This is a genomic window from Spirosoma sp. SC4-14, assembly GCF_037201965.1.
Taxonomy (GTDB): Bacteria; Bacteroidota; Bacteroidia; order Cytophagales; family Spirosomataceae; genus Spirosoma.
Genome location: NZ_CP147518.1, coordinates 5,439,944 through 5,670,629, shown reverse-complemented (window position 1 = coordinate 5,670,629; position 230,686 = coordinate 5,439,944). Strand labels below are relative to the sequence as shown.

The following is a 230,686-nucleotide window of genomic DNA, read 5'->3' as shown; positions in this document are numbered from 1 at the left end:
TACGAAACGTTACCTGCTCGTTGGCCGACCCGCCTGTTGCAATTGCCGACCAACGAGCCAGAATCCGCCAGATGCCAGCATACAGATAATAGAAGCCGTTATCCAATGGGTCGAAAAGCCAAACGACGCCACCATTTGGGAACCAAATGCCGGAGCAGTGGTTTGCGCTAAAGCCGTACCCATCGAATAGAGTGCTATATATTGGCCTCGTGTTGCCGGTCTGGATCGTTCGACACTGAATGCCTGAATGAAGGGCATCGACATCATTTCGCCAACTGTAGCCAGCAGAATAAACAGTAGTGCCGCGCTTTGGCTGCCGAACCAGTGCAGGTTGGCAAAGGCCAGGCTCAGGTAAGCCAGCGAGGTGAAAGTAATGCCAATCATGATCAGGCGAATTTTTGAGTGGTTTTGCTGCTCCAGGCTATAGACAAGTGCCATCTCAACAACCACTATAATCAGACCGTTGAGCGCCATAATGAAGCCAATGGCGGATTCTTTCATCTGCAGAATTTCGCGGAAAAAGAGTGGCACAATTGAAAATAACTGCATAAACACGGCCAGATATAAAGCGGCACAAAGGACAAAAGCGATAAACAACTTATCCCGATACGGCGAGTCTTGGGGCGAAGTGGTTTTTAGGGTCGCTGGTTCTGATGGCGCAAGGTTAGCCGGTGTGGTCTGGTGAGGAACAGGCAGGAAGAGCCAAAGGACAACTCCCGCCAGCAGGCAGGTGAGTCCGTCGGTCCAGAACAACAGATTATATTGGATACTGGCCAGCCAGCCGCCTATGCCTCCGCCAATGGCCCAACCCAGGTTGATGGCCAGCCGGTTGAGCGAAAACGCACGCGTTCGGGTGCCAATATCCGAATAATAGGCAATGGCTGCCTGATTGGCTGGCCGAAACGAATCGCCAAGGAGAGTGAAGGTGAAAACACAACCACAGAGGGCGTAGAAATTAGTGACAAACTGAAGTAGTATAAGCCAGAATCCGCCAAAGAGCAGGCTGAATAGCTGAATATAATAAAAGCCAAATCGGTCGGTAAGTCGACCGCCAATGAAGGTACCAACAAAAGCCCCCATGCCATAAACCGCCATAATAATGCCGGCCTGAGCTACCGAAAAGTGTAAATATTGCGTGAGATAGAGCGTCAGGAAGGGCAGAACCATGGTTCCGCATCGGTTAATGAACATAACCCCTGCCAGTAACCATACCGATGGTGGTAGTCCCCGATAGGCACTCTGATAAAGCCGGATGGTGTGCTGAAACATGGCACGAAGGTACAACGAAGCAAGGCTTATTTTCGGCGGGCATCGGGGTCTTCGCCCGCAGCAACAAAGATTTTTTTATCAGTTATCAACGGACGATGTTCGTCCAGAAAGGCTTTGAACAACCGGATTTCTTCAAGTTGCTTATCGATGGGGTGGGTGAGTGCATAACTTTCTACGTGTACATCTGCTGAGCCGTCGGGCCGAAACTCCGCAATAACGTATTCCATGAGCCGAATGCCTTTCTGTTTTAGTGCGTGGAGGTATAAATTCTGGTGGTTGTGCACGTAACGTCCAGGCTGATAGGACGCGGTGGTTTTCAGGTCGACAGCTTTATACTTCCCAATCAGGTCAACATAGCCGTAAAACAGTACATCGTCGATCTGCCACTGGCAATACACCTGGGTGTCAACAATAGGGCGGGGCAATAATTTTCGAACTTTTCGGAGCAACTCCTCATCGAATCGTTCTTCATCGGTGCCTTTTACAACGGCTTCTTCAAACGAAATACCGCGTTCCTGGGCGGTTGTTGTGGGTGTTGGTACCCGGTTTATGGAGTCGATTAATGCCTGAACAGACAGATTCCCCCCATTCATATAGCGCGAAAATACATTCAGCAGTGATGGGTAGAAACGGTAGTTGATGTTCATGAAATTAGGTTAATAGTGTATGGTTTATGGTTGCTCTGCTTATGAGCATATATCCTTCTTAGGCAACGCAACCATAAATCGTAAACCATAAACCCAACACTTAGTTTCTAACCACCAGCAGCACCCCCGCCATAATGAAGAGGATGCCAAGAATCCGCCAGCTATTGGCCGGATGCAGCGAAAAGCCCAGTAAGCCATAATGATCCAGAACCATAGCGGCTAGTAGTTGTCCGGCCACACTGAGGCTAACCATGTTGGCTGTACCTATTTTTTGTACACTAACAATGACGGTTATCATGTATACCGCCCCCATGGCTCCCCCCATCCATTTCCACCAACTGATTTGTTTAACCGTTTCGAGCGACGGCAGCGAACCACCCGAAGCCAGAAACATCAGTACCAGACAGATAAAACCTGAGCCGAATGAAATGACGGCGGCCAGAATAGGGCTACCCACTGCATGACGAAGATTCGCATTAACACCTGCCTGAACCGTAATGGCAATACCAACCAGAAAGGCGAAGAGGATATAGAAGTAGTTCATGACCGCAAAGGTAGGCAATGATAGAGAGTAGCCTTGTCTTTAACTCCACTTTTCTGGCAGGATATGCCTTTGTAGAAAATAGGGCTATTTTGTAGTTTGCTCTCCCTCATCCTAAACCGTACGAAATCAGTATGTTTATCATCTCGCACTATCCGTTGGCGGTAGTTGTCTGCTTCCTGACGATGCTTTGCTGGGGCTCCTGGGCCAACACTCAGAAACTGGCAACACAGTCTGTTCCAACCACCATTTTTTACCGCGATTATACGTATGGCATTCTGCTGCTGAGCTTGCTGCTGGCCTTTACGTTGGGAAGTACTGGTTCGGCAGGACGATCGTTTCTGACCGATTTGGGACAGGCCGAAACAACGAATGTAGTGTATGCGCTGGTTGGTGGGTTTGTGTTCAATATTGCCAATATTCTGATTGTGGTAGGTATTGAACTGGCAGGCCTGTCGGTGGCTATGCCGGTAGGCATAGGACTGGCGCTCATCTTAGGCGTTGTGGTGAACTACATTCTGTCGCCAGTCGGGAATGTAGGGTTGTTGTCGGGAGGAGTTTTTTCAATCTTTCTGGCTGTAGTGTTCAGTGCGCTGGCCTATCGGTCGAAAAGTTCAGATGATCAGCCGGTGAGTATGCGTGGCCTGGTGATCTCGCTGGTTGGCGGTTTTCTGATGAGTTTCTTTTTCTACTTCGTGGCCAAAGCAATGGCGGCCAATTTTGCCAGTCCGGCAGCCGGATTGCTAACACCCTACACGGCATTGGTATTGTTTGGTCTGGGTGTGGTGGTGAGCACCCCTTTCTTCTTGCCGATTCTTCGCCGGTTTACCGGAAAAAGTGCGGCTCAAACGGTTGCCTACAGCGAGGTAAGTGTTCGCAATCATGGTATCGGAATGGTAGGAGGCATGGTCTGGTGCCTGGGCATGGCTTCCAGTTTGCTGGCATCGGGCGAGGCTGGCTATGCCATTAGCTATGGGCTTGGTCAGGGGGCAACCATTGTGGCAGTTTTGTGGGGCGTCTTTATCTGGCACGAATTTCGGGGTGCCCCGTCTGCATCGAACCGGTACCTGACACTCATGGGGGTGTGCTATGTGCTGGGTCTGGTACTGATTATTGCCGCTAAATGAGATGGCGTAGGCCTGGATCGATCGCAGCATTACGGCCTGGAAAACAGGCTGTATTTGTTAAAATAGCATGAAAATAGTATCAATCGTGCAACGGATGGTCAGAATTATGGGTAACAGCAGTAACGCTTTCCTCTACTGGTGACCCCTCGGGTTGAGTTTTGCAAAGTAGGGCGAAAGCGGGTTCGTATACTGTGTTCACTACTTTCTCTCAATTACCAAACGTATATGCATAAGCCGCTATTTGCTTTTTTTTTACTTGTGTCGACGGTCGTATCCGCTCAAAACCTTTCATCATTTAAAGTCAATCTGGCAGCAGGCTACGCAACACCAACCGAGCGGGGCAACAAAGATGGGAGCAGCCCCGGTTTTCTGTACAGCATTGAACCTCAATATGGATTTATGAACCATTTTGAGCTTGGCGTACGGTTTGAGCAGGCTTTCATTCAACGGCCCGAAGTGTTGGGCAATGCCATTTATTTTGAGTCGCAGGCTAAATCCACTATGTCGGGGGTGTTGACGCTCAACTATGTAGTGGGTAAGAGCAAGGCGTTTCGACCCTATGTTGGTGGCGGTGCCGGTTTTTACCGAATTGCCCAGAGCGAGCAACAGGTGATTGGAGCCAGCGGTACAGCGCTCTATTATCCTCTGCCAGTCACCAACAAATGGGGGGCTTTGGTACGAGCCGGTGTTAAAGTGTTCCGGTTTAATGTGGAGGCTGCTTTTAATATCCTCGAAGACACTGCCGTTACCAACGAAATTACCAACGCAAAACTGATCGCCAAAAACGAATATTTTAGCGTGAAAGCGGGCTATACCTTTGGGGGGAATTAATGGTTGTTATTGATTAATAGCTAGTTGTCATTGGTGAATTAGAATAGCTTGCCAATGACAACATGTAGTGGCCATGTTGCTTTTTTATTGCTGTAGTTCTGAAGACACCTCATCAGGCATTAGGGCCAGATAGCTTACGGGAGCCGCCATTCATCCTAAAAACGCTAGACACTATACGCCGAATTCTACTTTTGTCTCTTCATTGATTCCGTTTGTTTTACCTAAACACCTGGTTAGTTATGAAAGACAATCGTTGGTTTTTTGCACTACAACATTTTAAAGCGCCCTTACTGATAAGCAGCATGTATGGGTTAAGTAGCCTATCCGCAATTGCCCAGCCGCTCGATCCTAACGTAGCAACCGAAGGGCAAAAAGTATATATGGCATCCTGCAACAACTGCCATAAATCGGAAGCGGGCGTAGGCGCTCCGGGTTATATGATTTTGGTACAAATGCCGCCCCGGGCCATTCTTGCCGCGCTGGAAACCGGCAAAATGCGTGAACAGGGTAAACAATTGACCGAACAGCAGCGGAAAGCGGTGGCTCAGTTTGTGGCCGGAAAACCCTTAGTCGAAACCAAAATCCCCGACGATGCCTATACGTCCTTTTCGCTGCCCCTCAGCAAAAAAACGCAGGTGATGCATTCTGGCTGGGGAGGAAATCTGGAAGGCACCGGCTATCGGTCGGCAGAACAGGCAGGACTGTCGGCCGAAACGGTCGGAAAACTGAAACTAAAATGGGCATTTGCCTTTCCGGATGTTAGTCAGGTGCGGAGTAAACCCGCTATTGTGGGCGACTGGCTGATTTCGGGTAGCCAGTTTGGCGAGGTGTATTGTCTCAACAAACATACGGGTAAAATTGGCTGGCGTTTTCTGGCTGATGCGGCCGTTCGGGGTGCTATCAGCGTTGTGCAGAAGGGGAGCGATATCCGCGCTTATTTCGCCGATAACAACACCAATACCTATGCGCTGGATGTTAGAACGGGCAAACTTATCTGGAAAAGCAAAGCCGGAATCCATCCTCAATCGGGTAATACGGGTTCGGTGGCCGTATACGACAACATGGTTTATGTACCCTTAACATCTATTGAAGTCGTTTCGGTATTAGATCCAAACTACCCATGCTGTTCGTCGTCGGGCGAAGTTGTAGCGCTGGATGCCCGCTCAGGAAAGGTGGTCTGGCGGCATCGTGTTATTCAGGAAGAAGCAAAGGAAATTGGTAAAAAGAAGAATGGGGCGCCCTATTATGGACCTTCGGGCGCCATTGTCTGGTGCAGCCCAACCGTCGATGCCAAACGAGGATTGCTTTATTTGGGCACGGGCGAGAATTATACCGCACCCGCAACAACCACCAGCGATGCCATTCAGGCACTGAATCTGAAAACGGGCAAACTAGTCTGGTCGTTTCAGGCAACAAAAGGCGATACCTGGAATATGTCGTGCCCCGGCAATCCGAACTGCCCCGACAAAGTGGGGCCTGATTTTGACTTTGGCATGGCTCCCATTCTGGTAAAACGGCCTAACGGGCAGGACTTACTGGTAGCCGGTCAGAAGTCTGGTATCGTATATGGCCTCTCGCCCTCCACTGGCAAGGTGCTCTGGCAAACCCGCATTGGCCATGGCAGTGCGTTGGGTGGCATTCACTGGGGGATGGCTACCGATGGAAAATTGGTCTATGCTGCCAATGCTGACAACAAATATGCGATCAATCCTAAAGTTGATTCGTTAATTAAACCGGCACCGGGGCTGTTTGCGCTTGATGTGACAACCGGCGATATAGTCTGGAAAACTCCGGCCCCCTCCTGCAATGGTAAGAAAGGCTGCCTGGAAGCTAACTCCGCTGCCCCAACGGCTATGCCTGGTCTGGTATTTGCCGGAGGACTGGATGGACACCTGCGGGCCTATTCGGCTACGGATGGCACCATCCTGTGGGATTATGATACCATGAAAGAATACCAGACGGTTAACGGCATTAAAGGAAAAGGCGGCTCAATCGACGGGCCGTCGCCCGTTGTCGCTGATGGAATGGTATTTGTTAGTTCGGGCTACGGTTTGTTTGGCGAAATTCCCGGCAATGTGTTGCTGGCGTTCGAGATCGAGGAATAGCACGGTACATTGCAGGAAAACAATGTTTGCCTAAGAAACCGGGTTTGATAAAGGCCCAGTTTGGGGAATGCAATGATTGACATTTTTATACACTATCTTCTTATGCCGCATTGCCCAACAAATCGATGAAGGGAAAGTACTGATCTGGGCAATGTTTATCTGCTGGCGCAAACTGCTCGTGGTATGGAGCAATGGGTAGGCCAGTTGACGGAGGTTCAAAGCAGCGTGGCCCAATTGTTTTGGAGGTCGGCTGATTATTAACGATTTGTTCGTACGTTTTTTTTGGTTTTGTGGTCTAAAAAAAGTGTCTTTGACGCTGTTTTAGCGTTCGTTAATCGAGCTATAATGGGAGGTTTTTTTTCAGCCTAACCGGTCTGCCGGTGTAGCAGGAGGAATGACAAAAGAGCGATTACCGCAAAAATTTAAACAGATTCTTTGTTTAATTAGCAGACTGAAAGCCTTTCAGACAGAAAATACAGGAATGTGTTTTGGCTGAATGTGAACGGTAATTTCATTAAGCTCCATCTATTTTTTAACCATCACAAACCATACGCAACGACATGAGCACGATTCGAGTAAAAGACGGAACCGAGATTTATTACAAAGATTGGGGAACGGGCCAACCCATTGTTTTTCACCACGGCTGGCCGTTGTCTGGCGATGACTGGGATGCCCAGATGATGTTTTTTCTCGACAAAGGTTATCGTGTGATTGCGCACGACCGTCGTGGACACGGCCGGTCATCGCAAACGGCGGATGGCCACGATATGGATACTTATGCTGCCGATGTGGCTGAATTAACCGCTTTTCTGGATCTAAAGGATGCCATACACATTGGCCATTCAACGGGTGGTGGCGAGGTGATTCGGTATGTGGCCAAACATGGGCAGGGTCGGGTGGCGAAAGCCGTGCTGATTAGTGCCGTAACGCCCATTATGGTGCAGAGTGAAACCAATCCAGACGGTATTCCGATGTCCGTATTTGATGAAATACGCGAAGGAACGGCAACCCGTCGACCCCAATATTTTCAGGATTTTACGCTTCCATTCTTTGGCTTCAACCGGGAGGGAGCCAATGTTTCGCAGGCTATTCGGGATAACTGGTGGCGCCAGGGTATGATGGGAGCCATTAAAGCTCACTACGATTGTATCAAAGTTTTTTCTGAAACGGATTTTACCGAAGACCTCCAGACTGTGGATGTGCCCGTACTGGTCATGCATGGAGAAGATGACCAGATCGTGCCTTTTCCGCTAACCGGAGCTAAAGCTGTAACGCTACTAAAAAATGGCAAACTGATTTCGTATCCGGGGTTTCCGCATGGCATGCCAACCACCGAAGCCGCTACGATTAATGCCGATCTGTTAGCATTTATTCAATCTTGATAAACAGGTGGATCGATAACCGATACAGCAAAAAAGGGTCATTTTTTGACCACTTTGCGCTGTATCGGTCAGGTAAAGATCACGCCGGTACTGAACACAGTTGTTTTTTGCAATTAAGTAGTTAGGACTTTCGCTGAAGGCCGTCTGTAGTAGCTGACGCAGTATAAACAGATCATAACGGCTTTATCGCCTGTGCGTTTCATGGCATTGCCAAAGCAGGCTTTTATCACACGCTTCTTCATGCTATTTTTCGGGAAAATACGGATACCGATGCGATACGTTTATTTCCTGATGGGCCTGCTGCTGCTAGCCACTGCCGGACTTTTCTCGTGTAAGAAAGAAGAGGCAAAACGCCCGAATATTCTGTTTGTTCTGGCCGACGACTGGAGCTATCCATACGCAGGTATCTATGGCGATACAACCATAAAAACGCCAAATTTTGACCGGTTGGCAGAACATGGAACCGTTTTTAGCAACGCTTATTGTTCGTCGCCGTCCTGCACTCCATCGCGGGCCGCTATCCTGACTGGCCGTTATCCGCACAATCTGGGCGAGGGGGTTAATTTATGCGGTCGGTTGATGCACGACATTCCAACTTATGTGCAGATTCTCGAAAAAGAAGGCTATTCGGTAGCTTTTGACCGGAAAGGTTGGGCACCCGGCGATTTTCTGAAAATGGGTTATACCAAAAATCCGGCAGGCGACTCGGCCAAGCTGGGATTTAAACCGTTTTTAGATCAGTTGCCAGCGGGTAAACCTTTCTTTTTCTGGTTCGGTACCAATGACCCACACCGCCCGTTCGACCTCAACGCGGGTAAACAAACGGGCATCGATCCCCAAAAAATAAGACTGCCTGCGTTTCTGCCCGATGTGCCCGAAGTGCGTGGCGACGTGGCTGATTATTTGTCGGAAGTAGAACGATTTGATCGCGAAATCGGCGATTTACTCAAGACCCTGGAAGACGCTGGGCAGCTCGACAACACCATCATTGTGGTTACGTCCGATAATGGGATGCCATTTCCCCATGCCAAAGCAAATCTATACGATTATGGTACGCGGGTGCCAATGATTATCAGTCGTTTTTCGGGAAATGAATCGCAGCCGAAACGGAACGATTCGTTTGTGAATCTGTTGGACCTGATGCCAACATTTTTAGACTGGGCTGGCGTGAAACAACGGCCCGAAACGGATGGTATTAGTCTGGTGCCGGTGCTGACGGGCGAGAAAGCTGTTCACCGATCCGAGGTATTTCTCGAACGCGAACGCCACTGCCTGTGCCGGGCTGAGTTCGATTATGGAGCAGGCTACCCCATGCGTGCCATCCGCACCAGTGACTACCTCTATATCCGCAATTTCCGGCCCGACCGGATGCCCGCCGGCGATGAAACCATTCCCGGAACTCCCTCTGTATATGGCGATGTGGATGGAGGGCCAACTAAAATCTACATGATGGACCACCGGAACGATGTTGCCATAAAGCCCTTGTTTGCGCTTGGTTTCGACAAACGCCCGGCCGAAGAGTTGTATATTCTTAAAGACGATCCGTATAACCTGCATAATCAGGTCAGTAATCCTCAGTATGCGCAGATCCGGAAGGACTTGCAGAGTCGCCTGAATACCTGGATGAAAGACGAAAACGATCCACGGCTGAACGGGGGTGGCGATCAGATCGATACATATGAGTCGACAACCCACGCCTGGATTACCCGAACGGGCATCATTTTTTGGGATAAGTAGCCATAGGCATTGCCTCTTGTAATTGTAGGAACATTTCGGCAGCGTGCCAGCCGTGCGGAAATGTTAGTTTTTGTTTGACCAGGTCTTTATCCAGTACGGTCAGGCCGGGATAATGCACACCGCTGGCGTTCTGTTCCCAACTGAGTGGATAATCGATGTTGCCTAGCATTCCGTGGTTTTGGGGGCTACCTGTGCGAGTGTAGAAATGATCCTGAGCCCAAACCAGATAGGGGTAATTCTGGCTCGTTTTCGCATCGAACGGTTGTCCTGGAATGTTGGCATCGGTATAGTCCTGCCAGAACACCGTCGAGAAGCTGTCATACTGCTTCGGAATGATGTATGGATCGGGCAGACCAAGGGATTTTAACCCGTATTTGAGCCATTTAGTCTGATAAACCGGGTGTTCGGAACCATTGGTTTTTCCGAGGATATACGTATCTTTTTGAAACCGGCTTATCGAATCCCGTGCCATTTGTACAACCGGATGATTCTGGTCGGATACCAACGATACCAGAAAGAGGACCTGACCCAGATTGTCGGCATCATTGATGCCATGATTATGGCGATCGAACGGATCGCGGAGGGCTAAAATCCAGTTTCTGATCAGTTCCAGATTGCCAGTTTCCCGCAAAACCATTGCCATTGATGCCGCATCGCGATAGCGGGGCTTAATATAAGTCAGAATATTGGGTACCGGACGGATTAGCTCGTCGGTACCGCTTGAAACATTAATCAGGACCTCGTGATGCAACACCCGAAGCACCGGTCCGAACGTATGCTCGGCGAACCGAGGCAATGTTAATGTACTTTTAGTATCCCGAACCCGCCGGGGGCGCAACGTTCGGGCGGGCGTTTTCTTCCTGGCCGGGTTTGTTTGCAAGATCCAGACACCAGTTTCGTCTTCGCGAATTTGTACAAGCCCACCGTTTTCCAGCTTTAGATGCACGAGATATTCAGAAGGAACGATAATTTCGCTGGCAACATGCCATTGTTCTTCAATATTATCGGTCAGGGCATTAATGAGCCGCCCGTTTCGGTAGATATATTTGGTGCGATTGCCCATGCCAAACAAAAAAAACTTCAGGTCGGGGAGGGGACGCTGGTTTTTATAGTCCTGATGTAACCGGCTCAGCGTGCTTTCATAAAGCTGAAGAGCTGCTTCCGGGTTTGGATAGGGGGCCGGTGGGGGAGATTGCGCCCAAGCCGATGGAAAGACTAACATCAGGCTAAAAACGAAGAGTAAAAAGTGATTCATGCAGGTAGAGTATACTACGAAATGGCACAGCTTCCGGGGGGGCATCGTTCCGGTTATCCGGTAAATTTAACAAAAGAGAAAATGAGTAATTGCGGATGTTTATGATTTGTGGTAAATACTTATGGCCTGGCGTCGAAGTGCTTCGTTTGTTTGCTGCCGGGTCTGGTTTGTTCTGTGGTGCCTAAGATTGAATGACTGATGCATTTCTTTTCGCAGCATAGAAACGGGCCTCACGCATCCGCAATACAATCGGACGAGTAAAAAAGCAACGCCCTTCTGTCGACAGAAGGGCGTTACATAGTCTCTTGGTTCTTCGTTATAATTTTGATTTCACGGGCTGGTCGCTATAAACCAGTAAATCGGTCAGCGATACGATATGGTCGGGGTCGGGGTTCAGGAGTTTGATACGAACCGTATGTTTGCCTTTGGGAAGTTGGTATTTCCAGAACAGATCATACCGGCGGTGGGTGAAATCGACGGGTAAGTTGGCCGTTTCCAGTTTCCTGCCGTCGACATAAAGCTCTGCATTGAAGGAGAAATTACTTTCGTATCCCCACGAACTGCGATTTTTTGGCTTTGCTTCGCCTTTAATAACAAAACCAATACCGTCGAAATCGGCAGTAAATTCATTGGTCAAGTCTTTCCGAATGTGCTGTACCAATACGGGATAATGCCCCGTAAAAGCCTGCTCGAACCGAACTGTTTTGGGTGTTTGCAGGGCAATGGTTACCTGGTCGCCGTTGATTTTGCCACCGTTGCGTTCTACCACCTGCAAGGCGTGTTTCATACCCATTGCATAGACATCGTTCAGCGACATGGTGGTGTATTTAAAATCAATGTCTTCGGCTTCTTTCAACCCCTGTTTCCAGTAGGCCGGAATTTTGTCATATCCGAGCATGGTCCCCAGAATTCCCCCTGCCGACGCCGGATTACAGTCGGAATCCTGCCCCGCACGTGTGCTGATTTCCATTGTTTTGGTGAAATCGCCACCACCGTAGAGCAGGCCAAGAACGATGTAGGCCGAATTGATTTTTGCGTCGATGTTAAACGATCGGAACACACCTTCGGGGCAACCTACTTCGTCCGACCATTTTCGCTGAATCTCGAACCAGTTGCGTTTCCAGTCGTTCGGGAACTGGTCGTGCCATTTAATTACGTCGGCAATACACTGATAAAACGTACTCTGTGCAGGAATGGTCTTGAGGGCTTCTTTTACGATATAATTGACGTCGCCAGACACAAAGGCCAGCGAATACATGGCTCCCACAAATGCGCCACCATACCAGCCGTCGCCGTAGTTCATGATATGGCCAATAGGGTCACCAATCTGCACCGCCGTATTGGGCATACCGGGAGCCATTAGTCCCGAAAAATCGGCTTCAATCTGGAAGTCGATATCGTCGGCATGGGGGTTGTTGAGCCAGTGCCCCGACTCCGGAGCGTTCATGCCATTGAGGATATTATAGCGACCGGCCTGATTGGCGTGCCAGAGCATATAGCCTGCATTAGCATAGGCTTTGGCATGTTCCTCCACTGGGGCATCGAGCCCTTTGCGTTCAAACACATCTACAAATGTCAGGTCCATATAAATGTCGTCGTACAGACCCGGATTGTTCAGCATCGTATGCTTCATATATCCATCGTACCACGGTATGGGCTGGTAGTCGTTGAGCATGGTACCCGTAAATTGGAATTCCGTGGGTCCGCCAAACGTACAGCCAATCAACTGACCGGCCCAGCCACCTTTAATTTTATCCTGAATAGCTGCCTTCGCCATCGTAATGGATTTAGGCGCAGGCCCTTTTTTGGGCAGAACGGCAACAGGAGTGGCCGATAAAAAAGCAACGGCGACAATTGGAAGTAGTATTTTTTTCATGGTTAAAAAGGTTTTTGGTATTCGGTTTACGGTAATCGGTTTTGGGTTTACGGTTGCTTTGCTATTGAGGGATGTATGGAACACCGGAAACGTAAACTAACTACCATAAACCGCTTAAAACTCGTTGCGATAGGGTACAGAGGCTTGCGCGCCCATTCGGGTAACCGAGATGGAAGCCGCTTGGCAGGCAAAGGCAACGGCATCGGGTAAGGTTTTTCCTTCCGATAGCGCCACGGTCAGGGCGCCGTTGAAGCAGTCGCCAGCGGCTGTGGTGTCGATGGCTTTAACAAGCGGAGCGTCGATTAACTGCCCCCGGTTTTCAGACGTATGAAGGTAAGCACCTTTCGACCCCAGCGTAATAACTACATTCATAACACCCATATCATGGAACTTCTGGGCTGCCTGCTGAGCCGTCGGTAAATCTGTCACGCGAATGCCGGTGAGAAGTTCGGCTTCGGTTTCGTTGGGCGTAATCAGAAACAGGTTCGAGAATAGATCGGCGGGTAAGGGTTGGGCCGGAGCAGGGTTCAGAATAACCCGCAAACCACGTTCGGCTGCTTTTCGAATGACGTATTCAACTGTTGGTAGCGGAATTTCGAGCTGGAGTAGCACCAGCGCATCGGAGTTGGCAGCCTGGAGGGCGGCTTCGGTTTCGATGGGTTGCAAATTGGCGTTTGAGCCCGGAGCAACCGTAATGCAGTTTTCGCCCGACGCATCAACATTGATCAGCGCCACGCCCGATGGATTATCTGCATCAGTCAGTATATAGCTTGTGTTGATGCCTTCGCGTTCGAAGCCGCTGAGTGCCTGTCGGCCAAAAATGTCATTGCCAACTTTCGCAACAAACGTAATTGACCCACCTGCCAAGGGTTCGATGAGCCGGGCAATGGCAACAGCCTGATTGGCACCTTTGCCTCCGGGATTCATCAGGAAAGTGCCACCAATAACGGTTTCGCCCGGTGCGGGCAGTTTATCGGCCTTTACGACCATATCGGTGTTTGAGCTGCCAACCACCAGAATCTGACTAGGCATTCGAGAGAAGTTTTGTAAGGGGTAGGTACAAATTTATCCAGCAAAAGGTATATTGCAAGCCCAAATGTAAATGGTTTTCAGACAAGGCTGTTGCAGATAAAAATTGTTGCTGACACTTATTGATCCTGTTCTGTTCTAACCTAATCGGCTTTTAGGCTGCTGTTGGTTTCGATTAACAGATAACCCTACCTAATCCTATGTTTTCAATTGATCAGCTCCATACGCTCGTTCAGACACTTACAAAATCGGAGAAACGCTATTTTAAGCTGGTATGCAGTTTACAGGAAGGCGATAAAGCGTATCTGACCCTGTTCAATCTGCTGGAAAACCAGTTGGAGGGTGGTGGCGCCCTATATGAAGTGCTGGAGAAACAGTTTCCAGGCTCATCGGTGGAGCCGGTTCGAAAACACCTGTATCGGGTGTTGATGAAAGCCCTGCGGTTGTATGAATGTGAAAAAACAACCGAAAATAAACTGGCATCGCTCATGCAGGATGCCCGGATTTTGTTTGCAAAGGGACTAACCGAGCTAGGCTTCGATCAGCTTGAAAAAATCAAGAAGCTCGCCATGCGGACCGAAAAGCACCTCTATTACCTGATGGCTGCCCGACTGGAACTCCAGCAACTGGTGCGAACACAATTTTCGACGCTCGACGAAACCCAGCTTCTTCGCAAACAGCAGCAGTGGCAAACCGTGATGCAGCGCGAACAAACGAGCCATCAACATTCGGCTCTGTACGAAATTTTGCTCTGTCGGTACTGGAAAAATGGCCTGGTGCGGAGCATGAACGAACAAACCCGGCTGAATGATTTGCTGCTCGAAGAACATCAGATCATCGCCCGAAACCCACAAAAAAACTCGTTCGAAGCGCAGCGGCTTCACCTGCATTTTCAGTCGGTTTTTTTTCTGATGACCAACGATGCTGAAGGAAGCCTGCGCGCTTTTTATGATTTACACGAGCTGTTTCAGCGACATCAGGATCTTTGGACCGATACGCCTATTTATTACATTCATCTACTGGACGGTATTCTGACCGACCTGCGTGGGTTGCAGCGCTACGACGACATGGATTATTTTCTGGATCGACTGGCAACCCTGACCGCCCTGCCGGAAGGACTCTCGCTCCTGGCGCGCTATCTGACATTTATTCATCGACTTGCCCGGCTCAACGATACCAGCCAAACCGCCGATGCTGTTGCACTCGTTCGAACCGTAGCTTCTACTCTGGAACGAGAGTTGCCCGGATTACCAGCCAACGTGGTTGCACTGGTTCGGCTGAGTGTTGCCCGAACCTATCGCGATGGCGGGCAACCAACGCTGGCCCTCAAACACGTCAATGCAGTATTAAACGACCGCGCCACCGCAGGCCGTACGGCTTTGCAAAGTCAGCTTTGGTATAACCAGGCCCGGCTGCTGAATCTGATGATTCATACGGATCTGGGTAACCTCGATTACCTGCGGTATGAACTTCGCTCAGTCGAACGTAAACTGAAAGCCGACAAAAAACTGTACCAGGTTGAGCGGTCGATGCTGAGTTATCTGAAAGGCTTTTTAATGGGTAAGCCCGACACGACGTTTATTCCGACCGTTCAGCAACTGGCCGATGAACCTACCGAACGGCAGCTCGTGCTGGCACTTGGGCTGGCCAAATGGGCTGCCGATAATTGCCGAAATACAGAAGCTAGTCAGAAACAATTGGTTGACTGACCAGGACCGGACGGTTGGGAATGACCATAAGCTGACCAGAATCATCGGTCAGGCTAAGGCAGGTCAATACGCTGGCCAACTGCCGGGCCTATTTTTATCCCAGACAAATTTGTTGATCTGGCTATGAACGGGCTTGCCAAAATTACGTTGTGTTTGCTAAGCATATTGGCCTCCAGCGCTGTTGCTCAGGTTCGTAGTGTGCGGGGCGGGGCTGGCTTTCTGTATTTAGGGCCTGCCCAATGGCCCGGTGCAGGCATGGCTGTTCAGCAATTGAATCCATGGGCTACTTCGACCAGCAACGACCACTATCTGCTGATGGGAAGTGAACTCTACTGGCAGCACAAGCAATGGCTATTTGGGCTGGGAGCATCGGCACTGGTGAATAAACGCGTGAACCAATTGCCTGCCGGAACGTCCATCGAATCGTCGGCTTCTAATGGGCATATATGGATTGGCAGGATTGTCTGGCAAGGTCAACGCGCCAAACTATACCCGAGTCTGGCCCCTGGCATCAGTGCCTTCAATGTTAATTCGACAACGGCAGGAAGTAAGCACACAACCCATACACTCGACGGTTTTTCGGCCGATATTGGGCTGTCGTTCGACTGGTTGCTGCTGGGTAATAAAACGGATAAAACACTATTGGCCGGGCCAATGCTCAAGATACAGGCTGGCTATCGATTCATGACAGCATCGTCGGAGTGGCATGGTGATCTGAATGATCCGGCGAGTATCACAACCAACCGCTATGCGCCAAGGGGGTTTTACCTCACCCTCGGCATAGGTGGGGGCGGTTTTCGTATTCGCTGATACTGAACGCATGAACCGCCGGGCATACTTGCGTCTGATTGCTGAACTGACACGATAGCAAGAAAGGCTGAGTAACCTCATTCGGTTGTCTGATGGCTCTCAGGGAACACACTACTCATCTGGTCTACTTTTGGTGTATCGTACACTAAACACAGACCAGCTTATGAAAACCTGGGTATTGCCTTTTCTACAGATTACTAATGACATGATTCGGGAAGTGGGCGGCAAAAATGCGTCGCTGGGCGAAATGGTTACACATCTCGGCGAACAGGGTGTTCGGGTGCCCGATGGCTTTGCCGTTACCACTGTTTCTTATTACGCATTTCTGGCTGAAAATCACTTGCAGGAGCCAATTCAGCAAAAACTCGACGAACTCGATACTTCAGACTACCATAATCTGGCCGAGGTTGGTGAGGGCATTCGCAGCCTGATTCGGCAAGCTACTATTCCGGCTCCAATTGCCGAGGCTATAACCAGCGCCTACCAAACCCTTTGTCAGACCTTCAGCAACCCCATTCAGGTGGCCGTTCGGAGCAGTGCGACGGCCGAAGATCTGGCAACAGCCAGTTTTGCCGGGCAGCACGAATCCTATCTGAATGTGCGCTCGGTAGCCGAACTGCTCGAAGCCTGTCGGAACTGTTATGCATCGCTGTTTACGGACCGGGCCATCAAATACCGAAACGATAACGGATTCGATCACCTGAAAGTGGCGCTGTCGATTGGGGTGCAACGCATGATTCGATCCGATCTGGCCAGTTCGGGCGTGTGTTTTACGATCGATCCCGATTCGGGTCATACGAATGTGATGCTCATAACGGGAAGCTGGGGGCTGGGCGAAAATGTAGTGCTTGGCAGCGTTAATCCCGACGAATATTATGTCTTTAAACCATCTATCGGTTTGCGTAATGCGGTATTGACGCGTAGGGTGGGCGAAAAAACCGTTACGATGGTTTATTCGGATGCGCCCGGTGAACACCATACTGTAAATACACCAACTCCGCCCGAACGGCAGCAGCAACTGGTGTTGACCGATGACGAAGTAAACAAACTGGCTGGCTGGGCCAGAACCATTGAAGCGCACTATGGCAAACCAATGGATATTGAGTGGGCAAAAGATGGAATCGATCAGGAACTCTATATTGTGCAGGCGCGCCCTGTAACGGCGCTGCCTGCTTCTGAACTAACTATCCTTACTGATTATCGACTCGATAAGCCGGGCGCTGTCCTCTGTCGGGGGAATGGCATCGGGCATCGGATTGTTACAGGCAGGGCCCGGGTAATTCTGTCGCCCAAAGATGTGCCGGCCGATCTTAGTAATGATGATATTCTGGTTACGGATATTACCACTCCCGACTGGGACCCCATTCTGAAAAAAGTATCGGCTATCGTTACCAATCGGGGCGGACGAACGAGTCATGCGGCTATTGTGGCGCGCGAAATTGGGGCATTGGCCGTTGTGGGTACCAACAAGGCAACGGAAGTGATTCGGGAAGGCGATCTGATTACGGTAAGTTGCGTGGATGCACAGGAAGGTATCGTGTATGCCGGAAAACTAACCTGGACCGAACAGCAAACCAACCTGACCGACCTGACACCACCACAAACACCCTGTATGCTGATTCTGGCCGATCCAGCCCAAGCACTACGACTTAGCCAGTTGCCTGCACAGGGTGTTGGCCTGCTGCGAATGGAGTTCAGTGTTATCAACGACATTGGTATTCATCCAATGGCTCTGATCAATTATCCGAATCTGCTGGCCCCCGAAGTCATCGAACAAATCAGCCAGCGTACAGACACATATTCGAACAAGAAAGCCTTTTTTGTCGATAAACTGGCGCAGTCGGTTGGCTTGGTGACGGCCGCTTTCTACCCACGTCCGGTTATTGTTCGGTTTAGCGATTTCAAAACCAACGAATATGCCGATTTGCTGGGGGGCGATGCCTTTGAGCCCGTCGAAGAAAATCCGATGCTTGGCTGGCGGGGAGCCAGCCGCTATTATGATGCGCGCTACCGCGAAGGCTTCCGGCTCGAATGCGAAGCCATGCGTCAGGTGCGTAACGAAATGGGGCTAACGAACCTGAAACTGATGATCCCCTTTTGCCGGACAGTGGCCGAGGGGAAACAGGTGCTTCAGCAAATGGAAGCGTATGGCCTTCGGCAGCATGAAAATGGGCTTGAGGTATATGTGATGGCCGAAATTCCAAGCAACATTATTCGGGCGCAGGATTTTGCGGAGTTGTTCGATGGATTCTCGATCGGCTCCAACGACCTGACCCAACTAACGCTGGGTGTCGATCGAGATTCATCGACTTTGCAGGGGTTGTTCAATGAAAACGACCCGGCTGTTCGCGATCTGATCGGTATGCTGTTGCTAACAGCTCATCGGATGGGGAAACCCGTTGGCATTTGTGGGCAGGGACCGAGCGATAATCCGGCATTTGCGGAGTTTTTGGTGAAAGAAGGTATTAACAGTCTGTCATTTAATCCAGATGCTTTTCTGCGGGGCATGACTGCTGTTGCAAAAGCCGAACAAAGCATGGTTGAGCATGCCATTGGTTTCTGAGGTTTCTGAAGCGTTACTTGGGTAGTGGCATAATCCGCAAATTATGCCATTGCTTAGGTAACGTTTTTTTTCTCTCGGCTATTGATGAAAATCACGCCGGTGGCTGACTAATGTCATTGGGTGCTGTTTATTCTTTGTTGCAATTTTAGTTGCGCTACTTGCCGCCTTTATTTCGATGAAAATTGCTTTCTATAGTGCCCTGCCTTTTGAACAAAAATGGTTCGATTTGTTTACTGGCCATCATCAGATTACCTATATTCCTTTGCCCCTGACTATTCAGACGGCAGAACTGGCAACGGATCATGGAGCCGTTTGCGCTTTTGTGAATGACGATCTGAGTCGCCCGGTTTTGCAGACACTAAAAGACAAGGGCGTGTTGGTAATTGGCATGCGCTCGGTAGGACTCGATAATGTCGATCAGGACGTGGCAGAGGAACTGGGCATAACTCTTTTACAGGTTCCCGGCAATTCGCCCTATTCAGTAGCCGAACAAGCTGTTGCATTGCTGTTAGGAATGATGCGGCATCTGCCCGAAGCAATCCGTCGGGTGCAGACGGGCAACTTTTCGATTGATGGCCTGGTCGGAAACGATCTGCACGGAAAAGTAGTCGGAATAATCGGAACCGGTCGAATCGGGAAAGTTGTGGCGCGGATTATGCAGGGTTTTGGCTGTAAAATTGTTGCCTACGACATTAACCACAATTCGGCCCTCACCGAAAGCGGAGTGAAATACATTCTGCTGTCCGAGCTGCTGCAACAGGCCGATATCATATCGATTCATTGTTCTCTGACACCACTCACCGATTACCTGATCAATGCGCAGTCGTTAACAGCCCTCAAACCCACCACCATGCTAATCAATACGGCTCGCGGACGAATTGTTGATACGGAGGCTGTTCTGAATGCGCTGGATGCCGGAAAGCTGGCTGGCTATGCGGCTGATGTTTATGAAGGTGAACGCGCCTACTTTCATTACGATTTTTCCGGTAAAACCGTGTCAGACGAGTTGCTGAACCGCCTGCGGAATCATCCAAATGTGCTGATAACCGCCCACCAGGGTTTTTTGACCGAGGAGTCGCTCGAACAAACTGCCCGTAATTTGCTGAATCAGTTTACTTTCTACGAAAACCAGCAGGCAGTTTTCATTACGAAAGCCTCTATGTGCTGAACGGTCATTGATCATTAGAAAATGGCTGATAGCTAATGATCAATGACCAATAGATCCTTTATACCCGCATGATCAATACGGGAATTTCGGCATGGTTCAGTACATCTTCGGCCACGCTCCCCGACAGTATGTGCCGCAAGCCCGTATGGCCGTGCGTCGAGAGAACAATCAGGTCGGCCTGTATTTCGTTGGCATACTCGATAATCCCTTCAGGAACAGATTTCGCCCGCCGGATCGTTAATGTAAACTCCGTAATACCTTTCGCTTTAGCCAGTTCATTGACCCATTCCTGTATGCCTTCAGAATCCCGATTGTCGGTAGGCGTTGTAACATACAGAAACTGATGCTGATCTGCTGCTCCTAGTTGGAAGGGGAAGTGCTGAACGGTTTTCAATTGTTCGTCAATATCAATAGCATAGACAATGTTCTGGGGCTGAAAATGAGCAATGGGCTGTTTAACGACCAGAACGGGACAATGGGCATAGCGGACAATCGTTTCGGCATTCGATCCAACAAGCCACTCTTCAAGCCCGGATGCTCCTTTCGAAGTCATTACAATCAGGTCGGCAGGCTGATGGGTAACGTTGTCGACCATTCCCTGACCGTTTGTGAGGAGCTTCGGTATGATCATCACATCCTTATATTTTTCATTTCCGGCCAATTGCCGCAAGGTCTGGTCGGCTTCCTGCTCCACATCCCGAAACTCATCGACCGTATAATTCACCGTCAGCGAAACGGCTTCAGCATAGGTCGGCATCGGCACCGGATAAACGACCGAGTGCAGGAGAATGATGGTAGAGTTGTAGACACGGGCAATATCGGCAGCTACGGACAACGCTGCATCAGTAGCAGGACTTAAATCGGTAGGCACAACAATCGTATTCATGGCCGGAAGATGGTTTGGTTGATCCTACAAATCAACGGGTTCGGCCGGTGCTATGCCCTGACGACCGATAGGCCTGACTTTGATTTTTATCAGCTAATCGTCATTGAAACGGCCCTCGGTCCAGTTGATTACAATCAGGCAACAGGCTGACTGACAACAGGGAAGAAACCAGGCTGGGAATCTATGTTTGTGGGAGAAGCACAACCGTTCCGAAAGCTATTGTTCAGGTTGCGCAATTGGGCTTTTGTTTAATCTGAAGTTGCTATGGCACCCACCGAATCGCCTGTACTTGACCCCCATCCCCGACATACGATCCAGCCGCTATTGACTGATGGTCTGACTCAGGCGCTCGATGGCCCCAAAAGCCGCCGGTCGGAGTTGCGGTTTATTCTACAGATTAGCTGGCAGTTTCTGAAAGGATTACGGATACTACATTTTGTAGGGCCCTGCGTAACAGTTTTTGGCTCCGCCCGCTTTCGGGAAGGGCATCCGTATTATGAATTGACACGAAAAATTGGTCGGGCAATTTACGAGCTTGGCTTCACGGTTATGACGGGTGGTGGACCTGGCCTGATGGAAGCCGCTAACCGGGGCGCTTATGAAGCAGGCGGTCGGTCGGTAGGGTGTAATGTGCGATTACCGTTTGAGCAGCAACCCAATGCCTATTTAAATACCCGCGTGACTATCGATTTCTTTTTTGTTCGGAAAGTGCTGCTACTGAAATATTCGTATGCCTTTGTGGTGATGCCCGGCGGCTGGGGCACTATGGATGAACTGTTTGAAACACTTACGCTTGTGCAAACGGCTGTTATTCAGCGGTTTCCGGTTGTGCTCATGGGGCAGGACTATTATCGGCCTCTGCTGGCTTTCATGCAGGATATGATTCAGGCCGGTACCATTGGCGAGAAAGACCTGCAATACGTTTGCCTGACCGACGATGTGGTTGAAGCGCAGCAACATATCCGGAACTACGTGCAGCAGAATTATAAAGTTATTCGTCGGCGTAGACCGCTCTGGTGGTTACTGGAGCGTGTCTGATCACAAAAAATACACACATAGTTAACTCTTATCGGTATGTATAAACTACTGCTTTTAACCGATTTTTCGGCGGCTTCGCGCCATGCAATTGCGTTTGCACAGGCACTCTTTGCCGATACCGCAGCGGATTTTTGTTTTATGAATGCCTGCTCCATTGAACCCAGTTTGCAGGATAGTGGTGCTTTCCTGCTAAACGAACGATGGCTGGCTGCGGAGAAATTGCTGAACGAACTTCAACGTGAACTAACCCAGCAGCCTGAACCCACCTATCACACATACCGGACCATTACCATGATAGGTGAACCGGTCGATTCGGTCAATAAACTGCTCGATAGCGAATCGTTCGATATGGTGGTGGTAGGTGCTACGGGCCATGGCTGGAGTGAACTGATGGGAAGTGTGGCTACTGATGCGGTGCAGACTATAAAAACAAACGTGCTGGTTGTTCCGACTGCGGCTGCTATTCGTCCGCTACAGCAGATTGTATTGGCCACCAATTATCGGTCCGTAAACAGCACAACCTCTTTGACTTTTTTAGATGATCTGGCGAGTCGAAAAGGGGCTCAGCTCACGCTATTGACAATAGAAGATCCAAACCGCTCAGGCACGCAGGCAGAGCCAGGTCGGCAGCGCGTTCTAGATGCGTTTGAGGACGTTCGGACGGATACCTATATGATTCATGACGATAACGTGCTACGTGGCATCGACACTTATCTAAAAACACATACGGTCGATTTGCTGGTGCTGCTTCCTCACCATAAGAGTTTGTTCGATGTCGTTAGTGGCAAGAGTGTTAGCCGCTCGGTAGCCTACCACCCACATGCGCCCTTATTGGCACTTTATGATAAGCAGACAACAGAGCAGAATGCCTCAACGGATACCTTCGATCTGGATAAAATTCCGTTTGCGACTTATCTGTGAAATAGCTTGCTGAAAAGACTTCCTGTTTTTGTTCTTCAAAAAATAAACCCGATAGCACTTCGTTGTCTGTCGGGTTTATTTTTTGGTAATATTGGTTATATATTTATGGTTTAATGATTTTAATGGTTTGATTTTCAGGGCCGTTGCTGGCCCGGAGTAGTAGGTAACCCGAGGCCACCTGATCAATTCTGAATTGCTGTATGTCGTTGGCCGATTCCTGGTTTATTAAGCGCTCTTCAATCAGTCGTCCGCGCATGTCGAACAGTTGTAATTGCACAGCATGGCCTTCGGCTCCACTTATGGCTACTGTGAGTACATCGCTAACCGGATTACCTAATAGTTTCAGCGAAAATGCACCGGCAGTTTCCGTTGTTGCCACTCTTGCCCGGCCGCAGGCCGTTTTCAAATTCCAGACATAAGTGGTGGTTACTCCGCTCTGACGAGCCATCAGCACAAACGGCTGCACATCGCTGGCTGTGCGGCTCTCCTTGTCGACAAACTGATCGGGGTTGGTGGTCCAGCCCGTAATGCCAGCCGCCATATACTCAATCGTACTGCCATCGCCCCCGCTGGTGTTGAAATGAAAGGCACCCGTGCTGCAAGCATAAGTAGGAGCCAGCAGCGTCAGGGCAGTGGTTGGTGGTTGAGGAGGATTGGCACAATATGCCTTAAAATCGAAGACATAGGTAACGGTTTGCCCATTTTGGGTTGCCTGAATAGGAATGGGTTTGGGGTCGTTGCGCAGCTCCTGCTCAATAATGCCGGTGTTGCTGTTGGGTGATGCCCTTGTAATACCGGGAGCCCAGTAGGTGATGGGCGATCCATCGCCCCCGCTGGTGTTGAAGGTAATGGCTCCCGTCTGGCAGTCGTAAGTGGGAGGCAGCAGCGCCAGTGGCGAACCGGGATTGGGTCCGTCGGAGACAGTGATGGTAAAGGTAGCAATGACGGGTTTGTCGGGGAAGGCACTGGTGGCTGCCCGAACCGTAACCAGATACACCCCAGCCGTGGTTGGTGTGCCGAAGATGACGCGAATGGGATTGCGTGCACCTACTTCATCTTTGGCGAAAACATACAATCCTGGCGGCATTCCCTGAATGGAAAAGTACCAGTTGGTATAATAACCGGGAATAGCTGGGCTTGGATCGACAAAATAGAGTCCGATGGGGAATCCACTTCCCGGAATAGCTTGTCCTGTGGAGAGGAACTGGTCGGGAATGGGTTTGGTCAGCCTCGGGGGCTGCGGGCTACAAGCGGTTTTGAGCTCGAAGTTATAGGTTGCCGAGTTTCCATTCTGGGTAGCTGTTATGGGGATGATTTTGGGGTCATTTCGGAGTTGGAGTTCAACGATTCCTGAGTTGCTATTGAGTGATGCCCTTGTAATACCGGGAGCGGAGTAGGTGATGGGCGATCCATCGCCCCCGCTGGTGTTGAAGGTGATGGCTCCTGTCTGGCAGTCGTAGGTGGGGGGTAGTACCGTGAGGGGGGATGTGGGTTTAGGTTTAACCGTAATTAGAATATCCTCACTTTGTGCGTAGGGTTTACTACTAACAACTCTAGCCTTATAGGTGATTTCGGTCGAAGAAACAGTTGGCACGATGCCGATCAACGTACCAGCACTATTACCACCAGTGCTGGCTACATAAAATGAGTTGTTGTTATTATCGACCAGCACTAATGAGAAATTGTTCGTTTGGTCAAAATCTCCTGCCGTGGTAAATGCTACCTGAATGGGAAAGCCAGAATAAAAACTAGTAGCGTTAATGCTACTTATACTGATGGTGGGTGCATTGACAGGGAGTTGAATTTCGGCGGTGTAGACTGAACCCACCCCATTTTTAAAGTACGTGTTCTGTACATCATACAGTGGCATCCATGTATATGCAACAGTGGAGTTGTAAGTAGCTTTTATCAGAAAATTGCCATAGCGAATGTGCCAGGGGTAGTTAATAGCGGTAGGTTGAAAAGGATTCGATGCGAATTGATAGAGGCCGCCTGTAGTAGTCGTTGTATGAAATATGGGTGTTGAGGTTACGGAATAAGAAAACCACTCGACCGGATAAAGCTCAACGGACACGCCAGGCAGCGCCTTTCTCTGTGCATCAACTGTTTTTATAGTAATACTCCCCGGAAATGGTTCAGTAACCCATTTGTCGCCAACAATAGGACCATCGGCCGTTGAGTTTAATAAGTTTGTCGTATACTCATCCCATACAATATTGCCATAGGGATAATTCATGATGGAGTTAACTGGCTCAAATGTTTGGTTATTTACAGGATTTTTCGATCCTTCGACCCGTAATCCATAAATATCGACTGCGCCCCGTGCGTGTCCAAATTCATGAGTTAAGCCATCAGTGGCTCCCGGGCCAAAAGGGCCGCTGGCAAAATCAGTGCTCCACTGCCATTTGTGATATATTACCTGCTGATCACCTAACCAGCCTCCTCCCTGTGAATTGACCGAAAAACCATCGATCACCACAGCATAAGTGTAGTTTGGGTGTGGTCTGAAAATTTCGGTTGTTGCCGGACCATCAAAAACGTAGATCGAGTCGACCTCAAAATTGTAGATTCCATTGAAATTGCTGGAACTGTTAAAGTTAGCGTTGACCGTTGTCATTTGATCCCGAACAATCTGACTAATGTCTTTAGTCAGCATAGATTGATAGAAATCAGCCGTTTGTTTTTCAACAGCAACTACTACCCTGAATTTCCAGATGGGTTTCGCGTAGGCGGTATAGTTTGTTAGGATCGTAATACAAAAAGCGATCAGAACTGAAGAAAGGAAGCGGTAGTTCATAGTGTCTGGCTTAATGGTGGGAAATAAATTGAAGTGGTCAGATTTGACCAGACTTAATGGTTTTTGATATACTAATTTCATCATTGGATTAGTTGAATGTGAAATTGTAATCCATCGTCCAGAAACGATGGACGATGGATTATCCAAGATTAGATCGAATCAGGGAGTGATCAGTTTGATAAGCTTTCGCTCGTTGTCAGTTGCAACTTCCAATAGAAGCAGGCCTTTTGCTGAGCCAAATGGCACTTGAACGTGTTCGGTTGTTGTGGCTTTAGGTATGCGGTATTGGTAAAGAATTTTGCCCTGTATGGTAGCCAGACTCAATTGAACAGGTTTATTTTCTGCTCCACTGATTTCTATTTCTGCCTGTTGATTTACTACAGGGTTGCCCAGTACAACTACCTGTAGTCCAGATGTTGCGTCACTTGCTCCCACTCTTGCCCGTCCGCAGGCCGTTTTCAAATTCCAGACATAAGTGGTGGTTACTCCACTCTGACGAGCCATCAGCACAAACGGCTGCACATCGCTGGCTGTGCGGCTCTCCTTGTCGACAAACTGATCGGGGTTGGTGGTCCAGCCCGTAATGCCAGCCGCCATATACTCAATCGTACTGCCATCGCCCCCACTGGTGTTGAAATGAAAGGCACCCGTGCTGCAAGCATAAGTAGGAGCCAACAGTTGTAAAGGCGTTCCATTTTTACAATACTCCCGCAAATCCCAGACGTATCTGACGGTTTTCCCGCTCTGACGAGCCCAAAGAGTAAAAGGTGGTGTATCGCTTGCTAGGCGACTTTCTTTGTCAACATATTGGTTAGGATTTGTGGTCCAGTCCGTTATGCCTGCGGCCATATAGTCAATCACATTGCTATCTCCTCCCATCGTCCGAAATATGATGCTTCCCGTTTCGCAATCGTAAGTTGGGGGAAGTAGCTGCAATGGGGTACCGGTCTGGCAGAAATCGAGAACATTGAAATCATAATTGACACTTACTCCGTTCTGTTGGGCTGTGATGTGAAGAGGTTGAGCATCTTTAGCAGTTCGGCTCTCTTTATCGACAAACTGGTTCGGGTCAGTTGTCCAGGTCGTAATACCCGGAGCCTCGAATGTAATGGCAGATCCATCACCTCCATTGGTAAGGAGCGTTATTGCTCCGGTTTGGCAGTCGTAAACCGGAGCCTGTAAGGCTAGAGGAGCAACATTCGCAGATGATGAGACTGTACCAAATCTGGATACCCAAAAATTGGTAGTGTGAGTAGTATTTATATCACCATCCGTCGATGTGGAACTTCCTGCAATGGCGAAATCGGTTGCCGATGTTCCGGCAATAGACCAGGCAAAATCGCTACCACTGCCACCTACAGCTCGTTGCCAGATTAGGCTACCATTGCTGCCAAGTTTAACGGTCCAGGCATCGCCACCACCGTGGTTACCCGACACATCGCCATCGTTGGAGGAACTGGACCCGGTTACAATAAACGTTCCATCGGGTGCTGCCATAATGCTCTCGGCCCGATCATCGGCACTGCCGCCCAGCGCGCGTTGCCAAACCAGATTACCGTTTTTATCTAGCTTGGCAACCCAATAGTCCATGTTTCCTCCAAGGTCCATACCAGTTGTGGAATGACTTCCCACAACGTCTCCATTGTTAGAATAAGTTAGTCCAGCTACTACAAGACTATTGTCGGAAGAAGGTACAATTCCGCCCCATCCCCAGTCGGTAGCACTGCCGCCCAGCGATTTTTGCCACAGTAGACTGCCATTGATATCGAACTTAACAACCCAGAAATCGGCAACACCATGATTGTTGGTCACGTCGCCATCGCTGGAATAAGTATACCCCAAAGCTGCAAAGGTGCCATCGGCGGTTCGGGTAACGGCATCGGCACGGTCGTCGTTAGAGCCACCAAATGATTTACTCCAGACAACGGTACCATTCGCCGATAATCGGAATGCCCATAAGTCGGATTGGCCATGTCCACCTGATATATTTCCATCAGTAGAATATCCCCAGCCTGCGCCAATAGCCCCTCCATCTGTTGTGGGGGTAATTCCTAAAATAAAATCAGCACTTGAACCACCAATGGCTTTTTTCCAGAGCAGATTGCCATTCTGATCGAGTTTGATTACCCAGCCGTCGGAGAGGGAACCGTGATTGCCTGCTACATCGCCATCATTAGAATCTGCATTCCCTGCTATGAAAAAACCACCATCCGAAGACTCACAGACCGTTGAAACGTATTCTGTTTTACTGCCTCCAAAAATTTTCTGCCAGAGTAGTCGTCCGCTGGCATCCATACGAACAATTAAATAATTAGTGCTTTCAATGCCGTATAGATTACTATAGACAAACCCCACGGCTATATAGCCTCCATCGCTGGTGGTGGCAATGGCACGGGCTTCTGATCCCTGAAAAAACTTGTTCCAGGCAATGGATGGTGGCGTGATTACGGCACCAATTGGCACAACCACCGACCGGAATTTTTTGTACAAAGGTTGCGAAAGGCTTTTGCTCGGAGTACCATCTCCATAAAACTCGGTAGTGCCGTTATCCATCAAAAACTGAATCTGACTGTCATCATTCAGTGGATTAGGTACTTCGGCAATTCCTTCGTAGCTCCCTGGAATATTCAGGCTGGTGAGGCTGGTGGCGCGGAGGCCAGGGAGCGTTCCTGAGTCGCCGTTCCAGGTATAGATTCGGAAATCGCTGGGAGGAGTTCCGGTTGCATTGCCAGTGGGGCCAGCAATGATAACATACTCATTTCCGGCATTCTTACGCATTTCACGGATGCCTCGTCCGCCTAAATCAAGCTCAATAGGTGCGCCAAAGGTAGCACTGCCTACTGGCTTATTACCGCTAACCAGCGCAGTAATATTGGTGACAGGAACAATAAGTGCCTTCGTTCGGTTGGTCGTCGGCACCAGAGGAGCTCTGAAGCAAACGTAGCCTGTGGTATTGTCGGGAGCCAGTTCAAGGCCTTCGATATTATAGCCATTGTCTTGCTTTGAGTTCACTCCGGGTGCTGCACTGGCCGCAAATCCGTAGTAGTTGGTACCTTTGCCATGTCGGTTATTGGCATCCCAGGCAATCAGGTCTTCGCGTAGATAGTCATACCGACCGCCATAGGTGAGACTGGTGTTCGCTCCGCTTCCACTTATATCGGTAGCAAACAGACGATCGCGGCTAGGTCGTGCTTCACCGTCTTCATTATTACTTTGGGAGCCAATCCAAATGATTTGGTTGCCGGTTCGTATCGATCCTTCGATGTCTACTTCTTTGCCATCGGTCAGGTTTAGAGACGACGAAAAATCGAAACCCCTGACCGGTAGCCCCGAATGAACGCGGTTATAAAGCCTTATAGTTTGGTTTTCGTCGTCGCCGACCAGCATATAGGTATCATCAATGTTGATCGCTGTCGAGCCGTCGCTGGTACCTGAGTGAAAATAGGAGGGATAGGGGATGGTGAAACCGGCCGATGCGGCATAATTGATTTGATAGGTCACATTGGTGCAACCCCCACTCACCACAACATTGATAGTGCTATAGCCTACCCCCAAGGGCTTAATTTTTAGGTTGCGATTTGCGCCCGTTCCGGTTAGTATAAGATTGCTGTTAGCTACCACATACTCGTTGCTACTGCTCGCCGTAACGGTCAAATTGTTTACCGGCGTATTGGGATCGTCGATGATAAAGTCGATGCCCAATGTGCTGGCAGGGTCGGTAGGGTCGGCTGTTACACCACTGACGTAGCCGGGGCCATTTGCTGGTAAACTCAGAAACGATGTAGTAGTACTGGCAACCTGAATGGAAGGCCCTTGGCAGAGAGGTAACACATAACTACCTGGATTTCCAATATTGCCAGCGGAAGACTGATACGAGTTTTGGGTATCGCCAACTACCGATAATTGCCAGCCAGCACTATTGTTCGTGCAAAGATTCGCATAGGTTGTCCAGCCACTTGCCCCATTGGTTCGTATAGAACCGGGGATAGTCTGATCGTCGTACGTTAGTCGATCAACGAGGTTATTAGATGCGTCATAGATGTTAATTTCATCACTACGGCCCAGATTCTGATTATTTCCGCCTACTACTTTTTTAGAGGCTGCCAGCGACCACTCTGCGCGAAACGTGGCTGCCGAGACTTCTGTAATGATAGCCGATTCGCCGGGTTGAATCGTACCTAACCCGCTAAGGCTAAACGAGCCTGCCTGACGGCTGTTGTCGTCAAAACTCCAGCCCGTCATCGAAACTGCAGCATCGCCCGTATTGGTGATTTCGACAAACTCGCCCGTTGTACCGCTACCCGCCGGGTTATACATATACTCGGTAATGCAGATTTTACCACCGGTTTGTGGTTTCAGAGAAGAGCCATTTTTTGCTTCATTAACGTGTTTTTTAGGAAATGCATTTGAGTTGGCTTGTAGTGTAGATCGGATCAATGAACCCGATCGGCTTGCAAACGAACCTAATCCAACAAGACTAACCAGAATTAGCGACCAGCGCAACATTCGGTGAGACATCTGCTCAATGAGCAGACTCATCACAAATTGTAGTGAGTTTTTCATGGTTAATTGAATAGTAGGAACGTGAACAATACCGCTTAGGTCAGGAAGACCTAAGCGGGCACTAAAAGAAACGGTTACTGCTTAATGATTTTTACAGACTGTGTCTGCGTAGGAGTATTGGCACGTAGTAACAGAATGCCGGAATCAGCCCTATCCAGCTCGAATTGCTGTACATTTTCGGACTGAGCCTGGTCAATCTGGCGAACCTCCAGCATACGACCCTGAAGCGTTGTTAACCAGAGTTGCAGAGGTTGCCCTTCGGCACCACTAATCAGAACCCGAAGCTGGTTTTGGACGGGGTTACCCAGTGGGGTTAGGGTTAAATTGCCTGAATACTCCGCTGCGGCCAGCCTTGCCCGGCCGCAGGCCGTTTTCAAATTCCAGACATAGGTGGTGGTTACTCCACTCTGACGAGCCATCAGCACAAACGGCTGCACATCGCTGGCTGTGCGACTCTCCTTGTCGACAAACTGATCGGGGTTGGTGGTCCAGCCCGTAATGCCAGCCGCCATATACTCAATCGTACTGCCATCGCCCCCGCTGGTGTTGAAATGAAAGGCACCCGTGCTGCAAGCATAAGTAGGAGCCAGCAGCGTCAGGGCAGTGGTTGGCGGTTGAGGAGGATTGGCACAATATGCCTTAAAATCGAAGACATAGGTAACGGTTTGCCCATTTTGGGTTGCCTGAATAGGAATGGGTTTGGGGTCGTTGCGCAGCTCCTGCTCAATAATGCCGGTGTTGCTGTTGGGTGATGCCCTTGTAATACCGGGAGCCCAGTAGGTGATGGGCGATCCATCGCCCCCGCTGGTGTTGAAGGTAATGGCTCCCGTCTGGCAGTCGTAAGTGGGAGGCAGCAGCGCCAGTGGCGAACCGGGATTGGGTCCGTCGGAGACAGTGATGGTAAAGGTAGCAATGACGGGTTTGTCGGGGAAGGCACTGGTGGCTGCCCGAACCGTAACCAGATACACCCCAGCCGTGGTTGGTGTGCCGAAGATGACGCGAATGGGATTGCGTGCACCTACTTCATCTTTGGCGAAAACATACAATCCTGGCGGCATTCCCTGAATGGAAAAGTACCAGTTGGTATAATAACCGGGAATGGCTGGGCTTGGATCGACAAAATAGAGTCCGATGGGGAATCCACTTCCCGGAATAGCTTGTCCTGTGGAGAGGAACTGGTCGGGAATGGGTTTGGTCAGCCTCGGGGGCTGCGGGCTACAAGCGGTTTTGAGCTCGAAGTTATAGGTTGCCGAGTTTCCATTCTGGGTAGCTGTTATGGGGATGATTTTGGGGTCATTTCGGAGTTGGAGTTCAACGATTCCTGAGTTGCTATTGAGTGATGCCCTTGTAATACCGGGAGCGGAGTAGGTGATGGGCGATCCATCGCCCCCGCTGGTGTTGAAGGTGATAGCTCCTGTCTGGCAGTCGTAGGTGGGGGGTAGTACCGTGAGGGGATTGGTCAGCTCAGTTTTTAGCTTAACCAACCCCGTCATTCCTGAAAAAACAATACTACCATCACCAGCAATGGCCAGATCGGTTAGTTTATTCGGAAATACATCCGATAATCGGAACGTTCGTTGCGCAACAATACCCAATAAAGCCGGATCATTATCGGAAACGGCCGGTTCCGTACTTATTTTCAAAAGTTGATAATCGTTGTCTGGATTGGCCGTTGATGTGTTGCCGAGTATATAATATTTCTTGTCATCGCCACCCGTATACAGGGCAACATAGGCCGATGTTGGCTCAATAGCTGAATAGGGAGTACCGCGTTTCAGCTTGCCGCTTGAATCAAGCTCAAGCAAAATAGCACGGGCAGGGGCTTGTACTAGCGACGAAAATGCATAACCCGCCCCAACCAGTGCATACCCGTTGCCATCGGCAGCCAGACAGGCGTCGGTAATGGTATAGGTCGAGCGAATACGGTTTTGAGTAAGGGGCGAGAGCGATTCCAGCAATTTTTCCCACTGTACGTTCCCCTGCCCGTCGAGTTTAGCGACCCAGCCCGTCGATGGGTTACTCTGGTTGAGTGGGTCTTCGATAATGCCAGGCAGATAACCCGCCAGCAAAAGCCCTCCATCAGGGGTATTAATGATCGTTTGCGCCTGTATGGTCTGTGCGTCGCCCATTGCGTTGGTATGCGCAATGGTTTTGGCCCATAGTTGATCACCACTGGGCCCATATTTTGTTAGCAGGCCATCATAGTTCAGAATAACATAGCCATTGTCGGGTGTACCCAGAATTCGGCTTATCGACTGAAACGAAGGGGATGTTGGACCACCAGGGCCATAGGATTCATACCAAACCTGACGGAAAACGATGTTTCCGGCAGCATCTTTTTTTTGAATACCCCAACTCACATAGAACCGTCGTGGGTCGAGAGCAGGGAGGAAAGTTTGTGAATAGAAGAAGCCCAGCGTTCCGCCATCGGCTGTTACACCGGGCGGATAGTTCGGTGCATTGAGATATTGAAGCGTATCGCCCGTGAGCGAGAATTTATAACCACCGCCATAAATGGTGCCATCGGTAGGAATTTCGATTCGGTTATTACTGACGAAATACCAGGAAGTAGTTTTACTCCACTGCACATCGGGGATGGAGGGCTGGCCAACGGCTGCTGTTGCTGTGAGCAGAAACAAGCTGACCCATTGAGCTATATGTTTGTAAAAAGTGTCCATACAACTAATTGTTTTAGAGCAGACTGACTGACCAGACCTGCATAAGGTCTGGTAAAATTCCAGTATACTAACCAATTCGTTACTGACCTGGGTCAAGCGAGAAGATGTTCTTTGTCAGGCTTTTTATTGTACTTTTTGTGGTGGCTAAATGCGGGAATGAGACTCCGGAGCGGTATTATGCTTTTGTTATCAACTACCGCCAAATCATAACCTGATTTTTCGACAGGCAGGGAGTATTTGCTACTGGCTGTTCTCTTTTCTAAAGAAAGTTTGTGTACTATATGGCCAATGTTTGGACAATTTCATTGGGTTTAGCGTTTGCCGCCAGCTTCGGAACAGCTACGGCGCAATCCAATCTTTCCCTTACCAATTATACCTATTCGCCTTCCAGAACTACGGTTGGTTCGATACGAACGGTTAATCTGGCCGGTCGATTTAAGCTAGTGGGACCCAATGCCTCTTTATTTAAGCTCGACAAAAACAACCAGCTATCGATCCGGCCTGATGTGGCAAAGGCATCGGCCCCCTGGTATGACCTTGTTTTTGAACGTAAAGCAGGTCGTAGCAGCATTCGGGATACGTTTCGGATTGTGAAAGATGAGTTTGTGCACAATCAGGTTATTGCGCATCGGGGCGCCTGGAAGAAGTTGGGTACGAGTGAAAATTCACTGGCATCGCTGCAAAATGCTATCAAATTAGGCTGTATGGGCAGCGAATTCGACGTGCATATGTCGGCCGATTCGGTGCTATTCGTAAATCACGATGCTCATATTCAGGGACTGGCAATAGAAAAAACGCCGTCGGCCGAACTGAAAAAACTGAAACTCAGCAATGGAGAATCGTTACCAACGCTGGAAGCGTATCTGACCGAGGGCATCAAACAAAACCATACGCGGTTGATTCTGGAAATAAAAACATCGACACTGGGCAAGGAACGATCGATGGCGCTGACCGAACGGATTTTGCGGATGGTCCACCGTCTGAAAGCACAAGCCTGGGTCGACTACATCGCGTTCGATTATGATGTCTGCAAAAAAGTGAAGGAACTCAACCCGGATGCTACTGTAACCTACCTGAACGGTGATAAATCGCCCGAGCAACTGGCCGCCGACCATGTAGACGGCCTGGACTATCATTTCAGCGTGCTGAAAAAGAACGAAGGCTGGATCAGCGACGCGCAGCAACGCAAACTCACCGTGAATGTCTGGACGGTCAATGATCAGGACAGTTTGCGGTGGTTTCTGGAGCGGCACGTCAATTTCATTACCACCAACGAGCCCGAACTGCTTTTGGGAATGATTGAATGATTGAATTGTTGAATGATTGAGCGTGTGCTACTTATTCAACAATTCAATCATTCAACAATTCAATCATTCAACAATTCAATCATTCAACAATTCAATCATTCTCCAATGCCTTACTCAGAACCGTTTCGGCCCCTTCTTTCAGCAATGCATCGAGTTTTTCGGCTACAGCATCCATAAAACCCGGTAAGGCCGTTAGGTCGGTTAGCCAGAGCGATTTGTCGGACAAAACACTTTTTACGAACGCCAGAACCGACGCATAGTCGTTTTCCTTCACAGTTTGCCAGTCGCCGTAGAAATAGCCTGCACGTTCGTCGCGGATGGGGTACGTTACAACGCCCCCGCCTGTCGAAATCTCACCGTAGAACTGACCATTTTCCTGCCGGATGGCTTTCATGAATAGCAGATAAGCAGCAAAGCCCAGCGACATAAGTTTCGGGACGGCGTTGAACTGCTGATAATAGCGCTGAATGGTTTCGACGTTCCGGGCCTGCATTTTAGCTGTTTCCTGAAGTGAAATGTTCAGTAGCAAATGATCGAGATAGGGATTACTGAAGCGATCGAGAACGTCGTGGGCAAATTGCGCAACATCGGCTTTATCCATGCCCGGAATGCCATAGTCTGGTACGGTCGGCACAATTTCATTGAGCATCAGCGACTCGACAAACTTGCTCATCGTTGGGTGCTTCATCTCATCGGCCACCGTTTCGAGACCCAGCAAATAGCCCAGTGGCATGGTGAGCGTATGGGTGCCGTTCAGCACGCGGAGCTTGCGCTCTTTGTAGAAATTGATGTCTTCGTCGATAATAATCTGCGGAGTGCCCGGTCCGGCAAATTCAAGTGTTTGTTTAACGCGGTCGTCACCTTCAATCGCCCACAAATGATAAGGCTCAGTGAACGTCAGCAGATCGTCTTCATAGCCCAGTTCCTGTTCCAGTTCCTGCTTGGCCTCGTCGGTCGGGCGGGTAACAATCCGGTCGACCAGCGAATTACAGAAGCGGACGTGGAATTTGAGCCATTTGGTAAACAGTTTGCCTAGCTCATTGAAGGCGGCTAATTTCTCGACTGCTTCGCGGAGCTTCAGCCCATTGTCAGTAACGAGTTCGGTTGGAATCACCACCAGCCCCTTGGCTTTAGAGCCACCAACGCTACGGAAACGTTCGTAGAGAAACGCCGTGAGCTTAGCCGGAAACGACTGAGGGGGGTGTTGAAAAATACTTTCTTCGGTGTAATTCAGACCAACTTCCGTAGTGTTGGAGATAATGATCTGAAGTTTAGGATTTCGGGCCAGGAGCAGAATTTCGTTCCATTGTGTCTGTGCCGCCAGTACGCGGCTAATTGCCGACACAACAGTTGTTTCTGCTACCTCCTTGCCTTGCCGAACCCCCCGAACAGCTACCGTATACAGGTTATCCTGATCCGAGAATTCGTTAGTCTGGTTATCAGTCGATTTGACAACAACAATCGAACCATTGAACCGTCCTTCTGAATTTGCTTTTTGGACCAGATAATCGGGAAGGCCGCGTAGCAGCACACCCGTGCCGAACTGGAGGATTTTTTCGGGCAAAGCAGGAGCGGGATTCGTCGAGCGGGATAGTTTAGACATAGTTGGGTGGGCAGCAGTCTTCTCTGCAATCATCAGATAAGAAATTCATTAAGTATTGTGTAAAAATGAAATGTATCGTTCATTTTTCATAATTCGGCAATAATACGGATAACCTCGCTAACCGTTTCCTCAATTTTATTGAACGCACGATTCGCCAAGAGATCTTTTGGGAAAAGCTGCGATCCCATCCCAACCGCAACAGCACCGGCCGTAAACCATTTTGACAGGCTTTCCCGATTGGGTTCTACTCCGCCCGTTACCATGGCCGTAGCAAACGGAAGTGGCCCTTTCAGACTTTTAACAAAGGTTGGACCCAGCACTTCGCCCGGAAAAACCTTTACAATTTCAACACCCCATTCGTGAGCCGTAGTGATTTCAGTTAATGTTGCACAACCGGGCATATAAGCTACTTTTCGACGGTTGCAGAGCCGGGCAATTTCTTCGTTGAAAGTAGGTCCAACAATGAAATCGGCACCGAGTTGCAAATAAAGAGCCGCCGTTGGCCCATCGAGAATGGTACCTGCGCCAAGAGCCAGGTCCGGAAATTCGTAAGCGCAAATCCGGCTCAGGTTTGCAAATCGTTCGTGGGCAAAATCGCCCCGATTGGTAAACTCAAAGGCGCGAACACCAGCCCGGTAGCAGGCCGACAGAACGCCCATACAAATTTCGTCGTCGGGGTGGTAAAATACGGGAACCAGTGGTACCTGCCTAATTGTCTGATAAAGCGCTAGTCGTGAAATACGAGCCATTCGTGTTTGGGTTTTATGGTTTGTAGTTTATGGTTTATGGTTGCGCAGCCTATTCATGACCTAAATGAGCGGAGCAACCATAAACTATAAACCATAAACCGAATTTATCTTCTCAATTTCCCGGAGCTGTCTCCGGCTTCGAGGGTTTCTATTTCTGTAACGGTCGCCAGGTTAACATCGCCGGGAATGGTATGTTTCAGCGCCGAAGCGGCTGCGCCAAATTCGACGGCTCGTTGTGGGTCCCGAAACGTCAGCAGCCCATAAATCAGTCCGGCCATATAGGCATCGCCCGTGCCAATGCGGTCGATGATGGGCTGGATGTCATAAACTCTCGATTTATAGACTGTGTTTCCGTCGAATACTTTTGCCGATAGCTGGTTGTACGACGCGCTTACGGAATTCCGTTTTGTGTCGGTGATGTATTTAATATTGGGGAATCGCTGCATCATAGCACGGCCTGCCTCCTGAAACGTGCTGCCTACCACGCCATACAGCTCAGAAAACAGGGCCTTATTGCCCAAAACGAGTGTACAGCCTTCTGTGATGGCTGGCATAATCTCCTGGGGTGTTCGGCCATATTGCCATAGATTGCTGCGGTAAACAATATCGCCCGAAACCGGAACTCCGAGCCGGTTAGCTGTTTTGATACCTGCCAGCAAACAATCTGCCGCGCCCTGCGACAGAGCAGGCGTAATGCCTGTCCAGTGGAACCACGACGCCCCATCCAGAACCGCATCCCAGTCGACATCATTGTCGCTGATGCGGGCAAACGCCGAGTCGGCCCGGTCGTAAACGATTTGGCTAGCCCGGCTTCCAGAACCAATTTCGAGAAAATACAGCCCCAGCCGCCCGTCGCCATAGCTGACATGCTGCGTACCTACACCATACCGGCGCAGATAGCCCGCAGCCGACCGCCCCAGTGCGTGATTGGGGAAACGGGTAACGTGGGCCGTATTGAGTCCTAATTGGGCCAGCGACACAGCAACATTTGCTTCTGTGCCGCCAAAGTGCATCGTTAGTGAATTGGTTTGTATAAAACGTTCAACCCCCGGAGGGCTAAGCCGGAGCATGACTTCGCCGAAAGTGATAACTTTCATTTATGATAACAGAAGGTAAATGAGAAAGTGGCAAGTTAAGGCATCCTGTTAAAAATAGGGTAGTATTTATTTAGGACTTAATACGCCCCAATGACCAGCTTTTTCCAGTTCCTCGGCTTTTACAGGATCTAATTTGGGTAAAATTAAATGAATAATGATCAGGGCCGTCAGGTAAGCACCGCTGGTTATGATAAACATCGGTAAGTAGCCGAAGGCCGTTATGATTCGGCCCGACAGCAGGGCCAGCAATATTCCGCCTACCGCTCCAAACATGCCGCCAATACCTGTAACGGATGCCACCACGTTACGCGGAAACAGATCCGACGCAAAGGTGTACATATTAGCCGACCAGCCCTGGTGAGCCGCCGTGGCCAGCGAAATGAGCCCAATGGCCACGGTCAGGCTGTTGGTTTGGGCGGCAAAAAATATGGGTACTACGCACAGGGCGCAGATTAACATTGTGGTTTTACGGGCCCGGTTGGCCGACCAGCCCAGGCTCATAAACTGCGTGCTGAGCCAGCCGAAAAATATGCTTCCCGCATCGGAAACAACATAAATGATCAGAAAGGGAAGACCAAAACTCTTGAGGTCGAGTTTTTGATCAAGAGCATCGTTTGAGTTGAAAAAATCGGGTAGCCAGGTCATGTAAAACCACCAGATCGGATCGGCCAGGAACTTACCAACGGCAAATGCCCAGGTTTGTTTAAAGCCCAGTAGTTGCCCCCACGATGGTCGTATGGGAGTCGGCTTTTCCTGCCCTCGACGAATGTAGGCCAGCTCTGCCGACGAAACTTTCGTATTTCGTTCCGGCTTGCTATACGTGAACCACCAGAAGCCCAGTAGCACAAAGCCCAGAACGCCAGTCAGGAAGAACGAGCTTCGCCAGCCTAGTTGCAGAATCAGATAGGGTATAACCAGCGCTGTCAGAATAATACCTACATTGGTTCCGGCATTGAACAGCCCATGCGCAAAGGATCGCTCCCGGCGAGGAAACCATTCTGATATGGTTTTGACCGACGACGGGAAATTAGCCGATTCGCCCAGGCCCAGGATGGCGCGTGTCCACCGCAACCCTACAATACTCTGAACAAACGTTGTTAGGGTGGCCGCAATGCTCCATACCATAATGCCCAGTGCAAAACCTCGTCGGGTACCAATCTTGTCAATTAACCAGCCAACTAGCAGAAAGCCAATAGCATAGGCGAATTTAAAGGCCGCATCAACATCGCTATACAAAATCTTGAATCGGTCAATGGCCTCCTTGGTCAGTTCCTGATCGAGAGGCAGGCCAAGCATTTCTTTTCGGAAAAGATCGTCGGTCATGGTAAACGAAAGTACCTGCCGATCAATATAATTGATGGTCGTTGCCAGAAACAGCAGCGCGACAATTCGCCAGCGGAAACGACCGGGTGTTGTGAGTGTTTGCAAAACAATCGGACTGCCAAAGCAGTGGTAGCTAGTTGGGGAGAAAAGAAGTCCGAAGTGCTTTTTTACCTAATCGGGTGGTTAGAAATTAAGGATTGGTCGTAAGTTCGCAGCCAATTCCCGACGATAACCACCAATTTCTAACTCGTTAATCTATGCTTGAACAAACCTGGCGATGGTTCGGTCCTAACGACCCCGTATCGCTGCCTGATGTACGACAGGCCGGAGCTACCGGCATCGTAACAGCGCTGCATCATATCCCGAATGGCGACGTTTGGCCTATCGATGAAATCAAAACCCGAAAAACACAAATTGAACAAACTGGACTGACATGGTCGGTGGTTGAAAGTATACCCGTTCATGAAGGCATAAAAACCCGTTCGGGCGACTTTCTGCGATACATCGAAAACTATAAGGAGTCGATTGTTAATCTGGCTCAGGCAGGCATCGATACGGTTTGTTATAACTTTATGCCTGTTCTCGACTGGACCCGAACGGATCTCGATTACCCAATGCCCGATGGATCTACCGGCCTTCGGTTCGATGCTACCGAGTTTGCCGCCTTTGAGCTTTATCTTTTGCAACGCCCTGGCGCTCATTATCTCTATACCGATGAGCAGAAAAAAGCAGCTAAAGTGAAGCTCGATTCAATGAGCGATGCAGATGTTAAACGGCTCACCCGAACCATTATAGCTGGCTTGCCAGGATCGGAAGAAAGCTATACCGTAGAGAAATTTCGTGACGCCTTGGATGCGTATAAAGACATCAGCGACCGCGAGCTGCGGCAGAATCTATATGCGTTTTTGCGCGAAATTGTTCCAGTAGCCGAGTCGGTCGGTGTTCGACTGTCGATCCATCCCGACGATCCGCCGTATCCGATTCTGGGGCTCCCTCGGGTAGTAAGCACCGAAGCCGACGCCCGGGCGCTGCTGGCTGCGGCCGATTCGCCAGCCAATGGTATCTGTTTCTGTACGGGGTCCTATGGCGTTCGGGCCGACAATGACCTGGTCGGAATGGTTGAACGGTTGGGGAATAAAATGCATTTTATTCACCTGCGCAGTACCGAGCGGTTTGCCGACGGCAGTTTTCAGGAAGCGAACCATCTGGAAGGAAATGTGCCGATGGTGGGGGTGATGCGGGCATTGCTCAACGAACGCAAACGACGGGAAGCCGAAGGACGGAATGATTTACGGATGCCTTTCCGACCCGACCACGGCCACCGGATGCTCGACGACCTCACATCGGGTAAGCGAACCAATCCGGGGTACACGGCCATAGGTCGGCTGCGTGGACTGGCCGAGTTGCGCGGCCTGATGGTGGCGCTGTTGAGCTAGTTTATTGAGTGATTGAGTGAATACTATATGCTCTATAGTGGGTCATGTGGCTAATCTACAGGTTAATCACTCAACCGCTGATTCACTCATTATTCCTAAAAAATAAGCAGAAAGCCGGGAAGAAAAGCCCGGTTTTCGCTTTTATAGGTATGAATACACATTTGCAATCCCCCGCTTTTCTGTCCGACGATTTTCTGCTCCAGACCGAAACGGCCCGGCGGCTCTATCATGAGTATGCCCAGGCGATGCCGATTATTGATTATCACTGCCATTTGCCACCCGATCAGATTGCCGCCGACAGGCAGTTTGAGAACATGACGCAGCTATGGCTCTATGGCGACCATTACAAATGGCGGGCCATGCGTACACACGGCATTTCCGAACGCTACTGTACAGGCGACGCATCGGATTGGGAGAAATTTGAAAAATGGGCCGAAACCGTGCCTTATACCGTTCGCAATCCACTCTACCACTGGTCGCATCTGGAGCTAAAAAATCCATTTGGCCTGACCGATGTTCTGAGTCCGGAAACGGCGCAATCAGTTTATGATACCTGCAACGAGCAATTGCCCAATTTATCGACCCGGACACTGCTTCGGCATTTCGATGTTCGGGTAGTTTGTACAACCGACGATCCAACCGATTCGCTGGAATATCACCGTACGATTGCCAAAAGTGGGTTTTCGGTGAAAGTGCTGCCCACCTTCCGGCCCGACAAAGCAATGGCCGTCGATGATCCGAGGGCGTTCAGAGCGTATGTTCGCAAAGTAGCTGAGGTCACTAATCGCGACATACGCACGCTGGATGAATATCTTGATGCCCTGAAATCCCGTCACGATTATTTTGCCGGGATGGGTTGCCGCCTGTCGGACCATGGACTGGAAACGGTATATGCCGAGCCGTATCTGGAAAACGAAATCAAGATCATTTTCGATAACCTGATGCTGAATTGGAGCGATGGTTTGCACGTCCTGAGTCCAAAGGATAACCTAAAATTCAAGTCGTTTATGCTGGTTCAGTTTGCCGAATGGGATCACGAAAAAGGCTGGACCCAGCAGTTTCATCTGGGGGCTTTACGGAACAATAATCTTCGGCAATTGCGCACGCTTGGGCCCGATACGGGCTGGGACAGTATTGGCGATTTCCCGCAGGCCGTAGCCCTGTCGCGCTTTCTGGGCGAACTCGATAACCGGAATAAACTGGCCAAAACCATTCTGTATAACCTGAATCCTGCCGATAATGAAGTGATTGCTACTATGGTTGGCAATTTCAATGATGGCTCCGTGCGGGGCAAAATTCAGTTTGGTTCGGGCTGGTGGTTTCTGGATCAGAAAGATGGCATGGAAAAACAAATCAATGCGCTCTCAAACATGGGTCTACTGAGTGCTTTTGTGGGTATGCTGACCGATTCGCGAAGTTTTGTCTCCTACAGCCGCCACGAATATTTCCGGCGAATTCTATGCAACCTCTTTGGCAACGACATCGAAAACGGCGAATTGCCCAACGATGTGAACTGGATTGGTCAGATTGTGCAGGACATTTGCTACCGAAATGCCGAACAGTATTTTGGGTTTTAATAAGTTGGTCATTAGCCTACGGCGTCATTGGTTATTAGAAAAAAAAGCAGTTCATAATGACTAATCACCAGTGCCCAATGACGCCGTAGGCTAATGACCTCATTCCCGATTATGCATCACACCTTTATCGATACAAATGGAATTCGTCTGCACGTTGTGCAGGATGGCCCGGCCGATGGTCCGCTGGTTATTCTGTTGCATGGGTTCCCTGAATTCTGGTATGGGTGGTATCGTCAGATTTCCGAACTGGCCAAAGCGGGTTATTGGGTGTGGGCGCCCGATCAGCGCGGCTACAACCTGAGTGATAAACCGCAGAACCTGGCGTCGTATTCGATTGATACCCTGGCGGCCGATATAATAGGTCTTATCGATGCAGCACGAAGGCAAAAAGCAGTAGTGGTTGGTCATGATTGGGGAGCTGCCGTAGCCTGGTGGACTGCCGTTGTCTATCCCGAACGACTTGAGCGGTTGGTTGTGTTGAACGTGCCGCATCCGGTTGTGATGAAGCGTTTTGCCAGTCGTAATCTGGAACAGATGCTACGAAGCTGGTACATTGGCTTTTTCCAATTACCGAAACTTCCCGAGCGACTTCTTGCCCGAAACAACTACCGGTTGCTGGTTAAAACGTTGCTGGGTAGCAGTCGGCCAGGAACCTTTACCCGAGCCGATCTGGAGCAGTATAAAACAGCCTGGTCGCAGCCGGGCGCGCTGATGGCCATGATCAACTGGTATCGAGCGTTGTGGCGCTCGCCCGAATCGCGTCAGAAAAGTATCCGGGTCAAAGTACCTACCTTGTTGATCTGGGGCGCTCAGGATCATTTCCTGATGCAGGAAATGGCTACATTTAGCATCGATCTGTGCGATAATGGCAGGCTGCTGTTACTTCAAAAGGCCACTCATTGGGTCCAGCACGAAGAAGCAAACAGGGTTCTGGAAGGAATAAAGGGAGAAGTAACAATATAGAAGATACGTATGGTAACTTGTTTTAGGCCGGTTGTAACCGTGCCACGGCTTCAACCGACCCAAAACAAGTTATTGCTTATATACCTTACCGTCTTTCATAACAAACTGAACCGTCTGGAGCGTTTTGATATTCTGAAGAGGGTTGTCGCCTACGGCAATAATGTCGGCCAGCTTTCCGGTTTCGATAGAACCAATTTGCGCATCCATGCCCAGTAGCTTGGCGTTGGTCATCAACGCCGATTTGATAGCTTCTACAGCAGGCATACCAGCCTCAACCATGTATTCGAATTCTTTGGCGTTGTAGCCATGAATAAACACCCCGGCATCGGTGCCAAACGCAATATTTACGCCCGCTTTGTAGGCTTTGGCAAACGTAGCCTGAATTTTTGGCCCAATAGCCAGTGCCTTTGGGGTTACTAAAGCTGGATAGTAGCCAAACATTCGGGCGGAATCGGCAACGGTTTTTCCGGCAATGATGGTTGGGACAAAATGCGTACCGTATTTTTTGAAAAGCTCGATGGCTTCGTCGTCCATATAGGTGCCGTGTTCAATGGTCTGCACACCGGCCCGAATAGCTCGTTTCATCCCTTCGGCACCGTGAGCATGGGCTGCTACCGAAAACCCATAATCTTTAGCTGCATCGACAACGGCCTTCACTTCTTCTTCCGTAAACTGGGGGCCCGAACCGTCTTTGGCATTGCTTAGCACCCCTCCCGTTGCGGTGATCTTAATCACATCGGAGCCGTCTTTATAGCGCTGACGAACGGCTTTTCGGGCATCTTCAGGGCTGTTAATAACGCCTTCGGCTGGGCCCGGATCGCCCATCAGATCCTTACGGTAACCGTTGGTTGGGTCGGCATGGCCCCCCGTAGTGGCAATGGCTTTACCTGCCGTGAAAATGCGCGGACCATCGACAAGACCACCATTAACAGCATTGCGAAGCGCAACGTTTACGCCCGAGCCACCCAGATCGCGAACGGTTGTGAAACCAGCCAGGAGCGTGGTTTTAGCATATTTCGAAGCCTGAAAAGCAATGTCAGGAACGTTTTTGGTAAATCCGTCAATCGCACCACCCCGGCGAGTCTGGCTTTCGAGGTGAACGTGCATGTCGATCAGGCCGGGCAATACGGTTTTTGATTTCAGATCGACCACTACATCTTTTCCGGCTGGGGTCATATAGCCTTTCTGAACGGCAGTGATTTTGTTACCTTCAACAACAACGGTCATTTGGGGTTGAAGCGTGTTGCCGGTGCCGTCGAACAGGTTTCCGCAATGAATGAGGGTGCGCTGGGCAAACAAAGGAGCCGTCAGCAGCGATAGCCCTGCCAGCAAGTATAGTTTTCTCATAAAAGATTGTTGGTTGGGTACAAAAAAGGCTGCAACCAATCGTTGCAGCCCTTAATCTACAAAAAAGACACCGAACATCTTTTATAATTTGGTGACCTGAACAACCGCTGTTTGTGGTTGCCCAACGGTAGAGGTGCTCGGATAAGGATTCACTTCGCGCAAAAGCACCTTATAGGTCGAATTGCCCAGCAAAACACCGGTGGAATCCCGACGGTCAGGGTCTGATGGTTTAATGCCGGCTCCGATAGCCAGCCGCACCGTGGTTGAATCCGAATCGTTCGCTAAGAGAAGTTTTACCTTGGCTTCACCAGCCCAGATGCAATTGGCGTCCATCGGACAGCGACTGTCCTGTATGGAGTCGACCCGTACGGCAACATCGGTTCCAACGCGGCCCGACTGATGAATACCTAGCGACACCCGATCGGTTGGCGTTGTTTCTGAAGAAGAGTTACAGGCTGTAAAAAAAACGGTTCCAACGATGAGTAAACCAGCAAGTCGTTTTGTGTAATCAAACATAGTCCTTAGTATTTTTCTTAAGGATTCCGCTGCTGGAAAAACCGTTGGACTGCCAACTTATTTTTTTACAATTACGCCATCGGCCACAAAAGTCAATGCTTTTTCGGGCTCGTTAATTTTGGCAATTTCTTCTTTCGATTTACCTGCATCTTCGGCATAATGACGAAGTTCGTCCACGGGCGTTACGGTTGTTTCGGCCGTGCCCTGAACAACTACCGTTTTGCCGACAATATCTTTCGGTACAAAAAAACCATAATCTTTGAAGGTTACCCGCATGGTTTGCCCATCGCCGGTTTTAACCTTCATCCAGCACCCCTTTACCTGGCAAACCGATTCGACCGTTCCTTCAACTTTGGCGGGCATTTTATCGCTGCTGCCCATTTTGGTTGTTAGCTCGGTGGCCGGAATGGCACCTTTTTCTGTGATTTTTTTTCCATGATAGCTTACGCCCTGCGCCAATGCACCAAACGAAGCGCCAGTCAGTAAACCAATGATCAACAGTTTTTTCATGATCGTAGACGTATTTGACAATTAGATGGACAAATATACAGAATGATCGTGGCTTTGCCTTTGAACCTTCGTTTGTGGTCGGTTATCAAATTTCAGGCTCAATTTCAGTAGGTTTGATGGAAAATTGTCATTAGTTAGTGATTGTTCATTAGAAAATAGATACTCCAATAACTAATAACCAATCACTAATTGCCAATGACCATTGACAAACAAAATAGAATGCGACTATACCAAGGCTTTTTTATCGGATTGAGCGTGCTGGCCGTTGCGGCCTGCCAGACTAAAGAAAACGATGAGACCCCAGTCCGTACAACCTTCTTCGATAAATCGGGAATGGATACGACCGTGCTGCCAGGTAACGATTTTTTTACCTATGCCAACGGAAACTGGGTGAAAAAAACCAAAATTCCGGACGACCAGACCGGCTGGGGATCGTTTTATCAGATTTATGACGACAACCAGAAGAAAACCCGCTCGATTCTGGAAGAAGCGGCAAAAGCCGATGCCAAAACCGGAAGTGTTGAGCAGAAGGTGGGCGATTTCTACGCCAGCGGCATGGACACCACTACCATCGATAAACTTGGGTATGAGCCTATAAAAGCCGAACTGACCAAAATTTCCGCACTGACCGATTACAAGCAAGTTCTGAATTATCTGGCCGCCGATCAAACCAATCGGGGGGGGGAGTTTATCGGTTTTTATGTTGGGGCCGATGACCGACAGAGTTCGATAAACCGTATTAATTTCATTCAGGCCGGATTGTCGCTGCCCGAAAAAGAATACTATACCCGCACCGACGAAGCCACGAAAAAAATCCGGTCGGCCTTTGTGGCCTACATAACCCGGCTGTTTACGATGGTTGGTGTTGATTCGGTGTCGGCGCGTACTAAAGCCGATGCCATTCTGGAATTTGAAACGGCCCTGGCCAAATCGCACAAAGCACCGGCCGACCTGCGCGATCCGGTTGCCAATTACAACAAACTGGCTGTAGCCGATCTGACCCGGCAGATGCCTAACCTGAACTGGCGAAACCTGCTCAACACAATGGGACTCGAACGGGTCGATACGGTGCTGGTAGGGCAGCCCGGCTATTATCAGGCATTAGATAAAACTTTGCCTACTACCCCCATCAGTCTGCTGAAAGATCGGCTTGTTTTCGATTTGCTGGATCATAATGCCAGCCTGCTCAGCAAAGAGTTTGAGAAGGCCAGTTTCGAATTCAACAGCAAAACACTCTACGGCCAGCCCCAGCAACCCGAACGTTGGAAACGCATGGCCGACCGCACCGATGGGGCACTGGGTGAAGCATTGGGGCAATTGTGGGTAAAGAAATACTTCCCGGCTGAGGCCAAAGAACGAATGCTGACCCTGGTCGATAACTTGCAGAAAGTGTATCGCGAGCGGATTGAAAAGCTCGATTGGATGGCCCCCGAAACCAAAAAAGTGGCGCTGACAAAGCTGGATAAATTTGTTAAGAAAATTGGCTACCCCGACAAATGGAAAGATTATTCGGATGTAGACATCAAACGCGACGACTTTTATGGCAACGTGCAGCGGGCGCGGGTGCATCATTACAAGGAGGATTTTGCCAAAATCAATCGCCCCGTCGATCGCACCGAGTGGGGTATGACGCCCCCAACCGTAAATGCTTATGCAAATCCAACCAACAACGAAGTGGTGTTTCCGGCGGGGATTCTGCAATTTCCGTTTTTTGATAAAGATGCCGATGATGCCATTAACTACGGTGGCATTGGTATGGTGATTGGGCACGAAATGACCCACCTGTTCGATGATCAGGGTCGCCAATACGATGCCAACGGCAACCTGCGCGACTGGTGGACCAAAGCCGATGCCGAACGATTCAATACAAAAACTCAGGCAATTGTTACCCAATACAATGGCTACACCGTACTGGACAATCTGCACCTGAATGGTAAACTGACATTGGGCGAAAATCTGGCCGATCTGGGCGGCATTACGCTGGCTTATGAAGCATTTAAACTGACCAAAGAGGGACAAAGTACAGAGAAAATCGACGGTTTTACGCCCGATCAGCGATTCTTTCTCGGCTTTGCGCAGGTTTGGCGCATCAAAGTACGCGACGAAACCGAACGGGCTGGCATCACAACCGATCCGCACTCTCCAGCTAAATTCCGGGTCAATGGTCCACTAACCAACTTCGAGCCATTCTACCGGGCGTTTAATGTGCAGCCGGGCCAGAAAATGTATAAACCGGAAGTCGATCAGGCAAAGGTATGGTAGACCTGCTGGCACTAGTGACATCATTATACCGAAATAGCGAAAGAATATACCGGGCGGCTGTGAGGCTGCCCGTATAATTTTGTGCCAGACAAAATGGAATTACTCATGAAAGCAATCATTCTTACCGATTTCGGGAGTGTTGATAATCTGGTGTTGAGCGATATAGAGGTGCCAGTTGCTGCCAATGGCGATGTGCTGATAAAAACCAGCGCAATTAGCGTGAATCCGATTGATGTGAAAACCCGCGCGGGCAAAGGCGTGTCGGCTCTCCTGAAAAATACGCAGCCAATGATTCTGGGGTGGGATATTTCGGGAGTAGTGGTCGAGTCGAAAACGGCGGTATTTAAGCCGGGCGATGAGGTGTTTGGGATGGCTAACTTTCCGGGATTGGGCAAAACATACGCTGAATACGTATCGGTTCCAGCTAACCATCTGACGCTAAAACCAGCGTCTATTTCTCATGCAGAGGCCGCAGCGGCCAGTCTGGCGGCTCTGACGGCCTGGCAGGCACTGGTTTCACACGCAACCATTCGGCCCGGTCAGCGCGTACTCATTCACGCAGCTGCGGGTGGTGTTGGGCATTTTGCGGTGCAGATTGCCCGGCAGATGGGCGCTTATGTGATTGGTACGGCGTCGGCACAAAACCGGGATTTTGTACTGTCGATCGGGGCCAATGAACATATCGACTACAAAGCGCAACCACTGGCCGAAGCAACGCAGGATATTGATTTCGTACTGGATGCCATCGGTGGTGAAAACATCGACCATTCGCTGGCCGTAATGAAGCCGGGAGCAACCATCATCAGCATTCCATCGGGAAAGAATGAACTGGTGAAGGAGAAAGCCGAGGCCAACGGAATGATTGGCTACCCAATCCGGGTGCAGTCGAACGGGGGCGATATGAAGCAACTTGCCGACCTGCTGGCCGATGGCCGGATGAAAGCGCATGTGTCGCAAACGTTTGGATTCGATGAAATGAAAAAAGCTCATCAGCAAATCGAAACCGGCAAAACGCAGGGAAAACTTGTGGTGTTGCCTGGGTGAAAGAGTATTGTGGTATAGATTACTGCGACGGCAGGCCTGCTTTTGTGGGTAATTATTTTCTGAGAAGCTATTCGTATTTTTTACTAATGCGAATGCTATTTTGATAAGGGAATTACGCTGTTAAACCGAGGTTGTATTTGAAAAATTCAATTTGCAAGTGGATAAATACTTAATTAATCAGTAGTTAACCAGTTTCTAATTCACTTCTAATCCATTTCCAAGACCGCTCCAATGGGGTCGTGTTTCTTTTGTTTTCATAAAAACAAGGACACACCCTATGAGCCAAAATCGTGTTTCCCGGCTGTTTCTGCCGGCTGCAATTCTTCTGCTCGCCACGGGTAATCGACTCAACGCTCAGTCAGCACAGACGTTGACAATGGCGCAGGCTCTGGATGCCACGGCCCGCAATTACCCGGCGTTAAAAGCCCGACTAGCCGAAACCGCTGCTGCCCGTTCGGAGACGAACGCCATGAAGGCGGGCTATCTGCCATCGGTTATCTGGCAAAATCAGGCCCTTTATGCTACCTCCAATCAGGTGCGGGGTACATTCTTCCCGAACGAAGGGACGGCTATTCCAACCTCGGGCGGTATTAAGCCAAATGGCTACACCAGTAATGCCGTCTGGACAAGCTTCAGCACCCTGTTTGTAAACTGGAAAGCCATTAATTTCGGTAAGTATAAAGCCGATCTGAGTGCAGCCCATGCGGGCGAAGCCACGGCGCAGGCTGCCTACGATCGGGCTTTATTCGAGCAGCGTGTTCAAACCGCCGATGCCTATCTGCTAACCATTATTTTCGATCAGGCAACACGCATTCAGCAGGCTAATCTAAATCGCGTACGCGATTTTCAGACGGTGATGCTGGCGGGTTCACGGGCCGGGCTTCGGCCGGGTGTCGATAGTTCACTGGCGGCTGCGGAAGTATCGAAAGCCGAACTCCTGCTGCTCGAAAGTCAGCGTATTGCGCAGGCGCAACGTTTACGGCTATCCGAACTGACGGGCGTTCCGGTAGCCTCCATTAAACTCGATACGACGGCTTTTCGGCGGGCTGCTCCTCAGGTATTCGAAATTCCTGATTCCAGTATTGCGGCCAATCCCATTCTACGCTATTACCGCCGTCGGATCGACTTTGGGCAGGCTCGTCAGCGTGCTATCCGGCAGTCGTACTGGCCCAGTATTTCGGTTATTGGTGGCTTGTGGGCCAGAGGATCGGGGATTAGCGATAAAACGGCCGACAATGGCGATTTTATCTACAATTCGTCGCTGGGAGCCGGGTTGCCATTTCGGGCCTATAACTACCTGGCCGGGGTTAGCATGAACTGGCGCGTATCGGATATTTTCAGGATTCGGCGCGAAGAACAAACCCAGCAGTTTCGGAACGAGAGTGCCCGGCACGATTATGATGAACAGGCGTTGCGTATTAAAACCCAGCAGGAAACGGCCGAGCTTCAATTGGGTAATGCCTACGAAGCACTGAAGAAAGTGCCGGTTCAACTGGCAGCGGCTCAGGCCGCTTTTTCGCAGGCCAACTCGCGCTACGGAGCGGGTTTGAGCAGTATTCTGGAACTCACGCAGGCAACAGCGGTGCTGAATCGTGCCGAAATTGATCAGTCGGTGGCTGTCAACAATGTCTGGCGGTACTTGCTGCTGAAAGCAGCTGCTGCCGGGAGTATCGACGATTTTCTTAAACTGACTTCTCAACCATAAGATGAAAAAACTGATCACAGGGGCACTTTCGAGCCCAATTACCGTAGTTGTGGCTGTGCTGGGCGTTGTTGTCTTCGCGGTCATGGCCTTGCTGCAAATCCCGGTCGATATTTTCCCGAAACTCAATCTGCCAACAATCTATATTGCCCAGCCCTATGGCGGTATGACACCGGCTCAGATGGAGGGCTTTATTGCCACGCGCTACCAGAACCAGATGCTGTATGTGTCGGGGATCAAAAACGTAGAAGTAAAAAACGTACAGGGGCTTTGTATCGTAAAGCTCAGCTTCTACGAAAGTACGAACATGGCACAGGCGGCTGGCGAGGTTGCCAATCAGGTGAGCCGCGTGATGAACTACATGCCACCCGGCACCGTGCCGCCCACCGTTGTGCGGTTCGATGCTACGAGCCTGCCGGTGGGGGAGCTGGTGTTCAGTAGCAAAAAAGCCAGCCTGGACGAAATGCAAGACCTTGCCTCAACCCGTATAAGGCCACTTTTCTCGCAGATTCCGGGGGCCTCGTCGCCACCGCCGTTTGGGGGTAACGAACGTACGGTGGTGGTCCGGGTAAACCCCGAAGCCATGCGTAGCTACGAAATGACGCCCGACGATGTGGTGCAGGCGGTGATGAAAAACAACCAGATTTCTCCGGCTGGAAACGTGCGTATCGGCGATTATACGCTCATGACACCGACCAATACGCTGGTCGACAAAGTCAGTGATTTTCTGAATATTCCTGTTAAAGAGGGAGCCGGACCAACCGTATTCCTGCGCGACATTGCTACGGTTGAAGATGCTTCTGACGTGACGGTGGGATATGCCCTGGTTAATGGAAAGCGGTCGGTTTATATTCCGGTTACGAAAACGGCCGATGCCAGTACGATGGATGTGGTTAGTGCGCTAAAAGCGAAACTGCCCGAAATGCAGTCGCTGCTGCCCGATTACATTAAGATCCAATACGAGTTCGACCAGTCGGTTTACGTAATCAATTCCGTAAAAAGTCTGGCGTCGGAGGGGATTATCGGGGCTTTGCTGACGGGCCTGATGGTGTATTTGTTCCTGCGCGATATTCGGTCGTCGCTGGTGGTTATTGTGACCATTCCGGTGTCAGTGCTGAGTTCCATATTTTTGCTGAACCTCTTTGGGCAGACCATTAACATCATGACCCTGTCGGGGCTGGCGCTGGCCGTAGGTATTCTGGTCGATGAAGCCACCGTAACGGTAGAAAACATTCACCAGCATCTGGAAATGGGTAAGGCCAAAGCACGTGCTATTCTGGATGCCTGTCGGGAAATTCTGCTGCCCAAACTGCTGATTCTGATTTGTATTCTGGCGGTGTTTGCCCCTGCCTTTCTGATGACGGGCGTGCCCCGTGGGATGTTCCTGCCGCTGTCGCTGGCCGTTGGCTTCTCCATGATTGCGTCGTTCCTGTTCTCGCAAACGCTGGTTCCGGTTTTGGCTAACTGGTGGTTGAAAGATCATGAACATGAATCTCCGCATCAGCTTGAGGTAGCTAAAGATTTGTCGCTGAATGTAGAGCATGTCGTAGAAGGCTACGAGAAAGGACACCAGAACGAAGTGACCGGTTTTGAACGGTTCAAACTTCGCTATCTGCGGATGCTGGATGGGCTGTTAAAACAGCGTAGAATCGTGATTGGCTTATATCTGCTGATTAGCTTTGGCCTGACGGCGCTTGGGTTTTCTCTGATTGGTCAGGACCTGATGCCCCGCCAGGACCACGCCCGTCAGTTCCAGCTTCGGATTACGGCACCCGAAGGAACCCGTATCGAAAAAACAGAACAGCAGACCATCCGGGTCATTAACCTCATCAAAGACATTGTTGGGGCGAAAAACGTGGAAATTTCGTCGGCATTCGTCGGTATGATTCCATCCAGCTATGGTACCAGTGCGCTGTATATTTTCAATGCCGGTCCGCACGAGTCGGTGCTTCAGGTGAACCTGTCAGAAGAATACGAAGTGGCATCGCTCGATAATCTGAAAGAGAAAATTCGGCAGGCTGTACATAAACAACTGCCCGAAGACAACATTTCGTTCGAGCCAATCGAACTGACCGATAAAATCATGAGCCAGGGCGCCAATACACCCATCGAGATTGCGGTAGCTGGTAAGAACCTGAATGATGCCGAAGACTATGCCAAAAAGCTGGAAGCCAAACTGCATACGATTCCGTACCTGCGCGACATTCGTATCAATCAACCCTTGAACTATCCGTCGATTGATATTGAGATCGATCGGGAGCGGGCGGCACAAATGGGCCTAACGGCCGACCAGATTGCCCGGTCGCTGGTGGCGGCTACTTCGTCGAGTCGGTTTACGGCCAAGAACTTCTGGCTCGACAAGAGCAAAGGCTTTGCCTATCAGGTACAGGTTCAGTTGCCCGAATACCAGATGAATTCGATGCAGGATATTGAAAACGTACCGCTGGTGAAAGGGCAGCTTCGGCCAACACTGGGCGATGTGGCTACGGTTCGCCGGAGTACCCTGCCGGGCGAGCTTGACCGGAACGGCCCTCGTCGTCTGGTAACGGTATCGGCCAATATTTATAAGAAAGACCTGGGCACGGCCACCCGCGATGTGACTAAGGCCATGAAAGAAGTTGGGCAGCCACCTAAAGGAACTATTGCCAATCTGGGTGGTATGGCTCAATTGCTGATCGATACATTCAGCAGTCTTCAGTCGGGGCTGGCGCTGGCGGTTATTGTAATCTTCCTGTTGCTGTCGGCAAACTTCCAGTCCTTTAAAGTGTCGTTTGTGGTGCTGGTAACGGTGCCTGCCGTACTGGCCGGGTCGCTGGGGTTATTGCTGGCTACGGGCAGTACGCTGAACCTTCAATCGTACATGGGTATCATCATGTCGGTAGGGGTGTCGGTGGCTAACGCCGTGTTGCTCGTGACCAGTGCCGAAGGCCTGCGACTCGAATACCGGAGTGCCACTGAAGCCTCCCGCGTGGCTGGCGCAACCCGTTTGCGTCCGATTCTGATGACGGCCATTGCTATGATTGTGGGTATGATTCCGATGGCCAGCGGGATGAGCGAATCGGGCGATCAGACGGCACCATTGGGTCGGGCGGTTATTGGTGGGTTGCTGGCCTCAACGTTTGCGGCCTTGCTGATTCTGCCGGTTGCGTTTGCACTGGTACAGCAGAAAACCACCTTCGAATCGGTATCGCTCAACCCCGAAGATATCGAAAGCCCCTACTACGATGGGAAGTTGAGTCCTGAACTTGAAGCTATCTAATAAACACAGTTTAACCTATTCGGCCGGAGCCAGCTATCGGCTCCGGCACGGATAATGCTCTTACAATTATGCAACTACCTCAATTGTTCCGGTATGGCTTGCCCGCTCTTGGATTAGCGATTACGCTAAACGGATGCCATAGTGCGGCCAGCGAAAACGAGCAGACCGCCAGCAAGTCGGAAGAAAGTACCGAAGTGGCCGATACGACCTCAGCAACGGTTTATCCGGTTGTTAAAATCACGACATCGAAACCGTCCAGCGAATTGTCGCTGCCCGGTGAGTTGATTAGTTATTACGAAACCGACCTCTATCCGAAAGTCGACAGCTACGTTCGGAAAATGTATGTCGATATTGGCGATCACGTAAAGGCAGGGCAGGTGCTGGCCGATATGGAAGCCCCCGAACTTACGGCTAAACTGGCCGATGCGTTTGCTCAGGTTAAAAATACCGAAGCACTGCTGGCGGCCGACCGGGCTACCTATCGTCGGTATCTGAAAGCGAATCAGACACCGGGAGCCATTGCTCCCTACGATATTGATGTGGCTCGGGGAAAAGTAATTGGCGATAGCCTGAGTTGGGTAGGTGCTCAGGCACGCTATCAGTCTGCTCAGGAAATGGTCAGCTACCTGAAATTACGGGCACCGTTTTCAGGAGTTATTACCGATCGTCAGCTAGCGCCGGGGGCATTGGTAGGACCAAACGAAAAAGCAACAACTCCGCTCTTCCGGCTCAAACAGGAAGATCAGTTGCGGTTGCAGGTAACAATTCCCGAAAAATATGTGAGCGACGTTCGGCAGGGAACACCCATTCACTTCACGGTTAATAGTCTCCCCGACCAGACCTTTACCGGTAAAGTAGGACGTATATCCTACAGTGTACAACGGCAGATTCGTTCTATGCTAGTCGAAATCCTGATTCCTAATTCAGGTCATCGACTGGTGCCGGGGCAGTTTGCGCAGGTTCAGATTCCGGTGCAGCGCAACCACGACAGTCTGGTGGTGCCAACCACAGCGGTTGTAACAACCATGCAGGGGCAGTTTGTGGTTGAGGTTGCCGATGGAAAGGCAAAACGGGTGAATGTTCAGAAAGGGATGGAAATGAACGGCCAGACGGAAGTGTTTGGTAACGTACACGCAGGCGATGTTGTCCTGAAAAATGGTACGGATGAGGTTCAGGATGGAACCCAGATCAAAACAGAACCCGCTGCCGGTAATTCGGTAGCCAGTACTTTGTAAAAGTGTATTGGGTTTACGGTTTCAGTTTGTGGTTTATAGTTGCTTCCCCTGGCAGCAGTTGCTCTTCTAATGCAGCGTAACCACAAACCCAATACTGAAAACCGTAAACTCAATACCGAATACAACCAACCTACTCATGATGAAACAAGTAACTGTGGCTGGCTTCCTGGCCCTGAGCATATCTCTATTGGCCAAACCTGTATGTGCCCAAATGAGCGTCGACACACAAACGGTTGAAGAAGCTGACGATGTTCGGGATACAAAACCCGAACCTGTTCGAAAAGAAACGGCGAGTCTGCTGATCTATAATCGTACCATTATCGACGCCAATGGTCATGTGCGAACCGATCAGAATTTTGTGCCGAACATTCGGTTAAATAGCTTCCTGAAGCTGGAACTGGGTTTTCGGATTGGCGAACGCCCGCAAACACAGCGGGTTGATGCCTATGACCACTACAAGATAGAATTGCAAACGAAATCGTTCTGGAATACACTACGGTTCATTGCCCGTATGTCGACGAATATTATCAAAGCACCACAACCTACCTACACCAAAAGTAACTATATCGGTGTGGCCGAAGGGAAGTTTCCGCTTTCGAAACGGTTTATGGCCGTGGGGGGGCTGGGTTATGTGTATTCGTTTCAGAAAAACAACGATGTCGAAGCGTCGCCGGTCACGGCCGGTTCAGAAACAAGTCATATTCTGTATAAAGCGGCTATCCGCTACAGGTTCGACCCAAGAGGTTTTGTTGAAGGTGTTTTCGGGACATACGATGTCTTCAACCCCTATCAGACCAATGAGCCATTCACGCAGGTCGATTGTGAATATGAGTTATCGCCCAGAGCTACCTTATATGGATACGTTCGGTATCAGGACGAAAACAAGTTCAATGTGCCGCTTAATGTATTTCAGTGCGTGGGCATTCGGGTGCATTTCTTCAAACGATAATTTCCTTTAACCAGGAACAGGGCATGGTACGAATTTGACGAATAGGAACGGATTGTAAATTGGTTTATTAGGCTCCGATTGCTTAATCCGGGCGTAATAAATACCCAACTGACCGACACGCTGGCTGCGGTCAGTTGGGCAATCGTAAGCAGAAAGATGCCGAAGGATTACTCCATGAAAATTGTCTCTTCGGCCAGTTGAAACGCATGAGAGCAGGGTATACCACACCTGAAACAACCATAAACCATTTTCCTGACCGAGTTGGAACTACAAGCATAAAAGACAATACTGCGATACTGTTTGAAAAATTCAAACGATCGACAATGCGTTGGTTTCCGCTCTATTTATTCAACCCACTTAGCTTTGCTACGTATGCATATACTGGTAGTAGAAGATGAGATCAAATTAGTTGTGAACCTGAAAAAAGAACTGGAAGAATATGCTTTTCAGGTCACTGTTGCGTTGGACGGGGAAACCGCCCGTAAAGCCGTTGAGCACGGAGGAGTTGATTTTGTTATAATGGATCTGAACCTGCCCAACGATAATGGCTGTACATTATGCCGGGATCTGCGGGCACTCAATGGCCATATGCCCATCATTCTGCTTTCGTCGACGGGCTCGCTCGACGAAAAACTGTCGGGTTTTGATGCCGGAGCCGACGATTTTATGGTTAAGCCTTTCGAGTTCAGCGAACTCCTGGCCCGAATTCAGGTAAACCGGAAACGAAATCAACTTATCTACCATTCTACCGATACCAATCTGCTGGTTATGGGCGATCTGATTCTGGACCTGCGGGCAAAAACGGTCAGCCGGGCCGGGCATTCGATCAACATTACATCCCGCGAGCTGGCTCTGCTGGAGTACTTTTTACGGCATAAAGGGGAGGTTTTGAGCCGCGAAGAAATTGCGGCAAAAGTTTGGTCTGTTCCATCAGGAATCAACACAAATCTGATCGATGTGTATGTATATGCGCTACGCAAAAAGATTGATAAAGATTACAAAAAGAAACTCATTCATACCCGTGTTGGGATGGGGTATATCATGAAAGAAGCGTAGGCTACAGAGATCGAAATGGGCGTGAGATCATTGTTTCTGAATAAGAGGCAGCGTGACAATAAAGAAACCATCGACCTCCGAAATGCTCGGTATGGGTTGGTTTAGCATCTGGTATTTCGACCAGATATTGGCCAGACCAACCCCTGCCGAAGCGACACGTACGGTCTTGCGCTGCACATTGTTGCGCACCTGAAGCCGGTCATGGCTGTCGGTTGCAATGGCGATGGTTAAGGGACGGTCGGTCAGAATGATATTGTGTTTCACCGCGTTTTCGACCAGTAGTTGCAGGCTTAAGGGGGGCAACTGCCGGTTTAGCAGCGATGGTGCAATCTGGCAGACAATATGAAGGGCCGCGCCATGTCGGGTTTGGAGCAAATGACAGTAGGAGCGAATGAAGGCCAGTTCGTCGGCCAGAGAAACCAGCGCCTGCTCATTGGCCCGCAGCAGATACCGATAAACCGAGCTTAGCTCATCGAGAAAGATGCTGGCTTGTTTAGGGGCATCTTCAATCAGCGCACTTAGCGAATTAAGGCTATTGAACAGAAAATGTGGGTTAACTTGTGCCTGAAGTGCCCGTATCTGCACTTCGTTTTTCTCCTGCTCTAAACGCTGAACGGCCAGCTCGGCTTCGAGCTGATCGCGGTGGTGTTTTTCCCGTTCGTAGGTCAGCTCACGCTCCATTATAGCCGTTCGGATAGCTGTTTGCCGCTGGCGATAGCTGAGAGCCAGCGAAAAGCAAACGAGTTCGGCAATAATGCCCAGTTGCATGTAGGTTAGCGATACATTCCAGAACGGCCCCGACCAGTTTTCGCCGGGGCGGGCCAGTGAGAGAAACATGGCCGTAAGGCCGCCCGTTAGCAGAAAAGCAGTGCCCAGCGCGTAGGTCCGCGATACGGCGTCGCCCAGCAGCCGCATCTGCCGGATACCATAAATTGCCAGAGCCGCCATGGCCAGCCGCATGGCCACAAATGAGCTTTCGTATAGATGCGGATGCCAGCCCACCAACCGATAGCAAAGCATTACCTGGACTATCACATAAACGACAAGGGCAATCTTAACCAGTTGTAGCTGGTTGTAGAAATGCGGAAGCCGCTGGCGAAGGTGGAGCACGGAATCCGTAAAATCGAAGTACACGTAATAGGCGCCCATGGGTGCAGCCGCCCGGACAAAGTAGTTTGTTTCTGCCGAAAACCAGTCGCGAAATTCGTGGACGCGCAAACCAAAATAGAAAAGCCACGCCAGCATATAGAGCGTGTAGTGGCCGTAGCAATTGTGTCGGTAGGTATGCCACTGAATTATGTTCAACAACATAATCGACAGGACCATGCCGGTAAAGAGTGCTCCCCAAATCTGAAAGGTCATGAGTTGTCGGTGGCGATGGTTCAGAAACGTAAATAGGCGAATACCTCCATCTGACAAAGGCAGATGGAGGTATGGCTCGTTTACTTCTCAATCAGGACATTCGTTTGGGCGTTGGATTCAAACGTGTTGGCGGTTGCCAGATCGGTGTTGGCCGAAGCGCCATAGGCGACAAATACACCGTAGCCACCGCTACCGGTAATTCGGGTGTTTTTGATCGACATCAGGGCTTTGGTACCGTAGATAGCAATATTCGCTTTCTTGCCCGACACAATGGCGATGCTACCAGCATTACTGACTTCGGCGTTTTCGAGGATATTTTTGGCATCCTGCGAGTAGCAGATAATTCCTTTCCAGTAGGGAATGCTGCGGTCGGCACCCGTAAACACGACTTTGTCGGTGGTAGTACCTTTTGCCAGCAGATAACCCGATACGTTGATCTGAATAATAGCGTCGCGGTTCATTTCGAGCGTAACGCCGGGGTTCAGTTTCCAGCCCGTATTGACCGAAAATACGCCGTTGATGCGGTAAGGAGTTTTGTCGGTAAAACCGGGCCACACAATTTCGTTTGTGCCTTTCAGATCCGATTGGAAAATCTCAACCACATTGCGGCCATTATTGCCCGTGAAGGTCGATGCCGCGTCCAGTTTGACTACGTTTTCGGCATTGAGCAGAATCCCGGCTTCGGTGTTGCTGGTGAAGGTATTCTGGGCAAATTCGCGCAGGATACCGCCATCGAGAACGTAGAGACCATAACCGTCATTTTGCGAAAACAGGCAGTTTTTAAGCGCAATCTGGGCTTTGCTTCCTCCCGACAACAGGAGTGCGGCTTTGGTGGTACTATACGTGGTGCGGCTCCCCGCATTCATAATATCGACGTATTCCATCACGTTGGCGTTGCTGCCCGAGTAGAGGGTTAGCCCAATCCAATAGCCTTTGGTGTTTTGCACGCCCACAAATTTGATTCGATTGTCGGCGGTTCCCTTGGCAATGAGCAGGCCGCCATTGTCGTTTACGTTCATCCGAACATCGCGCTCGAAGGCAATCACAACGCCCGGATTAATGGTCAGTTCGTTGGTAACGTCGATGCTTTTTGTAACAATATAGTCGGGAAGGTTCGGATTCAGAACGCGGTCGACCAGGGTTGTTTTAACGGTAATATTGGCCGTAATGGCCAGCGGTTCGGCTACTGATGCGGCCACAATTACCTTATCGGTGCTTTTGCCATTGGTGCTGTTAACGGCCAGTTCCAGTTCATATTCGCCAACTTCGTCGGGCTTGAAGCTTGGCTTAAACGAAGTGGCTTCGGTCAGGGTTACGGTACTTTTGGCCGGTTTCCGAACGAGCGTCCACTGATAGGTCAATGGTTTGCCTTCGCTATCGCTGGACCCCGATCCATCGAGCGTAACGGTCTGGCCGACCTGCACCGATTGATCGACTCCGGCATTGGCTGTAACCGTTCCAACGGGTTTTACATCGTTTTCTTTCTTACAGCCCGTTAGCAGAAACAGGCTGGCAAACATCAGTATAATCAGGGCTTTAATCGGATTGACGACCGAGACCGTAAAATGGGCAGAAAGGGTATACGTGATTGATTTCATGAAAAGAGGACCGCAGAACGGTATTTGCTGTTTAACGGCTTCAAAGGTATTGGCGGGAGCTGCGGCCGGAAACAACGACTCGTATGAAACGGTAAAAGGCGAGGTTGAACTGTTGGTTGTTGAAGACGAGCTTGGGCGAATGTGCTATTGTTCCGGCAGTAGATGTACTTGTAATACGGTTCTGTTGATGCCGAACGACCTCAGAATGCGCCGACCGAAGGATAGATGAAAAGGTTGTTTTATTGGCAGAATTTTGTAGATTTGGTTGCCTTGCCTCTACCTGTTCAGATGAAATTTACGGCCTATTCTCGTTACGACTGGCTTCTTCAACTCATTGTTCTGCCGCTGTATATCAGTGTGTTGAACTGGTTGTTACTCGGAAATGCTTACTGGCAGAGTTGGGCAACGTTTTCTCTGGCCACGGTTATCTCACTGATCGATTCATTTTTTAACTGGTATGTCAATAACAACATTGCGTTAAAGGTCAATCAACTCCATCCAGACCCTCAGGAGTATGTCAGGCGAGCGTTTCGGCGTTTTCTTTTTTGTTCGATCAGCTCAATGCTACATGTGCTGGTGCTTTTTTTTGTGTACTGGCTAATTGGAGTAGGAGATTTTGAACCTTCCAGTATGCGTTTGACGCTGGCTTTGCTATTCACAATCATTATCGTTGCCATTGTGGTCATTACCTACGAAAGCATGGATACATTTGGTAACTGGCAACAATCGCGGATGGAAGTCGATACGCTCAGCAAAGCTCAGCTACAGGCCCAACTGGACACATTACGGCAGCAGGTAAACCCACATTTTTTGTTCAATAGCCTTAACTCGCTGATTTCGCTTATTGGCGAAGACCCGCGTAAAGCCGAAGCCTTTGCCGAAGAGCTTAGTTCGGTGTATCGCTACCTGCTCCGAACTAATGAAGGACCGCTAACACCGCTGGCCAACGAGCTGGAGTTTATCCGGTCATACTACCAGTTACTGAAAACCCGGTATGGCGATTCACTTTTATTGAAAACGAACATTTGCCCAGGCTCCGAAGCGCTGCAACTCCCCCCGTTGACGCTGCAACTGCTGATCGAGAATGCCGTAAAGCATAATATTATTCTGCCCGAACAGCCACTAGTCATTGTGCTCTCTACCAATGGATCGCACCTGGTGGTTAGCAATAACCTGCAACGGAAGCCTAGTCGGGCATTTTCGAATGGAATCGGGCTCAATAATATTCTGACCAAATACCAGATTCTGGGCCAGCCGACTCCAACGGTCGAAGAAGATGGGAGCGAATTTCGGGTGAAAATTCCGCTTGTGCCTTAGTCGTTACTATAGCGCTTACCGATTTGAAGTCGTTTAAGAATCCAGTGCTTTTTATAAAAATGCCGTAGGCATGTCATCGTAGTAGCTATACATACAGGAAATGCCCATCAGTACTACTAAGATGCCACCGCACCGGTAGCCCGGCACTACATGGTTATAAGTTTTTATGAAAAAGCCCTATTATTCAATAATAGTTGATTGTCAGCTACTTTTTTTTGCTTATTGATATAAGAATTGCCTACTCATTAATTTCACACAATCAGTGAGGGATAGCCGCTGTCATCGTTATTTCAACGGCGGCTCCAAATACCAGTTTGGATACACCAACGGTTGTTCGGGCGGGGTAGCTACCAGCTTTGAAGAATTTCTGGTAGGCGGCATTCATCTTCGGAAATTCATCCATATTACTCAGGTATACGGTTACCGACACAACGTCATCCAAAGTAGCGCCCCCTGCTTCCAGAATGGTTTTTATATTCTGGATCGTCTGGGTTGTTTCGGCTTCAATACCACCGGCCACTAGTTTGCCCGTTTGCGGGTCGGTGCCAACCTGACCGGCTACAAATAAAAATCCATTGCTAATTACCCCCAGGCTAAAAGGGTAGGGCATTGGCGGGACGCTTTTAGGCTGAATAATCTGTTTAGTTTGCGCCGAAACTGAAACCACTACGCTCAGAACGAGCAGGAAAGAAATGAAGAATCGCATTGGGATAAGCCAGAGTAGCTGTTTTTTCACGGATACACAGGGTAAGCATCTGAAAACGTGTAAAAATAAATGCTTTGCCAATTATTAGTGTGTTTTTCGTGGCTTATTGAAAGTTTTGTTTTGGAAATTTATACAGACGTAGTATTGTCTGTATTGTTGATAAATACTGCCAATTAATTCTTTTATTAGCTATTATTTTTTAAGGTGTATACTTATTGTATATAGAGATGAACTTACTTTACGAACGCAACTGATTGAGGAGGAACTTAATAGTTTGACATTGGTCTTTTAAGGTTTTTGTGTGGGCGCGTAGTTCTTTGGCATTAATATGATTAAGTATATTGCTGGAAGGTATACTGTTTAATAAAGTTTCGAGCGTAAAAATTGTTTCTTTTCGAGCATTCTTTAACGACTTTAGCGCATTTGAAAATTTTGATATTGTTACTTCTATTTCTCGGTATTGTTTGGTGTAATTATCAAGCGCCTTATTCCATTCCAGTAAAGCATGTCGTAATTCGGCGAGCTGATGTTCGGGGCTATTATCCTCATTGCTGTGCAAATTCATGGCCATTGAGAGTAGCGTTATAAAGGCTGATATATACGAAGTTAGGTTAATTCTGGGTTTTAGGTAAGTTAAATTTTATTTAACGTCGATACACTAAATTATAGCTGAAAGAAAAGCACTTGTTTAGAAATGAACTGAATAAATAGTAGCAAAACCCAATCACTAAAACGATAGTAACACTAGGGGCTATAAAGTACTATATTTTGTCAAATTATTCTGTTGAAAAATTGCATCAATAGCTGTGCCAATGCTTACATTGAGCGACACTGTTTTTGATTTCTTTTGAGCGAATGAAACATCAGTGTTTTATGGTTGTTCCTGCATATGAAATAAAGGAGAGTGAAGAATCAATGAATTAATCAACGCAAAAAATGAAGCCAAGCCTATTTTTTACAATTGCTCTATTAAGTTCTGGTCTGTGTTTTGCTCAGCAGCCAACCGATGTTAAAGCAACATCCGATAGTATAATGATTACTATTTTCCTGAAGCATCAGCAGGATAAAAGCCTGAAAACAATTCAGGAAATTCAGGGGAAAAACAAGTTTCTGGAAATGTTTCCGCCCCGGCAGGCACGGGTGGTGTCGTGGTATGTGATGATGGGTATAGGGCAGGTGGTTACGGTGAAGATTCCGGCCAAAGAGCTCAGAACCCTAAATCTTTCCATTGAAAACGGTGCCTGGGGCGCTTATTCGACCGAATTTTATCCTACCTACGATTTTGTGCCGGTTTGGCAGGAATATCTGAAGAACAAAAAATAATGCCTCGCAGGCGGGGGATTCGGCTAATTGTTGATGCAGAGAGTTGTTTGGCGAGCAACAGTTGTTCATTTTTGTCGTTGCAAGCGGACTACCGCACTAAACAACCTGATTCGTTATGAATGAGCAATCGCGCAGATCATTTGTTAAACATAGTGTAGCCGCCGGTTTAGGGGCTGCTCTTCCGGCCACAACCGAACTTGCTCCAAAAGAATTGTTTGTCCATCACGTGCTCTTTTACCTGAAAAATCCGGGTAGTGAGGCCGATAAGGCAAAGTTGCTGGAAGGATTGAACAAACTCGCCAAATGCCCAACCATTAAACTGGTGAATATTGGTACGCCCGCTGCCACCAATCGTGATGTAATTGAGCGAACCTACACCTATTCCTGGCTTTGTTTTTTCGATAGTCCAGCCGATGAAGAAAGCTATCAGAAACATCCCATCCACGACGATTTTCGAAATAATTATTCTTCGCTCTGGGACAAAGTAGTTATTTATGATTCGATAGGCCCAAAGCGTTAGTCATTATAAGGGTTGGATAACTGAGCGATTCTTCAGTTATCCAACCCTTACTATCAGGAAATTGTCTGGCCCATCGTGTTCGGCATGGAGCCCACTAACCGTGTCGTTGGCTACGGGGCCGGGTTCTGACCGCGGGTGAAGGAGATGAGGGCACCGGCAAATACCAGCCCGGCCATTGTCAGATAGGCGTAATGCATTCCCAGTAGCTGGGCTGGCGGGGCTTCGGACGATGTATGATTGGCCAATGCATATCGATTGCGGACGCTGTACCAAACAGCGGCTGCCAGGGCAATGCCAACCACAAATCCTAAATTTCGCATAAACGCAATCATGCTACTGGCAATGCCCCGTTGGGCCAATGGCGCTGCATTGAGGGCGCTGCTGCTATTGGGCGACTGAAATAAACCAAATCCCAGGCTGACCAGCGAACTCCGCCAGACCACCTCCTGCCAGGTCCAATGGTCGTCCAGAAAACTAAAGGCAAAATAACCTCCGGCCGTGATTAGTAGTCCTACACTGGATAACCAGCGCGTACTGATTCGGCCGGATAAGTAGCCCCCCAATGGAGCCACAACGCTGAGGGTTAATGGACCCGCCAGCAAAACCAGCCCGGCCCGTTCTGGGTTTAGTTTCAGCAATTGCTGTAAAAAGAACGGAATCACAAACAGATTGCCGCCCGATGCAACAAAACCGCAAAAGGCAGCCATAATGGCCGAGGTGAACGGACGAATGCGGAACAGGCCCAGCCGAAGCATAGGCTCTTTAACCCGCATTTCCCAGACAAGAAACAGGAGCAATAGCACAGCCCCAATCGACAAAAGCGCTATTACGAGCGCGTCGTTCCAGCCGTAGCGAGGTTCTGGGCCAAAATCAAGTCCGGTAAGTAAGGATGTAACGCCTACTAAAAACAAGCCTGCTCCAACCAAATCGAACTGTTGGGCGTTTGCTTTAGGACTTTTCGGCAAAATGGTCCAGGCTCGCCAGATAGCAATCAGTCCAATTGGTACGTTTACGAAGAAAATACTGGCCCAGCCAAATTTGCCGAGCAGTAATCCGCCAATCACGGGGCCTGCGCTGGAACCCGCTGCCACTACCGACCCCATTAGCCCCAGTGCCTGTCCCCGCTCATTCGGGGCAAACGTATCGCTGATGATGGCCGGGCCAATAGCATAAATCATGGAGGCTCCCAATCCCTGAACTACCCGAAAAGCCACCAGCGACCATAGATTCCAGGCTAGCCCGCAGAGCAGCGAACCGAAAACAAATACACAGAAACCCGTTATGTACAGTTGCCGCCGACCGGTCCAGTCCGACAGTTTGCCCATAATTAGCAGGGTGCTGGTTGTGGTAAGCAAATAGCAGAGAACGACCCATTCAACACTATCTCCAGCATTCAACTCCCGACGGATGGTTGGTAAGGCAATGTTGACAATGCTGCTATCGAGTGTAGACATGAACGTACCGAACATCACTGTGCCCAGAATGATCCATTTATTAGGGGCCGATGATTCGAACTGAGTGGCTGGAGAGGTCACAGAGGAATAGGGTTACTTCCTGAGTGTAACTGGCTAAACCAACCGCTTGTTTGATTGGAAAAACAGCTGCTGGAGTACTGGGCGCAGGGTTGCCGAAAGCAGCCCGAAACGCAGCAACAGCAGCGAAGGGAGAAATTTGCGGGCTCATAGGCAAATTGAAAGTATTTGTACAATGAATTTGGCTTTTGTAATTCCTGAAACCCAGGTAATTTAACCGATTGTAACTCATGAAAAACTCTCCGACACGGCGTCAGTTTTTAGGAACCGCAGCAGCACTCGTTTCTGGGGTGGCGGTGGGCAGTAATAAACTGTTTGGCGCTCCTGCTATTATTCGAAGTCTGGATAAGCCAAATTCGCTCATCGACGGCGTGCAGATTGGTGTTATCACTTATTCGTTTCGGGATATGCCCGACCAAAGTGCCGAAGCGACTCTTCAGTACGTATTAGACTCGGGTATTAATGCTATTGAGCTGATGGGCGGTCCGGCCGAATCATTTGCGGGAGCGCCCAAAAATACGGTTGATATGCGGTCTGTTTTTCCGCTGATGCGAAAACGTTCTGCGAAACAGGAGCTTACCGACGACGAAAAGAAGCAACTCGACGAGGCCGAAGCGCAAATGAAAGCCTACCGGGCCGAACTTACCAAATGGCGGCTATCGGCTCCTATGGATAAGTTTGAGCAGGTACGTAAACTGTATAATCAGGCGGGGGTAAAAATCTATGCATTTAAACCCGATGCCTTTGGTATGCAAAGTTCCGATGGTGAAATTAACTACGGAATGAAGGCCGCTAAACTTTTGGGTGCCAATCAGGTTACGCTCGAACACCCCAGCAACGATGCGCATACGCTTCGATTAGGTAAACTGGCGGAAAAAAACGGAATTCGGGTTGCCTATCATGGCCATGAACAGCAAACCCCCACCTTCTGGGACACCGCACTGGCTCAGTCGCCTGCCAACGCCATCAATTTCGATTTAGGGCACTACGTTGCGGCAGGTAACCCCGATCCGCTCATATTCCTGAAAGAAAAACACAACCGCATTGCCAGTATGCACATGAAAGACCGGCAAACCGCCGAGCACGGAAAAGGAAATTTGCCGTGGGGGCAGGGCGATACGCCGATTAAGCAGGTATTGAAACTGATGCACGAACAGAAATATACATTCCCGGCGGTGGTTGAGCTGGAGTATAAAGTACCCGAAGGCTCAACTTCGGTAGCCGAAGTCAGGAAGTGCGTTAATTTTTGCCGGAATGCGCTAAGCTAGGCAGAATACCGCGTCGACAATGAAGTTGTATTGATGAAGAAAACAGGGGTTTTGTTTAGTCGTAATCATGGCTCAACAAAACCTCTCTCTGTTTGTGTCCTGAAAAGAGCGGACCGGTTTTCTGAGGATTAGCGAACGACATAACAGCCGTTTCTTTATCTTGAAGGTTTTTAACCATGAACTTCAATCAACAAGACAACCTGATGACAACATCGCGACGTGAATTTCTACGAAACACTACCCAAAGTGGCCTTGCTGCCCTTGCTCTAAACGCGCTTCCTGCTGAGGCATCCGCCTTTTCTTCGGCGGACGAATTGGCTGAATTGCGGGCACTGAAACCTGATCATATTGTGCGCTCGCTCCCGGAGAATATGGTCTGGGGTTATTTTGGCGCCGATGTACCACCGGCCTACAACGTGAAAGATGGTGATGTGGTCGAAATTCAGACGGTGAATCCGTCGGGGGTGAGCCGAACAAACCCGGAAGAATTTTACACCAAAAATCAATTGCCCATCGATGCGCACGCACAGGAGGTAATTGCCATCCTGAAGAATGTAAAACCAGAACCATCGGGAATTCGTGGGCATATGCTGACGGGGCCAGTATATATAGAAGGTGCGGAGCCGGGCGATAGCCTGGAAATTCGGATTCTCGACCTGACCTTTCCGGCTGGATTTGGTGTCAACAGCGTTTGGCCCGGCGGTGGTGGTATTCCCGATGAGGTGAAAACGCGTGAAACGTTCGTGTATCGTTACGATGCTAAACGGAAGGTGGCCACGTTGAAAGAGGGCGTTGAAATTCCGCTAAAGCCATTTATGGGGGTTATGGCCCTGGCGCCACCGCCCGAAACCGGACGCGTAAGCTCGATTCCTCCGGCATTTTTTGGTGGCAATCTCGACATTAAACACCTGGTGAAAGGAACAACGCTCCATTTGCCAGTTTCGGTGGCTGGTGGCCTGTTTACCACTGGCGATGGACACGGTGCGCAGGGTAACGGTGAAGTAAGTGGAGTGGCTATCGAAACGGCAATTAATCTGACGGTCAAGTTCATTGTCCACAAAGGCAAACCATTGAAAATGCCCCGTGCCGAAACGCCCACTCATTTCATTGCCGTCGGTCTGGATAAAGACCTGAACAAGGCCATGAAAAATGCACTCTCAGAAGCCTGCGCCTTCATCAACAATGAATTAGGGTTTACGTTCAACGAAGCGCTGTCGATAGCCAGTACGGGCGTCGATTTCGAAGTGAGCCAGGTTGTCGATCAGACGCTGGGTGTGCATGCCATGATTCCTAAGTCGATTTTTACGAAGAAAAAGTTTACGTATTGGACATGAGCAATCGCGCAGAATTAAATCGGATTAACTGAACAGAAGGTTTACTGTAAATCAATTGGTTATTCACTAATTTATTTAACGTCGGTGGGTTCCCGAAGGGGTAATCCGGTTGGGAACCCTGATTCCGAAAGTTATGCAGCTATTGAAAGGACTTAATCAGGCCGTTTATTTTTTGCTGGAACTCTGTATGTTGGGCGCTTTTGGCTATGCAGGATTTCAGAATAGCCAGCATCCCTACGGGAAGTATCTGCTCGCTATAGGCTTACCGCTACTAGCAGCAGCAGTATGGGGTGTTTTTGCGGCTCCCCGCTCCACCCATCAATTGGGCTTTCCGTATCGAACCCTCTTTGTGCTGGCTATATTTGGGCTTGCTTTCTTTATGCTATACCAAACGGGTTATTCCCGTTTAGCCATAACGTTAGGTATACTGGCTGTGATTAGTGAATTGATATCATTAGTAATTGGCTGATTGTGTGCAGTATGTGGTAGGCTGATTCGCTTTTTCGACTTATTTTGCGCTAACCCGAACACTAACTATTTTCCTGATCTGACCTGGTCCGGGATCATTAGGTGCTTTCTCCGTAAAGGTAACATTGGCCGTTCCGGCGGTAATGCCTTTGAGCTGGAAAACTGCCTTTGCTGGTTGAGCCCGATTCAATGTGTCAACGGCGGGAGCCAGGTCTGGTCGCGACACGGCCACGATTTCTTCGTTGTCCGAAGTGCCAATTAACTGCATTGAATTACTTCCACGGTCAGATAATGAAATCTCCTGTATTTCGCCAACGCTTAGTTTGACCCGTTTAGGTGCACCCGACGGCTTATCGGAACTACACGCACTAAGGGCGACTAACAGACTTATCTGTAGAATTGGTCCGATTGGTTGTCGTGAAGGCAAAAAGCCTCCGTTGATCCGTTGAAGGATCGATTTCAATAATGTTGCCATGAACGCTTAAACCGACTGATGCTACAGACGGTTTAAAATTCATAGCGTATGACCCGCGCCCAAAGCACTTGTCCGATCCGGTTTAGTACCAGCGCCTTACCAATGAGAGCGTATAGCCCGAATAATTACCTGAAATTCCGTTGTTTGTATCGGTTTTCTGGCAGGTTACAACGGTGTTGTTTTGGGTGTAGGTTAGTCGCTTTGTGGCTGTTGGGTCAATAGTATAGCCCAGGCGAATTAGCTCATTCTGCAATTCTTCGCATTGTTCTTTAGAATGAACCTGATAGAGCAGTATGTCTGAACGGCTTGTTCGAACATATTGAATAACAGATGACGCCACGGTTGGTCGGTTCAGCAGCGTATTGCCCGAATAAGCAAACAAACAGGTCCACCCCGTGAGTCCCCCTTCGCTTTTGTAGCATATAAAATTATTATGAAACATGTACTGATCGAACTGGGCTGGCGGAGTGCTCATGTAGGTAAGCAGATCTTTCATTTTTACCTGTTGAGAAAACGCGCTCTGAGTGCATAGCAGAAAACAAGCTATTCCCAAAAAACGGGAAACCGGTCGGCTACGTAACTGGGTAGTGCAGATGCGAATGAATAAACGCATGGAGAATGGTGGTTGGCTTAAAATAGAACCTGCAAATTATGGGCCATTTTACCCTAAGAACACAGCAACTTTGTGATGAATCCAACCTTTACTGATAAGCAGATACCATATAATAAATATAGTAACAATTGGTGTATTATGTACACAATGAATAAGAAGTACTGCGTATTTTTGGCAGCAATTAACCTACCTCCCGTTACTTGATCGTTATGCCATCGCTTCTTTTGCAAAAATATACTGAACTTAAGGCGGCAGCTGCTGTTGCTACCGATGTAGATGCCGTAAATGAGTTGATGGTCGATATTCTACAATTGTTGCATCAACAGTTTACGGAAACATCGGGCTCACAAAAAGCCGTCTACGAACGTGCCTACTCTTTTCTGAACTGTACCGTATCAGCCCATTACTCCACCCGGCAGGATACTTCTAATCAATACTATCTGAGTGAAATGGGCCAGTAGGTAGGCCGTGATATTGAGGTGGCTTTACAGGCTTCGAAAAACCAGCGTACCAGCTAATTAACGCCCGAAAAAAGCCGAATCAATCAGATAACTTCAGGGAAAGAGTGCACTCACGTGAGGCTACTGACATAAGGTTGTCACTTTCCAGACTTTGCTTTGTTAACAAACCAACACAAACGCAAGGACATGGAAAACCAGTTGATTATTGAAAACACGATTCTGATTAATGCCGCACCAGCAGCCGTTTGGGATGCCCTGACCAATCCGGAGCAAACAAAAAAGTATATGTTTGGCTGTGAGCCCATAACCGACTGGCAGGTGGGCAGTCCGCTGTTGTGGAAAGGAAGTTTTGATGGAACCGAACTGGTTGCCGTGAAAGGAACGATTCTGAAAATTGAACCTGGATACTTTCTGACCTACACCACAATTGACCCTAATTCGGCCATTGAAGACATACCGGAAAATTATTTGACCGTTACTTATGCTGTATCGGCAGAAGGAAAGCAAACCCGTCTAGCTGTTACACAGGGCAATTATGCAACTGTGGCCGACGGCGAAAAACGCTACCAGGATACACTGAGCGAAGGCGGCTGGAACGCTGTATTAGAGCAGATAAAACAGATTCTCGAAGTTAACAGGGTGATATAAAGCCTGCCCGGATTGCATATATATAACTTATTATGGACCCTTATTCGTCTCATGAGGGAAGGGATTTTATGGGGCGGATAGGGGACATGTGCCAGGTTAATAGGCACTAATTCCACTACTCAAGCAGATGCCCTCCTTCAACAACTTGGCGCTTTGTTTCCAGATTTATATGGACATGAGTTTTGTCTTAATTATATTCATAGGAACGAGCGTCTCTTTTTCCTGTAATTTACTCAGCAACTATGAAAACTTTACTCTGCTGTCTTCTGATCGCAATTGGTTTGTCTTGCCAAAAGACCCAACCTGATACCATTGCCCCTGAGTATCACGACTGGTACACTCTCAAAGCACCCATTGACGAACCTATTCAGGCGATATGGGGTGAATGGGAGGAGACTTTATTGATTGCCACTACATACAGGCTATTTCGCTCCACGGATCAAGGCAAAAGCTGGCAACAAGTCGATCAACAGCAACAGGGTATTTCTGGCATTGTTCAACACCAAGATACCCTATTTGTCATGAATGGTATCACCACATACGGAACTAATGGTAGCTTCAGGCAGATCATGAGTAATGTAGCAAAATACAGTGTCGATGAAGGCCAAACCTGGCAAGTTTATAGAAAATACAATCCCTATTTTGATCGACCCAGATTAGAGCCTATTGATCAGAAGCTCTACATTAATCCGGTCACGACCAAAACGGGTACGATCTATACTATTAACCGGGAGTTTATTACGGGTTCGGCAACGAGTGGGACCTATGAAACACCAGGTGTAATTACAGACAGTGGTCGTGTCATTGAGCTACCTCAATTGCATCAACTGAACAGTTTATACTTAGATACGCAACAACGGCTCTACATCTCCGGTACAGATGCAGTCTGTGGGCGAGGCCACTCAGGGCAAGCCTTTTCGTTTTGTAATAGTAAAAATGGGCGGGGTGTCGTCTACATCTCTAAGAATCCATTGCCCTAATCATGGCGGGAAAGCTAACTGAATAGTAAATAATGGTGGCTGACGATGCAATGCAGAATCAGCCATATTCCGGCCTTAACCACTTCTTGATCCTGACAACTCACCTCATTTGACTGTGACGACCAGCCTAAATTCAATCCAATATCAATATAAGGGACGTCTATAAAATGGTACGGGCCGATCCGAAAAATTACGGTTCGTCTCGGAGTCACGTTCAACTTGTGGTCACGGCTTCACTACCGTGAATTGGCTTTTATTTCTAATTTACTTCACCCGAGTCCAGGTTTTGGTTTTCCCAAGAAAGGGCATTCCCAGAATATAGCCGTGAAAATCCATCGAATTCTCATCTTTTAGCGTGACATCGCAATTATACGTTTTTCCATCTTCTGGATTATAGATCTGACCTTCGGCCCAGACATTTCCGCCTTTGTAGACCAGATTACTCAAAATTGGCAGATTCATCAATGGGCGGTTTCGTAGCTTCTCGTCGGGGTTTTGGCTATCTACTTTGGGTTTGTTGGTCAACGGATCGTTTGGCTCGGCCATCCAGACCAGCTTTCCATAGTATTTGTTGCCCTGTTTATAAATCTGAACCTGATTCTTCTTTCGAGCACTCAACCACTTGCCAAGTACAGCATCGGGGTTGCCCGGTTGAGAAGAGAAAGCCGAAAGTGTCACCGTAAGTAGTAAGAGCAAGGCAACAAGGCGGTGTGCATTCATAAATTGATTAATGATCGACTGTTGTTTACTATAAACTCAGAAAAGTGGGCTTATGATTATTGATACGTTGAATGATGAAAAAGCTACCTCAAACCCGCAGTAGCCTGTGGCTGATTTCGACAGCACTATGGATTAGACAGTGAATTCACTATAAAGATTAATAGCTCGTTAACGATTGTTTTTAGAGTTAGAGGCAGATTGGGAGCCGGGGAGATCGTAAGCGAATTAGCAGAGGTTTACTAGTCGTTTTTCTTTGTAGTTATACTGGAATAACATCTATCCCAATAAACGTCTGAAAAAGCTCAATCGTGTGTCGGTGCTTATCAATTCACAGGGCTCTTTTGACAGTTGGGTGGTTTTTCTATACAGTTTATCCGATAACGACTGGCAACTACTCTGATGTGGTATGAAATTTAAACCGCATAATTCCGATTGTCAACCTCGAAACTAACCAGCATCATGCCTGTAGAAGCCGTTTATTACGTATATAAAGTTCATCGGGTTCCGAACCTCGACGAACCTCGGACAACTAGCCCTAAATTATTTGATCTGCCTAAAACAGAACCTAATCCACATAAAACCGAACAGTCGGCCATTGATTATATCAAACGGCAGAAAGAAGCCATGTGGGCGTATACGGTCATAAAAGTTTATGAACCCAGAGGCTGAATCTGTATGGGTGGGCTACAAATGAAAACTCCCCGCCTGTGGTTAAGGCGGGGAGTTGACCAGAAAGACAACGAATTACTTCGTTTTTATAGCCTGTCCGTCCCGTATTTCTTCGGATGCCGCTTTAACAATAGGTTCGCCCTGTTTCAGGTCGCCAAAGACTTCGACCAGACTGTCGACTACGTTGCCTTTCTGCACCGAGACCCATTGCGCATGATTGTTGCGGACCCGAATCACGAACATTTTTTCGCTCGAACTCACCACCGATGTGGCAGGCACGAACAATGTCTGAGATGAACGCTCGATGGGTAATGTTACATCGGCATACATGCCCGATTTTAGTTCGTGCGAGGTGTTGTTAACATCAAATTCAGCCATCATGGCGCGGTTGGTTTCAACCAGACTTTCGGCGCTGCGGGCCAGTTTGGCATTGAACAGACGTTCGGGAATGGCATTGACCGTAAACGAAACCGAACTTTTGGCCGGTAGCTGATTGGCAAATGTTTCGGGAATAGCCACCGTCAGGCGCAGGGTTCGGCTGTCTTCCAGTACAAAAAGCGGTTTTCCGTTGTCGGCAGCACCCACCAGAGCGCCGGGGCTGATATTTCGTTCGATAATCATTCCGTCGAAGGGTGCCGTAATGGTCAGGTATTGTCGAAGTTCGGTTTTGGCCTGGTAGTTCGAACGGGCAGCCTGCACTGATCCTTTAGCTACGGCAACCATTGCGCTGTCGGCCTGCATTTTGGCCAGAGCCTGATCCAGCTCGTTGGCCGACACCGCTCCTTCCATTCGGGCGGTTTGCTGAAGCCGAGTGTAGGTGAGCCGACTGGCGCGGGCGCGGGTCGTTTGTTCAACCAAAGCTGCTTCCTGCGCCTGTACCTGCGCCTGCGCCTGACTCAGTTCGGAAAGCACTTCTGGTGCATCGAGCCGGGCCAATAGCTGACCTTTCCGAACGAACGTTCCCCGATCGACGGGAATATCGCGCACGAACCCTTTCACTTTAGCGTAGATACTCACCCGGTTCCAGGGTTTCAGCTCACCCGGTAGTGTAACCCGTTTACTGGGTTGCAAGGCCCGTACGGCAACGGTAACTATCTGAGGTTCGGCTACGTCTGGGTGAGCATTCTGTTTGGTATCGTTGCCAGAGGATGAACAGGCGGCTATGCCAGCGGCCAGCGATACCGGCCAGACTAATCGAATAAACGGTTTCATAGGGAGCGGACCGCCGGTGCCGGGGTCAGTTGATTGTTAAAGAATTTGCTCTCCGGATCTTCCGGGTCGAGAGATACCGATTGCGTACTTGATTTAGCCTGGAGCTGGTTAAATACGCAGGGGAGAATCAGTAGGGCTGCCAGTGTAGAGGCAATCAGACCACCAATAACAGCCTGACCAAGTGGGGCAATCTGATCGCCCCCTTCGCCAAGTCCCGATGCCATTGGTACCATGCCAGCAATCATGGCAATGCTGGTCATAAGAATGGGCCGAATCCGGCTGTTAGCTGCCAGCACAACGGCCTTGCGGCTATCGCCAACATCCAGCCGCAAGTTTTCTGCGTTTGTCACCATCAGAATGGCATTGGCAACCGATACACCCACCGACATGATTAATCCCATGTACGATTGCAGATTCAGCGTGGCACCACAGGCCAGCAACATCAGCAACGCTCCGGCAACTACGGCCGGAATGGCCGACAGAATCACGAGCGAGAGTTTAAACGACTGATAATTTGCAGCCAGCAACAGGAAGATAATGACAATGGCAACCAGCAACCCTGTTTGTAAACTGCTCAGCGTATCGGTCAGCAGACTGGTCTGCCCACCCATCTCAACAATAACACCGCGGGGCGGTTCGCCCGCATTCCGGATGGCCTGCTCTACTGCTTTCTGGGCCGTACCGAGGTCTTTTTTCTGTAGGTTGGCCGTAATGGTCACCAGTCGATTTGGGCCAGCGCGGTCGTATTCGCCGGGGGTAGTTCCTTCGGAGAACGTTGCTACATCAGAAAGCAGTGGGTGCATGGCTCCACTTTTCAGCGGAATATTACCGATGTCGTTGGTGCTGCTCATCTGGTATTCGGGAATTTGAACCTGAACCTGATAAGCGAGTCCTTTGGCATCATCGAGCCAGAGATTTTTGTCTGTAAATCGGCTCGACGAAGTGGCTGCCACCATAGACCGGGCTACCTGTGTCGACGTAACGCCCAGTTGTCCGGCCCGTTCGCGGTTCATGGTTACATTCAGAACTGGATACGCCAATGGCTGGGCAATCTGTACATCGCGCAGGAAATCGATTTTGGCCATTTGTTCACGGATTTTGTTCGCAAACCGTCCGGCTTCTTTCAGGTCTTTGGCCGCAACGGTTACTTCGATGGGCGTTGCAGAGCCCTGGCTCATAATTTTTTCGGTAAGCTCGATCGGCTCAAACGACACATTGGCATTAGGCAGGGCTTTGGCAATGCGGGTACGCAACTGCTCTTTCAGGTCGTCCATCTTTACCGGATGCTCTTCGTTCAGCGAGACTTGCATCACCGCTTCGTGGGGGCCGCTATTGAACACAAAGATGTTGGAGGTTCCATAGCTGGATGGAACGGTGCCGACGTAAGCCGATGATATTTCTACGTTTTCGGCGCCAACTTCATCCTTTATAATATCGAGCACTTTCAGCGTGGCCAGTTCGGTGCGTTCTACGCGTGTTCCGTCGGGAATCCGCAATCGCATCTGAAACTGATGACTATTGCCGTGGGGTAGAATGTCGGTACCGATCACCATAAAACAAACAACAATCAAGGCCAGAGAGCCCGCCAGATAGCTCCCCACAACCAGTCCCCGGCGATTCAGCACGTTTTCCAGAAGGGTTGAATACCGCTGTTTAAACTTTTCGAAACCAGTTGGGTGGGTGCTTTTATGGGCTGCGTCATCAATAATGGCGTGGCGTTCCTGTGCATCGAGAGCAAGCGTGGGAGCTTCGTGCTCGGGATGACTTTTCAGTAGCCAGTTGGCCAGCACCGGCACAAAAGTCTGCGAAAGCAGGAACGACGCAATCATGGCAAAACCTACCGATAGCGATAACGGAAGAAACATGGATCGGGGAACGCCACTCATCACAAACGCGGGGGCGAAAACGGCCAGAATCGCCAGCAGAATCAGAAATTCGGGAAAGACGATTTCCTTACAGGCGTCCCAGATGGCTACGGCTTTGGGTTTACCCGTTTCCAGATGCTGGTGAATGTTTTCAATCGTTACCGTGGCCTGGTCGACCAGAATCCCGATGGCTAGTGCCAGCCCCGATAGGGTCATGATGTTGATGGTTTGCCCACATAAGTTGAGCATAATCACTGCCGACAGGATCGAAATGGGAATCGTAACGACCACAATAATTACACTGCGCCAGTCGCGCAGAAACAGCAGCACCATCAGACCCGTTAGCACAGCACCCAGAATACCTTCCGTTACGAGGCTTTTCAGGGCATTGGTTACGTAGACCGACTGATCGAATTCATACGAGATTTTAATGTCTTCAGGAACCGCTGCCTGTAATTCGGGCATAGCTTTCCGGATATTGCTAACCACATCCAGTGTTGAGGCATCCGATTTTTTGACCACCGGAATATAAACTGCCCGACGACCATTGATGAGAGCATAACTCACCGTGACGTCGGCACCATCTTCAACTGTAGCAATATCGCGCACAAAGACTGTTGGGCCCGAGCCTACCCGAATTGGTATGTTCAGGAAGTCGTCAGGGCGTTTAACCAGCGAGTTCACTGGTGTCATCAACGCTTTGTCGCCAATACGAATATTACCGGCGGGCGATGGCTGATTGTTGGTGACGATGGATTTGATAACCTCTTCGGGAGTAAGTTGATAACTGCGGACCAGTTGCGGGTTCACTTTGATAACAATGGTTCGCTGGTTACCTCCGAAGGGCGGAGGACTGGATACGCCCGGAATTCGGGAGAACATGGGCCGCACCCGCGACGAAGCAAAATCCTGAATTTCGTTCAACGAGCGACTGGGGCTTTCGAAGACTAACTGACCAACCGGAACCGAACTGGCATCGAACCGAACAACCTGCGGAGGTACGGTTCCTTCGGGCATATAGGCTTTTGCCCGGGAAACGTTGTTGGCCACTTCGGCAGCGGCCTGGGCCATATCGGTACCCGGATAAAAGGAGAGTTTGATAAGCGATAGGCCCTGTATGGTTTTCACGTCGACATCGCGAATGCCCGACACATACAGGAAGTGATCCTGATAGCGGGTTGCAATAAAACCGTCCATCTGGTCTGGAGCCATACCACCATAGGGCTGCACAACATAGATGGTGGGCAGATCGAGGTTGGGGAAAATATCGACCGGAATCGTAAACAGCGACATGACGGAAAAGAAGAGCAACCCAAGCACGGCTACCACCACCGAAATCGGCTTCCGCAACGCAGATCGAATGATATTATACATAGTTTGTAAAGTTTTCGGTTTTCAGTTTTCAGTGCTCCACAGAAGCAGGAAACCTAAACATGGCGGAGCACTGAAAACTGAAAACTTACAATTCGCTTATTTCACCTGATTCATAAATAAGGACAAGTCACCCTCAGCGGCCGCTTTCAGAAGCAGATACCGCCAGACATTGCTGATGGCGACATAGCCGTCGACTTCGGCCCGGTTGAGCGTAACTACACTTTGCAGTAGGGTGGGCAGGTCGGTCAGGCCGTTCTGGTAGCGCGACTGAGCCTGATCGTAGGCTTTACGGGCGGCCCGTAGCTGAATGGGAGCCTGCCGGGCCTGTTCCAGCGCCACCTGATATTGCGTTTCAGCTTCCTGATATTGACGCGAGATTTGGAGTCGTTGTGTGTTATACAATTGGCGCGATCGCTCCACCAGAAACTGATCGGCACGAAAATCCTGACGGGTTCGCAGCAGATTGGTTAGATTCCAGCGGGCAACAAACCCAACCAGGTAGTTGCCTACCTGATAGCCAAGTCCGTTGATCTGATTGTTGAGAAACATATCGCCCTGACTGGCAAACCCTGAGCCACGGGCATTGCCAGCGCCAACTACCGAAATAAGCGGCATACCCGAGCGTTGGGTCGCTAAACTGCGAGCCGCCGATAATGTGATCTGTGAGTGAGAGAGCCGTAGAGCCGGGTTCTTTGGCGACAGAGAATCCGACAAAAAGTTGCCGTTGGGAATTGTGCTATAGAACTGCATACTATCGATCTGTATACCGTTCTGAAGTTGCCCCACCAGTTCGGACAACCGCAGCCGCTGGACTTGTTCCTGTTGCTGACTCTGGAGTAGCAGAATCCGGGCCCGAACGGCTTCGGCCGTTGCCAGTGCACTATCAACACCGGCACGCATTCCTGAGCGGACGCCCGAGTCGACTACCTGTTTGAAGGTTTGGGCCCGTTCGAAACTACTCTGCTGAATCTGAACCAGTTTCTGGTTGATTAATAGAAGCAGATATGCGTCGATGGTACGGACCTGGTGCTGGAAAAGCTCGTTTTCATAGTCGGCCTGGCTGCGTTGGAGTTCCGCTTTAGCAGTGCCGATAGTAGCTTTTATCCGTCCGAACGTAATGGCTCGCCACTCGATGGAGGCACTTGTGAAACTTCCGAAACTGGCCTGTGAGACAGGCACGGCCCGTACGCCACCCGAAGTTGAAATATTGGTGCCTTCGTTCGGAAAAAACGAGTTGTTGAGGCTATTGCTGGTTGCATAATTATACTGATCCTGTACAATCATAATGGGCAACAACTCCGTACGACTGGCCTGAAGTCGTCGTTCTGCGCTACTAACTTCGGCCTGTTTAGCCTTAAGCAAGGGGTACTGTCGGATGCTTTGGTCAAGAACCTGATTCAAATTCAGAGATTGAGCCTGTGTATGAACCGTTATGAGACTGGCACCTACGTATAGAAGCCAGCTTTTTTTTCGTCGGTACCTGACCCGAATCGGTTGAGGAGCCTCCAGAAAACGCGAGTAGATCATTTGGTGTCAACCTGTCCGGCTATGGTCTGGCTCACGGACAGGTAGCTGCAAAACACGATTTCAATTCTGGAAACATTTGGGAAAATGGGTCTTAGTCAGATGATTTAGCGCTTTTTTTGACGATTAATAAAATAGATAGTACCTTTTGTCGATTGATAGCGTAAAAGAGATACTAAACCCAGTCATTCGAACGGGTTTCTTCGTTCATTCATAATTGGGGCGTAAACAAGCAGGTAATTCATCTACAGCAATGGACCTACTTCCTATTTACCAAACCCTGACAGAAAATCGGCAGTTTCTGGGGCATCCCGACTGCGAACCTGCCCTGCAAATGAGTGTCGATTTTTTTAATCGAATAGGGTATGACCCGCCCTGGAATGGTTATTTTGTGCAGCTTGATGGTTCAATAGTAGGAAGTGCGGCTTTTAAGGGAAAACCAAAAAACGGCCGGGTCGAAATTGCGTATGGAACAGTAGCCCGTTATCAAAACCAGGGAATCGGTACGCAAATTTGCCAAAAGCTGGTTGAGCTGGCATTGGCAACCGATTCTGCTGTTGCCATTACGGCCAGAACATTACCCGAAGAAAATTATTCGACCCGTGTTCTGAAAAAGAATGGATTTGAATGGCAGGGAATGGTTTGGGACGAGGAAGACGGCGATGTATGGGAATGGTTGTATGTGAAACGGTAGTTATCGGCCATTTTTCATTGGAGATAGGGCCAACAACCAATGGCTGGTATTGCTATCATTCGCAATGGTGGCAAATTAGTTATGAAGCAAATCATTAAGTTGAGCGTCGAGTTCCGCTACTGTCATATCCCGACCAATCATTATTCTGTTTGCATCCAGCAAAACGTTATCGGGCATACGGTCTATTGCAAATTTATCCTGAATGATAGACGAGTTCATGAAGGCCTGAACCTGAATCCAGGGAAGTGGATAGTCTTTTAGAGCATCCAATCTCAAGGTTTTATCGAATTCTACTGAAATGGTTACAATTTCCAGCCCCAGCTTGTAATACTTAGCATAGAGTTGCTTTAATTCCTGATGGCGTTGCTGGCAATCGAGCACAGTGGGTATCGAAAAATCGAGCAGGATGTATCGGTTGGTTAGCGTGGATAAGGTAATGTTTGTGCCCGTTTGGTTGGGAAGACTAAAGTCCGGGGCTTTTTGGCCTAACTTTTTTTGAGCGATTTTCTGGCTTATTTCTTTGAAGGAAGGATAAGCAGAAAAAGAAGAAAGCTGCCTGAAAATGGCCTGCTTCTGGGCGTATGGAAAGTAAGATGTGGCGAATAAATACCAACTGGAAGGTACTGTAGGATGAGCCAGAATCATCTGCGCAATTGTATTCTGATCGGTGATAAGCAGTGAGTCAATTTCATGCTTGAGCCGGAAAGCAGTAAGGCTATCGCCATTGTGCAGGGCATTCTCCATTTCTATTCGCCAATCAGGCAAAGCATCATGAAGTTGATTTTGCCGGGTTTTATACTCAAACCAGAGTTCACTACTGGACGAACCGGAAATCAATGGTTGAATTGACGCGGTTGGATCGATACTAAGGTCAATACGCGGTGAATCGATAAAGAAATGAACGTCTTCTTTGTTGCCATCGACCCACAGATAAGCCGGGCTCGGTTCAGCAAGGTTTACCGAAAACGTAGCACTTCGGTTGTGAACAACAGCGGTGTCGATCACTACCGATTGATGCAATGGTCTTGTTACAATCATAGCCTCTCGCCCTTCCCAGCTTTTCGGAAAAAAACAGTTTATAGTTGAGGTAAACTGCGCATATATATTAGCTGAAAAAACTAGAAAAAGGCCAGTAATAAACCCCGGTAGTCTGCTATAGTCATTAGTCATTGGCTATCGGTCATTAGCTGGTACTTGTCTAAGTTAGACCTAAAAGGTTTCCAAAACCTTTTAGGTCTGTTTACAATTAACCAATGATAAAGAATACATTCTTATCGTTTCTTGGTGATTGTATCACCGACAGGCAAGATGAGTACGTTAGTTATAGCCCATTTACTTTAAAAAGTAACCCAAAGATTAGGAAGACGACAAAACTTAGCCATAACTGTTTCATTATATACCTAATCAGTACTAATGGAAAAAAACTAATCCACAGCAAAAACCAAGAAATAGACAGTCTATGCTCGTTCACCCTTGTTGATAAAACATCGGCTAGAAAGATAAAAAGTTCATTGTTAAAAACTACTATCAGTGTAGCCAACGTATAACAAAGAATAACTATTGGGAGTTTTCTATTTTCGTTCATAGCCATAAAGTAAACTTTGGTGGTTAGTCATTTGCCATTGGCTTGATTCCCAATAACAAATGACTAAGCTACTGCCTATAGAAATTAGGGATCGGATTGAGAGCGGGCGATTTGCGCTGATGCCAATAGGGGTAAATCGGGTCGCGATTGCTGGCGGCATCCAGTTTTTTGATCTGATCCGTTGTTAGGTTCCAGCCTACTGCGCCCAGATTTTGCTTCAATTGCTCTTCGTTTCGGGCACCGATGACCACATTACAAACTGTTGGGCGCTGCAATACCCAGTTCAGGGCAACCTGCGCTACAGTTTTGCCGGTTTCTTCGGCTACTTCATCCAGAGCATCGACTATCCCATACAAAAATTCTGGCGCAATGGCCGGCCCTTCGCCACCACCCTGCGCAATACGACTCTCCTGCGGAAGTGGCTGGCTACGACGGTACTTACCTCCTAAACGCCCAGCCGAGAGCGGGCTCCAGACAATGGTTCCAATGTGCTGATCCAGACCAAGGGGCATCAATTCCCATTCGAACTCCCGGCTTAAGAGCGAGTAATGGGCCTGATGCGCCACATATTTCGACCAGCCATAGCGTTCTGAAATGGAAAGCGACTTCATCAGATGCCAGCCCGAAAAATTCGAACAGGCAATGTAACGCACTTTACCGCTCTGCACCAGGTTGTCGAGCGCATTGAGCGTTTCGTCAATGGGGGTTTGGCTATCGAAGCCATGCATATGGTAGATGTCGATATAATCGGTATTCAGTCGACGCAGACTGTCTTCGCAGGACCTGATCAGATGAAAACGCGAAGAGCCATAGTCGTTAGGACCACTGCCCATTTTAAAGGTAGCCTTGGTCGAAATCAGGAGTTTGTCCCGAAGACCGTTGATGGCTTTCCCCAAAATTTCTTCTGACAAACCGAGCGAATAAACATTTGCCGTATCAAATAGTGTTAAACCGGCATCGAGGCAAAGGTTTACCATTCGGGCTGCCTCTTCTACCTGGGTCGCGCCCCAGGCTTTGAAAAAATCGGTTCCACCTCCAAATGTTGCGGTTCCAAAGCTCAGTACGGGCACTTTTAACCCCGAAGCACCTAATCGTCTATAGTCCATACGTTGTTTAATTATGTTGAAACCCTGTCATTGTGAGTAGTGCGCAAGTTACTAACTATCTGAAACGAGAGGTGACAGGCCGAATAAAGGATTATGTTTAACGTTGTGCTGCCACAACTGCTCAGTCGATGGTGTACATACGATATGGAGACAACTTGCGGGGATTACCTGTTAAGGAGAAAACACTGCGATTGCGGAAAACAAAGGAGAGAAGATGTCCTAAATCTTTCCAGAATTGACGGCTATTTTGGCACTTGATCTGGATAAACAACGGTATGAAAGTTCTGGTAGTTGAAGACGAAAAAGGATTGGCCGAAAGTATCACCGATTATATGGTGAAAGAAGGATACGTTTGCGAAACGGCAGCTACATTTCAGGATGCCGATGAAAAAATATACCTCTACACCTACGATTGCATTATTGTTGATCTAACGCTTCCTGATGGCGATGGTTTTCAACTAATTCAGGCTTTGAAACGGCTCGCTGCCACCACCGGAATTATAATTATTTCGGCCCGAAATGCTCTGGAAGATAAACTCAGAGGCCTGGAAATTGGCTCCGACGATTATCTGACAAAACCGTTTCATTTATCAGAACTGAATGCGCGGGTAAAATCATTGCTTCGTCGACGGCAGTTTGGTGGTCATACCGAAATTCGTTTTCAGGAAATTGTGGTGGTGCCGCATACAAGAAAGGTTTTTGTGCATGGTCAGATCACAACTTTGTCGCGTAAGGAATATGATCTGTTATTGTACTTTTTGTCGAATATTGATGTAGCACTGACCAAAGCATCGATTGCCGAACATCTTTGGGGCGACAACATCGACTCCGTCGACTCGTTCGATATGGTCTATTCCCATATTAAAAATCTACGCCGAAAACTGATCGAAAAAGGCGGTGCCGACTATGTGCAGTCTATATATGGTATCGGCTATAAATTTAGCAATTTGTGAAACTACTCGTTAAAACGAACCGCATCTATCTGGCTTTCTCGCTGGTTATTTATTTGCTTACAGCACTGGTATTTTACCAGATTATTCGGCTGTTGATTTATGATGAAGTAGAAAGTCGGTTGCAGGTCGAACGCCGGGATTTCGAAGCCTATATCCGTATGCATAACACATGGTCGAGCAGTCCTTATTTTGTTGAAAATAAAATTGAGGTGATACCGCTCACTCATAAGCCTGGGTCGTTGCAGGAGTCTTTAACCGATACGCTGATTCAGAATCGATACGACAACGAGCTGGTACCTTTTCGGCAATTAACCTTTTATGTGCCCATTCAGGGAGTATGGCATCGGGTTTCTATCCGTAAGTCACTCATTCAGACGTATCGGCTTATTGAGGTAATTACCGTAACTATGGCTACTTTTTTAGGTATATTACTCCTGGGTACATTCTGGTTTCAGGGAAAATTATCGGGCCGACTCTGGCATCCATTTTATGATACCTTATCGCGGATAAAAGTCTTTAATCTCACTAGTGGTCATCCGTTAAAATTATCTCATTCTGAAATCACAGAATTTAATGAACTAAACGAAGTTCTGAAAAAAATGGCGGATAAGATGCAACAGGACTACCGCAGCCTGAAGGAGTTTACCGAAAATGCATCTCATGAAATGCAAACACCGCTAGCCCTTATCAATGCAAAGGTAGAGCAGTTGATTCAGAGCGAAAAACTGACTGAATCGCAAACAAACTGGATCGAGTCTATTTATCAGGCTTCCCGGCGTATGGCCCGCTTAAATCAGGGATTATTATTATTAGCCAAGATTGAAAATCACCAGTTTCAGGGGAGTCAGCGGGTTAATTTGACTCAGTTGCTAACCGAAAAATTGCGGGATATGGACGATGTTCTTTCATTTAAGGCAATCGATGTTTGTATACAGGCAGATGAACCTTTCACTATACAATTGCCTGTTGCACTCGCCGATAGTCTGGTAATGAATCTGGTTAATAATGCCATTAAACATAATATGCCCGGTGGTCAGATAAATCTTCAATCGACGCTGTCGTGGTTGTGCCTGAGCAATACGGGCGCTAAACTGGTAAATGATCCCCTACGGCTTTTCGAGCGATTTAAGAAAGAAGGAACCGGAACCGACTCCGTTGGATTGGGCTTGTCGATTGTTAAACAAATCTGCGATAGCTATGGCTTGCAGATAACTTACGCAGAAAATGGAGGGCAACATCTGTTTTGCCTGACGCAGGCACTTCCCGACAAAATAAATTAAAAGACCCGTTAGCATTTGTACATCCTCATCCTGATGGATTATTCGGCAGTAGCCCATTTTATGAATGCTATTTTTTTCGCCGTTATAGCAAACGTATAAATGATTTTGTTTGCATATGTACAGGGCAAATGATACGTTCAACATAATTAATGTATCTGCCTATAGGTAATCATTGACTTGTGCAGAAAGGTGTTACCTTGTTAAAGAGCATCTTTTTAAAAATCTGGAATGGCTTTTTGTTTACGATTGAACGTTTCCGGCTCATAGGCAATAATTTATCCGCTTCTATTTTAGTAATTCCTTTTTTGTCTGGAAAAGCAGCTTCTTAATTTTGGTAGCCGATTAATTTATTTTTCTCTCAACTATTAATTCCTGCTTTAAACCGTAGCTATTATTGAAGATGCTTGCGGAATAAATGGCAAAAATTACTGATATACAATCAGACTTATTATATTCGCGTTTGAATTATATCTATAAAAAACTAGGCTTAGTATGAAAGCAACTCAAATTCGGTTCTTTTCGCCCCAGGAGAACAGCAAGCCAAAAGAGAAAAAAGTTACAAAGTCAACCCCCATTACCGGCTATATCTCGTCGGCAGGAAAGCTTGTTTTTCCGCAGAAATCAATTGCTAAATTAGACTTTGACCCGAGCAATGCGAAGTTTAAAATAGGTGCTGAAGAAGGAAAACGGAAAATTAAATCGTTATATCTGGTTCCTGCTGGCGACGATCAGGATGGTGCGTTTGTTCTGGAAAAGGCAGCTAAAAGCTATAGCGTTTCGTTACCTTTTATTCTACAAAACAACGGTATTGATTATACGAGAACTAAATATCTGTTTACGGTTAAGCCCTTCGATTTTGGCGATGGAATAGAAGGATATGAATTGCAGCTTAACGATCAGGCACCTAAAGCTGTTTATACAGGCAAGCCGCGTGGCCGAAAACCAAAGGTAGCACAAGGATAGAGTTGTAGTAACTGTCTGGAGTAAATAGTATCAGTCATTAAGCCCCGTAAACTAGTCCTTACGGGGCTTCTTTATAGCCTGTTCAACTAGCCGTTTTAAGTTTATATAATTTATACTATCTGTAGAATGCAAATAAAAAGAATAGTAATATAAATTTTAGACTATTATTTGTGATTTTATCACCCTTAACCTCCTATTAGTAAATTTATTATTTAGGATATATAGAAGGTGGGAGATATACCAATAGGCAGTAATAACTTTATATACAATTACTCGCTTAAACGTACTCCCTATTATGAAAATATTATTATTGGTTGGTGTATTGTTCGCCGTCTTCCTGATAGGTTCTCTAATTTATTACCGGATTACTTTTAAAGCTCAATGTCCGGCTTGTAAGCAGGAAATTTCGCTTGAACGAACCGCAAGGCCCTTCCTCTTTAAAAGTTTATTGTTCTTTTTGCCAACAAAAGGCTACATATGCTACGCGTGTATGAAGCGCTTTGTGAAAATAGGTTAATCTGTTTGTCTGTAACGGACCCATGAAACTGATTGCAGATTTGGACTAGGAGCGTTTCGTGCAGAATCCGCAATTTTTCAATCGACGAATATGATTTGCCAACATACAATCTGATAAAAATGCGTAAGCAGTTGTAAATAAGTAATTTATGTTTTTGATTAGCATTGCTGTTTGTAAGCTGGCGTTTTATGGATAGAGATTAAACGGTGGCTTATGGGCAATTTGCCTTGTTATATTGTCTGAATCGGTTCTACGGCTTCTGCTAATTGAAAAACACCACAATAGCGCTATTCAGGCGAAAACGCTATACTTATAAGCTTCAATAGGGCTAGAACTAAAAAAGGTATTGATGCGCTGGCTGTTTCGGCATCAATACCTTTTTTATATATTTAGCTTCAGTTATAAGTTCTGAGCTATTCTGTTCTGAATAATGATAGAAAGAGTCGATAGTGAATATTCCGGGAAGTTAACTTGTGCATGGCTGGAGAACAAAAAAGATGGACAACTCTTCAACTTTTTTGTTATTAATCTATGACAAGAAACGATCTCAACAGTATTATTTCGCAGGGAGAAAATATTCGTTTGGAGTTTAAACGATCTATTTCTTCACCTCAACGAATAGCCCGGACATTAGCAGCGTTTGCCAATACAGTGGGGGGCGAACTGCTGATTGGGGTATCTGACGATGGAAAAATTGTTGGCGTACCTTCTGAGTTTCGGGAAATTCGTAAAATTGAAGAAGCAACTGACCAATTTGTTGAACCGGCCCTTTCTGTAAGTTATGAAGTATTGGCCCCCGATGGCCGTATTGTCTTACTGATCAGGGTTGCTGAAAGTGAAGAAAAGCCGCATTATGCAGTTGACGAATCCGGAAAACGAACTATTTATGTTCGCGCTAAAGATAAGTCAGTGCCAACCAATCGATTAATTATCACGCCAGAATCTGCCGGGAGTCAATTGCTGCAATCGCCTACTGCCCGAACACTCATTCAGTTTTTACGTAAAAACGATCATATCACGGCCGATCGGTTTGCCAAACTAATTAATGTATCAGAATACCGGGCGGGTAAGTTGCTTCGCCAGCTTGCCGAGCAGGGGTTGCTGCTCATGATCGACAAACCACGTCCGGTGCGGTATGCGTTGAAGCTTACAGAATGATCGTGTGTATCTTTGCGCTATGACATCGGAACAATTTATCAATAAAGATAGCATTACCTCTTTTTTTACAGATCTCCAGGATCGAATCTGCCAGGCATTGACAGAAGCCGATGGCGCGGGGCAGTTTCGGGAAGATAGCTGGCAACGACCCGGTGGGGGCGGAGGCCGATCACGAACAATTGCCGAGGGAGCTGTTATTGAAAAAGGAGGAGTTGGCTTTTCGGCTGTGTACGGCGAAGCTACACAGGCTACATTGCGGACGCTGAACCTGTCGACCCCGGCCGATTTCTACGCAACGGGAGTTTCCATTGTATTGCATCCGCATAGTCCAATGGTGCCGATTATTCACATGAACGTTCGGTATTTTGAAATGAGTACGGGGCAGAGCTGGTTTGGGGGCGGCATTGACCTGACGCCACACTATGTAGTTGAGGAGGATGCCCAGTGGTTTCACGCCTATCTGAAAAACGTTTGCGACCGGCACGATGCGTCCTACTACGCTACATTTAAAACCTGGGCCGACGACTATTTTTTTATTCCACACCGGCAGGAAACACGAGGTATTGGCGGTATTTTTTTCGATTACCTGAAACCATCAGACGACACACACAAAGCTAAGCTGTTCAGCTTTGTGCAGGATGTAGGCAACGCGTTTGCGCCTATCTACACGCATTTCATGCATAAGAATAGGGATTTGCCGTTTGGTGAACCCGAAAAACAGTGGCAGCTATTGCGTCGGGGGCGATATGTAGAATTTAATCTGGTGTGGGATCGGGGAACAAAGTTTGGCCTGGAAACCAATGGCCGTACCGAATCGATTCTGATGAGTATGCCACCGCAGGCTAACTGGACGTATGACTTTCGGCCTGAACCCGGCAGTTGCGAAGAACATACACTCGGTCTACTACAAAAAGGTATCGACTGGGTTTAATAACAAGCTTTATTGATCTGGAACGGTACTACGACTGCATACTACCGTTCGATAGGGCCGCAAAATCCCAGGCGTGGGCCGGGTTGTAACAAAGGTTACCCCGTTCGATGAAAAGTGGGCTCTCAATATTATTATGATAGAGTTGCCCTGTTCCCAGTCCTTGCGGAATAAGATGCCTGAATTGGGCAGTATACTGTGCAATAGCGTTCAGGCCAATATTCGATTCAAGAGCAGAGGTTATCCACCAGCCAATATTTAATCGTCCGGCCAGCTCAATCCACTCGTCGCAATGGCGCAAACCGCCCAGCAATGTAGGTTTCAGAATAATAAACTGCGGTTGAATTTTTTTTAGGAGTCTGAATTTATGCACATACTCCATTTGCCCGATTAGTTCTTCATCGAGAGCAATCGGCAAGGGCGTGTGGTGGCAGAGTTCGGCCATGAGATCTGGTTGCCCAGCCCGAATCGGTTGCTCAATGGAATGGAGTCCGTAGGTAGCCAGCCGTTCCAGCTTATTCATGGCTTCTGCGGGCCGGAAGGCACCATTGGCATCAACCCGCAACGTGATTTGTTCGGGCGTAAAACGTTCGCGAATCATAGCCAGCAGATCGCATTCCTGCTCAAAATCGATAGCACCGATTTTTAGTTTCAGGGTCGTATAGCCTTCCCGAAGCTTTTCTTCAATCTGTTGCCGCATGAACTCGGGCTTTCCCATCCAGATCAATCCGTTGATAGGCAATGCCCGATGGCCGCGGGTAAAGTCAGTTTCCTGAATGATGCGTCGACCACCTGCCAGAAAGTCGAGCATGGCCGTTTCGAATCCGAATAAAATGCTTGGAAATTGCGGACTAATGAGTTGATTAAGGATAATAGGCACATTCCAGCTAAACAACTGTAAATCCAGATCGCTAAATTCCGTACAGTTTAGAGCCAACTGCTGTTCAAAATCCGGACGGTCGTCGTAGCTTAAGCCTTTCAGTGGGCCGCATTCACCATAACCAACAACTGTTGGATCTTCGTCGTCAAATAACCGAATGATATAGGAAGTTTTTTCCGTAAGTATGCCGCGTGACGTACCTGCATCGAAGCGAAAATGTAATGTGTATTTCAGGTAGTCAGCTCTAAGACTCATTGTACCGGAAGGTATGGCGGGTGTTCACAATCCTAAAAGTACTACTTTTGATAGCTCAATAAAGTCAATGTTACGAAATTATTAGCGAAGCAATTGGCCGCTTTATTACTACTCTTGCCATTCAGTAGAATCTATGGTTTGATTACGGATATTCGTAATTGGTTGTACGATAGAGATTTATATGCTGTCTATAAATCGGATCGATGCGTAATCGCCGTTGGCAATCTAACGGTTGGTGGAACCGGAAAAACACCTATGATTGAATATTTGATCAAACGGTACCAGTTTACCGGTCGGGCTGTACCCCTTGAGACGGCAACACTCAGCCGGGGTTACGGTCGGCATACAAAAGGTTTTCGAATTGCCAGCAAACAGGACTCCGCATCGACAATTGGCGATGAGCCGCTCCAATTATTCCGCAAATTTAATCAAACAGTTCGTATCTGCGTTGGCGAACGCAGAGCCGAGGCTATTCAGAAACTTCTGGCGAGTTATCCCGAAACAAATCGAATCTTGCTCGATGATGCCTTTCAGCATCGGGCTGTGAAGCCTCAGTTCAACCTGCTGCTTACCGACTATAACCGCCCTTTTTATACCGATCATCCGTTTCCGGCCGGGCGTTTACGTGAGCGCCGTCATGGGGCTCGCCGTGCCGATGCTGTGGTGGTAACGAAATGCCCCTTAACTCTTTCTGACATTGAACAGAACCGCATCCGGGAGTCGATAAGGGTCTACGCCCGCTCCGAAACGCCTGTATTTTTTGCCGGGTTGCAGTATAGCTTCCCCGTGCCGTTTTCCGGTTTGGGGGTGTTTGCCAATCTGGATCGGGTAATGCTTGTATCGGGCCTGGGTAATGCCGATCCTCTGGAACAGTATGTATCCCGAACGTTTCGGATGCGCACGCACCATCGGTTTGCCGATCATTATGCCTATTCCCGTTCTGAACTCGATCAGTTACTGGCAGCTTTACAGCCTGGCGAAAGCTTGCTGACAACCGAAAAAGATTGGGTAAAACTGAGTGCGTTGCTCAAACCTGACGAATTAAACCGGCTACCCCTCTATTATTTACCCGTTGAAATGGCGTTTCTTGACAACTCCAAAACTGAATTTGATCGACTGGTCGATGAGATTCCTTTTAAAAAACGTTAATCAGTACTACCACATTCCGGGCATCTAGCGGTTTTGCTGTACTTTTGACTTAATGAATCGAAGCGTATTTTTTCTTTTCTTCCTCGTGTGCCTGATCGGCACAGCTCAGGCACAACAGTTTCCGGGTGGGTTGCAGGTACCGAATGGGTTTGGGCAACCAACAAGGCCAGGTAGCTCGACCGGAAGCAGTGGCTTTACGGGCATCGACGATACAACCAAAGTTATTTATGGCCCCCGGACAACCCGGTATATACTGGAGGAGGATGTGTTCAATAACCGGAAAAAACTCTATACCATGGATACGACCATGGACGATGTACACCGGTTTTTATATGTGCAGCGTAGCCTGAATATGTACCAGGATTTGGGTAATCTGGGTACACCCATGAAACCCGTTTTTATTCAGGAACCCCAGCAACTGGGTGCCCAAACGGGCTACTATGTGTTTTCGCCCTATGCGTACCAGCCCATGCAGGTAAAATATTTCGACACCAAGTCGCCCTTTACAGATATGTATCTGGCACTGGGGGGGCATAATCAGAATATTCTTCGATTCGATTTTGCGCAGAACATTACTCCGCGCTGGAATGTAGGCTTCAATGCCCAACGATTTACGTCACAAAAGCAGTTTGGAACCAGCGGAGCTAATGATCCTACAAAGCTTCTGGCGCAGAACTGGGGATTTCTGGGGCATACCAACTACCATTCCAAAAACAACAAGTATACGCTGCTGGCTCATTTCATCAACATGAATCATAGCCTCGATGAGCAGGGGGGAGTTTTACCCGGAACAAATCTCGATGGTAGTACAAACCTGTATGCCTACACGGGCGATGCCAGACTGGTCAGTACATCGACAACCGTGCAGGGGCCACATGGGAACGAGATTCGTAACGATTGGCATGTTTACCATCAATATATTCTGGATCAGGGGTTTCAGGCGTATCATAAACTCGATTACCAGCGGCACAAAAATTCGTATCACGACGATGCGCTGTCGCTCAACTACACGTTTTATCCGGCTATTCTGGGCGATACATCGCATATCTATCAGGATGCGCGCTTCCGATTGCTGGAGAATCAGTTTGGTTTGAAAGGAATTTATAAACGGGGCGAATCGGCATTCAATTACCGGGCCTATCTGCGGAATCGGGTATATGGCCAATACACGCGTTACAATACCTCCGAAACGAATGAAAACGAATACGAAACACGCCGGTTCGAAACATTTCTGGGTGGTTGGTTAGGCTATTATTTTCCCGATAGCTTGTCGCAGGTAACGGCCGAGGTTGAATATCAGGTAGGGGGTGGGTATCGGCTCGAAGGACAACTAAACAGCAAGTTTCTGACGGCTGGCTACTCGTCGATATTGGCTAATCCAACGCTTTTGCAGGAACGCTTTCAAAGCGACGTTTTTTTCTGGCGAAATAACTACAATCTACGGGGCTACAACCATGCGTTTGGGAAGTTGAACCTTCGTTATAAAAAGCTATTGCTTCAGCCCGGCCTGGACTATTACTTACTCAGTAATTATGTCTATTTCGATACCAATGCCGTAGTTCAGCAGCTTAATGGCTCGTTTAGCGTATTACGAATAGGAACAGGCTACAAACTGGAAGTCGGTAAGTTTTTGGCGGCTGGTCAGGCCTATTACACCGTTCAGTCCCGAAGGGATGTGTTGCGGACACCCCCATTTTTCATGAATGCCCAGTTCCAGTACGAATTACTCTACGCCAAAGCATTATATATTCAGGTTGGCATCGATCTGCATTATAAGTCGCCATATTATGCAGATGCCTATATGCCCGTAACGCAGCAGTTTTATATACAGAATAAACAGCAGGTAGAAGGCTATGTGCTGGCCGATCTTTACGCCAATTTTCGGGTCAATCGAACCCGGCTGTTTGTGAAATTAACCCATGCCAATCAGGGGGTATTTCAGCCCGGCTATTTTGTGGCCCCCGATTATCTGGCCATGCGACGTGGCTTTGCGTTTGGAGTCGACTGGTATCTGTTCGACTGAGCCTAACCTACTGATGGGTAATAATGGCCGTTTTCTCTCTTTACCTCGTATATTTAGGCTGTTTTCGTAGAGTACATAATTAATAACCTCAACTTTTTTACATGGACTCCTTTCAGATTAAAAAAGCCCCGGCACAGTATGACGTCGCTATTGTAGGCTCAGGCGCAGGTGGTGGTATGGCCGCCTACATGCTTGCCAAAGCCGGAGCGAAAGTTGTGTTGCTGGAAGCTGGAGGATACTTCGATCCTGCTGACCCTAAGTATATTACGCAGTTGAAATGGCCCTGGGAGTCGCCCCGGCGTGGTGCCGGAACAACCCGTGCTTTTGGTGATTTCGATGCGGCCTGGGGGGGGTGGGATATCGAAGGCGAGCCATACACAACGGTGAAAGGGACCGAATTTCACTGGTTCCGGTCGCGGATGCTCGGTGGGCGCACCAACCACTGGGGGCGGATTTCGCTCCGGTTTGCACCTGACGATTTTCGTCGTAAAAGTATGACGGGAGTGGGTGAAGACTGGCCGATTGGTTACGACGACCTGAAGCCTTTCTACGATCGGGTCGATAAATTGATTGGCGTATTCGGATCGGTAGAAAACATGCCTTCTGAACCCGATGGTATTTTTCTGCCTCCGCCAAAACCGCGCCTACACGAGCTGATGATTCGAAAAGGAGCGAGGAGCATTGGTATTCCGGTTATTCCGTCGCGGTTGTCGATTCTGACCAAACCCATTAATGATGAGCGTGGCCAGTGTTTTTATTGTAGCCAGTGCGGACGGGCGTGTCAGGCTTATGCCGATTTTTCGTCGTCGTCGGTATTGGTAAAACCGGCCCTCAAAACGGGCAACGTAACGCTGATTAATGGTGCCATGGTACGCGAAGTTATGACCGACCCGGCAACAGGACTGGCAACTGGCGTAAGCTACGTGGATACGCTGTCGTTGCAGGAGAAAACAGTGATGGCAAAAACGGTTGTGCTGGCGGCTAGTGCTGGCGAAACGGCCCGGTTGTTACTCAACTCCAAATCGGCTCGATTCTCAACGGGATTGGCTAACACCAGCGGTGTTATTGGTAAATATATTAATGACTCCACTGGTGCCAGTCGTTCGGCATTTGTTCCGGCTCTGATGGACCGGAAGCGCTACAACGAAGATGGCGTAGGTGGAATGCACGTGTTTACACCCTGGTGGCTCGACAACAAAAAGCTCGATTTCCCGCGTGGGTATCACATCGAATACTGGGGTGGCATGGGTATGCCTGCCTACGGTTTTGGCTGGGGAGTTGAAGCACTGAATGGCATGATTCCGGGTCGCGATGGTAAAATGAAACCGGCTGGCGGCTATGGTGCCGGTCTGAAAGACGATTACCGCCGGTTCTATGGTGCCTATGTTGGTATGGCCGGTCGGGGAGAGCCGGTGCCAATGGAAAGCAACTACTGCGAAATTGACCCTAATGTGGTTGATAAATACGGAATTCCGGTGCTTCGGTTCCATTACAAATGGTCGGACTATGAAGTGAAGCAGGCCAAGCACATGCAGGATACCTTCGAAGAAATAATTCATTCGATGGGCGGTATTGCCTTAGGCAACAAGCCTGGTCCTGAGAATAATTATGGCCTGGAGGCACCCGGTAAAATTATTCACGAAGTGGGCACCGTTCGGATGGGTAACGATCCGAAGTCTTCGGCTTTGAATAAATACCAGCAGGCACACGATGTGAAGAACCTGTTTGTGGTCGATGCCGCGCCATTCCCGTCGCAGGGCGATAAAAACGTTACCTGGACCATTCTGGCCAGTTCGATGCGTACGTCGGAATATTTAATTGATCAGGTTAAGAAGAAGAATATTTAAGGTTTATCGTTTTTGGTTTATCGTTTATTGTTCCTGCCATGGCGACTATTCAACGGTTTGAAGAGTTGACAGTGTGGCAGGATGCAAGAATGCTATCGGGCCAGGTTTATGAACTTACGCAAACTGGGGCTTTTTCAAAAGAATTTGAACTTAAAAACCAGATAAATGGCTCCAGCGGATCGGTAATGGATAATATCGCCGAAGGATTCGGGCGCGGGAGCCGTGCAGAGTTTAAACAGTTTTTAGGCTTTTCTTTAGGCTCAGTTTCTGAAGTTAAGCCTCAACTTTACCGCGCTTACGATAGAAAGCATATAAATGAGCATTTTTGTAATGCCCTTTATGAAGACGCTGATAAAATAACCAAGAAGCTGATTAGTCTAATGATATATTGGGGAGAATCTTCCTATAAAGGTGTAAAGTTTATGAGCGAGGATGAAATTGAGTACCAAACCATAAACCAGAGACGATAAACCAGAAACCTAAAAAACTTTCAACGAATGAAACGCAGAGATTCCTTAAAAGCTTTTTCCCTGGCTGGGTTCGGGCTGGCCGTATCGCCAGTTGAAGCTGCCGTTCCGGCTCCACCCGATGTCAAACCGCCTATTAAAGTGCCGGGTGGTCGGCAGAAATTTGAAGCTGAGCGCGATGCAAAGCTCAATGCGGAAAAGTTCTTTACTCCACATGAACTCCAGACGGTAACGGTGCTGAGCGATATCATCATTCCGGCCGATGAGCGGTCTGGAAGTGCATCGCAGGCGGGCGTTCCAGCTTTCATCGAGTTTATGATGAAAGATCAGCCCAATAACCAGACACCTATGCGGGGTGGTATCCGCTGGCTCGACAATACCTGTATGAAGCGTTATGGTAAGCCATTCGTACAATGCACCAAGGCGCAACAGATCGATATGGTGGAGCAAATTGCCTATCCAAAGCAGGTAAAGCCCGATATGACTCAGGGCGCATCGTTTTTTTCGATGATGCGAAACCTGACCGCAACGGGTTTTTATACCAGTCAGATGGGGATCAAAGACATCGGCTATGTAGGTAATGTCCCGAATCAGTGGGATGGTGTGCCCGATGAGGTGTTGAAACAGTATAACCTCGCTTATGAAGAGCGTGAGCTAACGCAGGGGAAATAAACCTGGGTTGACTGATAAAACGGCACATCCCGAAAGCGTAAAACTTTCGGGATGTGCCGTTTTATCAGTCGTTATTTTGGTTCAGCGAAGCCAATGCCTGGCGAATTTCGCCAGCCAGCAAGCCACTTCCACCACCATAGTGCTCCACAACGATGATGGCGGGTTGTTGGCTACAGAACTGTTTCCGGAGTTGGGCTTCTTCGGCTTCACTCAGTCCATTGCCCAGCAACACCAGATCGAAACGCTGCTCCTGGAAGAGACGAATGGCTTCGGGGCAGGAGTCTGCAACAACTCCATCCCATTCGTTATGGCTATTAAGTAGCCGTAGCATAACCGGATTAATTTCCGAATTAAGACCGATATAAAGAATGTGCGCTTTCATGAAAGAATAACTTTACTCGTAGTCGGTTCCGGTTTGTAAATCGGCTACGACTGGTTATATAATTTCAGCACAGGCTCGCTGATTGTTTTACCCGTGTCAGACAGAATGAATGTAATTGTTTTGCTGATGTCTTCCGGACTTATCCACTTCGTATGGTCGGCATCGGGCATGGCCTGCCGGTTGATAGGTGTGTCGATGGTGCTGGGTACAATTACCGTTGCCGAAATGTGTTTGCCTTTTCCGTGGGCATTTACCAGATCAGCCAGCTCAAAAATCAGTGATTTACTGATCGAATAAGCAAACAGATTCTTCCCGGCTTCAGCTACTAAAGCCGGACGGGCGCCAACCAGAATAAATTGTCCTCCTCCCTGCGCTTCAAACTGTGCCAGCAATGGTTTAACAAGATTGAATGCTGACACAAAGTTGAGCCGGTACATTTTGTCAAGAGTAGCCAGGTCGGTATCCTCAATGCTGCCTGCCGTGAAACCTCCAACCAACAGCGCAGCCGCGTGAATAGGCTGGCCTTTAACGCGTTCTAAGAAGCTATTGACCTGCTCTGGATTCAGAACATCAACGACCTCGCTACTGACGTTGGGCAAATAATCGAAAGCATGTCGATCTTTTTCAGAACCCAGCGTTGCCAGGATACGATAACCTGCTTTTTGTAATTCTTCGACAAGGCTGGTGCCCAGATTGCCGGATGCTCCCGTGACAAGTACAGTTTTCATACGTTCGGGTTTTTGCTGCTGATTAAGTAAGCTGATTAGCCAGCAAGCTAGCACTTTTTGACTAATCAGACAGCCATCGGCACATCCATTAGCAGAAACTCTGCATCACTATCGGCACGAATCGAAACCTTGTCGGTATCCCAGATGCCGAAACCATCGCGGGTGTTCAGCGTTTGCCCATTTACGGCAATCGTGCCGTTCAGAGTAAACACATATAAACCATTGCCTTTGGCTTTTACGGCATAATCGGCCGAATGATCTTTGTCGAACCTGCCAAGATGAAACCACGCATTCTGATGAATCCAGACACCCGTATCGGTTGGGTTGGGCGACAAAATCTGTTGCAACTTATTATGCCGATCGTTGGGGTTTAGCGAAATCTGGTCGTAGCGAGGCTCAACATTCCGCTTGTTGGGAAAAACCCATATCTGGAGGAATTTGACCGGCTGGTCTTTGCTGGCGTTATATTCGCTGTGCTGAATACCCGTACCGGCGCTCATTACCTGAATGTCGCCGTTGCGAATGGTAGCCACATTGCCCATGCTGTCTTTATGCTGCAAATCGCCTTCCAGCGGAATGCTGATGATTTCCATATTGTCGTGTGGGTGCGTACCAAATCCCCTTCCCGGTGCCACAACATCGTCGTTTAACACGCGCAGAACGCCAAAATGCATACGTTGTGGATCGTAGTAATTAGCAAATGAAAAAGTTTGCTGGCTTTTTAGCCAGCCATGATTAGCCAAACCACGAGTGTCGGCTTTATGCAGAACTGTATTTTTCATAAGGGTATAATTCGTTTGTTTCAGAAAAACCTGATGGTTAGGTTTTCTGAAACAAAAATGCAGCCTCGACGAGGCTGCAGGCATTGAACCAGAACAAGAAAGTAAGCAATGTTATTTATTTTTTTCGGCCAACCGTCGACGAACTTTGCTAAGGAATTCGGGTGTCATGCCGAGGTAAGACGCAATGTAATGCTGCGGGATTCGTAGCGGAAATTGTGGGTATTTTTTCAGAAAAGCCAGATAGCGCTCTTCGGCAGGCTGAGTCAGAATACTCACAAACCGGTCCTGTAGGGCGGCCTGGCTGCGCTGTACCATTAGTCGAAACACCCGTTCCATGGCCGGTATTTTTCGGAAGAGTTCTTCTTTTGCTTCGTAGGGAATAGTAAGCAGGGAACAATCTTCGAGCGCCTGAATAAACAGCTTTGACGGCGTTTGTGTCGTAAAGGATTGCAGATCAGCTATCCACCAGTCTTCGATTGCAAACTGGAGAATCACCTCGTGACCAGCTTCATCGAGGCAGTATTTGCGAAGACAGCCTTTTGTTACAAAGGACTCAATTGTACAGATTTCGCCTGCCTGTAGCAAAAAACTTTTGGTTTTCAGCGACACTGGGCGTAGTAATGAATGAAAATAGGCCAGTTCCGAATCAGTAAGTTGTATGGATCGGGTGATATGGGCATCCAGCGTATCGAACATGCGGTAAATATATAGACCATACGCGAACAGAATGCGTACGAACGAAAATAGGAGTGGCCGACGTTGCGAAGAGTTACAAACTCATTGTGTATTATACATTGTTCATTATACCTTAGCTTTGTTGCATGGCAAATTATAAAAACGAGGGATTTAATCCCGAAGAAATCAATGCGCTCAAAGAAGAGTGCCGACAAGAGGGTAAATCGTTCGTTTATGTTGAAGACGACGACCTCGATGTGCTGGAATCAGGCGAATGCGTGCATATTCAGTTTCCGGGAAGCTATCAGGGGCAGGAGGTAGTCTTCGATGCACTGGTTTACACGCTTCGGCTACACCATAGTAGTCTGGTTTATGAAATGGCTGTTGAACAAGTTCAGAAGGCATATCCTACCTATGTGCCGCCCGAAGATCGTAAACCGAGTTACACAATAGCCCCCGATCTGGAAGACGAAGCGGAAACGGCACTGACCGAAATTATCGAAGAAATTGAAGAAACCGAAACCGTAAAGGTTCAGGAGCACGTTGAAGTTGATACGAATTTTGAATACGGCATCAGTCTGGATGTATGCCTGAATGTTGAAGAAATTACCGACGAAGTGGTCGAGAATTTCATCCAGAACTTCAAAGCCAATACCCTGCATCTGGACAATACCCTGTACTCGTTCATGAGCGACGGGCAGGAATAGGGGTTTACGGTTTATGGTTGTTTCGCCTGTGTCAGGGCCAGTACCTTGCCGCTGCGAAGCAACCCTAACCTGTGAACCTGGCAACTTGTATGCCTATGAAAACTTCCTTTTCAGGTACCGACACCTATGTGGCAACCCGCGAACTAAGTACAGCGGTTAATGCTGCTATTCATCTTCAAAGGCCGCTTCTGATTAAAGGCGAGCCGGGTACCGGCAAAACGTTGCTGGCCTTCGAAATTGCTCAGGCACTCGGCAAACCGCTGTATACCTGGCACATAAAATCAACCACATCGGCGCAGCAGGGATTGTATGAATACGATGCTGTATCGCGTTTGCGCGATTCGCAGCTAGGCAGCGACCGAATCGGAACTCTTGAGGCTTACATTAAAAAGGGTAAACTCTGGGAAGCATTCGAATCTGACGAACAGGCGGTTCTACTGATCGATGAGATCGACAAAGCCGATATAGAATTTCCGAACGACCTGTTGCAGGAACTGGATCGGATGGAGTTCTTCTGCTATGAACTTGGTCGTACAATTTCGGCCCGGCACCGCCCTATCGTTATTATCACCTCCAACAACGAAAAAGAATTGCCGGATGCTTTTCTGCGTCGGTGCTTTTTTCATTTTATCCGATTTCCGGATCGGGAAACGATGCAGCAGATTGTAGCGGTTCATTTCCCGAATCTGTCGCAGGAACTGATGGCAAAAGCCATGTCGGTATTTTATAGCGTGCGCGATGTTAAAGCCTTGAAAAAGAAACCCTCAACAAGTGAGTTAATCGACTGGATTCGACTGCTTCTGGTGGCTGGGGTCACGGACGAAGATCTGAATGATCTGGATGTACTGAATGAAGTACCGCCCTATCTGGGATCATTGCTCAAAAATGAACAGGATACCGACCTGATAAGCGCATTACGTAAAAAAGGCGGAAGGCCGTATTGAGAATGATGAATCGAGAATGGCAATCCAGACGAAGAACTATTCATTGTTCATAACTTATTATGTAAACCGTGTTTCTCGACTTCTTTCTTCTGCTGCGAAAACATGCACTTCCGGTAACGTTATCGGAGTATCTGACTTTACTGGAAGCATTGCGGAGCGATGTAGGTAGTACAGGCGTCGAGGATTTTTATTTCCTCAGCAAAACGGCGCTCATCAAACATGAACAACATCTGGATCTGTTTGATCGCTTGTTTGATGAATACATAACCGGAACGCAGTCAACACCAGTAGAATCGCTGCCGGTTGTGCCACCAGAATGGTTGAATGGTGCACTGGAAAACCAGCTAAGCGATACCGAAAAAATGGCTCTGGAAACTGCCGGTGGGTTGGATGCGCTTTGGCAGACTTTTCGTGAACTGCTCGATGAACAGAACGAGCGCCATATGGGCGGTGGCCACTGGATTGGTAGGGATGGAACGTCGCCGTTCGGTACAAATGGAATGAATCAGGAAGGATTTAAGATAGAGTCGGGTAATAAATCCGTACCGGGAGGTAATCGACGGGCTGCAAAGGTCTGGGAACAGCGGGCCTATAAAAACCTGGACGATACCATTGAGCTTAATACCCGTAACCTGAAAATGGCCCTGCGCCGACTGCGTATACTTACCCGCGAGGGTATTGAAGAGGAACTGGATATTAATAGGACAATTAACCAGACGAGTCGAAATGCCGGGGTGCTGGATATTCAGATGCAGCCTTCTCGCAAAAACCGGGTGAAAGTGCTGATGTTGTTCGATGTGGGCGGTTCAATGGACGATCATATCGAATTGTGTTCGCACTTGTTTTCGGCAGCTCGCCATCAGTTTAAACATCTGGATTTTTTCTATTTTCATAACTGCGTCTACGAAACACTTTGGAAAGACAATCATGGCGATGGGCTGAATCGTCGGCGCGAACGCATCCCAACCTGGGACGTGTTGCATAAGTACAACAAAGACTATAAAGTGATTTTTGTGGGCGATGCTGCCATGGCGCCTTATGAGATAACAACACCGAAAGGAAGTGTAGAGCACTATAACGAAGAAGCGGGCATTGTCTGGCTCGATCGGTTTAAGGCGCAATACCCGAACCTGGTTTGGCTTAATCCCAATGTATCGGCCTACTGGCACTATACTCAAAGTACAACAATTATTCGCGAGTGGTCGGGTAATCGGATGTTTCCCTTAACGCTAAATGGGTTAGAACAGGCTATGAAGAGTCTGAAAAATCCCAAAATAGTGTTTTCCATATAGGAAAATAACAGCATATAACATACTGGCTATAAGGTAGTTTTTTTGGGTGATTGCCTTCTTCGGGCATGAAACGTATATTCCTCACCTGCCTGCTTGCCGCTGCTGGCTGGCTGGCCGTAATGCCTGTGCTGGCCCAGCAGGCACCGCTTTCCGAAACGGTGGCCTATGGCCCCGATTCGCAACGACAACCTGGTGTTCCTAAAGGAGAAATCCTGAAATATACCTGGACGAGCAAGGTGTTTCCCAACACGATCCGGGAGTATTATGTTTATGTGCCAGCACAGTATACGTCTCAATCGCCAGCGGCTTTGATGGTTTTTCAGGATGGCCATACGTATGTGAAAGAAGATGGTGATTTTCGGGTTCCAATTGTTTTCGATAATCTCATCCACCAGAAAGCAATGCCCGTTACGATTGGGTTGTTTATCAATCCAGGACATCATGGCAACGAATTGCCTAAAGATCCGTGGCGGGCCGATAATCGAAGTTTTGAATACGATACCCTCACCAGCCAATATACCCGTCTGCTGCTGGAAGAGTTGATTCCCGAACTGGCAAAAACATATCGGCTGGCCGATTCGCCAGCCATGCGGGCCATTGGCGGCATTTCGTCGGGCGGTATTTGTGCATTTACGGCAGCCTGGCAGCGTCCCGACCTATTTCATAAAGTACTAAGTCATGTAGGAAGCTTCACAAATATCAAAGGTGGGTATGTATATCCGTCATTGATTCGCAAATCGGCAAAGCGTAACATAAAAGTTTTTCTACAGGACGGAAGCGGTGATCTCGACAATCAGCATGGAAACTGGTGGCTGAGTAATTTGCAGATGGATGCTGCGCTGAAATTTAGCCAGTACGATTACAAATTTGTTGGTGGAACGGGCGGTCACAACGGAAAACAGGGCGGGGCTATTCTGCCCCAATCTTTACGATGGTTGTGGGCCGATGTTGTCAGTAAATAAATACAACCATTGAACGAATGAATGGTCTGATGGGCGGAATGCGTATTTTTGTTTTCTATGCATTTATTCTATCAACCAGACCCTGTTGCTTACCTTACCGAAGACGATTCCCGGCATGCTATAAAAACCCTTCGCCTGGGCGTTGGGAGTATAATTGCAGTAACTGACGGACACGGAAACCAGCATTCAGTCGTTATTACTCAGGCCGATAGTCGACGTTGCACCTTTCGAATCGTAGATACCCAAACGACACCATCCCGGTCTTTTTCGATCCGTATTTGTGTAGCGCCAACGAAAAATCTGGACCGGATCGAATGGTTTATCGAAAAAGCCGTTGAGGTTGGAATTGAGCGGATCAGCTTCTTTTTCGGTCAGCATTCAGAACGGCGTGTGCTGAAACTGGAGCGACTCGAAAAAATAGCAATAGCCGCTATGAAGCAATCGTTGCAGTCATATTTGCCCCGGCTCGATGAGGCTGTGCCGTTTGCTGAACTATTGAAAACCGTTGATGAGGAACAGCGGTTTATTGCGCATTTGCCTGAGAATGAATCCGTCGCTAATTTGGCAAAAGTTGCTCGTCCAGCAAGCCCGTACACCGTGTTGATTGGGCCGGAAGGCGATTTTTCGGAGAAAGAAATTAAACAGGCTGTTGAGGCTGGTTTTCTGATGGTAACGCTTGGCGACAACCGCCTGCGAACCGAAACCGCGGCCTTAACGGCCTGCCAGTTATTAAATTTTGTGAACCTATGAAGAGGTGTCTGTTAACCGTAATGCTCATTGGGCTTACATCGGTATTGGGCGTTCAGGCTCAGTATGCCTATAAAATTGCGAAGTTGAAATATAACGGTGGGGGCGACTGGTATGCTAATAAAACCTCGCTGCCGAATCTGATAAAATTTGCCAATGCCAATCTGCGGATGAATATTTTTCCGGAAGAAGATATTGTTGAGCCTGGGAGCCCCGATATTTTCGGTTATCCATTTGTGCACATGACTGGCCACGGAAATGTCAGTTTCAGTGACGCCGATGCCCAGAATATGCGTCGGTATCTGATTTCGGGAGGCTTTCTGCACATTGATGATAACTATGGCCTCGACAAGTTCATTCGGCGGGAAATGAAAAAGGTTTTTCCGGAACTGTCGTTTGTTGAGTTGCCATTTAATCATCCGGTATATCAGCAAAAATTCAAATTTCCGAACGGGCTACCCAAGGTGCACGAACACGATGGTAAGGCTCCGCAGGGCTTTGGACTAATTTATCAGGGAAGACTGGTTTGTTTTTATAGTTACGAATGTGATCTGGGCAATGGCTGGGAAGATCAGAGCGTATATAACGACCCCGAGCCTACCCGCCAGCAGGCGCTTCGAATGGGGGCAAATTTGCTGCAATACGCCACTACAACCAATTAGAAGGCGTTAAAAACCGGACTGGCAACCGTGTATTTATCCAAACTGATCGCTCTGATTCCAAAATAATTAAAGTATTATTTGGAGAATGCAAGCCAAAACCGTTCAAATTTCGTTAGTTTTGTAGGAGTTTTCTTATGTTGCTCGGTTGTTCACCCTTTAAACAGTCAATATTGTGATTGTACTGGCCGCATTTATAGGACACTGGTATCTGTCTCTATTTTGCCAAACATTCTTTTTACACCGCTATTCTGCCCACAAAATGTTCTCGATGAGCAAATTTTGGGAGCGGTTCTTTTATTTCTTGACCTATCTGTCGCAAGGATCGTCGTACTTAAGCCCACGTGCTTATGCCGTATTGCACCGGATGCACCACGCATTTAGTGATACACCTAAAGACCCCCACTCGCCCCATCATACCAAGAATATTTTCACCATGATGTGGCAGACAAAAAATATTTATAATGCCGTTCTGCACCGTAATCAGCCCATTGAGCGCCAGTTTGACCGTAACTATCCAGAGTGGAATTTTATTGAGAAACTAGGCGATTCGTGGGTGTCGCGGATTGGCTGGGGCGTTCTCTATAGCTTGTTCTATATCTTCGCCTATATCTATCTGGATATGCACTGGGCGTTTTTCTTCCTGTTGCCTGTTCATTTCGTTATGGGGCCTGTGCACGGAGCAATCATCAACTGGAGTGGCCATAAGTATGGTTACTCAAACTTCGACAACCACGATCAATCGAAAAATTCGCTGATTCTGGATGTTGTGATGATGGGCGAACTGTTTCAGAACAACCACCACAAACGGCCTAATGCAGCTAATTTCGGCGCAAAATGGTTTGAGTTCGATCCAACCTATCCAGTCATTACTGTTCTTCATAAATTGCACATTGTTCGATTGCGACCGTCGGCCGAAGCCCGCAAAGCACAACAGGAAGTGGGCCATGACCGCCTGGTTGAAGAAGAAACCGAGAGTTAAGTTGAATACGCCTGTTATTGAAAAAGCCCCGAACGATTCGGGGCTTTTTTGTTGAGTTGGCCGCTTACAGTAGTGTCTTCGCTATGTCGTGCCACGATCTCATGCGCCGAAATTGCTTGTCGTCGCGGTTGTGGAGAGCATCGAACAGCAGCCCTTCGCCTTTAAAAGTGCGGAGATTTCGGGGTAGGTCGTCGATCAGGAAATCCGTATTCAGCACACTTTTGTCGCCCAGAAAAATGTAATGATGCCACGAAATAGCCGGAAAATGCTCCTGTAGCCAGTCCCATTTTTCGCGTAATGAGTTTGGGAATTCCTGGGCTGCCGACGCAACAAAAACGTCATATTTTTCCATCAGGTCCGCAATTACATCCTGAGCTCCTTCCATCACCGGAATATCGCGGAAGAAGCCAACTTCGTAGACGCGCTCCGAAATGGCTTTGTATTCGTGTTCGTCGAATAACTCATGAAAGGATTTCTCCTTAAGCTCTTCGAGCGTGTAGCGAGGCATTTCGCCTTCGAGATAAAGTTTTACAAATTTAGCGTGAGTGTCGGCCATGACATCGTCCATGTCAATAGCAATGCGTTGTTTCATAGATGTCTGAACCTGGATTTTCGTACGATTAAAATGATTTCCAGGAGTAGTAGCAAGAGGATGATTATGTGATCTGAGCCAAGATTTTATCAAGATTGAAAAAGGATGGATCGGTAATACCTATACAGTCAATCTTTTCAATCTTGATAAGCCTTATAATCTTGTTAAAATCCGGGTTTATATTGTTCTAAATAATCAGCTACACGACGAACAAACTGCCCGCCCAATGAACCATCGACAACCCGGTGGTCGTAGGAGTGCGATAGAAACATCAACTGACGGATGCCGATGAAATCGCCCTGGGGTGTTTCAATAACCGCCGGTTTTTTCACAATAGCGCCAAAAGCCATAATGGCTACCTGCGGTTGCACAATGATTGGTGTGCCCATCAGATTGCCAAATGTACCGATGTTCGATATGGTGTATGTCCCACCAGCCAGATCGTCGGCGGTTAGCTTGTTTTCGCGGGCACGTTTGGTCAGGTCGTTTACTTTTTTGGTAAGCCCAACCAGGTTATATTGATCGGCATTATGAATGACGGGGACAATCAGATTGCCATTCGGTAGCGCAACGGCCATACCTATGTTGACCGCTCTCTTCACCAGAATAGTATCGCCCTCAACCGATATATTGATCATCGGAAAGTCTTTGATTGCTTTCACGACCGCTTCAATCAGAATAGGCGTATAGGTCAGATTTTCGCCTGTTTGCTGCTTGAACTGATCTTTGATACGAGTCCGCCACTCCACAACGGGCGTCATATCGGCCTCCACAAACGAGCTGACGTGGGGCGAAATCTGTTTCGACTCAACCATCCGCTGCGCAATCATCTTGCGCATCCGATCCATCTGAATAATGTCCGCCTGTCCGTTTAGCGAGCGTGGGGGTTGGTGCTCGGGGCTAGGCTCGTGGGGCGTGGGGGAAATGTGAGTTGGATTAGGCGAAACGGCTATACTCTCAGCCCCTTGTTCTATGCCCTTTGTGCCATTGGTCCGTTCAGCCAGATATGCCAGAATGTCTTTTTTTGTTACACGATTTTCGGCTCCGGAGCCTGGAAGCCGATCTAGTTCTTCGCGCGAAATACCTTCTTCTTTGGCTATATTGAGCACGAGCGGAGAATAGAACCGATGGTGGAATACGGGCTGATGACTGGCCTGTATTGTTTCAGAAGCAGCAATGGCTTTTTCCTGGAGTGCCGGGCGGCTACTCATTGAAGCAATGCTGGCTTCCAGTTCGCGGGCCGATTCTGTTACTTCGGTAGGCTGCTCTTCTGCCGAAACATTAGCCACATCGCCAATACCTTTTGGGGTTTGATCGGCATCAGATACATTGGGTGATGGGGAAGCCGCAACCTCCACCGATTCTTCAGTTTCTATACGGGCGATGGGAGCGCCAACAGCTACTACATCGCCATCGTTGACAAGCAGTTCTTTCAGAATTCCACTCTGAGGAGCCGGTACTTCGGTATCTACTTTGTCGGTAGCTACTTCCAGAACTGATTCGTCGACCTCAATGCGCTCACCGGGCTTTTTCAGCCAGGTAATCACCGTACACTCCATTATGCTTTCGCCCATTTTGGGCATAACCATATCGATGAGAGCCATGTCTTTATAGTGAAGAGTGAAAAATGAAGAATGAAAAAGAGAAGCACAGGTAAACCGATATTCTTCATTTTTCACTGATTTAAAAGTTCTTCCCGCAGCATGTTCAATACATACGTGGATGTAAGCTGAATGTTCTGATCGCGATATTGACCAAGCCGCAGCAATCGGGCTACGGTTCGCTGGTCGGTAGCGCAGGCAATCCAGATAGTGCCTACTGGTTTGTCGGGTGTTCCACCGTCGGGGCCTGCAATGCCACTCGTGGCAATACCAATAGTTGTGCCCAGCGCTAACCGAACGCCTTCGGCCATCTGCCGAACGGTTTCTTCGCTAACCGCGCCGAACTGGTCGAGGGTTTCGGGTTGAACGCCCAGTTGGGTCACTTTCACGGCATTGCTATAGCTCACTACACTACCCCAGAAATAGGCCGATGAACCCGGTACTTTGGTTATCTGCGACGATACATAGCCTCCCGTACAGCTTTCGGCAATGCCAAGTGTCAGGTTCTTTTCCTTAAGTAAGCGTCCAACAACCACTTCGAGTTCATCATCGTCGAAACCAAATACATTTTTTTCGATGAGTGGCATCACTTTCTCAACCTGCCCGGCTAGTTGCTCATCGAGCTCGGCCTGATTGTCGCCGGTTGCTGTTAACCGAAGTTTTACGCCCCCGAAACTAGGTAAGTAAGCGAGTTTAATATGCTCAGGCAGGGCATCTTCCCACGCTTCGATGCGTTCGGCCAGAAACGACTCGCCAATGCCTACCGTGCGAATCATCTTGTGCTTGATGATCGGTGTTTTGAAATGCTGACGGAGCTTTGGCAAAATTCGGTTTTCCATGAGATGTTTCATCTCAAACGGTACACCCGGCAGCGATACATAAACCCTGCTTTCATGCTCGAACCACATACCGGGTGCCGTACCCCAGTCATTCTGGATGTAGACCGCATTGGCGGGTAAATCGGCCTGAGCGCGGTTCAGGTCGGTCATGGCTCGGCCACGCTTTTCGAAGAAGCTGGTTACCAGAGCCAGTGCATCAGGATTGCGGACCATCCCGACACCGAAATAGGTGCAGAGCGTTTTCTTGGTAATGTCGTCTTTCGTTGGTCCTAAGCCACCCGTAATGATGATGACATTGGCTCGTTGATGGGCTTCGCTGAGTATTGGCAGGATAGCATCGGCCTGATCACCTACTGAAGACTTACGGACAACGCGAATGCCAATGTTGGTTAATTCGGTACCAATCCACTGCGTATTTGTGTCGGTAATTTGTCCGAATAATATTTCGTCGCCGATGGTGATGACCTCGGCCCGGATTGTATTGGTCATTTTTTTATGAATAATGAACCATATTTGTGGTTCTTAATGCATACTGTATAATGACCTTATTGGATTGCCTTAAAGCGGCTTTGAAAAATTATTGCACTGACTGCCAGCTAGTTGAAAATAATTATTCAGTAGGCATTATACATTCTGCATTTTCTGCTGTCAAAAGTACGAAAAAACGATTTAGGGCAATTGACCGTTATCAAATAGCAACCTAATTTATCCTGGGATGAAAAAAAGTACGCTTTCGGCTATGCTATTGGCCATGACAATTAGCACGACCAGCTTCGGTCAGGACTCAACGCGCCAAAAATCATCGGGTAGTGGAATTTTCGGGAAAATCCTTGATGCGGTTACGCAGCCATCGGCCGGAACGGCTGGTGGTTTATCCAGCACTGATATTGCATCAGGTCTGAAAGAAGCGTTGCGGGTTGGCGTAACCAATGGGTCGGCTCAGGCGTCGAAGGTAGACGGCTATTTCAAAAATCCACTATTGAAAATTGCGTTTCCTCCCGAAGCACAGAATATAGCTACGAAACTTCGCCAAATTGGGTTTAGCAAACAGGTCGATCAGTTTGAGTTGTCGCTTAACCGGGCTGCTGAAGATGCGGCCAAAAAAGCGGCTCCTGTATTTGTGAAGGCTATTACGTCGATGAGTATTCAGGATGCGGTTGGCATTTTGCAGGGGCAGGACGATGCCGCAACCCAATACCTGCGCCGGACGTCGGGGCAGCAACTCGTCACGGAGTTTACGCCTATTATCGACAGTACGTTGAAAAAAAATAATGCAACCAAATATTACAGCGATCTGGTCAACACGTACAACAAAATTCCGTTTGTGAAAAAGGAAAACCCAAACCTGACCGAGTATGCGACCAATAAGGCCGTCGACGGTTTGTTTATTCTGGTTGCCCAGGAAGAAAAGAAAATTCGTGAGAACCCGGCGGCTCGTGTCACCGATTTGCTGAAGCGAGTGTTCTCGAAGCAATAGTATGTTTTATGAGGATAAAAAAAGCTTGCTGAATGGCTTAAACGCGACCGTTATAGGCAACCCTAACAGACACTTCGTAATGGAAAATATCATTAAACATTTTGACAAATACCTTCCATTGGGCGACGAGGAGAAAGAAGCCTTGACAAGTCGTTTGGTACAACGTAAGATAAAACGTAAACAATACATTTTGCAGGAGGGTGACATTTGTAAATATTTCACTTACGTTGCTGAGGGCTGTTTTAAAATGTACGGTATTGACAATTCAGGCGTAGAGCATAATTTGCTTTTTGCAGCAGAAGACGAATGGATTGCTGATATTGACAGCCTGCACAAAGAAAGACCATCCAAATTATTTATAGAAGCTATTGAACCAGCCACTATTTTTCAACTTTCAAAAGGGGATTTATGGTATTTGTATACCAACTACCCCAAGTTTGACAGGAATTTCAGGGTAATTATTGAAGACAAATATATTGAACTGCAAAACCGCCTGTTACAAATGTTCAGTGCAACCGCTTATGAACGTTATGAAAATTTTTTAGAGCAATATCCAAATTTGGCTAACCGTTTACCCAACACCCAAATAGCTTCTTATTTGGGCATTACCCCAGAGTTTTTAAGTAAAATCAGGAACACAAGACTTCAAAAGTAAATACGACCCTTAATCTACATTAAGACTTTTTCTTGTTCTATGTTATAGGAACAAGCCTTTGGTTTGTTGCACTTTTGTATTGTCAATAACGACAAGCAAAATTTAAAACATAAAACAATGGCCACTCAATCGTCAAATACAAAAGTAGCCATCATTGGCTTAGGCAATATTGGTAAGGCAATCGCAACAAATCTTACAAAAGGAAATCATCAGGTAATTGTAGCTTCAAGAGAATTAGACAAAGCGCAAGAGTTCGCCAGCAGCTTAAGCAGTAATGTTACAGCCGAAGAAATAACAATTGCTATTAAAAATGCTGATGTAGTAGTTCCTGCCATTTACTTTGACAAAATAAAAGACTTTTTAAAAACTTATGCAAATGAGTTAGCCGGAAAAATTATCGTAGATGTTTCAAACCCAATTGCACCTGATGGAAATGGTGGTTTCAAAAAAGTTATTGACCAGGATTTATCCGCCGGCAAAGTGCTAAATGAGTTAACGCCTTCTACGGCTGTTTTAGTAAAAGCATTTGGTACATTGGGCGCTGCATCATTGCTTAATGAGGCTTTTGCAACGCCAGAAAGAAAAGTATTGTTTTATGCTTCAGACAGTACCAACAACAATAACAAAATTGAAGAATTGATTATTGCAAGCGGCTTCACTCCTTTTCATATTGGCGGTATTGACCAGTCAATACGCATAGAAGTATTTGGCGACCTGCACGAATTTGGAGCATTAGGCAAAACAGTAACCTTAGAAGAAGCAAAGGAAGCAGTTAATCAACATGCAATATAATCACATATGAAAAAATAATTATAACAGTCATATTGTTTGTATCAATGGCATCCTGCCACAACCAGGAAAAAAATCAAAATAATAATAACAAGCAAAAATTATCAATAATGGAAAATCAGGAAAAAACAGCAATCGAAAAAACATTGAACACTTATTTCGGCTCATTAAACGCATCAGATGTAAAAACAGCCGTTGGCTCTTACACTGCAGACGGTGTATTTATGCCTACCAAATTTCCAACGGCTACCGGTGCAGAGCAATTGGTGGCAGCTTATGAAAATGTATTTAAAGCCATTCAATTAAATGTAACTGTAAAAATTGAAGAGATAATAATCAGGGATGACATTGCATTTGCCCGTACACTTTCAAACGGCACAACACTTATACATGCAACAGGCGAAACGACACCAGAGGAAAACAGGGAGTTCTTTCTTTTAAGAAAAGACAACGGCGAATGGAAAATTGCCCGTTATATGTTTAATCAACCAAAATAGTTTGACGATGAAGGGCCGCCTATAACATGCGGTTTGGCAATATGGCGGGGCGACGAATATATGCTCATTTTTTTGTTCGCTAATCGGCTTCAGTTCCAGCCGACGAATAAAGCCGGGCTGTAGAACAAACAATGAACTTTTAGTTATAAATTTAGCAGCGGTTACTGGCTGACGATTTTTAAATGCCGCCACCTTCGCCAAGCCCTGTCCGTTTAAGCCATTCAACAAGCTTTTTTTATCCTTCCATATACGAATCGTTATTGATATACTCCAGCTTATTGGCCCATACCAGCGCAATCTGAGTAGCCCGTTGCCGAACCTGCTGGGCTGTTTCACCTTCAAATTGCTCGGCGATGGTTGCCGAAAAAAGCTGTAACCACCGTTCGAAATGCTCAATGGTAAGTGTATGCTGCTGATTGACAATTAGATGTGGCCGAAACGGATGGCCATCATAAGCATTGTTTCCCAGAATGATACTTTCCCAGAAAGCATACATTTTGGGTAAGTGCTTTCCCCAATCCACCTGGGCCACATCGGTAAAAACGGGGCCTAGCAATGGGTCTTTCTGTACTTTCTCATAAAATGAATCTACCAGTAGCCGGATAGCTTCGGGCGAATCAAGTGTTTTTCTGGACATACTCGTAATGGGGTTTTCAACAGAATTTACAGGATTGATTCATACCTTAAATCCTGGTTTCGGAAGCCGTACAATATTCCCGACAAATGTCTCCAGGAATTGATTTATACATTAAATCCTGTTCATCCTGTAAATCCTGTCGAAAACAAGATCGTTATTCAGACTGTAAACGTTTCGGCATATTGATCCGCCTTAAAACCCAACGCTACAAGCTGACCGTTTTGTTCAATCAGTGGCCGACGAATAACGGACGGTTTTTCAAGCATGAGGGCAATGGCGCTTTCTGCATCGGTTGGTTTATCGGTATCGGGTAATTTCTTCCAGGTTGTTCCGGCGCGGTTTACCAGCTCTTCCCAGGGTTTTTGCGTAAGCCAGTGTTCAATGGTTTTTCGGTCGATGCCCTGTTTTTTATAGTCGTGAAATTGATAGGTAATATTGTGCTCGCCCAGCCATACGCGGGCTTTCTTTACGGTTTCGCAGTTAGGAATGGCGTATACTGTATACATAGTCGGTAGCTTGATTCGGGGCGAAATTAGTATTGTTGGAGGAAACCCCGCACAGGAATAGGTTCTCTTTCAGAATCTATAACAATGCAAACTCAATTTATACACGACGGAATTTCTGACTCTTGCAGACAACTAATCCCAACTGGCAGAATTGTTTTGTTGTTCTGCCCAAAACAGAGCAACTTTAGCCCCTTATCAATCAAGGAGTTGTTCTGAATGAAACGATCGCTAATCATTGGGCTACATGCTGGTTTCTGGCTATGTTATTGCCTGTTGATCCTGCTGATGCTAGGCGTATTTTTCCAGAACAATGCCGAGGAGCAGCGAGTCAATTACTATTTTGGACTGATTTTTCGAATGGCTGTTGTGCCGTCGGTTATTGGTTTTTACCTGTTCTATTTTCTGGTATTTTCAACTTATGTGCGTACCCGAAAGTTATGGATTGCCATCGGTTATGCATTGCTCGGGTCAATTTTGGCCGCTAGTGTGGGCTATGTTGGTGTAGCAAGTCGGTATGGCACTGCCTGCCTGAGCAAGACCGGTAGTGCGTTGGGCGGGTTTTTGCTCATCACCTTTGTTGCTTTTGTGAGTGGGGTAGTGGCGTTGGTGATCCAGGGATTTATTACCTGGTTTTCGGAAATCAAACTGAAAGAAGCCCTGGCGCAGAAGAATCACGAAATGGAGCTGGCGTTGATCAAATCACAACTCGATCCGCATTTCCTGTTCAATACCATCAACAACATCGATGTGCTGATTCTGAAAAATGCCGCTGCCGCTTCGTCCTACCTGAATCAATTATCCGACATTATGCGGTTCATGCTCTACGAGACAAAAACAAATGTGATACCACTAACCAAAGAAGTTGAATATATCGAGAAATATATTGCGCTACAGAAAATCAGAACGACCAATCAGGGCTATATTAGTTTCTTGGTAGAGGGTTCGCTGGGCGGTAAAACGATTGCGCCAATGGTGCTGATTCCATTCATCGAAAATGCGTTTAAGCATACTGGAAACAAGAAACTCGAAAATGCCATTTCGGTAAGTATTTGTAGCCGGGAAAAGTCGATTGAGTTTAGTTGTAAAAACCGCATAAACCCCAACAAAACGAGCCTGTCTAATGCCAACGGACTGGGTAACGAGCTGATCCGAAAGCGGTTGAATCTGCTATATCCGGAACGGCACACGCTGGCCATCAGCCAGCAGGGAAATCTGTATCAGGTGCAGTTGACCATTACGAACCCATGATTCACCGGTATACCTGCCTTATTATTGAAGACGAACCGCTGGCGCTGGAACGAACGCAGGAGTTTGTCGGTAAAATCCCTTCGCTGAGCCTATGTGCGACATTCGACAATGCACTCGATGGCCTGGCCTATCTGAAACAGCACCCTGTCGATATTCTCTTTTTAGATATTAACATGGACGAACTATCGGGGATTGAACTGCTTGAGAGTGCCCGCATCGATAGTCAGGTCATTATCACAACGGCCTACTCCGAGTATGCGCTCAAAGGATATGAACTCAATGTTGCCGATTATTTACTGAAGCCATTTACGTTTAATCGGTTTGTGCAGGCGATCGACAAAGTACAGGAAAAACTAGCCTTTCGACAGCCGAAACCCCAGCCCGATTTTATTTTCGTAAAAACAGAAAACCGACTGGAGAAAATTACACTTTCCGACATCCTGTTCATTGAAGGCATGCGGGACTATCGACGCATCCATACCGTCGATAAGAAGATTATGACTCTGCAAAACTTCAGCGAATTTGAGCAGATTATTCCATCTAGCCAGGTCTGTCGGGTGCATAAGTCATACATGGTGGCGATTCATAAAATTGAGTCTATCGAACGCAGTCGTATTCGTATTGCCAATCAGCTTATACCCATTTCAGATACTTATAAAGACCAGTTCTTTCAACTCATCAACAGCACTGCTCAGTAGCGCTTACCGATAGAAATCGACGATTGGCAGACATCTCGACTCAATTGGCATAACAGAATTTTGGCACCCTGTTCAGTTTCAGACATTTGTATAAACCAACTATCGGTTTCTGCAAATGATACAATCAACCAGCATACATCGAAGCAAGCACGCTTTGTTAAGACTGATTTTTCTGCTGTTCAGTCTGACTACCTCTACTGCCTTTTCGCAACAGACCACGCTTAATCTGCTGTTCAATGGTGTAACCACTCATTTTAATTATGGCAGTCAGAACAGTCGCTTAAAAGACTACAGGAAAGGCATTTTAGGCGCACAATTGGGAGCATCGTTTCAGGCGGGTGTTACGAATCGCTTCTCGCTGGTGCCTGAGCTTTATGCAATTATGAAGGGAGGAAGACTGCTTGCCAATAATCCGCTCACTACCAATCAATCGACAGTACGTTTGTATACGCTGGAGTTGCCTGTTCTGGCGCGTTTGCACATGGGTCGTTTTTACTTAAACGGCGGTCCTTACGTGACTTATGCGCTTGGCGGTACTATGACCATCGAGGGAACTGATGTAAGCCAGCAGAAAAAGACCGCACTCAATTTTGGTCGCGCCAGTGGAACATTTAACCGCTGGGAAGCAGGGGCGCAGGTAGGAGCTGGCTATGTGTTCCCCTGTCGAAAAAAGCGATTAGCGCTCGATGTTAGGTACAGTTATGGGCTCTCGAGTGTCTCGACCGACATTGATCGCTACAACCGTTACCTGAATGTTGGCCTGCTTATGTCTCAGTCGTGGGCTACTAATCCACTTGGTCGAAAATGACAAAAAATCATAATGAACAACCCCAGGCCAGTAAACCGATGAAGCCAACCCGAACCATTCCCACTATTGTCGGTGCGCTCTTTGTTAGTGCAGCCGTTACTGCCATAATTGGTCTTGCGTTATACGACCCTATCCTACATGATCCTGACTATATCCTTACTGGTTCTGCTCACGAAGGACAAGTGATTATGGGGGCGTTTTTTGAAATTATCCTTGCCTTTTCTGTGATTGGCACGTCTATTTCGGTCTTTCCGGTGCTGAAAAAGCAAAACGAGAGCATTGCCCTCGGTTATGTTTGCGGACGACTGTTGGAAGCCGCTATCATTATAGTCGGTATCATTAGTCTGTTAGCCATCGTGACGTTAAATCATGATTTTTCGACGACAACCGCTTCGGATAGGTCTTCTTTTCTGACGGCTGGTAAGTTATTGGTAGCTGTTCATAACTGGACGTTCTTGTTTGGACCTAACATCGCATTAGGGCCTAATACGCTGATGCTAAGCTACCTGCTCTACAAATCGAAACTGGTTCCGAGGTTCATACCGATGTTGGGGTTTATTGGAGGGCCTTTAATTTTTCTGTCGGCTATGTTTGTGATGTTTGGGGTATATGCCCAGATTTCGGTATGGGGAAGTATTTGTGCCATTCCGGTATTTGCGTTTGAAATGTCGTTGGCAGTCAGATTGTTAGTTACAGGGTTTGTCACAACGACAGATTCAACAGAACAGATCGCCAAATACCGGTTTGGTAAAGCATGACTACTTTCCCGAAATTAACAGCATTGGGCTATGATCTAGTAGCTTCGGGGCAAAATTAGTCATACAGTTTGAAACCCATCAAACAAACACTGGTGTTAGCAGTGCGGGTTTCGGCCCGTGTTACTAACTTTGTAGCTATGAAAAAGTCAGACATTCATTTTACCGTCGAATTAGATAATCAGAATATTCCTGAGAAGATTTACTGGGATGCCACCGAAAACCCAAACGAAGGACTGAGCGATACGCGGGCCATTGCCATTGCACTTTGGGATCAATACCATAATAGCACCCTTAAAATTGACCTCTGGACTAAAGAGATGGAAGTGATTGATATGAAGCGCTTCCTGATCGAAATTATGAGTGGTATTGCCGATACGGCGGTTAATGCAACTGGCGATAAACGCATGGCCAGCGATATTGAAAACACCTGTCGGGTACTGAGCAAACGACTCGAAGAAGAAATCAAAGAACAGCAAAAGAACCAGTAGAGGGCACCGAAGCGGCAACATTGGTCGTTATTTTGCTAAGATCTGTCTGTGTGCATTGATTTCCTACTTATGAAAAAGATTCTTCTGCTAGTACTGATTGCCAATGTTGCGATTGCCCAGGCCCAAAAAGCCGGGATTCAATTTAAGGAAGCTCCCATCGAACGTGTATTTCAGGATGCCCGTCGAGCCGGTAAGCCTGTTTTTGTTGAGATATTTTCACCAACCTGCCATGTGTGCCAAAGCTTTATTCCAACGCTGGCCGACGCACGAGTAGGAAAATTTTATAATAGTAAGTTCGTCAGTACAAAACTGGATATTGGCCAGCCATCGACGCGTGCATTTCTAGACAAAAAGCACCTGTTTGTGCCGTCGTTGCCGTTGTTTCTGTATTTTGATCCGCAACAGAATCTGATTCATTTTGCCATGAGCAATAACACGACGGATGAGGTTATTCGTCATGGCACAATTGCACTGGACCCCAAATCGCGTAGTCAGAGTATGAAATCGCGCTACCAGCAGGGCGAACGGTCGGCGGCTTTTCTGATCGACTATGCCATGTTTGGGCGGGTAACCAAAGATACGGTAGCTAATATGGCGGCAATGAACGACTATGTTCGTCAGCAATCTCCGGCCACATATGCTAATCAGACCAACTGGCTGGCTTTGCAAAAACTGGTACTTGATTTCGAGAATCCAATGTTTCAATATATGCTGGCTCATCTGGATACATATCGGAAAGCCTATGGTGCCGAACCAACGCAACAGGTAGCCGAAAATATCCTGATGTCGTCGTTATATAGTAGTCGTGGTGCCCAGTTTCCCGTTTCTAAAATCCTACAGATTCGGCAGGATCTGACAAAAATTGGTATCGATCCGAGAGTTGCGGCCAACCGGACACTGCTTCCCGAAGTGAATGCTTATTTCCGGGCTCACCAAACGGCCAAAGCTGTTGAGCGCATGGATAATCAGGTAAACTCCAATCAATTGACGGTGCCCGAATACATTTATATTTCGCGGCTCTTCAACCGGGCAAGTCCCGATGCTTCGGATGTGCCAACGGTTCTAAAATGGCTGAATAAAGGTTTGGCCACAAAGCCATCTCCTAAAGAACAGGCCGATTTATACTACGAAATGGCTGAAGCCTATCGGCGTAGCGGTAAAAATGCTGATGCCCAGAAAGCCGCTCAGAAGTCGATGGAATTAGCCCAGGCCAGTCATCTGGATACCCGCCGGAATGTGGAGCAGATGGGAAAGCTGAAGTAGGTTATTGGGTTTATCGTTTATGGTTGCGCTGCTCAAGAAGGAAGTTTGCTATTAGGCGGAGCAACCATAAACCGTAAACTTACTTCTGATATACCGGTTTGGTAAAAGGTGGTTGGAGAAGAAGATGGAATGAATTTTCGTCGCCAAGGGCTACCGCCCGGCGAAGGTCACTTTCGGCCTGAGGTAGTTGCCGAACCCGAATTCGGGCTAGCGCACGCCAGCGGTAGGCATCGGGCTGTTCATCGCGGAAATGCCACACGGCTTTATCGAACTCACGAAAAGCTTCATTATACTGCTCAATACTATAATAGGCAATGCCCCGGTCCAGATAACAATCGGCCAGCGTATTGTCGCGGTTGATAGCTTGCGTAAGGTCGTATATGGCTGAGTAGTAGTTTTCCTGCACAAGCTGGCATTTTCCGCGGTAGGCATAAGCAATGGCTGATTTTGGGTAATGCCGAATGGCATCCGTAAAGTAACGGTGGGCTTCGGCATAGTTCCGGCATGTAACCAGTTCAATCCCTTTGCGGAACCGTTTCCGGTCTTTATCGGCCGGAGTGTCATGATCCACAAAGTAGTACCGGATAGTCAGATAGACCACAAACAGCAGACCTAACAGCGCAACTTCCATAACACAAGTCTGGTTTTTCGAACCTTGCTAATTTACAACGTTTACCCCTTTTAGGGCAAGCCACATGCTTAGTTTAATTGAGCCTGTACTGTTTTAGGCAGGCTTTTTTTGACCAGCTCATAGGAGTGATCGATCCATTCCTGAATATCAGTGCTACGAACGTTGCCATCAATGGTAATAGTGTTCCAGTGTTTCTTATTCATATGGTAGCCGGGGGCCACAAACGAATAGGTTTCCCGTAACTGAACAGCCCGTTCGGGATCACACTTCAGATTGATTGTAGTTGGACGGCTTTCGGTATCCATCAGTGCGAAAATCTTTCCACCAACTTTAAAAACGAGTGTTACTTCTCCGAAAGGAAATGACTCTTGGCTACCCACCTTGGCCAGGCAATATTCGCGTAGGGTTTCGATATTCATCGGGTGCAATGACGAACGGTGTATACAATTACGGCAAACAAAAACATAATAATCGAAATCCGATTGATACCGTGCATCATGCGTAGGTTTACGCTGGTTGGTTGATTAGGGTCTGGTTTCCGAAAAACTCGAATGAAATACGAGAAAACCGGCCCGATTTTTAGATAATCAATGAATCTGTTCACAGTAGTTGGGTTTATAGTATTCGGTTTACGGTTTTCAGTTTATGGTTGCTCCGCCTATTAGCATAACCATAAACTGAAAACCATAAACGATTAAACAATTTCCAGTGTCGGTTCGATCCAGCGGTTATCCTCCCGGATCAATTCGATCAGTTCGTCAACAGCCCGGTCGGCCGGGACTGATTTTTTAATGACCTGTTGCCCTCTATATAACGCTATTTTATCGCGACCAATTCCGACATAGCCATAATCGGCATCAGCCATTTCGCCGGGGCCATTTACAATGCAACCCATAATACCAATTTTGACTCCTTTCAGATGATCGGTACGTTGACGAATACGCGCAGTGGTTTCCTGTAAATCGAATAGCGTACGCCCACAGGACGGGCAGGAAATATATTCGGTTTTGGTGATGCGCGTGCGGGCAGCCTGCAAAATGCCAAATGCCAGACTATTCAAACGGCTAAGCTGGCCGGCTTGGTTTGTGGGCTGTGTTTCTGCCGTAGATAATAGCACACCATCGCCTAAACCGTCAATTAAGAGGCCACCCATATCGGTTGCAGCATATAGCGGCATGTCTTCGTCGGGAACCGTTGCGTAGTTTCGCTGAATAACAACCGGCGTTGTTATGGCCTGATTCATCAGTTCTACAACTAATCGGCGTAGTTCGGGCATGGCATGGGCATTGTCGGTAGCGATAAGCAACACTACAGTGTTATCGGTACGCAGCGCCTGGAGCAATTCGTCGGACAAATCGGCCAGCATGACCCGAACAAAATTCAGCCGGTTATGAAGTTTTTCGGCTGTTGATGAAGCCGTTATGTATTCAGCAGCACTCAGCAATGGAAAGGTATTTACCTGATCGGAGCCTGTTTGCCATACCACAAAATCCTGAATTTCTTTCAGCCCGTTGGGGAGCATGAACCTGGCCGGACTGGAACCGGTGTATATGTAATCGGCGCCCAGGTCGTTCATGCGCCATTTGTCGGGCACGGGTAGGTAAAAATGGCCAATCGGCTGCAATACATCATGTTCCTGAACCAGAATCTGGCTAAAATCGGCAATAACACGCGGTACATTTTGGCCACCAAAGTTGGCCACTTCGTGTGTTGTCCGGCGCGTGTACTGAAACGGATTGATCGGGTAGGTCGTAATGGCCGGAATCGGGGTGCTTTTTTCGGCCCGGTGCGTATAACGGTCGATCAGTGCCTGCGCAACGGGGGCTTCGCGCTCGGGTTCTTCGGTCAATGACACCCGAACCGTATCGCCAATACCATCTTCGAGCAGGGTGCCAATGCCTAATGCCGATTTGATACGACCATCTTCGGCCTCGCCCGCTTCCGTAACCCCAAGGTGTAAGGGATAGGGTTTCAGCCCTTCTTCATCGAGCCGTTGTACCAGCAGCCGATAGGCCTGAACCATCACCTGCGGATTGCTCGATTTCATCGACAACACGATGTTGTAGTAGTTTTCGGCCTCGCAAATACGTAGAAACTCCAGCGCCGACTCCACCATACCGGCTGGTGTATCGCCATAGCGACTCAGAATCCGGTCAGATAGTGAACCGTGGTTGGTGCCGATACGCATGGCCGTGCCGTATTCTTTACAGATACGGACCAGCGGCAGAAATTTTTCCCGAATCCGATCCAGTTCAGCCGCGTAGGCCGCATCGGTATAGTCGATGAATTCGAATCGTTTACGGTCGGCGTAGTTGCCGGGATTGATCCGTACTTTCTCGACAATACGAGCTGCCAATTCGGCGGCATTGGGCGTAAAGTGAATATCGGCTACGAGTGGTGTTGTATAGCCACGCGCCCGCAGACCCTTCCGAATGTTTTCCAGATTCTGCGCTTCTTTTACACTGGGAGCCGTAATCCGAACATATTCGCAGCCAGCCTCGATCATCCGAATGCTTTGCTCAATAGATCCTTCGGTATCCATTGTATCGACGGTGGTCATCGATTGCACCCGAATCGGGTAATCTGAACCCATCGGAACGTCACCAATAGTAACTGTACTGGTTTTACGACGGATATACTGAGTCAGCGAAGGAGTGTAAAGAACAGGACTTCCAGACCGCTCCGAAGTATCGGTGGCAGTCGATATAGAAGGAGTAAGCAGCGAATCGAGCATACAGGTAGTGCCACAGCCGTTTGCGAGGGCAGTAGTCGTCCGCAAAGGTACGGAAAAAGGCGTCTACTGTTCAGAAAGCTGTTTACCGAACAACGTTTGCCAATCGCTAAATGTTCGCTATTAGTAGTTCTGTTCAGAACCTTTCAATGGCCTTATTGCATGATACCTATTCTATTGAAGCAATGAGTTCAACGCCAATAGGTTGTTATTGCTTCCGGTTTGACTGTAAATATGGATTGGGTTTAGATGTCCCTGTTGTAAGACGTAGACCTGATTGGCCGATTGGATCAGAGTAGCTTTGTGCGTAATAAGTAAAATAGTTACTTGCGGACGTAGTTGTTCCAGTAAGTCTACAACAAATTGTTCTGTATGACGATCCATAGCTGCTGTAGGCTCGTCGAGTAGTAGCAACTGCGGCTTTCGATATAAGGCCCTGGCTAGCGCTACTAGTTGTTGCTGCCCACCTGAAATAGCAATTCCATCTTCGCCTAGCCTGGTTAAATAACCTTGCGGGAATGCTTCGAAATAGCGGTCAAAACCGTAGTGTCGGCAAAACAGAACTACTTGCTCTGCTTCTTCTGCTATGTTACCAAGGCAGATATTATCCAATAACGTACCGGCAAATAATTTGATCTGTTGTGGAACAACACCAATGGCTTGTCGCCAGGTTGTGGTATCAACACTATGCCAATCTGTCCCATTCAAACGAATCTGTCCTGCTTCGGGAGCATAGAATCGTTGAATAAGTTGGAGCAATGTACTTTTTCCACTTCCGCTTTCACCCAATAGGACGATTAATTCTCCTTTATTTAGTGCCAGCGAGATATTTTCTAACTGCAAAGGGCGGCCCGGAAACCGGAAGTATAGATTCTGGATCGTTAGCGACGAAAAGGTAAATATAAGATCAGGTCCCAAAGCATTTTGTTCTGGAGTGAGATGTGCATACTCATACATACGCTCAAAGGCTACATTAGCCTCCTGAAGTTGTATATTGGTCATAGCCAGACTTGCAACGGCAGGTAGAATGCTACCCGCCAGAGTCAGAATCGCCATCATTTCGCCCAGATGTAAGAATTGCTCTACAACCAGAACCGAAGTGAGCGTAATTAACCCAGCAATGAGTAGTGCACTGATTAGCTCGGCCACCAGATTGAAGCGAAGACTAATCTGACCTAGCTGGTATACTTTATCCTGAAAACGACCGTAGATGATTCGGGTAATACCTCCGAAAAAGGCTTCCCGGTTGGTTGTTTTGATTACATCGATTCCTTGAATGGTGTCAACGTAATTACTTTCCGTATGGGCCGATGCTGTCATTACCTCGCGCTGATTGTGGATAATACGAGTATGATAAAGCCACACCAAACCGCCATATAACGGAATACTCAACAACGCCAGCAGACCTATCCAGACCGAATACGTGAAGAGATACCCTGCCGACACCAGTACCACTAACGCGTTAATCACGACCGTACCGGTCAGGTAACTGATGCTACGCTGGATTCGGCCTGTATCGTTCAGACGTGCTATAAGTTCCCCGGTTTTGCGGCTGTCGAAAAATGACTTGGGTAAGTAAAGCAGCGCTTCATAAAATCGATTAATGATTCGGTTATTGAAATCGCGGCTCTGGCGATTCAGCAGAAAACCACGCAAATAACCGACTATGGCCCTTGCTACCAGTAGAAACGTCAATAAGCCTAGTCCCAAAATAAGCCGTTGAGTATCGTGTTTAGGTAAAATTTCGTCGATCAGTTTTTGCGAAAAAATTGCCGTCGATAGTCCTAACCCCGCCGTAATAATTCCAAGGCCCGTAGCAATGGCTAGTAGCGGAATGTCATCGCGGATGAGGCCGAAGAACCATTGTCGTTTAGCTTTTTTTTCATCGGTTTGCGGGCGGAAGGTCGCATTTGTAGATAACGTCAGGAGTATACGTGAGGGCCAGATAGTTGCCAGTTCTTCGGCCCGATAGGTGACTATACCCTGTGCCGGATCACCAACCAAAAAACGCTGTTCAAGAGCATCCCAACCGTAGCAAACAACGTAATGCTGCAACCTGTTGTCGACCAGTATATGCAGGATAACCGGGCCACTGACATCGGTTTTAAGATTTTCGACTGATTCAGCTTCCATACCTTCAGCATCCATGCCCAGTTGAGAAGCCGCCTGATACAGTCCTAATAACGTGGTTCCTTGTGGGTCAGTACCACTTAATTCGCGGAGCCGCTCCAGCCGACTATGTCCACCATAGTAGGCCAGTATCGAAGCCAGACAGGCTACTCCACAATCGGCCTGTTCCTGTTGGCGGACCAGTGTTCGTTCAATGTGCTTGCGAGGATTCATATCAAAGGGTAGGGTGAGAAAAATACTGAACCAATAACCAGAGCAGGCTTAGGAGAATAAGTACAATCTGTTCCATGATGATAAAAACCACCTTTGAAGGTCAGGGAGCTATATACCGGGCGATAGCCTCAATGCTGGTTTCGCCCTGAAAGTGTTTTGCCAATGAGCCATTTGAACGGTAGATTAGTATATCAGGAATCGAGGTGAAGCCGAAGGTTTCGTAAGCGGATTTTCGGTCAATATGAGCGACTTGCACATTCGTTAGCTTACCCAATTGATATGTTTGGGCAAAAGTTTTCAAGATTGTCAGTGGTGCGGATGAAAGCAGAATGATGGCTGCGTTATTGAGTAAGGAGGCTCGTTTGTGGAGCTCTTCCGCTTCACGCTGGCAGTGCTCACAATCAGGATCGAAGTAGATAAACACCGTTGGGCGGTTAGCCAGTTGGGCTGTATGAATTACCGAACTATCCAATCCATACGCCGTAAACGTGGGTAAAGTCTGAATCCGGTCGGCGGTTTTCTGCTTCTGATTCAGTTTGTTGGTAAACCCCCAGATTAGATACGACAATAGTGCTACTACCAGCAAAGGCAATCCCCATTTCAGATACGTTCTCATGACAAACTCACCGTTAGGAACATCACCAGCGCCACCCAAACTAGCAATCCAGACCCATACGAAGCGGCTACCAGCCCAACTGCTTTGGGTATGGGTATGTCAATAACCTCCGAAACGCCGTAAGCCAGCACCAGCCAGTAAGCCAACTCGAAAAGGTTAGTGAGTTGAAGCGGATAAAGCCAATAAGGTGCTACTGAATCGGCCCCAATCAGGCTCAGAGCACTCAGTGGATAAAATACCTGCAAGTCGGCAAGGTTATAATCTGTTTGGACAAACAGGAACCAGAGCAGTTTAATAACTGCAGGTAGCAGCAGTACTAGTTCAGCCTGAATTACTATTCGGAAAAACGGTTTGAATAGCCACTGATTGGTTGCAAAGTAATACCCCAGACTCAGGCATGAAGCTACCAGTGCAAATTTAAGCAGATTTAAAACCGGAAGAATTACATAACCAAGCCAGGACCATTCATGCGTTTGTGTAATTGTTTTCTGAATTTGCTCGTAAGTCATTTGTTCAGAAAAAGCGTTAAAATACAGTTCGTCTGAAAGGAGAATATGCTGGCCAGCAAAAGTTAATCCTAAACTCAGTATTATTATTAAGGCAAATAATAGCCAGCTATTATCCATTGAACCCGGGTGTTTGGCATAATTTGTGGGTAAGAATGCGTTGTTCATCTTGATTTAGTTCAGTAATAAAGACTATTATGGTAGTTTATAGTGAAATTATTAAATCCATGTACTTACTATTGATTTGGGAAATGGTTTGTAAATTTTTTTACATGCATAACTTGCTGGATATAATGAGTATATTTGATAAAATTTTGCAGTTCTACTCACGTATCAATAATATACTTTAGAAGGGGATTGTGAATGTACATTGGGGATTTAATATGGTCTTTATTTTTTTGTACCAGAATATAAGGAATTATAAAGTATAATGCTGCACATTAATATCATTAAAATGAAACTGATAGTTGACATTTTGCCATCTGTAATAATATAATCATATAGCATGTAAATGCCTGCCAATAGCCCAGATATTACTCGAATTTTCTTCATTGATTATAGTAAAATAATTGCCGGTTTAATTAGTTTTGTTATTTGTGAATTATATGTAACTTTTTTTTAATTATTGAATAAGGTGATGGTATTTACTTGTGAATAAATTTGTTTTTATTGGGTAAGTGTCGGATGTTGAAATATAATATGATTAATTATTGTTGCTTTTTTATGGGAAAAATGTAATATTTAATAAGATATTTTTATAAGTAAATTGGCTTTGTTGCGTGGCTCTTTGAAGGTGTGTTTTATCCTGATCTCAGCCTGATAAAAGGTAATTTAAACAGCCTATCGAGGCTAAATCGCTTACTTGTTTTTGGCACCTTACCCTTCGACGGTGTTGAGTTCAGGCTTTTTTCGGTAGATCAGGAGCCATGCAACAAAGCCAATTTACTTATAAAAATATCTTATTAAATACCTTGCCTTACCTTACATGATACCAACAGCCTGCAGCAATACCACCTAATATTGATCCTCCAGCCGGTGTTGCAAGTAATGTTGTAACAATTGCTGCTCCTGTTAAGAAAGCACAATCTGTCCAATGGGGGGTAATACCTCCTTGAAACTTGTTCATAATACTAAAATTGATCTTTTTCATAAAACTTATTTGTATATTAATTTTGATATACTCCAACCTAAGCAAAATCCAGCTACGGGGACTGAGCCTAGCCCATATGTAAACTTGACTGTGCCCATAATTGTACAACCGACATTAATCACATCACCCCAATCGCCACCTTGAACATATAACATTTGGTGGCCTTTTAGTTTTCTCATTAGTAATGAAATATAAATTGTGACCTACTCTCTTTCCAAGCTTTTCGGTATCCGCCTTTGTTGCGCGTCAACAAGACAAAGGTGAGAGATAAATTTGGCCATCGCATGAGGGAACTCACTCATTTTTATATGGGTGAGTTCCCTTCTTTTTTGTAGGTGAGTTTACCTATGGTTAACTATTGGTAAGCTTCGTTGGATAGTGAGAGTAATTTCTCCCGATTCAACAAAGAAAATTTTACCAGGCTGCCGGGGCCACCCGTCACGTTTAGCTTCTGTGAGATTTTGTATTTGTGGTTTTCAACCGTTTTGGGGCTAATGAATAGCATCTGGGCAATTTGTGGCCCATTATACCCTTCTGCCATTAGTTTTAATATACTACGTTCGCTCGTTGTAAGCGAGTCCCAACCCGGCAGCGGCTCAAGCCGAACGTAGGCTGGATGGGTCTCTAAAAAGCTTGACGCGTAGAAATACCCTTCGGCAAGTGCAGTCAGACATTCGTTCAACTCCGGGAGCTTACAGAGAACATCGATATCCAAATTGTCCAGTAATGGCCAAACTAGTAACGGGTTAGCTGCATCAGGCAGTAGGCACAGGATAATGCGGGTAGCAGGAGCGTACTGCCGAATGCTGGCGAAAAAATCGGGTTGGTCGATATATTCGCTGGTTAATAGGGTAAAAGCAGGTTGTTGGGTTCGTAGTGTATTCTTGAATGATTTTTCGTCGGTCAGAAAGACTTCTTCATTCAAATTAGCTCCATTGGCAACTGCTTTCATGAGTACAACATTGCTTCGACGGTGAAAAAGCATAACAATAGCCATAATTTACAGCGGGTAAGGTGGGAGTTCGATCAAACATGGCTAATTGAGGAGGCTTTGTGACAAATATAGACTAGTTGTATATAAGTATGTATCGCTGTAACGATTAAATTTCCCTAAAGAAATCCGGCTCGTCTTGGTAGAAAACGATCTTCATGACTAGTTTTTTGATTGATTAGTAGGCTATTAGGTGCTGGGGAGGGAAACAATTGGTCCGCTTATCAGTTGAATGAGCAGCAGATTGGCCAAGTAGTTATAGGATTACTAGTACGTACAAACCAAGAATACAATCATAAACTCAAAACGTTATGAAAACCAAGGTATTCGGTGCTTTTGCACTGATTCTGATGCTGACAATTGGCGCTTACGCTCAGGACACTACAGCCATGAGCAAAAAAGAAATGCGCCGTCAGGAAAAGGCGGAGCGAAAAGCCCGTATGAAGGAAGACCTGAAGAACACTGGCAGAGCAATAGGAGAGACCGCCGATGAAGCGGCTCAGGGTGCCAAACGGAAAGCAAAAGTAGCAGGGAAAGCCATTACGAACGAAGCAAATAAGGTTGGCGATGCTTTAACCAACGAAGCGGATAAGCTAAAAGCAAAACGCGATTCGGCCAAAGCAAAGCGCGATACGTTGTAGGGTTTTACCAACTAAACCCAAACCTGGTAAATGGATGCACTAATGCAGATTTTGCCGGGTTTGGGTTTGTCATTAGCTCTTTGCCTAACCGAACGATAATATTAATGTAAAAAGACCAGAATAGTATTTAAAAAGAATGTAATTTCAGAGGTCAATAGAGTATACTTTAATAGGCTAAATAATCAATATTGTGTATTGATTAGTATATTTTGTTAGATAATTGGTTTGTATAACTCTTTTAGAAGTTATAAGTTTGCCCATAGCTATATTCATCGAAATAGTACGTGTATTAATTCGCTGGTTATTAGTGAAAATTAATGCTATTACACACAAATCCCTAACTTCATGTTCTCTTTTGTATGGTAAAACCACTACGTGATTGGATCACAGCCGTACTGGCTTCATTGATCCTTATTGGTCAGCCTTTGGCTACTCAGGCGCAGATTCCTGGAAAAGGAAATGCAAAAATCGCCCAGGATTTACGAGTCCTTCAGCAGAATAATGGCGGAGCGCCTACCTTGCCACCTGGCTTGCGTGGCCTTCAGAAAGGAGATGCTTTCCTGAAAAAAGATGGGAAAGTGTTTATCGAAGCCGTTGCTGCTCCGGGGCAGGATGTAAACACGCTGATGCAGCAATTGCAGGCATTAGGATTAGAGAATGCTCTGGCATTCAAGAGCATCGTATCGGGGTATATTGCTTACGATAAAATTGATGATCTGGAAACGGTTAGTGCCCTCCGGTTTGCCCGGCCCGTATATCGGCCTAAGCACAATGCTGGCAGTGTTACATCGCAGGGAGATAAAGCATTACGCGCCGATATTGCCCGCCAGACATATTCTGTAACGGGGGCCGGTACTAAAGTTGGGGTTCTTTCGGACTCCTACGATGCATTAGGCGGAGCGGCAGCGGGTGTTGCTTCGGGCGATTTGCCGGCCGGTGTGCAGGTTATTGATGACTATCTGGGAAGCGATGCATCGGACGAAGGACGGGCAATGGCCGAAATCGTTCATGATGTAGCTCCGGGGGCGGCAATTGCCTTCAATACGGCATTCAAAGGCGAAGCTGCTTTTGCTAAAGGAATCAAAGATCTGGCAACTGCCGGTTGCAACATTATTGTCGACGATATTTCCTATTTTCTGGCTCCATTCTTTCAGGATGGTATCGTGGCCCAGGCGGTAGATGATGTGGTTGCCAATAACGGCGTTACCTACTTTTCGTCGGCTGGTAACAATGCCCGGCATTCGTACCAGAGCACATACTCCTCTGGAACGCTTTTAACCGATCCAACCTATGGTTATCTGGGCTATGCACACAATTTTTCGGGGGGTGATGTGTTTCAGACAATTACGATTCCCGCTCATGGCGCTGCACCCATTGTGCTTCAGTGGGACGAACCTTATGCCTCGGTAAATGGCGGAGCTGGTGCACAAACCGACCTCGATCTGTTGGTCTATTATCAAGGCAGTCTGATTCCGTATTTATCGTCGGCAAATAACAACTTAGGTGGAGATCCGTATGAGTTTATTTATATTGTTAACAACTCATCGTCGCCTATTGACTTAGAGCTAGCCATTGTGAAGTATGATGGCCCTGATCCTAATTTTATCAAATGGGTCGATTTCGATAATGGATATGGTATCACAATGGAGTATGACACAAAAAGCTCAACTGCGGTAGGACATACCAATTCGGCTGGTGCCATCAGCGTGGGAGCGGCTCGTTATACTAATACACCTGCCTTTAATTCATCATTGACTACGGCCACCATCGAAGGATTTTCGTCGGCTGGCGGTACGCCAACATTTTTTTCGCCAACTGGAGACCGGCTCAATGGCACTACCGGCATCGTGCGTCAGAAACCCGAAATAACCTCAGTTGATGGGGGGAATACCACCTTTTTTGGGGGCGATTATGAACCGGATGGGTTTCCAAACTTCTTTGGTACATCGGCCGCAGCTCCCCATGCCGCAGCCGTGGCCGCGTTGATGCAGGAAAAAGCCGGAAATAGTCTCACTCGTAATACGATTCTGAGCGTACTCGAACAAACCGCTCTGGATATGGACGATCCATCAACATCGGGTTTCGACACCGGTTTTGATACGGGCACGGGGTATGGCTTTATTCAGGCCGATAAAGCACTGGAAGCAATCAGTACATCTCCTTCCGATTTTGCTATCATAGCCGTAACTACGGTATCGTGTGCAACCGTTACGGCGTCACAGCGCCTATTGACGTTCACTCCTCAGTATGGACAAGTGAATGGCCAGCCCATTTCATTTTCGGTGGCTAATGAAATGAGTCCTACGACCAGTCCCGGTCCCTATATGTTAACGCTCTATACCGACAATCCGAAAATTGTGCTGAAAGCTACTCAAACAGGTACCTCTGGCGAAGCAAGTTATACCTACGACTGGTTGGCCGCCTGTAATGGTGGTACAACTCCGCCGACCGACACGTTTGCGATTTCGGCTGTGAACACAATCAATTGTACAACCATTTCGGCCACACAGCGTACCGTAACATTCAGTCCTTTGTATACAGGAATCACGGGCCAGGCCATTTCATTTTCAGTAGTGAACGAGATGCCGCCGACCACTGCTAGTGGTCCATATACACTCACTCTCTATACCGACAATCCGGCCATAACCCTGAAAGCTACGCAGGAGGGAACAGCAGGCGAAAAAAGCTTCATTTATAATTGGCTGGTTGCCTGCGGTACTACACCGCCACCACCTCCTCCAGGCGGATCGTTTGGCATTTCGGGGGCAAGTACCATTTCCTGTATTACGGTTTCGGCTACACAACGCACCCTTACATTTAACCCACAGTATACAGGTGTAACTGGCCAGCCAATTTCGTTTTCGGTGGCTAATGAGATGTTGCCCACTACCGCTGCTGGCCCGTATATGTTAACACTCTATACCGACAACCCAACCATCACACTGAAAGCGACTCAGGAAGGAAGCGCAGGTGAGGCTAGTTACACATACAATTGGCTGGCTAATTGTGGCGGAGGTAGCACCCGTATGGGAGCCGAAGCGTCGGTTGGCTTACAGGTACGGGTGCTGGGTAATCCAACACCAGACGAATGGGTAAAAGTTGAGGTTCTGGGAGCCGATAACCAGCGGCTGCGTTTGCAACTCCTCAATAATCGTGGCGAACAAATCAGCGATCAATGGATTGAGGCCGATAGTGCCGTGAAACAACACCGGGTATGGCTGGGTCGCATGGCTGGACTCTACCTGTTGCAGGTAGGTACTGACACTCAGAAACAGACGGTTAAGATTATTCGGCAGTAATTTGCTCGTTTTCATTATATCAGGAACAACTAAAAGCCCCGCATGCGGGGCTTTTAGTTGTTCCTGATATAATGAAAACATGCCTGATTGATAGCGGCTGATCGCTAATCCAGCTTAACCACGATCTTTTCATATTTCCCGCGCCAGTGTTTCCACCGCTTGTGTGACCAAAGCCAGTCGGAAGGGTATTTTCGGATGGTTTCCTCCAGTAAATCCCGGTAACGATTCAGAATGGTACCCGGCGGCAAATTGGTGTAGGGAGGCTCGCTAAGCAGGGTAAACTTAACTTCATAGAAGCCCCTTTTTACCCGTCTTAATTCCGTATAAAAGACAGGTAAATTACGACTTCGGGCCAGCCGTTCAGTGCCTGGGTAGAAAGGCGTATCATGATGCAGAAAATCAGTCCAGTAAGCTTGTTCTGGTACATCGGGCACCTGATCAGCTACAAGTGCCACAATCCGTGGCACGTTTTTTTGCGCCACCATTCGGCGTGGAAGCGTATGCATTGGAACCGGAACGGCCCCAAAACTAGCACGAACCGTCCGCATTAGTTTTTCGAAAAACGGGCTATTGAGCGGCTTGTAAATACTGTCGGCGGGCATGCCATGCAACACCGAACCCGATGGAACCCACTCCCAGTTGCAGGAATGCGAAGCCATTCCGATAACCGTCTGCCCAGCCTCTAACCGCTCTTTTACCAGATTGGCATTGGAGAATTGAACCCGTCGGCGGAGGTCATCGGGCGAAAGATCGGGCATCTTAATGGTCTCAACAATCAGGTCTGTCAGGTTCCGATAAAAGCCTTTTGCGATGGCCTTTCGCTCAGTTTCTGACTTTTCTGGAAACGAAACCCTAAGGTTTTCGTCAATTACTTCGTGCCGGTAACGAACAACATACAGCAACAGAAAGTACAAGAAGTCGGACAGCCCATATAATATGCCAAGCGGTAGCTTCGACAGTAAACGAAAAAATAGCATCCAGTAATAGGCGGGTAGTTGTTATACAAAATAGAGATTTTGTTACAATGAACCCAAAAAATTAAAAATTTATAAAATCAGTTGGTGGTATTGATTTTTTGCCTTACTTGTGAACAGATACGATTGTTGTTATTGGAAAAGTACCAACTAAGTCCTGGCCCGGTTTCAGAAAATTCGACCGAGCTACTTGTTGAATTACATTATCTGCCCAGCCTGGATTATATAGCGGGGTTAATGCAGTTTCAGCGAGTACGGCTTGAGGCTCATGAACATTACCAGAAGCAAAGTTACAGAAATCGTTGCTACGTTCTGACGGCAAATAAAGTAGATTCCCTTGCTGTACCTGTTTTACAGGGAACGCATCATCTGCCTGTTCGAGACATTCGGGTCGATAATGAGCAACTTTGGCAGATACGCCATTGGCGATGTTTGCAGGCCGCTTATGGGAAAGCGCCATTCTTCGAATACTATGCGCCTGACTTCGAACGTATTTATCAGAAACCATGGACGTTTCTGTTTGATTTGAATTATGAATTGCTGACAATTTGTCTGAAATGGTTAGGGGTAAGCTGTTCATTGAACCTGACAAATTGTTATGAAAAGATACCACGATCTGACCTGTTTGATGCTCGTTCTAGGATAAATCCAAAAAATAGGTCAGAAACGTATATATTTTATAAGCCCTTGCCTTACGCGCAAAATTTTGGCTTTGATTTTGTACCAAATCTGAGTATAATAGACCTATTATTCTGCCAGGGACCAATGGCAAAGCAGTTTTTAAGTGTAAAGTAGTTTATAGTTTTCAGTAATCCATCGAACACATTTTTGACTGAAGGCTTCGCAAACTGAAAACTATAAACCGGTCAGTTGGCAGTAGTGAACAAATCCTTAAAACTCTTCGTTAAGCCAGTATACGCTTACCTAAGGAGACCCTAAGCGAATGGAAGCAAAATTCTCAAACCGCGTTAAGGAAGTTATCACGCTAAGCCGTGAAGAAGCCTTGCGTTTAGGACACGACTACATCGGCACCGAACATCTGCTGCTTGGCATGATTCGGGAAGGCGAAGGTGTGGCCGTCGGATTATTGAAAAAACTCGGTATCTCACTTGATGAACTCCGGGTCACAATTGAACAGGCTACGAAAGGAACAGCTACCAACAATGTGAAAAATCTGGCTAATATTCCACTGACTCGTCAGTCGGAAAAGACGCTCAAAATCACATACCTTGAAGCAAAGATTTTCAAAAGCCCGCTCATCGGAACGGAGCATTTGTTACTATCGATTCTGCGCGATGAAGATAACGTCGCTACGCAGATTCTGAACAAGTTTAATGTTAATTACGAAGTCATTAAGGAAATGCTCGAATATCAATCTTCGGGAAGCCGTCCAGTGATGGGCCCCGAAACCGATGACGACGACAACGATCGTGGCATGTTCGGTGGTGGGGGCAGTTCCAGTTCGGGCAAAGACCCAAAAGGCTCCGAAAAATCGAGAACTCCAGTTCTGGATAATTTCGGACGTGACCTGACCAAACTCGCCGAAGTAGGCAAACTCGACCCGATCGTTGGCCGTGAAAAAGAAATCGAACGTGTTGCTCAGATTCTGAGCCGCCGGAAGAAAAACAACCCGATTCTGATTGGCGAGCCTGGCGTTGGTAAAACAGCCATCGCTGAAGGCCTTGCGCTGCGCATTGTACAGAAGAAAGTATCGCGGGTTCTGTTCGGCAAACGCGTCGTTACCCTCGACCTGGCCTCGCTTGTTGCCGGTACGAAATATCGGGGTCAGTTCGAAGAACGTATGAAAGCCGTGATGAACGAGCTTGAAAAGTCGCCCGAAGTGATTCTGTTTATCGATGAGCTTCATACCATCGTTGGAGCTGGCGGTGCATCCGGTTCGCTCGATGCGTCGAATATGTTCAAACCGGCGCTGGCACGGGGCGACATTCAATGCATTGGCGCGACAACGCTCGACGAATACCGTCAATACATCGAGAAAGATGGTGCTCTGGCCCGTCGTTTTCAGATGGTAATGGTCGATGCCACATCGATCGATGAAACCATCGAAATCCTGAATAACATCAAGGATAAATACGAAGATCACCACCACGTAAACTACACCAAAGAGGCTATCGAGGCTGCTGTGAAACTGTCGGAGCGCTATATCTCAGACCGGTTCCTGCCCGATAAAGCCATTGACGTACTCGACGAAGTAGGTGCTCGTGTTCACATCTCGAACATTACGGTTCCCGACGATATTCTGAAACTCGAAGAGCAGATTGAGAATATCAAGAAGGAGAAAAATCAGGTTGTTAAGAGCCAGAAATACGAAGAAGCGGCTCAGCTTCGCGATAAGGAAAAACGCCTGATTGATCAGCTCGAACGTGCTAAACAGGCCTGGGAGGAAGATACCAAGAAACGGCGCTACACAGTAAACGAAGACAATGTTGCTGAAGTAGTTGCGATGATGACGGGTATTCCGGTAACGAGCGTATCGAACGACGAAGGTAAAAAGCTCGTCAATATGGGCGAAGAGCTGAAAGGGAAAGTGATCGGGCAGGACGCGGCTATCGAGAAGTTGGTGAAAGCCATTCAGCGGACTCGCGTCGGCCTGAAAGATCCGAAGAAACCAATCGGTTCGTTTATCTTCCTCGGTCCTACGGGTGTTGGTAAAACCGAACTGGCGAAAGTATTGGCTACCTATCTTTTCGACAAAGAAGATGCGCTGGTGCGGATCGATATGTCGGAATACATGGAGAAATTCAGCGTTAGCCGACTGGTTGGTGCTCCTCCGGGCTATGTAGGCTATGAAGAAGGTGGCCAGTTGACGGAGAAAATTCGTCGTAAGCCCTACAGCGTTGTGCTGCTTGACGAAATCGAAAAAGCGCACCCGGATGTGTTTAACATTCTGCTTCAGGTGCTTGACGATGGTATTCTGACGGATGGCCTTGGCCGTCGGGTCGATTTCCGTAATACGATCATTATCATGACCTCAAACATTGGGGTTCGTGATCTGAAAGATTTCGGAGCCGGTATTGGTTTCGCAACCAAGCGTTCGTCCGAAAGCCAGGACGAGTTGATGAAGAGCACGATCCAGAGCGCTTTACGGAAGGCTTTCTCGCCTGAATTCCTGAACCGTCTGGATGACGTTATTGTCTTCAACTCACTACAGCGTGGAGATATTCATAAGATTATCGATCTGATGCTGGGTAAACTCCTTGGTCGTATCATGAACCTGGGCTATAGCGTTGAACTGACCGAGAAGGCAAAAGACTTTTTGGCCGAGAAAGGTTATGACCAGCAATATGGTGCCCGTCCGCTGAGCCGTGCCATCCAGCGTTATCTGGAAGATCCGGTAGCCGAAGAAATTCTGAAAGGCGAACTGAAAGAAGGCGATACCATTCTGGCCGATTATAGTGGTGAAGGTGAAAACCTGACCATCACGGTGAAAAAGCCGGAAGCTGTGGTTGAATAAGTTTCGACTGATAGATAGATATGAAAAAGCCTCCTGACTGATAGTTAGGAGGCTTTTTCATTTAAATGTTCTTCTGTTTCACCTGATCAATTAAATACTCCGATGTGCGCATCGAACTGGCCAGAATGGTCCAGGTAACGTTTTTGTCCCCTTGCGACGGGAATGCTGCGGCATCGACCACAAACAGGTTCTTTACATCGTGCGTTTGCTGAAATTGATTTAAGACCGATGTTTTTGGGTCGGAGCCCATCCGAACGGTGCCTACTTCATGAATGATACGGCCGGGAGCTGCCAGTCCATAGCCGTGAGCGGTATCGGGGCCTGGTTTCGGCCCGAGCGGAATGCCTCCCATTGCATGAATTATTTCTTCGAAGGTATCCTGCATGTGCTTGGCCTGCTTCACTTCATAGTCCGACCATTTGTAATGGAACCGAAGCACCGGAATTCCGTATTTATCGACCTTATTCGGATCAATTTCGCAATAGTTGCTTTCCAGCGGAACAGGCTCTCCACGGCCCGACATACCAATATAAGCGCCATAGAATCGGCGGTAATCATCTTTTAAGCTTTTCCCATAGCCACCACCTGGTTTGGTTTTTCCATCGCGACCCGGAATCATGCCGTTCAGCGCTTCGATACCTCCGCCAAATCCATAACCGGGCATACCCATGCCACCGCCGTATTCGATATGGTACCCACGCGGGAAATCGAGCTTTTTGTTGTCGAGCCACCAGGGTGTAAACACGTGCATTCCACCTACGCCATCTTCATTGTAGCGCTTCCGGTCCATCAGAGCCGGAACAAATGCCGAACGGCTCGCACCCGTCGAATCGTTCAGGTATTTGCCGATAACACCGCTGCTGTTAGCCAGTCCATTCGGAAAACGCGATGATTTGGAGTTCAGTAAAATCCGGGCCGTTTCGCAGGTGCTGGCACCCAGCATGACGGCTTTGGCTTTTACCGTCATTTCCTGAAGCGTTCGTGTATCGACATAACTAATGCCCGTTGCCAGTCCTGTTGTTGGGTCGGTCATAACCTCGCGTACCATGGCACCATTAATCAGCGTTACGTTGCCCGTTTTAACAGCCGGAATGCACAGGACCGACGAGGCCGAAAAATCGGCATAAGCCTGACAGCCCCGGTTGCACTGGTGGCAGTAGAAACATTGCCCCCGATCTTTGTTGATCGGTTTTGTCAGAATCGATAACCGCGACGGAATAACCGGAATGCCGATACTCTGTGCTCCTTTCCGAATCATTAGCTCGTGTAGACGAGGCTTTGGTGGCGGCAGAAAAATACCATCGGGTTCGTTGGGGAGGTTTTCTATCGAGCCGAATACGCCAATCAATTTATCGACCCGGTCGTAGAATGGCTTCAGATCGTTGTAGCCAATGGGCCAGTCTTCGCCAACACCGGTTAACGAACGACGGCGGAAATCGTCGGGACCAAACCGGAGCGAAATCCGTCCCCAGTGGTTGGTGCGCCCACCCAGCATCCGCGACCGGAACCAGTGAAATTCGGTCCCTTCTTTTGCTGAATAGGGCTCGCCTTCGATATCCCAGCCCCCCCAGGCCGCATCGAAATCGCCACCCGATCGATAAGGCGTACTGGCACCACGCCGGGGCGACTCCCAGGGCCATTTCAACTGCGTAATATACTTAGGGTCGGCCGGGTCATAATAGCCGCCCGCTTCGAGCAGAACAACCTTCGCGCCAGCTTTGGCAAGCATATAGGCGGCCATGCCACCGCCCGCGCCTGAACCGACAATAGCGACATCGTAGGTGACGGGGGCTTTTTTGATTTGTGGAATATCCATCGAGAGGAGAGAGGTTAAAGGAAAGTCAACGAAACGCTGATATCGTTTAAAGGCAAATGAGGGCTGGGTTTACTGTGCTAAGTGCTGTTTAGGTATACTTACAGATTTTGCAAGATTTTAATAAGTAACCACAGTTTGTTTTTTTTGTCTTTGTAAATACCTTTGCCTCAGTTCAACCATAATGATTATCCTGATGAAATTACAGCTATTTTTTTGCTTACTGGTCTTGTCGACTATGGCTAAGGGCCAGACAGAAAAAGGTCGGGGGTTGTTAACGGGCTCTGTTTCTCTTAAAGTAACTAGTCAATATACGTCGAGCACTAGCATAGCAAACCCACGTATCACGTGTTATGCACCTGCCGTTGCTATAGATCGGGGCGTATTTGTGAAAGATAACTGGTTGGTGGGAGGTGGTTTGGCACTCAGCACGTCATTCAACATCTATAACCCAACTAATTCGACTAAATCTTACGATTACAATGGCTCCGCTTCTGCATATATTCGTCGGTACTGGTCTGCGAATCAGTTTCGACTATTTCTGGGAGGTGGTCTAACTGGTAGCCTTTATCACTCACATTTTCAGACGCAGGACGTCTTAAGTCAGAGTAGTAGTAAATTGATTGGTACTAATTTTTCTGTAAAACCATTTACTGAAATAGGAGCGATGTGGCCAATCAATAACCGATTGGCCGTTGAAGCCTCCACCCAGTCAACTGCTTTTCCTTTTTCGTTTAATTGGTTTGGCGTTGGCCTAACGTTAATGACAGGAGGTGTGAAACCCGTGAGTAGTGCTCCGGCGGCTGACGCTTATCAAACCCAGGCAGGACACTGGCTTTTGGGGGGAAGCCTTGGGCTGAATAATTCGTTAAATGAAAATGGAACCCTATCCAGTACGACGAGCAGCCGTCAGACAAGCTTCGATTTTAGCCCATCAATTGGGAAGTTTGTTCGAAAAAATAGGTTGATAGGTGTAAGTATTCCCTTTCACATTTCGCACAGTAAGGAAGATGGAGGAAAGGCGACTTATACGCAGCTCGGCCTTGCACCTTACATAAAGAACTACTTAACAGATGGTCAGTTAAGACCATTTATTCAAGGCAACCTATTATTTTCAACTAGTTGGTTAAAAGGTTCTGGAAACGCTCAGGAATCGGTAAGTCGACAAACGCAGTCATACGGGGCTGGCGTCTCAATAGGGTTGGCTTACATGTTGGGTAAACGCTTCATAATTGAAGCTGAATTAGGAGGCATAAATGCAGCTTATGCGCCTGATAAAGAATTTACGTCTAGTTGGGCAATAAATGCAAATGCTACGCTAAGCCCCACGTTTACGATAAATTATGTGCTGCACTGAAAAGTTAAATTTATCGCATAGCCTGAACCGCTTCGGCAACCTTATCGGTGTTGATAATATCGACGCCTAGTTTTTTTAGCTGTTTCCAGGCGTTGGGCGATTCGGGAATGGCCCAGAACCGAATGGGTTTATTATCGCTATGTGCCCGTTTGATCACCCGTTTTAGTTTTTCCCGATCCACATCGGGAATGTTTCCTGTTCCGTCCCAGCGCGAGTATAGCCGGAAATTATCACTGATTAATGCCACGCGCCGAAGCGTTTCATCATCATAAACCTCGCTGGGCCGACCGTCGAACTGAATCAGTAGCGGATAATCGAGATAAGTTTCGATCTTGGGACGATTGCCGCTTACAACGACCTGAATGGCCATAGGATTGGCCGTTCGATTAAATGTCGATAGATTCCCCTGAATAAGATCCAGTAATTTCGGCAGGGTTTCGGTAGGATTATCTTTTATATCAACAACAAGGCTAAATGTATAATTGCGATCGGGGCTGACCCGGTTCTGATATTGACTGAACAGTTTGGCAATGGGTTTTATATAAAGCGAATCCAGCGTAGGAGCATTGGCAGTTGGTTTATCATGCGATACCACCAGTTTTCCGTCCTGGAGCCAGATGTCGGCTTCGATATAGTCGACACGCTGATCATAGGCAGCAACGAACGGTTTGGGCTGGGCGTAGTCGTTATGGGCATGAATTTTCTGTGCACTGGCGACTGATGCCGATACCAATAGCGGGAGTAGGATACGGAGATACATAGTCACTGCTTAATTTCTGACAAAGTAACACCACTTATCTACCAAACCAAAACGAAACGCAACCTTGTTGTTTCCGCTCAAACCGCTATTTTTGACACTGTAAAAAAAGAGCGAAAGAAAGTAAAGAGCGAAAGAGTGAAGCTAGCTGTGGGTTGGCACTCATTCAACCTACGTTGTGGCGCTCTTTCGCTTTTTCACTATTTGTAAAAATGAATTTATTAGCAGGAAAAGTTGCGTTAATTACTGGTGCTTCGCGCGGCATTGGGCGGGCTATGGCTCTGAAATTTGCGCAGGAAGGTGCCACTGTGGCATTCACCTATCTGTCGAGTGTCGAAAAAGGGCAGGCTCTGGAAGAAGAACTCAAAGCGTTTGGGGGAGAAGCAAAAGGGTATCGTTCTGATGCTTCGGACTTTAAAGCAGCGGAGGATCTTATTAATCAGGTTGTGGCCGATTTTGGCAAACTGGATGTACTGATCAATAATGCCGGTATTACCAAAGACGGATTGCTGATGCGGATGTCAGAAGAACAATGGGACACCGTTATCAACGTTAATCTAAAGTCGGTCTTCAATCTGACAAAAGCGGCTACCAAGTCCATGATGAAAGCCCGGTCGGGGTCAATTATTAACCTGACGTCGGTGGTTGGCATTCGGGGAAACGCCGGACAGGCTAACTATGCAGCGTCAAAAGCGGGTATAATTGGCTTTACAAAGTCAGTAGCCCTGGAGCTTGGTTCGCGCAATATTCGCTCCAATGCCATTGCACCGGGCTTTATTGAAACAGAAATGACGGGCGAAATAAATGAAAAAGCTCTGGAAGAATGGAAACAGCAAATCCCAATGAAACGTGGGGGACAACCCGACGAAGTTGCTGATTGCGCCGTTTTCCTGGCCTCCGACCTCTCGCGCTACATCACCGGACAGGTGTTGCAAGTGGATGGGGGAATGTTAACTTAATGATGAATGATAAATGATAAATGTGAATGGTGAATAGAACGTTTCATTATTTATCATTCATCATTTATCATTCATAACGCGTCGTTCATCATGAATTTTATCTTTCAATCTTCGCCCTGGTGGATTCTGGTTTGCCTGCTGGTTGGTGCCATTTATGCGTTTGCGATGTACCAGCCATTGCCACGACTGGCGCGGGCAGGCGATGGCGCCAGCGTTGGGGGCTTCGATAAACGAACAACCTACGGGCTGGCCGCTTTGCGGTTTATTGTTGTCAGTTTCCTGTGCTTCCTGTTGCTCGATCCGTTGATCCGTAATGTGCGGACACTGACCGAAAAACCGAAAGTGGTGCTGGCCGTCGATAACTCCGAATCAGTGGCGGCTGCCGGTCGGCCGGTGTTGAACAAGGCGCTGGAAAATCTACAGGCACTTCGGCAGCAACTGACAGATAAAGGGCTCGATGTTTCCGTTCGGACGTTTGGGGATACCATTACCGATGCCGATCTGACCCAGATTCCGTTCACCCAGCGAACATCCAACCTGTCGGGATTACTGTCGGGGATTCGCTCAGATTATGAAGGTCGTAACTTGACCGATGTTGTTCTGATTTCGGACGGGATCTTTAATCAGGGGTTGTCGCCAACATTTGGTCAGTATCCGTTTGCGGTGCAAGCCGTTGGACTGGGCGATACCGTTGCAAAGAAAGATATTCAGTTGAAGGGCATCGTAGCCAACCGGATTGCCTATCTGGGTAACCAGTTTCCGGTTCAGGCCGAAATTGTTAGCAATGGCTTTCAGGGGCGTAGCGCAACGGTGGTGCTTCGGCAAAACGGTCGGGAGCTGGGGCGGCAATCGGTAACATTCAACAAAAACGACACGTTTAACCAGGTTACGTTTCAGGCAACAGCTACGCAGAAAGGGGTACAGCACTATGTGGTTGAGGTACTGCCACAGGCTGGCGAGTTCAGTACGCGCAATAACCGCCAGGACGTTTATCTCGACGTAATCGACGGTAAAGAGAAAGTACTCTTGCTAGCACTGGCGCCACATCCCGACGTTAAGGCGCTACGGAATATTCTGGAGAAAAATCAGAATTACGAACTCGATGTCCGAATTTTGACCGGAACACCTGCCGAAGCCACGCCACCTGCCGACAAAACATACGACCTGATTATTTTGCACCAGATTCCCGACAATGGGGGCGTAAGCAGTGCCGTTCTTCAAAAATATCTGGCAAAAAACACACCGATCCTGTTTGTGCTGGGTAATCAGTCGTCCATGGGCCCATTCAATACATCGAACTCCGTTGTACAGATTGTGGCTCAGCCGAATCAGAGCGATAAGGTTACGGGCGTGTTCAATACAGATTTCAAGCAACTAAATCTCGATCCGGCCAAGCTTGAGATTTTTAGCAAATTTCCGCCTATGCTGGCTCCTTATGGCGAATTTCGATTGCAGCCGGGCAGCGAAGTAGTGCTTTGGCAGCAGGTTGGTAGCGTTCGAACAACCAAACCGCTGCTGGCACTTAATATAACATCGCCCCGCAAAACGGCTGTTCTGGCCGGAGAAGGGCTATGGTCGTGGCGACTGGAAGAATATGCGCTAACCGATAAGCAGGAAATTGTTGACGAACTAATTCAGAAAGTTATTCAACTGATTTCGGTGAAAGAAGACCGCCGTAAACTTCGCGTGTATCCGATTCGGAACGAGTTCATTACGGGCGAAAAAGTTATCTTCGAAACCGAACTTTATAACGACATTTATGAGCGGTTATATGGTCAGCCTGTTCGACTGGAAATAACCGACGAAAAAGGTCTCACGCGGTCGTATAATTACACGCCTACCGAATCGAACAGCCGCTTCGAAATTAGCCGACTGCCCGAAGGGGCCTACCGGTTCCGGGCCAGTGTCTCAATCAATAATAAGACTGAGCAATCGTCGGGGCAGTTTGTGGTTCGTGAGTTGCAACTGGAAGCCTTAAACACAACCGCCGATCATGGTATGCTGCGGCAATTGGCTCAGCAAACAGGTGGTCAGTTTTATAAAGCCAGTCAGACCGACGAGCTGGTTAAAAATCTGACCTCCCGTTCGCGCCCGGCCCGGTTGAGCAGCACCGAAGAAATGAACGAAATCATTAACTGGCGGTGGCTGTTTTTTGTCGTGCTAACGCTGGCTGCTGTCGAATGGGGCCTTCGGAAGTTTTACGGCGGTTATTAATGCGCACTTCTTTTCCGGGAATGTATATGATCAGATCACCGTTCGGTGGTCAGAATTGTTTGGCCTGCCGGGTACAAAATGTCTACATTGTCTTCGGCGGTGATGTACACTTCTTTTGGTTTTACAACAGATGCCGTGTTTAGGGTCGCTGTCAGGGCTTTGCCCGACGGATGCAACTGCCCTAATTTTTTGACCGAATTATCATCCTGTTTCATCCAGACTATATACGTGTTTTTTGGCGGAGTCAGGTCTCTGGGCTCTGCCAGATTTCGAACGCTTACTTTCAGAGTGTAATTGTCGTTTTTATCTTTCTTTACGTTAGTGCTTCCGCTTGCTGCAGGAACAACAGACGACCTCAGGAAGGACATTTTAGGGGTACAGGCGTTGGTAATGGCCAGCAGGCCTAAAAAAATGGCGATTGTTTGAATTGTTTTCATCTGAATAAAAAGCCCCCCAACCCCCGAAGGGGGCGTTTAGAAACGGAGTATTCATGCCTTGAGGGGCTTATGCCAGCATGAACGTTTCATAGCGTTGAACTGTGTTTAAGTTAATTAAATGCTTTTTAATGCTGAATTGTTTGCATGAGTCAGTCGCTGATGCCTGGCTGCTGCACATTTTTCAGGCTATCTGCTGGCTTTTCGTTAGTACCCTGAATAACTGTCAACGAGCCGTCGGTTTCGAGCACAACAGCCATTACGTCGTCGGGGTAGGGGGCGCCAACACTGCGTATGGCAGCTAAAACTTCATCTTCGTTAACGCGCTGCTCACGCATGGCTTTCTTTAGGTAGTGTCCCTGATGAAACAATAGGGTCGGTTCGTCTTTGATAAACCGTTCAAACCATGGCCATCGTACCGACAACCAGGCTACCACATATTGCAGAAAGACCAGTAGTGCGAGTGCGGTTAGTCCATCGGCCACACCGGTTTGCCGCGACACAATAATGGTCGATAGCGTAGACCCAAGCGCAACGGTAACCACCAGGTCGAAAGCATTCAGTTTTGAAAGGGTTCGTTTTCCTGAAATACGCAGGATAATCAGTAGCCCAGCGTAGGCCAGTACGCCCACAATTAAAATGCGCCCGATGCTCTGCCATCCCTTAAAGAGCCAGTCGGTTACGGTTGCCAGTTCATCGGTCATATTCTGTGCAGGTTATTGATTCTTTGCTTAAAGGGCCAATCTTTAGCCTGGTTAGTTGTTGGCTATTACTTATATAAACTGCGGAAAACTTAGGAACCGCTTAAATAATACTTTGAAAATGCTTAGAAAAGCAGGCCAGAAGCCAGTAAAGCTGTTTGAAGCTTTAGAAAGTCTATAGCGGTGGTTGAATCATTAAACTATTTTATACAAAGAAGTTAGAAACTTTGGTGTACTGTAATCGTCTCAAATCCAATTTATATCATGGAAACTCCAACGAAACCGATGACTGCCCGCGAAAAAATCCGCAAGCTCGTCGAAGTAAAAGAGCAGGCACAGCGGGAGGCTCAGGAACGATACAAAAACGATCCAGAATATCGTGCTGTATTTGAACGGCTAGAAAAAAAGAATGAAGAACGACTTGCTAACCAGCGGCTATGAATTTGTTGGTGGAAAGCATAATTCATACAATCCGAGCTATTTTTTACGATTTTTTCGGTCAAAAGAACACGTTATCATCTATATCTGCGATAGCTCAGATGGACGCCATGAAGCGCGCTTCCGAAAGTTTACGAGTTGGTATTATAAAAATATTGCCGTCGATTTGTTCAAAATGGACGCTCACCTTCCCGATGGTGATCAGTTTACGATCCTTTCGGGCATCCTTAGTAAGAAAAACCCATATTTCAGTCAGTTCGTCGAACTCTTCAAGCATCTGGCAGAAGCAGATACGGAAAAATAAGCTTTTCAGGGTAAATCTGTACATTCACTTAAGCCTCTAATTGCATCGCGTTCCGAACAAACCGGATTTCGTTGTAGGTTACGTCGTTGCCAATGGCTTTTAGGGCTTCGCTCAGGCTTTCGGGTTGGTTATTCTCGAAATACGAACGAATCATCTGAATGCGGTCGGTGGGTAAGACGGCTTCGACTGAAAGGTCGCCCGAACTGATGCATTTTGCCAGATGACTCTCCACGGTAGACTCCGATAAACTACGTTCGCTGGCAATTTCGGCAATCGTTCTGCCCGATTTAAAAAGCGATAATGTCACCGTAACAGATGGGATCTTAGGCGCTTTGCTCTCTTTTTCTTTCGGTTCGTTGTCTTTTGATAGCGGTGTTCGTGGTTTAGCGACACTATCGATACGACTACTGTATGCCTGAATAACGGCCAGCACATCGGCACCAATCTGTTTTACTTTGGTTTTGCCAAAGCCTTTAATAGCCAGTAGTTCGTCGGTGGTTGTTGGGCGGAGTTTAGCTAGTTCAATGAGGGTTTTCTGGGGCAACACCATATAAGCCGATGTATTATGCTCCCCTGCCAGATTGTTCCGCCATTTGATCAGTGCACTGTATAAACTACCGCGTGCCGAATTTTCGGAAGCCGATTCGGCCGGTTGTGGTTCCAGTTTTCGGCGCTCCGGCATAAAGTCGAGTTCGGCGCGGTTGCGTGCCTGAAGGTAGGTTAACGCGCCGAAACCGGTATGACTGCTCTCGAAGCTCCGCAGCTTGCTGAATAGCTCCTTTTCCAGTTCGTCCAGAATTTCGAGCATGCTCTCCCTAATTTGCTTATTATCGCAGTCGGTTGGGCAGCGATAAATAAGGGGCAGGAGTTCGGTGGCTAGTAGCGTCTGAAAATAGGCACTGGCTTTACGGATGCGTTCCTGTAGGGCCTCGTTAGCTTCTGGCAATTGTTCACCAGAAAAATAAACAGCTAACTGTTGTTGAAACCGATTCGCAATGTCGAGCGCTTTTGGGTGCAGCGTATCGCCAAGTTGGGTCAGGCCCGCATGAAGCTCTTCCGGAAAACTGTCGAGGTGTTGATTAACGACCCGCCGACAGCGGTACAGGAGCGAGTTGGCCCGTTCGAAAGAAAACAACTCCCGCAGCAACTGTTCCTGATTCGTTCGTTTTGAATCCAGTAAATGTTGTTCAGTAGGCGTTTGTTGCTGTACCTGTTCATGAAAGTCTTCGAGCATCTGTTCCGTTTTGATGCTGTGCGACGGAATGGGCGTTCGTAAGACCAGCCCATCGAGGCTTTTGCAACGGCTGAGCGCCACATAGACCTGACCGTGCGCAAAAGCCCCGGCTGCGTCGATAATGGCTTTTTCGAAGGTAAGACCCTGACTTTTATGAATGGTGATGGCCCAGGCCAGTTTTAAGGGAAACTGAATGAATTTGCCAATCGGCTCGGCTTTGATTTCTTTCGTTTCATCGTCCAGACTGTAGCGCACGTTGGTCCACTCGGCAGGCGAAACGGCCACTTCCTGATCGTCGGTTTGGCTTCGAACAAAAATCAGGTCGTCGTCAATGGCCGTAATCTGGCCAATTTTTCCGTTGAAATACAGTTTATCGCGCGAGATGTCGTTTTTGATAAACATGACCTGAGCGCCTACCTTCAGTTCCAGTTCGGCTTCGGTAGGGTAGGCATGCGTCGGAAAATCGCCCTCGACGGTAGCCGTAAAGGTATGCGCTTTGGTTTTCAGCGCGGCCAGTTTCTGGCTATTGATCTGCTGAGCGCTGGTATTGTGCGTCGAAAGAGTAATGTAGCCTTCGTTGTCGTTAGGCTGGAAATTGGGGGTGTGGTGCTGGTTGAGTTCGTCCAGTTGCGCCCGTGTTACGGTTTTTTCGCGGATACTGTTCAGAATGTTGATAAACCGCTCGTCGGCCTGCCGGTAGATGTGGTCCAGCTCGATAGACACATAGGGTGTTTTCTTTAAGGCTATACTCCCAAAAAAATAAGCCGTTTCGTAATAAGGCCTCAGCAGCGACCATTCTTCTTCGCGAACCACTGGTGGCAACTGCTGCATATCGCCAATGAGCAATAGCTGAACACCGCCAAACGGCTGCGAATTATAGCGATACCGACGCAGTACCTCGTCGATGCCGTCGAGTACATCGGCCCGAACCATACTGATTTCGTCGATGATCAGCAGGTCGAGCGTACGGAGCAGGTTGATTTTCTCCCGGTTAAACTTTCGTGCTTCGCGCTGAGTTGAACCCGGAACAAGTGGACCAAACGGAAGCTGAAACAACGAGTGGATAGTAACGCCACCAGCATTGATAGCCGCTACACCCGTGGGTGCTACTACAATCAGTCGTTTGACGTTCGATTGCTTTATCTGGTGCAGAAAGGTGGTTTTACCGGTTCCTGCTTTGCCCGTCAGAAAAATATTCCGGTTTGTGTGCAGAACAAAGTTGGTAGCCAGTTCAAGTTTTTCGTTTACGATAGTCGACATAAAGCGGTAGGTATGAATCCGGCAAAGCTAATCGTTGTACCTTTGAAAAACGATGGTTCGGTTTAGTTAAGTGACCTTACGGGATGAACAGATTTTGAGCCTGAATCAATCCTGATTGGGCTACAAACGATTGATAAATATGAATATTGGTGATAAAGTCCGCATGCTTCGGGCGAAAGAACAGGGTGTTGTGTCGCGGTTTTTACCCGGCAATATGGTCGAAATTGAAATTGAAGACGGATTTCGGATTCCCGTAATGCGCTCCGAACTGGTGCTGGTTTCGCCGGTTGAAGCAGAACGGCTGTTGAAAAACAATCCTTACGAACCGCAGAAAACGGTGGCAACGTCGGCCCCGGCTATTTTGTCCAATCAGGGCATTTATCTGGCTTTTGTGCCAGTTAATGACCGGGAATACACCCTGCATCTGGTAAATAATACGGATTGGGAATTTCCTTATACCCTTGGCGAGGAATCGACCAGCTCGGGCGGTGCAGATCAGTTTCGAGGGCTGCACAGTGGCGTTTTGAAAGCCAAATCACAGCAAAAAATGAACGACCTTTATGCACATGCGAAGTTTGAAGAATGGCCTACGTTTGTGGTGCAGGGGCTTTGGTTTCGGGCAGGTAAATCGTCGTTAAGGGCTCCGCTCGTAAAGCGCTTCAAAGCAAGAGCCGCTACGTTTTTCAAGAACAAAACCACCATTCCGGTGTTGAATCAGCCTGGCTTTCAAACTCAACTCGATGCCGACGCTGCGGCCCAGAATCAACTTGGGCAGGCTTCAACTGCAACCATAAATAAGCCTGCTTCGCACCGACCAGTAACAATCCGCCCCGACGAACTGAAGGCTGAAATGCTGAAAACAAAGTCGGAACCAGAAGGACTTTCAGTTGAACGCCCATCGTCGGTGGTCGATTTGCATATCGAAGCGTTACTGCCTGGTGGACCGGGAAAACGCTCGTCGGCCGATTTACTGAACCTTCAGCTCGATACGTTCGAAAAATCGCTCGAAAATGCGATTGCCAGTGGTATGCACGACATCACGTTTATTCATGGAGTGGGAAGCGGAGCGTTACGAACTGAATTACATAAGCGGTTGGGCAAACACCCGAATGTACGTTTTTTTGAAGATGCCCAAAAACAGAAATTCGGATACGGCGCTACTAAAGTGACAATTAAGTGAACGAATGCCGTAACGGACGTTGAACGAGCGTAGATTATTAATTCCTAAACCGTAAAATTGTACCTATGGAAACCGTAGAGCGTACATTAGAGCAGCGCCTGGCCGACGACGGTCGGGACTTTATTGAGGTAGCAACTGCCTTAACTGATGATCAGTTTAAACAGAACGTCGATGGAAAGTGGTCAGTGGCCGAGGTTATGCAGCACCTATATCTGTCGGCTCGGCCAGTGGCTCGCCTGATGACGGGACCTCGGGAAGTGTTTGAGCAGTGGGGAAAAACAGACGCTTCGCCAAAACGCTACGACGACATTGCGAAGTGGTATCAGACTGCGCTCAAAAACCGGAACCAGGCTCCTTCGGCTATGTCGCCCCGCCCTGACGATATGCAGGTCGATAAGGCTGTGATTCTGGAGCGTTTTATGAGCGTTTATCAAACACTTTGTGAAGCCATCCCAACATGGTCAGACAATGAACTGAATTCGCTACAAATCCCGCACCCATTGCTGGGACTATTGTCGGTTCGGGAGATGCTTTATTTTACGAGTGTTCATACTCAACATCATTTGCGACTATTACCTGTGCTTTAAGTTTTTCTGAAACAGCATCTTGCTGTTTCAGAAAAAAAACCTATTGAGCCATCTGCACACCACGTCGACCAATCTGACCGAAGTAATAATTGACCCCAAACTTCAGGCGCCCCCCTTTTCCACGGCCAACGGCAGCGTCGAACTTGTTGTAGAAGTTGCCTTCATAACTGACCTCAGCTCCCACTCGGTGCAAAATCCAGAACATAACGCCCAACTCCAGGCCAACACTGGTGTATGTTGCTTTGGTATTAATTGGAATGTTTTCAGAAAACTCGCGGCCACTACTAATACTAGCGCCAACAAAGCTGCTGACACGCGTACGGAACGGATAATAACGAGCGAAAATACCAGCCTGCCGGGCATGGTATTGATTGCCAACCAGCCGGTCGTAGTCGTAGCGTAGACCTGCCGCAAAACCTGGCTGAAAAAAATAGCCCAACCGGGCATTAATGTCGGTGTATACTTTGCTGTTTGTTACGCCGAAGCCGACCCCGCCACCCAGAAACAGATTCCCCGGCTGAAACCACGAGAGTTGGTTGTTCTGCATGTAGTTGCGTGAGCGTTCAATTTCTTCGCTTAGCTTTTCATCTACTTCATTCGCTTTCTGCCGTACTTCCTGACGCGTATTTTCGTCGACCAGTGGTTTGGCTCGACCACTTGAATCAGCATTCGTCTGGGCAAAAGCAGACCCAGCCAGGCCAACGATTACTATAGCGGTTGTGAGTAAAGATTTCATCGTCGTTGAGTTGATTAGTCATTTGTTCGATGTCAGTAGTCAGTGGTAAAAGTAGTCGAGTTGTAAGTTATTGTACAAATGGGCGATACCTGACGACTAATGACTGGCTACTTAATTAACTGCATACAGGAAATAAGGTTTGCTTTATTTAACTGGCTTTAGAATGCAAAAACCGCTGTTGTGCACAACAGCGGTTCTGAAATCATGTAGTCTATAGCAGGTTTTATGCCTGCATCTGACTAATAAGTGCTTCAATTTGTTCGGTAGAGGTTGCCGGGAAGTTGGCAATGCGAATCTGCGACTCTTTAAACTTGCCATAGCCACTCCCAATCACCATACCTGCGGCTTTTGCAGCGCCAATAACATCCGCTGATGGTTTTGCCGTTGTGGCAACAACAACCGTCTGCGAGCGATGGCGCTCCTGTTTCACGAAGGGTTCGTAGGCATCGGAACTGTCCAGAAATTTATAGAGCATTTTCGCTTTCTCTTCGGTCTGTTTACGGACCGTTTCGATACCAATTTTATTTAGATCTTCGGCAATTTTCCCAAGTATATAAATAAACAGCACATTAGGAGTAGCGGGTGTTTCAAAGTTTTTATAATTACTCCAGAGGGTGGGCAGCGTATGATGCGCTCCAATGGTCATATTGTCGTATTTCTGGAGACGTTCGGCTTTTTCGAGGCATTTCTGACTGGCAATCCAGACGCCCAGACCCGCTGGCATACCAAACGCTTTTTGAACCGAAAAGAACGCCGAATCGATCAGGCTATAGTCCAGATCAGGATAAGGAGCCGACGAAACCATATCCACTACGATCAGCTTTTTGGGGTATTTTCGCTTTAGTTTGTGAATATCGTTGGTTCGCATCTGTACGCCCGAAGAGGTTTCATTGTGTGCCAGACAAATCAACTCGGCATACTCGGGAACCTCAACGTCGGCATAATCGAATCCTTCGCCGAAAGGTTTTTCCTGGATATGCGCGAATTTGTGCAACGCATTAGCATAGTCGTAGAACTTCTTCGAAAACGAACCATTGACGAGGTGGAAACTCTCGTGCTCAACGCAATTGAATAACACCCGCTCCCAAACCTCCGATGCCGATCCGGTGAAGAAAATACCGTGCGTATCGGGTATTGTTAGTAGAATACGAAGCTGCTCATCGGTGAATTTATAAAGATCCCGAAACTTCTGACTTCGGTGCGATATGGAACCAATTTGCTGATTCATAGCCGTTTGCAAATGCTGGCTAAATGTTGGGTATAACTCAGCCGGTCCGGGAGTGAAGTACGTTTGTTTCATTGTCAAATGAGTGAATGAGCGAATGAGCGAATGAGTGAATAGTTTGGTTTTATTCACTCATTCGCTCATTCACAATTAATAAAGAAGTCTAAACTTGATCGTCTGATCGATTTTCTTCAGGTCCTGAACAACTTCGTCGGCGTATTCTTTAGCTACATCAGTGATTACATAGCCAATCTGCTCGTTGGTTTTCAGGTACTGACCATGAATGTTAATGTGATACTTAGCGAAGATGTTGTTCATCTGCGCCAGAATACCCGGCACGTTGGCATGAATGTGCAGGAGCCGGTGCGAATCTTTCAGCAAGGGTAACTGTATTTCGGGGAAGTTAACGCTACCATAGGTGCTACCGTTGTTCATGTATTCCAGTAGCTTAGCCGGAACAAAGTTGCCGATGTTTTCCTGGGCTTCTTCGGTACTACCACCGATATGTGGCGTCAGAATCACGTTTGGCTGATTGCGTAAGGCATTTACGAACTCCTCGTTATTGGTTTTGGGCTCCTGTGGAAATACATCGACACCGGCACCGGCTACTTTTCCGCGCTCGATGGCATCGACCAGCGCCGGAATATCGACAATGTGCCCCCGCGAGAGGTTGAGGAAAATAACGCCCGTTTTCATCAGCGAAAACTCCCGATAACTGATCAGGTTCTTGTTTTCCTTTCGCCCGTCGGTGTGTAAACTGATGATGTCGGCAACGGCCAGCAGTTCATCAAGTGATTTGCATTTGCGGGCATTTCCCAGCGCCAGTTTATCGACAATGTCGTAGAAGTAGACTTCCATGCCGAGTGCTTCGGCTACGACCGACAATTGGGTGCCGATGTTTCCATAACCAACCAGCCCCAGTTTTTTGCCCCGTACCTCGAAACTATTCTTGGCCGATTTATCCCAATTGCCCTTGTGCATGGAATTACTCTTCGGAACGATGTTGCGGATCAGCATAATGATTTCGCCAATGGCCAGTTCAACAACGGAGCGGGTATTGCTATAGGGTGCGTTGAAAACAGCAATGCCGCGCTCGGTGCAGGCCGTTAGGTCGATCTGGTTCGTGCCGATGCAGAATGCGCCGATGGTCATCAATTTGTTGGCATTTTCCAATACACGACGCGTTACGTTCGTTTTCGAGCGAATGCCCAGAATGGATACGTCACGAATGGCTTCGATCAGTTCTTCTTCGTCCAGTGCACCTTTGCGAATTTCGACGTTGAAACCTTCCTGTTCAAAAAGCTGCACTGCAACGGGATGAACGTTTTCGAGCAACAATACTTTAATCCGGCTTTTGGGATACGACTGACTCCGACTCAGGTTGTTGTGATACAGAAACTCGTCGAGCGATGGTGCAATGTGGTCGGCTTTTTCGACTACGCTAGGCCGCAGCACATTTTCCGTGAAGGCATAGAACCGGTTAGCCAGCCCGGCGGCCCGAATTTCATAATCGGTATAACCGTCGCCAATGACGTACACTTCGCCATCGAGGTTCAGGTTTTTGATCACCTGCGATTTACCACCGTTAGCCGAAAGCGGATTTTCACGGTCGAAACTAACAATGCTTCCCGACTCGTCGAAGACAAATGTATTCGCAAAAACATTTTCGGCCAGAATCCCCAGCGATGTAACAATTGGAATAATAAACTCTTTAAAGCCGTTGGAGACGACATATATTGACTCTGCGTTTTCGGTCAGAAACTGTTTGTTGCGCTGAAACGAATCGGAGATTTTACCAAGCAGTGTTTCAATCAGTGCTGGTAGCTGATCGCGGTGAGCCTTAAGCAGACCAAGCCGCAGTTCGAGCGATTCGGTAAACGAAATTTCACCCGACATACCCCGGTCAGTAATGGCTTTGATCTGATTCAGAACATCCTCGCGGTCGGGCCGACCAACGAGAGAAATTTCGCCCAGCACATCCAAGGCTTCAACCTTTGTGAAGGTGCTGTCAAAATCAATGATGTAATACGTTTGTTCTAATGGTTTGGTAAGCATGGGTGAAAACCGCTATCGCAGCGACTTGGTGATCTACTATGGTTATATCGAATTTGATGCTGTTAAAAACTCAACGGCCCGTTTTTCGGACCAGTAGGTACCGTTGATACCATCGGTAAGCGACGGAAATCCGCAATGACCACCCTGCTCAGGAAACTCCATCCATACATTGGGGAGTTCCCGTGCCTGGTTTTCCGGAAAACACTCGGGCGACAGAAAAGGATCATTTTGGGCGTTGACAATCAGGGTTGGAATCGCAATGTTCGGTAGGAACTGTAGTGCACTACTTTGGGTATAATAGTCGGTAACGTCCCGAAAGCCGTTCTGCGGAGCGGTAAACAGGTTGTCGAACTCCCGAACGCTACGGGCTTTGCTGATACGGTCGGTTGGGAATATGCCCGGCATTACGGCGGCCTTTTGCAGGACTTTTCGTTTGAGGGTTCGGTTAAATCGATAATTATACACCAGACTATCCCATTGTTCGAGTCGGCGGGCGGAACCCATCAGATCGAGCGGTACTGAAAACACAACGGCTCTCCGAATGGCCGGGTTCAACGCTGTTTTTTGTTCGCCAAGATACTTGAGCGTTACGCTACCGCCGGCACTAAAACCCATCAGACAGATTGTCTGATAGCCTTTGGAGAGGGCGTGTTGAATGATGAAGTGTAGATCACCTGTTTCGCCAATGTGGTAAAACCGCTGCTGCCGGTTTAGCTCGCCACTACAAGACCGGTAATGCCAGGCCATGCAATCGAAACCCGACTGGGTCAGATGTTTTACCATCCCTGCCAGATACGGACTTGTTGAGCTTCCCTCCAGCCCATGCGAGAGAATCACAAGGGAGGCCGTGGGGATTGCTCCTGCAACATCCCGCTCTGCGCTCCCCGCTCTTTGTCCCCAGCTCCAGTCTACATCCAGAAAATCATCGTCCGGGGTTTCGACACGTTCACGGACGTAAGTAACCGTAACCTTGCGAAAGAGCGAAGGGATAATGGTTTGCAAATGGCCATTCCATAAACGGGCCGGTGGCCGGTAACTCGACTGAGCAATCAGCGGCATTACAACACGCGGGTGATTGAAGCCGCAAAGGTAACGAATTCGCTGACGTGGAAGGCGTTTTTATTTAGAAACAATCATTTTTCGGGCAAGTGTCCCATAGCTCGTTTCGAGCCGATATATATAGAAACCAGCCGCAATGTCGTGTGTCGGAACAGTAAGCGCATGGTTGCCGGCTGTATAGGTGCCAGTGGTCAGTATTTTCAGCGAAACTCCGCTTAAACTAATCAGGCGCAAAACCAAAGGTGTTGATTTAGGTAGGCTAAACATGACACGGGCTGATTCATTTACCGGATTAGGCATGTGACTCAGATCGAATGCTACACCCGGAACGGGTTCGTCGATGGCCGTAATCACGAATGGATCTGAAGTGCTGGTGCATCCATTCTGGGTGACGCGGACGGCGTAGCTACCCGCACCTGATCTTATGGTTTGGGCAGTAGCGTTCGGGATAGGGTTGCCATTTAAGAGCCACTGATTGCCCGATACACTGCTCGACGTTAGTCCGTCGGTGGTCAGTGAAATGGTTGGCTTAGGCGGATTAGTACCTGCAATCAGGATGGTTTCGGCCGATTGGAGGCTATTGCAGCCGCTGGCATTTCGTACCGATACAGTGTAGGCCCCGGTCTGGGTCGTTGAAAGGCTGGCCGTCGTTTGCGGAAGAGGAGATCCATTACGATACCAGAAGTATAGACTATTGCCTGCTGGAGCCGTTAAGGTGAGCGACGATCCGGGACAAATGGTCAGACTTCCGCTGGAGGCAATGGTTGGGGTTGCCGGTACGGTGCTACAGTTGACATTAGTATTCAGCAGTGCCTGCACGGTGGCCCGATTGCCCGTTGCCACTGCAAAAGGCTTGCCCATGTAGGTCGTTAGACCCTCGCGCACCGATACCGGCGCCTGGCCTTCTGCCCGGCGGGCCATGTAGTCGAAATACGAAATTTCTTCGGCTGAAAGCAACTGTTCCGATAACAGGATCGTGGCCGATTTAAACTGTTTCTGACTTTGCGCAGCCGAAGGAATACGTTCGCCAGCTATGGCAACTAAATCCGAAAGCTGGTAGGTGTTGAATGCCGATTTGGGGAAAACAGTGCCGGTAGCTATGCTGGTATTGATCGACTGATCTTTAAAAATAACGGCAGGTATTTTTACATCCGATGCCGGAATCAGGCCCATCAGGTAGAGTTCCCATTCCGTAAAAGCTGGCGCGTCGGTACTTGCCCGGTCGAATCGGTAGCCAGTTGCAGTTTCTGTAACTATGTAAGGAAATTGGCCGCCCGCTCCTGAGCCGGGTATACTAAGGCCCATCACACCAACTGCCAGATTAGAAACGGGCCAATGTGGAACACCGTCTTTCAGGAAAGTAGTGGAGAGGTGATTGATCCATTGATGGCCGATCTCATGAATATAGCCATTGCTGGCCCCATCAAAAAAACTCGGGACCGGAAAAACGTTGTAGCCCAGCAACCGACCCTTGCTGCCATATTGTGATGTGTTGTTAAACGGCGTTAGGCCAATACCCTGTACCGTATTGGTGATATTACCGTGAAACCGATTACCTACATAGCCTGGAACCAGCACATAATTGATGAAATCGAACGAGTCGGGGTGGTATTTGTAGAACAACTGATTTAGTGTCTGCTTCTGACTGTCGGAAGGGGTATTGAGGGTTGATGGCACCACAATATTGAAAATATAGTCGGTAAACTGGGTCGAATTGTCGATGCGCCTGGGTTGTAATAGTGGCATGTTATTGGTTAAGACTCCAATAAATGTATTGATCTGCGCTACCTGTATGTTGTTTTCCAGTATCCGCGTATAGCCTACAAACGGTTCTGTCCAACTACCCGTTGGTGGTGCTATAATGGCAGAATAGACACCATCACTGGCCAGTTTGTCGCCATTAGTTCCGTTGTCGTTGAGTGGCTGGGTAGCCTGGGTGGCATCCAGATAGAGATTTACGGCCGATGGTGTGCCGGTTATGACAACTTCAATCAGCACATTCTGTGTAGTGTTTTGAGGTACTACGGCTGGTGTAAAGGCGTAGCGCAGCGCATTGGCGGCTGTTGGCTTACCGGTTCGCTGGACTATAGCGCCAAGGTCATTGAAGCAACTTACTGAGCTGGTTTGCGCAAAACCTGGGCTGATAAGAAGTAATGCAACAAAAAAAACGTGTAGTAATCGCTTCATAGATTGTGTGGTTGGTTGCTGAAAGAAGGTACTCTGAAAGATCGTAAAGTTAATGGATCAGTTATGGGTTTTGTAGCTGGAAAAGTAGTTCTGCGCCTATAAGTCGAATTTGCTGGGAATCAGTATGATTTCCCACCAACTCCGTGCCAGTTATGAACAGATAGAAACAAAAAGCGACCACTCGAAGGAGTGGTCGCTTCAGAAAACAGGCAAAGTTCTGTTTTTATAAAGTCAGCGCGTTTTCTGTCACAATTGTCAGTACTTCCGAATCGGTTAGCCGAGTGGCCAAGCCCAGCGTTTTGGGTACCTCATAGTGAAAATAGAATTTCATTGTGTGAATTTTGCCTTCATAGAACGTCAGATCTTCGCCTTGCGGGTTTTGGGTGAGGAGTGCCTGTTTGGCCGCTACGGCCTGAATGAGCCACTGCCAGGCAACCACAACAATACCCGCTAATTCCAGAAACAATGTAGCATCGGCCAGATAGCGTTCGGTGTCGCCGTTTATGGCATATGGCATTAGAGCCGATACTACCTCCTGCATTCGGTTTAGTTCACGGGCTAATGTATCGGCATACGGTTTAAGGTCTACATGAAAACTAGCTTCGGTAATGGTTTTATTAATTTCGGCAAACAACAGTTTCGGAGCCTTTCCCCCTTTCATGGTCATTTTCCGACCGAGCAAATCCTGCGCCTGAATCCCCGTTGTGCCTTCGTAGATGGGCGTAATCCGAATGTCGCGATACAGTTGTTCGACCGGAAAGTCTTCGGTATAGCCGTATCCGCCAAAGGTTTGCAAACTCTGACTAACCGATAGTACGCCCATGTCGGATGGATAGCTTTTAGCGATCGGCATCAGCAGGTCGAGTAGCAGAAAGGCATTTTCTTTTTCTTCTCCTTCCAGAACGTGATTCAGATCATGTAGTTTGGCTGCATACACCAGTAACGACAAGGCACCTTCCGTAACGGCTTTCTGGAACAGAAGCATCCGCCTGACGTCGGGGTGGTTGATGATGGGAGTCTGGGGGGCATCGAGCAGGTTCTTTTCGTTTAACCGACGGCTTTGCGGGCGCTCTTTCGCATAGTGGAGAGCTTCGTAATAGGCGGCTGTAGCAATGGCTACGGCCGTCATGCCTACGCCTAGCCGGGCTTCGTTCATCATTTGAAACATATAGGCCAGCCCCTGATGCGGTTCGCCAACAAGGTAGCCAATGGTGTTGTCTGCTGAACCCATCGTCAGATGCATGGCCGGAACACCTTTCTGGCCGAGCTTATGGTAAATTCCAGTCGATATAACGTCGTTATCGACAACATCACCCTGATCGTTCAGGCGGTATTTGGGTACAACAAACAAGGAAATACCTTTTGTGCCTTTAGGAGCGCCGTCAATTCGGGCCAGCATCAGATGAATAATGTTTTCAGTTGCATCATGATCGCCAGCGGAGATAAACACTTTTTGCCCTTTGATTTTATAGGCGCCTGGCATGGCCGCTTCAGTTTCTGCCAGGGGAGTGGCCGAAGTGGTAATGTCGGATAGGGACGACCCGGCCTGAGGTTCGGTTAAGGCCATGGTTCCCTGCCAGATTCCAGCTAGCAGATTCGGAACATAACGTTGCTGAAGTTCTGGCGAACCAAAGGTGGCCACTAAGTTGGCGGCTCCGGAAGTCAAACCCGTATACATCATTCCATTGTTAGCCGCCATGAGAATGAATCCAACCAGCGAGTTGACCATTTCGGGGACCTGCTGCCCACCCCGATCGAATGAAAACCCGGCACCAATCAACCCTGCTTCGCCCATTGCTATCAGGTATTCTTTGATTTTGGCATGAACACGTACTTGGCCATGGTGTAATTCAGGCTGATTTCGGTCAACCTCTTTCAGGTATGGGTGCATCAGCGTATCGGCGATATACGTAGCCGAGTCGAGCACAAGGTTGAACGTTTCGCGGTCGTGGGCGCTGAAATAGTCGTATTGCGTAAGTTCTTCAGCCTGAAATACTTCATATAGAAGAAAGTGCAAGTTGCGTTTGCTGAAATAGGGAGTTGCCATGAGTCAGGAACGGGCTACTAAGAAAAAGAATTGGTATGCAGGCATACGGCCAGTCAGTAAAAATACAGTTTCCACCGTAAATCTTTACATATGCCACCGGAAACTATCGTTTACTTTGTGACGTATATGATACGAACAATCAACCAAACCATTTTTTATCATGAAAAATCTGATTGCAGTTTTCAGTCTTTTGTTTGCAATGGTATCGCTGGTGCAGGCACAAGATAAAAAGCCGCCAGTAAGCCCGAAAGTAACTGTAGAAAGCCCCGACAAGTCTATCAAAATTGTATATGGCCAACCCTCTAAAAAAGGTCGGGTAATCTTTGGGCCAGAGGGGTCGACCAGCCTCGAAAAATACGGTAAAGTATGGCGTACGGGCGCTAACGAGGCTACCGAAGTTACGTTTAAGCACGATGTTATGTTCGGTGGTAAAATGGTGAAAGCCGGTACGTATACGCTCTTCACAATTCCGGGTGAGAAAGAATGGAGCGTGTTGCTCAACAGCACACTGGGCCAGTGGGGATCTTACGAGTACGAAAAAATTAAAGGCAATGATGTGGCTAAAGTAACGGTGCCGGTTTCAATGAATAAAACACCAATCGAGAAGCTGACCATTACGCCATCGAATAATAGCATTGCCATTGCCTGGGATAATATGACTATTTCAGTGCCGGTTACTAAACACGGCTAATGACCTCGCTGTTAAGTAATTGCCTTGACCTGGCTTGGGTAAATGTGCTCAATGAAATCGGGTTGTTACTATTGGGCCGAACCACAGTAAATGAGGATTCGGCCCACTATTTTTTAAAAAGTTGATGCAGATTCCAGCCTTTTTCGCATTTAAGGAGTCTATGTAGTAAGAAAAGGATTAAAATTCTGTAAAAAGTTAACAGACAATTGATTAAGTGTGTTACTTTGGGGTAAGAAATTAATTGTGTTGTATGATGAAACGCTACTTCGCTTTTTTATTATTAGGGCTGGCTGCCATACCTGCCCTGGGGCAGGAGATGGCCGACTACTACCAGCTTCCGAATCAGCGTCATCAATATGACCGACTACTTACCCGCTATGGAGGAGCCTACATCCAAAATCGGTGGTATGTATCACTGAGTGGGTTTGGTCGAACTGACGGGGCTAAACTCGACAATTCCTTTAATGGAATACTCGCTAGCAATCCTGTAACAAAACCCGGCTGGAGTGCATTGGTAGGATGGGCTTACCGCGAACAATGGGCTATTGAAGCTGGCTATGCAAATTCGGCCATTCATACCGATGTGCTGGTAAACGGCAGTCCCTATAGTTTTTCGTTTACGAACGACAAACAAAGTTTCTTTCTACGGGCAAAACGAATGATCTTATCGACCAGCGGACCGTGGCGCCGTTCGGGTTTCTGGCTAACGGGCGGTATGTGGGCCGTTCCTAATAGCGGTCAGGATAAAGGTCAGTTTTCATTAGTAGGCTATAATAACTACGACTGGCGTCGGGAAAATCCAATTCGCTTAAGCGGCCATACAACCTTGAATAATCAACTGACAGCAATGGCCGAAACAGGGGTAGAATATACTGTTCGTTTGAACGACCGATTCGATATGGGACTTTCGGTGCGGAAGCTGTGGGGAATAGGAAGCTCAGTAACAACAAATGTCGCTTATCTGGTTAACGGACGTGAATCGCAGCAAGCGCAGTTTCGAGGAACAGGTAGTGGAATAACATATGGTCTAACCTTGAGCTATACGTTTGCCCTTCAGCGGAAGCTGGCAAGCGTAATGCAGGTTCAGGGGAAACAACGTATAAAATAAGGTATAGCGGGAAAGCATAACTGCGTGAAAGAGTGAATAATGGCTAATCTACAGTCATAGATCCGCTCTTTCACGCAGTTATGCTTTCTGCGTTTTATAATAGTCTATAGAGAAATGAGGTTGATGGTCAGGTAGTTAGCCTGCGAAAAAAACATTCTTTTTTTCGCAGGAGATTTGTGAATCTAAAAAATAGTTTTCACCTTTGCCCATGAACTTAGTCGACTGTTTAGTCGTACAGTCAATCACTACTATGAATACCCAGGCATCTCAACCGGTTCTCTCTTCTGAATCCTTCAATTCCCGGTTTCGAATGTGCGCTATGTCAATGCGGGCTATGGCCTGTTGTTGATCTGGGGTAGAATTCTTCTTTCTTTTTTTGTCGTAGAACGACTTCTTTTCCCTTCATCATTCAGGAAGGCCCCGGCTCATTCGCAATAGCCACTAGCTGGCTGTCAGATGTGCCTCAATTCCATACCTACTATTGATTTTCACCTCTTAAAATAATATCCTATTTAATATATAGGATAAAATAATTATAAGAACATAAACACCGATACTCATGACTCTTCAACTTAAAAATGAATTCGTTCAGCGCCATGCAACTGCAAAAAATGTATGCCTACCGCTAATCGATGAAAAACCGCTGGAAGCCGGTGAGAGAGCTCCTTTTTTTACTCTGGTTGGTCGGGAAGGCGACTGGAAAACGGCCCTCAATAACTACCCACAACCGGGATATGGGCAATCACTAACGTTGCCGGATCTGACAATTGGCAAGCCGGTTGTCGTCAGTTTTTATTGCGCTTCCTGGGGGCGTTATGCCGAACCCTGGCTAGCGGCCCTCATTCGGCTTGGCAAAGTGCTTGATCAGGCTGGTGTCGAATTGGTTGTATTTTCAATTGATTCGCCCAGAAAACTAACCAGGCAAGGCAAAAGCCTGCCTTTTATTCTTGCTCACGATACCGATCAGCAGGTAGCAAAGCAATTTGGGGTTTATGATGAAGATAATCCGGTTTGGGATCGGGTTTCGGGCATTTCGGGCGACGCATTTATTCCGGCTGTTTATGTAATTAACCCCGATCGACGAATCGTTTATCAGTTTCTGGACGAAAATTTCGATACCTCCATCGACATCGAAGCCGTTGTGTCGCATGTGTGGTCGCTAAGCGCGGCCGATCCTGAATTTGCGGGCCAATTGGTTGGGACGCAGAAAGCCTATGCGTACGGATTTTTTGCGCTTTGGGTACTGGGTTTGCTGGTGGCTGCCAGTTCGCATATGCTACCGTTCTGAATACAAAGAATCGATTCATCGTTGATGGTTGCCAGTAGTAGCCGTACGCTAAATGGACCATTAACTTTCCCATACTCCTGGCTTTACGAGTAGTTGTCGGTTGTTATCAGAGCCGACAAACATCAGTTAATTTTCGGGCAGACCAGAAAAAAGCCTGTCTGAACGCAGGTGGCCATGCGTTGCCTGATCCGTAATCTCATCGTTATGCTTAAGTTATCAGAAAAAGCAACTGAGTTTGAGCAGTTGCCATTTGCCGAACAGGCTACAGTAATCTGGCGACAGGGCAGACCCGTTGCTACACGGCATTTGCCAGATTTTCGATTGCACCTTTATGCTGTCGATCGCTTTTTTGTGGAGATGTGGGTTTGTCGACGCCGGTTTGTGGTCACGCTGTTTCGGGTAATTCCAGATACGGACGAACTGATGCCGTATATTGACGAAAAGGTGCCAGTTAATTTGGCCAGAAGAAACGTAATTGGCCCCTGAAAAGTGATTTTGACGAATGTAACTAGTAGTTTTAGGAACCGCAGCCCATCAACAAACTACAAGGCTGTTGGAACCTGAATAAACTAAAAACATGCATGAAAAAATTAGCCAATCTACTCGTTTTAGGACTACTGCTTAGTACCGTATGGAGCTACGGACAGCCGACAGCCACCCCGAAAACCATTGGGCCTGAAAAAGGAGCTTTGATGATTGTAGGGGGTGGAAGCATGGGGCCCGAACTTTGGAGTCGTTTTGTTGAACTGGCAGGTGGACCTACCAAGGCCAGCATTGTGATTATTCCAACGGCGGGCGACGATTCGTCGGCAACCAAAGAACCCCGCGAAGTAGAGCGCCTGAAGAGTCTGGGCGTAACGAACATAACAGTGCTGCACACGCGTGACCCTAAGGTAGCCAATCAGGAGTCGTTTGTGGCACCGCTAAAAAAGGCGACTGGAATCTGGTTTGTGGGTGGGCGGCATTGGCGACTAGCCGATTCGTATCTGAACACACTCGCACACAAAGAATTCAACGGCGTATTAAGTCGGGGTGGAATCATTGGCGGAACCTCGGCCGGGGCCACTATTCAGGGGTCGTTTATGGTGCGGGGCGATACTAAAGGCAATGCAATCATGATTGGCGACCATACGCAGGGACTCGATTTTATTCATAACGTAACCATCGATCAGCATGTGCTTCGCCGAAATCGGCAGTTCGATCTGATTGATGTCATCAAAACACATCCTGAGTTGCTTGGAGTAGGCATCGATGAAGGAACTGCCATTGTTGTTCAACAGAATACATTTGACGTACTTGGCGCATCCTATGTGGGCATCTATACGGCCGATCAAATTTCGAACAACGCCAAATATCCATCGGGGCAGAACAGCACTGGAGGGCCATTCTTTTTCATGAGCAAAGGGCAAACGTTTGATTTGCTGACGCGGAAGGTGGTTAGCCAGCGGTCGGCCAATGCGAACGAGCCAGCCCGATAACTCTATGCTTCGTAAGCTACCTTTCTGATTTACTCAACAATTTACCTAACAACAATTATAACAAAACCAGTCACAGCATGAACTTCGAAACTCTTCAATTGCACGGTGGTCAGGAGGTTGACCCAACAACTAATGCCCGCGCCGTACCTATTTACCAGACTACATCCTATACCTTCAATAATACGGAGCACGGAGCTAATTTGTTTGCTTTAAAAGAGTTTGGGAACATCTACACCCGCATTATGAATCCAACCAGCGATGTGTTCGAAAAACGAATTGCAGCTCTGGAAGGTGGCGTAGGGGCGTTGGCGGTTGCTTCGGGACATGCTGCTCAGTTTATCGCTATCAACAACATTACGACCGTTGGCGATAACTTTGTTACGACCACTTACCTCTACGGAGGATCGTATAACCAGTTCAAAAACTCATTCAAAAATATTGGAGTAGAGGCTCGGTTTGCCGATGGTGATAAGGTCGAAAGTTTTGAGCGGCTGATTGATGATCGGACAAAGTTCATCTATCTGGAAACAATTGGTAACCCAGGTTTCAATGTTCCTGATTTTGAAGCGTTTGCCCAATTGGCCGAAAAATATGATCTACCTCTGATTGTCGACAATACGTTTGGTGCGGCTGGGGCGCTTTTTCGTCCGTTCGATTATGGGGCACACATCATTGTAGAATCGGCAACGAAATGGATCGGTGGACACGGTACGAGCATCGGTGGAGTTATTGTCGATTCGGGTAAGTACAATTGGGGCAACGGCAAATATCCTCAGTTTACGGAGCCGTCGCCCAGTTATCATGGTCTGGTGCTAAACGATGTGTTTGGGATTGGCGGTCCGTTCGGAAATATCCAGTTCATAATTCGGGCACGGGTCGAAGGCCTTCGCGACTGGGGTCCCTCGCCGAGCCCATTCAATTCGTTTCTGTTTTTGCAGGGCCTCGAAACCCTATCATTACGGATCGAACGGACCGGGGAGAACGCTATGGCTCTGGCGCATTGGCTTCGGCAGCATCCCGACGTATCGTCGGTTAATTATCTGGGTCTGGAAAGTAGTCCTTACCACCAATTAGCCAAAAAATACCTGACCCGCGGCTTTGGCGGTATGCTATCGTTTGAGCTGAAAGGGGATAAGGCCCGTGCCGAAAAATTTGTCAATAGCCTGAAGTTAATCAGTCATCTGGCAAACGTCGGCGATTCGAAAACGCTGATCATCCATCCGGCTTCAACGACGCATTCTCAACTGAACGAAGAGGAACAATCGGGGGCTGGCGTAACACCTACCGCCCTGCGTGTTTCGGTTGGTATCGAACATATCGACGATATCAAAGCCGATTTTGAGCAGGCTTTTGCACAGTTGTAATTTGATTTACGGTTGCTTCGCCTGTTAGCTTGCTTTGATGCGGAGCAACCGTAAACTGTAAACTCTCTTTCTTTGGCTAAATCAGACTACGATGCCGTTGTTGTTGGCTCGGGCCCAAATGGGCTAAGTGCGGCTATTACCATGCAGCATGCCGGTCTTTCGGTACTGGTGCTGGAAGCCAAAGCGGACATTGGCGGTGGATTGCGGTCGGCGGAGTTGACATTACCCGGTTTTGTGCACGACATTTGTTCGGCTGTGCATCCACTGGCGGCTGGATCGCCTTTTTTTCGTAGTCTGCCTCTGGCCAATCATGGCCTGGAATTTACCTGCCCACCCCTTGCGGCTGCCCACCCGTTTGATGGAGGAACTGCGGCCGCGCTACGGCAATCAATTGATGAAACAGCCCGGTCGCTGAGCGATGATGAGCATCGGTATCGCAATCTGATGGAACCCATTGTGCGCCATTGGCCAGCTATGGCAGCCGATATACTGGGTCCACTACGCTTGCCCCGGCACCCGCTCAATATGGCTCAGTTTGGTGTAGATGCCTTGCGCTCAGCTTCGCAATTAGCTGGTCGTTTTAAAACGAAGGAAGCGCGCGGGTTGCTGGCTGGCATGGCCGCCCATTCCATTCAGCCGTTGTCGAATCTGGCCACATCGGCTATTGCACTGGTGCTGATGGCCGCGGGGCATCTGCGCGGCTGGCCCGTGCCCAAAGGAGGATCTCAGTCCATCGCCAAGGCGCTGGCATCGTATTTTCGCTCAATGGGAGGAACGCTGGAAACCAATACGCAGGTTCAGTCAATGAATCAGTTGCCTTCTTCGAGAGTTGTACTGTTCGATGTAACACCCAGGCAATTACTGGCAATTGTGGGCAATCGTTTCGGGTCGGGACTGACGGGGCGTTTGTATCGCTGGCAACTGGAACGGTATCGCTATGGTATGGGTGTGTTCAAGATCGATTGGGCACTGGATGGACCGATTCCGTTTTCTGCTCCCGAATGCCAGCAGGCCGCTACGATCCATATTGGTGGTACATTCGAAGAAATTGCTCAGGCTGAACAGGAAACCGCGCAGGGGAAACATCCCGACCGGCCGTTTGTGCTGCTTGCTCAGCAAAGCCTGTTCGATTCTTCGCGTGCGCCCCAAGGAAAACATACGGCCTGGGCTTACTGCCATGTGCCAAACGGGTCAACACTCGATCGGACGAAAGTTATCGAGCAACAAATTGAACGATTTGCGCCGGGTTTTCGCGACCAGATTCTGGCCCGCCATACGATGAATACAGTGCAGATGGAAACTTATAATCCAAACTACATTGGTGGCGACATCAATGGAGGAGTCATTGATATTGGTCAGCTCTTTACCCGACCGGTAGTTAGTTTATCACCTTATCGAACCGCAGCTCCCGGCATTTTTCTCTGTTCATCATCGACCCCGCCCGGTGGTGGGGTACATGGCATGTGTGGCTACCATGCGGCTCGTGTGGCTTTGCGCGAAAGTTTTGGCCTGCCCGTGTCTATTCCGCTGATGGTTGGTTCGTGATAAGTGCTACTTTACACCCGGAACGCTAATTGTCTGATAGCCCGCGCCCGAGAAACGATGCGTTATGTTCTCGATCGAGGTGATGCTGGCCGAAACGCCTTCACCTGCCATCGACACAATCAGTTTGGTTGTGTTGTTGATTCGAACAAATCCCAGCCCCATTGGCCCGGTAGCTGCTTCAAGATAAGCCGGGTTTAACACCACACCCGCGTTTGTTGAACTGATCCAGATTGACATAGGTGTTGCGTCAAGCGGACTGTTACCGCTATATTCGGTGGCTTTAAACTGCCTCTTAACGCCAAAATCCGATGTTTTGCCGGTGGCCTTAAACTGTTCGTCGAACTGTTTGGCCGAAAATTCAGAAGCCATCGTTGTGTAGAGCAACCCTTCACCCGTGTGAATTTTCATCGCCATCTTTCGGCCATCGCCCGAAACATACATAAACACATCTTTATCTGGTGTGATTACCCAAAAGTCGGCTCCCTCCGCCGATGCCAGATTGGCCATCTCAGCCAGTGCCTGGGTATCCATGCCAACCATTCCATTCTGCGTGTTCAGGTAAAAATAGCTCGTTTGTTTTTCGGATGTTCCCGAGAGGATATAGCCTATTTTTTTGTCAAAGGTAAACGTACTCTGCAAGTTGTACGTCAGCGTTGGTTTGCGGGACGACGTACGGTTAGGCGACGGATTCGTTAAGATAACTTCGTTCACTCGTGGCTGGCTCTTGCCCGATTCTACCCTGATTTTAGACTGAGCCTGTACCGAAACAAGAGTCGCTATGGCCAGCAGGCCAACTAAAAAGAGTCGTGTCGATTGCATACGATTATAATTTAAGAAATTCGACCCGGCGATTATTGGCTTTCCCCTGCGGTGTCGTGTTACTGTCAACAGGTTGCGATTCGCCCATGCCATCGGTTTGGAGTCGGGTTTCGGCAATACCGAATTCTTTATTGAGCGATGCTTTTACGGCTGCGGCCCGTTTTTTCGATAAGGTTAGGTTGCTGGCCTCGTCGCCCTCTGAATCCGTATGACCAATGATTTTTACGGTGACAGTCGGGTTATCGGTCAAGATAGCGGCAATATCCTTTAGGGTTCCGTAGGATTCGGGTTTGATTTTATCCGAGTTGACATCGAAGGCGGTTCGGGTCGTTGCTGGTTTTGCCGATGCGGTAGCGGTCTTATCCGAATCGGTTGAGGAATTGGTTTCCGATTCCGTATTGTTCGCCGGTTGTTTACTGTTCTTATCGGCTTTGGGCTTTTTTTTGAAAATGTTGCCAATGCCTTCCTCTAGTTTGTCGAGCCCTCGGTTGACGCCCTGATCCACTTTCTGATTGGCGCGCCACTCAACATTCCGTTCAACGGTTCGTTGCGGATTTTCAATCTGTACCTGAGCATCGGCTATGTATGGGAGTAGCATGAAACCGAATAGAGCGCTGATTCGCTTTTTCATGGAAAGTATCTGGAAAAGAAAACGGGCAGAGATAATCTGAAGTAAATCTCAAAATTCATCGGGAAACGAGTCGCTCTCTGTTAACCAATTCGCTCTCTGGGTTTGTCAATCGGGTATTTGAGTTATTGACTCGAACTTCGTACTGAATTACCCAGATGATAGTTTGACCAACTGATTGTTTTTGAAATGGCGTGGTTTGTGTAACATTGGCTAAAATCGGTGGTGTATGCTACAGGCGTTTATGGGATCGGGAATCTGGTTAGGGAACCGGTGGGGGGAACTGTTTGGGCCGGAACCAACAGTTTTTACGCCTGTTGATATTCCTGAGTTTCAGTACCGAACCTGGATACAGGGCGGACTCTTCTTCTTTACCCTTTTTGTTGGTCTGCTTTATAGCCGTTATCGGCAGACCATCTATCGGTATTATTTCCTGTATGTGCTGGCAGCTACAGTATACACGCTGCTGAAAATGAGAGCCTATACGCCATTCGGGCACTGGCTGAGCCAGTTTCCGCTTTTCCAGAACCAGCTTCCCGAAGCCGTAATTTGGGCCGGAATGGCCGCTTATATGCTTTTCCTGATCGAATTGCTCGATCTGCGAAAAAACCATCCGGGCGTTGCTTTCTGGCTGGATCGGGTAGCGTGGCTTTGTTTTGGCTATGGAGTCGTCTACGTTATTGCGATGGGCCTTTTCAACAGCTCATTGGTTCAGCAGGCAACGTTCTGGATTGCCCGACTGGTTTTGGTACCTATTCATATTGGGCTATTGATCTGGATTGCGCGTCGGGTGCGTTCGCCACTAACACCGTATGTTGTTTTGGGGAATGGGCTACTGCTGTTTGTTGGCATTCTGGCCTGGCTAAGAGCAGGCGAAGTGCTGCTGAAAGGAGTAAAACTACCGGGTTCGGTCGACGATCTGATGCGGGTGTCGTTTGGTGTATTACTCGAAATTATGGTACTGGCGCTGGCATTGGCGCGCCGGATTCAATTGCTCGATCAGGAACGGGACGAACACCAGCGGGCCTACATTGCACAACTGGAAGAAAACCGCCGACTTGGCAATCAGATCAATGCCGAACTGGCTGAAAAAGTCCGTCAGCACAGCGAGTCTATAATCGAAAAACAACGACTACTCGATTTGCAACGCGAAAATCAGTTGCGGGTAGGTTTCGAAAAACGCATTGCTGAACTGGAAATGCTGGCGCTGCGGAGCCAGATGAATCCACATTTTTTGTTCAACAGTCTCAATTCCATTGAGTATCTTGTGCTGAAAGGCGACGAAAAAGAGGCAATCCGGTATCTGTCGCGGTTTTCCCGCCTGCTAAGACTAATTCTGAATCACTCGCGGGAAGAAACCATTTCGCTGGCCGATGAGCTAAAGGCGCTTCGGCTTTATCTGGATATTGAAGCGTCGCGTTCGAATGGCGAATTTCGGTACATGATTGAGATTGACAGCAGCATCGATCCCGATTCGCTGATGATTCCGCCCATGCTGCTTCAGCCATTTGCTGAAAATGCCATCTGGCATGGACTGATGCCCAGCTACAATGCTGATAAGTGGCTTTATGTACGAATTAAACCCACTTCGGATGGCCAGATTTTATTGGAAATCGAAGACAATGGTATTGGACGGCAAAAAGCCGCTGAACAAAAAAGTAAGTCGACTCCCTGGCGCAAATCGTATGGTATGGACATTACCCAGCAACGGGTTTCGTTGTTCAACCAGAATTATCCGGCCTATATCGCCATTGAGGTTATTGACGTGCAAACCGAAACCCGAACGGGCACGCTTATTCGCATTGCTTATCAAACCGAAATCCAATCGGAAGCGTAACCCAACAAAACCGCTATTTTATGAAAGCGATTCTTATCGACGACGAACTACACGCAACCGAATTGCTGGAGCTAAAGCTGTTGACGTTAGGTGTTCAGGTGCTGGCAAAGTTCAATCAGCCCGAGCAGGCGGTTGAGTTTATTCGGAAAACAAGTTTCGATGTGCTGTTTCTGGATATTGAAATGCCTCGAATGAATGGGTTCGACCTGCTCGAACTGTTTCCTGAGTTTCATTTCGACGTTATTTTCACTACGGCTTTCGATCAGTATGCCATTCGGGCCTTTCGGTTCAGCGCACTCAATTATCTGCTGAAACCGATTCAGGAAGAAGAACTTCAACTGGCCATTACGGGCTGGCAGCAGAAGCAGATAAAACATCTCCAGCGCTCGCAGTATGCACTGCTTCAGGAGCAACTGCAACTGGCAGGTTCGTTGAAAACCCGGTTGGCATTGCCCACGCAGGAGGGCTACGAAATTCTGGAAGTAGCCGATATTGTTCGCTGTATGGCCGATGCGAGCTACACCCATTTTTACCTGAACAATGGCCAGAGTATGCTGATCTGTCGGACGCTTAAGGAAGTAGAACAGGCACTGGAACCGAACGGGTTTGTGCGCGTACACCATTCGCATCTGATCAATCCGGTCTATGTTCGAAAAATTGTTCGGCAGGAAGGGGGCTATCTGCTCATGGCCGATCAGGTGCAGGTGCCCATCAGCAAACCCAAACGCGACTGGCTGATTGAACAGTTCAATACCATTGAGCGGCTATGAACAATAAGTTAGCCCATCCAACTCTCACGATAATCGTTCACAAACTGCCGAAACGTAATAGGGGGGCGGCCCAGAAGGTATTCGGCCTCTTGGGATGTCTGGGCCGTCCTGCTAAAACGAATAGAGGTATAAAGCATTGTCCTGGCCAGTATGTCGTATAACGGATGGTGTTCGTTATGCCATTTGTGCCAGATAAAGCGAAGTGCCGACGGATTGCGATAGGTGATGCGCCGACCCAGAACCACACTCAAAATCTGGCACATATCGAGGTGAGTTAACACATCGGAGCCTGTAATTTCGAAACTTCGGTTGGTATATAAGTCGCCTGGGTTCGTGAGCGAACGGGCAGCTATGGTAGCCACATCCCGAACATCGACAAAGCAGGCCTTTCCGTCGCCAGCGGGAACAAAAATTTCGTTCCGAAGCCGAATCTCGTCGCGATGGAGTGTACACAGGTTCTGCATGAAAAAGCCGGTTCGTAGAAACGTAAATACTATGCCGGATTCAACGATAAGCTTTTCAATTCTATGGTGCGGAATGATCGGATTATGCTCGGCACCCAGCATCGACAGAAAGGTGACCTGGCGAACACCCGCTTCCCTGGCTGCTGCTACGAATGGTTTAAAAAATCGTTCGACATCCGACAAGGCCGAAGGGCGTATGAACAATAATCGATCGACTCCCTGAAGTGCGGCTTCGAAAGAGGATATATCGCAAAAATCCAGTCGAATTACATCGTCGGGTCTGCTGTTGCTGAGTGCTTCCAGATGAGACACATTGCGCAGGCCTGCCACGACATCGAAAGACGGTTTGGCCGGGTGATTCATCAACTCGGTTATCGTTGCCGCTCCTAGAGTTCCTGTTGCGCCGGTGATCAGAATACGCTCCTTAGCCACGTGTGTTAAGAAGATTGACTGGGTAAATAAGATAAAATGCTGCTTTTAAGGATGGTGGACGCTGGCTGTCGGACATTGGATGGTGGAAAATAGAAGACTTCCCTGCAATCAGTATCTAACAGTCAATGTCTAGCATCCAGTGTCCAGCGATATGAACTAAATCCTGAATGTGCATGAAAGGTTTTAAATGGAGTGCGTGTCTGCTCGTTTGGCTCGCTATACAAACCGCTTTTGCCGATGTGCGACTCCCGAATGTGTTTGGCTCGCATATGGTGCTGCAACGTCGAAAGTCGATTCCGGTGTGGGGGTGGGCGAGTCCGGGTGAAAAAGTTACCGTAACCTTTACTAACCAGACAAAAACAACGAAAGCCGACAAAGAAGGCAAATGGAAGCTCATGCTCGATCCAATGGAAGCGGGTGGGCCTTTTCTACTGACCGTAGCCGGAAAGAAAAACACCGTAACTTTCGAGGATGTACTCCTGGGCGAAGTCTGGATTTGTTCGGGGCAGTCGAATATGGAATGGCAACTCCAGTCGGCTACCAATGGCAAAGAAGAGGTGAAAAATGCTACTTATCCGACCATTCGTCAGCTATTGGTTAAAAAATCCATTAGCCTGACTCCTAAAGACGATATTGAAGGCGAATGGACAGTTTGCAGCCCGCAAACGGCAGCTTACTATACGGCAGTTGGCTACTTTTTTGCCCGCCAGCTACAAAAAGATCTGAATGTTCCTATTGGGTTGATCAATACGAGTTGGGGTGGAACCCATTCCGAAACCTGGACCAGCCGCGACGCCATGAATCAGAGCGATGAGTTCCGGCCGGTCATAGCGAAGTTGCCTGCCAATTATGAAGAAGTGATTCAGAGTGGAAAAGAGCGGACCCGTTTATTGCTGGAAAAGCAGCAGGGCGGTTTACCGGCTGCTGGCGAAGAATGGAAGTGGTCGGACCCGGCTCTGAAAACCGATCAGTGGAAATCGATGAATATGCCCGGCGATTGGGAATGGGGCGGCTTACCAACGCTGGATGGCGTGGTGTGGTTTCGCAAAGAAGTCATGATTCCGGAGGATGCCAGCCTCAAAAAAATGACACTTCGCTTTGGCTCTGCCGACGATCGGGATTCGTCATTCGTAAACGGTCAGTTTGTTGGAGCCACCAAAGGACAGGCCACCCGTTCGTATGCCATTCCTGATGGCGTATTGAAACCTGGCCGGAATGTTATTGCCGTTCGTATTACCGATGATGGTGGTGCTGGCGGCATTGTTGGCAAACCGGAACAACTTCAACTTTCGGGCGAGAGTCTGGATATTCCGCTGGCCGGGCAATGGCAGTATCGGGTTGCTTCGGTGTCGCCGTCGTCTTTCAGGCCGGGGCCAAATACATACGCAACCCAGTTGTTCAATGCCATGCTGAATCCGCTGATTCCTTATGCTATGGAAGGAGTGATCTGGTATCAGGGCGAATCGAACGCTGGGCGGGCTTATCAATACCGGAAGGCATTTCCGCTTATGATCGAAGACTGGCGCAAACGCTGGGGCAATGATTTCCCGTTCCTGTTTGTTCAACTGGCGAGTTTCAATTCGGCTAATGGCGACAGTCGGCATGGCAGTAGCTGGGCCGAACTGCGCGAAGCTCAGACGATGGCACTGCAATTGCCAAATACAGGTATGGCGGTTACGGCTGACATTGGCGACCCCAAAGACATTCACCCGAAAAATAAGCAGGATGTAGGTAAACGACTGGCGGCCGAAGCCATACGAGTTGCTTATTCGGGAGTGGCTAACGGAGAAACGTCCTTGGGCGAAGCATCGCGTGGACCCATGTTCGACAAACTGACGGTAGATGACAATCGGGCTGTAGTTACCTTCAAAAACGTAGGGACAGGGTTAACGGTAAAAGATCGCTATGGGTATCTGAAAGGGTTTGAAGTGGCTGGATCGGATCAGAAGTTTTATTATGCCAAGGCCGACATTCAGGGCAATACGGTGGTGGTACATGCCGATTCGGTTGCTACACCCGTGGCCGTTCGCTATGGGTGGGCCGATGACAATAGTGATGTGAACCTCTACAATCGGGAAGGTTTTCCAGCCGTTCCATTCCGCACCGATACCTGGAAAGGAATTACCGAAGCGGCTAAGTTTGAGTAGGTCTGAACCGGGATTTTTTTGATTTTGCTGACTGACTTTGATTTGTTTTCGCTTCAAAGAAGCGCTTTCAATCAAACAAAATCAAAGTCAGTCAGCAAAATCAAAAAAATCCCGGTTCAGATGGCTTTAAACAGGTCCTGGGGCGACACGGGCTTTTTGTAGGTCTCTCTAATGCTTCCGTCTTTGTCGAGAAGCCAGCCCACAAAATCCTCAGATGGCACCAGTTTATACTCATGCATCAGAAACTGGCGGTCGGGTTCCTGAAGTTCAGACGCAATAATTACAATCGTATCCAGCTCGTGTTTTGCAACATCATCTTTAAATTCAGTAAGAGCTTCCTGCTGTTCGATAAGATAATGCTGGGCATCGTCGCGGCCGTAGAGGAGCAACACGCGCCGGTGGTCTTTTTTTTCGCTCAATAAGGCCTTAAGCGACTTTTGCTGATTCGCTATACTTTCCATGCTAAGTGTGATTTCAAATTAGAACGATAATCAGACTCTACAACCAGCGATAGCGAATAGTGTTTTGGACGACGTTGGATGCTGGATAGTAGACTTGTTACTATCCAGCATCCAACGTCTCATAACAGATCCTCCGAGCGTTCCAGCATCAGAATCGACGATTGCGGTACAATAACATATTGTTCGCCTTCATAGTGCAATTCAATCGCATTCCGTTGAAGGTATAGCGCCACATCGCCTTCCTGCGCCTGAAGGGGCATGTATTTTATTTTTTCTTCCGTTTCTTTCCAGGGTTCATCGTCAACGGGTGTCGGAATGGGGTAGCCCGGCCCAACTTTAATGACGTAGCCCGATTGAACCTGTTCGCGTTCCTGTACCGTTGGGGGCAGGTATAAACCACTGGCCGTACGGTCGGTGGGGTCTTTGGGTTTAATCAGTACCCGATCGCCTACCACAATTAGGCGTTTTAGTTTATTATCGGCAGTAATATTAACCATGTCAGAGATTTGGCAAAGGAATAAGTTGTTCGTTGATGAAAGCAATTTTGGGGCAAAACCTGTAGAAACCGACAAATTGACAGTGATGACCTGGCAGCATCCATTCAGGGTACGGGATCGTAGCCATGCCCTCCCCACGGATGGCAGCGACCAATGCGTTTTAAGCCCAGCCAGCCACCGCGCATGGCCCCATGCTTCCGAATAGCCTCGATCATATAGTGCGAGCAGGTAGGTGTATACCGGCAGGCATTCGGAAAATAAGGCGATATAGCTGCCTGATAAACCTTAACGAGTCCAATCAGAATTGTTTTCATCATGACACTATAACACGAAAACGGCTAAAAACTTTCCCGCAATCCGTATCTTTGCCCACCGACGTTCGTTATCATAGTCGACGTTGACTCTGAATCGTTATGCTGCAATACGTGATTTGGGATGTTAATCCCGAAATTTTTCACATTGGTTCGTTCTCAGTTCGCTGGTATGGCCTATTATTCGCACTAGGGTTTCTGATCGGGATGCAGATCATGACCTATATTTTCCAAAAGGAAAATAAACCCGTAGCCGATACCGACACGCTGCTGATTTACATGGTTGTTGCTACCATTTTAGGGGCGCGTTTTGGTCATTTTCTATTCTACGAACCCGAAGTTATTCTTAAAAACCCGCTTGAAGTCATTCTGCCGCCCTACCGTGGGCTGGCCAGTCACGGCGCAACGATCGGTATTCTGACGGGGCTTTGGCTGTATTCACGCCGTAAAGAAAGCCGCCTGACTAATCAGACGTTTCTGTGGGTAACCGACCGAATCGTAATTACTGTGGCGCTTGGGGGAGCTAGTATCCGGCTTGGAAACCTGATGAACTCCGAAATTGTAGGCCGTCCTACCGATGTACCCTGGGCGTTTATTTTTATGAATAATACCGAATACGCCAAAATTCCCCGCCATCCAGCGCAGTTGTATGAATCGTTGTCGTGTCTGGTTCTCTTCTTTTTTCTGCTCTGGTTCTGGAACCGATACAAAGAGCGTACTCCGCGTGGCAGTATGTTGGGTATTTTTCTGATCTGGGTTTTTTCGCTCCGCTTTTTCTACGAATACCTGAAAGAAAACCAGGTTCCGTTTGAAGACAGTTTACCGCTGAATGTTGGTCAGATTTTGAGCATACCGGCTGTTTTGCTGGGCATCTATTTCCTGATTCGTAGCTACAGAAACCCTGTTGTCATACCTGAGCCTCAGGACGAATCTAAAGAAATAAAGTCATAGTGGAAGTTGAAAGTGATAGTGGGAAGGGGGCAGGATGCTCCCTTTTTTATTTTATCTATTATTATGATACGTTTACTCAAAAGATTGACGGTTGGGTTATCAGAAATCCGTTATTTGAACCTGGTACCAGAACTTAGTTGTTTGGTTCGCTGCGCCATACTTTAAGTTCATGTGGGAAGTGTGGTGAAGCGGGGCAAAAACGGTTCTGGTATCATTATTTTTAAACCTTTACTTGCCATGTTAAAAACAACGTACCTACTCTGTGCGAGCCTTTTAAGTGTTGCCCTGCTGGCTGGCTGTGGTAGCAAAGAGAAAGAAGAAGAAAAAAAAGATGAAGAGTCGGTTTCGGCTCTGGGCGCAGTGAGCGCTATGAAAGAAATGGCCGAACAGGCCGAAGAAATGCAGAAAAAAGGTCCCGTCGATGCTGTTGATTTCAGAACGCTGAAAGAGCTGTTACCTGCTGATGTCGACGGATTGGCCCGGAAAGAAGCAACCGGCGAAAAGAACGGTGCGGCTGGCATGGTCATCTCGACCGCCAATGCCAAATATGCTAACGAAGATGGCAGTGAATCTATCGATCTGGCCATTGTCGATGCGGGTGGAACAGCTATGCTTATGGGGCTGGCTGCCTGGTCGATGGTTGAAATTGACAAGGAAACCGAGCATGGCTACGAAAAAACCAGCACTATGGGCGACTATAAATCGTATGAGAAATACGATAATACCGATAAAGATGGTGAAATATCGGTGCTGGTAGCCAAGCGGTTTGTGGTAACTGCCAAAGGTCGTGGGGTTAGCATGGATAAAATAAAAGCGGCCGTCGAAGACATCGATCTGTCGAAACTGGCGGGGTTGAAATAGTTTATGGGATTCTGTTTACGGTTGCGCTGCACAAGTAGGAAGTATGTAAATTGGAAGCGCAACCGTAAACCGAAAACCGTTATATGGCCAACTCCACCGACGGGTCCCAGTAACGCGTTTTGAAGTCGACGACGCGGTCGTTTTTGATCTCTACACCCTCATCTTCCAGAAGTTGCTGCATAACCGTCGGGCCACCAAAAAAATGCTTTCCCGACAATACGCCTACGCTATTAACAACCCGGTGTGCCGGTACATCGGGTCGGTTATGACAGCCATTCATGGCCCAGCCCACCATACGGGCGCCCGCTCGCAAACTCAGATAACGGGCAATTGATCCATAAGTCGTTACGCGCCCTTTCGGCACCAGCCTTACTACCTCATACACCTCTTCAAAATAATCGCGTTGTTCCATACAGTGCCAATGACTGAGTGATCAATAAAATTGTCACCTGACAAAAGTAAGTCTAATAAGTGATCCAGTAGTCGGCTTGTTGATTATGTCGTCGTTGTCGAATCGGCTTGATTTTTAGTCTGAGTAAGAGGTATGCCTTATTTTTGACTTTCGACTGATGCCAATACGCTATGAACTATCCTCGTTATCAGGCTTTTTTTAGTGTCGACCGTGTGCCGGTGCCTATTAAAGTGTTGCGGAGCCGCAACCCAGCTCTGGTGCTCTGTTTTTTACAGGAAGCCTTTAAAGCCGAGCAGTACTCGCCTACACTGACTCATGAGCGGCTGACGGGCAATCTGGCCGATTTTCTGGAAACCTGGATAGCTACCGACGATGAATTTGCGGAGGAAAGTGGTCTGGCCAGTGTGGTGATGGGCGTTGAGGAGAAAGTCGAAAAACTCATTAAAGACTGGGTTCGCGAAGGCTATCTGACACTTTTTACGAACGATCAGGGTGATGACCTGCACTCGCTCACGCCCGACATGGAAACCGTGCTGGACTGGGTAGCGTCGCTGATGCAGAAACGTAGTTTAGTAGGAACCGAATCGCGTTTTCTGGACATCGTGCAAAAACTACGCGAACTGGTACAGAATACATCCGACGACTGGCGGGTAAAAGTAGCCGAACTGGAGCAGCAGAAACTGGACATCGACGAACAGATTCGGGACTTGATGCGGACACAAACCGTACAAACCTTCGCCGATTATCAGGTGAAAGAGCGGTTTCAGGAAGTCAACGTGGTAGCGCGTAGTCTGATGCGCGATTTTCGGGAAGTAGAAGATCGGTTTCGACTCATTGCCCAGGCAATTTATCAGAAACAATCGGCTGTCGATCAGACCAAAGGTGGCTTGTTAAGCTATGCACTCGATGCATTGGACGAACTTCGCCAGACCGACGAAGGACGTAGTTTTGAGGGCTTTTATCAGCACCTGACCGATCCTGGTCAAAAAGCTGAATTAGATGAGCTTATCCGACGCGTTTTCGAGCTACTAACCGAACGCGGACTTACTGTCGATGATACATTCGTCCGCAAAATCAAATTTTACCTGCATACCGAAGGTCAGAAAGTAAACGACTCTTTTTACCAACTGGCCCGGAAACTGGAAAAGATCATTGCCGAAAAACACCTCCGCGACCGCCGAAAATCGCTGGCCCTCATCAATGAAATTCGGACACTGGCGTTCGCTACTATGGACGATCCACCCCGCGAGGAGGTTTTTCTGGAAATTGATGGAAAGGCGGATTATCTGTCGTCTGACCCGTTTGTGTCGTTGCAGGAGCGCGAAAACCGGATTGAGCCGCGTGTACTGACTGTTGTCGAAACAGAAGAGGTTAGTTTTGACTCGCTGGTGAACCAGCCTGTTATCGACAAATCGGTGTTGCTGGCCAATGTGAAATACATGCTTCGGTCGAAGGCGCAGGTGACGCTTCGGGAAGTAGTTGATGAATTCGGACTAAAATATGGCCTGTCGGAATTGATGGCATACGGCAGTCTGGCAGCTGCGTCTACCAAACACCTCATCAACGATGCCCAGCGCGACAGTTATCAGATTAGCACCAATCGAAAAACGGACTTCCCGGAGATTATTTTTTGCCGGTAGATTAGTGTTTTTTCGACAGGATTGACAGGATGATCAGGATTTTTTAAGATGTAGCAAGTCCTGATCATCCTGTCAAAAAGTAATAGAACTGTGATTTCGCGTTTAATCGGTATTTCAATCAATTGCGTGTATTGGCGCAATTGCGTAATTTGAGTGATAATCTAAAAGATATAGCTATGGATAGCCTGGCCAACGTTTTTAGCATCGAAAAAGATTTCGTTTACCTGATTGGGCTAGATAAAGGCGAAGAAAAAGGCAAGGAAGAAGCCAAAGAGGAGTTTGTAAAGAACTTACTTACGAAAATGTCTTTACCATTTGAACAAATTGCTGATGTAGCCGGTGTTTCTGTTGAGTTTGTTCAAAAAGTCCAGCAGAAACTCATTGATACTAAATAACTTCTGTATTGCTTTCTATTCCGGCGGCAGGCTGCCCGCTGGGGCATGTGGTTGCAGCCATTATCTGCAACTACCTATGTCCAAACCCTACGCGTCAGCCATTATCAAACTCTTACAGTCGCATGCCATTTACGACGACGACCGCACGTACTGGCAACTCCTCGACCAGTACGAAACCCCCATCCGCGATTACTTTCAGATCATTGGCGTCGCGCTCGATTTTAACCGACGTGATGGCTATGCCCGGCTGGTGCAGAAAGACATTGCCGACGATGAAGCCAATGCCCCCATCAAACTCATTCGTCGGGTGGCGCTGAGCTATGAGCAAAGCTTACTGGCTATTTTACTGCGCGAATGGCTCGAAGAACATGAAGTAAGCAATCACCTGAGCAGTAATCGATTGTTCGTGACGCGGGAGCAGGTCCGCGACCGGATCGAGTTGTTCTTCAAAAACCAACCGAATCGCAAAGCGCTGATTGGCAAATTAGATGGCCTCATTGAGAAACTGGCCGATATTGGATTCCTGAAACAAACCCGCAAGGACGAAGCCAATCCCGACAATACGCAGTACGAAGTGAAACCGCTCCTGAAGGCAAAACTCCCCAACGACAAACTCGAAGAATTCCGCGACAAACTGAAAGCCTATGTGGAGTCTATTTGATACGCAGCAGGCGCCCATACGACCGGGGTATCGGCTCAAAACGCTGGAAGTATTTAACTGGGGCACCTTTCATGAAGGCAGCAGTCGGCGCGACATCTGGAAGCTATCGCCCGAAGGGCAAAACACCTTGCTGACTGGTGCCAACGGATCGGGTAAAACAACCCTGGTCGATGGACTGCTGGCCTTGTTGGTCAATCCGCAAAAACGTTTCTTCAATCAATCGTCGGGTGCGAAAAGCAGCAAGGAACGGAGCGAAGAGTCGTATGTAGAAGGGCATTACGGGCGCACACAAAACGAAGAACAGCAAAACGCCCGCGTCGAAAAATTGCGTCCGAACCGGGCCGATACGTATTCGATCATGCTGGCCGTATTTGCGAACGAAGGTGCTGGAAGCGTGCCGATTACGTTGGCGCAGATTCGCTGGTTCAACAGCAGTGGCCTGCAACGCAAATACCTGATTGCCAAACTCGAACTCAGCATTAGCGAGCACATTCAGTTCAGCACCGATGGCCATTGGCTGCGAAAACTGAAACGGCAATATGGCGACCGAATCGAGGATTCCGATACGTTTCCGAAGTATGCCGCTACGTTTCAGCGGTTGTTTGGGATGCGGAGCGAAAAAGCGCTGACCCTCTTCAACCAGACCGTCGGGATGAAAGTGCTGGGCGATCTGGATGAGTTTATCCGAACCAATATGCTCGAAGAGAGTGAAGCCGAAGCGTCGTTCAAAAAGCTGATGGACAATTACCAGACGCTGCTGACGGCCTATCAGGCCCTCGAAAAAGCCCGCACGCAACTGAATCTGCTTGAACCGATTTATACCCTCAGCCATGCGTATCAGCAACTGCAACAGTCGATTCGGGAAACAACCGAACACCAGCGATTGCTGGAACCCTGGTTTGCCCGTGAGCAGGTGCGCTTGTGGGCTGATGAACGCAACCGACAGAACCGCGAACTGGAGCGGCTGAGTGATAAACTGGCTGTGCAGGAAACTCAATGGCAGGAGGCTGATGATAAACGCGTTGAGCTGGAAATTCAATTAGGAAACAATCAGATCGCTCAGCAAATCAAGGATTTGGAGAAAGAGATTCGGGGTGTCGAAAAAGAAAAAGCGGAAAAAGAAAAGAACGCCAAAGATTACAACCGACTAGCGCGTTCATTGGGGTTTGCCGAAAACCCTGACGAAGCGGCCTTTCAGGAAAATACCGAACAGGCCGCAACGCTGCAAACCACATTGGCTACCGATAAAAAGCGGCTCGATGACCAGAAATACGCGAATCGAACGAAGCTGGACGAGCAAAAGAAAACCTTCGATGCGCTAACCGCCGAGATTACACAGTTGCTGAACAGCAGCGGTAAAGTAACGGGACGCCCGGCCGAAATCCGGCAGGAACTTATTGAAACTATTGGCGCTACGGAGGCTGAAATTCCGTTTGTGGCCGAAATTGTAGAAGTGCTGGCCGACGAAAAACCGCTCTGGAACGACGCCATTGAAAAGGTGCTGCATAGTTTTGGCTTATGTTTGCTGGTGCCCGACGCGTATTATTCGGAGGTCAACGCCTATCTCAACGCCCACCGCGATTTGAAGGGGAAAGTTGTGTTTCATCACGTCACGGGCAAACCGCCCCGGCCTATTTTTCCCGATCCACGGGCGTTGGTTACCAAGCTGGCATTCAATCCAAAAAGCCAGTATGCAGCCTGGGTCGAAAATCACATTGCGGGCCGATTCAATTACCTGTGTACACAAAGTCAGGCGGAATTTGAGCGGGCCGAACGAGCCTTGTTGCCATCGGGACTGAATCGAAACAAAGACCGCCATGAGCGCGATGACTCACCGGCCCATCGGCACCTGCTTGGCTGGGATAACCGGGACTTACTTCGCGAAAAACAACGCACCGCCCGCGAACTCAGCGATAGCATCGGCAAACTCGAAAAAGGGTTGAATACCATCGAAAAAGAGCTTTCTGCTATTGGCGATAAGGAAAAAGTGTTGTCGATTTTTCTGGAAATAAAACAATTTTCGAAAATCGACTGGCAGGCCGATGTGCTCCGAATCAGCGAATTACTGAAGCAGAAAGAAGCGCTGGAAAACTCGAATCAGACGCTGAAGACCTTGCAGGAACAACTGAAACATCTGAAGCAAACGATTGATACACTGACGAAAGACAAAGCGCAGACCCAACGGTTGTTCTGGGATACGGAGCAACGTATGCAAACGTTGGCCGATGAGCAGAAAATGGCTGAACACTTCCTGGAGAATTTCGACTCCGATAACCTTGATTCGGACTTGTCCCAACTGACTGATCTTACCCGCGACTTGCGCCCGCAGTTGACATACGCTCAGTTTAGCCAGCAAAAAGATAGGTTTGAAACCAGTTTGAACGCTACATTGACCCAACTCACGGCCGAAAAAGCAACCCAGGAACGAGCCATCCGGGCTGCAATGGGTGCGTTTAAATCGCCCGCCAAAGAAATCCGAACTACGTTCACCGACTGGGATAGCGACACCTACGATCTGAAAACCGAGATTGACCAACTGCCCGAATACATCGACCGCTATCAGCAGATTCGGGACGAGAACATGGTGGAACTGGAAAGCCGTTTTCACGACGAATTCAAAAGTGGAGCGACTAAGGCATTGACTGATTACTGCAATTCGCTGGAACTGCAACACGAACGCATCTGCGAAACCATCGACCAGATCAACGAGTCGCTCCGTAACATTGCCTTCAACCTCAATCCCGATACGTATATTCAGTTGGAACGTACCGACTCCCGAAAGCCCCGCATCCGTGATTTTCGGTTTGGTAAACTCAACGGCTGGCAACCCGACCGCACGCAGATTGCCCTGGCCGACAATCCCAAAGCGGCCGAAATTGCTCATTTTGTCAGCCGGATTCAGCCGTTTATTCGGGAGCTACAGGCCGATGAAAAATGGCGGCAGGAAGTTACCGATGTGCGCAACTGGTCGGAGTTTAAAGCGCGTGAATACTTCATGGCCGACAAAACCCCCAAGCCCGGTGGTAGCTACGACAGTTCGGGAAGTTTGTCGGGTGGCGAAGCGGCTCAGTTGGCCTACACTGTCTTGGGAGCGGCTATCGCCCACCAATTTGGCATTCACCGTAACGACGGACCGCGTAACGACGGACCGCGTAATGGTGGACCGCGTGGCGACGGCTTTCGTAATGGTGGGCTGCGCGACGGTACCAGCTACCGATCATTCCGGTTTATTGTGGTCGATGAAGCGTTTAGCAAACTGGACGAAGACAAATCGAAATACCTGCTGCAACTCTGTCAGGGGCTGGGTCTGCAACTGATGGTCGTAACGCCCCTCACGTCCATCCACCTGCTCGAAAACGACGTATCGGTGATCCACTGGGTTACCAAAGATCACCGCGACCGGCGCAAATCGACCGTCCGCGACATCCCGATTCTGGAATACCGCGAACAGAAAGAAACGTTGCTGGTCGATATGTAACGCGGGTGGAAACCCGCGAAATTGTAGACAAACATTTTGGATAACAACGCAAGTACGGGTTTCCCCGCGTTACAGTTATGATAACCCTCGACGATCTACACCGTAAGGCTCTGCGCCGATACGAAGCGGTTCTGAAAGCCTATTTTACGGGCGCAGACCTGTTTCCGATGGTGATTCCGACCAATAAGACATTGGATCGTGGGGCCGGGATGGACGCTATTTTCGACCAGCAGCGGGAGTTATTGGTGAATGCCAAAAACAAAACGGGTCGCGGTTACACGCTTGAGCTGAAACCAAACGCCAAAACGGGCCAGAGTGAAATTCGTAAAATCAGTTTCGACACCCCCAATGATTTCCTGTACTTTATCGGCAAAGAAGGCGACTATCAGCGCTTTGTGCAGATCGTTGAACAGATTCGGGCTGCATCGCCAGCATTGCTGTCTCTACTGGAACGAATGCCTCAGCTTGTGCTTGAACAGGCTGAAAAATGGCCCGCTTTGCTGCTTGTAACGGCGTATTTTGGGCAAAACCCCAAGCCGCAGCAATACGTCCGAAGCCTGTCTATTGCTGTGCCGACCAAGTTTATCGAAACCAACCGGCCCATCCTGCGCACCCTACTCGACCACCTGATTCCTGATCACCTAAACCCCGACGAGACCGATTTCTACAAACGCTTTCATCTGTATGTTGAGGAGCCACTACTAAAAATTCGGTTTCTGGACGAATCGCTGCGTATACACCCCGCGTTATCGCATATCAGCGTCTGGTTAAGCGAATTTCGGATGCTGGAATTAAGCGGAAGCCGCGTATTTATTATCGAAAACCTGACTTCCTTTCTGACCTTTCCCGCTCAGCCCGACAGTATTGCTATTTGGGGTGGCGGTTTCGCCGTTACGTTGCTGGGCGGGACCGACTGGCTGCATGATAAACAGATCTACTATTGGGGAGATCTGGACGCCCACGGTTTTCAGATGCTGGATCAGTGCCGCAAACTCTTCCCCAAAACGCAATCGCTTCTGATGGACCGTGCTACGTTCGACGCGCACAAGCATCTGCTCAGCCAGGGCGAAACAACCCCCGTAACGGAATTGCCGTATTTGACGGGTGAGGAACGTAACTTGTTTCAGCAGTTAAACCAAAACGGCTGGCGGATCGAGCAGGAGCGGTTAGGGGAGGAGTGGATATACGGCGGATTGCCCAACAGAGGCCATAAGCTGAAGTAATTACCGGGTAGCTTTATGTTCCATCTGCCTTTGCTTCCTAACCCGCATAAGCAATCAAACCTATGAAAACGCGACTGAAATTTGGGATGGTAGGACTACTAGCTATAGTCCTGACGAGTATCGTCAATGGAGTTGTGGCCCAGTCTACGCCACCGGTTTCGCTGTCAGTTGGCGCGGCCAAAGTAGATATAACGCCCGCTTTGGACGAACTGAAAAAGCCGTATTTCGGTATCAACGACAACATCTACTCACGGGCTGTTGTCATCAATAATGGCAGTAATACCGTAGCCCTCGTTTCGGTCGATATTGGGGGCATCAACAACGAAATGGCCGACCGTATCCTGGCGAAGATTAAAGCGCTGTCGGGTATTCCTGTCCAAAACATCCAGCTAACGGCCACGCATACGCACAGTGTACCGTTTGGGATTAGCGGGGAAGCTTTTGAGTCGAAAATTGCCAGTGCCGTCAAACTGGCGAAAGACAAGTTGCAACCCGCCCGGATTGGCTACGGCGAAGGGGTATCGTATATCAATGTGAACCGCAACATCATCGATCCCGAAACCCGCCGGTGGTGGGAAGGACCGAATTACGATGGCCCATCCGACAAAACCGTGGCCGTGGTTACCTTCGAATCGCTCGCCGGTAAACCCATTGCCGTCTATTACAACTATGCCATGCACGGGGTTATTTCCGGCATGTTCGATAAGATCAGCGGAGATGTGCCGGGAGCCGCGTCGCGATATCTGGAGAACAACTTCGACGATGAGACCGTGGCCCTCTGGTCGACGGGTGCCTGTGGCGATCAGAATCCAATCTATTACCAGCAGACCTACGATCTGCGCGAGATTCGCGTCAAGGAGTACGCCAAACGAGGCATCGACATCAGTAATAAAATGCCGCCCGGTGGCGAAGGACTCGACCGGAGCGACCCCAAAGTGATCAAACTGATGGAGCAGCAAAAGCAGATGCTGCTTTCGATGGGCCAGCTACTGGGTGAGGAGGTGCTGCATACCATGCGGGGCATCAAGCGAAAAATAAGCAACCCCATTGTTCAGACCGATCAGCGCATTATCAACTGCCCCGGACGCAAGCGGCTGGATGAAGGTCGGGCAGGTTACGCGGGTACCTATGCCGACGCAGATTCGATACCGATCCGGCTCGGGCTGATCCGGGTTGGCGACATTGCCTTTACGGCTGTCAACGGCGAAGTGTTCAGCCCCATCTGGACTCGTCTGAAAAAAGAATCGCCTTTTGCCAACACCATGATGGTGACGTTGACCAACGGTTTTGCCAGATCGGGCTATATTCCCAACGATGCCGCGTTTGGTACCTACACGTTTGAAGTCGTTTCGTCGCGGCTCAAGCCCGGTTTTGCCGAAAGTGCCATTGTCAACGGCTTGCTCGACATGATGTACGCCAGCCTTCAGCTAAAGCCATAAGAAAGTGAAGTGCAAATTTGCCGTTTGTTTTGTGTATATTTGCACTAATCGGCTCAATCACTATGTATGACTGCTCCGTTGCACCCAACCACATCCGTTAGCAAATCGTATTTAAGGCCCGTAGCGGATTTAATTCAGCAGGCCCGACAGGGCGTACTGCGTCGTCGGGTCGATGAAATTGCTCAGATCGTTGGCCTGACCGACAAAGAAATGGTCCATATTCTAGGGATGTCGGTTCGTAGCCTGCATGGGAAGTCGGGGGGCGACGCATTGACCCTTGCGGCCAGCGAGCGGCTGCTATTGCTTGAACGGCTGATTCAGCATGGATTGGTGGTTTTTGATGGGCGAGCTGATCTGTTAAGTCGTTGGCTGCATACGCCCCTGCATGAGTTAGGCTACCAAGAAACATCTACCGAAAATATGGAATCCCTACCGTCTATATCCCTACACGACATGGGAAGTTTTGAAGAGCCTAAACTAGTTTACGAACGTTCATCTACACTATCGGTTTCAGAAACACAGGTTGCGGTTGTCCCACAGTCTCCGTTGGTGGTGCTGGATACGGTATCCGGTTTCTCGTTGGTAGACGATGTGCTGGGCCGTATTGAATGGGGCATTGCCGGGTAAAAACACATGGATGTTTACCGGCTAAACAAGGCTCCTTATCACGTGGACCCATTATCGGATATCGGAAGCCACCGATACGGCGGGCGTTGGAACCCCAAAGGCATTGGCATTCTGTATACAAGCCGAACACCTGAATTAGCTCTGCTCGAAACGCTTGTGCACCTGCCTCCGCTCACATTATCCGAACTCCCTCAGCTATGGCTTAGTACGATTCGGCTGCCCGACGATCTGGACAAAGCTATCTTCTGGCTTTCGCCCGACCGACTGCCCACGTACTGGCAAACTGGTACCCTGTCCGAAACGCAAACCATCCTGACCGACTGGTTACTGGCTCCGTTTTCACTAGCCATTGCCGTTCCCTCTGCCATCATCGACACGTCCTACAACCTGCTGCTGCACCCGCAACATCCGGCTTTTTCCCAGGTAGACGTGGTTGCCCAGCGTCCGTTGCCGTTGGATGGGCGGTTGGTGAAAGCTGGTTGATGAACGTGTCAGTGCTCTACTTATCTTTAGTTGATTTGCGGGGGTAAAACGGCTATCTTGCAGGTATTACTAGTTTATGCAGATCATGACAACGAAGCTAAATCCTGTACAACTCCATCTGCTCCAGTTGTTTGCACACAATATGACTGAGCAGGAGTTAGCTGATATTAAGCAACTTTTGGCGGAGTATTACGTGCGGAAAGCCGATGAAGAAATGGCCAGGCTCCAGCAGCAACAACCAATCCATCAGAGCGACCTTGAGGCACTTCTGAATACCCACCTTCGTACTCCTTATCGCGAATAATGAGGGTGTTGCTCGATACAAATATCCTTTTGGTTATTACGCCTTATTTTTCGTCGTATCGATGGGTATATGATGCGTTACAGGCAGGGCAGTTTGAATTAGTAGTGTCGACAGATATTCTTAATGAATACGCTGAGTTGCTTGAACGACAGTATTCCCCTCTCTTTGCCGAACGTACCTTGTTAGCTCTTGATAATCTGTCAACGGTGATACGGGTAGAACCGGCTTATCGTTTTGGTTTGATCGAAAACGATCCCGATGATAATAAGTTTACCGATGCGGCCATAGTCGGTAATGCCGATTATGTTGTGACGAATGACCGGCATTTCAATCATCTGCAAAACATTCCCTTCCCAAAAGTAGGCCTTATTGACTTTGCTGGATTTTGTAAGCTATTGAAGGAGCCCACTAATTAAAAGTGTTTGTCACTTCTCCCAGCGTCCGTTGCCGTTGGATGGGCGGTTGATGAAGATTAGTTGATCATAAAGTAATGATTACGTTAAAGCTTCAGCTGTTTTTGCGGAGTAACTGTCCAACTGCTCTTCTTCAACAATTTTGACATGTGGCTGATCGGCCAAAAGTTGAATCGCGTGATCGTAAGGTTTATACAACTGCCGATCTTTTGGCCGAGCTACCAAGACATCAAAACGCGCGTTATGCTGTTCTGCGTAAGGGCGTAAGACGGTAAATTGCCCTACGTTGAGCGTCGCTTTGTCTGTAATGGACTGCTCTAATTTCAAGTCGAAACTGACGGGCTTTACCAGATTAAAGCTCCCGTTTTGCCAGGCAAAGGCGAATTGATAGGAAAAGTTTGTGCCTTCGGGTTTAACCGTAACAGGTCGTTCAAATGCTTCGCGGGAAAGCAATCCGTTCAGACGACGCTGAAGCCGTTTCTGGTATTCTTTCAGCAAATAGCTCTCATCATGACGAACCTGATGTTCGCTCTCCTCATAAAACGAGAGATAGAGTTTATAGAACTGCTCGCTGATAGCCGTTAGATCTTCCGTATACAGCACAGCCGTTTTTAATTCGCCAAACTGTAACGCACTGCTATCCCGAATCAGAATTTCATTATCAATCAGTTGTCTTGGATGAGCTTCGTAATCCGCAAAGACTTCCGGCTGTTTGGTTAATAGATTGGTACGGGCAACAATACCCTTGAAATAGGAGCGGATAACCTTTTCTGAAAACTTGGGGTAAAGCTTTCGAATGCGGCCTAGCCGTTCGGGGTGGAGAAATGTAGCGGTGCGTTGCTCAGGAAACAGTAGCAACACGCCAACATTCAGTACTTCGCCCAGCGACTGGGCGTACCGATATTGCAGGAGGCTATAGTAAAATACTGAGTTCACGCGATTGTTGTTAGAAAATAATAAGAGTTAAGGCCTGAAAATTGCTGTATTGTGGTAATCTAAATATAATGGTAAAGGCTTATTAATCTCTGATTCAGGTAGTATTAGTAAGTTTTTTCCATGATACTGATAATATTCTCGCCCATTGTCAAACTCTTCTTTAATTCGCTTGCTCACCTCTATTCTGAACTCAGGAGTAATTGTGATGTAGCCATTATCAAACAGTTTATGCATGTCAGAACGAAGTAGTAAGCCGTTAGAAGTCTGATTAGGGCCAGATTCTGCAAAAGGTTTGATATGTGCAGCTTCCAGAACAGGTAGAGTTTTCTCACCCGTAATAGCGCATCGTTTATTATATGCGTCTATTACTGAAAGGCGAAATGCGCCTTGACCAATTCTCACTTTGCGCAATATCGAATTTCCATATTGTGGGCTTTCTTCTGCTACTGCAAATGAATTTTTAGTGTCCAGGCTAGAAGTCAAATAGCGTTTTAGCACAGTTTCGGTTTGTTGCCATAGTTTTAGACCGATTTCATCTTGTGTACTGTATGTCTTCCCTTGTACGATGCTTGGACTCCAATTTTCAGGGGTTGGAATCCAATCCTCTTTCTCAAAAAATACGGGATTAGTTAGGGCTATGCAGCCAATAGTCGGATTGCGCTCTGAGTTGCGACGATATTTCTGAATAACTGACCGAAATTCTTCTAATGTATCAAAACCGTTTCTTGACTGAAACGTATCCCAAGCGGTTGAGAGTGGAATTTGACTTTGGGCAGCGAAAAAACCGATTCCACCAATAGCGTTGTATGGACTTTTTAATTTGAATAAGAAAGCACCACCAGGATTAAGAACACGAAATGCACTGCGACCTCCAGGCTGCCAAAAGTTTACATCTTCTGGAGCCTGTTTGGTCAAATAATTATACCAACGCCAGTCTGTTGTGCCTAAATAATATTCCATTCTCCTAAGATAAAGAATGGACTCGGATTTTAATGATTGCTAGATTTCACTCTGACTTTTCTTCGTCTCTGGTAATCGATGATTTCGATACGTTTTCTCTCAAATAAGAGCTAACTAGTTAGTTTCTTTACCAAACGTAGCCTTTGCTTCGGCGTCATAATCGATGATGAACCATTCATGGTAGAGTGTAGTCAGGTAAAAGCCTTCCGGTTGGAGGTCGCCGATGGCGATAAATCCAGCTCCGAATAAGCTATCGTCGTAGGTTGTGTCTTTAAGGTAAATGACTAGTTTGGTGTGGTCTTCGCTCCGAAAATGATGCAGGATAGTGATGTTCGGATGGTGGCTTCGGCTGACGGGCAAAAGTACCCATTGGTCGCCTATCTGCATGAACTGTGGACGAGCGGCAACCGGATCGAAGTTGGGGTCCCAGCGGAAAATCATATCGTCGGGCTGATACGTTTTAAACTTCCACGCCCATGTTTCGGGACCTTCGTGTTTCTCAATAATCCGATCCCAACGGCTTAGCTTGATCCGGTCGAGTGTTTGGGGTGATAAGTCTTCTACACGCATAGTTTTTTGCTGGTTTTATGGTGGGTAACGGTTTTGCCTGACTCATTCGGCAATTGAGCTTAGAATTCTGTATGATAATGGCTGTCAGTATAGACTATTTTCTGGAAATAAAGTGAACTATGGACTAGCCTAATTTTGAAAATGCGCCCATATTTGATAAATTTAATCAACAACAGTACACAGTCAAGAGCTGACTCAATTCATTTATGTTTGATACACTTGACTTCGCGCAGGATATTTTGGCGAGGGAAATCAGTACAACGCAATCCGTTGAGGGTTTACCATCGTCCAATCGTCAGCATTTGACTGCTATCATTGCGTATCAGCAACTCGTGGATAACTGGGATGAGGATGGAGCTATTGCGCCTACGCATCAAACCGTATTGGCGGCACTCGATATTGCGCTGCTGCTTACGGCAACCGGCCAGCCAATTTACCACACGTCGCCTGGACCATTAGGGGAAATTATGATTAATCTTCGTAATGGCGATAAGTCGGCTGAGTTGCTGACATACCCAAACAATCGAATCAAATTTGTTCGCATCGGGCCGAACGAAGCCCCGCAACAAGGGCCGCTAACCCCGGAGTCGTTGCGGGAAACCTTACAATGGCTTAACCGATAATTTGTACTGAATGAACAGTACCCCCGTAGCCGACGAAGAACAACTATACCGAAGTATATACCGCTCGCCCTGGCACAAATATGTTGATCCTGATGGTAGCGAGAAACTTCAAACTCAGACCCAAAGATGAAGGAAAGCTATCCGTCGATGTGGCTAGCCTGACCACTCCCCAGCAATCTGTACGCGACCTCAGTAAGTTTGCACTGGCTTCATTGGCTAACAAAGATGTTCTGGCAATAGGTTTAGCCACGTTTCATGACCCGTGTACGGTTGAGCATCACGGTTTTGACAATCCAGCCCATGCCTATATCTGGGGAATGGATGAAGACGATGATATAAAACCAGCTCTATTAGCGCAGAAAGCTATCGTGATTTTGACGCAGGCGCAACCAGAGCTAAACCTCGAAATCCGCCTTTTTTAAGGTTAGCTATCTCCTATGACCTTAAATTTGAGGCAGATTTTCAGAGCTAACCTTAAAAAAGGCCGATCTTAATGGTTGCACAATTGCTGGAATGGCTAAAAAGGGGCAATACGTTAGTATGTAGCACGCAAGGCCAGGCGATTTCCTTCACAATCCTTTATAAGGGCCATATAGCCTAATTCGGTCGATATTTGTTTTTTAGGCTGTAAAATATGCCCGCCCATTTGCTCGACCTGTTGAAGCGCCAGGTCGATATCGGCAACGGGCACATGCAGGGTGACCCCATCTGAGGAGGGGTGATACCATTCTCCCTGACAGAGTGCTCCCGATGCAATTTCAGGCGGAAACATGGCCATCGTCAGTGCCCCCAAATCAATGACCTGTAGTTCAACCTGAAAAACAGCCTCGTAAAATGCCCTGGCCTTGTCGAACTGATAAACGGGTATTTCAAACCATTGTATCCAGTTTTTATGCATAATAGCTAGTTTTAGATAAAGGTATAAAATAGTACTATGTAAAACATATTAATGGCAGAATGATTTGTAAGTTGCTTAAAAAGTTGCAGGCAGCTATGTGTTTATCTGCGTAGCCGCATCACAGACATAAATAAGTGATGCGGCTCTGATCTACCCGACTCTAGCGTGTATTCGCTGATTCTAGCCCGGAATCAACGACTCCACAAACCCCGGCCGCACTCGCTTCTTCGAAAACTGCTCGTAAGCGTAGCCCAGGGCGAGTAAGGGGCCTTCCTGATACGCTCCGGCGATGAGGGAGAAGCCGACGGGGAGGCCGTGAACCATTCCCATCGGGATGGTCAGATGCGGATAACCAGCCATGGCGGCTGGTTGGCAGAAATAAAAGCCCGTGTCATAGTCGCCGTTGATGAGGTCGATGCAGCCTGCCGGGCCGATGCTGGTTCCGCCAATGGCATCCAGCTTATGTGTCGTCATCAACTGGTCGATACGTTGGCGCCAACTGCGGGTTTTAGCTAACGCGTCGGTGTATTCCTTACTGCTCAGGTCTCCTTTTGCTTCGCTGCTTTCGAGCGTTTCCTGTTTGAAGTACGGCATCGCTTTGGCTTGGTTCTTCTTGTTGAAAGCAATCACGTCGGCCAGGGATTTTACGCTAGCATTGGCCTTCGCCAGGTAGCGGTTCAGCCCATCTTTGAATTCATATTGCAGCACCGTAAATTCCGCATTGCCCGTCTCCCGAAGCTCTTTGCGCAACTCGACCTCCACAACCGTAGCGCCCTGTTTCTTCAGTACGTCAATGGCGGCTTTGTACAAGGCCACTACGTCTTCATGCCCTTCCAGAAACGATTTTTCGATACCAATCCGTTTGCCCGCCAACGCGTCTGCTTTCAGAAATTGGGTGTAATCGGCTGCGCTTTTGCCCCGGCTTCCGAGCGTAACGGCATCCGCGGGATCGACACCCACCAGCGCCCCCAGCAAAATAGCTGCGTCAGTTACGGTTCGGGTCATGGGTCCGGCGGTGTCCTGCGTTTGCGAGATGGGAATAATGCCGCTGCGACTAACCAGACCAACTGTCGGTTTGAGGCCAACCAATCCACAATGCGAAGAGGGCGCAATGATGGACCCATCGGTTTCGGTTCCTACGGCAACAGCACATAAGTTGGCCGATGTTGCCGAGCCAGAACCTGAGCTGGAACCGCTTGGGTTGCGGCCCAGCACATACGGATTGCGGGTCTGGCCACCGCGACTACTCCAGCCACTGGTCGAACGGCTGGACCGAAAATTGGCCCACTCGCTCAGATTGGTTTTGCCCAAAATGACCGCGCCCGCCTTTCGCAGCTGCGCAACAATAAACGCATCGCCAGCCGCTTTATGCCCTTCGAGGGCCAGCGAACCAGCAGTGGTCATCATCTGGTCGCCCGTATCGATATTATCTTTGATAAGCACCGGAATGCCGTGCATCGGACCGCGAAGTTTGCCGTCTTTCCGCTCCTGATCCATCGTTTTTGCGATGGCCAGCGCATCCGGATTCACCTCAATGACCGCGTTCAGAGCTGGTCCCTTTTTGTCGATGGCATCAATACGATCCAGGTAGAGTTTGGTGATCGCTTCGGACGTGTACTCACCCGACTTCATTTTCTGCTGCAGATCATTGATAGTCAACTCATTCAGGGCAAAGTCGTCCACATAGGGCGTATCTTTATTTTCTGTATCTGAGGTTTTTGGGGATGAGCAGGCGGTTGCGGCCACCGCAGTAGCTGATACCGAAACAACTGAACTGGTTTTAATAAAACGTCGACGGTTCATGAGGCTATTGTGCATGGACTGATACAAAGCCCCAATTTAGTACTTATTTTCTGACAGGATTAACAGGATTTGCAGGACTTTTATTCATATAGAATCCTGCAAATCCTGTTAATCCTGTCAGAAAGAACGCTTAGGCCAGGGCTTCCTGAAACAGATTGAGCCGCTCACGCATCACATAGCTGCTAACCTGTGAATTCCAGCCGCCCCCATTTTTGAGCGAAAAAAGACGCAAATCGGGCGAAAGCGTAGTGTATTTATCCAGTGCTTTATACCACAAAGCCCGATCGCGGTAAGGGGCCAGCAAGACCCGTGCCTGGCTCAGCGTGCGATGCTGGCGGGGAGTCCAGATGGTACGCTGATGGTAAACGATTCCCTGGCCGTTGAGCAGATCGGGCAGAGAGTGCGCCGGGGCTAATGGCAGCAGTTCGGTCAGTAAATAAAGACCCAGCTCCACATTCAGTAACCGGTTGGCTACCATGCCCGGCAGGGCATGACGATAGCGCAAACGAGTCGCCAGCGGCTCCTGCCAGCGCAATAGGCTGGACAGGGCCGGGCGAGGGTTAAGGGTGGGATAGGCGGATGTCGATAAGGTGTTCATTAGTCTCTGTCGTTCATTGTTCATAACAAAGTTGCAACCAGTAGAACATAATTTTTTTACGTTGTTCTTTTATTTGCAAAAAAAATATAGTGCCCGACAGGCAGTAGGCCAAGGGATGTTTGAGCAGTATCTGTTGGTTATAAATACTTTGTCAGATTTTGGGTAATGGACCGAACCATAGGCTGGCAGCACCAGCAAACGGTTCTATACTGGCAGATCAATAGGCCGAAGAAACTTAAATAATGCCAGTAAAGGCAACGCCCAATGATGATGGTGCTCTGAAACCACCCGATTGGCTTTCTGACTAAAGAACAGAATATCATGAGTTTGCCCCGTGTTGCCGGAGTGTTTCGCCAGGGTCTCTTTTAATAGTCGGAGAACGAATTGACTGTTGCTACCGTCATGCCGGTTTTTGTATCAACGTCATGCGCCAGCAAAAACTCGGCAACCGCCGTGTGGCCATACAGACAAGCGTAATGTAAAGCCCTTTCGGCCTGCGTTTGTGGGTTTTCGGGAATGCCCCAGGGAGGAATAGACGTATGGTCTGAAGGAAGCAGATTGTCTCTACAGAAAAAATACTGAACTAAATCGAGTCGGCCAAGGCCCGCTGCCGTTACGATATTGTCTATACGAGCGCCATGTTGAGCAAGGGCCAGAGCTGCTTCTGGTTGGCCATTGGCCAGTGCTGCCTGTAGTGGAGATCCGCTACCAGGAATTCCATCTACCGATGCGCCGTAGGTCAGAAGGGTTTCCAGTAGGGAAGTTTGAATGCCAGTTTGCCACGGATGGATGCTTGTCGCTACCAGCGTCAACGTTGTGCTTTTTCCATAGATATCGGCCAGCGTATCGACTGCGGCTCCTGCATTAAGCAGGATTTGGGCTATGGAAACGGCATTGCCAGGGACTTTTTGCCGATAGTTTTCAATGCCATTGGCGCCCAGATAATGAAGTAAAGTGGCTTTGTGTATGCGCATTGATCGCATTTGGACCAATGCCGGGTTGTTGAAAAGCAATGCTTCGAGCTGGGTTATATTTCCCCGAATAATGGCTTCGATAGCTGACTCAAACAGCCAGGCCGCCTGTTGTTTGCAGATGGCGCTGGTGTAGGTGGTTAAGGCTTCCCAATTACCAAAACCGTAGAGCCGGGCGATGTTCTGCCGGGCAGTTATTTCTGTAAATTCCGCTATCGGGTCGTCGGTATCGGGCCAGGTTCGGAAATTCAACTGATCCTGAAACTGCCGGATCTGCTGCTCATTGCCCGATTGATAGATTGCTACTAATTCATTAGCCTGTTTTGCGTAGTGCTCCAGACTGGCATCAAAAGGAAGAGGCTGTATGGGTATCATGTAGGTGAACGTTGTGAGTAAATAAACGTGTAGAACTTTGCAGAAAAACTACCCGGAGTACAGCACAGACTGTGTAAGGTTATTGAGATGATGATGTTGGTGTTGGAAACGAAAAGACCAGAAACATGCCATTATCGTCGATGGTCCACCCTTCCTGAATAGCGACACAAACCAGCCATATCGAAACATCGGTTCGTTTGGCCTGATAACCCTGATTCAGTAAAAACTGCTGAACAATGAGCGACGAGGTGCCGCCTTCGGCCAAAATCAGCGTAGTAGCGGCAAAACAGACTGCGTCGGGCGTTAAATGCTTCTGCGTTGTGTTCATGACAGATATGGGGTTTAAGAGTCAGCTAGCTTACCATCTGTTTCAGAGTAATGATCCGATTCCGGAAAAAACCAACCGTTTTTTCACAAAAGCGACTACGGTCAGCGCTGATGTCGTAGGCTTGCAACCGGTCGGGAATGGTTGTGTAGGCGTCCAGTAAGGCCGACCATACGTTCCGCTGCTGAATGTGGCTTAGTATCAGCCGACCACGATTCAGTTGCTTTAGCTGCTTAGGTGTCCAGGTAGGACGGTCCAGAAATGCCGAACCGTTGTCGGTCAATAAACCAGGCAGCGCATCGGGCGGAGCCGTAGGCAGAAGTTGCGATAATAGAAACAACCCAAGTTCGATATCGAGCAACTGGCCCGCCGAGAGAGTAACCCGTTTGCGGTCTGAACGAGAGGCTACAGCCGAAGCCGTCCATCGTGACGTAGCATTCAGGGCTGGAAATAACGATGGATCAACATTGCCAGCGCGGTTCTGAGTGGAGCGAAATAGAGTGTTCATTAGTATCGTTGTTTAAAATTCACAGAACAAAGTTCTACCCGGTAGGACGTAATCTTTTTACGGCCTTCTTTTTTTGTGAAAATTTTTTATGTTTTTTTGTGGAGAGTTTTGCGCCGGGACTTCGTGCGGGGATAACGGGGTGCTTCGCGCAGGGAGTGCTTGCGCCTACTATCCCAGCAACCCCCGTGCGAAGCGCCCCGTTATCCCCGCATTCTTATGCCCATCACCCGATCTGCCTTTCAGCGTTACCGGCTCATTGACGAAATCATTAGCCGATATCCGCGTCAGTATTCCAAGCAGAAACTGTTCGACATCTGCCGCGATAAATGTGGTATCCGATCTATCTCGTCGTTAGAAAAAGACATTCAGCGGCTACGTGAAGATCATGATGCGCCTATCGCTTATGACAAACGACGCAATGGCTACTACTATACCGATCCCCAGTTTCGGTTGCTTCGGCTTATGCTCTCGCCCGACGATATGGAAGCGCTCGATTATGCACGTGAGGTGCTGACTGCTACGCAGGGGGCTTCTGTGGCGGGCGAACTGGCCAATGCATTGCAAAAAGTGCGGCAGAGTCTGGATATTATCCGGGAAGTGAAAACCGAAACGCTAACCCGGCGGGTTGTGTATGTCGAAGAGCGGATATTGGGAGGAAACCGGCAGTATGTACCAATCCTGATTCGGGCCATTAACCAGAATCGGCAGATTACCTTTCGTTACCAGAAGCACGAAACAGCATTGGCCGATTCGGGAACAGCTCCCGAAATTCCACGGCTTCGGCTGCTTCATCCAATATTGCTCCGTGAGGTAGCCGATAGCTGGTATGTAATCGGCTACGACGAACCAACCGGTAAAGAACGCACGTTTGCGCTCGACCGGATGAGTGATCTGGATATTACCGACGAACGCTGTGCGGTTCCCGAAGAAGTGATGACCAATGTGAGCGAATTATTTGAGCATATCTATGGCATTACCGACAGCAGCGGACCCGTAGAAGAGATTTTACTGTCGTTTTCGCCCTTGTTTGGTCGTTACGTAAAAGCCAAGCCGATTCACCAGACTCAGGAAGTGGTGCGCGATACGGATCAGGAATGCGTGATTCGGCTCCGCTTAGCGCCGAACCGGGACTTGCTTATGCACCTGCGCAGTTATGGCGAGCATCTGACAATATTGCAGCCTGCCAGTCTGGCTAAGGAGATGAAAGAATCACTCATGGCTACCCTCGCCAGATATTAAGGTCAGGCAGTTGGGGCCTATAGGAACGTATAGATCAGATACGTTCGCTATTACTTTCAGGATGTAAATATTGGTTCATTAAATAGGATTTGTGTGAGTTGTAAGGTGTTTATGTTTAATTAATTATAGAATTTATTATAAATTTATGCTCTTGAAACTGATGCTTATCCAACTTATTTAAAGCAGTACATGAATGATGTTTTCACACAGGCAACTTCGTCTGATTTTGAATCCTGGCGGGCTGTCAAGCATGGCGACCCGGAGGCTTTAAGTCGCTTATTTCTGTGTTATTATGACGAGCTGTTTAGTTATGGCTATCGATTGCTATCAGATGAGGATTTTGTAAAGGATTGTTTGCAGGATTTATTCCTCAAGGTTTGGCAGCGCCGGGAAGCCATTGGTGACGTGCGCGAAATAAGACCGTATCTGTTCAAATCCATGCGCCGGTGTATTATTGATGGGCTGAGAGCCAATCATAACCGGTTTCGGTTATGGACCGAAGATGATGAGCGTTATCTGGAGATAACGTTCTCCCACGAAGATTTTTTGATTTCCCAGCAAATCGATCAGCAGCAGCGGGAGCAGCTAACCAATGCCCTCAATAAACTAACCAAACGCGAACGCGAAGCCATTCACCTCCGCTATTTCGAAAATTTTAGTCCGGCCACCATCGCTCTCATTATGGACATGAAAGAGCAGTCGGTCTATAATTTGCTGCACCGGGCCATGCAGTCGCTGCGCGATAATTTTTTCCTGCTGTTGCTGGTTCGCTTATCGCTTCTAAATTAGAAACCTGTTTAAGCTTTTGCCTTTTTACCGCAGAGAACACAGAGCACTTCTGCTTAGCGGGCTTTGCGTATAATCTTTGTGTTCTCTACGGTAAAAAGGAACGCATTTGATGATTATTCCAGAAAGTTTAGAGACGAGCTTAATAGTACTCTATTTCGGTTATGGCTACCTGCTTCTGCTCATGGCTGAGGTTAAGCCGGACCTGGCTAGTACGAATCGGCTCAAAGCGTAGTGTAGTTGCCGTATTGCCGGTCAGTTTAACCGGCTTGTATAATGTTGCCGCCACCGGAATCCAGTCGTTTCCGCGCCGGAATTCAATCGTTAAAGCATCGGGTATAGATTGGTATGCTGCATTCAATTTTATGAACCGATGGTACACTATGAACCACCAGGTTTTATGAAATAAAAAGTATGGTGGTTAAGACTAACTTTACTCCGAAACTTAAGGAGCTGGATGAACCGAAGAAACGTTGTTATTGACGATAGTTTAAACCGTTCAGCTTCGGCGACAAGCTTTCAATTCCTTGATAATACTTTGATAGTCAGCGCTATAAAAGTTAAGGTGCGCTCAGAGGCTTTTTAAGTATATTATTATATTTTGCCTGACCCGACCCCGCTATACTTGCTCCATCCACTCTAAATCCACCTAAGTTACTACTGAATGCCGGATGTTCTCCTTTCAATGCTTCTGTATTAGTAAACACTCCGATAAATACGCTACAAGTGGAATATTCGATATGACCAGGATTACAATTGCTATTACAAAAAGAAACCAGCGTTTTCTCCTGCTCATACCAGTTTATAGAAAATAGGCGCGCTTTCGACGGGCTATGGTCAGATGGTGATTGATTTTTTATAAAAAGCAGGAGCACCATCGCGCTCCTGCTTTTTATAAAACAACCAGATTGGCTGGCATTAGTTACCGCGTGATTCGAGCTTTACCAGCGAGTTTATTTCATTCGCATTTAAAGCCGCGTTGTAGAGCCGCACTTCGTCCAGCGCCCCGGTCAAGTAGCTGGCCCACGACTGCGACTCTGAGCCAGTGGTAAGGCTGGGGTCGGTCTGAAACTGAACCGTGCCAAACACCATTTTGCCAGGATTACTCCATTGCAGTCCGCCAAATTTATCGACGGTGGTGGTTGTTACTTTGTTCCCATTGACATACAGAACAAACGTAGACGACGATGCATCGTAGGTCAGGGCAATGTGGTTCCACGAGTTGTAGATGTTCGTGATTCCATCTTTCGTTACCCACGCATCTTTGGTGCCGTTCTGAATATGGGCTTTGAAAATACCATTGTTGCCCGTACCACCGTTTTCGAAAAACGTATCGATATTGCCCCAAAAGCCATCTGTTTTGGCCAGATTGACCAGACCAATGATACCACCGGCCGCCGTTGTCGACTGGCTGTTTACCCAGAAGCCGAGCGTGAAGCTCTGCATTTTCAGAATGGCGTCGGTTGGGTCGAATAGCATGTAGCCTTTTTGGGCCCCTTTCATGGCCTGCCCTTTCAGTCCGTTGGTAAAACTCGTTCCGGTGGGTGTGCCTGCCTTGTTCGATACCTTGTCGATATAATCACCATCGAACGGCCAGTAGCCGATCAGGTTGGCTTTCCCGATTTCGCTCGACGATGTGAAACCACCAATCGACAGCGCAGGTGCGTAGCTTTCGGGATCAAACTTTTTGTAACAGCCCGACAGACCGGCCGTTAAGAGTCCTCCCAGTAATACGGTTATTTTTAGTTGTATGCGTTTCATGATAAAGCCAGGTGGATAAATTGAACTTAATAGCCCGGATTCTGCACCAGCACGCCAGCGCTCAGATCCAGTTCGTTTTGCGGAATCGGCCACACTTCGTTTCGGTTGGCTTTCCAGCCTTTAGGTCCGAAAACCTCGGCAGCTCTTCCCTGACGAATCACGTCGAAATACCGGTCGAATTCCATCGCCAGTTCGACCTGACGTTCGTGCCAGATGGCGGTGCGCAGGGCGGCTTTGTCGGTGGTGGTCACTTTAGGCAGAATAGTGGCATCGCCAGCCCGCGCCCGTGCCCGAACCAGTTCGAGCGAAGCCAGTGCCTGCGCCGATTGGCCGAGTTCGTTGGCCGCTTCGGCATTCATCAGTAATACTTCGGCATAACGAATAACGCGCACATTTTGCTGAACACCCTCGTTGAAACCACTTACGTAGAGGCTAAACGGAACGTATGACTTCTGGTTATACATCGGGTTGTCGCCAACAGCCGGAATGATATCGCCTTCGGGTGTGGTTTCGCCCCGGAAAATAATCGTAGCATCTTTCCGGGGGTCGCCCGGTTCGTAGGCATCGACCAGTGCCTGTGTCGGCACGTTGAAGCCCCAGCCGCCACCCGTTACACCCCGAACGCCCTGCACCTGCGAATACTGCGAGTTGGAGGCTGCTTTGTTGCTCGATACCAGTTCGTTTTGAATCTCAAATACCGATTCAGTCGAATTCTCGTTGTTGAGCCGGAACAGTTGTTCGTAGTCTTTCACGAGCGAATACTGACCCGACTGAATCACCTGATTAGTCAGATCGAACACCTGCTGCCATTTCTGCTGATACATCGATACTTTGGCGTGCAGGGCCAGCGCTGCTCCTTTGGTAATCCGACCCGCATCGGCTGCTGGGTATGACGCCGGAAGCACGGCTTCGGCTTCGGTCAGGTCTTTTTCGATGGCAGCATAGACCTCCGCTTTGGGGGTGCGGGGGAGGTTATACTCCGCTGCGCTGGCCGGTAGTTTAAGCCGTAGGGGTACATCGCCAAAAGCCCGAACCAGCCGGAAATACGAATAGGCACGAACAAATTTGGCTTCGGCCAGGTAGCGGGTTTTCAACGACTCAGTCATCGAAATGCCCGGAATATTGTCGAGCACCTGATTGGCGTAGTTGATATTCTGATACTGCCCCGACCAGAAATCACGTAGCTGACCATCGCTGGAGCCGATAGAGAATCTATCATAGTCGTTGAAAAACGTAGCATCGGAAGCTGAGCTGCCTTTTTCGGCTTCGTCGGAGCCAACGCTTTCCAGCGCAATAGGTGCAAAGGCGGTGTTAGCCCAGGTACGCAGGTTAGCATACATGGCGTTGACGGCTTTGGTGGCATCGCCTTCATTTGCCCAGAAAACCACATCGGCCTGTTTACCCTGCGGATCTGTTTCCAGAAACGTTTGCTTGCAGGCCGAAGGGAGCAACAGCAGGCCTGCTAGTCCGGCATAGAGGCTGATATGCCGCCAATTATTCTGAATATCTATTGTGTTCATGTGCTTGTTCCGTGATTAGAAAGTAAGGTTTACACCAAAGTTGTACGTAGCCGACAAGGGATACACGTTAGCATCGATACCGGCCTGAGTCGGTTTGTTGTCGTTAGCGCGTACTTCGGGCGAAAGACCTTTATACTTGAAAAAGTTGAGGGCGTTTTGCGCGTTGGCATATACCCGTAGCTTTCTGAGTTTGAGCCGTTGCGTAAGCTCGGGCGAGAACGTGTAACCGATTTGGGCATTACGAACGCGGAAATAGCTGCCATCCTGCACGTAGAACGAGTTGGGCAGGTAGTTGGTACCGCCACCGATGTTCACCGATGGATAGGTGTTGGAGGTTCCGGCACCGTGCCAGCGATGGTCATAGAAATCTTTGGTGAAGTTTTCGTTGCCATAGCGCCAGCCCAGGTTGGCATTGTAAATATCGACTTTGTAAACGCCCTGGAAATCGAGCGTCAGGTCGAAGTTTTTAACGGTCAGGTTCGTATTGATCCCATACGTCCATTTTGGATTCGGGTTGCCAATTACCTGCCGGTCGAGACCCGTAATGGCGCCATCGGGCGTGCCGTTGCTGCCACTAATGTCGCGGTATTTGAAGTCGCCGGGTTTCGCGTTAGGCTGGGCCGATGCTTTTACTTCGTCCTGAGTCTGGAAAATGCCGTCGACAATGTAGCCGTAGAACGAACCGATTGGATCGCCTACGCGGGTGCGGGTTGCCAGAGCACCTCCCGTCAGACCAACACCGCCGTCGTAAATAGGGTTAGCCCCCGACGATACCGAAAGCACTTTGTTGTTGTTCAGGGCGGCATTGGCACCAATGCTATACGAAATGTCTTTGCTTACCGTATTGCGCCACGTAAGTGCCAGTTCGAATCCTTTGTTCTGGAAATTAGCCTGGTTGCCAATGATGCGGCTCGATGAGGTTCCGATTGAACTCAGGACCGGAATGTCGAAAATAGCCTGTTCGGTTTTCTTGACGTAATAATCTAATTCGACATTCAACCGCGATTTCAGCAGGGCTGCTTCGAAACCGATATCCGTACCGACACCACGTTCCCAGTACGTAACGGGCGGAATAATGGAGTTGATGCTAGCCCCTGTATACACTTGTCCACCAAAAAAGGCCGCCAAATCGCCACCATTGGCAACGGTCAGGGTAGAGAGGTTCGAAGGGACGGATGCGTTCCCGATTTTACCCCAGCTAGCGCGGAATTTCAGGTTATCGAACACTTTCTGATTCTGCATGAATGGTTCGCTGCTCATTACCCAGCCGACACCTACCGATGGAAAATAACCCCAGGCATTACCACCCTGATAGAATTTGGATGAGCCATCGGCCCGCAACGATGCATTGATCAAGTATCGATCCTGGAACGAATAATTCACCCGACCAAAGTAAGACGCATAGGTAGCCAGATCGCCCTGGTCAGAAACACTACGGCCGTCGGTATTTCCCAATGCCAGATACAGATCGCCTTCGCGGGTATAAGGAACATTGAGGGCCGACGCGGTCAACTGATACGATTGGTCGTGCTGCGCCGACTGACCGAGGAGGGCCGTAAAATTATGACCACCGTATTCTTTGGTATAGGTCAGCGTGTTTTCCAGAATCCAGTAGCGAGCCTGCGGGCGAATGAATTGCAGGTTGCTGGTGGTGTTCCGTTGTTTGAACGTGGCTACATACTGTGGCGTATAGCTGCGGGTTTCGTCCTGCGAGTAACGACCACCGAAGCTGGTTTTGAACGTCAGCCCTTTTATGATGCCTAGTTCTGCATAGGCGTTGGCAGTCAACAGGGTTTTCTTCGTGATCTGGTTGTAGTAATCGACCGTAACCTGTGGGTTGTAATTATTACCATCGCCCAGATTGAAATCGGTCGGGTCGCCATAGGAACCATCGGCATAGTAAACCGGCACAACGGGTCCGGCCGTATAGAGCTGGCGGAAAATACCACCCGCTTCGTCCTGCGATGAACTGAAGGCGCCTGTAGCGGTATAGCCGATTTTTAGATTTTTCAACACCTGAAAATCGTTCTGCAGACGGGCCGTATACCGCTTAAAATTGTTGCGTTCAACAATACCGTTCTGATACAGATAACCTAACGAAAAATTGTAGGTCGACTTTTCGCCACCACCGCTAATCGAAAGCTGATGGTTGGTGATGGGCGCGTTGCGAAGAATCTGGTGATACCAGTCGGTACCCGCGCCAAACTTGGACGCATCCAGAATCGGTTGGTTTCCATTAATGGCACTTAGTTCGTTAACCAGTGTGGCATACTCATTGGCATTAGCCATCTGAATCTGGTTTGTCACTTTCTGATACCCAACATACCCATTGTAGTTGACAACGGCCTGGCCTGATTTTCCTTTTTTGGTGGTAATCAGCACCACACCATTCGCGGCCCGTACACCATAGATCGACTGACTCGACGCATCTTTCAGGATGTTCATGCTTTCAATGTCGGCGGTATTTAGAAAGCTGATATCGTCGAACCAAACACCATCGACTACATAGAGCGGGTTAGGGCTACCGTAGGCTGTGCCAACACCCCGAATGCGAATCTGGGGTGCTTCGCCGGGTTTACCGGAATTGTTGATCTGAACACCGGCTACTTTTCCCTGTAGACCACTAACCGCATTTACGGAAGGCTGTTTTAAAATTTCATCGCCTTTAATCTGAACAACGGCTCCGGTTACATCCAGTTTGCGTTGGGTGCCATAACCAACGACCACCACCTCGGCCAATGAGCGCGTATCGACCGCCATCTGAACATTCAGCGATGAGCGTGAGCCTAATGGGATTTCCTGCGTCAGGAAACCGATGTAGGAGAAAACCAGCGTTGGGTTGTTCTGGTTATCGGGTAGGTTCAACCGGTAGTTGCCTTCCGTGTCGGTAGTCGTTCCGCGACCTGTCCCTTTCACCACAATCGATACGCCGGGTAGTCCTTCGCCGGTTTCGCTGGTGACTCGTCCCGACACTACCCGGTCCTGAGCCTGTTGGACCCGTGTTGCTTCCGTTATGCCCGAAATTGCACTGACGGGCATACTGCTAACAGGGGTTTCGGGCTGTAATGACGTGGCAGGAGCCAGTAAGTTGATAGACTCATTCCGTTTGCGGTTCGTTTCCTTGCTTACAATCACATAGGTACGGTTGTCGATTTTATCGAAGGTTAGTCCATGTGGTTTTAACAAGGCACGAAGGGCGTCTTCGAGCTTATCCGACGAATAGTCGGTGGCTGTTTTTCCGGCCAGTAGTTGAGCGTCGGCCAGTATGCTAACCCGGTAGCGGTTTTCGAGCTGACGGAGTTTCTGAAGGAGCGTCTGCTGGGTTGTCGACTGAATCGGTACTACCGATTGATGCGCCAGAAGGGTGCCTCGTGCCAGCGTTTGACCAGAAACTATTTGGCTGGCTAACAATCCGGCCCCACCCAGGAGATAGATAAATGGTTTATTCATGTTACGGGATTGATAGTAATATTTACGACGAAAATTAGTTGGACTCGATGCGTAGCGTATCGTTTTGTTCGGTAATGCGAAGGCCAAAAGCCCTTGAGAGTGCTTTGATTAAGCGATTGAGGTCGTCGCTGGGAATCGTGCCCGAAAGTCGGCGATTCATTAGTTCCGGATCGGCAAAGGTGACGGTTTTGCCGTAGGTATTCTGAATTCGTTCGGCCACTTCCCACAACGGCGTGTTGTCGAAAATTAGTTGATTACTTCGCCAGGCATTATAAAGCTCAGGATTGACGCGCTGGCGGCTCAAGACTCGGTTTGCTTCCGAAAAAACAACCGTTTCTCCCGGCGACATGTCGAGGTCGAGCTGCGATTTGGAATTCTCAACCGACCGTAGCCGAACCCGGCCTTCTTCCAGAACAACCTGCGTTTTTTCGGCCCGGTGAAAAACGTTGAACTGGGTGCCTAACACCTCAACGGCCAATTCGCCCGCCAGTACCGTAAACTTAACCGGTCGACCGGCCGCCTGCCGTTTGCTCACATGGAAAAACGCTTCCCCTTCGAGCCATACCTGACGGTTTTTGCCTTCGGGCCAGTCGGGCTCATACCGCAGGCTCGAATTAGCATTTAGCACAACCTGCGAACCGTCGGGCAAATAAAGGGTTCGGTGCTGGCCATAGTTTGTGTGCACTACTACCAGACCCGATTGCCGATATTGCTGGTACCCGAACCAGCCCAATCCGACAAAAACCAATACCGCCAGCACGGCCGCAATTGTCCGCATGCCTGATCGAAAACGGTGTGCTATAAACGCCGGGTGGTTACGGCGAGGGGGTAAAGGTGGGTAACGGGCAGGTGGCAACTGCTCAATGAGTCGCCGTAGTTCTGCTTCTTTGTTTGGAACGGAGCGCTCACCTTTAGGGCCAGTAAGCAGCCGAATGAGTTCGGCTGCCTGTCGGATGTCCTGTTCACGGTCGGAATGCTGTGTCAGCCACGCTGTCCAGTGAGCCACGGCTTCTGGGTTCGTGCATAAAACATATGCCTGAAATGATTCATCCAGTACAAAATCTGCTACGGTGTAGTAATTGTAGGGCATAAGCGCACGGTTTAAATAGCCGCTTTACCCCACCACGGTAGAAATTGACTTTTCTACCCAAAAAATCAGAAGATTTTTATTTTTTTTCTGGCGCTGATTGTTGACCGGGCTCTAAAGAATAGGTTAGCACCAGTCGTTCTGAATTACAGGTGGGCGTGTATCGTTAACGACAAAATGATGTATGTTCGACACCGCAATTGGCAATGAAGCCATATGCGCTGAATTGTAGAGTGCCGATGTGTATCCGACTAGTTGTTTATGCCAACATTTAATACCATTCTGCAGAAATTCGATAAAAAAGGGGAAAAAACGGGCTGGACCTATATTGAAATTCCAATTGATGTTTCGTCGGAAATGAAACCGGGGCAGAAAACATCATTCCGGGTTAAAGGAACATTGGATAATTTCCCCATCAGCCAGGTTGCACTGCTTCCAATGGGCGAAGGTGTGTTTATTATACCCGTTAATGCGGCCATGCGCCGGGGAATTCGGAAAGAAGAAGGAGCGTCCGTACGGGTAACGATCGAGGTCGATACGGATCCGATGCCACTATCCGCCGATTTGCTCGACTGTCTGGAAGATGACCCAGCAGCAAAGGCTTATTTTCAGACATTAAGCCGGGGGCACCAAAACTATTTTTCGAACTGGATTGAGGATGCCAAAACCATCGAAACCAAAACCAAACGGCTTACGCAAGCCGTTATGGGACTGGCTATGAAGATGGATTTTGGCGAAATGATAAGACATTTCAAAAAAGCCTAGCCCCCCGGCTTGGCCCCCAAAAGCCCCCTAACCCCCTTTGGGAGCTTTTGGGGGCCAGGAGACTGTTAATTAAACGGGATCGACAGCTTCAAACAAATATTCCGCCCCATGCCGTAGATGCCGAGGTGGCCAGTAGGCGATTGGGTGAAGTATTCGAAATATTTCAATCGACTCAGATTCGACTGGTAGGCCACATCGAACAGGTTGTTGACCTGGAACAAAACACGAAGGGGCGGATGATGCTGGCCGATATGAATAGCACCGTCGATACCGGCATTCACGAGTGTGTAGCCTGCCGTTGCCGTTTCGGTATTATTTAACCCCAGATACCGGTTCTGCCGGGCATTATGATCGACATCGGCCTTTACGGTAACCTCCGATAGCCATCGACGCTTCCAGGGAAGCAGTTGACTAACCCCTGTTGTGATGCGTACGGGAGGAATAAACGGTAAGTATTCGCCATTGACGCCTGCATCCGAATAGCTATTGTTCCGGCTAAATCCGTAAACCACTGCAACCGTATTGTCGAGCGTAAAGCCTCGCCAGCTAGTTGGATGAAGGCTAAATTGAGTTTCAAATCCGTAGAGTTGTGCCGCCGACTGCTGGTACTGGTAAGTTTTGTTGCCCGGAACAATAACCACTGGCTCGCCCTGAGCGTTGACCAGTTGAGACAGCGAAATATAATTCTGAATATAATTGTTAAAAACGCTGACACTGACATTCAGGTCGGGTAGCGTAGCCGTAATGCCCAGGTCTTCCTGTAAACTGAACTCAGGTTTGAAATTCCGATTGCCCAGATATACAATGTGGGCACCGGGGTCGAGGCCATTCGACGAAATCTCATTAATGCTGGGGGCTCGGTAGCCACGGGCAATATTTGCCTTCAAGGCTACTTTTTCGGACAGCTCGTAAGTGAGCCCCGCACTCATCGAAATACCCGTAAACGATTGTTTCAGCAGCGGGTATTGTAGAGTTGCGCCTACTGTATCGGCACCCGTTACGTGCTCATCGAACCCCGTATTAGGATCTGTACGAACAAAAAAATCGTTGCCCCGTAGCTGCCGCCTGTCATAGCGCAGGCCACCGCTCAGGGTTAGTTTATCGACCTGCCATTTGAGAAAAACAAATGTGCCCACATCAAACAAGCGGTAGTCAGGAATAGGGAAGGCCGTACCATTTTTGTTTTTGTTGGCCTGATACATTCCGTTGATACCGATTGTTCCTGAAATATTGGCCAGAGTAGGCAAGTTGTAGCGAAGGCCGTAGTTCAGCGTGTTGAGCCGGACATATAAACCAGGCTGATCGGTAGCGGTTGGGTGGTTATATTCCCGCCGGACATTTTGTTGAAAAGCCAGTAATACATCGACCTCACCATTGCCAACCTGATAATGGTTATTGGTGTGCAGACGATAATGTTGAATATGCTGGTGCAGTGGGCTGAGCGTATAGGACGTAAGGTCGCTGGTGGGCACAATTGGCCGATGCTGGATGTCGTCGGCATCGCTTTCGGCTATCTGTTTGGTAAACTGACGGGTCAGCGAATCGCGGCTGCCGTCGGGAATACCCTGTAGATTATCGTAGAGCGAAGCGCCAAATCGGGAATAGCCTCGCTGGCCCAGATAGCCGAGCATGGCCGTGGCTGTTCGTTCCGAAAACCCCGTATTGTATACACGGCCGTCGATTTTATTCTGATAATTGGTGGCGGCCCGGATCGAGCCCCGCAAATTCCAGGCCCAGTGTGCTCCTCCCGAAGCCAGACTGATGGATTCGCCTAGCAGGCGGTTGTTAGACTGATACTCGGTTATAAAACCAACTTTCAGCTTCCCTTCCGTATCTTTTGGGTAATTGGGCATCATGCTCACCACACCCGCCAGTGCATCGGAGCCATACATCAAACTGGCTGGCCCTTTAATTACCTCGGCCCGGTCGATGTTGTAGTTGTCAACTTCAACCCCGTGTTCGTCGCCCCACTGCTGACCTTCCTGACGTACGCCATCATACAGGGTTAAAACCCGGTTATAGCCCAGCCCCCGAATAAATGGTTTCGAAATGTTTGGGCCAGTTTTAACGGCATTTAGCCCTGGTGCATTTTTAACCAGAATATCAATAATGTTGCTACTGGCCGTACTTTCGATAGCCCGGCGCGAAATTGCCATAATAGCTACCGGATTCTGGCGCAGGAGTGTGCCACGGGTTACACCCGTAACGACCACTTCATTCAATGTGTTGGTAACAGGCAGTAATTCAAATGAATAGGTGTCGGTTTCGGGCCGAATGAGCAAGGTGTCTGACTTATAACCAATGCAGGACACGATCAGCCGATAGGATGGCATATCGGCTTTTACGGGTATTGAAAACTGGCCTCGGGCATCGGTAAGAGCGCCTTTATTCTGCCCTTGCAAACTTATGGTGCCGAAAGGAATAGGTTTGCGCGTATCGGCATCGACGACAGATCCGCGAATAATACGGCTGGGCGACGGCTGTGCGTACGCAAGCGTCGCCATTAGCCCCAGGCTAATGAACAGGAGAAATAACTTCATTCAGGATATTTTCGTTTTGGTTGAGTATTTGGTCGTATACACTCATAAGCACTGGCTATAGAACCAGTGAGTGCCGAACCCGGAAAATCAACAAACGAAGGGAGGACCCCGATGCGAGAAGCAGAAAAAGGAGCTGGTAGTATGAAACGAACGCTCAGCAAACCAGAATATGTGTTGCTGGAAGTATCGTAGCAGAAACAGAAAGGCAAAAAAAGTACTAACAACTACTGGCAGATTGGCTACCAGATCGAGCATTAGGATTTCCTGCGCTGTATGGTTGTTGGGCAGAATTGGACCTTTCCCAAATGGCCAGTAGGGGTGAGCATGAACGATCAGCCGCCCATCTGATAGCCGGTGTGCATGACGAAACACAACACCATTGGCCCAAATGGCCAGAAATAGCCCCAATACAAGGCGGGCTACCTGAAGGCGATGTGTATGCAACCAGCTAATCATTAGTTACTTTCGGTACTGCCTTAATTATCAGTACTTAACATTTCTTGCAAATATAAGAAACAACCTGCATGTAAATCTGTTTTTTAGAAATTTTAGACTATTCTAAAAAAATAATTAAAATAGGCTAAACTTTTATTGGATTTGTGAAATTGGTTTGGCTTGCATGCTTTATAACTAGATTCCTGTTTGCGGTGCGGGGCTTACCTCTCAGTGGTGGCCGGGGTGGTTGGGCGATTGCCCCCATCGATCCAGCTCATCGGCCGACCACAATTCAGGAAAGAAAATAACCTGTTGCTGCCGGGGTGGCAAGTAAGTCTGCCAGTTGGTTCCGCCCGTGGCCCGAATGTCTTCCGGCTCTTTGTGTAGATACTGAACAGCCGACCGTAAGTGAGCAAGCTTCCAGCGTATATTGACCCGCCAGTCGTATTCGCGGAGGGTTGCAATAAGTGCGGGAGTGACCTGGCCATTACGTTCGAGGTGCTGGTACCAGTGCCGAAGGTTTTTGAGTTGATAATCTTCTGCCAGGCGAATCAACATTGGGCCATAATGCTGGTCAAATTGTCGGAGCGTCAGCGTACGTTGTTGCGTTGCCAGTTCGGTAGCCCCACGTTTCCAGTACATAAATTCGTAGAGATCCGAAATATACGCTGGTTCTTCGGGGGCTTCGATAAGTAAATTGCGAAAATCGGTCGAGACAATTTCGATCTGACGGAACTGCACCGACTGAAAACCACTGGAGGGTAGAAGAGCCATCCGAAACTTCAGAAATTGCTCACGTTCCATACCCGTAATCATGACGCTGAACGATTCTTCGAGCAGCGAAAAATACCGATTGACGCGCCCCATGCGCGCCGTAAAGAAGTCGGCTGTTAGGGCATGCTGGTGCGCAATCTGGTCAATTTCGTGCAAAATCAGTTTGAAATACAGTTCTGTAATCTGGTGGTAGGTAACAAAAATCAGCTCATCCGGGTAAGCAGTTTTGGGATTTTGTAGGGATAACAGCGTTTCCAGATGAATGTAATCCCAGTAGGTTAGGTAATCGGCCTGAAGTAACCCTTCCAGATAGGAGCCCATATCCTGACCCATAGCTGCAAATTTCTGTTCGAGCTGGTTTAGTTTGCTGGCGAGTGATTCGTGCATAGTTGTAATTATCTATTCGGAATAAAGATCGTAAACCGCTCCGTCTTTTATGAACTTTGTGCCACCCTTTATGCGACCTTTGTGTCCGAAAAACTAACGTATATGAATGTCGAAAACAAAACCATACTACTTTCTGGGGCCTCACGCGGAATTGGCCGGGCCACGGCCATGTTGCTGGCCCAGCATGGGGCCAATGTGATTGTAACGGCTCGTAATGCCGACGAGTTAAAACAACTCGAAACCGAAGCGACTCAGGGCTCGGTTCGCGGAAAAATCATTGCCATACCGGGCGACGTAACCAGCGAATCGGACATGAAGGCTGTGGTGAAAGCAGCTCACGATCAGTTTAACCGTATCGATGTCGTAATCAACAATGCTGGTTATGGCGTTTTCAAAAACGTCGATGAAATTTCTGTTGAGGAATGGGATAGCCTGATGGCCACCAACGTAAAAGGAACGTTTTTGCTAACCAAAGCAGCTTTGCCCATCCTGAAAGCACAAGGACATGGCCATATTGTGGTAGTAGCTTCTGACGTGGCTAAACGCACGTTTGCGGGAGGGGCACTCTATACGGCCAGCAAATATGCTCAGGAAGCGTTCATGGGGGCATTACGAAAGGAGGTTCGGCCATTTGGTATTAAAGTAACGGGTGTTTACTCAGGGCTGGTCGATTCGCATTTTCATAATAAACCCGGCGACGAAAGCTCCAGAAACTGGCTCAAAAACGAAGATATGGCCGAGTCGATGCTTTTCCTTGTCAGCCGGCCAGCGCATGTAGTGGTCGATGAGTTTATGATCCATCCGCTGGAACAGGACTATTGAAAACTGTTTGCATGAACGATTTGACGGCAGTAGAAGCAGTGGTTATGCATAGTGCACATACATCCAACCACTAACTCGAACAGCTTCTAATCGTATTCAAACAATAAACTCACCGAACATGAAGTCTGCCCTTTTGCTATTTGGTTTTGTATTAGTCTGCGTTCAGGTCGTTGCCCAGTCTGCTTCAAATTCGGCAACTCTCAGGCGCTATTTTGGGTTGCATTTTGATTTTCATGCGGTAAAATCAGATTCGTTAATTGGCCGAAACCTATCGGAAAAAAGCCTGGACTCGTTGCTGACGGCGGTTAAGCCCGATTTTATTCAGGTCGACTGTAAGGGGCATCCGGGGGTGTCGAGCTATCCATCGAAAGTTACAACTGCCACCGTAGCGCCCCACATCGTTAACGATCCGCTGGCTTTTTACCGATCCGTAACACGGCGGCATGGCGTTGATCTATACCTGCATTATTCGGGTGTGTTCGATGAGGCCGTGTTAGCCAAACATCCTGGCTGGGCGGCTCAGAAAGCGAACGGAACCATCGATGCTTCGAAAACATCGGTTCATGGTCCCTATGTCGATTCGTTGCTGATTCCACAGTTGAATGAACTGGCCGATTATGGTGCCGATGGCGTATGGGTCGATGGGGAGTGTTGGGCAACGGTGCTCGACTATTCGCCCACCGCGCTGGCAAAATTTCGGGCCGAAACGGGCATTCAGACCATTCCGCGCTCAGACAAGGATGCGGGCTATGATGCGTTTAAAGCGTTTTCGCGTCGATCGTTTGTTCAGTATATCGACCACTATGTCGATGCGGTTCACCGGCACCGACCCTCGTTCAGAGTTGCCTCAAACTGGGCTTATTCGTCTATGATGCCCGAACCCGTTCAAACGAATGTCGATTTTTTATCGGGCGATCTGACACCGAGCAACAGCGTAAATTCGGCAGCTCTCGAAGGCCGGATTATGGCGGCTCAGGGGCAATTGTATCATAAACCCTGGGATTTGATGTCGTGGGGTTTCTGGTATGAATTTAACCCGACGAAGAAACAGGGTGACCAGAAATCGGCAGTGCACCTGATGCAGGAAGCCGCCGAAATCATTTCGCTCGGTGGGGGATTTCAGACCTATTATCAGCAAAATCGGGATGCTTCTATTTCGCTTCGCGATTTGCCCGTAATGGTCGAGGTGAGTCGGTTCGTGAGAGCCCGGCAGCCGTTTTGTGCGGGTAGCATGGCCATACCTCAGGTTGCTGTGCTATACGCCAACACAACCGTCAATGCCTTCAATCAGCCGCTGTTTGGCAATGGGCAAACGCAACGAATCAATGGTGTGCTGACCGCACTTTTAGATGCTCAGTTTCCCGTTGAAGTGCTGTCGGAGCAGCATTTACAGGGGCGTATGAAACAGTATCCGGTCATTGTGGTATCACAGCAGGATTCACTCAATCCGGCGTTTCGGCAGGAACTGCTCGACTACGCTCGTCAGGGTGGGCATCTGCTGCTGATTGGGGCTAAAACAACCCGGCTATTTGCCGCTGAACTGGGTGTTGCTCCAATGACCACAAAACCAGGAGGACCAAAACGAGTGCAATATAATGGCCAATCGGTTGTGCTGACGGGGCCTTTCCAGTCGGTGCGCATTACGGGCAAGGACACAAAAGCTGTCGACCAGTTTCTGGGATCGAAAACAGATAACCCTACAGCGGGCGTTATTGCCACCGAAACCGCCTACGGGCAGGGGAAACTAACGGCTGTGTATGCCGATTTGAGCCAGGATTACCAGAAGCATCAGTCGGCCCGATTGCGTGATTTTATCGCATCCCTGGCTCGACCATTGCTTCCCAAGCCCGTAGTTGAGGTCAGTGGCTCGCATCTGGTGCATGTTGTCCTGAACCGGCAGAGCAATAAGCTGGCCATAAACCTGATCAATACGGGTGGCCGCCATGCCGACCCGCAGGTATTCACCTACGACGAAGTCCCCCCGCTGACCAACCTGACCATACGGCTCCGCACCGCCAAGAAGCCAAAACGCATCATGCAACAGCCCGAAAACAAAGCCTTACCCGTTCGTTACGCAGGCGGCATTGCTACCGTAACCGTTCCGCAACTGGACATTCACTCGGTGCTGGTGGTGGAGTGAAGGTGAGCGTGGATTTTTCGTCAGCTTAGACCTAAAAGGATTTTAAAACCTTTTAGGTCTGCTTATCAAATTGTTATGAAATAGGTGCCTACAACGTAAACTTCAATGCCAGATTCACGATCCGGCCTTCGAGTGGGGCCCAAACAGGGCGGAAGGTAGGCTGTACGGTAGGGTTTGCGCCCAAAACAACCGTTTCGTAGTTGGCTTGCCGAATGTTGAAAATGTTTTCGCCATTGAGCACCAGTCGCCAATGTTCGTTATAGTGATATTCGGCGGCACCCGCAAAAAGCCAATAGTTGGCTACTTTCTGATTATTATAGAGATATTGGTTGCCGACCAGGCTGCTTTCGACCCCGAATCGAAAATGTTCGCTCTCCCAGGCTAGCGTGCTCGAAAATTTGTCCTGCGGGGCTAGTGGCAGATAGGTGTTGTCGGTAGGTCCGTCGCGACGGGATAGCGTATGATTGTAGCCCAGGTATAGCTCATAATCCTTGTATTCGAGCCGTATATACGTATCCGTACCGACGCTAAACAGATTATAGGGCGCATTGATCAATTGTGTATAAGCTCCCAGGTTGCTCGACAGACTCGAAAAGGCCGATACCACCGGCGAATTGACATAGGTGTAATAAAACGCCTGATCGACCTGCACCGAAAGGCCGCTCTCGAAGGTTTTTGAGTAGGCAATGTCGATATTCGTTCCTATCGAGTGTTCTGCTTTAATAGTTGCTACATCAATTGGGAGCAAACGTGGGAAAATGAGGCTAACATTCAGGGCACCGGGCGTTTGGTTAACAAACAGATTCGGGGCTTTGTAGCCCGTACCGACACTAAGCCGTACCGTCCAGGGTTCAGATGGTTTCAGTTTTACCGATAGGCGGGGCAGCAGAAAATTGCCGAACGTATTGTGATGATCGAACCGCAAGCCGGCCTGAAGGGCTACTTTTTCGCCCAATTGCCAGTCGTCCTGCACAAACGCGCCTATTGTGCTGTACGTATAATCGACAAGGCGGGTGCTATCGGGGTTTTTACGAAAGGCTTCGACGGTCAGGTTGGCACCGCCAATCAATTGATGTTTGCCGAACCGAACCAGATCGTTGGCTTCCAGATAAATCGACGACTGCCGACCGTCTGAAAGTTTATGGTAGTCGGTATTTTGTCGGTGAAACGTACTCAATGCGCCCTTGAAAGTCAGTAGGTTGGTTGCAGATGTATTGTGGCTGGTGTTGAAATCGATGGTGTGTCGTTGCAGGTCGGTTATGTTTTGGTAAGCATTAGGCATACTGCCTTCCAGGGCAGGCAGGTATCCGCCCTGGCGATGTTCGGTTGTGAAGGCATAACCCACATCCAGTTTAGTGCGCTCGGAAGGGTTCCAAAAAAAACGTGGATGAAAATTGAACTGCTTAATACCCGGACTATCGGTGAACCCATCGCCCGTAACATCGACAGCCTGCTGGTTGGTATAGCCGCTAAATAGTGTCAGGCCAGTTTTACCGTAGCGCTGCGAATAATAGGCATTCAGGTTATTTTCTTTCAGACCAGAGTGGTTGAGCAGTGCCGTAAACTCTGGTTTTTCGGACGTGGGTATTTTAGATACAATATTGATCATACCACCAATGGCACCTCCACCATATAGTGTCGAAACCGATCCTTTCACAACTTCAATTTGCTTCAGATCGAGTGGAGGAATTTGCAATACGCCCAGATTGCCCGAAAAGCCTTCGTAAAGCGGCAGACCATCGCGCAGAATCTGCGTGTATTTGGGGTCTAATCCCTGCATTCGAATGGCCTGATTACCATTGACGGCCGATGTTCGCTGAATGTGAATGATCGAAATGTCGCCCAGAATACTGCTCACATTACCGGGTACTACGGCGCTTTCTTCGTCCATATCTTCCAGCCCAAGCACTTCGACCTTAATGGGCAAGTCTTCGATCCGGGAGTTGGTACGCATGGCCGTAACCGTTACTTCGTCCAGGGCTTCTTCTTCGCTATGAAGTTGAAAAACGAGTGTATCGGCTTTACTATTAATTGGAAATGTTTCGGTTTTGTAGCCTACGGCACTGACCATAAGCCGGGTTGTGTTGGCTGGAAGTGTTGGGAGCGAAGCAACTCCGTTTACATTCGTAACCGCTCCAACAACTGGTTTAATGCCCAAAGGCGTGCGGATTGTCGCGCCAATAATGGCTTCACGGGATGCACTGTCTTCGACTCGAATAACGAGATTTTTCTGGCCGACGGCAGAAACTGTAGCCAGTAAAAACAGTGGAAAAAAGAACAGGTATTTCATTACTTGCAGCATTTACTTGCAAGTTTCGGGCAGAATTATGAAGAGAATCTGAAGACGATGGCCTGGTTGCGTCAACCTGATTATCGTCTTACGATGGTAGTTTGATTTGGAATAGATGCTGTTTCGCTTCAAAATCATACTGATACTGAATCGCTAATCCATACCGGTCGCAGATTTGTTTGACAAGTGCCAGTCCTAATCCTGTTGAATCGGGGCGGGCCGGATCTTTTACAAATCGGCTAAATAGTTGTTTCTCGGAGAAAGGGAGCATTTCGCCGGTATTTCGTATCGTAAAGGCATTGGGAGTAAGATCGATGGCGACCAACCCGCCCGCAGGGCTATGGCGGACGGCATTTTTGAGCAGGTTCGTTAGTAGTACGCCCGCCAACTGACGATTCATATGCAAATGAACACCGGCAGCTATGGATGCAGTAATAGCAAGCTGCTTATGCTCAAAAAATGGTCGGTATTCGTCGATATATCGTTCGGTCAATGCGCTCAAATCCAGGGTTTCGGCCTTGATGAACTGATCGTTTTCGACCTGAGTGAGCAACAACAGGGAGCGATTCAATTGACTAAGCCGAGTGAGTGCATTAGTTGCCCGTTCGATGTGCAGATGGTCGATTTCTGTTAATTGTTCTGATTGCATCAAAAGCTCCAGTTCGGCTGAGGCAACCGCCAGTGGCGTCTGTAATTCGTGGGATGCATTTTCGGTAAACTGTTTCTGGAGTAAAAACTGTTGACGTAGCTTTTGCGTCAGTTCGCTGAGCGATTGGTTAAGAAGGGTAAACTCCCGAATGCGGTTATGGAGAAAATGAGGTGGATCTATTTGATCGAGCCGAAAATTGCGGAGTTGGTCGATGGTAGCATAAAATGGACGCCATAGTCGGCGCGATAATCCTAAGCCGATCAGAACGGATGCCGTCGTTAACAGTAAAAAGCCAACGATAACACCGACCGACATCTCGCGCGATAGTTCGTTGAATTCATAATAGGGCAGTTGGGCCGTGATCAGATAAAGTTGCCCATTTGCCAGAACAGTTTTACGAAACTGACGAATGGCAATCGGGGCACGGTTGGCCAACGTGTCGGGCACCATAAGGTCAGTATACTCGGGCCTGATTGGGGTTTTGGCTCGTTCAATTCGAGGATTGTCGTCCCAGTCCGATACGTTTTCGAGTGATTGTTTTTGAAGTCGTAGCTGAGTTTGCTCTACCTGACTCAGTAGAATTTCATCGACTTCGTAGCGTATTTTCCAGTGGATGAGTGTATAAAAACCAAGCGACCCGGTTAAGGCAATAGCAAATGCCGTTATGATCAGATAGCGGGCGGTTTGGTTGAACAGACTCATGACGGTCGGGTTGAAAAAATATAGCCTGCCCCGTAGCGCGTCTGAATATAGTCTGGACAACCAGCGGCAATCAACTTCCGGCGCAGATTTTTCATATGCGTATACAAAAACTCATGCGAGTCGGCTGCGTCCATGGCATCACCCCAGACATGCTCGGCAATAGCTGATTTCGACAGCAGCCGATCGGCGTTAGTTACCAGAAACATCAGAAGTTCGTATTCTTTGCTGGTGAGCTTAATGTCGGTTTGGCCAACGCTGATTCGTTGTTGATCGGGCCATAAGGTTAACTCACCCGCCGTTACTTTCGACTGGCCTCCAAAGAGTCTTCGGCGTAGTACCGACCGAATCCGGGCGTTGAGTTCGGGCAAATGAAAGGGCTTGGTCAGGTAATCGTCGGCACCCGTATCGAGACCCGTAAGTTTGTCAGACAACGCATCTTTGGCCGTAACGACAATAATTCCGGCGGTAGACTCCCGTTTCTTCAGGTCACGAACCAGGTCGAGACCATTGCCGTCGGGAAGCATCAGGTCCACAATCACGCAATCGTAATCGTAGTCATGGGCTTTTTCGAGGCCGTGTCGATAGGTATTAACCGTTGTAACGATATAGCCTTCGCCTTCCAGATACCGATAGATGGCTAGTTGCAGATCGGGTTCATCTTCTACCAAAAGAATTTTCATAGGGATTGTCTCAGCCAGTTGCTGGCTGCCTGTTTTTTGAAAAGAGACAGCCAGCAACTGGCTGAGGCTCCTATTGACTCCACTCGGTTGGGGTGCGATCCCAGCGGTGGCCTTTCAGTTCATGCAACAGTTCGGGCAATAAACCTGCTCCGTCGCTGGTGGCAATATTGGCTTCTACATTGCGGAGTTGACGCATACCGGGAATGGTTGTATGCACATCGGGGTTGCTCAAAATGAACCGCAGTGCCATTTCTGCCATTGTCATGCCTGCCGGAATAAGGGGACGCAGCGCATCGGCATGATCTACGCTGCTGTTCAGGTTTTCGGGAACGAAATACGTCGACCGCCAGTCGTTGGCCGGAAAGGTCGTCTCTTTCGTGAACGTGCCCGTCAGTGTTCCTTCGTCGAACGGAACGCGGGCTATAACACCCAGGTTCAACTCTTTGCACAATGGAAACAGATTGTCTTCGGGATTTTGGTCGAAGATGTTGTAAATAACCTGAACCGCATCGATCAGTCCCGTGCGGAGCGTGTTCAGGCAGTTGTCGGGCTCCCAGCGATTCACCGAAACGCCCCAGGCCTGCACTTTACCGTCCTGGGTGAGCCGGGTTACGGCTTCCTGCCACTCGTCGCGGTTGGCCCAGGCATCTTCCCAAACGTGAAACTGAAGCAGGTCGATGGTGTCGACGCCCAGATTCTGGAGGCTTTTTTCGGTGTATTCAACAATGTAGTCGGCAGGGAAAACATCGTCCAGATTAAAATCTGCTTTCGAAGGCCAGATCCGGTTTTTGGGCGGAATCTTGGTAGCCGCGTAGAGCTTTTTATCGGAATTGCGCTTGAGCAGATCACCCAGAATCTGTTCGCTCAGCCCCGATCCATAGCCCCATGCGGTATCGAAGAAGTTGCAGCCAAGTTCAACGGCGCGGTCGAGCGCTTTTTCAATTTGAGGTCGTTCGGCGCCGGTCCAGTCGGCCAGACCCCACATGCCATAGCCAATTTCGGAAACTTGCCAGCCCATGCGGCCAAATGTGCGGTAATTCATTAGGTAGGGGTTAATTGATTACAAAGCTTACAAAGAACCGAGAGTTTTTTGACTTAATCCAGTGGTATACTACCGGGCGGTAGGCATACGCTTTCTGTCAAGGCTTTATGAACACTAATAATTTTCTTAGTTTGCTGTCGAGTTGGGGTGTGGTATCTGTTTTCAGTCCTCGAAGCAATATGTTCATTGTCCACAGAGGCACAGAGGGTACAAAGAAAAGTTGGTATGCCTGCTAATCATAAAAATCTCTGTATTCTCTGTGCCTCTGTGGACAATCAATGATTTAGGTTTCCATTGATTTTTTCTATGAATGCCATTGCGCAGTATTTCGGCATTGAAAGTAGTAAGCAGCCCTAATCTCATTTGCGACATACGGAGGTATGTGATTAGTTGAATATGATTGAGAGGGCTTAACTCTTGTACAGCCTTTTTAATACAATCAATTCTTCAACAACAAGGCCCATAAAAAACGTTTTGTTCAGCAGGTGACCTTTTGTAAAGAACTGGCAATTCAAGCTGCCGTTCAACATATAAATTCTGATTGCTAGGCTCGAAGGCTAAACACTCTTCATAAACGCTTTCCAGCAAACCTGGACCTAGTTCGCGATGGGTTCAATACAGTTGCCTATTATTTTGCGACTCAATGAATTCTATGTTTCTTCACGCATGATTGTTATGGTTTAGGGTATTTCTACGAATTCAATTGCGTAGACCGAGAATAGAAAGTTTTTACCTGCTTTGCAATTAAAGAAAAGATAGTATGCTGGTTCGTATTGTGCGTATGACGTTTCAGGAAGATAAACTGGGCGACTTTCAGGCGATTTTCAACAATTCGAAATACCTTATCCGGGCGTTTCCCGGAAATCAATACCTTCAGCTATTGAGCGACCCCACCCAGCCGAATGTGCGCATGACGTATAGTTTGTGGGATTCTGCCGATGCCCTCGACGCCTATCGGCAGAGCGATTTGTTTCGGTCGACCTGGGCCGCTACTAAAGTGTTGTTTGCCGAAAAACCAATTGCCTTTTCGGCCGAAAATCTGGAAACTGTGAAACTGATCGATATGGCCTAAGCGCAAGTAAATCAGTTTGTTTTTTACTTTTATAGGTAGTTTTAAACCAGTTTAAACAATGTTGTCATGCGTCGCTGGCATTGGATAGTCGGATTATTGATCTGTCTGACAGGATGGCCTGTTTCGGTCGTATGGGCACAGCTAACCACAACCCTTTCGGGCCATGTTGTCGATGCGGCTACCGGCAAGCCCATGCCGTTTGCAAACGTGTATATCAATGGATCGACGCGCGGCACATTGACAAATGATCAGGGCTATTTTTCGCTGGCGGGCGTTCCGTTGGGTACGGTCGAAATGGTAGCATCGTTTGTGGGCTATGAGTCGCAGCACCGGACATTGCGTTTCGATGACGACCAGCCCAAGACAGTCAATTTTCGGCTGAAGCCAGGCGGACAAACACTGGCTACGGTGACCGTTAGGGGTAATCTGAAAAAATGGCAGCGGCAACTTAAGCAGTTTAAGAAACAACTGCTGGGAGAACCCTTTGGTGGCCAGTGCGAAATCATAAATAGCGATGTACTTAGCTTTAAGGAAGAAAACGGGCACCTGAAAGCCACTGCCACCGAACCACTGGTGATCGAAAATCATGCGCTGGGGTATAAGCTCTGGTACGATATGATGTATTTCGATGGGTCGTATGGAAAGGTGTATTATGCGGGTTCCACGCGATTCGAAGAAATGAAACCGCAGGACGACCGCCAGGCCAACCGGTTTCGCCGGAACCGAATGCGGGCCTATGTTGGATCGACTCGCCATTTGATGGCTACTCTTGTCGATAGCACCTATGAGAAAGCGGGTTTTCTGGTTTATCAGGAAGAGGCCATTGTTCCGCCTGCCCGAACGGCAGCCAATCGGATGACACTGGCTGGGTCAGTTGGACCTAAGGCCCATCTGATGCCTCTTTCCATCAAAAATCTGATTCAGCCCGGTCGATTGCCCTTTGAACGAATGCTGGTTTCGTCGAAGCCGCTGATTGTATTTTATATTTATTCGATGTCGGCATATTCGCCCTATGTCGATGCCCGGTATGCCTATTCGCAAATAAAATTGCCGAATAACCACATGCAGCTAACGACCGATGGCACCATTACACTGCCTTACGGTGCTGAAATTGAAGGCTCACTCGCCCAGGATCGGCTGTCGACGCTGCTTCCCGATGACTGGAAGCCGGAGCAAAATCAAGCCGCAGCTGCCACCATACTGGCACAGGGAAAACTCCTGCCTCCTGATGCGCGACTCGGGCGAATTGCAACAACATTCAAGGAGAAATTTCAGACATTAGCCCCGGTTCTGTATGTACACATCGACAAACCCTTTTATGCTACCGGCGACCGGATCTGGTTTAGCACGTATCTGCTCGATGCCGCTACCAATCGTCGTCCGGCTGGCGAAACGGCCATTCACGTCGATTTATTGACATCGTCGGGCAGACTGGTGCAGCACCAGTGGGTGAAAGTGGCCGACGGTCGGGCTGCGGGCGATTTCCGGCTGTCGGATTCGCTGGCGTCGGGAGCTTATCAATTGCGAGCCTATACCGATGAAGATATTGCACAGCACCGCCCAGCCTTTGAGCGACCGATTGCGGTGTATAACCTGCTTCGGGGGGCAACCAATCCTGCCGGTAACGATACGCTCCATAAATCGCTGGATATTCAATTGCTGCCCGAAGGCGGCCGATGGATCGCGGGCGTTTCGTCGCGTTTAGGCATTAAGGCCGTTGCCCCTGATGGCCTTGGACGAATGGTTTCGGGGGCCATTGTCGACGATTCTGGTCAGGAGGTTGCCCGATTTACTACCAATTCGCTGGGGTTGGGCAGTGTAGTGCTAACGCCTGCACAGGGGCGGACCTATCGGGCACAGGCAATGGCGCTGCATACCGGACGAAACCGACGGCTGATAGGGTCAGTTGTGCTGCCACCTGCCGAAGCAGATGGGCTCTCACTGGCTGCAGATGCTGTCAGCGACAGTACCCAACTCATGCTAACCATTACGGGAACGAATCGCCCGTCCGTCGATTCTGTTTATATCTTAATCCAACAGCAGGGCCATCTGGTCGATCAGCGAAAAATTCAGTTGCAGAACGGTGTGGCCCGGATTGGCTTGCCAGTCGCATTGTTGCCAGCGGGTTTAAACCAGATAACGCTGTATGACGCCAGCGCCCGACCGCAGGCGGAGCGGCTGGTGTTTTTGCCCGAGCGATTACCACCATTGAAGCTGTTGGTGGGCCTGAACAAAATCCGTTATAAGCCTCGCGAACAGGCTATTCTGAGCATCAATCTGAGCGACGATGGCGTTCCGTCGGTAGCTGCGCTGTCGGTTTCTATTACCGATGCGGGTCAGATTCCTGAAGATACGGCTACAGCCACCATTCAGACTCATTTACTGCTGACTGGCGAATTGCGCGGTCGGGTAGAACAACCCAATTTATACTTTACCGACTATTCGCCCGAACTTCGACGTGCGCTGGATGATCTGCTACTGACCCAGGGCTGGCGACGGGTAAGCGGTACGTCGGATGAGGATCTGCTAGGCGGGGTTTCGTTGATGGGAAAGATTGTCAATCAGAAAAAGCAACCCATGCCGGGGGCGCAGATCATGGTGGCGTCGACTGTTGCAGACCGATCGTTCGTAAAATCTGCCGGGGCCGATGAACAAGGGCGGTTTCGTTTGGCCGGACTCAACATTGCCGATACCCTGCGCGTGCTGGTACAGCTTATGAATCGTGAGCTAAAACCATTTCTGAAAGACGAAGCGCAGCTTTTACTGGACAGTCCGGCTAAGACATGGAATACCGATACGGCCAATGCCTTGCTGCATCCTAACTGGCTGGCCTTACGGGCGCAGATCGATGCGGCTCGTGTTCGGCAGGAAGACGATGCCGAATTTTACCGGGATAAGACAGCTAAAGTGCTGAAAGAAGTGACGGTTCGGGCGCGTAAGGTCGATGACCGTCCCGAAGATATTCAGCGCAGAAGTTTACATAACTCGGCCGATGCTGTGCTGTTGTTTGACGACAAGTCGCCACGGTTTTCAAATTTATACGAGATGATTCGGGGCCGATTTGCCGGAGTTTCTGTTGGTCAGACGCAGACGGGCGGCTATTCGGTAATTGTTCGGGGATTGGGTACAATCAACAGTAGCCCACAGGCGCTTTTTTTGGTCGATGGGATGCCGATTCAGGATACAGATGGTACATCGTTGATGGCCTTTAATCCGGGCGATATTGAGCGGGTGGAACTGCTGAAAAATGCAGGAACCGCCGGTATTTATGGCGTTCGGGGTGGAAATGGGGTCATCGCCTTTTATACGAAAGTGTTCCGGCCAGGACAACCATCGGAAGATAAAAAGACTGGGGCTAAACCCATGCAACTAATTGGCTATCAGTCAATACGACGCGAGTTTTACGTTCCTCGTTACGATAGCAAACCCGACGACATGCAGCCCGATCTGACAGCTCGTATCGACCGGCGGGATGTGTTGTACTGGAAGCCTATTATTCAGACCGATAGTCAGGGGCACAGTCAATTGCAGTTTCCGATATCAGATGTCGTCAGAACGGTTCGTGTGACGGTGCAGGGAATTACGACCGATGGTCGACCCGTGTCTGGAACAGCGTTGCTACAGGTGCAATAGGGCCACTAGTTGCCCCAGGCGGGCGTTGCCGTGGTTGAATCAAAAAGCTCGTTGAGGTAATAGTCGCGTCGGTAGCGTTTGTCGCATATATCATTGCCAATCGGGTACTGGCAGGGGGCATATATGGCCCGGTCGTCGGGGTTCATCAGGCTTACGTATGCCTGGTTAGGAAAGCGTTTGGTTTGGTGCCCCCGGCCTAGCAGGCAATGACCTAATTCGTGAAAAATCAGGCATTCGCGTTCATTTATACTGGCTTTGGCCCAGCAAAAATCATTGGAGTTGATGGTAATGCGCGGTGTTTGCCCCGATTGAAGCAGGCAGGAACCACAAACATCGTCGTGCGATTGCCCCGTATCGAATGCTACAATTATATTGTCGACCTCAATGGCTAGATTTCGTTTTTTCAGCTCATCGCGAAACGATTGAACGTATGGTTCAATGTCGGTTGCAACCGAATACGTTTTCGCTGCTGGTTCATTAGAATGGCATCCTGTCAGGGCAGTAATACAAAAAAAGAGAGCAAAGCGAAACAAACGCATGGCAGTTGGGCATTAGGGCAAACAATAAACCTGACCAGGCTGCTTTCCTACTGCTAAATAGTAAATGAATCGGCTTTGCTATAGCTAACCCGACCATCGTTCAGCAATGCATAAGCGCGTAAGTAATAGGTGCCTTTGGCGGTAATTGTTACGCCTACGGAGCTGGGTAAGGTCAGATCGCTTGCTTTTGCCTGGGCCGTTGAACCGCTTGCATCAACAAGAGACGGCGCTTTTGTCGAAGATGAGTAACAGATACCCAGTTCTTTTATGGTTATTTTAGACGTAGTTGCCGTTACGTTGAAGGAAACCGTCAGCACTGTGCCGCGGCCAGAAATGCTGAACACATCTTTATTGGTGATTTCTACCACAGGTAAGGTTGAGGCAGGAGCCTGCTCTTTGGGCTCAACATTCCATTTTGAGCAACCAGACAGATACAAACTGCTCACCAACAGTATGATGGCAAATGATGCCCGGTATCTGCGTGGGGAAGTAGAACAATTAGCCATATGACGACTATTTTTAGCATAAAAGTAAATGCCTGCATAGTCGAAGAATAGTGCTTTTGAGTAAACGGCTGTTCGTAAATGAATCGACACCTTTGAGCAACCGGTTGGTTTACTGAGAATTGTTGAAGGGTTTTATCAGCCAGGCTACCGCTGCCAGACAAACCGCAAACCAGGCAAACGGCAGCCGCAGATCAATTAACGACAGAAGCCCGAAAACAACTGTGGTCGCAAAGCTGCCGAGCCCCTGCAACGCCTGATTAATGCCGAATACTTCGCCCCGGTCGTCGTCGGTTGTTCGTTGAGCCATCAGGCCTTCTATCAATCCCTGAATCAGGGAGAGCGTCAGGCAGTCGAGCGTGATCAGAACATACAGCCATACCATCGACGAACCCACCAGCCCATACCCCCCCAGCACCGGCACACCCACCAGGGCCAGCCAGAAAATGGCTTTTGGCTGATTGATACGGTCGGCAATGTAGGTGTAGAAAACATAACTGATAATGATACTCAAGCCGCCGAAATACATAAAAAAGTAGGCGATGTCTTTGGCATCCATCTGCAACTTGCCGAAGCTGGCAAATGTTACAAAATAATTGTAATAGCCAATGCTGAATGTTAGTGCCAGTTGGCTTATCACCAGTTGTTTAAGACCGTTGTGTTGCTGGTCTTTTTGGTTGAGTCGCCCCCAAAGTGTATGCACGTTTAGTGCCTGAATTACCGCTTTTTTTAATACACTGCTTTCTACGCCCGACGGATTGGGATGAGTTTCGCGGAGTAGCCAGCTAAGCAGCATGTTCAGGCTCGATAGCGAAACCGCCATAACGGCAATAACCCTGGCCTGATTGTCGGGAACGACATCGAATGTGGTCAATAAAAGTCCCGATGCCGCCGGACCGATTACGAAGCCCAGAGAGATAATAGCACCTTCGATTCCTAAATTTTTGAAGAGCTGATCTTTAGGCGAAATATCGGTAATGGCTGAGCGAACGGTAGCGTACATACCATTGGTAGTGCCATCGCTGATGCGATTGCCGAAGTAAAAGCCTACCCGCACGGGCAGCAAGAGGCAATCGGCCAGAAAGGTACCTATTGAGGAAATAATAAAAATCGGCCGACGGCCGTAACCATCGGAGAGTTTGCCGAGCAAGGGGGCCGAGAACAACTGCATGCCCAGAAAAAGCGCTGTTCCGGCTGCCAGCCACAGTTGCGGGCGTTGCAGGCCTTTCACAAATTCGGGGAGAATGGGGCCTACCGCCGATCCGACAATCACATCAATCAGAATGATGGTATAGATATGAGCCAGTCGGTAATCGCGCGTGGTTGATCCGGGTTTCTGAGGCATGTTTGGGCTAAAACTCCATGATGTAATATTGGCAGGTAAACGACTTGCCAAACTCCTGCATGGGGCGCTGGTAAGTAGGGCGGAAACCATGCCGTTCATAAAACTGCATCAGCTTAGGTCGCTCGGCATCGGTTTCGAGCTGGATCGAATGAACACCCTTTTCCTGGCATTGGTTGCGGCAAAAGTCAATAATAGCGCCAAAAAGATTTTGCCCGCCATAGGCCCGTCGAATAGCTAGTTTGTGAATAAAACCCGACGTATTGGCCGGAACACCAGGCCAGTAAAGCGGGTCTTCCCATTGCAGAATAAACACGGCGGCCGGTTCGGGAGCGGAACCGTCGTTCCGATCGGCATACATGACATACAGACCGTTGCGGGTGAAGTCGTCGATGAGGTTTTCGAGCGTAAGGCCATCGACAATCCATAGTTCGCGGTCGGTGTCGACAAGCCATTGCCCAACCTCACGAAGAATTGTAATCGCAAGGTCGGGCTGATCGTTTCGGAAAAAGAAATGCATAGAACAGGTTGATTAGCGTAAAGCTACTTCAAACCAGAGCCATCGGCAACAACCGGGCTGAGGGCCGATACACCTTTTTCGTTAAACGCTTCGATAGCAAAGAAATACGGTACGCCAACGTTAAGCGCGCGAAGTTCGAACGTACTGGGTTCATCGTTCCAGAACTGGTAGTTCTGATACAGTTTGTCGGGGGCAATGCCCCAGCGGATGTTGTAGCCGACGGCTCCGGGCACTTTGCTCCACAACAGATCGGCGTTTCGCTGGTCTTTCTGGCGTTTTACGGTCAGAGTTGCGGGCGTGGCAGGCACTTTTCCAAGGCTATTGCCAAATACACGAAAGGCGTTTATGGCCAGGTGTGACCCCGCGACATATACGTGCTCATAGCGCACATAGCGGGCGCGAACAGGCTTATCGAGCTGTACGTAGGCACAGGCGCGGTCGCGTTTGGGGTCTGTGGTTAGGTCGGCCACTACGTCCCATTTTTTGGTATCGGTCGACGTCAGAATCTTAAACTGTGTATACACCGTCGAGTCGGAGTCATAAATGGTTTGCTTATAGTCGAGATAGTCGACCTGAACGGCCCGGATATCGCATTCTGTGCTTAAATCGGTGGTTAAGGTTTCGCCAGGGCGGTTATGAGCTGCCACCCAGAACGTGCGCGGATTTTCGTCGGCAACATGGGCTGCTACATGTGCCGTGTCGGTGGGAATGGTCAGTGTCGATGAGGCAACTACCGGTTTTTTGTAGTTCAGCAGCATCCAGCCCGTAAACAGCGCATCGCTATCGCGGCCGTTCTGATTCGACATTTTTTCGTCGGGCAGATAATGCGGAAAATCGCCAAAACGGGTATTGGCAAACATATGGTCGTCTTTGTCGAAGCCGGCCGGGTGCATCACAATCCGGCGTTCCATTGCCCAGTTGTAGCCAATCCAGGTAGTACCCGTGTTCCAGTAGTTTCCGGCCTTGTCCTGAAACGTATTGCCGTGGCCGCAGCCCGTTGCAAAGCCACCGGGTTTATAGGCCACCGGATTGTAAGGCGCATACTCCAGAGGCCCCAATGGATCTTTACCCACATACGTACCATTGCCATAGACGTTGTATTCGGTGCCGGGAGCGGCATATTGCAGGTAATAGTTTCCGTTGTGCTTTGTCATCCAGGCACCCTCCGTAAACGGTTTGAAAGGGTCAGAATGGTTAGGACCAAATCGTTCCCAGCCGTGGCTGTAGGGATCGAGCCAAAGCATGGCTTTGTAGGCTTCGGCCAGATTTTTACCGGCATAGGTCAGGTTTCTGCTTTTGTCGAGTTCGGCCCCAAAAATCGGATACACATTCGATGAGCCCCAGTACATATACCACTTATCGGTATCGTCGTCGTGGAAGAGGGCCGGGTCCCAGGGGCCAATGTCTTTGGGCAGGCGGGGAAGCCAGCGGTTATAAAACTTGAGTTTGCCCTTTTCGGGTTCGGTCGATATAAAGATAGGTCGTTGCTCAAAGGTAGACTGGAATAAATACAACGTGTCGCGCACCGACATGGCGGCCGGTGCACACATATCTTCCATTGGCCATTTGTCGGGCACAATATAGTTCCAGTTAATCAGGTCTTTTGAATGCCACCAGCCACCCTGAATAGTAACAAACAGATAATATTCGTTTTTGTGATTGACAATGACCGGATCGGCACCGGAACGGTAGGAGATGTGTTCATTCAACTGTTCGAAGTTGTATCGGTAACTAATATCCATCGGGTTGCAATACGTTTTTTGCTGAGCGATAGACTTCGAAGTCGCAAGAAGCAGGAATAGGAGATAAAGCAGTAAGCGCATCAGTTAGGTGGTGGTTTTTGGAGTTAAAGATAATTTATTATTGAGAAAGGATACTTGTGATGACTTATGAACGGCCGGTCTTCTTGCGAATGGATTGGCAATAACTACAGTGTGAATGTTGAAAAGGGCTACGCCCTGTAGCAGTTTTGCCGTGGGGCATAATGTGCTTCTAATGAACAAAATGCAATCGCTTTCTGCCTACTTTATGAGCTGACATCGGGTAAGGTTTTTATCAGCCGGAATAGCTGTTGATGTACCAATTTTGTGCCTATGAACCATCTGATTCCTCAGTTATGGGCTTTCCTGCAAGCCAGTTTTCATCCGTTGGTCAGAAACGTTCGGCCACTCGGTGCAGGTATGTTTTCGGAGGCTTATCGGTTTGAAACCGAGGACGGAATCTTCGTTGTGCGGATCGGGGTTACGCGTGAGGCTTTTGAAAAAGATTTACTTGCCTATGCACGCTTAGCTCATAGTTTGCCAGTTCCAGAAATAAGGCAGATTGGCGAATTTGATAGGTCGCGGTTCTACTGCATTTCGCGATGGCTACCGGGCAAAGTTCTGACGGCTTTGAACAAAGAGCAAACGGAGCGTTTACTGCCTGATGTGTTCAAAAATCTATTGACCATGAGCCGGGTGGCAGTACCGCCCGAAACCGAATTTGGTATTCTGAACGGAAGTGGCCAGAGCCGGAAACCGTATAAAACGTGGGCCGACTTTGTCTGCGCCATCGACGACTTTCCAACAACGTTTACACCCCGGGGAGATGAACACTATCGACCCTGGCAGGAACTCTATACCGATACATTTCTGGACAAATCGATTGTTGACGACGCCTGTCAACGACTAACAGCCGTACGGCCTTTTTTGCCGAACGAGCGTCATTATGTACATGGCGATTTTGGACACGACAATGCGCTGGCTGATTCTAATCACCTCACTGCCATTCTCGACTGGGCCGAACTTCGCTGTGGCGACTGGCTATATGACCTTGTGTATCTGGCCTATCATGACACCTTTGGTGTCGATTATATCGGTACCTTTCGGCAATGGGCTAATGCGCAGGGGCTTCTGGTTCCGAATCTGATGGAGCGCGTAACGGCCAGCTTTCTGAGCATTTTCCTCGGAAATATTTTCCTGGAAGCCAACCGAAACCAGCGCGATTGGTATGAAGAAGATGTTGACCGGTACAGAACGTTTTTTTTAATTGACGCCTAACACTACAGTAGTAAAGTAGCAGTTTTGCTATGGTCTATAGAGGCACCGAGATGGTCTACTAACCCAATACTACTTGTGAGCTCTCTGGACAGTAGCCTCTGATTAAATGTTGCGTTCGAGGAAGTCGATTAAAGCATCTTCAAACGGAGCTATCGCTTTGTAAGTCAGCATTTGGCGTGGGGTTGTACGCAGTGTGCCAAGCATCTGTTGAGCGCGTTCAGGATTTTCTGCTTCGTTTTGCAGCGAATTCTGATAAGTATGAATCCCGAATAACACCGCTCCCGACTTCGGCAATCTGGTAAATGTCTGTCGTTCAATACGAATAAAGAGCTGATCACCAATTGTATCGGGCGTAAGAGTAGGAGCGATCCGGGCCAGCGTATCATTGTATTCGGCCGAGTACTTTGTCGACATGTCCAGTTGGTCGGTTATTTTGAAATTCCAGCTTGCCCGCCAGACAGGTCGATGTAGAGGAATGCGCTGAAGCAGTTTGTGAGCGGCCTGCAATGTTGGTTGCACCATCGATGGCGCAGGATGATGAATACCCAGGAAGGTTTGCCCGAACTTATCGTCGAGGCACCAGCCATTAGGAAAACATAGTTGCCCGGCAACCAGTGCAGCAGTGTCATCGGCACTCAGAATAATCAGATCTTCCTGAACCTGTTGCCCCGCCCAGTCGAGTGGAGCGAGTGGTAATGATGCCAAATCACCAACCGTAAACCGATAGTCTTCGTCCAGCTTGTGGTTTATCCAGTGCCAACGGGTTCCGGTTTTATTGAGCGAAAAAAACGCAGGGTATTGTTGGGCCGCTTCAGTTAGCAGGCGTTCGAGCACATCCCACTGAGCAATTTCGGTATTGGGTTGAGCCCGAAAATAATAGTCATGGTTTTGAGCGAGCAGGTTGCGTTTTAGTTCGATGTCTGCAACATACTCGTCGTCTACTTCAACCAGTGATTCATCCGTACGTACCGCAGACGTACCCATGCGATGATCAAATTCATTGCCGAACGGAAAGTAAGGAAGCATAACGCTGACAAAATTGTGTATAAGCTAATATAGGTAATCGTTCTATTTATTGGTATAATATTTTAAAATTTTAAATTTTATTAATTTTTAATTTTGATATTTTATTAAAATGATGTTTTTGGTTTTAATGATAAATTAGCCATATTATTGTACATTTAACGATTGTGCATACCTCACCAGCTAGCCACAACGCAACAACAAGCCGGGAGACCGGTTATAGAAACTGGCTGGAAATAAGTAGAAAAGCTAATAACTCCCCTTGACTAAACAGGGCAATGGGTGCGGAAGTTGAGGGCGATTCTTATCGAGTGTCGTGTGCCTGGCTAGTCTTGTTCCTCTGTGTCGAGGATCTATTCAATTGGCTCCCAAATTCGAATCCAATGGTAACTTCGGGCAATAATTACAGTTTTTTTCATGAAGATACTTTTAGTTGAAGACGAAGAACGGTTGGTGTCTTTTATTCGGAAAGGTATGTTGGGCGAAGGCCACGAAGTCCAGGCCGCCTACGATGGCCGTACTGGTTTATCGCTCTTTCGCAGCGATAGGTATGACATGATTATACTGGATGTAAATCTGCCGAATATTAATGGGTTTGAACTATGCCGCCTGATTCGCCTGGACAATGAGTCGGTACCTATTCTGATTCTGACGGCATTAGATAGCCTGGCCGACAAGTCGGATGGGTTTAACGCTGGAGCCGACGATTATCTGGTTAAACCGTTTGAGTTTCAGGAGTTGCTATTACGAATCAGAGCCTTGACACGTCGGAACGGCCCCAAAGAAAAGCAAATCCTTCGGCTGGCCGATTTAGAGCTAAATCTGGATACTAAAACCGTAACGAGGGCTGGCATACGCATTGAACTTACCACCCGCGAATATGCGCTAATGGAGTATATGATGCTCAACAAAGGAAAAACAATTTCGCGCACCGATATCAGCGAGCAGGTCTGGAGCCTGCATTTTGATACCAATACCAATATTATCGACGTGTATATCAGTTATTTACGCAAAAAGATTGATAAAGGATTTTCGCCCAAATTGCTGCATACCATAGTTGGAATGGGCTATGTTCTCCGAGAAGGGTAAACTGGCGCGAAGCCCCACACTAACTAACCCACGTTCATGCTCATTCGAAACCGTCTGACAATAATTTTCACGATACTGGCCACCGCCATTCAGGTCACGTTGTCGCTCATGGTGTGGTATTTCTATTCGCTATACCGGCAGGAGGAATTTTATAGCAGGCTGGAGGGGAAAGCCCGCGTTACGGGTCGGGTTCTGATTTCCCGGAGGCATCTGCATGACACTTTTTTTAAGAACATGGTGCGAACAGACTTACTGACTATTGTTGATGAGCAGATCAGCATTTATGATAGTCAGCATAAGCTGGTCTTTACCAATCGAACGCTCAAAGGCCCTGCTTTTTACAAGGGAAAAATACCGCTCCTGGCGGCCGATTCGCTGGTTGAGTTTAAAAGTGGCCATCTCGAATCCATCGTAATTCCATATCGGGACCGGGGGCAGCAATTTTATATCTTTGCCTCTGGGTATGACCGAATCGGTTTTTCCAAACTAAGAACGTTGCAACAAATACTGCTGCTGGCCAATTTGTTAGGATTTACCCTGATCGTACTGGCAGGCTGGTATTTTTCCGGGCGCGTACTGAAACCCATTGCTCAAATTGTAGACGAAGTGGAGCAGATCACGGCGACTCATC

The 230,686-nt window shown here is 48.4% G+C and carries 201 protein-coding genes and 1 pseudogene (2 of these 202 cut by a window edge); 105 read left to right on the top strand and 97 right to left on the bottom strand.

All coding sequences use genetic code 11. From position 1 onward, the window contains the following. The 4 genes from WBJ53_RS23205 to WBJ53_RS23190 form a co-directional block, all read right to left on the bottom strand. A protein-coding gene (locus WBJ53_RS23205) for a pyridoxamine 5'-phosphate oxidase family protein (protein WP_338870608.1) crosses the window boundary here: on the bottom strand, positions 1 to 106 show its 5' end (the start). The gene continues 638 nt to the left of window position 1, outside the view; 106 of the gene's 744 nt are visible here — the first part of the coding sequence; the start codon lies at positions 104 to 106; the stop codon falls past the left edge of the window. Continuing rightward, positions 10 to 1,269: an MFS transporter gene (locus WBJ53_RS23200; protein WP_338870606.1), complete on the bottom strand. Its 1,260-nt coding sequence runs from the start codon at positions 1,267 to 1,269 to the stop codon at positions 10 to 12. Before WBJ53_RS23200 ends, WBJ53_RS23205 begins: the two co-directional genes overlap by 97 nt. A 26-nt stretch (positions 1,270 to 1,295) precedes the next feature. Beyond that, a complete protein-coding gene (locus WBJ53_RS23195) occupies positions 1,296 to 1,916 on the bottom strand; it encodes a hypothetical protein (protein WP_338870603.1) in 621 nt (206 codons plus the stop codon). Between the two features lie 100 nt (positions 1,917 to 2,016). Further along, positions 2,017 to 2,460, bottom strand: a complete 444-nt coding sequence (locus tag WBJ53_RS23190) for a DMT family transporter (RefSeq protein WP_338870601.1) — start codon at positions 2,458 to 2,460, stop codon at positions 2,017 to 2,019. Between the two features lie 131 nt (positions 2,461 to 2,591). Between WBJ53_RS23190 and WBJ53_RS23185 the strand changes: the two genes are divergently transcribed. The 5 genes from WBJ53_RS23185 (at position 2,592) to WBJ53_RS23165 (ending at position 9,639) form a co-directional block, all read left to right on the top strand. Then, positions 2,592 to 3,584 carry a multidrug DMT transporter permease gene (locus WBJ53_RS23185; protein WP_338870599.1) on the top strand — a complete coding sequence of 331 codons (993 nt, stop codon included), beginning with the start codon at positions 2,592 to 2,594 and terminating at the stop codon, positions 3,582 to 3,584. A gap of 225 nt (positions 3,585 to 3,809) precedes the next feature. Beyond that, positions 3,810 to 4,415: an outer membrane beta-barrel protein gene (locus WBJ53_RS23180; RefSeq protein WP_338870597.1), complete on the top strand. Its 606-nt coding sequence runs from the start codon at positions 3,810 to 3,812 to the stop codon at positions 4,413 to 4,415. Between the two features lie 239 nt (positions 4,416 to 4,654). Beyond that, positions 4,655 to 6,520, top strand: a complete 1,866-nt coding sequence (locus tag WBJ53_RS23175; RefSeq protein WP_338870595.1) for a PQQ-binding-like beta-propeller repeat protein — start codon at positions 4,655 to 4,657, stop codon at positions 6,518 to 6,520. A gap of 560 nt (positions 6,521 to 7,080) precedes the next feature. Then, a complete protein-coding gene (locus WBJ53_RS23170; protein WP_338870593.1) occupies positions 7,081 to 7,902 on the top strand; it encodes an alpha/beta hydrolase in 822 nt (273 codons plus the stop codon). A gap of 270 nt (positions 7,903 to 8,172) precedes the next feature. Next, the gene (locus WBJ53_RS23165; RefSeq protein ID WP_338870591.1) at positions 8,173 to 9,639 is read left to right on the top strand and encodes a sulfatase; all 1,467 of its coding nucleotides are present in this window, start codon (positions 8,173 to 8,175) and stop codon (positions 9,637 to 9,639) included. On the opposite strand, the gene WBJ53_RS23160 is transcribed toward WBJ53_RS23165, so the two are convergent. The 3 genes from WBJ53_RS23160 to rbsK form a co-directional block, all read right to left on the bottom strand. Then, the gene (locus WBJ53_RS23160) at positions 9,620 to 10,894 is read right to left on the bottom strand and encodes a hypothetical protein (protein ID WP_338870589.1); all 1,275 of its coding nucleotides are present in this window, start codon (positions 10,892 to 10,894) and stop codon (positions 9,620 to 9,622) included. The two genes, WBJ53_RS23165 and WBJ53_RS23160, sit on opposite strands and share 20 nt — an antisense overlap. A 316-nt stretch (positions 10,895 to 11,210) precedes the next feature. Beyond that, positions 11,211 to 12,770, bottom strand: a complete 1,560-nt coding sequence (locus WBJ53_RS23155) for an ADP-ribosylglycohydrolase family protein (protein WP_338870587.1) — start codon at positions 12,768 to 12,770, stop codon at positions 11,211 to 11,213. A gap of 114 nt (positions 12,771 to 12,884) precedes the next feature. Continuing rightward, on the bottom strand, positions 12,885 to 13,802 hold the full coding sequence (gene rbsK / locus WBJ53_RS23150) for a ribokinase (protein WP_338870585.1): 918 nt from the start codon (positions 13,800 to 13,802) through the stop codon (positions 12,885 to 12,887). Between the two features lie 197 nt (positions 13,803 to 13,999). Here rbsK and WBJ53_RS23145 point away from each other — a divergent pair, with 197 nt between their 5' ends. The 4 genes from WBJ53_RS23145 to WBJ53_RS23130 all read left to right on the top strand — a co-directional run bounded on the left by WBJ53_RS23145 (position 14,000) and on the right by WBJ53_RS23130 (position 20,049). Next, a complete protein-coding gene (locus tag WBJ53_RS23145; protein ID WP_338870583.1) occupies positions 14,000 to 15,508 on the top strand; it encodes a hypothetical protein in 1,509 nt (502 codons plus the stop codon). Positions 15,509 to 15,631: 123 nt separating this feature from the next. Continuing rightward, positions 15,632 to 16,318: a hypothetical protein gene (locus WBJ53_RS23140; protein ID WP_338870581.1), complete on the top strand. Its 687-nt coding sequence runs from the start codon at positions 15,632 to 15,634 to the stop codon at positions 16,316 to 16,318. A gap of 163 nt (positions 16,319 to 16,481) precedes the next feature. Next, entirely contained in the window at positions 16,482 to 18,881 is a 2,400-nt protein-coding gene (gene ppsA / locus WBJ53_RS23135) for a phosphoenolpyruvate synthase (protein WP_338870579.1), read from the top strand. 175 nt (positions 18,882 to 19,056) lie between these two features. Beyond that, a complete protein-coding gene (locus tag WBJ53_RS23130) occupies positions 19,057 to 20,049 on the top strand; it encodes a 2-hydroxyacid dehydrogenase (RefSeq protein WP_338870577.1) in 993 nt (330 codons plus the stop codon). A 58-nt stretch (positions 20,050 to 20,107) separates the two neighbouring features. Here WBJ53_RS23130 and WBJ53_RS23125 read toward each other — a convergent pair whose 3' ends face one another. Continuing rightward, entirely contained in the window at positions 20,108 to 20,935 is an 828-nt protein-coding gene (locus tag WBJ53_RS23125; protein WP_338870575.1) for a universal stress protein, read from the bottom strand. Between the two features lie 264 nt (positions 20,936 to 21,199). On the opposite strand from WBJ53_RS23125, the gene WBJ53_RS23120 reads away from it, so the two are divergent. Both WBJ53_RS23120 and WBJ53_RS23115 read left to right on the top strand, forming a co-directional pair. Next, the gene (locus WBJ53_RS23120) at positions 21,200 to 21,973 is read left to right on the top strand and encodes a TIGR00730 family Rossman fold protein (protein ID WP_338870573.1); all 774 of its coding nucleotides are present in this window, start codon (positions 21,200 to 21,202) and stop codon (positions 21,971 to 21,973) included. 36 nt (positions 21,974 to 22,009) lie between these two features. After that, positions 22,010 to 22,894, top strand: coding sequence for a universal stress protein (locus WBJ53_RS23115; protein ID WP_338870571.1), 885 nt, complete (start codon positions 22,010 to 22,012; stop codon positions 22,892 to 22,894). A 103-nt stretch (positions 22,895 to 22,997) separates the two neighbouring features. Here the strand turns inward: WBJ53_RS23115 and WBJ53_RS23110 are convergent, their stop codons facing one another. The 3 genes from WBJ53_RS23110 to WBJ53_RS23100 form a co-directional block, all read right to left on the bottom strand. Next, positions 22,998 to 25,691, bottom strand: coding sequence for a hypothetical protein (locus WBJ53_RS23110; protein ID WP_338870569.1), 2,694 nt, complete (start codon positions 25,689 to 25,691; stop codon positions 22,998 to 23,000). 159 nt (positions 25,692 to 25,850) lie between these two features. Further along, positions 25,851 to 30,254, bottom strand: a complete 4,404-nt coding sequence (locus tag WBJ53_RS23105; protein WP_338870567.1) for a DUF3616 domain-containing protein — start codon at positions 30,252 to 30,254, stop codon at positions 25,851 to 25,853. Between the two features lie 74 nt (positions 30,255 to 30,328). Beyond that, positions 30,329 to 32,932: a T9SS type A sorting domain-containing protein gene (locus WBJ53_RS23100; protein ID WP_338870565.1), complete on the bottom strand. Its 2,604-nt coding sequence runs from the start codon at positions 32,930 to 32,932 to the stop codon at positions 30,329 to 30,331. Between the two features lie 281 nt (positions 32,933 to 33,213). Here WBJ53_RS23100 and WBJ53_RS23095 point away from each other — a divergent pair, with 281 nt between their 5' ends. Continuing rightward, positions 33,214 to 34,239: a glycerophosphodiester phosphodiesterase family protein gene (locus tag WBJ53_RS23095; protein ID WP_338870563.1), complete on the top strand. Its 1,026-nt coding sequence runs from the start codon at positions 33,214 to 33,216 to the stop codon at positions 34,237 to 34,239. Between the two features lie 91 nt (positions 34,240 to 34,330). On the opposite strand, the gene WBJ53_RS23090 is transcribed toward WBJ53_RS23095, so the two are convergent. From WBJ53_RS23090 to WBJ53_RS23075, 4 genes are all read right to left on the bottom strand, one after another. Continuing rightward, positions 34,331 to 35,842 carry a tagaturonate reductase gene (locus tag WBJ53_RS23090; protein ID WP_338870561.1) on the bottom strand — a complete coding sequence of 504 codons (1,512 nt, stop codon included), beginning with the start codon at positions 35,840 to 35,842 and terminating at the stop codon, positions 34,331 to 34,333. 86 nt (positions 35,843 to 35,928) lie between these two features. Then, positions 35,929 to 36,591, bottom strand: coding sequence for a bifunctional 4-hydroxy-2-oxoglutarate aldolase/2-dehydro-3-deoxy-phosphogluconate aldolase (locus WBJ53_RS23085; protein ID WP_338870559.1), 663 nt, complete (start codon positions 36,589 to 36,591; stop codon positions 35,929 to 35,931). A gap of 104 nt (positions 36,592 to 36,695) precedes the next feature. Beyond that, complete coding sequence (locus WBJ53_RS23080; protein ID WP_338870557.1) at positions 36,696 to 37,688, bottom strand: sugar kinase; 993 nt, start codon at positions 37,686 to 37,688, stop codon at positions 36,696 to 36,698. Positions 37,689 to 37,754: 66 nt separating this feature from the next. Then, positions 37,755 to 39,116: an MFS transporter gene (locus WBJ53_RS23075; RefSeq protein WP_338870555.1), complete on the bottom strand. Its 1,362-nt coding sequence runs from the start codon at positions 39,114 to 39,116 to the stop codon at positions 37,755 to 37,757. A 152-nt stretch (positions 39,117 to 39,268) separates the two neighbouring features. On the opposite strand from WBJ53_RS23075, the gene uxuA reads away from it, so the two are divergent. The 3 genes from uxuA (at position 39,269) to WBJ53_RS23060 (ending at position 42,987) form a co-directional block, all read left to right on the top strand. Continuing rightward, positions 39,269 to 40,447, top strand: a complete 1,179-nt coding sequence (uxuA, locus tag WBJ53_RS23070; RefSeq protein ID WP_338870553.1) for a mannonate dehydratase — start codon at positions 39,269 to 39,271, stop codon at positions 40,445 to 40,447. A gap of 149 nt (positions 40,448 to 40,596) precedes the next feature. Further along, entirely contained in the window at positions 40,597 to 42,024 is a 1,428-nt protein-coding gene (uxaC, locus tag WBJ53_RS23065; protein ID WP_338870551.1) for a glucuronate isomerase, read from the top strand. A 111-nt stretch (positions 42,025 to 42,135) separates the two neighbouring features. Next, on the top strand, positions 42,136 to 42,987 hold the full coding sequence (locus tag WBJ53_RS23060) for an alpha/beta hydrolase (RefSeq protein ID WP_338870549.1): 852 nt from the start codon (positions 42,136 to 42,138) through the stop codon (positions 42,985 to 42,987). A gap of 69 nt (positions 42,988 to 43,056) precedes the next feature. On the opposite strand, the gene WBJ53_RS23055 is transcribed toward WBJ53_RS23060, so the two are convergent. From WBJ53_RS23055 to WBJ53_RS23045, 3 genes are all read right to left on the bottom strand, one after another. Continuing rightward, positions 43,057 to 44,334 (bottom strand): amidohydrolase family protein, encoded by a 1,278-nt coding sequence (locus WBJ53_RS23055; protein WP_338870547.1) that lies wholly within the window; start codon positions 44,332 to 44,334, stop codon positions 43,057 to 43,059. A gap of 81 nt (positions 44,335 to 44,415) precedes the next feature. Further along, positions 44,416 to 44,850, bottom strand: a complete 435-nt coding sequence (locus WBJ53_RS23050) for a hypothetical protein (protein ID WP_338870545.1) — start codon at positions 44,848 to 44,850, stop codon at positions 44,416 to 44,418. Between the two features lie 57 nt (positions 44,851 to 44,907). Beyond that, the gene (locus WBJ53_RS23045; protein WP_338870543.1) at positions 44,908 to 45,360 is read right to left on the bottom strand and encodes a DUF4920 domain-containing protein; all 453 of its coding nucleotides are present in this window, start codon (positions 45,358 to 45,360) and stop codon (positions 44,908 to 44,910) included. Positions 45,361 to 45,579: 219 nt separating this feature from the next. Here WBJ53_RS23045 and WBJ53_RS23040 point away from each other — a divergent pair, with 219 nt between their 5' ends. From WBJ53_RS23040 to WBJ53_RS23010, 7 genes are all read left to right on the top strand, one after another. Beyond that, a complete protein-coding gene (locus WBJ53_RS23040) occupies positions 45,580 to 47,622 on the top strand; it encodes a M13 family metallopeptidase (RefSeq protein ID WP_338870541.1) in 2,043 nt (680 codons plus the stop codon). 105 nt (positions 47,623 to 47,727) lie between these two features. Next, positions 47,728 to 48,666, top strand: a complete 939-nt coding sequence (locus tag WBJ53_RS23035; RefSeq protein WP_338870539.1) for an NADP-dependent oxidoreductase — start codon at positions 47,728 to 47,730, stop codon at positions 48,664 to 48,666. Between the two features lie 277 nt (positions 48,667 to 48,943). Beyond that, positions 48,944 to 50,371, top strand: coding sequence for a TolC family protein (locus WBJ53_RS23030; RefSeq protein ID WP_338870537.1), 1,428 nt, complete (start codon positions 48,944 to 48,946; stop codon positions 50,369 to 50,371). 1 nt (position 50,372) lies between these two features. After that, the gene (locus WBJ53_RS23025) at positions 50,373 to 53,627 is read left to right on the top strand and encodes an efflux RND transporter permease subunit (RefSeq protein ID WP_338870536.1); all 3,255 of its coding nucleotides are present in this window, start codon (positions 50,373 to 50,375) and stop codon (positions 53,625 to 53,627) included. 68 nt (positions 53,628 to 53,695) lie between these two features. Further along, a complete protein-coding gene (locus tag WBJ53_RS23020; protein WP_338870534.1) occupies positions 53,696 to 54,862 on the top strand; it encodes an efflux RND transporter periplasmic adaptor subunit in 1,167 nt (388 codons plus the stop codon). 136 nt (positions 54,863 to 54,998) lie between these two features. Beyond that, positions 54,999 to 55,811, top strand: coding sequence for a hypothetical protein (locus WBJ53_RS23015; protein ID WP_338870532.1), 813 nt, complete (start codon positions 54,999 to 55,001; stop codon positions 55,809 to 55,811). A 372-nt stretch (positions 55,812 to 56,183) separates the two neighbouring features. Then, positions 56,184 to 56,867, top strand: coding sequence for a response regulator transcription factor (locus tag WBJ53_RS23010; RefSeq protein WP_338870530.1), 684 nt, complete (start codon positions 56,184 to 56,186; stop codon positions 56,865 to 56,867). Between the two features lie 27 nt (positions 56,868 to 56,894). Here the strand turns inward: WBJ53_RS23010 and WBJ53_RS23005 are convergent, their stop codons facing one another. Both WBJ53_RS23005 and WBJ53_RS23000 read right to left on the bottom strand, forming a co-directional pair. After that, positions 56,895 to 58,229, bottom strand: a complete 1,335-nt coding sequence (locus WBJ53_RS23005; RefSeq protein ID WP_338870529.1) for a histidine kinase — start codon at positions 58,227 to 58,229, stop codon at positions 56,895 to 56,897. Positions 58,230 to 58,309: 80 nt separating this feature from the next. Then, positions 58,310 to 59,827, bottom strand: a complete 1,518-nt coding sequence (locus WBJ53_RS23000; protein ID WP_338870527.1) for a PKD domain-containing protein — start codon at positions 59,825 to 59,827, stop codon at positions 58,310 to 58,312. A 225-nt stretch (positions 59,828 to 60,052) separates the two neighbouring features. On the opposite strand from WBJ53_RS23000, the gene WBJ53_RS22995 reads away from it, so the two are divergent. Continuing rightward, on the top strand, positions 60,053 to 61,144 hold the full coding sequence (locus tag WBJ53_RS22995; RefSeq protein WP_338870525.1) for a histidine kinase: 1,092 nt from the start codon (positions 60,053 to 60,055) through the stop codon (positions 61,142 to 61,144). 259 nt (positions 61,145 to 61,403) lie between these two features. On the opposite strand, the gene WBJ53_RS22990 is transcribed toward WBJ53_RS22995, so the two are convergent. Both WBJ53_RS22990 and WBJ53_RS22985 read right to left on the bottom strand, forming a co-directional pair. Beyond that, positions 61,404 to 61,880 (bottom strand): RidA family protein, encoded by a 477-nt coding sequence (locus WBJ53_RS22990; protein WP_338870523.1) that lies wholly within the window; start codon positions 61,878 to 61,880, stop codon positions 61,404 to 61,406. Positions 61,881 to 62,088: 208 nt separating this feature from the next. Beyond that, positions 62,089 to 62,421, bottom strand: coding sequence for a hypothetical protein (locus WBJ53_RS22985; RefSeq protein ID WP_338870520.1), 333 nt, complete (start codon positions 62,419 to 62,421; stop codon positions 62,089 to 62,091). Positions 62,422 to 62,786: 365 nt separating this feature from the next. Here WBJ53_RS22985 and WBJ53_RS22980 point away from each other — a divergent pair, with 365 nt between their 5' ends. Together WBJ53_RS22980 and WBJ53_RS22975 are read left to right on the top strand one after the other, a co-directional pair. After that, on the top strand, positions 62,787 to 63,173 hold the full coding sequence (locus WBJ53_RS22980) for a hypothetical protein (protein ID WP_338870518.1): 387 nt from the start codon (positions 62,787 to 62,789) through the stop codon (positions 63,171 to 63,173). Between the two features lie 115 nt (positions 63,174 to 63,288). Beyond that, complete coding sequence (locus tag WBJ53_RS22975) at positions 63,289 to 63,693, top strand: Dabb family protein (RefSeq protein WP_338870516.1); 405 nt, start codon at positions 63,289 to 63,291, stop codon at positions 63,691 to 63,693. A gap of 110 nt (positions 63,694 to 63,803) precedes the next feature. On the opposite strand, the gene WBJ53_RS22970 is transcribed toward WBJ53_RS22975, so the two are convergent. Beyond that, positions 63,804 to 65,228, bottom strand: a complete 1,425-nt coding sequence (locus tag WBJ53_RS22970) for an MFS transporter (RefSeq protein WP_338870514.1) — start codon at positions 65,226 to 65,228, stop codon at positions 63,804 to 63,806. 227 nt (positions 65,229 to 65,455) lie between these two features. Between WBJ53_RS22970 and WBJ53_RS22965 the strand changes: the two genes are divergently transcribed. From WBJ53_RS22965 to WBJ53_RS22955, 3 genes are all read left to right on the top strand, one after another. Further along, on the top strand, positions 65,456 to 66,493 hold the full coding sequence (locus WBJ53_RS22965; protein WP_338870512.1) for a sugar phosphate isomerase/epimerase: 1,038 nt from the start codon (positions 65,456 to 65,458) through the stop codon (positions 66,491 to 66,493). A 203-nt stretch (positions 66,494 to 66,696) separates the two neighbouring features. Continuing rightward, entirely contained in the window at positions 66,697 to 67,827 is a 1,131-nt protein-coding gene (locus tag WBJ53_RS22960; protein WP_338870510.1) for an acetamidase/formamidase family protein, read from the top strand. Positions 67,828 to 67,960: 133 nt separating this feature from the next. After that, positions 67,961 to 68,296: a YrdB family protein gene (locus tag WBJ53_RS22955; RefSeq protein ID WP_338870508.1), complete on the top strand. Its 336-nt coding sequence runs from the start codon at positions 67,961 to 67,963 to the stop codon at positions 68,294 to 68,296. Positions 68,297 to 68,335: 39 nt separating this feature from the next. On the opposite strand, the gene WBJ53_RS22950 is transcribed toward WBJ53_RS22955, so the two are convergent. Continuing rightward, positions 68,336 to 68,770 (bottom strand): hypothetical protein, encoded by a 435-nt coding sequence (locus WBJ53_RS22950; protein WP_338870506.1) that lies wholly within the window; start codon positions 68,768 to 68,770, stop codon positions 68,336 to 68,338. Between the two features lie 82 nt (positions 68,771 to 68,852). After that, positions 68,853 to 69,383, bottom strand: coding sequence for a hypothetical protein (locus tag WBJ53_RS22945; RefSeq protein WP_338870504.1), 531 nt, complete (start codon positions 69,381 to 69,383; stop codon positions 68,853 to 68,855). Between the two features lie 209 nt (positions 69,384 to 69,592). On the opposite strand from WBJ53_RS22945, the gene WBJ53_RS22940 reads away from it, so the two are divergent. From WBJ53_RS22940 to WBJ53_RS22930, 3 genes are all read left to right on the top strand, one after another. Next, on the top strand, positions 69,593 to 69,844 hold the full coding sequence (locus WBJ53_RS22940; protein ID WP_338870502.1) for a hypothetical protein: 252 nt from the start codon (positions 69,593 to 69,595) through the stop codon (positions 69,842 to 69,844). A gap of 186 nt (positions 69,845 to 70,030) precedes the next feature. Continuing rightward, the gene (locus tag WBJ53_RS22935) at positions 70,031 to 70,492 is read left to right on the top strand and encodes an SRPBCC domain-containing protein (RefSeq protein WP_338870500.1); all 462 of its coding nucleotides are present in this window, start codon (positions 70,031 to 70,033) and stop codon (positions 70,490 to 70,492) included. A 242-nt stretch (positions 70,493 to 70,734) separates the two neighbouring features. Then, the gene (locus WBJ53_RS22930) at positions 70,735 to 71,472 is read left to right on the top strand and encodes a hypothetical protein (RefSeq protein WP_338870498.1); all 738 of its coding nucleotides are present in this window, start codon (positions 70,735 to 70,737) and stop codon (positions 71,470 to 71,472) included. 264 nt (positions 71,473 to 71,736) lie between these two features. On the opposite strand, the gene WBJ53_RS22925 is transcribed toward WBJ53_RS22930, so the two are convergent. Then, entirely contained in the window at positions 71,737 to 72,192 is a 456-nt protein-coding gene (locus tag WBJ53_RS22925; protein WP_338870496.1) for a DUF2147 domain-containing protein, read from the bottom strand. A 459-nt stretch (positions 72,193 to 72,651) separates the two neighbouring features. Between WBJ53_RS22925 and WBJ53_RS22920 the strand changes: the two genes are divergently transcribed. After that, entirely contained in the window at positions 72,652 to 72,861 is a 210-nt protein-coding gene (locus WBJ53_RS22920; protein WP_338870494.1) for a hypothetical protein, read from the top strand. A gap of 75 nt (positions 72,862 to 72,936) precedes the next feature. Here the strand turns inward: WBJ53_RS22920 and WBJ53_RS22915 are convergent, their stop codons facing one another. The 3 genes from WBJ53_RS22915 to WBJ53_RS22905 all read right to left on the bottom strand — a co-directional run bounded on the left by WBJ53_RS22915 (position 72,937) and on the right by WBJ53_RS22905 (position 78,839). Continuing rightward, positions 72,937 to 74,073 carry an efflux RND transporter periplasmic adaptor subunit gene (locus tag WBJ53_RS22915; protein WP_338870492.1) on the bottom strand — a complete coding sequence of 379 codons (1,137 nt, stop codon included), beginning with the start codon at positions 74,071 to 74,073 and terminating at the stop codon, positions 72,937 to 72,939. Then, a complete protein-coding gene (locus WBJ53_RS22910; RefSeq protein WP_338870490.1) occupies positions 74,070 to 77,312 on the bottom strand; it encodes an efflux RND transporter permease subunit in 3,243 nt (1,080 codons plus the stop codon). Before WBJ53_RS22910 ends, WBJ53_RS22915 begins: the two co-directional genes overlap by 4 nt. A gap of 96 nt (positions 77,313 to 77,408) precedes the next feature. After that, positions 77,409 to 78,839: a TolC family protein gene (locus WBJ53_RS22905; RefSeq protein WP_338870488.1), complete on the bottom strand. Its 1,431-nt coding sequence runs from the start codon at positions 78,837 to 78,839 to the stop codon at positions 77,409 to 77,411. A 250-nt stretch (positions 78,840 to 79,089) separates the two neighbouring features. Between WBJ53_RS22905 and WBJ53_RS22900 the strand changes: the two genes are divergently transcribed. Next, on the top strand, positions 79,090 to 79,530 hold the full coding sequence (locus tag WBJ53_RS22900) for a GNAT family protein (protein WP_338870486.1): 441 nt from the start codon (positions 79,090 to 79,092) through the stop codon (positions 79,528 to 79,530). Positions 79,531 to 79,605: 75 nt separating this feature from the next. Here WBJ53_RS22900 and WBJ53_RS22895 read toward each other — a convergent pair whose 3' ends face one another. After that, positions 79,606 to 80,568, bottom strand: coding sequence for a TlpA disulfide reductase family protein (locus WBJ53_RS22895; RefSeq protein WP_338870484.1), 963 nt, complete (start codon positions 80,566 to 80,568; stop codon positions 79,606 to 79,608). A gap of 615 nt (positions 80,569 to 81,183) precedes the next feature. After that, complete coding sequence (locus WBJ53_RS22890; protein WP_338870482.1) at positions 81,184 to 82,221, bottom strand: aldo/keto reductase; 1,038 nt, start codon at positions 82,219 to 82,221, stop codon at positions 81,184 to 81,186. A 275-nt stretch (positions 82,222 to 82,496) separates the two neighbouring features. Between WBJ53_RS22890 and WBJ53_RS22885 the strand changes: the two genes are divergently transcribed. The 5 genes from WBJ53_RS22885 (at position 82,497) to hemF (ending at position 88,023) form a co-directional block, all read left to right on the top strand. Further along, the gene (locus WBJ53_RS22885) at positions 82,497 to 83,174 is read left to right on the top strand and encodes a response regulator transcription factor (RefSeq protein ID WP_338870480.1); all 678 of its coding nucleotides are present in this window, start codon (positions 82,497 to 82,499) and stop codon (positions 83,172 to 83,174) included. Next, positions 83,171 to 84,454, top strand: coding sequence for a HAMP domain-containing sensor histidine kinase (locus tag WBJ53_RS22880; protein WP_338870478.1), 1,284 nt, complete (start codon positions 83,171 to 83,173; stop codon positions 84,452 to 84,454). Before WBJ53_RS22885 ends, WBJ53_RS22880 begins: the two co-directional genes overlap by 4 nt. 492 nt (positions 84,455 to 84,946) lie before the next feature. Continuing rightward, on the top strand, positions 84,947 to 85,417 hold the full coding sequence (locus tag WBJ53_RS22875) for a hypothetical protein (protein WP_338870476.1): 471 nt from the start codon (positions 84,947 to 84,949) through the stop codon (positions 85,415 to 85,417). 1,048 nt (positions 85,418 to 86,465) lie between these two features. Beyond that, on the top strand, positions 86,466 to 87,092 hold the full coding sequence (locus tag WBJ53_RS22870) for an ATP-binding protein (RefSeq protein ID WP_338870474.1): 627 nt from the start codon (positions 86,466 to 86,468) through the stop codon (positions 87,090 to 87,092). A 19-nt stretch (positions 87,093 to 87,111) separates the two neighbouring features. Next, positions 87,112 to 88,023 (top strand): oxygen-dependent coproporphyrinogen oxidase, encoded by a 912-nt coding sequence (gene hemF, locus WBJ53_RS22865; RefSeq protein WP_338870472.1) that lies wholly within the window; start codon positions 87,112 to 87,114, stop codon positions 88,021 to 88,023. Between the two features lie 28 nt (positions 88,024 to 88,051). On the opposite strand, the gene WBJ53_RS22860 is transcribed toward hemF, so the two are convergent. Beyond that, positions 88,052 to 89,155, bottom strand: coding sequence for an o-succinylbenzoate synthase (locus tag WBJ53_RS22860; protein ID WP_338870470.1), 1,104 nt, complete (start codon positions 89,153 to 89,155; stop codon positions 88,052 to 88,054). Between the two features lie 93 nt (positions 89,156 to 89,248). Here WBJ53_RS22860 and lpxK point away from each other — a divergent pair, with 93 nt between their 5' ends. From lpxK to WBJ53_RS22835, 5 genes are all read left to right on the top strand, one after another. After that, the gene (gene lpxK, locus WBJ53_RS22855) at positions 89,249 to 90,304 is read left to right on the top strand and encodes a tetraacyldisaccharide 4'-kinase (protein WP_338870468.1); all 1,056 of its coding nucleotides are present in this window, start codon (positions 89,249 to 89,251) and stop codon (positions 90,302 to 90,304) included. A gap of 52 nt (positions 90,305 to 90,356) precedes the next feature. Next, positions 90,357 to 92,327 (top strand): putative porin, encoded by a 1,971-nt coding sequence (locus tag WBJ53_RS22850; protein ID WP_338870466.1) that lies wholly within the window; start codon positions 90,357 to 90,359, stop codon positions 92,325 to 92,327. 101 nt (positions 92,328 to 92,428) lie between these two features. Continuing rightward, complete coding sequence (locus WBJ53_RS22845) at positions 92,429 to 94,174, top strand: GMC family oxidoreductase (protein ID WP_338870464.1); 1,746 nt, start codon at positions 92,429 to 92,431, stop codon at positions 94,172 to 94,174. 38 nt (positions 94,175 to 94,212) lie between these two features. Next, complete coding sequence (locus WBJ53_RS22840) at positions 94,213 to 94,644, top strand: four helix bundle protein (protein WP_338870462.1); 432 nt, start codon at positions 94,213 to 94,215, stop codon at positions 94,642 to 94,644. 27 nt (positions 94,645 to 94,671) lie between these two features. Next, on the top strand, positions 94,672 to 95,313 hold the full coding sequence (locus tag WBJ53_RS22835; protein ID WP_338870460.1) for a gluconate 2-dehydrogenase subunit 3 family protein: 642 nt from the start codon (positions 94,672 to 94,674) through the stop codon (positions 95,311 to 95,313). A gap of 64 nt (positions 95,314 to 95,377) precedes the next feature. On the opposite strand, the gene WBJ53_RS22830 is transcribed toward WBJ53_RS22835, so the two are convergent. The 4 genes from WBJ53_RS22830 to WBJ53_RS22815 form a co-directional block, all read right to left on the bottom strand. Further along, positions 95,378 to 95,695, bottom strand: coding sequence for a response regulator receiver protein (locus WBJ53_RS22830; RefSeq protein ID WP_338870458.1), 318 nt, complete (start codon positions 95,693 to 95,695; stop codon positions 95,378 to 95,380). 44 nt (positions 95,696 to 95,739) lie between these two features. Then, positions 95,740 to 96,423 (bottom strand): SDR family NAD(P)-dependent oxidoreductase, encoded by a 684-nt coding sequence (locus WBJ53_RS22825; protein ID WP_338870456.1) that lies wholly within the window; start codon positions 96,421 to 96,423, stop codon positions 95,740 to 95,742. Between the two features lie 65 nt (positions 96,424 to 96,488). Further along, positions 96,489 to 97,205, bottom strand: coding sequence for a pirin family protein (locus tag WBJ53_RS22820; RefSeq protein WP_338870454.1), 717 nt, complete (start codon positions 97,203 to 97,205; stop codon positions 96,489 to 96,491). A 111-nt stretch (positions 97,206 to 97,316) separates the two neighbouring features. Further along, positions 97,317 to 97,901, bottom strand: a complete 585-nt coding sequence (locus WBJ53_RS22815; protein WP_338870452.1) for a Crp/Fnr family transcriptional regulator — start codon at positions 97,899 to 97,901, stop codon at positions 97,317 to 97,319. Between the two features lie 125 nt (positions 97,902 to 98,026). Between WBJ53_RS22815 and WBJ53_RS22810 the strand changes: the two genes are divergently transcribed. The 7 genes from WBJ53_RS22810 (at position 98,027) to WBJ53_RS22780 (ending at position 104,173) form a co-directional block, all read left to right on the top strand. Continuing rightward, on the top strand, positions 98,027 to 98,587 hold the full coding sequence (locus WBJ53_RS22810; RefSeq protein WP_338870451.1) for a hypothetical protein: 561 nt from the start codon (positions 98,027 to 98,029) through the stop codon (positions 98,585 to 98,587). Positions 98,588 to 98,682: 95 nt separating this feature from the next. After that, on the top strand, positions 98,683 to 99,531 hold the full coding sequence (locus WBJ53_RS22805; RefSeq protein WP_338870449.1) for a MoxR family ATPase: 849 nt from the start codon (positions 98,683 to 98,685) through the stop codon (positions 99,529 to 99,531). Positions 99,532 to 99,599: 68 nt separating this feature from the next. Then, entirely contained in the window at positions 99,600 to 100,823 is a 1,224-nt protein-coding gene (locus tag WBJ53_RS22800; protein WP_338870447.1) for a VWA domain-containing protein, read from the top strand. 65 nt (positions 100,824 to 100,888) lie between these two features. Next, positions 100,889 to 101,785, top strand: coding sequence for an alpha/beta hydrolase-fold protein (locus tag WBJ53_RS22795; RefSeq protein ID WP_338870445.1), 897 nt, complete (start codon positions 100,889 to 100,891; stop codon positions 101,783 to 101,785). Between the two features lie 57 nt (positions 101,786 to 101,842). After that, positions 101,843 to 102,535: a 16S rRNA (uracil(1498)-N(3))-methyltransferase gene (locus WBJ53_RS22790; RefSeq protein ID WP_338870443.1), complete on the top strand. Its 693-nt coding sequence runs from the start codon at positions 101,843 to 101,845 to the stop codon at positions 102,533 to 102,535. Beyond that, positions 102,532 to 103,194: a DUF4159 domain-containing protein gene (locus WBJ53_RS22785; protein WP_338870441.1), complete on the top strand. Its 663-nt coding sequence runs from the start codon at positions 102,532 to 102,534 to the stop codon at positions 103,192 to 103,194. The genes WBJ53_RS22790 and WBJ53_RS22785 overlap by 4 nt, the downstream gene beginning before the upstream one ends. Positions 103,195 to 103,366: 172 nt before the next feature. Further along, complete coding sequence (locus tag WBJ53_RS22780) at positions 103,367 to 104,173, top strand: acyl-CoA desaturase (protein WP_338870439.1); 807 nt, start codon at positions 103,367 to 103,369, stop codon at positions 104,171 to 104,173. Between the two features lie 64 nt (positions 104,174 to 104,237). Here WBJ53_RS22780 and WBJ53_RS22775 read toward each other — a convergent pair whose 3' ends face one another. The 3 genes from WBJ53_RS22775 to WBJ53_RS22765 form a co-directional block, all read right to left on the bottom strand. Beyond that, complete coding sequence (locus WBJ53_RS22775) at positions 104,238 to 104,765, bottom strand: 5'(3')-deoxyribonucleotidase (RefSeq protein WP_338870437.1); 528 nt, start codon at positions 104,763 to 104,765, stop codon at positions 104,238 to 104,240. A gap of 164 nt (positions 104,766 to 104,929) precedes the next feature. Next, complete coding sequence (locus tag WBJ53_RS22770; protein WP_338870435.1) at positions 104,930 to 106,369, bottom strand: dihydrolipoamide acetyltransferase family protein; 1,440 nt, start codon at positions 106,367 to 106,369, stop codon at positions 104,930 to 104,932. 71 nt (positions 106,370 to 106,440) lie between these two features. Continuing rightward, entirely contained in the window at positions 106,441 to 107,694 is a 1,254-nt protein-coding gene (locus WBJ53_RS22765; protein ID WP_338870433.1) for a competence/damage-inducible protein A, read from the bottom strand. Between the two features lie 226 nt (positions 107,695 to 107,920). Between WBJ53_RS22765 and WBJ53_RS22760 the strand changes: the two genes are divergently transcribed. The 4 genes from WBJ53_RS22760 (at position 107,921) to WBJ53_RS22745 (ending at position 110,623) form a co-directional block, all read left to right on the top strand. Beyond that, positions 107,921 to 108,682 (top strand): DUF4197 domain-containing protein, encoded by a 762-nt coding sequence (locus tag WBJ53_RS22760; protein WP_338870431.1) that lies wholly within the window; start codon positions 107,921 to 107,923, stop codon positions 108,680 to 108,682. Positions 108,683 to 108,761: 79 nt separating this feature from the next. Further along, on the top strand, positions 108,762 to 109,337 hold the full coding sequence (locus WBJ53_RS22755; RefSeq protein ID WP_338870429.1) for a Crp/Fnr family transcriptional regulator: 576 nt from the start codon (positions 108,762 to 108,764) through the stop codon (positions 109,335 to 109,337). A gap of 117 nt (positions 109,338 to 109,454) precedes the next feature. Next, positions 109,455 to 110,129, top strand: coding sequence for an NAD(P)-binding domain-containing protein (locus WBJ53_RS22750; protein ID WP_338870427.1), 675 nt, complete (start codon positions 109,455 to 109,457; stop codon positions 110,127 to 110,129). Between the two features lie 44 nt (positions 110,130 to 110,173). After that, the gene (locus WBJ53_RS22745; protein ID WP_338870425.1) at positions 110,174 to 110,623 is read left to right on the top strand and encodes a nuclear transport factor 2 family protein; all 450 of its coding nucleotides are present in this window, start codon (positions 110,174 to 110,176) and stop codon (positions 110,621 to 110,623) included. 235 nt (positions 110,624 to 110,858) lie between these two features. On the opposite strand, the gene WBJ53_RS22740 is transcribed toward WBJ53_RS22745, so the two are convergent. Both WBJ53_RS22740 and WBJ53_RS22735 read right to left on the bottom strand, forming a co-directional pair. Further along, positions 110,859 to 111,260 carry a group III truncated hemoglobin gene (locus WBJ53_RS22740; protein ID WP_338870423.1) on the bottom strand — a complete coding sequence of 134 codons (402 nt, stop codon included), beginning with the start codon at positions 111,258 to 111,260 and terminating at the stop codon, positions 110,859 to 110,861. 158 nt (positions 111,261 to 111,418) lie between these two features. Then, positions 111,419 to 111,766 (bottom strand): ArsC family reductase, encoded by a 348-nt coding sequence (locus WBJ53_RS22735; protein WP_338870420.1) that lies wholly within the window; start codon positions 111,764 to 111,766, stop codon positions 111,419 to 111,421. 216 nt (positions 111,767 to 111,982) lie between these two features. Here WBJ53_RS22735 and WBJ53_RS22730 point away from each other — a divergent pair, with 216 nt between their 5' ends. The 6 genes from WBJ53_RS22730 to WBJ53_RS22705 all read left to right on the top strand — a co-directional run bounded on the left by WBJ53_RS22730 (position 111,983) and on the right by WBJ53_RS22705 (position 117,029). Continuing rightward, positions 111,983 to 113,014, top strand: coding sequence for a sensor histidine kinase (locus WBJ53_RS22730; RefSeq protein ID WP_338870418.1), 1,032 nt, complete (start codon positions 111,983 to 111,985; stop codon positions 113,012 to 113,014). Beyond that, positions 113,011 to 113,712: a response regulator transcription factor gene (locus tag WBJ53_RS22725; RefSeq protein ID WP_338870416.1), complete on the top strand. Its 702-nt coding sequence runs from the start codon at positions 113,011 to 113,013 to the stop codon at positions 113,710 to 113,712. Before WBJ53_RS22730 ends, WBJ53_RS22725 begins: the two co-directional genes overlap by 4 nt. Before the next feature lie 154 nt (positions 113,713 to 113,866). After that, positions 113,867 to 114,520, top strand: coding sequence for a porin family protein (locus WBJ53_RS22720; RefSeq protein ID WP_338870414.1), 654 nt, complete (start codon positions 113,867 to 113,869; stop codon positions 114,518 to 114,520). Beyond that, on the top strand, positions 114,517 to 115,278 hold the full coding sequence (locus tag WBJ53_RS22715; protein ID WP_338870412.1) for a DUF4386 domain-containing protein: 762 nt from the start codon (positions 114,517 to 114,519) through the stop codon (positions 115,276 to 115,278). The genes WBJ53_RS22720 and WBJ53_RS22715 overlap by 4 nt, the downstream gene beginning before the upstream one ends. Before the next feature lie 137 nt (positions 115,279 to 115,415). Then, a complete protein-coding gene (gldC, locus tag WBJ53_RS22710; protein ID WP_338870410.1) occupies positions 115,416 to 115,766 on the top strand; it encodes a gliding motility protein GldC in 351 nt (116 codons plus the stop codon). Between the two features lie 69 nt (positions 115,767 to 115,835). After that, complete coding sequence (locus WBJ53_RS22705) at positions 115,836 to 117,029, top strand: thioredoxin family protein (RefSeq protein ID WP_338870408.1); 1,194 nt, start codon at positions 115,836 to 115,838, stop codon at positions 117,027 to 117,029. A gap of 79 nt (positions 117,030 to 117,108) precedes the next feature. On the opposite strand, the gene WBJ53_RS22700 is transcribed toward WBJ53_RS22705, so the two are convergent. The 9 genes from WBJ53_RS22700 to WBJ53_RS22660 all read right to left on the bottom strand — a co-directional run bounded on the left by WBJ53_RS22700 (position 117,109) and on the right by WBJ53_RS22660 (position 126,003). Then, positions 117,109 to 117,660, bottom strand: coding sequence for a tetratricopeptide repeat protein (locus WBJ53_RS22700; RefSeq protein ID WP_338870406.1), 552 nt, complete (start codon positions 117,658 to 117,660; stop codon positions 117,109 to 117,111). A 68-nt stretch (positions 117,661 to 117,728) separates the two neighbouring features. After that, on the bottom strand, positions 117,729 to 118,079 hold the full coding sequence (locus tag WBJ53_RS22695) for an MmcQ/YjbR family DNA-binding protein (protein WP_338870404.1): 351 nt from the start codon (positions 118,077 to 118,079) through the stop codon (positions 117,729 to 117,731). Beyond that, positions 118,076 to 118,264 (bottom strand): DUF6728 family protein, encoded by a 189-nt coding sequence (locus tag WBJ53_RS22690; protein ID WP_338870402.1) that lies wholly within the window; start codon positions 118,262 to 118,264, stop codon positions 118,076 to 118,078. Before WBJ53_RS22690 ends, WBJ53_RS22695 begins: the two co-directional genes overlap by 4 nt. Before the next feature lie 90 nt (positions 118,265 to 118,354). Then, positions 118,355 to 120,394 carry a (E)-4-hydroxy-3-methylbut-2-enyl-diphosphate synthase gene (gene ispG / locus WBJ53_RS22685; protein ID WP_338877223.1) on the bottom strand — a complete coding sequence of 680 codons (2,040 nt, stop codon included), beginning with the start codon at positions 120,392 to 120,394 and terminating at the stop codon, positions 118,355 to 118,357. Between the two features lie 171 nt (positions 120,395 to 120,565). Next, on the bottom strand, positions 120,566 to 122,734 hold the full coding sequence (locus tag WBJ53_RS22680; protein WP_338870400.1) for a peptidase domain-containing ABC transporter: 2,169 nt from the start codon (positions 122,732 to 122,734) through the stop codon (positions 120,566 to 120,568). Between the two features lie 100 nt (positions 122,735 to 122,834). Continuing rightward, complete coding sequence (locus WBJ53_RS22675; protein ID WP_338870398.1) at positions 122,835 to 123,350, bottom strand: hypothetical protein; 516 nt, start codon at positions 123,348 to 123,350, stop codon at positions 122,835 to 122,837. Further along, the gene (locus WBJ53_RS22670; protein ID WP_338870396.1) at positions 123,347 to 123,859 is read right to left on the bottom strand and encodes a hypothetical protein; all 513 of its coding nucleotides are present in this window, start codon (positions 123,857 to 123,859) and stop codon (positions 123,347 to 123,349) included. Before WBJ53_RS22670 ends, WBJ53_RS22675 begins: the two co-directional genes overlap by 4 nt. Before the next feature lie 973 nt (positions 123,860 to 124,832). After that, positions 124,833 to 125,006 carry a hypothetical protein gene (locus WBJ53_RS22665; RefSeq protein WP_338870394.1) on the bottom strand — a complete coding sequence of 58 codons (174 nt, stop codon included), beginning with the start codon at positions 125,004 to 125,006 and terminating at the stop codon, positions 124,833 to 124,835. A 355-nt stretch (positions 125,007 to 125,361) separates the two neighbouring features. Beyond that, the gene (locus WBJ53_RS22660; protein WP_338870392.1) at positions 125,362 to 126,003 is read right to left on the bottom strand and encodes a LuxR C-terminal-related transcriptional regulator; all 642 of its coding nucleotides are present in this window, start codon (positions 126,001 to 126,003) and stop codon (positions 125,362 to 125,364) included. A 305-nt stretch (positions 126,004 to 126,308) separates the two neighbouring features. Here WBJ53_RS22660 and WBJ53_RS22655 point away from each other — a divergent pair, with 305 nt between their 5' ends. Together WBJ53_RS22655 and WBJ53_RS22650 are read left to right on the top strand one after the other, a co-directional pair. After that, positions 126,309 to 126,638: a hypothetical protein gene (locus WBJ53_RS22655; protein WP_338870390.1), complete on the top strand. Its 330-nt coding sequence runs from the start codon at positions 126,309 to 126,311 to the stop codon at positions 126,636 to 126,638. 359 nt (positions 126,639 to 126,997) lie between these two features. Then, positions 126,998 to 129,937: a S8 family serine peptidase gene (locus tag WBJ53_RS22650; RefSeq protein WP_338870388.1), complete on the top strand. Its 2,940-nt coding sequence runs from the start codon at positions 126,998 to 127,000 to the stop codon at positions 129,935 to 129,937. Positions 129,938 to 130,041: 104 nt separating this feature from the next. Here WBJ53_RS22650 and WBJ53_RS22645 read toward each other — a convergent pair whose 3' ends face one another. Continuing rightward, a complete protein-coding gene (locus WBJ53_RS22645) occupies positions 130,042 to 130,914 on the bottom strand; it encodes a lysophospholipid acyltransferase family protein (RefSeq protein ID WP_338870386.1) in 873 nt (290 codons plus the stop codon). A 234-nt stretch (positions 130,915 to 131,148) separates the two neighbouring features. On the opposite strand from WBJ53_RS22645, the gene WBJ53_RS22640 reads away from it, so the two are divergent. Both WBJ53_RS22640 and WBJ53_RS22635 read left to right on the top strand, forming a co-directional pair. After that, the gene (locus WBJ53_RS22640; protein WP_338877222.1) at positions 131,149 to 131,706 is read left to right on the top strand and encodes a WbqC family protein; all 558 of its coding nucleotides are present in this window, start codon (positions 131,149 to 131,151) and stop codon (positions 131,704 to 131,706) included. A gap of 148 nt (positions 131,707 to 131,854) precedes the next feature. Beyond that, positions 131,855 to 134,386: an ATP-dependent Clp protease ATP-binding subunit gene (locus tag WBJ53_RS22635; RefSeq protein ID WP_338870384.1), complete on the top strand. Its 2,532-nt coding sequence runs from the start codon at positions 131,855 to 131,857 to the stop codon at positions 134,384 to 134,386. A gap of 61 nt (positions 134,387 to 134,447) precedes the next feature. On the opposite strand, the gene WBJ53_RS22630 is transcribed toward WBJ53_RS22635, so the two are convergent. After that, a complete protein-coding gene (locus tag WBJ53_RS22630) occupies positions 134,448 to 136,202 on the bottom strand; it encodes a GMC family oxidoreductase (protein ID WP_338870382.1) in 1,755 nt (584 codons plus the stop codon). Positions 136,203 to 136,383: 181 nt separating this feature from the next. On the opposite strand from WBJ53_RS22630, the gene WBJ53_RS22625 reads away from it, so the two are divergent. Beyond that, entirely contained in the window at positions 136,384 to 137,556 is a 1,173-nt protein-coding gene (locus tag WBJ53_RS22625; protein ID WP_338870380.1) for a hypothetical protein, read from the top strand. A 10-nt stretch (positions 137,557 to 137,566) separates the two neighbouring features. On the opposite strand, the gene WBJ53_RS22620 is transcribed toward WBJ53_RS22625, so the two are convergent. Then, positions 137,567 to 138,316, bottom strand: a complete 750-nt coding sequence (locus WBJ53_RS22620; RefSeq protein WP_338870378.1) for a phosphatidylinositol-specific phospholipase C/glycerophosphodiester phosphodiesterase family protein — start codon at positions 138,314 to 138,316, stop codon at positions 137,567 to 137,569. Positions 138,317 to 138,525: 209 nt separating this feature from the next. Between WBJ53_RS22620 and fabG the strand changes: the two genes are divergently transcribed. Beyond that, the gene (fabG, locus tag WBJ53_RS22615) at positions 138,526 to 139,272 is read left to right on the top strand and encodes a 3-oxoacyl-[acyl-carrier-protein] reductase (protein ID WP_338870376.1); all 747 of its coding nucleotides are present in this window, start codon (positions 138,526 to 138,528) and stop codon (positions 139,270 to 139,272) included. Between the two features lie 90 nt (positions 139,273 to 139,362). Next, positions 139,363 to 141,486, top strand: coding sequence for a VWA domain-containing protein (locus WBJ53_RS22610; RefSeq protein WP_338870374.1), 2,124 nt, complete (start codon positions 139,363 to 139,365; stop codon positions 141,484 to 141,486). A 35-nt stretch (positions 141,487 to 141,521) separates the two neighbouring features. Here the strand turns inward: WBJ53_RS22610 and WBJ53_RS22605 are convergent, their stop codons facing one another. Both WBJ53_RS22605 and WBJ53_RS22600 read right to left on the bottom strand, forming a co-directional pair. Further along, positions 141,522 to 141,923, bottom strand: a complete 402-nt coding sequence (locus WBJ53_RS22605; RefSeq protein WP_338870372.1) for a hypothetical protein — start codon at positions 141,921 to 141,923, stop codon at positions 141,522 to 141,524. Between the two features lie 149 nt (positions 141,924 to 142,072). Further along, positions 142,073 to 142,624, bottom strand: a complete 552-nt coding sequence (locus WBJ53_RS22600; RefSeq protein WP_338870370.1) for a YetF domain-containing protein — start codon at positions 142,622 to 142,624, stop codon at positions 142,073 to 142,075. 261 nt (positions 142,625 to 142,885) lie between these two features. Between WBJ53_RS22600 and WBJ53_RS22595 the strand changes: the two genes are divergently transcribed. Further along, positions 142,886 to 143,062, top strand: coding sequence for a hypothetical protein (locus tag WBJ53_RS22595; RefSeq protein WP_338870368.1), 177 nt, complete (start codon positions 142,886 to 142,888; stop codon positions 143,060 to 143,062). Then, entirely contained in the window at positions 143,031 to 143,363 is a 333-nt protein-coding gene (locus WBJ53_RS22590; RefSeq protein WP_338870367.1) for a DUF6169 family protein, read from the top strand. The genes WBJ53_RS22595 and WBJ53_RS22590 overlap by 32 nt, the downstream gene beginning before the upstream one ends. Positions 143,364 to 143,391: 28 nt before the next feature. Here WBJ53_RS22590 and WBJ53_RS22585 read toward each other — a convergent pair whose 3' ends face one another. Beyond that, the gene (locus WBJ53_RS22585; protein ID WP_338870366.1) at positions 143,392 to 145,857 is read right to left on the bottom strand and encodes a helix-turn-helix domain-containing protein; all 2,466 of its coding nucleotides are present in this window, start codon (positions 145,855 to 145,857) and stop codon (positions 143,392 to 143,394) included. Between the two features lie 139 nt (positions 145,858 to 145,996). Between WBJ53_RS22585 and WBJ53_RS22580 the strand changes: the two genes are divergently transcribed. Together WBJ53_RS22580 and WBJ53_RS22575 are read left to right on the top strand one after the other, a co-directional pair. After that, the gene (locus WBJ53_RS22580; protein ID WP_338870364.1) at positions 145,997 to 147,037 is read left to right on the top strand and encodes a Smr/MutS family protein; all 1,041 of its coding nucleotides are present in this window, start codon (positions 145,997 to 145,999) and stop codon (positions 147,035 to 147,037) included. Positions 147,038 to 147,102: 65 nt separating this feature from the next. Further along, positions 147,103 to 147,624, top strand: a complete 522-nt coding sequence (locus WBJ53_RS22575) for a DinB family protein (RefSeq protein WP_338870362.1) — start codon at positions 147,103 to 147,105, stop codon at positions 147,622 to 147,624. A 40-nt stretch (positions 147,625 to 147,664) separates the two neighbouring features. Here WBJ53_RS22575 and WBJ53_RS22570 read toward each other — a convergent pair whose 3' ends face one another. The 6 genes from WBJ53_RS22570 to WBJ53_RS22545 form a co-directional block, all read right to left on the bottom strand. Further along, a complete protein-coding gene (locus WBJ53_RS22570) occupies positions 147,665 to 148,360 on the bottom strand; it encodes a hypothetical protein (RefSeq protein WP_338870361.1) in 696 nt (231 codons plus the stop codon). Between the two features lie 223 nt (positions 148,361 to 148,583). Next, positions 148,584 to 149,660 carry an aminotransferase class V-fold PLP-dependent enzyme gene (locus WBJ53_RS22565; RefSeq protein WP_338870360.1) on the bottom strand — a complete coding sequence of 359 codons (1,077 nt, stop codon included), beginning with the start codon at positions 149,658 to 149,660 and terminating at the stop codon, positions 148,584 to 148,586. 75 nt (positions 149,661 to 149,735) lie between these two features. Beyond that, positions 149,736 to 151,640 (bottom strand): phosphoglycerate dehydrogenase, encoded by a 1,905-nt coding sequence (gene serA / locus WBJ53_RS22560; RefSeq protein ID WP_338870359.1) that lies wholly within the window; start codon positions 151,638 to 151,640, stop codon positions 149,736 to 149,738. Between the two features lie 42 nt (positions 151,641 to 151,682). Further along, entirely contained in the window at positions 151,683 to 152,699 is a 1,017-nt protein-coding gene (locus WBJ53_RS22555) for an alpha/beta fold hydrolase (RefSeq protein ID WP_338870357.1), read from the bottom strand. Positions 152,700 to 152,759: 60 nt separating this feature from the next. Continuing rightward, positions 152,760 to 154,886 carry a choice-of-anchor X domain-containing protein gene (locus WBJ53_RS22550; RefSeq protein ID WP_338870355.1) on the bottom strand — a complete coding sequence of 709 codons (2,127 nt, stop codon included), beginning with the start codon at positions 154,884 to 154,886 and terminating at the stop codon, positions 152,760 to 152,762. A gap of 223 nt (positions 154,887 to 155,109) precedes the next feature. Continuing rightward, complete coding sequence (locus tag WBJ53_RS22545; RefSeq protein ID WP_338870353.1) at positions 155,110 to 156,933, bottom strand: acyl-CoA dehydrogenase; 1,824 nt, start codon at positions 156,931 to 156,933, stop codon at positions 155,110 to 155,112. A 160-nt stretch (positions 156,934 to 157,093) separates the two neighbouring features. Between WBJ53_RS22545 and WBJ53_RS22540 the strand changes: the two genes are divergently transcribed. The 7 genes from WBJ53_RS22540 (at position 157,094) to WBJ53_RS22510 (ending at position 164,407) form a co-directional block, all read left to right on the top strand. Beyond that, positions 157,094 to 157,624: a DUF2911 domain-containing protein gene (locus WBJ53_RS22540; RefSeq protein WP_338870351.1), complete on the top strand. Its 531-nt coding sequence runs from the start codon at positions 157,094 to 157,096 to the stop codon at positions 157,622 to 157,624. Between the two features lie 250 nt (positions 157,625 to 157,874). Beyond that, the gene (locus WBJ53_RS22535; RefSeq protein ID WP_338870349.1) at positions 157,875 to 158,732 is read left to right on the top strand and encodes a hypothetical protein; all 858 of its coding nucleotides are present in this window, start codon (positions 157,875 to 157,877) and stop codon (positions 158,730 to 158,732) included. 559 nt (positions 158,733 to 159,291) lie between these two features. Further along, entirely contained in the window at positions 159,292 to 160,020 is a 729-nt protein-coding gene (locus tag WBJ53_RS22530; RefSeq protein ID WP_338870347.1) for a redoxin domain-containing protein, read from the top strand. 204 nt (positions 160,021 to 160,224) lie between these two features. After that, positions 160,225 to 160,506 carry a hypothetical protein gene (locus tag WBJ53_RS22525; RefSeq protein WP_338870346.1) on the top strand — a complete coding sequence of 94 codons (282 nt, stop codon included), beginning with the start codon at positions 160,225 to 160,227 and terminating at the stop codon, positions 160,504 to 160,506. A 95-nt stretch (positions 160,507 to 160,601) separates the two neighbouring features. Beyond that, positions 160,602 to 161,498 carry a cyanophycinase gene (locus WBJ53_RS22520; RefSeq protein ID WP_338870345.1) on the top strand — a complete coding sequence of 299 codons (897 nt, stop codon included), beginning with the start codon at positions 160,602 to 160,604 and terminating at the stop codon, positions 161,496 to 161,498. A 77-nt stretch (positions 161,499 to 161,575) separates the two neighbouring features. Further along, entirely contained in the window at positions 161,576 to 162,862 is a 1,287-nt protein-coding gene (locus WBJ53_RS22515; RefSeq protein WP_338870343.1) for an O-acetylhomoserine aminocarboxypropyltransferase/cysteine synthase, read from the top strand. Positions 162,863 to 162,934: 72 nt separating this feature from the next. Further along, on the top strand, positions 162,935 to 164,407 hold the full coding sequence (locus tag WBJ53_RS22510) for an NAD(P)/FAD-dependent oxidoreductase (RefSeq protein ID WP_338870342.1): 1,473 nt from the start codon (positions 162,935 to 162,937) through the stop codon (positions 164,405 to 164,407). A 6-nt stretch (positions 164,408 to 164,413) separates the two neighbouring features. Here the strand turns inward: WBJ53_RS22510 and WBJ53_RS22505 are convergent, their stop codons facing one another. Next, the gene (locus tag WBJ53_RS22505; protein WP_338870341.1) at positions 164,414 to 165,226 is read right to left on the bottom strand and encodes a hypothetical protein; all 813 of its coding nucleotides are present in this window, start codon (positions 165,224 to 165,226) and stop codon (positions 164,414 to 164,416) included. A 4-nt stretch (positions 165,227 to 165,230) separates the two neighbouring features. After that, complete coding sequence (locus WBJ53_RS22500) at positions 165,231 to 165,857, bottom strand: OmpA family protein (RefSeq protein WP_338870339.1); 627 nt, start codon at positions 165,855 to 165,857, stop codon at positions 165,231 to 165,233. Positions 165,858 to 166,083: 226 nt separating this feature from the next. Between WBJ53_RS22500 and WBJ53_RS22495 the strand changes: the two genes are divergently transcribed. Then, positions 166,084 to 167,691 (top strand): histidine kinase, encoded by a 1,608-nt coding sequence (locus tag WBJ53_RS22495; RefSeq protein WP_338870338.1) that lies wholly within the window; start codon positions 166,084 to 166,086, stop codon positions 167,689 to 167,691. Positions 167,692 to 167,711: 20 nt separating this feature from the next. Beyond that, the gene (locus WBJ53_RS22490) at positions 167,712 to 168,461 is read left to right on the top strand and encodes a LytTR family DNA-binding domain-containing protein (RefSeq protein ID WP_338870337.1); all 750 of its coding nucleotides are present in this window, start codon (positions 167,712 to 167,714) and stop codon (positions 168,459 to 168,461) included. Between the two features lie 8 nt (positions 168,462 to 168,469). On the opposite strand, the gene WBJ53_RS22485 is transcribed toward WBJ53_RS22490, so the two are convergent. After that, positions 168,470 to 169,357, bottom strand: a complete 888-nt coding sequence (locus WBJ53_RS22485) for an SDR family oxidoreductase (protein WP_338870336.1) — start codon at positions 169,355 to 169,357, stop codon at positions 168,470 to 168,472. Between the two features lie 173 nt (positions 169,358 to 169,530). On the opposite strand from WBJ53_RS22485, the gene WBJ53_RS22480 reads away from it, so the two are divergent. Then, positions 169,531 to 171,504 (top strand): sialate O-acetylesterase, encoded by a 1,974-nt coding sequence (locus tag WBJ53_RS22480; protein WP_338870334.1) that lies wholly within the window; start codon positions 169,531 to 169,533, stop codon positions 171,502 to 171,504. Between the two features lie 116 nt (positions 171,505 to 171,620). On the opposite strand, the gene WBJ53_RS22475 is transcribed toward WBJ53_RS22480, so the two are convergent. The 3 genes from WBJ53_RS22475 to yidD form a co-directional block, all read right to left on the bottom strand. Beyond that, complete coding sequence (locus WBJ53_RS22475; protein WP_338870332.1) at positions 171,621 to 171,965, bottom strand: DUF4174 domain-containing protein; 345 nt, start codon at positions 171,963 to 171,965, stop codon at positions 171,621 to 171,623. A 119-nt stretch (positions 171,966 to 172,084) separates the two neighbouring features. Then, a complete protein-coding gene (locus tag WBJ53_RS22470) occupies positions 172,085 to 172,462 on the bottom strand; it encodes a co-chaperone GroES family protein (protein ID WP_338870330.1) in 378 nt (125 codons plus the stop codon). A gap of 104 nt (positions 172,463 to 172,566) precedes the next feature. Then, positions 172,567 to 172,776 carry a membrane protein insertion efficiency factor YidD gene (yidD, locus tag WBJ53_RS22465; RefSeq protein ID WP_338877221.1) on the bottom strand — a complete coding sequence of 70 codons (210 nt, stop codon included), beginning with the start codon at positions 172,774 to 172,776 and terminating at the stop codon, positions 172,567 to 172,569. A gap of 99 nt (positions 172,777 to 172,875) precedes the next feature. On the opposite strand from yidD, the gene lgt reads away from it, so the two are divergent. Then, complete coding sequence (lgt, locus tag WBJ53_RS22460) at positions 172,876 to 173,724, top strand: prolipoprotein diacylglyceryl transferase (protein ID WP_338870328.1); 849 nt, start codon at positions 172,876 to 172,878, stop codon at positions 173,722 to 173,724. 237 nt (positions 173,725 to 173,961) lie between these two features. Then, on the top strand, positions 173,962 to 174,585 hold the full coding sequence (locus WBJ53_RS22455; RefSeq protein WP_338870326.1) for a transposase: 624 nt from the start codon (positions 173,962 to 173,964) through the stop codon (positions 174,583 to 174,585). A 79-nt stretch (positions 174,586 to 174,664) separates the two neighbouring features. Here the strand turns inward: WBJ53_RS22455 and WBJ53_RS22450 are convergent, their stop codons facing one another. Next, positions 174,665 to 174,997 carry an MGMT family protein gene (locus WBJ53_RS22450; RefSeq protein WP_338870324.1) on the bottom strand — a complete coding sequence of 111 codons (333 nt, stop codon included), beginning with the start codon at positions 174,995 to 174,997 and terminating at the stop codon, positions 174,665 to 174,667. A 170-nt stretch (positions 174,998 to 175,167) separates the two neighbouring features. Here WBJ53_RS22450 and WBJ53_RS22445 point away from each other — a divergent pair, with 170 nt between their 5' ends. From WBJ53_RS22445 to WBJ53_RS22400, 10 genes are all read left to right on the top strand, one after another. Continuing rightward, complete coding sequence (locus WBJ53_RS22445) at positions 175,168 to 176,637, top strand: DUF3375 family protein (RefSeq protein WP_338870322.1); 1,470 nt, start codon at positions 175,168 to 175,170, stop codon at positions 176,635 to 176,637. Positions 176,638 to 176,759: 122 nt separating this feature from the next. Continuing rightward, a complete protein-coding gene (locus WBJ53_RS22440; RefSeq protein ID WP_338870320.1) occupies positions 176,760 to 177,032 on the top strand; it encodes a hypothetical protein in 273 nt (90 codons plus the stop codon). A 76-nt stretch (positions 177,033 to 177,108) separates the two neighbouring features. Next, entirely contained in the window at positions 177,109 to 177,693 is a 585-nt protein-coding gene (locus tag WBJ53_RS22435; protein WP_338870318.1) for a DUF4194 domain-containing protein, read from the top strand. Beyond that, positions 177,677 to 181,171, top strand: coding sequence for an ATP-binding protein (locus WBJ53_RS22430; RefSeq protein WP_338870316.1), 3,495 nt, complete (start codon positions 177,677 to 177,679; stop codon positions 181,169 to 181,171). The genes WBJ53_RS22435 and WBJ53_RS22430 overlap by 17 nt, the downstream gene beginning before the upstream one ends. A 77-nt stretch (positions 181,172 to 181,248) precedes the next feature. After that, on the top strand, positions 181,249 to 182,394 hold the full coding sequence (locus WBJ53_RS22425) for a Wadjet anti-phage system protein JetD domain-containing protein (RefSeq protein ID WP_338870314.1): 1,146 nt from the start codon (positions 181,249 to 181,251) through the stop codon (positions 182,392 to 182,394). A 62-nt stretch (positions 182,395 to 182,456) separates the two neighbouring features. Further along, entirely contained in the window at positions 182,457 to 183,833 is a 1,377-nt protein-coding gene (locus WBJ53_RS22420; RefSeq protein WP_338870312.1) for a neutral/alkaline non-lysosomal ceramidase N-terminal domain-containing protein, read from the top strand. Positions 183,834 to 183,899: 66 nt separating this feature from the next. Then, the gene (locus WBJ53_RS22415; protein WP_338870310.1) at positions 183,900 to 184,460 is read left to right on the top strand and encodes an antitoxin Xre-like helix-turn-helix domain-containing protein; all 561 of its coding nucleotides are present in this window, start codon (positions 183,900 to 183,902) and stop codon (positions 184,458 to 184,460) included. A 42-nt stretch (positions 184,461 to 184,502) separates the two neighbouring features. Beyond that, entirely contained in the window at positions 184,503 to 184,943 is a 441-nt protein-coding gene (locus tag WBJ53_RS22410) for an RES family NAD+ phosphorylase (RefSeq protein ID WP_338870308.1), read from the top strand. Between the two features lie 85 nt (positions 184,944 to 185,028). After that, on the top strand, positions 185,029 to 185,247 hold the full coding sequence (locus WBJ53_RS22405; RefSeq protein ID WP_338870306.1) for a hypothetical protein: 219 nt from the start codon (positions 185,029 to 185,031) through the stop codon (positions 185,245 to 185,247). Positions 185,248 to 185,276: 29 nt separating this feature from the next. Then, positions 185,277 to 185,663, top strand: a complete 387-nt coding sequence (locus tag WBJ53_RS22400; RefSeq protein WP_338870304.1) for a putative toxin-antitoxin system toxin component, PIN family — start codon at positions 185,277 to 185,279, stop codon at positions 185,661 to 185,663. 78 nt (positions 185,664 to 185,741) lie between these two features. Here WBJ53_RS22400 and WBJ53_RS22395 read toward each other — a convergent pair whose 3' ends face one another. The 3 genes from WBJ53_RS22395 to WBJ53_RS22385 form a co-directional block, all read right to left on the bottom strand. Beyond that, on the bottom strand, positions 185,742 to 186,596 hold the full coding sequence (locus WBJ53_RS22395) for a DUF3037 domain-containing protein (RefSeq protein WP_338870302.1): 855 nt from the start codon (positions 186,594 to 186,596) through the stop codon (positions 185,742 to 185,744). A gap of 27 nt (positions 186,597 to 186,623) precedes the next feature. After that, the gene (locus WBJ53_RS22390; RefSeq protein WP_338870300.1) at positions 186,624 to 187,556 is read right to left on the bottom strand and encodes an HNH endonuclease; all 933 of its coding nucleotides are present in this window, start codon (positions 187,554 to 187,556) and stop codon (positions 186,624 to 186,626) included. 114 nt (positions 187,557 to 187,670) lie between these two features. Then, the gene (locus tag WBJ53_RS22385; RefSeq protein ID WP_338870298.1) at positions 187,671 to 188,126 is read right to left on the bottom strand and encodes a hypothetical protein; all 456 of its coding nucleotides are present in this window, start codon (positions 188,124 to 188,126) and stop codon (positions 187,671 to 187,673) included. Between the two features lie 206 nt (positions 188,127 to 188,332). Between WBJ53_RS22385 and WBJ53_RS22380 the strand changes: the two genes are divergently transcribed. Further along, positions 188,333 to 188,749 carry a hypothetical protein gene (locus WBJ53_RS22380; protein ID WP_338870296.1) on the top strand — a complete coding sequence of 139 codons (417 nt, stop codon included), beginning with the start codon at positions 188,333 to 188,335 and terminating at the stop codon, positions 188,747 to 188,749. 80 nt (positions 188,750 to 188,829) lie between these two features. Then, the gene (locus WBJ53_RS22375) at positions 188,830 to 189,171 is read left to right on the top strand and encodes a hypothetical protein (RefSeq protein ID WP_338870294.1); all 342 of its coding nucleotides are present in this window, start codon (positions 188,830 to 188,832) and stop codon (positions 189,169 to 189,171) included. A 113-nt stretch (positions 189,172 to 189,284) separates the two neighbouring features. On the opposite strand, the gene WBJ53_RS22370 is transcribed toward WBJ53_RS22375, so the two are convergent. From WBJ53_RS22370 to WBJ53_RS22345, 6 genes are all read right to left on the bottom strand, one after another. Beyond that, positions 189,285 to 189,647 carry a VOC family protein gene (locus WBJ53_RS22370; RefSeq protein WP_338870292.1) on the bottom strand — a complete coding sequence of 121 codons (363 nt, stop codon included), beginning with the start codon at positions 189,645 to 189,647 and terminating at the stop codon, positions 189,285 to 189,287. A 180-nt stretch (positions 189,648 to 189,827) separates the two neighbouring features. Beyond that, a complete protein-coding gene (locus WBJ53_RS22365; protein WP_338870290.1) occupies positions 189,828 to 191,450 on the bottom strand; it encodes an amidase in 1,623 nt (540 codons plus the stop codon). Positions 191,451 to 191,580: 130 nt separating this feature from the next. Continuing rightward, the gene (locus WBJ53_RS22360) at positions 191,581 to 192,048 is read right to left on the bottom strand and encodes a hypothetical protein (protein WP_338870288.1); all 468 of its coding nucleotides are present in this window, start codon (positions 192,046 to 192,048) and stop codon (positions 191,581 to 191,583) included. Positions 192,049 to 192,413: 365 nt separating this feature from the next. After that, on the bottom strand, positions 192,414 to 193,394 hold the full coding sequence (locus WBJ53_RS22355) for a hypothetical protein (RefSeq protein WP_338870286.1): 981 nt from the start codon (positions 193,392 to 193,394) through the stop codon (positions 192,414 to 192,416). 79 nt (positions 193,395 to 193,473) lie between these two features. Beyond that, positions 193,474 to 193,722: a hypothetical protein gene (locus WBJ53_RS22350; protein ID WP_338870284.1), complete on the bottom strand. Its 249-nt coding sequence runs from the start codon at positions 193,720 to 193,722 to the stop codon at positions 193,474 to 193,476. Between the two features lie 25 nt (positions 193,723 to 193,747). Further along, positions 193,748 to 194,227, bottom strand: a complete 480-nt coding sequence (locus WBJ53_RS22345; protein WP_338870282.1) for a hypothetical protein — start codon at positions 194,225 to 194,227, stop codon at positions 193,748 to 193,750. 216 nt (positions 194,228 to 194,443) lie between these two features. On the opposite strand from WBJ53_RS22345, the gene WBJ53_RS22340 reads away from it, so the two are divergent. After that, complete coding sequence (locus WBJ53_RS22340) at positions 194,444 to 195,466, top strand: WYL domain-containing protein (protein WP_338870280.1); 1,023 nt, start codon at positions 194,444 to 194,446, stop codon at positions 195,464 to 195,466. Positions 195,467 to 195,655: 189 nt separating this feature from the next. Then, positions 195,656 to 196,255 (top strand): RNA polymerase sigma factor, encoded by a 600-nt coding sequence (locus WBJ53_RS22335; RefSeq protein ID WP_338870278.1) that lies wholly within the window; start codon positions 195,656 to 195,658, stop codon positions 196,253 to 196,255. Between the two features lie 139 nt (positions 196,256 to 196,394). Here WBJ53_RS22335 and WBJ53_RS22330 read toward each other — a convergent pair whose 3' ends face one another. The 5 genes from WBJ53_RS22330 to WBJ53_RS22310 all read right to left on the bottom strand — a co-directional run bounded on the left by WBJ53_RS22330 (position 196,395) and on the right by WBJ53_RS22310 (position 204,073). After that, positions 196,395 to 196,613, bottom strand: coding sequence for a hypothetical protein (locus WBJ53_RS22330; RefSeq protein ID WP_338870276.1), 219 nt, complete (start codon positions 196,611 to 196,613; stop codon positions 196,395 to 196,397). 557 nt (positions 196,614 to 197,170) lie between these two features. Further along, entirely contained in the window at positions 197,171 to 198,013 is an 843-nt protein-coding gene (locus WBJ53_RS22325; RefSeq protein WP_338870274.1) for a LamG domain-containing protein, read from the bottom strand. 26 nt (positions 198,014 to 198,039) lie between these two features. Next, entirely contained in the window at positions 198,040 to 199,533 is a 1,494-nt protein-coding gene (locus WBJ53_RS22320; RefSeq protein ID WP_338870272.1) for a RagB/SusD family nutrient uptake outer membrane protein, read from the bottom strand. Between the two features lie 15 nt (positions 199,534 to 199,548). Continuing rightward, positions 199,549 to 202,983, bottom strand: a complete 3,435-nt coding sequence (locus WBJ53_RS22315) for a SusC/RagA family TonB-linked outer membrane protein (protein ID WP_338870270.1) — start codon at positions 202,981 to 202,983, stop codon at positions 199,549 to 199,551. A gap of 34 nt (positions 202,984 to 203,017) precedes the next feature. After that, positions 203,018 to 204,073, bottom strand: a complete 1,056-nt coding sequence (locus tag WBJ53_RS22310; RefSeq protein ID WP_338870268.1) for a FecR domain-containing protein — start codon at positions 204,071 to 204,073, stop codon at positions 203,018 to 203,020. Between the two features lie 258 nt (positions 204,074 to 204,331). Between WBJ53_RS22310 and WBJ53_RS22305 the strand changes: the two genes are divergently transcribed. Further along, positions 204,332 to 204,835: a YdeI/OmpD-associated family protein gene (locus WBJ53_RS22305; RefSeq protein WP_338870266.1), complete on the top strand. Its 504-nt coding sequence runs from the start codon at positions 204,332 to 204,334 to the stop codon at positions 204,833 to 204,835. Between the two features lie 65 nt (positions 204,836 to 204,900). On the opposite strand, the gene WBJ53_RS22300 is transcribed toward WBJ53_RS22305, so the two are convergent. The 3 genes from WBJ53_RS22300 to WBJ53_RS22290 all read right to left on the bottom strand — a co-directional run bounded on the left by WBJ53_RS22300 (position 204,901) and on the right by WBJ53_RS22290 (position 208,971). Beyond that, complete coding sequence (locus tag WBJ53_RS22300; protein ID WP_338870264.1) at positions 204,901 to 207,375, bottom strand: TonB-dependent receptor; 2,475 nt, start codon at positions 207,373 to 207,375, stop codon at positions 204,901 to 204,903. A gap of 87 nt (positions 207,376 to 207,462) precedes the next feature. Further along, complete coding sequence (locus tag WBJ53_RS22295) at positions 207,463 to 207,831, bottom strand: hypothetical protein (protein WP_338870262.1); 369 nt, start codon at positions 207,829 to 207,831, stop codon at positions 207,463 to 207,465. A 207-nt stretch (positions 207,832 to 208,038) separates the two neighbouring features. Then, entirely contained in the window at positions 208,039 to 208,971 is a 933-nt protein-coding gene (locus tag WBJ53_RS22290) for a tryptophan 2,3-dioxygenase family protein (protein ID WP_338870260.1), read from the bottom strand. 102 nt (positions 208,972 to 209,073) lie between these two features. Between WBJ53_RS22290 and WBJ53_RS22285 the strand changes: the two genes are divergently transcribed. Both WBJ53_RS22285 and WBJ53_RS22280 read left to right on the top strand, forming a co-directional pair. Continuing rightward, positions 209,074 to 209,793 carry an SDR family oxidoreductase gene (locus tag WBJ53_RS22285; protein ID WP_338870258.1) on the top strand — a complete coding sequence of 240 codons (720 nt, stop codon included), beginning with the start codon at positions 209,074 to 209,076 and terminating at the stop codon, positions 209,791 to 209,793. Between the two features lie 118 nt (positions 209,794 to 209,911). Then, the gene (locus WBJ53_RS22280; protein WP_338870256.1) at positions 209,912 to 211,933 is read left to right on the top strand and encodes an alpha-amylase family protein; all 2,022 of its coding nucleotides are present in this window, start codon (positions 209,912 to 209,914) and stop codon (positions 211,931 to 211,933) included. A gap of 88 nt (positions 211,934 to 212,021) precedes the next feature. Here WBJ53_RS22280 and WBJ53_RS22275 read toward each other — a convergent pair whose 3' ends face one another. The 5 genes and pseudogenes from WBJ53_RS22275 to WBJ53_RS22255 form a co-directional block, all read right to left on the bottom strand. After that, positions 212,022 to 214,223, bottom strand: a complete 2,202-nt coding sequence (locus WBJ53_RS22275) for a TonB-dependent receptor (RefSeq protein WP_338877220.1) — start codon at positions 214,221 to 214,223, stop codon at positions 212,022 to 212,024. A gap of 88 nt (positions 214,224 to 214,311) precedes the next feature. After that, entirely contained in the window at positions 214,312 to 215,574 is a 1,263-nt protein-coding gene (locus tag WBJ53_RS22270) for a HAMP domain-containing sensor histidine kinase (RefSeq protein ID WP_338870254.1), read from the bottom strand. Continuing rightward, positions 215,571 to 216,254: a response regulator transcription factor gene (locus WBJ53_RS22265; protein WP_338870252.1), complete on the bottom strand. Its 684-nt coding sequence runs from the start codon at positions 216,252 to 216,254 to the stop codon at positions 215,571 to 215,573. The genes WBJ53_RS22270 and WBJ53_RS22265 overlap by 4 nt, the downstream gene beginning before the upstream one ends. Positions 216,255 to 216,324: 70 nt before the next feature. Further along, positions 216,325 to 217,296: an aldo/keto reductase gene (locus tag WBJ53_RS22260; protein WP_338870250.1), complete on the bottom strand. Its 972-nt coding sequence runs from the start codon at positions 217,294 to 217,296 to the stop codon at positions 216,325 to 216,327. A gap of 183 nt (positions 217,297 to 217,479) precedes the next feature. Beyond that, positions 217,480 to 217,884 (bottom strand): annotated as a pseudogene (locus WBJ53_RS22255) (GxxExxY protein). A 172-nt stretch (positions 217,885 to 218,056) separates the two neighbouring features. On the opposite strand from WBJ53_RS22255, the gene WBJ53_RS22250 reads away from it, so the two are divergent. Both WBJ53_RS22250 and WBJ53_RS22245 read left to right on the top strand, forming a co-directional pair. Continuing rightward, the gene (locus WBJ53_RS22250) at positions 218,057 to 218,368 is read left to right on the top strand and encodes an antibiotic biosynthesis monooxygenase family protein (RefSeq protein WP_338870248.1); all 312 of its coding nucleotides are present in this window, start codon (positions 218,057 to 218,059) and stop codon (positions 218,366 to 218,368) included. A gap of 66 nt (positions 218,369 to 218,434) precedes the next feature. After that, a complete protein-coding gene (locus WBJ53_RS22245; RefSeq protein WP_338870246.1) occupies positions 218,435 to 222,001 on the top strand; it encodes a carboxypeptidase-like regulatory domain-containing protein in 3,567 nt (1,188 codons plus the stop codon). A gap of 5 nt (positions 222,002 to 222,006) precedes the next feature. Here WBJ53_RS22245 and WBJ53_RS22240 read toward each other — a convergent pair whose 3' ends face one another. Genes WBJ53_RS22240 through WBJ53_RS22220 form a run of 5 tightly spaced genes read right to left on the bottom strand, consistent with a single transcriptional unit; the run spans position 222,007 to position 226,728 of the window. Then, the gene (locus WBJ53_RS22240; protein ID WP_338870244.1) at positions 222,007 to 222,540 is read right to left on the bottom strand and encodes a hypothetical protein; all 534 of its coding nucleotides are present in this window, start codon (positions 222,538 to 222,540) and stop codon (positions 222,007 to 222,009) included. A gap of 53 nt (positions 222,541 to 222,593) precedes the next feature. Continuing rightward, a complete protein-coding gene (locus WBJ53_RS22235; RefSeq protein ID WP_338870242.1) occupies positions 222,594 to 223,136 on the bottom strand; it encodes a hypothetical protein in 543 nt (180 codons plus the stop codon). 19 nt (positions 223,137 to 223,155) lie between these two features. Then, complete coding sequence (locus WBJ53_RS22230) at positions 223,156 to 224,388, bottom strand: MFS transporter (RefSeq protein ID WP_338870240.1); 1,233 nt, start codon at positions 224,386 to 224,388, stop codon at positions 223,156 to 223,158. A gap of 7 nt (positions 224,389 to 224,395) precedes the next feature. Beyond that, positions 224,396 to 224,905 (bottom strand): GNAT family N-acetyltransferase, encoded by a 510-nt coding sequence (locus tag WBJ53_RS22225; protein WP_338870238.1) that lies wholly within the window; start codon positions 224,903 to 224,905, stop codon positions 224,396 to 224,398. A gap of 23 nt (positions 224,906 to 224,928) precedes the next feature. Further along, positions 224,929 to 226,728 (bottom strand): family 43 glycosylhydrolase, encoded by a 1,800-nt coding sequence (locus WBJ53_RS22220; protein ID WP_338870236.1) that lies wholly within the window; start codon positions 226,726 to 226,728, stop codon positions 224,929 to 224,931. Between the two features lie 270 nt (positions 226,729 to 226,998). Between WBJ53_RS22220 and WBJ53_RS22215 the strand changes: the two genes are divergently transcribed. After that, positions 226,999 to 227,943, top strand: coding sequence for an aminoglycoside phosphotransferase family protein (locus tag WBJ53_RS22215; protein ID WP_338870234.1), 945 nt, complete (start codon positions 226,999 to 227,001; stop codon positions 227,941 to 227,943). A gap of 102 nt (positions 227,944 to 228,045) precedes the next feature. On the opposite strand, the gene WBJ53_RS22210 is transcribed toward WBJ53_RS22215, so the two are convergent. Then, positions 228,046 to 228,969 (bottom strand): DUF3445 domain-containing protein, encoded by a 924-nt coding sequence (locus WBJ53_RS22210; RefSeq protein ID WP_338870232.1) that lies wholly within the window; start codon positions 228,967 to 228,969, stop codon positions 228,046 to 228,048. Between the two features lie 414 nt (positions 228,970 to 229,383). On the opposite strand from WBJ53_RS22210, the gene WBJ53_RS22205 reads away from it, so the two are divergent. Further along, complete coding sequence (locus WBJ53_RS22205; protein WP_338870230.1) at positions 229,384 to 230,055, top strand: response regulator transcription factor; 672 nt, start codon at positions 229,384 to 229,386, stop codon at positions 230,053 to 230,055. A gap of 36 nt (positions 230,056 to 230,091) precedes the next feature. Further along, positions 230,092 to 230,686, top strand: the 5' end (the start) of a protein-coding gene (locus WBJ53_RS22200; protein WP_338870228.1) for an ATP-binding protein. 761 nt of this gene lie beyond the right edge of the window; the window shows 595 of its 1,356 coding nt (coding positions 1–595); it begins with the start codon at positions 230,092 to 230,094; the stop codon falls past the right edge of the window.

Coding starts and splice junctions, on each gene's coding strand:
- WBJ53_RS23200 (WP_338870606.1), bottom strand. CDS start 1,269: ATGTTTCAGCACACCATCCGGCTTTATCAGAGTGCCTATCGGGGACTA.
- WBJ53_RS23195 (WP_338870603.1), bottom strand. CDS start 1,916: ATGAACATCAACTACCGTTTCTACCCATCACTGCTGAATGTATTTTCG.
- WBJ53_RS23190 (WP_338870601.1), bottom strand. CDS start 2,460: ATGAACTACTTCTATATCCTCTTCGCCTTTCTGGTTGGTATTGCCATT.
- WBJ53_RS23185 (WP_338870599.1), top strand. CDS start 2,592: ATGTTTATCATCTCGCACTATCCGTTGGCGGTAGTTGTCTGCTTCCTG.
- WBJ53_RS23180 (WP_338870597.1), top strand. CDS start 3,810: ATGCATAAGCCGCTATTTGCTTTTTTTTTACTTGTGTCGACGGTCGTA.
- WBJ53_RS23175 (WP_338870595.1), top strand. CDS start 4,655: ATGAAAGACAATCGTTGGTTTTTTGCACTACAACATTTTAAAGCGCCC.
- WBJ53_RS23170 (WP_338870593.1), top strand. CDS start 7,081: ATGAGCACGATTCGAGTAAAAGACGGAACCGAGATTTATTACAAAGAT.
- WBJ53_RS23165 (WP_338870591.1), top strand. CDS start 8,173: ATGCGATACGTTTATTTCCTGATGGGCCTGCTGCTGCTAGCCACTGCC.
- WBJ53_RS23160 (WP_338870589.1), bottom strand. CDS start 10,894: ATGAATCACTTTTTACTCTTCGTTTTTAGCCTGATGTTAGTCTTTCCA.
- WBJ53_RS23155 (WP_338870587.1), bottom strand. CDS start 12,770: ATGAAAAAAATACTACTTCCAATTGTCGCCGTTGCTTTTTTATCGGCC.
- rbsK (WP_338870585.1), bottom strand. CDS start 13,802: ATGCCTAGTCAGATTCTGGTGGTTGGCAGCTCAAACACCGATATGGTC.
- WBJ53_RS23145 (WP_338870583.1), top strand. CDS start 14,000: ATGTTTTCAATTGATCAGCTCCATACGCTCGTTCAGACACTTACAAAA.
- WBJ53_RS23140 (WP_338870581.1), top strand. CDS start 15,632: ATGAACGGGCTTGCCAAAATTACGTTGTGTTTGCTAAGCATATTGGCC.
- ppsA (WP_338870579.1), top strand. CDS start 16,482: ATGAAAACCTGGGTATTGCCTTTTCTACAGATTACTAATGACATGATT.
- WBJ53_RS23130 (WP_338870577.1), top strand. CDS start 19,057: ATGAAAATTGCTTTCTATAGTGCCCTGCCTTTTGAACAAAAATGGTTC.
- WBJ53_RS23125 (WP_338870575.1), bottom strand. CDS start 20,935: ATGAATACGATTGTTGTGCCTACCGATTTAAGTCCTGCTACTGATGCA.
- WBJ53_RS23120 (WP_338870573.1), top strand. CDS start 21,200: ATGGCACCCACCGAATCGCCTGTACTTGACCCCCATCCCCGACATACG.
- WBJ53_RS23115 (WP_338870571.1), top strand. CDS start 22,010: ATGTATAAACTACTGCTTTTAACCGATTTTTCGGCGGCTTCGCGCCAT.
- WBJ53_RS23110 (WP_338870569.1), bottom strand. CDS start 25,691: ATGAACTACCGCTTCCTTTCTTCAGTTCTGATCGCTTTTTGTATTACG.
- WBJ53_RS23105 (WP_338870567.1), bottom strand. CDS start 30,254: ATGAAAAACTCACTACAATTTGTGATGAGTCTGCTCATTGAGCAGATG.
- WBJ53_RS23100 (WP_338870565.1), bottom strand. CDS start 32,932: ATGGACACTTTTTACAAACATATAGCTCAATGGGTCAGCTTGTTTCTG.
- WBJ53_RS23095 (WP_338870563.1), top strand. CDS start 33,214: ATGGCCAATGTTTGGACAATTTCATTGGGTTTAGCGTTTGCCGCCAGC.
- WBJ53_RS23090 (WP_338870561.1), bottom strand. CDS start 35,842: ATGTCTAAACTATCCCGCTCGACGAATCCCGCTCCTGCTTTGCCCGAA.
- WBJ53_RS23085 (WP_338870559.1), bottom strand. CDS start 36,591: ATGGCTCGTATTTCACGACTAGCGCTTTATCAGACAATTAGGCAGGTA.
- WBJ53_RS23080 (WP_338870557.1), bottom strand. CDS start 37,688: ATGAAAGTTATCACTTTCGGCGAAGTCATGCTCCGGCTTAGCCCTCCG.
- uxuA (WP_338870553.1), top strand. CDS start 39,269: ATGCTTGAACAAACCTGGCGATGGTTCGGTCCTAACGACCCCGTATCG.
- uxaC (WP_338870551.1), top strand. CDS start 40,597: ATGAATACACATTTGCAATCCCCCGCTTTTCTGTCCGACGATTTTCTG.
- WBJ53_RS23060 (WP_338870549.1), top strand. CDS start 42,136: ATGCATCACACCTTTATCGATACAAATGGAATTCGTCTGCACGTTGTG.
- WBJ53_RS23055 (WP_338870547.1), bottom strand. CDS start 44,334: ATGAGAAAACTATACTTGCTGGCAGGGCTATCGCTGCTGACGGCTCCT.
- WBJ53_RS23050 (WP_338870545.1), bottom strand. CDS start 44,850: ATGTTTGATTACACAAAACGACTTGCTGGTTTACTCATCGTTGGAACC.
- WBJ53_RS23045 (WP_338870543.1), bottom strand. CDS start 45,360: ATGAAAAAACTGTTGATCATTGGTTTACTGACTGGCGCTTCGTTTGGT.
- WBJ53_RS23040 (WP_338870541.1), top strand. CDS start 45,580: ATGCGACTATACCAAGGCTTTTTTATCGGATTGAGCGTGCTGGCCGTT.
- WBJ53_RS23035 (WP_338870539.1), top strand. CDS start 47,728: ATGAAAGCAATCATTCTTACCGATTTCGGGAGTGTTGATAATCTGGTG.
- WBJ53_RS23030 (WP_338870537.1), top strand. CDS start 48,944: ATGAGCCAAAATCGTGTTTCCCGGCTGTTTCTGCCGGCTGCAATTCTT.
- WBJ53_RS23025 (WP_338870536.1), top strand. CDS start 50,373: ATGAAAAAACTGATCACAGGGGCACTTTCGAGCCCAATTACCGTAGTT.
- WBJ53_RS23020 (WP_338870534.1), top strand. CDS start 53,696: ATGCAACTACCTCAATTGTTCCGGTATGGCTTGCCCGCTCTTGGATTA.
- WBJ53_RS23015 (WP_338870532.1), top strand. CDS start 54,999: ATGATGAAACAAGTAACTGTGGCTGGCTTCCTGGCCCTGAGCATATCT.
- WBJ53_RS23010 (WP_338870530.1), top strand. CDS start 56,184: ATGCATATACTGGTAGTAGAAGATGAGATCAAATTAGTTGTGAACCTG.
- WBJ53_RS23005 (WP_338870529.1), bottom strand. CDS start 58,229: ATGACCTTTCAGATTTGGGGAGCACTCTTTACCGGCATGGTCCTGTCG.
- WBJ53_RS23000 (WP_338870527.1), bottom strand. CDS start 59,827: ATGAAATCAATCACGTATACCCTTTCTGCCCATTTTACGGTCTCGGTC.
- WBJ53_RS22995 (WP_338870525.1), top strand. CDS start 60,053: ATGAAAAGGTTGTTTTATTGGCAGAATTTTGTAGATTTGGTTGCCTTG.
- WBJ53_RS22985 (WP_338870520.1), bottom strand. CDS start 62,421: ATGGCCATGAATTTGCACAGCAATGAGGATAATAGCCCCGAACATCAG.
- WBJ53_RS22980 (WP_338870518.1), top strand. CDS start 62,787: ATGAAGCCAAGCCTATTTTTTACAATTGCTCTATTAAGTTCTGGTCTG.
- WBJ53_RS22975 (WP_338870516.1), top strand. CDS start 63,289: ATGAATGAGCAATCGCGCAGATCATTTGTTAAACATAGTGTAGCCGCC.
- WBJ53_RS22965 (WP_338870512.1), top strand. CDS start 65,456: ATGAAAAACTCTCCGACACGGCGTCAGTTTTTAGGAACCGCAGCAGCA.
- WBJ53_RS22960 (WP_338870510.1), top strand. CDS start 66,697: ATGACAACATCGCGACGTGAATTTCTACGAAACACTACCCAAAGTGGC.
- WBJ53_RS22955 (WP_338870508.1), top strand. CDS start 67,961: ATGCAGCTATTGAAAGGACTTAATCAGGCCGTTTATTTTTTGCTGGAA.
- WBJ53_RS22950 (WP_338870506.1), bottom strand. CDS start 68,770: ATGGCAACATTATTGAAATCGATCCTTCAACGGATCAACGGAGGCTTT.
- WBJ53_RS22945 (WP_338870504.1), bottom strand. CDS start 69,383: ATGCGTTTATTCATTCGCATCTGCACTACCCAGTTACGTAGCCGACCG.
- WBJ53_RS22940 (WP_338870502.1), top strand. CDS start 69,593: ATGCCATCGCTTCTTTTGCAAAAATATACTGAACTTAAGGCGGCAGCT.
- WBJ53_RS22935 (WP_338870500.1), top strand. CDS start 70,031: ATGGAAAACCAGTTGATTATTGAAAACACGATTCTGATTAATGCCGCA.
- WBJ53_RS22930 (WP_338870498.1), top strand. CDS start 70,735: ATGAAAACTTTACTCTGCTGTCTTCTGATCGCAATTGGTTTGTCTTGC.
- WBJ53_RS22925 (WP_338870496.1), bottom strand. CDS start 72,192: ATGAATGCACACCGCCTTGTTGCCTTGCTCTTACTACTTACGGTGACA.
- WBJ53_RS22920 (WP_338870494.1), top strand. CDS start 72,652: ATGCCTGTAGAAGCCGTTTATTACGTATATAAAGTTCATCGGGTTCCG.
- WBJ53_RS22915 (WP_338870492.1), bottom strand. CDS start 74,073: ATGAAACCGTTTATTCGATTAGTCTGGCCGGTATCGCTGGCCGCTGGC.
- WBJ53_RS22910 (WP_338870490.1), bottom strand. CDS start 77,312: ATGTATAATATCATTCGATCTGCGTTGCGGAAGCCGATTTCGGTGGTG.
- WBJ53_RS22905 (WP_338870488.1), bottom strand. CDS start 78,839: ATGATCTACTCGCGTTTTCTGGAGGCTCCTCAACCGATTCGGGTCAGG.
- WBJ53_RS22900 (WP_338870486.1), top strand. CDS start 79,090: ATGGACCTACTTCCTATTTACCAAACCCTGACAGAAAATCGGCAGTTT.
- WBJ53_RS22895 (WP_338870484.1), bottom strand. CDS start 80,568: ATGATTGTAACAAGACCATTGCATCAATCGGTAGTGATCGACACCGCT.
- WBJ53_RS22890 (WP_338870482.1), bottom strand. CDS start 82,221: ATGGACTATAGACGATTAGGTGCTTCGGGGTTAAAAGTGCCCGTACTG.
- WBJ53_RS22885 (WP_338870480.1), top strand. CDS start 82,497: ATGAAAGTTCTGGTAGTTGAAGACGAAAAAGGATTGGCCGAAAGTATC.
- WBJ53_RS22875 (WP_338870476.1), top strand. CDS start 84,947: ATGAAAGCAACTCAAATTCGGTTCTTTTCGCCCCAGGAGAACAGCAAG.
- WBJ53_RS22870 (WP_338870474.1), top strand. CDS start 86,466: ATGACAAGAAACGATCTCAACAGTATTATTTCGCAGGGAGAAAATATT.
- hemF (WP_338870472.1), top strand. CDS start 87,112: ATGACATCGGAACAATTTATCAATAAAGATAGCATTACCTCTTTTTTT.
- WBJ53_RS22860 (WP_338870470.1), bottom strand. CDS start 89,155: ATGAGTCTTAGAGCTGACTACCTGAAATACACATTACATTTTCGCTTC.
- WBJ53_RS22850 (WP_338870466.1), top strand. CDS start 90,357: ATGAATCGAAGCGTATTTTTTCTTTTCTTCCTCGTGTGCCTGATCGGC.
- WBJ53_RS22845 (WP_338870464.1), top strand. CDS start 92,429: ATGGACTCCTTTCAGATTAAAAAAGCCCCGGCACAGTATGACGTCGCT.
- WBJ53_RS22840 (WP_338870462.1), top strand. CDS start 94,213: ATGGCGACTATTCAACGGTTTGAAGAGTTGACAGTGTGGCAGGATGCA.
- WBJ53_RS22835 (WP_338870460.1), top strand. CDS start 94,672: ATGAAACGCAGAGATTCCTTAAAAGCTTTTTCCCTGGCTGGGTTCGGG.
- WBJ53_RS22830 (WP_338870458.1), bottom strand. CDS start 95,695: ATGAAAGCGCACATTCTTTATATCGGTCTTAATTCGGAAATTAATCCG.
- WBJ53_RS22825 (WP_338870456.1), bottom strand. CDS start 96,423: ATGAAAACTGTACTTGTCACGGGAGCATCCGGCAATCTGGGCACCAGC.
- WBJ53_RS22820 (WP_338870454.1), bottom strand. CDS start 97,205: ATGAAAAATACAGTTCTGCATAAAGCCGACACTCGTGGTTTGGCTAAT.
- WBJ53_RS22815 (WP_338870452.1), bottom strand. CDS start 97,901: ATGTTCGATACGCTGGATGCCCATATCACCCGATCCATACAACTTACT.
- WBJ53_RS22810 (WP_338870451.1), top strand. CDS start 98,027: ATGGCAAATTATAAAAACGAGGGATTTAATCCCGAAGAAATCAATGCG.
- WBJ53_RS22805 (WP_338870449.1), top strand. CDS start 98,683: ATGAAAACTTCCTTTTCAGGTACCGACACCTATGTGGCAACCCGCGAA.
- WBJ53_RS22795 (WP_338870445.1), top strand. CDS start 100,889: ATGAAACGTATATTCCTCACCTGCCTGCTTGCCGCTGCTGGCTGGCTG.
- WBJ53_RS22790 (WP_338870443.1), top strand. CDS start 101,843: ATGCATTTATTCTATCAACCAGACCCTGTTGCTTACCTTACCGAAGAC.
- WBJ53_RS22785 (WP_338870441.1), top strand. CDS start 102,532: ATGAAGAGGTGTCTGTTAACCGTAATGCTCATTGGGCTTACATCGGTA.
- WBJ53_RS22775 (WP_338870437.1), bottom strand. CDS start 104,765: ATGAAACAACGCATTGCTATTGACATGGACGATGTCATGGCCGACACT.
- WBJ53_RS22770 (WP_338870435.1), bottom strand. CDS start 106,369: ATGGCTCTCATCGATATGGTTATGCCCAAAATGGGCGAAAGCATAATG.
- WBJ53_RS22765 (WP_338870433.1), bottom strand. CDS start 107,694: ATGACCAATACAATCCGGGCCGAGGTCATCACCATCGGCGACGAAATA.
- WBJ53_RS22760 (WP_338870431.1), top strand. CDS start 107,921: ATGAAAAAAAGTACGCTTTCGGCTATGCTATTGGCCATGACAATTAGC.
- WBJ53_RS22755 (WP_338870429.1), top strand. CDS start 108,762: ATGGAAAATATCATTAAACATTTTGACAAATACCTTCCATTGGGCGAC.
- WBJ53_RS22750 (WP_338870427.1), top strand. CDS start 109,455: ATGGCCACTCAATCGTCAAATACAAAAGTAGCCATCATTGGCTTAGGC.
- WBJ53_RS22745 (WP_338870425.1), top strand. CDS start 110,174: ATGGCATCCTGCCACAACCAGGAAAAAAATCAAAATAATAATAACAAG.
- WBJ53_RS22740 (WP_338870423.1), bottom strand. CDS start 111,260: ATGTCCAGAAAAACACTTGATTCGCCCGAAGCTATCCGGCTACTGGTA.
- WBJ53_RS22735 (WP_338870420.1), bottom strand. CDS start 111,766: ATGTATACAGTATACGCCATTCCTAACTGCGAAACCGTAAAGAAAGCC.
- WBJ53_RS22730 (WP_338870418.1), top strand. CDS start 111,983: ATGAAACGATCGCTAATCATTGGGCTACATGCTGGTTTCTGGCTATGT.
- WBJ53_RS22725 (WP_338870416.1), top strand. CDS start 113,011: ATGATTCACCGGTATACCTGCCTTATTATTGAAGACGAACCGCTGGCG.
- WBJ53_RS22715 (WP_338870412.1), top strand. CDS start 114,517: ATGACAAAAAATCATAATGAACAACCCCAGGCCAGTAAACCGATGAAG.
- gldC (WP_338870410.1), top strand. CDS start 115,416: ATGAAAAAGTCAGACATTCATTTTACCGTCGAATTAGATAATCAGAAT.
- WBJ53_RS22705 (WP_338870408.1), top strand. CDS start 115,836: ATGAAAAAGATTCTTCTGCTAGTACTGATTGCCAATGTTGCGATTGCC.
- WBJ53_RS22700 (WP_338870406.1), bottom strand. CDS start 117,660: ATGGAAGTTGCGCTGTTAGGTCTGCTGTTTGTGGTCTATCTGACTATC.
- WBJ53_RS22695 (WP_338870404.1), bottom strand. CDS start 118,079: ATGAATATCGAAACCCTACGCGAATATTGCCTGGCCAAGGTGGGTAGC.
- ispG (WP_338877223.1), bottom strand. CDS start 120,394: ATGCTCGATTCGCTGCTTACTCCTTCTATATCGACTGCCACCGATACT.
- WBJ53_RS22680 (WP_338870400.1), bottom strand. CDS start 122,734: ATGAATCCTCGCAAGCACATTGAACGAACACTGGTCCGCCAACAGGAA.
- WBJ53_RS22675 (WP_338870398.1), bottom strand. CDS start 123,350: ATGAGAACGTATCTGAAATGGGGATTGCCTTTGCTGGTAGTAGCACTA.
- WBJ53_RS22670 (WP_338870396.1), bottom strand. CDS start 123,859: ATGACTTACGAGCAAATTCAGAAAACAATTACACAAACGCATGAATGG.
- WBJ53_RS22665 (WP_338870394.1), bottom strand. CDS start 125,006: ATGAAAAAGATCAATTTTAGTATTATGAACAAGTTTCAAGGAGGTATT.
- WBJ53_RS22660 (WP_338870392.1), bottom strand. CDS start 126,003: ATGGCTATTGTTATGCTTTTTCACCGTCGAAGCAATGTTGTACTCATG.
- WBJ53_RS22655 (WP_338870390.1), top strand. CDS start 126,309: ATGAAAACCAAGGTATTCGGTGCTTTTGCACTGATTCTGATGCTGACA.
- WBJ53_RS22650 (WP_338870388.1), top strand. CDS start 126,998: ATGGTAAAACCACTACGTGATTGGATCACAGCCGTACTGGCTTCATTG.
- WBJ53_RS22645 (WP_338870386.1), bottom strand. CDS start 130,914: ATGCTATTTTTTCGTTTACTGTCGAAGCTACCGCTTGGCATATTATAT.
- WBJ53_RS22640 (WP_338877222.1), top strand. CDS start 131,149: ATGCAGTTTCAGCGAGTACGGCTTGAGGCTCATGAACATTACCAGAAG.
- WBJ53_RS22635 (WP_338870384.1), top strand. CDS start 131,855: ATGGAAGCAAAATTCTCAAACCGCGTTAAGGAAGTTATCACGCTAAGC.
- WBJ53_RS22630 (WP_338870382.1), bottom strand. CDS start 136,202: ATGGATATTCCACAAATCAAAAAAGCCCCCGTCACCTACGATGTCGCT.
- WBJ53_RS22625 (WP_338870380.1), top strand. CDS start 136,384: ATGATTATCCTGATGAAATTACAGCTATTTTTTTGCTTACTGGTCTTG.
- WBJ53_RS22620 (WP_338870378.1), bottom strand. CDS start 138,316: ATGTATCTCCGTATCCTACTCCCGCTATTGGTATCGGCATCAGTCGCC.
- fabG (WP_338870376.1), top strand. CDS start 138,526: ATGAATTTATTAGCAGGAAAAGTTGCGTTAATTACTGGTGCTTCGCGC.
- WBJ53_RS22610 (WP_338870374.1), top strand. CDS start 139,363: ATGAATTTTATCTTTCAATCTTCGCCCTGGTGGATTCTGGTTTGCCTG.
- WBJ53_RS22605 (WP_338870372.1), bottom strand. CDS start 141,923: ATGAAAACAATTCAAACAATCGCCATTTTTTTAGGCCTGCTGGCCATT.
- WBJ53_RS22600 (WP_338870370.1), bottom strand. CDS start 142,624: ATGACCGATGAACTGGCAACCGTAACCGACTGGCTCTTTAAGGGATGG.
- WBJ53_RS22595 (WP_338870368.1), top strand. CDS start 142,886: ATGGAAACTCCAACGAAACCGATGACTGCCCGCGAAAAAATCCGCAAG.
- WBJ53_RS22590 (WP_338870367.1), top strand. CDS start 143,031: ATGAAGAACGACTTGCTAACCAGCGGCTATGAATTTGTTGGTGGAAAG.
- WBJ53_RS22585 (WP_338870366.1), bottom strand. CDS start 145,857: ATGTCGACTATCGTAAACGAAAAACTTGAACTGGCTACCAACTTTGTT.
- WBJ53_RS22580 (WP_338870364.1), top strand. CDS start 145,997: ATGAATATTGGTGATAAAGTCCGCATGCTTCGGGCGAAAGAACAGGGT.
- WBJ53_RS22575 (WP_338870362.1), top strand. CDS start 147,103: ATGGAAACCGTAGAGCGTACATTAGAGCAGCGCCTGGCCGACGACGGT.
- WBJ53_RS22570 (WP_338870361.1), bottom strand. CDS start 148,360: ATGAAATCTTTACTCACAACCGCTATAGTAATCGTTGGCCTGGCTGGG.
- WBJ53_RS22565 (WP_338870360.1), bottom strand. CDS start 149,660: ATGAAACAAACGTACTTCACTCCCGGACCGGCTGAGTTATACCCAACA.
- serA (WP_338870359.1), bottom strand. CDS start 151,640: ATGCTTACCAAACCATTAGAACAAACGTATTACATCATTGATTTTGAC.
- WBJ53_RS22555 (WP_338870357.1), bottom strand. CDS start 152,699: ATGCCGCTGATTGCTCAGTCGAGTTACCGGCCACCGGCCCGTTTATGG.
- WBJ53_RS22550 (WP_338870355.1), bottom strand. CDS start 154,886: ATGAAGCGATTACTACACGTTTTTTTTGTTGCATTACTTCTTATCAGC.
- WBJ53_RS22545 (WP_338870353.1), bottom strand. CDS start 156,933: ATGGCAACTCCCTATTTCAGCAAACGCAACTTGCACTTTCTTCTATAT.
- WBJ53_RS22540 (WP_338870351.1), top strand. CDS start 157,094: ATGAAAAATCTGATTGCAGTTTTCAGTCTTTTGTTTGCAATGGTATCG.
- WBJ53_RS22535 (WP_338870349.1), top strand. CDS start 157,875: ATGATGAAACGCTACTTCGCTTTTTTATTATTAGGGCTGGCTGCCATA.
- WBJ53_RS22530 (WP_338870347.1), top strand. CDS start 159,292: ATGACTCTTCAACTTAAAAATGAATTCGTTCAGCGCCATGCAACTGCA.
- WBJ53_RS22525 (WP_338870346.1), top strand. CDS start 160,225: ATGCTTAAGTTATCAGAAAAAGCAACTGAGTTTGAGCAGTTGCCATTT.
- WBJ53_RS22520 (WP_338870345.1), top strand. CDS start 160,602: ATGAAAAAATTAGCCAATCTACTCGTTTTAGGACTACTGCTTAGTACC.
- WBJ53_RS22515 (WP_338870343.1), top strand. CDS start 161,576: ATGAACTTCGAAACTCTTCAATTGCACGGTGGTCAGGAGGTTGACCCA.
- WBJ53_RS22505 (WP_338870341.1), bottom strand. CDS start 165,226: ATGCAATCGACACGACTCTTTTTAGTTGGCCTGCTGGCCATAGCGACT.
- WBJ53_RS22500 (WP_338870339.1), bottom strand. CDS start 165,857: ATGAAAAAGCGAATCAGCGCTCTATTCGGTTTCATGCTACTCCCATAC.
- WBJ53_RS22495 (WP_338870338.1), top strand. CDS start 166,084: ATGCTACAGGCGTTTATGGGATCGGGAATCTGGTTAGGGAACCGGTGG.
- WBJ53_RS22490 (WP_338870337.1), top strand. CDS start 167,712: ATGAAAGCGATTCTTATCGACGACGAACTACACGCAACCGAATTGCTG.
- WBJ53_RS22480 (WP_338870334.1), top strand. CDS start 169,531: ATGAAAGGTTTTAAATGGAGTGCGTGTCTGCTCGTTTGGCTCGCTATA.
- WBJ53_RS22475 (WP_338870332.1), bottom strand. CDS start 171,965: ATGGAAAGTATAGCGAATCAGCAAAAGTCGCTTAAGGCCTTATTGAGC.
- WBJ53_RS22470 (WP_338870330.1), bottom strand. CDS start 172,462: ATGGTTAATATTACTGCCGATAATAAACTAAAACGCCTAATTGTGGTA.
- yidD (WP_338877221.1), bottom strand. CDS start 172,776: ATGAAAACAATTCTGATTGGACTCGTTAAGGTTTATCAGGCAGCTATA.
- lgt (WP_338870328.1), top strand. CDS start 172,876: ATGCTGCAATACGTGATTTGGGATGTTAATCCCGAAATTTTTCACATT.
- WBJ53_RS22455 (WP_338870326.1), top strand. CDS start 173,962: ATGTTAAAAACAACGTACCTACTCTGTGCGAGCCTTTTAAGTGTTGCC.
- WBJ53_RS22450 (WP_338870324.1), bottom strand. CDS start 174,997: ATGGAACAACGCGATTATTTTGAAGAGGTGTATGAGGTAGTAAGGCTG.
- WBJ53_RS22445 (WP_338870322.1), top strand. CDS start 175,168: ATGAACTATCCTCGTTATCAGGCTTTTTTTAGTGTCGACCGTGTGCCG.
- WBJ53_RS22435 (WP_338870318.1), top strand. CDS start 177,109: ATGTCCAAACCCTACGCGTCAGCCATTATCAAACTCTTACAGTCGCAT.
- WBJ53_RS22430 (WP_338870316.1), top strand. CDS start 177,677: ATGTGGAGTCTATTTGATACGCAGCAGGCGCCCATACGACCGGGGTAT.
- WBJ53_RS22425 (WP_338870314.1), top strand. CDS start 181,249: ATGATAACCCTCGACGATCTACACCGTAAGGCTCTGCGCCGATACGAA.
- WBJ53_RS22420 (WP_338870312.1), top strand. CDS start 182,457: ATGAAAACGCGACTGAAATTTGGGATGGTAGGACTACTAGCTATAGTC.
- WBJ53_RS22415 (WP_338870310.1), top strand. CDS start 183,900: ATGACTGCTCCGTTGCACCCAACCACATCCGTTAGCAAATCGTATTTA.
- WBJ53_RS22405 (WP_338870306.1), top strand. CDS start 185,029: ATGACAACGAAGCTAAATCCTGTACAACTCCATCTGCTCCAGTTGTTT.
- WBJ53_RS22390 (WP_338870300.1), bottom strand. CDS start 187,556: ATGGAATATTATTTAGGCACAACAGACTGGCGTTGGTATAATTATTTG.
- WBJ53_RS22385 (WP_338870298.1), bottom strand. CDS start 188,126: ATGCGTGTAGAAGACTTATCACCCCAAACACTCGACCGGATCAAGCTA.
- WBJ53_RS22380 (WP_338870296.1), top strand. CDS start 188,333: ATGTTTGATACACTTGACTTCGCGCAGGATATTTTGGCGAGGGAAATC.
- WBJ53_RS22375 (WP_338870294.1), top strand. CDS start 188,830: ATGTTGATCCTGATGGTAGCGAGAAACTTCAAACTCAGACCCAAAGAT.
- WBJ53_RS22370 (WP_338870292.1), bottom strand. CDS start 189,647: ATGCATAAAAACTGGATACAATGGTTTGAAATACCCGTTTATCAGTTC.
- WBJ53_RS22365 (WP_338870290.1), bottom strand. CDS start 191,450: ATGAACCGTCGACGTTTTATTAAAACCAGTTCAGTTGTTTCGGTATCA.
- WBJ53_RS22360 (WP_338870288.1), bottom strand. CDS start 192,048: ATGAACACCTTATCGACATCCGCCTATCCCACCCTTAACCCTCGCCCG.
- WBJ53_RS22355 (WP_338870286.1), bottom strand. CDS start 193,394: ATGATACCCATACAGCCTCTTCCTTTTGATGCCAGTCTGGAGCACTAC.
- WBJ53_RS22350 (WP_338870284.1), bottom strand. CDS start 193,722: ATGAACACAACGCAGAAGCATTTAACGCCCGACGCAGTCTGTTTTGCC.
- WBJ53_RS22345 (WP_338870282.1), bottom strand. CDS start 194,227: ATGAACACTCTATTTCGCTCCACTCAGAACCGCGCTGGCAATGTTGAT.
- WBJ53_RS22340 (WP_338870280.1), top strand. CDS start 194,444: ATGCCCATCACCCGATCTGCCTTTCAGCGTTACCGGCTCATTGACGAA.
- WBJ53_RS22335 (WP_338870278.1), top strand. CDS start 195,656: ATGAATGATGTTTTCACACAGGCAACTTCGTCTGATTTTGAATCCTGG.
- WBJ53_RS22325 (WP_338870274.1), bottom strand. CDS start 198,013: ATGAAACGCATACAACTAAAAATAACCGTATTACTGGGAGGACTCTTA.
- WBJ53_RS22320 (WP_338870272.1), bottom strand. CDS start 199,533: ATGAACACAATAGATATTCAGAATAATTGGCGGCATATCAGCCTCTAT.
- WBJ53_RS22315 (WP_338870270.1), bottom strand. CDS start 202,983: ATGAATAAACCATTTATCTATCTCCTGGGTGGGGCCGGATTGTTAGCC.
- WBJ53_RS22310 (WP_338870268.1), bottom strand. CDS start 204,073: ATGCCCTACAATTACTACACCGTAGCAGATTTTGTACTGGATGAATCA.
- WBJ53_RS22305 (WP_338870266.1), top strand. CDS start 204,332: ATGCCAACATTTAATACCATTCTGCAGAAATTCGATAAAAAAGGGGAA.
- WBJ53_RS22300 (WP_338870264.1), bottom strand. CDS start 207,375: ATGAAGTTATTTCTCCTGTTCATTAGCCTGGGGCTAATGGCGACGCTT.
- WBJ53_RS22295 (WP_338870262.1), bottom strand. CDS start 207,831: ATGATTAGCTGGTTGCATACACATCGCCTTCAGGTAGCCCGCCTTGTA.
- WBJ53_RS22290 (WP_338870260.1), bottom strand. CDS start 208,971: ATGCACGAATCACTCGCCAGCAAACTAAACCAGCTCGAACAGAAATTT.
- WBJ53_RS22285 (WP_338870258.1), top strand. CDS start 209,074: ATGAATGTCGAAAACAAAACCATACTACTTTCTGGGGCCTCACGCGGA.
- WBJ53_RS22280 (WP_338870256.1), top strand. CDS start 209,912: ATGAAGTCTGCCCTTTTGCTATTTGGTTTTGTATTAGTCTGCGTTCAG.
- WBJ53_RS22275 (WP_338877220.1), bottom strand. CDS start 214,223: ATGAAATACCTGTTCTTTTTTCCACTGTTTTTACTGGCTACAGTTTCT.
- WBJ53_RS22270 (WP_338870254.1), bottom strand. CDS start 215,574: ATGAGTCTGTTCAACCAAACCGCCCGCTATCTGATCATAACGGCATTT.
- WBJ53_RS22265 (WP_338870252.1), bottom strand. CDS start 216,254: ATGAAAATTCTTTTGGTAGAAGATGAACCCGATCTGCAACTAGCCATC.
- WBJ53_RS22260 (WP_338870250.1), bottom strand. CDS start 217,296: ATGAATTACCGCACATTTGGCCGCATGGGCTGGCAAGTTTCCGAAATT.
- WBJ53_RS22250 (WP_338870248.1), top strand. CDS start 218,057: ATGCTGGTTCGTATTGTGCGTATGACGTTTCAGGAAGATAAACTGGGC.
- WBJ53_RS22245 (WP_338870246.1), top strand. CDS start 218,435: ATGCGTCGCTGGCATTGGATAGTCGGATTATTGATCTGTCTGACAGGA.
- WBJ53_RS22240 (WP_338870244.1), bottom strand. CDS start 222,540: ATGCGTTTGTTTCGCTTTGCTCTCTTTTTTTGTATTACTGCCCTGACA.
- WBJ53_RS22230 (WP_338870240.1), bottom strand. CDS start 224,388: ATGCCTCAGAAACCCGGATCAACCACGCGCGATTACCGACTGGCTCAT.
- WBJ53_RS22225 (WP_338870238.1), bottom strand. CDS start 224,905: ATGCATTTCTTTTTCCGAAACGATCAGCCCGACCTTGCGATTACAATT.
- WBJ53_RS22220 (WP_338870236.1), bottom strand. CDS start 226,728: ATGCGCTTACTGCTTTATCTCCTATTCCTGCTTCTTGCGACTTCGAAG.
- WBJ53_RS22215 (WP_338870234.1), top strand. CDS start 226,999: ATGAACCATCTGATTCCTCAGTTATGGGCTTTCCTGCAAGCCAGTTTT.
- WBJ53_RS22210 (WP_338870232.1), bottom strand. CDS start 228,969: ATGCTTCCTTACTTTCCGTTCGGCAATGAATTTGATCATCGCATGGGT.
- WBJ53_RS22205 (WP_338870230.1), top strand. CDS start 229,384: ATGAAGATACTTTTAGTTGAAGACGAAGAACGGTTGGTGTCTTTTATT.